The sequence below is a fragment of the Alphaproteobacteria bacterium genome (assembly GCA_016870095.1).
Taxonomy (GTDB): domain Bacteria; phylum Pseudomonadota; class Alphaproteobacteria; order Paracaedibacterales; family VGCI01; genus VGCI01.
Genome location: VGCI01000001.1, coordinates 1 through 230,686, shown reverse-complemented (window position 1 = coordinate 230,686; position 230,686 = coordinate 1). Strand labels below are relative to the sequence as shown.

The window sequence follows — 230,686 nt, the reverse complement described above, 5'->3', positions numbered from 1 at the left end:
TCTGTCATCGACTCCCCCCCCACTAAAAGGGCGGCTTTCAATTTATGATCCTTACCATATGTCTCAAAACTTTCCAGCACTTGTGCTGCCAATTCTCGTGTCGGTTCTAATACAATAGACCGAGGCATACGTACCTTTGAACGTGAACCTTGCAAAATATCAATCATTGGTAAAATAAAAGAAGCTGTTTTGCCCGTTCCCGTTTGAGCACAACCAAAAAGATCGCGACCTCTTAAAATTTGGGGGATAGCTTGTTCTTGTATGGGAGTGGGTACTGTATATCCAAGTAGGTTAACAGTCTGCTCTAATTCGGCCGACAGTCCGAGATCACTAAATTTCATGGAATCCTTAGGGAATAATATATTAAATATCTCAATATGTTGGTCTACACTTAAATAAATGAACTATTTCCACCGAAATTTCAAGAAAAACTCTATATTTATTTAATTATTTTTGGTCTCCTATGGCATTTTCATCACAAAAACACGATTATTTAGCTGTTTATTCATCATTAAACAAATGATTAAATTAAATCTATTCAGCTACGTAAGCTTGTCCATTTTCTTCCATAAGTCTTCCTCTAAAGCTTGTGCTATATTTAGATTACGTTCTTTTACGTGACCAAAACCCTTTATTAATTGAGGAAGTTCAGCAATTTGACAAGCAATAGTATGGTTTTTTGTTGATAATTGAGCCAATATTTTTGCCATAGTAATTTCATAATCAAGTAATAACTGACGTTCTCTGCGTCGTTCTAACGTGTAACCAAACAAATCTAAATAAGTTCCGCGAAGTTTTTTTGCTTTTGCAAGAAGCTTAAAAATTTTAAAAACCCAGGGACCATAAGTTGCTTTTATTAGCTCTCCTGTTTGAGGGTCATGGCGAGCAATCAGGGGGGGAGCCAAATGAAATTGTAGTTTATATTTACCTTCAAACTGCTGTTCCAATCGCCGCGTAAAGTCCCCATTGGTATAGAGACGGGCCACTTCGTATTCATCTTTAATGGCTAACAACCTGTAATACGATTGTGCAACAGCCTCAGTTAACCCCTTTAAACCCAGTCGCTCCTCTTCTTGTTCAACTTTTTGCACAAAAGATAGATAACGATTGGCATACGCTTGATCGTGGTAATCAACCAAAAAATCATAGCGACGGGTTATTTGTTGTTGTAAAGTTTCGCTCAACACATGATCAGGTTCTATGGGAACCTCTTTTCTGCAAAACTCTTCCACAAGATTTAAATCAACAGCGGCAATACGTCCCCACTGAAAAGCAAGTTTATTCATTATCACAGCAACGTTATTAAGGCGAATTGCTTCTTGAATAGCGTCCACAGAAACGGGAATAAAACCCTTTTGAAAAGCATAACCCACTAAAAAAAGATTTGTTGTAATTGAATCTCCTAAAAGGGAAGTTGCGAGAGCTGTAGCATCTACAAAATCTACCCTATTGTTTCCAACTGCCTTGACTAAATCAGCTTTCATCCCTTCACCTGGAAATTGAATATCAGGATTTTGTGTAAAATGTCCCGTAATGGACTCATGGGTATTAACAATGACTTGAGTCCGACCGGGAGAAATCTTATCCATGCCTTCCGCGCCTGCACTTACAATAAGGTCTGCGCCCAATAGCAAATCGGCACCTCCAGAGTTGACGCGGGTTGCGTGAATTTCTTCTAGCTTCTTACTCAAACGAATATGACTGACAACTGCCCCTCCTTTTTGGGCAAGGCCCGCCATATCAACGATCGAGCACCCCTTACCCTCCAAATGGGCGGCCATTCCAATTATAGAACCAATTGTGACGACACCGGTGCCACCTACCCCTGCTACAAAAATGCTGTAAGGCTTTGCGAGAGAAACTGACTTTGGTTTGGGAAGTTTGGCATATAGATCTTCAGGAAATGAAGTCAATTGGGGTTTGCGCAAATTCCCGCCAATAACACTTACAAAGCTTGGACAAAAACCCTTCACACATGAGAAATCTTTATTACAACTCGATTGATCAATTGACCTTTTTAATCCCCATTCTGTTGCCAAAGGTGTAATGGAAAGACAATTGGATTTGCGACCACAATCACCACATCCCTCACAAACAGATTCATTAATAAAAATTCGTTTATTTGGGTCGCTAAGAGCTCCCCTTTTGCGACGACGACGTTTTTCCAGAGCGCACGTTTGATCATAAATAAGGACGGATGTACCTTCCCATTCCTTCAGACTTTCTTGGACAGAAGCAAGTTCATCTCGATAATGAATTGTTGTCCCATGTGCAAAAGGCGCTCCCAAAGGGTATCGATCCAGATCATCTGTTACCAAAGCAATGCGTCGCACACCTTCAGCGTAGACCTGTTGACTAATTTTCCACACCGTTAACGGACCATCTACCGGTTGTCCCCCCGTCATAGCCACAGCATCATTATATAAAATTTTGTACGTAATATTGACTTTTGAAGCGACTGCTGCCCGAATTGCCAAATAGCCTGAGTGGTAATAAGTCCCATCTCCTAGATTTGCAAAAATATGTTTTTCCGTAGTAAAGGGTGCCTGTCCAATCCAGGGAACACCCTCTGCACCCATCTGGGTAAAGGTTTTCGTGTGAAGAGGAGCAATCCATGTCGCCATATAATGGCACCCGATGCCTGCTACTGCCCGACTCCCCGTCGGTAAAGGAAGAGTAGACGTATTGTGAGGACAGCCTGAACAATAATAAGGTAATCGCGCTAAGCGATCTTGGAAAGCTTCTTTTGGCTGAGCTTTCTTAATCGCCTGCTGAAATGCGCCCTGGAATCGATCAAAACCAGATAATTTTTCAAGACATTGGGCGATCACTGCAGCAATCTGAGTTGCATTCAATTCATAATAAGACTGAAGGAGTGGTTTGCCTTTAATGTCCATTTTTCCTAAAATATCAGGCCGCTGCGTTGCTGGAAGATGATAAAGGATTGTTTTCAGCTGATCTTCAATAAGGGGACGCTTTTCCTCAACAACCAAAACTGTCTCGAGCCCACGGCAAAAGTCTTCAATACTGGTGGGCTCAAGGGGCCAACTTACGGTGACTTTGAAAATGGCTAAACCTAAATCTTGGGCCAAATCTTCATCAAATCCCAAATCATCAAGCGCTTGACGAACGTCAATATACGATTTTCCCACCGTAATAATACCAAAGCGAGGCTTCTTTCGCCCTCTTGACTCCGGCCATACAGAACGATTCAAATGATTTGCACGCACAAAACTTGGCACAGCTTTTAATTTAAAATCATGAAGCCGGCGTTCTTGTTGCAAGGGGCTATCAGGCCATCGAAAATGAAGTCCTTCAGGTGGCATATCAAAATCTTTAGGCTGATGGATGAGGAGACGAGAAGAATCCACCATTACAGATGCTGCCGTATCTACGGTATCTGAGAGCATTTTAAAACCGATCCACAACCCAGAATATCGAGAGAGAGCCCAACCCATTAATCCCAAATCCAAAACATCTTGAACAGTGGAAGGGACCATAATCGGAATAAAGGCATCTACAAGTGCATACTCACTTTGGTGGGCCAGGGTAGATGATTTACAGGCGTGATCATCCCCTGTCAATGCCAAAACACCTCCAAAAGGATTTGTGCCTGCAGAATTGGCATGTTTTAACGCATCGCCCGACCGATCAACACCAGGCCCTTTGCCGTACCACATAGAGAAAACACCTTGCACCGTCGCACCCGGCGACAAAGAAATTTGCTGGCTACCCCATACGGCTGTGACACTTAAGTCTTCATTGATTCCCGGTTTAAATTCTATATTGTGGTTTTTGAGATGGTGTGCGGCTTTCCATAAAGCAAGGTCAAATCCTCCTAAGGGAGATCCCCTATACCCTGAAATAAATCCAGCCGTATTGACCCCCAAGGATATATCTCGACGTCGCTGCATGAGAGAAAGTCGAACCAAGGCTTGAGTGCCTGTAATAAATATTCGGCCAGAATCTTGGGTATACTTATCTTCTAAATCAACGGTAAGCAGCGAGGAACTCATATTGTAAGCCTATGATAAATCATTGTTACTTAATAAGTTTAAGCGTGAATGAAGCCCAATGTCTATGTGGTTTACTACAATTTAATATTAATTTTATTAAATTAGCTATCTATTATTCTTTGAAACTTAATTTTGGATAGTTACCAAAAACTTTTCATGAGGCTAAAGGGGGAGATATTCTCACGCTCTTAGAGATAAACAAATGATTGGGGGCTACGCGCAAAAATTTATGATCGTATATGCTGTAAAATCCATGACATCAAAGCTTTAGATCCCTCAAGATGCGCAGCATTTAAGGATTTTATAATGTTATCCATCGTATAATCTAGAATGGCTTGATCATAAATAAATTGCCGTGAAGCCACAATCTGACGTTCGGGCATTTTTACAAGATAGACCATGTAATCTACCTTTGCTGTGGAAGGATGGGGGGCCAGCTGTTGGTCAATATAGAATTTCCTAACTTCAATTTTTAAAGTATAGTCAGCATGAATCCCTTCTCTTGGCCGGCTAACGCCCCGAAAAGCCTTTTTGTTTTGCAAGGAATAAATCAAGGACTCCTGAATCAAGACATTTAAGCGATCCGCCCACTCTACATCTGCAAAATAATCAATGGTCTGCTCTTGAGGTTTTACCGCAATACGTGTTGTATCAATGGGTTTATAAAGTGTCGGCATATCGATGGCCAATTGATAGGGTCGCGTCGCATAGGAGGTAAGAGGAGTTACTGACTCATTACCTTCTGCAACAAGGGTATACTTTTTTACAGGTTCACCAGGAGAGGGAAAAAGAGAACATCCACATAATAAATTGGAAGCCACGACACCAATAACTATAATTTTTTTCATGGAACTTTCACTCCTTCTTTTGAATCGCGAGACATAAATCGAGAAGGACTTCGCTCTAAGGCTTCTCCTATATGACGAATGGTAGATAAAGTTTCTTTTCCTTCATTTAGAAAATGAGTCAATGCCGGCAATCCCTCTTCCGTAAAACTACTAATATTTTTACGATTCTCTGAAAGCAAAACGTTGAGTTCCATGACCATTTTATGAATTTCCTTCACCCCATCTTTCATTCCTTTAAGCAATTCTTGAATATTCGTTTCCTGACCAGTAGTTGGAATCAAAGCTTGTGATATGGTATGAAGATTCTTTAAGGTTTCGGAAAAAGCAACCTTATTGTCTTTATCAAATAAGGATCGTATTTCTTCAAGTGTCTTTGAGGCTTGATTTAAAACGGCGGGAATAGACGCTGTCACCTCTTCAAAAACTGACGATCGCGTGGGAATAATGGCCCGAGAAGTCCCTTTTTTGGGACGTAATTTTTTAGCGCTACTGGTTCCCCCATTTAATTGAATATAGGCAACTCCCGTAATACCTTGTAATTCAAGAGAGGCAAAAGCATCTTCTTTAATCGGAACATCCCCTTGTATAAAAATTGTCACGCGGACAGTTTCTACGTTATCTGCATCTAATGCGATCTTTTTAACGGCCCCAACGGGAACCCCCCGATACAAAACCGTACCGCCTTCTTTTAAACCTGTAACAGACTTAGAAAAATAAATATCATATTCTGTGACCTTGTTTGAAAAATCAAGACGGGCAATCCACACAATAAAAACCATAATAGCAACAAGAAAAAAAATAGCGAAAGCGCCAACTAAACTATAATTTGCTTTTGTCTCCATTAACGTGTCCTCGCCTTAAACATGTTTTGACCTCTGGGGCCATGAAAATATTCCTGTATCCAAGGATGGTCCATTCGTGCAACTTCTTCTAGAGTGCCTACACGCACCTGTTGATCGATTAATACTGCAACACGGTCACACACTGTAACAAGGGAATCAAGATCATGAGTAATCATAACGATGGTGATTTTTAATTCTTTTTGCAACTCTTTAATTAGATTATCAAACCCTGCGGCAGCAATAGGGTCAAGACCCGAGGTGGGTTCATCTAAAAATACTATAGCAGGATCAAGCGCCAACGCACGAGCCAGAGCAACGCGTTTAATCATTCCTCCCGAAAGCTGGGAAGGATATTTTTGCATGTGTTCGCTGGAAAGCCCTACTTTTTCGATTTTTGAAAAAGCAATTTCATAAGCAAGACCATAAGATAGGCGTGCAACCTCAATGAGAGGGATCATAATATTCTCAAGTACTGTTAAGGAGGAAATGAGAGCCCCAGCTTGGAATAAAACCCCAACTTGAGAGGAAGGGTACGCCGGTGTGGTATAATAGATAAGTTTACCTGCCTGAAGAGGTTCCAAACCAATCATGTAGCGCATGAGTACAGATTTACCGCTTCCCGACCCTCCTACAATACCAATCACCTCCCCTTCAAAAATAGTAAGGTCTAAGTTGTTATGAATGACTTGTTTACCAAACTTTGTTTTGAGCCCCTTGATTTCAATAATAGGACGCTTCATGAATTCACACCTTTAAATAGGAAAAAAGTATAGACATGAAAGCATCAAAAATAATTACAAGAAAAATAGATTCAACAACAGATTGAGTGGTCATACGTCCAACACTTTCTGCGCTTCCTTTAACTTGGAATCCTCTATAACACCCAACAAATCCAATGAGTATAGCAAATAAAGGGGCTTTGCTCATCCCGACCCAAAAGGAACTTAAAGAGGTGGCTCTCTGAAATTGATGGATAAACTGGATAGGCGATACATCAATGATCAGAGCCGTCATGAGCATCCCTCCCAATAACCCCATCATCATGGCAAAAAAGACAAGCAAAGGGAGGCAAAAGATAATGGCAATCAACCGTGGAATAACCAGAACTTGAATCGGATTGAGGCCCAACATTCTTATAGCGTCAATCTCTTGATTGAGGGCCATAGTGCCGAGTTGGGCAGTAAAAGCACTTCCCGATCGACCCGCGATCACAATAGCTGTGAGAAGAACGGCTAGTTCCCGTAAAAGAGAAACAGCTAAGAAATCAATAGTATATATTTCAGCCCCAAAACGCCTCAATTGATTGATACTTTGATAGGAAAGCACCACACCAATAAGAAAAGAAATAAGCCCCACAATGGGAAGAGCTCTTACGCCTATTTCTTCACAATGTCGAAAAACGGAGACCCACCGAAGCGGTGTTGCACTTTTTAAAGTCGCCACCCAAGTTATCAGAATTTTACCCAAAAATTCTAACATATTGAGTGTTGTTTTCCACAAATAAACTGTTTTAAAACCAACATAGTTCAGCCAGAGAATTTTCCAATTGAGATGTTCTGCTTCTTCCATAACGGCCGGCTGGTGGGTAAGAAAATAGGAAAGAAGAGACGATGAAGTCAGACTCTCAACATCAACTGTACGCTTTTCATTCTGTAGGGCTTTAATGACACGTGCAATAAGACATGCGCCTGCAGAATCCATCGAGCAATTTTTTTCAATAATGATTTTTACGGGACGGTTTTTGGCAATACTCTTTTGAAACTTCCTATCAAGTTGAGGTTCAACTCGGTTCAAGGAACGACAAACCCAAGCGCCTCCAAAACGAAGTGTTAAGTTATCTTTATCCTTATCGACGTCAAACCAAGGAGACGCAAGATCAGTATTCATTTGTTTTTGCATGGTCAAGAGAGCAATTCCTCATCAGTCATGACAAAATCATTGCATATTATCACCACTCTAGGCTATACACGAAATAAAGAACTTTATCAAAATGGAAAAGAAAGATTATGAAACAAGATATTCATCCGAACTACCATGAAATTAATGTTGTTATGACTGATGGCACAACTTTTAAAACGCGAACAACCTGGGGAAAGCCTGGAGATACTATGCAATTAGATATCGACCCCTTATCTCATCCTGCTTGGACAGGGGCTAACCAAAAAATATTGGATACAGCCGGTCAAATCAGCAAGTTCAGCAAGCGTTTCGGAGATATTGGTCTCAAGAAATAGTTTTTGAGCGTCTTTCTTATCGTTTACCAAAACAAACGTTAACCATAAAAAACCACCGCCCTCAATGAGAGCGGTGGTTTTTTGACCTGTTGCTTTAAATTAAAGACCTAATTCTTCCAAAACAGCTTCAGCTTGAGGAGACGTCAAACCCATGTTCTTTTGAATATGGACTGACATAACGGCATGACTGGGTCTCACCCCACCATTTTTTGCTTGCAATTCCATGACCAAATCCCCGGCACGAACAAGTAGCCCTTCACTTGGGTGCCATTCTTCACCAGAAGCTGTCACGGGTATGGGAGGACAAATAGCAGGATTGGGACAAGGAGAGGCCGCTGAAACCGTATCCGGCCCATGACCACATCCACAATCTGGGGCCTTTTGTGGTTTTAGTGCAGAGCGTTTAACAACCGCAGGAGTTTTCGTTGAAGGTGTAGCGACCACTACAGGGGCCGGTTGAGGATGATAATGTATGGAATCTCCATCCGAATCAAAACATCCAGCTAGAACAAGAGGCAGAGAAACCAATAATATTTTGGAGGTACGCATATATATATCCTTATTTTAAATTAACTTTACAATAATTTTATATCATTACCTCAGCCAACTGAAAAGAACAAGTGGTCAGAATAGCTAAGAAAAATTCAAAACAGCGGTATCTCTCATGCTTTCAGCAGATTCTATAGAACAAAAAATTTTATTAAGAAATGCACAATCCTTACTGCCCCACTAGACAAAATTTTTAAAAGTATATTTTTTACAATTCTTTCTTAAATTTATTAGGCACCTCTATTGATATGAACGCTGTTGCAGTTACCCTCTTAACCCTGCTATCTATGGTCAAGATATCTTAATTGGAAGCAAAATTACGATTGTGTCTCACTCTGTTGCCATACCCTACCCCATGACACCCAGTTATCTTGACGCTTTAAATAACGAGCAAAGAGCTGCTGTTGAATCCATTAATGGACCCGTACTTATTTTGGCTGGGGCAGGTACGGGTAAGACGCGCGTTCTCACAACTCGTATGGCACATATTTTAGCCTGTGGGCTGGCCTATCCCTCACAAATTCTTGCCGTCACTTTCACCAATAAAGCCGCAACAGAAATGCGCGACCGTGTGGGTGCATTACTCAACCAACCCACAGAAGGGTTATGGCTGGGAACCTTTCATGCGATTGCCGTGCGAATCTTACGTCGTCATGCTGAAGTAGTTGGCTTAAAACCAAATTTCACTATTCTAGACACAGATGACCAACAAAGATTAATTAAGCAAATTCTTCAAGCGGAAGGCATCGATGAGGGAAAGAATCCTCCTCGAATGGTCATATCCGTTATCAGTTCGAAGAAAGATCGAGTTGAATTCTGTCAAAAACTTGATCAAATCCCACCTCGAAATTGGATCGATCGAATCTATAGTCTTTATCAAGACCGCTTAAAAACTCTTAATGCTGTAGATTTTGGCGATCTTCTTTTATACTGCATACAACTTTTTCAAGATCACCACGAGATTTTGAAATCTTATCAAGATCAGTTCCATTACATCATGGTGGATGAATATCAAGATACAAACGTCGCCCAATACTTGTGGCTACGCCTCCTTGCCCAAGGCCACAACAACATTTGTTGTGTTGGGGATGATGATCAATCTATTTATGGATGGCGTGGAGCTGAAATTGGCAACATCTTGCGGTTCGAAAAAGACTTTCCGGGTGCCACTATTGTCCGCCTTGAGCAAAACTATCGTTCCACCACTCATATTTTAGGTGCGGCCTCCGGCCTTATCGAAAAGAATTTAGGCCGACTTGGTAAAACATTATGGACAGAACTTGATGGGGGCGAAAAAGTCCTGATTCGAGGCACGTGGGATTCTGAAGACGAAGCGCGCTTTATTGGCGATGAAGTTGAAGCAGCGCAACGCCAAGGAATATTGTTAAGTAAAATGGCTGTCCTTGTGCGCGCGGGCTATCAAACACGTGAGTTTGAAGACCGCTTTTTGACTTTAGGAATTCCTTATAAAGTGATTGGGGGATTGCGATTTTATGAACGCCAAGAAATCCGAGATGCGATGGCATATATGCGTCTTATTAGCCAACCTGATGATGGCCTTGCCTTTGAACGCATCATTAACACACCCCGGCGTGGCATTGGCGCAACCACTTTGCAATATATGCATACCTATGCACGTGAAAATGCTATTTCCTTACCACAAGCCGCCCGAATTTTATGTGAAACTGATGCTATCCGTGGCGGCGCTCGCACAGCTTTGCGAACCTTTTTTCTCGATCTCGATCGCTGGCGACACGGGTTACAAAATGACCACCATGTCACCATAGCTAAAATGGTCTTGGATGAATCCGGTTATACACGGATGTGGCGAGATGATAAATCACCCGATGCAGCGGGAAGACTTGAAAACTTGAAAGAATTGGTGCGTGCCATGGAGGAATTTGACACTCTAGGTGGATTTTTAGAACACGTCAGCCTCGTTATGGACACAACAAAAAAAGATCAAGCCGATATGATTACTATTATGACTCTTCATGCGGCTAAAGGATTAGAATTTGATACTGTGTTTCTCTCTGGTTGGGAAGAAGGCCTTTTCCCCCACTCTCGATCATTAGACGAAAAGGGTCAAGAAGGACTGGAAGAAGAACGACGATTAGCTTATGTTGGCATCACGCGAGCGCAACGCAAAGCGATCATTACCTTTGCACTCAATAGGCGCACCTATCAGGGATGGCAACATATGCTTCCTTCTCGCTTTATTAAGGAACTTCCCGCCGCTCATATTACCCTTATTCAAGCAAATGGAAATGAAATGTCTATCCCAGCATATCCTTCTCGCCCTACCCCTACAAAGGCTTTTATTGACGCTGAATTTTCTGATGTTCCTTTGCGTGCCCACCATGCACACCGACCGCAAGATCGCATTTTTCATCAGAAATTTGGTTATGGCCGCATCATCAGCGTGAATGGAGATCAACTCGAAATAGAATTTGACGCTGCGGGTCTTAAAAAAGTTATGGCTGATTTTGTTGAAAAAGAATAAAACGTCAAATATCAAAAAAATTATATTCAGCTTTGGCTGTTTATTATTAGCCTTCTCTATAGGATTTTCCTTTATACAAAACCATCCCTTAGAACATACCTTACCAACTATAACTTATATTTTGGTAGAAAAGCATCAGAGGAAGATGACAATATTCCATGATAATCTAGCCATTAAAAGTTATCAAATTGCTTTGGGCGCTCAACCCATTGGCCCCAAACATCAAGAAGGAGACAACAAAACACCCGAAGGATTTTATAAAATTATTTCCAAGAATAATAAAAGCAAATTTTATTTATCTTTAAAAATTTCTTATCCGAACAAAAATGACACTCAATATGCTTTCGCCAAAAAAATGGCTTGTGGAGGTGACCTTATGATTCATGGTGTTGGTAAAGGCTTCAGTTGGCTGGGTAAAATGCATGCATTTTTTGACTGGACAAGGGGTTGTATCGCTGTCTCAAATGCAGAAATCGAGGAGATCTATCACTCTACTCCTGTTGGAACGCCTATCGAAATTCGACCTTAGAAATCTCTAGTCTTTCTCTGAACTCATTTTTTTGCAGCTTTGGTATCTTCTGATGCTGGCGTATGAAGTTTATCAATTTTTACTTGCACTTTAGACCCTTGGCTCATTAACTTATTGAGAGAATCATCCAATTCTCTGATTTTACTATCTTTTTCAGAGTCTGTAGACTCTTCTAGAGCCGCGATTTTACCATTGAGCTCGACCATTTCATTCGTGATTTTTTCTTGCTGTTTCATCAAGTCAGCTAGTTTAAGCTGGGTTGCTTCTTTTCCCTCTTCCTTATTTGAATTTTGAGATTTCTCCTGAGCCGGTGTCGTTTCTTTTTTATTCCCTGTCAAATCCTTTTCAAAAGCAGCGGAATTCTTAATGGGCTCATCAGCCATAGCCAACTTAGAGAACAAAGTAGTTAGTGCAAGCAACAACGTGACTTTTTTCATAATGCTTCTCCATATTTATCAAGTTATAAAAATAGTGTAAGGTTAGAAAAATTAATAAACTGTTAAGTCCAATTTTCCCCTTTCATCCCCCCGGAGAAACGCAAATGTTTTGGAGAATTTTTTTTCACGCCCAACCCTCCCATGCCGCAGACCTAGGCAGCTCCTTGGAAGACCATGTTTCTGCCGTTTCCTGGTTTGAAACCAAAGACGCTGATTTATGGATCATTGAAGCAATTATGACAAAGGAACCTCAACCTCAAGACTTCCTGAGCCTCTTATCTCCTATTTGTCAAAAACTCCATATTTCACTTCCATCCTTAAGTATTGAAAAGATACCTGATACAGATTGGTTAGAAGCTACGTGGCGGAGTTTCCCCCCTCAACAAATTGGGCGCTATTATGTTTATGGTAGCCATACAACTCCAAAACCTCCTCAAGACTCTGTCACACTCGAAATTAATGCAGCCACAGCTTTTGGATCTGGGGAACATGAAACAACTACGGGATGTTTGCTTACTTTGGATGATTTGGCAACGGAGGGTCGAACATTTCAAAAGCCTCTTGATATGGGATGTGGATCAGGAATTCTAGCCATTGCCATGGCCAAAACGTGGAATGTTAACGTTCTTGCTGCAGATAATGATCCAGAATGCATTCGCGTTGCCACCCACAACGCGGCCCTCAATCACTGTGCTCCCCTTTTCCAGGGATTGCTAAGTGAGGGTTTTGAGAACCCAAATGTGTATAGCAGAGCTCCTTATGATCTTATTACTGCGAATATTTTGGCCGCTCCCCTCATTAGTATGGCGAAAGAATTATCACAATCCTTGGCTCCTAAAGGCCTGGTGATTTTATCTGGGTTACTTAATCGTGATCGGGAAGAGGTTGTGAATGCTTATCGGACTTATGGTCTTCGTTTACATAGCTTAAGGACTCTTAATGATTGGGTAGCTTTATTATTAGAAAAAACAGAGTGATAAATTTTTATAAAGTGCTTTATAAAAACTTTGAAACTTTTATTTCTGACTATGTTGGTAGCTCCAACGTTCTTGCCACAGAGCAACTAATTGATCATATTCCTTGTCTTGTTTACGCATCACTTCAATAATGAGCCCTTGTGGATCTGCAGCAAGTTCATATAAAATACAGGTATTCCCAAAAACATCCTTATAAGGCTTCCCCAATTTTCTTAAATAAATCAAATCATTAAAGACAAAACGTTTCCCTAGCCATTCTAAAAGTGTTATATGTTCTTCCAAAGTGATAAGTGCATTAAGTCGGGTTCTACCCTTTTCCTCCGTATAACTATCGAGAACTTTGCTTTCATCCCCAGCGCGAACCAATCGCTGCCCGAAAGCAAAATCCTTAATAATAGCGCGTCCCTGATAACCCGTATTAATGCCATTAAATCCTTGTGAGGTAAAAGAAAAAGTTCTTTGATTTAAAGAATATTGTTTAAACGTCGTTCGATCCGGATCACTTTGAAAAACTGCCAATAAATCAGCAAGTGAGATATCAGGAAAATTTTCAGAATCCCCTCGAACAATCATTTCTGCATAGGAACTAGCCGCAGTTACTGATGCCGCTTGCATAAAAGAAAGAGGTACACACGCTCTCACAAAAGTAATACAACTTGCAACCGCACCGGAAGCTTTTTTCATATAATATCCCGAATTAAGAAATGCCATTCTGACAAGTCCTCTTTCTTGATAAAATATATCGATTGGTGCATCTGCAAGAGTTGGAGTGTTGGTTGTAAGATCAAGACTTCGGAGTAAATTTTCCCGGGCTTGTTCCGATCCAACCCTTTGCTCTTCGGATTTTGTAACAATTTGAGAGGAACCCAAAAGTGACTTTTTAGGATCGGCTACAGATTGATCCCCACCAGGCTGTTGGCGGTTATCAGAAGAGTCATCGGGAAGTAATTTTTCTGCAGCAACTCCAGTTGTTGCGAACAAAAGGAATAGAAAGTAATGATATATTTTTTTCACATTACCTCCCTGGTTCAAGAGTTTTCAATTATCTTAAATATATTTTCTGATTCAAAGGGGGTCAAGGCGTAAGTCCTTTTAAAGTCAATCCTTTGGTGCAAGCTTAACACTCAACCCCAAAGAATTACTTTAAACAACCTAAACCAAGAAGTTCGACTTATGAACCTCTTGAAAATCTCTTAGGTGGACTTTTTTTAGGACCATTAGGATTAAATCCGGAAGGTTTGCTTTTTCCCCAAGGCTGAGCTGAGGGGTGAGCACCTTGTTGAAATGGTTGTTGAGCGGAAGATTCACGCCGAGGCTTCCCCCAGGATTTACTCTGCGGTTTACCTAATGATGAGCTTTGAGAATCACCTGAAACTCCTCGTCTTGGACGGTCCCATGGTTTTCCTTGAGACTCACCTGTAGCATCCCGTCTTGGACGGTCCCACGGTTTTCCTTGAGACTCACCTGCAGCATCCCGTCTTGGGCGGTCCCATGGTTTTCCTTGAGACTCACCTGTAGCATCTTGTCTTGGACGGTCCCACGGTTTACCAGAAGATTTCTTTGGAGAGTTCCCAAATGATTTTCCCAGAGGTTTCCCTTGCGAATTATCGGAATTTTCTTGCCTTGGCTTTCCCCAAGATTGACCAAAGGTATCACTAGAAGATTGTTTTTTGCGAGGAAAATCAGGGCGCCCATTGCCAGCCCCCCTACTCTCAAATTTTCCCGAAGAACGTCCTTTACTCGGCCTACCTTGGAAACGTCCGTTTCCCGGACCTGTTGGTTCTTTAGGTGCACCTGGATTCATTAATCGGTTAATCGCATTCCATTTTGCATTATCATCAGGGCAAATTAAACACAAAGCATTACCTTCTGAACCTGCCCGAGCCGTTCTTCCAATACGATGGATATAATCCTCCGGACATTGAGGTAAATCATAATTAATGACATGACGAATATGCGGAATATCCAAGCCACGAGCCGCAACATCAGTCGCAACCATAATTCGCGTTTTACTGTTTCTAAATTGTAAAATTGCCCTGTCTCGTTGGCGCTGCTTTAAATCTCCATGAATAGAATCGGCGCTTAAATCTTGACGACGAAGCTTATCAGCCAATTGATCTGCACCCCGCTTTGTTTTTACAAATATGATAACAGATCCCTCACGCTCATTTAATTCGCGCATCAAGTTAGGGAATTTTTCCCCTTGTGTCGTTCGAACAATTTCTTGTTTGATATTTGGAGCTGCTTTCGTTGGAGAATCAACACATATACATGCAGGATCTTGCAAATATTTCTGAGACAATTTTAAAATATTGGAAGGAACCGTCGCTGAAAACATCAATGTTTGTCTTTGATTGGGGAGATACTCAGCTATGCGGTCAAGTTGAATGCTAAAGCCCATATCCAGCATTCGATCTGCTTCATCGATTACCAAAAATCCTGTATGCTTTAAACTCAAACTTCCTCGAGTCAAATGATCACATATACGACCCGGGGTGCCTACAATAATGCGAGGACGACCTTTTAACTGGGCAAATTGTTTTCCCATGGATTCGCCCCCTATCAGTAAAGCCATGTTGAAAGCCGGGCGCCTTCCCAAAAGTTGCCGCAAAATATCCCGAACCTGTGCTGCCAATTCTCGTGTAGGCGCTAAGACAAGGGCATTACTCTGGGGAGATGCCAGAAGACGCACCATTAGGGGAAGCGTATAAGCCAGTGTTTTTCCTGTTCCCGTTTGTGCAGATGCCATAACATCTTGTCCTTCAACTGCCAAAGCTATTGTAGCCGCTTGAATGGGAGTTGGGCATGAAATGCCCATATCTTTCAAGGCAAACACAAGGCTTTCGGGAAAAGAGAATGAATCGAAACTTTTAATGGGTGAATTTTGAAAAAGGTCTGGATTTATTTTTAAAGTGGGTTGAGTAGTGAGATCAGAATTAGATTGCTGATTTGGAACTATAGACATAGTAGTATTATCCTTTATATTATTCATTTTTATATCTCCAAATCATTTTGGAAATATTATAGTCGGCAGATGTTGTTTCATCTTTTTGACTCAATGAAGATCAATAAAAAATAATTAAGTTATAAATCTATAGTAAAATGAAAACTTGTAATGAAATCAAATACACTTTTGAGAATTTATGAATTCTGCCATATAGGACTGACCATACAGTTTATTTTAGAAAAGTCAAGGAAATACTCGATAAGAAATAGGGGCATTACGAGAAGCCCTTATAAATGGGCCCCCCGTATGATCATCAATTGTGAGCTTTATGAGTTCAGGGGCTTTCTAGCTTCTGTTCCCGGCTCTTGAGTGCTGGCTCCTTCAGATCTTCCATTATCGGCTTGATCTTGTCTTATTCTTCGGTCTTGCGGGGCCTTGCTGTCATCCAATAGCTTTTTTTCTATTTTGGGTGCATCTTTCTTGGCCTTGCGTGCTTGTTCACGTGCAGCTGCGCGCGCTTCAGCTTTTGCTTTGCGTTCTTCAGCCCTTACTTTACGTTCTTGGGCTTTTGCTTGACGTTCTTCTTCTTTCTTTGCTTTTGCTTGCAAAATTTCTTGCTGATGGAGAATTTTTTCAGCAAATTTAATATGCCCATTAAAAGCATGAAGATGCTTTTTCGAGTCTTTATGAGCTGGATTATTTAAATCCTCAATTTCAATTGCAGCATGTTTTAGGCTGCTATCAAACTCAACCTTTTTCTCTGTCGGCAAAGAATTTCCGGCTTCTTTAATTTTTGCAAGTTTTTCTTCACACGCTTTCAATACTTCTGGAGATAATTTTTCAGTTGCCAATTTTTCTACTTGTGGCGCCTGTTGATCAGCATGAGGGGGTTCTGTTGGCGCAGCAGGATTAGCCAATATATTTGATCCTGCAGCAAAGCTTAAAGCAACAGATGTCAGAGAAGCTAAAATAGTACGATTCATTTTTTATCCTTTCTTAATTATAGTTCTTTCACTCAAGGGTTCAGATTATCACTAACCGAATCTACCCTTCAACTCCCGTAAAATCACAAACTTTTTACAATCATAGGTTGAATGTTTTTGCACATTTATTGCGAGATACGAGTGCCATTCTAGACAAATTTTTACAAAAAATGCAACTAAAGTTCTACAAACGTTTTCTGGATTTTTTGACAGAAGATGCGTACATAAAAGAAGAGTGCTTTAAAACAACAAATCGTAAATAGGAATAATTGAGTGGAAATTATCACCATTAAAGTTGAAAAAGGTGAAAAAAAACAAAGACTAGATAAGTTTTTAACAACGCACCTAACCCAACTTACCCGCACACGCATTAAAGCTCTAATGGATGATTCTCGACTCCGTTGTAGTGGCGAAATTATCACATCCGCTTCGCGCATGATACGAGAAGGGGAAATTTATACCCTTACAATTCCCCCGGCTGTTAATGCTTTTCCTCAAGCTGAAAATATACCGCTCGACATTGTTTATGAAGATACTGATTTGTTAATTTTGAATAAACCTGCCGGAATGGTCGTTCACCCTGCACCCGGCCACCGCAACTCGACCCTTGTAAATGCCCTTTTGGCCCATTGTAAAGAAAGCTTATCCGGTATTGGAGGCGTTCGTCGCCCCGGTATTGTTCACCGACTCGACAAAGAAACGAGTGGGTTGATGGTTGTGGCAAAAAATGACAAAACCCATCAGGGTCTAAGTGCCCAATTTGCCAAACGTACCTTAAGTCGCTCATATTGGGCCTTTGTGTGGGGGATTCCCCAACCGAAAGAAGGAGTAATTGAAGGGGATATTGGCCGCAGTCCACAAAACCGGCAAAAAATGGCCGTTGTAACCAGCGGAGGGAAATCGGCTCTAACTCATTATCAGGTTCTCAAACGCTATTTTGCAAAAGACGATGTATCGCAAAGCATCTCTCTGATTCGGTGTGACTTAGAAACCGGGCGAACTCATCAAATTCGTGTTCATATGGCCCATATCAATCATTCCTTGATTGGGGATCCCGTCTATAGTCGCATCCCCAAATGGGCAAAGAAATCATTTGCACCCGAAATTCTTGCGTTTCCTAGACAAGCTCTTCATGCATTTGAACTCAGATTGATTCACCCAACAACTGGAGAATTTATGACCTTTAATATTCCCTTGCCCCCTGACTTAGAATATCTAGCGTCGTTGTTATAGCCTTTTCCCTCAAAATCCGCTATTGATGGGAAATCATTATGCTACAATAAAGAGATATATTTATGCTTGAGAAATTATTTGATCCCCAATCCCAAGAAGGAGAAATATACGAAGCATGGGAAGCGTCTGGAGCTTTTGCATGCAACCCTTCATCTCAAAAAAAACCCTATACAATTATGATGCCTCCCCCAAACGTAACGGGAAGTTTGCATGTGGGTCACGCCCTAACTTATACCATTCAAGATATTCTTATTCGTTTTAAACGCATGCAAGGATTTGATGTTCTTTGGCAACCGGGAACAGATCATGCCGGCATTGCGACTCAATTTGTTGTCGAGCGTCAACTTGCTGAACAAGGAATTAGCCGTCAAGATTTGGGGCGGGAAACTTTTATTGAAAAAATTTGGGAATGGAAAAAAGAATCGGGAGATATGATTGTCAGCCAACAACGACGTTTGGGAATCTCTCCCGACTGGAAACGCCAGCGTTTTACACTTGATGAAGGCTTAAGTCGCGCAGTTCTAAAAGTTTTCGTATCTCTCTACAAAGAGGGGCTCATCTACAAAGATAAGCGACTTGTTAATTGGGATCCCAAACTTCAAACAGCGGTATCCGATCTAGAAGTTATTTCTCAAGAAACCAAAGGAAATTTGTGGTATATTCGCTATCCACTTGTGGATAATTCTGACCAATTTATTATTGTTGCAACCACACGCCCTGAAACCCTATTGGGAGATGTTGCTGTTGCCGTTCATCCCGATGATGAGCGATATAAACATCTTATTGGAAAAAACCTTCATTTGCCCCTCACAGACCGAACCATTCCCCTTATCGGAGATGAATATTGTGACCCTGAAAAAGGCAGTGGCGCTGTTAAAATTACACCAGGTCACGATTTTAATGACTTTGAAGTCGGTCAGCGTCATAATCTGCCTTTAATTAATATCTTCGATAAGAGTGCTCATCTTAATGAGTCCGTACCCCCGGTGTACCAAGGTTTAAGTATTGAAACCGCCCGCGCGAAAGTTCTTGCTGATTTAGAAGTTGCCGAGCTTTTAGAAAAAGTAGAACCCAATGTGCATGCTGTTCCCTATGGAGAAAAATCCGGTATTCAGATTCAACCTTGGTTAACCGATCAATGGTTTGTTGATGCAAAAACTTTAGCTATACCTGCTATTAAAGCCGTAGAAGAAGGGCGCACAAAATTTTTACCCGACCATAGTGCTGCCACTTATTTTGAATGGTTACGCAACATTCAACCTTGGTGTATTTCTCGTCAAATTTGGTGGGGACACCAGGTACCCGTTTGGTACGGACCCGATGGGCATACTTTTGTGGAAGAAACAGAAGAGCAAGCCCAGACAGCTGCAGATTCCCATTATGGAAACGCTACAGTATTAACCCGTGACACAGATGTTTTGGATACCTGGTTCTCATCTGCTCTATGGCCTTTTTCAACATTAGGATGGCCAGAAAATACACCAGAACTGCAACGCTATTATCCAACAGATGTTTTAGACACTGGCTTTGATATTATCTTTTTTTGGGTCGCAAGGATGATGATGATGGGCCTACACTTTACAAAGGAAGTGCCTTTTAAAACGGTTTACATTCACGGAATGGTTCGAGATGAAAAAGGCTCGAAAATGTCTAAGACAAAAGGAAATGTTATAAACCCCTTAGCATATATGGATAAGTATGGGACTGATGCTTTGCGCTTTACTTTAGCCTCTCTGGCCGTTCCCGGACGAGACTTAAAGCTGGGTGAGGCCCGTATTGAGAGTGGCCGAAATTTCATGACAAAAATATGGAATGCCGCTCGTTTTTTACAAATGAATGACTGTGTATTCGATGAAAACTTTGATCCAAAATTATGTCAACATACAATCAATCAATGGATGGTTGGGGAAACCATAGCCCTCGCTAAACGGGTAACACTTGCTTTGGACGCCTATCGATTTGACGATGCATCAAATCATGTTTATCAATTTGTTTGGGGAATTTATTGCGATTATTATCTCGAATTCCTCAAACCCATTTTCAAGGACGAAATCTTAGCTACAGAGGCTCGCCAGACAGCTGCTTGGGCCCTCGTGGAAATTTTAAAAATTGCCCACCCCTTTATTCCATTTATGACCGAAATTCTTTGGAAAGAGTTCACAAATGCGCGTCAGGGATTACTCATTCTTCAACCTTGGCCCGAGACAAACTCTGAAATAATCGATTTATCTGCTGCTCAAGAAATGAATTGGATTGTTCAGGTCATTGATGGTATTCGATCACGCCGTGCAGAGTTCAATATTCCTCCCGGATCTCTACTCCCTTTGCATGTTTATGAAGTAACCCCAGAAATTCAAGCTCGTCTGACACGACATGAAGCCATTCTAATGAGGTTGGGACGCGTCGAAACAATAAGTGTCTTCCCAGAAAAACCAGGAATCATAAAAGAAGCTGTGCAATTTCTGGCCGGTAATACCCCCGTTATTTTGCCATTGGGCGGCTCCATTGATGTCCCAATGGAGATCAAACGACTTGAGGACGAATTTAAAAAAGTCACCGCAGAAATCTCAAGCTGCCATAACAGGCTATCTAATACTGACTTTATGGAAAAAGCTAAACCTGAAATTATTGAAGAAATGCAAGACCGGGTGGAAGCCTTTGGCGTACGCAAAGCAAAAATTGAAGAAGCTTTATTGCGGTTGCGCAGCTAAAATATAGTTTTAAAATATCTAATTTATTCCGGTCCTTGAAGATGGTCGGATGGAATTAACTGTCGGCAAAGAATTTCTTTTTTGCGGTGTTATTGTCGGGTTTGTGTTTATTGGGTTGATAACACAAGCCACACGTGACGTAGGACACATTTTTTTATGTAATCCTTCTTTCCGAGCCAATTTTTCACGAGCACAATATACGCCCTCGTTGCACAAATCTTGCTGCAGGGCAATTAAATACCTCTTAAAATTTGCGCTACTAATGATTTCCTTACCTTTAGCTTCTAACAGTTTAAGCATTCTTGGACTTGCATCATCAAGCTTATCCAGACCTCTTTCCAAGTAAACTTGAAATCGATAGTATTCACTTTTTAAGGGTGAGAGTTCGTTTCTGATAAAAGCTTTATCCTTCACGGCTAGAAGATCGTTTCTAATAGAAACTTTATCTTTTAAGGAATCATTGGCGTTTTCTTCTTGAACTCTAAACAAACCTGTGATGGTGGGCGCGAGCATGCGTAAAGGGCCACCCTGCACTTGAAAATCTTTATCTCCATAGTATTGATTCGCTACACCTGTACCCAAAGAAAGAACTTTAATTGCGGGAGGAGTACAATATGCTTTATCTATTTCGCGAACAACCGTGTTAACAGGATTATTGTTCCCCACTCCCCCATCCACCAATTGCATTTTAGTTTTTGAGTCAGCATCTATTACGAGAGGTTGTACGGGGAAATAGAGTGGTGCCGCACTGGTAGCCCTTGCTGCATCAATATAACTAAGATCGAAAGGCCATTCTTTTTTCTGAATATTACTTGGAAGGCTAATCTTAGGATCAGAACCTTCGGTGCTCAATGGCATTCTATTTGCATCTTTGCGTGTTTCGTTTCTCTTTAGACCATATTTTGCTAGGGTGGTAGAAATAATAAAAGTACTTTCACTATTCAAATCAAAAGCGGTTATGTAGACTGGTTTTAAAGTTTGAGAAATTTTTGTATCACCAAAATATTTAGCCAAAACATTAATTAAGGGACCCTTCTCATAAAAAGCACCCTTCTGCACTAAATTCACAACACTCTTTCCAGATTCAAATATTGCTTTGGAAATACTAGAGCTTAGATCCACAATCTCGTCGGCAGTATAAGCAGCTTCTAATCCAATCTGAACTCCATCTCTCATGGCTTTCGGCTTTGTATACGTTAAAGAAAGTATACCGCCAACCGATGTACCCCCGAAAGCATCCATGATAATACTAATAGGCAATTCAAGCACTTTTTCAATCTCTTGCACGACAAGACTTGGAATAATGCCCCGCACTCCCCCCCCATCAATAGAAAGTATTCGAAGAGCTCTTGTAGGAACTTTTCGGCAAATTCGATCTTTTATTGTTTCATCTATTTCCCCCGGAAGTTCGCCGGGTTGAATTAAGGCATTTATTGGCGGTGAAGGAAGAAGACGTCCACTGTTTATTGGTGCAGATGACAAATTTTGTCTTCCCCCTGTCGATAGATTTCTGTTCGGAATAGCTGGTGCCACATTCCCTTTACTTATCGGTGCAGTTTGAGGACGAGGATTGGGTTGAAATGGAACTTGGGGTTGTGATGCTAGAGATTGACTGGTAAACCCTACGATAAGTGCCAAAGTGGATAAATTCTTAATCATACAATTTTTCCAACGTCCATTAATTTCATAATATAATAAGTATTATGAATGTAAAAATATTAATGTTTCATTAAATGATGAAGAATATATAATTTTTAAGAAGAAGAGCTTAACAGAAAAAAAATTTAAAACTCTTTCCATTTCCCTAGATGACTTTATTATAAGGGGAAGGAAAACCTCAAAAAGGTAATTTCATTCCTGCAGGCAAACCCAATCCCCCTGTAATTTTACCCATTTCTTCGGCCACATGTGTTTCAATTTTTATCTTGGCTTCATTGAAAGCAGCGATAATCAAATCTTCCAACACTTCAACATCTTTTGGATCCAGCAAAGAAGGATCAATAGAAATTCCCTTTAATTCACTTTTACCATTCACGGTCACTTTGACCATACCTCCCCCCGATGTGCCTGTCATTTCAACTTGATTCATGCGCTCTTGCATCTCAGCCATTTTTTCTTGTAATTGTTGAGCCTGTTTCATCATTTGATTAATATTTTTCATGGTATTATCCTCTTTCTATTTTGCTGTTATGGTGGCACCTGGAAAAGTCTCGATCAATGACTGAACGAGAGGGTGATCCTGACTTATCTTAACTTGTGCTTCGTGGGCAGATTTTTGTTGCTGAGCCATTGTAGGTTCGCCTCCCTCTAAAACAACATCGACAATCCAGGCTTGTCCCGTCATCTTTTCCAAGACTTGACGCAATTGATTAGGTAATGTTTTTGATGCTGTTTCCGCCAAGCGAATCGTCAAAGATCCCGGTGCATAAGATACTAAATGAATATCTTGAAGAGTATTACTATATAAAATGGGCTCTTTAGCTGCTTGTAACATTTCAAGGAGACCGGAGAAGGTGGGAGGAATTGGTGGCAAAGATGAGGTTGTTGGGGCATCTAGCCCTGTAGGTGATTCTTCCGCAATCAGAGTCACTTTCTCGGACGCCATTGGTGGTACCAAATTTGGAATGGCTGAGTTCGTAACGTGTTGAAAAGATGACACCGGTGAATGAGATTGAGATGGAGAGGCAGCTGGCATGGTACGCGATACACCTTGAAGAGCAGCTAAAAGTTCATCTGCTTGTGGTAAATCACTAAGATATCCAACACGAACCAAAACCATCTCTGCAGCCTGAGCTGTCATGGGGGAGCGAACGACTTCTTCATAACCTTTATGTAAAACTTGCCAAATTCGCATTAAGGCTGGCAAAGAAATATTTTGAACAATTTCTATTCCTTGACGTCTATCACTTTCCGGCCAGGTGACATCTTGCTGTAAATGAGGAGCTGTCTTTAAACACGTCAACCAGTAGACAAGATCAAGAAGATCTTCGACCAGGACAACGGGATCCCCCCCTCGTCGATATAGCTCACGAACTTGACTTAAAGATTCGCCGATTTGCCCTTGTAAAAGGAACTTTAGAAGAGAAAAAATGAGACCGCGATCCACAAGCCCTAACATATCCCGGACAGTTGAAGTTGTTATGACACCTTCAGATAATGCAATTGCTTGATCAAGTAAGGATAAACCATCTCGAGCTGAGCCATCGGCCGCCCGTACAATCAAAGATAATGCTTCTTCTTCTACGGTCAAATTTTCTTGTGTCATAATAGATGAGAAATGATCAAAAAGGACTTTAGGGGCAATTCGATTTAAATCAAAACGCATACAACGAGACATTACCGTTTCAGGAACTTTACGAATTTCTGTGGTCGCAAATATAAACTTTACGTGGGGAGGTGGTTCTTCCAATGTCTTTAAAAGTGCATTAAATGCACTTTTGGAAAGCATATGGACTTCGTCAATTATATAAATTTTATAGCGGCCCGTTACAGCCTTATACCGAGCGGCTTCAATAACTTCACGGACATCATCGACGCCGGTACGGCTGGCTGCATCCATTTCCAATACATCAAGATGTCGGTCCTCTATAATAGCTACGCAAGAGTCGCAGACTCCACACGGATCCGGAGTTGGGCCACCCTGTCCATTAGCACCCAAACAATTTAAGGCTTTAGCCAGGATGCGGGCGGTTGTTGTTTTTCCCACCCCCCGAATGCCATGGAGGAGAAAAGCATGCGGCAAACGATTACGCTCAATTCCTTGCGCAAGGGTTTTTACAAGAAGATCTTGGCCAACCAACTCAGATAATTTTTGAGGGCGATATTGACGTGCGAGAACACGATAGGGCATTTGTGAAGGTAGTGTTGACTGGGGCTGTGTCATCGACTTCGTCATTCATCTTTCAATAGGGTCGCATTATATCATTCAGTGGGAGACCAAACCCTAACCCGCCTAGAACTCGTTATGGCTGCTTCCTTCCGGATCTGACCAGGTTAGCAAGGAAAGCGTCTAAGGCCGGTCTCCCGCAAAAACTATAGCAAACCAGGTGAAGGATGTCTTTAAGAAAAGTTTCATGAAAAACGATTTTGCTAATTTCTGTACACGAAAAATATAAAAAAATAGTAAAGAAATTTATTAAATAATATACAGGAAATTTGCAATATTTTCCTTCAAATCCATTGATTTTTCTACCCAGAAAACTATATGGAAATTTGAAGTACGTTATTTCTATCAATTTTTTTTAGGAGGATTTCATGTTAAAGAAGACCCATTTTTCTATTATTTGTGCCGCTGTCATGAGTTTTATGGTTAGCACTTCCTTTGCTGAAACCCTAGTTGACTCAAATCCTGATTCAAAGATGAGCAAAGAAGAAAGTGACCATTATGTCAGCAAAACAGTTGACGGCAAAATGGCTGTTGTCGCAGCTCCCAACAAAAAGGACCAAAATAAGCTTCTTAACTGGGAAGAAAAAATGAAAGAAGAAAAAGAAGCTAAAGAAAGGAAACTTGCAGAAGAAAAACATAAAACACTTGAGGGCGTTCACAAAACCTTTCCTGGCAAGGTTGTCAATCAATCCGAAAAAGTCCAAAAACCAGCTGCTCCTCATACCGCAGAAAAAGTTGCACCAGCTGCAAAACCTGCTGTAAAACCTGCTACGGCCCCAGTTGTCAAACCTGCCGCTGCCCCTCACTCAAAACCAACTCCTGGAAAAGTAACGCACGATCCCGTTACCCCCAAGACAAAAGTTTCAGACTGGCAAAAAATGATGGATCAAAAACAGAAAGACAAAGAAATGGCAGATGCGAAAAAAAAGCAAGAAGCTCTTGATGCTGAACTTCAACACAGCTATTCAGAAGATGGTAGCAAACCGATTGTCAATAAATCCGAAGAAAAACATCCAAAAGCCGTTATGACGAAGTAGAACTTAAAAGATATAAATTGCAAATCATACGAATACGTATGAATTCACTTTTCCCCCCTCCTATTGAGGGGGGTTTTTTATGAACTTAAGTTTTTAGAGCTCGCCGGTTAAAATATGCCGAACGTAGGTTAAGTCTTCTCTAGTATCCACACTGGGCGGAACTTCCGAAACAATTGATACATCAATGCGCATACCCGCTTCCAAGGCTCGCAATTGTTCTAATTGTTCAGCTGTTTCTAAAGGCGATACTGGCAACTTAATAAATGCCTCAAGAGCTGGTCGGCGATACGCATAGATTCCAATATGATGATAGTGTTCTTGACCCCCTGAAGGAATGGGACTACGGGAAAAATATAAAGCTCTGCCAATTTTTTCCCCCGAACTTGTTTTTTGAGAAGCAGCAATAGCAACCTTGACGACGTTAACATTTTTTAAAACTTCTGCATCTAAAATAGGTGCAGCAAGGGTTGCGATATCCACTGCAGGATTAGACAAAGGCGCCAACACCTGTTTGATTAGAGAAGCGCTAATAATTGGTAAATCTCCCTGTAAATTAATTATAACATCATACTCTTCGTTAGAGTTTTGAGTCTCAATTTCTTTTAGGGCTGCATGTATGCGATCTGATCCCTTCGGCAAATCCGGATCTGTAATCACGGCTTGCCCACCAGCTTGTGTAATTACTTTTTCTATTTCAGGACCACAGCAAGCAACAAAGACCGGGCCTATTCCCGCATTCATACCGCAACGCCACACTCGAACAACCATTGGCTCTCCCCCAATATCCAATAAAGGTTTATTGGGCAATCGCTGCGAAGCTAAACGAGACGGAATTATAATAATAGGATTTACCATGCTAATAGCCTCTTTTCGTCAGGGGAACACTCTTTGTTAGTGCCACAAATCATTAAAAAAAGCACGTTAAAAATCTTTACGTCTCCCTACAATTAGAGGGTTCGCAGAAGGCCCTGTTTGGTTTTATAATAGTAATAAATGAATCACACTGCGCAAGAGTCACTTTTAAGAAATGGACAGTTTCGAATTTAATAAAATTACCGCCAGTGTTCTGGTCGCCCTTTTAATCGGCATGGTCGGTAGTCTTTTGTCTGATTATTTGGTTAATCCAACATCCCTTAAAAAACCTGTTTTCATTATTGAGGGAATTGAAGCCCCGTCCACCTCCAGTGGAAACCCTACGGAAGAAGAGACCTTAAAACCCATAACCCCTCTTTTGGCATCTGCTAGCGTAGAACGCGGACAAGCCATATCTAAAAAATGTACCCAATGTCATACCTTTGAAAAAGGGGGCGCAAATAGAACAGGACCTAATCTCTGGGGAATTATTGGAGCAAAAATTGCTCATGTGGCTGACTTTGCTTACTCTTCAGGGTTTAAAGATAAGGGTGGAGAATGGGATGACGAAAATCTTAACATTCTCCTCCATAAACCACGAGCGTTTGTTCAAGCGACAAAAATGTCCTTCGTTGGCCTTAAAGATGCGCAAGAGCGTGCTGATGTCATCGCTTATTTACATACCTTAAGTGACACCCCTATCCCTCTTCCAAAATCAGCGCCAAACAATACATCACCTAAATGAAGGGTATACTTATGACTTTAGTCTTGCGAATTATTTGTTTGATTTGGATAGTTACGCAAAACACATTAGCCGAAAATCCAGACGCCAAAACCATACAAGCGGCTACCCACGGTTTTTCTACATTTGGGAATCTTAAATACCCGAAGGATTTTTCTCACTTCGATTACACAAATCCAGACGCACCCAAAGCAGGAACATTTCGAATTGGCAGCATGGGAAGTTTTGACAGTTTAAATCCTTATATTGTTAAGGGCGTAGCACCGATGTTTATGGGGTTGACCACCGCAACGCTTTTAGAAGAAGCCTATGATAGAGCGGGAGAATCATATGGCTACGCAGCAGAGTCCGTAGAAGTCGCTCCGGATAATTCTTATGTAATTTTTCGACTCAATCCAAAGGCAAAATTTAATGATGAATCGCCCGTCACAGCGGACGATGTCATTTGGGTTTTTGAAACATTGCGTAAAAAAGGCCCCCCGATGTACCGTACCTATTACAAAAACATCTCGAAAGTTGAAAAATTAGACAATCTAACAATTAAGTTTGCTTTCAATACAACCACAAATCGTGAATTACCCCTTATTCTGGGCCAGTTACCTATTCTCTCGAAAAAATTTTATGAAACCCAACCATTTGATGAAACCACTTTAAAAGCGGGTCCTTCCTCTGGGCCTTATGAAATTGATACATTATCCGCAGGTCACTTCTTTACAATTAAGCGGGTAAAAAACTGGTGGGGCGCCAATCTCCCGAGTCAAAAAGGTCGCCATAATTTTGATAAAATACGAACAGACTACTACCTGGAAAATAATGCCTTATTTGAAGGTTTTAAATCAGGTCAATGCGATTTTCGTCAAGAAAGTATAGCTAAAAATTGGGCCACTGCCTACACTTTTCCCGCTTATCAAAAAGGATTTGTCAAGAAAGAAGAGTTAGAACATTCATTATCTGGTGGTACTGTTGGACTAATTTTTAATACTCGTCGGTCTGTATTTTCAGATATTCGTGTCCGGAAAGCCCTGACAATTCTTTTTGATTTTCCGTGGATAAACAAACACTTGTTTTACGGACAATATGAAAGAAATTTAAGTTATTATCCCAATTCAGATTATGAAGCCAAAGGCCTTCCTTCCGAAGATGAAAAGGCAATTCTCCAACCCTTCCAGGGTCAAATACCCGTTGAAATCTTGACGCAACCGTTTACCTTACCAGCCCCCAAAAATGAGCAGGATTATCGTGATCTTCAAGAACAAGCTCAAAATCTTTTAAAAGAAGCAGGTTATGAAGTTAAAGATGCGATGATGACCAATACAAAAACAGGTAAGCCTTTAACATTTGAGATTCTTATTTTTGACAAAGCGCTTGAAAAAATAATGCTTAATTATGCATTGAGTTTAAAACGTGTTGGCATAACCATTAAAGTTCGTAATATAGATACGGCTGCTTATCAGTTACGAGTTGATAATTTAGATTTTGACATGATTTACAATGGTATTGGACAAAGTCCTTCTCTTGGAAATGAACAGCGCGATTATTTTGGCTCTGAACGCATGGATACACCCGGCACTCGCAATCTATCTGGCATTAAGAATCCGGTTGTCGATCAACTCATTGAGCAGCTTATCAATGCCAAAACATATTTAACGTTAACCAATACAGCCAAATCTCTCGATCGTGTTCTGTTATGGAATTACTATATGATTCCGGCCTGGCATAGCCATACCATTCGTGTAGCTTATTGGAATCGCTTTTCTCGGCCGACGATTATCCCGAAATATCATGGCCTAGATATTACCAGCTGGTGGTTTGACAAGGATAAAGACGCCAAGCTGCAACGACGATCACAAACAAAAGAATCCGTTAGAGAGGCAAACCCCTCATTTTGGGGGCAAATAAAACAATGGTTTTCATGAGCACGAAATGAAAATTGATCTATAATTTTATTTGTTTTTAAGAAAAATTGAGACTACCATACAAAAGTTCGTTATTTTTAAAAAAGGAGATACTATCATGATAAACAAAAAAATAGTTAAAGCAGTTTGTGCAACTGTTTTAACGGTTAGCATTGCTTTTGCAGCGGTTATGGATCCCAATACACGTATGGAAAAAGTAAGAGATCTTTTTACTCTGTATGGTGCAGATACCTTTAAGATACTCAATGGACAAGATATTGGGGGAACAGGAAACACGGACAGCAGCAAAGGATTACAAGTTAATCAGAGAGCCGATATAGCCACAGTGATTAAATCCTCTGATGACAATACATTTGTTGGCTGTGTTGTTGACGGAACATGGGCAGTTTATCCTCCCGAACCAATGAAAATTGGTAAAGATGCTATGACAGCAACAGATGCCAACGGGCGTCCCTTTGTAAATATGCTTATCCAAGCATTGCGTAAAGCACCATATGGAAAAGCACACCATATCCGCTATGATGTGACAACACCCGACGGTCGGATTCAAAAAAGAGAAGCAACAGCTTGGAACAGTAGAAATTTGCTTAGCCGTAAGAATGATACGGGGCGCAAATTTTTCTGCTTCACTTCTGTTCAAGCCCATCCGTAAATTATTTAGCCATTTTTCATGAAAAAGCCATTTCTTAAACCTAAGAAGTGGCTTTTTTTGTTTCTAGGACATAACTTCCACAGCTTATCTATCTTTTTTACTAACAAACATTAAGTCTTGATTATCGATATTTATTTTACTAATCTTTTAAAAATTGGTGAATTTTAGATTAACTTTTTTCTAAATAACATAGGTTGTTTTCGATGACGAGCTCTGCTCCTTCTCTTAATTTTCATTCTTGGATTATGTTGTTTACAATCGGTCTTTTAATTTTCTTAATGAATATTGATTATACAGCTGTGAATCTTGCCTTAGTCCCTATTGCGGAAGAAATTGATGGCGATTTGAACATACTGCAATGGTTATTAAGCGGATATGTCCTTATCTGGGCTGCTCTTGTTGTTCCTGCAGGACGGTTTGCAGACATTTATGGTAAGAAATTTTCCCTTAATCTTGGCGTCGCAATATTTATGTTGGGTTCCTTGATTACTGCTGTGGGCAATGATGTCTATGTGCTCATTGGTGGACGCCTGATTCAAGGTTTGGGTGCCGCGATTTTTTCATCTCCTGCCTATGGATTGATTTTCACATCTGTACCTACCAAAAAGCAAGGTATGGCCATGGGATTTATAGGGGGATCCGCAGGTTTAGGGCTCGCTATTGGCCCTTCTCTCGCGGGATGGATCATCAAAGAAATTGGATGGCGGTGGCTTTTTTATGTCAATATTCCCTTAGGATTAATGGTTATTGTGGTTCTATTAATTTATGCCAAGTCAGAACCAAAACAAAAAAGCCCAATAAAAATTGATTGGTTAAATGTCTTATTATTAACATTTGGCCTAGGTTCTTTTGTCTTTGCCTTAAATCAGATCGAAGTCTGGGGGCTGAAAGACCCTACCCTAATTGCCTTCGGTGTTGGGGGGGCTTGCTCCTTAATCTTTTTTGCCTATCGGGATCGCTTTCAAAAATTTCAAATTTTACCGCGAAACCTTTTGCAAAATAAGCCTTTTATGGGAACAGTCATAACAGGACTTCTTGTTGCATACTCCTTTTCCCTTGTCCTGGTCATGATGGCGTTATATCTACAAAATACACTTAAATTAACCAGCAGTTCGACAGGCATATATTTCCTAGCCATGACGTTGGCCGTCGGTATCTTATCCCCTATCGGAGGGAAATTGGCAGACCATATGGATATTCGCATTCCCATTTCTGTGGGGATTTGTCTAACTATACTTTCCTTGATTGTCTTGGGTCAGTTAGACGCTGCTAGCTCAACAACAATGGTATGTGGAGGATTGTTGCTCGCTGGTTTAGGATTGGGGATTGGCTTTCCTTCCCTCAATACAGCAATGTTCAAAACCTTAAATCCTGCAGAAATAAACACTGGCTCCGCTATTTTTACCATGGCCATGACATTGGGAAATGCCATCAGTGTCATCGCCTCGACTAGTTTTCTTGTCATGTTTGGAAGACCAAAACTTATTGAACTTATAGCGCAGGCAGGAACTTCTATAACTCCAGAAAAGCAACAAGCTCTCATTAATATCATTAGTAAAGTTGAACATACCCCTGAGCAATTAAAGCAATTTCCCGCAGAACAGATACCTGAACTTTTGACGTTAATTGACAGCGCTTTTCTGCATGGTTTTAGCATAACGCTTTGGATTGGTGCTGGCCTCAGTGCAATAGCTGTAAGTATTTTCTTGAAAAATTTTGCGTATACAAACGATAACGCCCCTTCTGCAGCTGTTATTATTTGAGATCAAAATACTTAAGGCTCTTTAGTGACAACGCTCGCGATTTCTTTATGGATTGCATAGACAGATTGCGTGGCGTCAATAATACGGCAACGCTGTGTGTTCTGATGGGCAATTTTTAGAAATCCCGCACGAACACGATTATGAAATTGCATATCCATATGCTCAAAACGATTCTCGCTTGTATGACGTTTTAAAGCTCGCTGTACACCAATCTCTGGATCCAAATCAAAGACAAAGGTCCAATCAGGCTGTTCGGTACCAATAACCGAAGCATACAGCTTATTGATGAATACGCGATCAACACCATGACCATATCCTTGGTAGGCTAAAGTTGAATCCGCGAATCGATCGCAGATAACCCATTCTCCTCGTTTTAAAGCCGGTTCAATAACACTATTCCAGTGTTCAGCTCGAGCCGCATAAAGCAAAAGAACTTCCGTCATGGGTGACCACCGACCAATGTCGCCAGAAACCAACAAAGCGCGAATGAGTTCGGCCCCATCACTCCCTCCCGGTTCCCGGGTTAAAAGTACTTTATGACCTTGATCATTCAAATAATCAGCCAATAATACAGTCTGGGTTGACTTCCCTGTCCCTTCACCCCCTTCGAAGGTGATAAACTTTCCTGCAGTCTTTTTCATCTTAAGGCTTTCCCCAAATTAAGTAGCTAAATGAATCTTTTATTCTTTTAAAGAAGCCCGCTTTACCGACTGAAGTGGCCGCAACAAGCGGAAATTCAATAGGAAGTTCTTGTGATGGTAAGGTAATTATCACTTTGCCAAGAGGCGTATCTTTCTTCACGGGCGCGGCAATAGGAGTATCATATTGAATATCAACTTTTAAACCTTTTCGAGATAATCGTGGTAATGTCATGACAACCTCTTGGCTCACTGTCGCTTGAACCGCATTTTCCTCTCCCAACCAAACAGGAACCATATCAATGACATCCCCCGGCTTAAAAAGAGAATAATTATCAAAAGTGTCGATTCCCCATGACATTAATTTCATAACTTCATTGGCACGTACCTGCTCTGATGACAGCCCGTTCGCCACCAAAAGTAAACGACGATCTCCTTTAACGACGGAAGCAATGATCCCATATCCCCCACTATCGGTGTAACCAGTTTTAATGCCATCACACCCAATATTTTTATAAAGTAAGGGGTTGCGATTCCATTGACGAATATTATTGAAAATGTACTCTTTAACGCCAAACATACTATAAAATTCGGGATAATCTGAAATGGTTCTGTGGGCAATGATTGCAAGATCTCGCGCTGTCGTTAAGTGATTGGGATCAGGCCATCCACTGGCGTTCAGAAAAGTTGTTTGATGAGCACCCATTTCGCGAGCCTTTTGAGTCATCTCTTCAGCAAAAACATTTTCAGAGCCTGCTATACCTTCCGCGACAACAATACAGGCATCGTTGCCAGATTGAATAATAATCCCTTTTAGCAAATCTTCCACGCTAATCATGGAATTTAAGGGCACAAACATTTTTGACCCCCCCATCCGCCACGCTTTTTCACTCACGGGAAAAGTTGTTGTCATTTGGATATGACCCTGTTTCAACTTTTCAAAAACAAGATAAGCTGTCATAACTTTGGTCATGGAAGACGGATGCATTAATTCATCCGCATTTTTTTCTAATAAAATAACGCCGGTCTTAAAGTCAATAAGAAGGGCTTGCTTAGCCAATGTTTCTATTTTTGCTGATGATGCGGGCTGAAAGGGAGTTTGAGGTTTTGATGTCTGATTTGAAGAAGATCCTGGCTTTCCTTGTGATACAGGTAAAGCTGGCTTCGCATCACAACTCGCGGCCATAAAAAATAGGGTTGTCAAGAAACTTGTAAAAACGATTAGTGATTTTACCTTCCCCGCTTTTTGCTTGCCAGATCGTGGGAGGTTAGAGTCTTTAAATACAGTTAAAGATTTTTTTATTGTGTTGTGTAAGTAAAAATTCATATCAATTCCATTAATTTAGAAAAATTTTCTATACCTGCCTGCGCCCTAATTTAGTCCGAGTGTCTTTTAACAAGTCATCAATTTCACTTTCAATACTGTCTTCATTTAATTCAGTGTGAGGTAAAGGCGCTGATTTTGTACTTTGCCGGCGAAAGGGTTGCGCCTTAAATCCAGTCTCTAACTTGGGTTTGTGGAAACTCGTTCTTGCCTGATGGGGTTTATGTAGCTTTAATGGTTTGGGCAAAGGTGCGCTCCCTTCATAATCAAAATTTTCCCGGAAAATAGTTTCCCATACTCGGCCACTTGGATCCCGTCCATAACGTCCATATTGAGCTACAAATTTAGCAAATGCCTGACTTTCTTCTGGTAAGCATTGGACATGAACTTTGCCTAATCCTTGATCATGTATACCCAAATAACTTGCAGCCCCTTTGGATAAATCAATGATACGATCATCGACAAACGGACCTCTATCATCGATTAAAAGCTTAACACTTGAGCCGGTCTTCACATTTGTGACCCGTACAACAGAAGGTATGGGGAGTGTTTTATGAGCCGCGCTAATGCCATGCATGTTAAAAATCTCACCACAAGACTTGGGGCGGCCATGAAAATGGGGACCATACCAAGAAGCCACGCCCGTCTCTTCATACTCATAATGACCTTGGGGCTGATACCATGTCCCTTTAACCTGATAAGCTCGTTTTGTGCCCGTACATAATTTATCATTAGCAATCTGTGTAACAGGTGTGGAACAACACCCCGTAAGGATAAAAGCTACAATAAAGAGTATTCCCATAATTTTTTTCATTTTTGATTTGTTGGCTCTCATTTCAATAATTTTCCGTTAAAAAAAAGAATAATCTATCACTCTGCATTCGGCAAGATCTGAAATACCACTCAATTACCTTCCATAGGAAGAGCAACTCTTGAAATTACAGTAAATCAATTTATTAGCATCAATATTTATTTAGAAATAAATACTTTTTTACATTTACAAATTATTAATAATTTAACTATAAAATTTAAATATATCATAATTTTTAAATCTTTTAAGGATCATTGTTATGAAATTCACAAAATTGGCTACTTTTATATTCGGGTTAACTTTCTCCCACCTAGCCTGGGGTGCACAACCCGCAGCCGTTCATCATAAGGTTGTTATTGTCGGAGGTGGGATGGCGGGATTAACAGTAGCCAACGAACTGTCCAAACACAACATCCCCGCCGTAATTATTGAAGGGCGAGATCGTTTAGGGGGACGCGTCGAAACACATTATTTTAATCCGCAAAAAACATCATTTTTTGAAAAAGGGGGCAGTACCATTGACTCTGATCATAAATCAACAAAAGCCTTAGCATCCGAATTTGGCGTTCAATTGGTGCCTGTGGCTACAAGCAATCTCAATATTTTTAATGGTCATCACCAGGTCGAAGAAGAAGAAACCGGCATGGGGCTCGTTGGGATTGTCAACTTTCTTAAAGATTTGGAAAAAAAAATTGCCCGTAATCCCAATGACTTTCAAACTCATTCAAACAATCATACGTCTTGGAAACCCCTTATAGGATATTTAAGGAATGCAAATGTGAGCACTTTTGGTAAAGAATTATTAAAAACAGCTATGGAAGAGCATGAGGGCATTGTTTTTGATTTATTTCCTGTAAACCAAACAGCAGAATATACCAAAGTTTTTGATAGTCTTATTTCAGGTAAAAGTGATGAGGGTGGTGACCATACTTCCGTTAAAGCTAACAAAGGCATGACTTTCTTTGTTTAAGAAATTGCCCATAGATTAAAATCTAAAAATATTTCTATACAGCTTGATCACAAACTAGTTGGAATTCATAAAGCAGAGGGGAAATATATTCTTACGTTTAATAAAGGCGCCCCAATCCAGGCAGATTACATTATTATGAGTTTACCCTTTAGTACATTGCGGGATGTCAAAATGGACCCCGCCCTCCTTCCTGATATTTCTAAAGAAGCCATTAGAAACTTATCCTACGGAACAAATTCTAAAATAGGATTTGAAGTTAGAGCACCAGCTAATTTTTACGAAGAGATAAATCATTACTATAACGTCAAAGATTCTGTTCGCGGTTGGTCGGATGAAAAATCTTATATTTTATTTGTTTCCGGACAAACTGGGCAAAACTTAACATCCGATATGGCTTCAAAAATTGTTAATAATGAAATGGTTAATCTTAAAATTGTGCTCCCCAATTTAACATACGGTCCTCCAGTCGTAAAAAATTGGGTACAGGATGAATTTTCAAAAGGCAGTTACTCAGCTATCTCCACAACACTACCAGTTGCTCTCAGTGCAGAGTCGAAAGAATATAAGGGATTACGCGCTTACGCAAATCCTGCAGATAATAAGCATTTTATTTTTGCAGGGGAGCATACACGTGCAGACGATACTCAAGGTCACATTGAAGGGGCCGTTCGCTCAGGCCTTCTGGCAGCAAAAATCTTGAAGGAAAGTGTTAAATAAAAATTTTTTTAGAATTATTTGGTGGTGTGAACAAAATTTATCTCTTTTAAAAAAGATATAAAAGTTCACACCCGATAATCGTTTTTTCTAAAATATATAACCGACAACACACAAGTTAAGGTTAATTTATAATTAATCACCCCAACAATTTCATTGTTAAAATAATATTAATAATTTATAAGTTAAGCTAAATTAGTTAATACTTGCCAACCTCAGGAGAAAACTTATGAATTTTATTAAAATACCATTTCTAATATTTGCTTTGGGATGGTCTCATGCGTGTTTAGGTGCGCAAAGCATTAAGAATATACATAAAGTTGTTATCTTAGGCGGAGGCCTGGCAGGACTAACAGCTGCAGAAAAATTAGCCGAAAAAGGGGTTAAATCTCTTGTGATTGAAGGTCGTGAACGTTTAGGTGGGCGCGTGAATACACACTATTTCAACCCTCAAAAAACAGCTTTTTTTGAAGAGGGAGGCACTTTTATTGATAGTGATCATAAAGCGACCATTGCCTTAGCGAAAAAGCTTAACGTTGACCTTGTTAAACATGGGTTTGGCACAAAGAAATTATCTGTATTTGATAATGCTCGCCCTGTCGAGCCCGCAAGATTAATTAAAGAGATAGCGGAAATAAAAGCAGTCCTTGAAAGTATTCAAAAGGATTTTCAAGCCAACCACAATAATTATTATGAGATCAATGGCGCCAATTATTATTGGAATCCTTTAATAAAGTACATTCATAATTCTAAACTAAGTGATTTTGGTAAAAATATGCTGAAAGCCATATTAGAAAGCAATGAAGGCATTCCCTTTGAAAAAGTCTCCGTATATGACATTCATTATTGCGTAGAAATTGTTGATCAATATTTTCAATTATTTAGCCATAAAAATTCTTCTTGGAAACCAAATTTCTTGGCAGATCTTGCTGCTTACCACTATACAGCCCAAAAAGGTATGTCTCATTTTGTAAGCCGACTTGATGAAGAATTGCAAAGGCATCAAGTTCCTATCCAACTCAATCAAGAATTGACTCAAATTGGTAAAACACATGACCATTATGTTTTGACTTTTAAATCTGGCGAACAAGTTAGGGCAAGCAATGTCATCATGACTCTTCCTTTTAGTACGCTACGTTATGTAAAAATTGACCCAACAGTTGCTGTGCCACCCCTGACTCAAGACGCCATACAAACATTGTCTTATGGTACAAACTCAAAGATTGGCATACAAACAACAGCCCCCGCAAAGCTTTCTGATACTATGTTGTATTATGTCAATGCGCATACCTCAACTATAGCTTGGCCCGGTGAAAATGCCGTTACTTATTTTGTTTCAGGACATGCGGGACAAAATGTAACGGCTGAGTCAGCACTGGGAATTGCTGAAGCCGAAAAAGCGAACATTTTACATGAGTATCCAACCATCAAATTTACTGGAAATCCTGCTTTTAAAAACTGGACTAAGGACAAATTTTCTTTTGGAAGTTACTCAGCCATTTCTTCAGATTGTCCTGGCGCTTTTTCAGCGCCATCAGATACCTATAAGGAAATGAGTAAATATGCCGATCCTATCGACAATGATCATTTTGTTTTTGCGGGTGAACATACCCGCGCTGATGGCACAAGAGGGCATATTGAAGGGGCCGTTCGTTCAGGTATTTTGGCGGCAACAATCCTTATGAAGCACGTTAAATAAGGTTGCGCTGTCTCTTCAGACATGGTAATGATTTTATCGAAGTCCACACACAGGGGTGGTTATTAGGGGGAGAGCTCTTAAAACCGTCCGGTGTTATTGAAGTTTAGAATTATTCTTAAGTCTACTTCAACAATCACATTCCCTGTGGAGGTTTAACCGGAAAAAGGAGCAAAACACAATGGCAATGCCATCATTTACTATGCGTCAGTTATTAGAAGCAGGCGTACACTACGGTCACCACACACGGCGCTGGAATCCTAAGATGTCCCCTTATATCTTTGGTATTCGTAATGGCGTTCATATTATGGATCTCCAACAATCAGTCCCCATGCTTCATCAAGCCATGGAAGCGATACGCAGCACAGTTGCTGCTGGAGGTCGCGTTCTTTTTGTGGGAACAAAAACACAAGCCTCCGAAAAAATTAAAGAAAGCGCAAAGCGGTGTGGACAATACTACATTAACCATCGCTGGCTGGGTGGCACATTAACAAACTGGAAAACGGTGAATCAATCCATTAAACGCATGAAAGAAATGGAAGAACGTTTAAACGAAGCAACCGGCTTAACAAAGAAGGAAAGTCTTGATTTAGAAAGAAACTTCAAAAAGTTAGACATGGCTTTGGGTGGCATTCGTGAAATGGGCGGGTTACCTGACATTCTATTCGTTATTGATACCAACAAAGAAGCGATCGCCATTTTAGAAGCCCGTCGCTTAAATATACCTGTTGTTGCCGTGCTTGATAGCAACTCTAATCCAGAGGGCGTTACCTACCCTATTCCTGGCAATGATGATGCTCTTCGCGCGATTGGTATTTACTGTGATTTGGTCTCCGGAGCTGTGCTTGATGGTTTGCAAGCTGAAATGACTTCTGCGGGAATCGACTTGGGTGAATCTTCTGAAGTTCCTACTGACGATTTTGAAGAAGAGAGTGCTCCTAAAGCGTCTATCGACACCCTCGCTGCCGAAGTGGCGCCAGAGGAAGTTGCAGCAAGCACAGATACAGCAGAAGAAATTGAAGGAGATGCAAAGCCCGATTAGTATAATCGGGTCAGTATCTTTGTTATTTTGAAGGAGAATGAGCGAATGGCTGAAATTACAGCAGGACATGTAAAAGATTTACGGGAAAGAACGGGCGCTGGCATGATGGATTGCAAGCGAGCCTTAGTAGAAGTTGAAGGTGATATGGAAGCCGCTATCGATTGGCTTCGCAAAAAGGGCCTAGCTGCAGCTGCTAAAAAGGCTGGTCGCGTTGCTTCTGAGGGGCTTGTAGGTGCGGCCATCGATGAGGCAAACAATAGTCTTTCAGGCTCTCTCGTTGAAATTAACGCGGAGACAGATTTCGTAGCTCGGAACGAAAAATTTCAAAATTTGGTGCGTAATACTGCCGTCATTGCTGCAAAAGCTGACTACACAATTGATTCCTTAAAAGCAGCAGCGTTTCCTGGTGAATCTCCTACCGTAGAAGAAGAAATCACTCGGCTCATCGCTGTTATTGGCGAAAACATGCATTTGCGCCGTGTCGAACGATTAAGCGTTTCCCAAGGTCACGTATCAAGTTATGTCCATAATTCTGTATCTCCTGGACTCGGGAAAATAGGTGTTTTGGTTGCTTTAGAATCTTCCGGAGATAAAACCAAGCTTGCCGACTTGGGTAAGAGAATCGCCATGCATATTGCTGCCGCAAATCCTCAATCTCTAACTATTGAAAGTCTTGACCCCAATTTATTGGATAGAGAGCGCTCAATCGTTGCAGAACAAGCTCGTGCTTCTGGAAAGCCTGAGGAATTTATTGCAAAAATGGTCGAAGGACGTTTGCGGAAGTTCTATGAAGAGGCAGTTCTCATGGAGCAGACTTTTATTATTGACGGAAAAACTAAGATTCGGGAAATGTTGGAAACAGCTTCACAAGATCTGAATACTCCTGTCACTCTCAAAGCATACGTTCGGTATGCTTTAGGGGAAGGTGTTGAAAAAGCTGAGTCTGACTTTGCCGCAGAAGTCATGGCGCAAGCAGGTATTACAGGATAAGCTATAGGCATAGATAACTAATGGTATAAGTTACGATGGCGAAAACCCCCTCCTCTTCACTTAATCCACCCTATCGCCGGGTATTGTTGAAAATATCGGGCCAAGCATTGGCAGGTTCTGAAGGGGGAGCGCAAGGTATTAGTCAAGACATGCTGGAAAAGATGGCAGCAGAGATTCAGCAAGTTATAAAACTTGGAATCGAAATCTGTGTCGTTGTGGGCGGTGGTAACATTTACAGGGGAATTCAAGGGGCCAAAACCCATGGGATAGACCGTGCAACCTCAGATTATATGGGGATGATGGCAACTATAATCAACGCTCTTGCTCTCCAAAATGCTCTTGAACAAATTGATATACAATGCCGCGTGACGTGTGCATTTCCCATTGAAGCCATTGGGGAAACTTATATCCGCCGTCGTGCCTTAAACCACTTAGAAAATGGACGTGTCGTCATTTTTGCAGGGGGAACGGGCAATCCTTTCTTTACCACTGATACAGCTGCCGCATTACGCGCTTCCGAGATGGGATGTGACCTCCTTCTGAAAGCCACAAAAGTAAATGGGGTTTATAGCGCAGATCCCACAAAGGATACAAGTGCTCAATTTCACCCAACACTCACCTACGATGATGTTTTAACGCGAAACTTGGGTGTTATGGATGCTACTGCCATTGCCCTCGCCCGGGAAAACTTGATTCCAATTGCTATTTTCTCTATGTATGAGGAAGGCGGCTTCGCCAAGGTCGTCAAAGGTGAAGGTAATTTTACGTTGATAACGGAAAAAGAATAAGGAATAAATAAAATGACAGACACGCGTTTAAATGATTTGGGTAAACGTATGGATAATGCCTGTGATATTCTCATACGCGAATTTACGGGCCTACGCACAGGTCGTGCATCTATTAATTTATTGGATACCATCAAGGTTGACGTTTATGGATCGGTCATGGCGTTGAATCAAATTGGAACCATTAACGTTCCCGAACCTCGAATGCTTACTGTCCAAGTTTGGGACAAAGGCATGGTTAAGGTGGTTGAAAAAGCCATTCGAGAGTCAGATCTGGGATTGAACCCTTCAAGTGATGGGCAAATCATTCGCATCCCCCTGCCCCCCATGAGCGAAGAACGTCGTCAAGAATTGGTTAAGCTTGCCGGAAAATTTGCAGAAGATACGCGAATTAGCGTTCGTAATGTTCGTCGCGATGGTATGGAAATGTTGAAGAAATGGGAAAAGGATGGTGATATTTCCGAAGACGAACATCATCGCCTATCTGCTGACGTTCAAACGATTACTGACACCCACATAAAGAAGATTGACGACTTGCTTGCCACTAAGCAAAAAGATATCATGCAAGTGTAAATTAGGCCTGAGGATGATTCACAGCTCCTTCGTCACGGTCTTTTTTTTATGCGTCCTTAGCTCAGCTGGATAGAGCAACGGCCTTCTAAGCCGTGGGTCAGAGGTTCGAATCCTCTAGGACGCGCCATTATAACTTTAAGCTCCACAAGACACGATTGTATTTGTAAACATAACCAACCCCATGGTAAGAAACATCAAGTGCGTCCTTAGCTCAGCTGGATAGAGCGTCGGCCTTCGAAGCCGAAAGTCGGGGGTTCGAATCCCTCAGGACGCGCCAACTTTCTTGCAAATCAAATTATTTTGGTAAGATTGTTGAGTTCGACATTCTTCTTCTAAAATTGCATATCACTCCCGATCCCAGAATCCTTTATGTCTATACCTTTGGGAATGAATACATATTTTAAACCGCATACCTAATATTTTCATTAAAGAAGAGGAAGCCACGTTCTCTTTGATACACCAAGCTTGCAAACGTTTAAATCCATATCCCTCAAACGCTCTTTTCACAATCTCTTGAGCGGCTTCAAACATAATAACTTGGCGCCAATATTTTTGTAAAAAAACATAGGATAAGTCTGCCTCACCTCGATTCTTTGCCTAGATATCAATGGTTCCCATGACATAATGAGGTCTTTATTTTACACTTATAGCTAAGGAATATAAAGGACTCCGATGTTCTTTAAGGACAATCCGAAGATAAGATTGCGTATCTGCAATTGATTATGACGATCCCAAATCAGGAATGTTGTAAATTTGAATCTTGCGCCTAGTCAAACATAGATTCGGCGTCTTCCTCACGAAGAGGTCTTAAGGGAAGCCGTTTTGTTTTCATCAGGACAATTTGTTGCCTCCCTACTCTTTGTTTTTTATGTAAAACGCTTGCTCTTAAGCTACCTAACTCAGGAAACGATAAAAATTGCTATTACCGTGAGAGTGGCTCCAATAACTGCAAAAGTATTAACGATAATAAGAACTTTATTTTTAATGACCAAACCATATAAAAGCCAACAAGCAAGTGAAAAGAGAGCAAAACTAAAACCAAGGACTGAAACATCCTTGGCACTAGCCGTTGTATAAATCTTATAAGCTTGAAAATAAAATAATGATTGCCCAATAATGCCAACTATCATCATCATTTTCTCAATGATGGCTATATTTTTGATCTGGCGGCTTTGAGTCTTAAATTTATTTAAAGAAAAATGAAACCAACCTTTTGAGTTATAGGTTTCATCTTGAAGATAATCACTTTTAAGTTTGCGTTTTAAATCCATAAATTATTCCCAATTTAGCTATTGGTTTTTAACGATTCTCTTTAAATGACTTTAAAAATATATATACCTTACGTCAAGTTAACGGACACTAAGGTGCCACATTGCGTAAATTTTTTAAAAATCAAAAAATTTATAATGATATATTTATTATTTTAATTAAATATTATATGCTAACACAAATTGGCGACTGTTGCTTTTCTGAAAAGAAAGAAAAAAATGAGAATTTTAGCCTTTATTTTCATATTTTTTACCCATAGTATCCTAGCAAGCCAGGATTTCGAGCAACTCTATGCACACAGAACCCTTAAAGCAGAAAAGGCCATTGAGGACCTTCAAAAAGAAGTCATAACGTCTTTATCGGCAAAAATCGATACGGCACGGGAAGTTCAAAAAAAAATTCACGAAAAACTTACGCGTCTCGAAACATCACCTCCCGCAACATCTGACCCCTTTCGTGATGAATTTATGCCTCATGTAGCATTAATTGTTCCGCCGGAACAGTGTTTCACAGAACAGCAAGCCCAGGCTCTAAGTGGGTCTTTAAGTTTAGAAAATCTTAGACCATTATCTGATAAAATTGCCCCCCTTAAACAGTGCGGAGAAAAGTGGGAGGCGATCGTTGCTCATGCAGAGACAATTCATACAGTTGTCAACCAAATGATATGGTTTCAAGCGGAATGGGATCGGTTTTTTGAAAAAATTTCTACGCAACTTGCTGATTTTAAGTTAACACCAAGCGACCTTAAAGAGATCTTTGACCAGTTTCTTTATTTCCATAATCAATTGTCTCATTTTCGAGAGTCACAAGAAAGGCTGAATCGAGAGTTGGCGACCACACAAGCCTCTATGCCAGAAACCTTAGCCTATTTGGAAACAACGCAAAAAGAATTAATGATAATATATGAAAATAGAGCCAAACTTCTTTGGGAAATTCTTTGGGAATCTTTTAATAAATTAGTACCTGAGTCAAGTATCCCTCAAAACTATTCAGATCTATCAAATGCAAACTATAAAGATTATTTTTTGGATAATCACAATCCTATAAAAACAGCATTGGATAAATTAACGAAAAGTGCGCCGGCTGAATTACCAGCTTTTTCTCAGGCCATTTCCACACCCAGGGATTCAAATACACCCATTGGGACTCCACGCTTTAGTTCCTTTACACAGGCTTTTGCTGCATCGCCTCGTTCGTCACCTGCACCAGATGATACTGCCCCACTTGGCCTTGTGAGATCGAGTTCAACATCTTCTAAAGCAGTCACCGCCTCACCAACATCCCTTCAATATGCTTCCTCCGAACCTCGTTTGGTGATGTCTCGGCGACATTCAACAGCCCCCAGAACAAGTCTTTCCACTCGTCAACAATTCGATAATGATGACGATAATGGGCAGTATGATGTCGAAAAATCGAGTTCTTTGCCTGCATCTGATAAAATTGCCCAAAAGGAAAATAGTCCAGAAATCAGGGTTTTGAGAGACGGAAGTGAAAAGAATCAAATTTTTATTGCTAAATTTAAAGCAGCTTTTGAAAAATCAGAAACCTGGGGGGAAAAAAGAAGAAGATTCAAGGAAAAGTTTAACTACTTAAGAAATATTAAATTTATTTTAGACCCATTAGATGAATATTTTGGACATTGTAATTCTTTTAAAGAATCTCTTATGACTTCCAGTGACAAAACAAGAGAATTGCTCCTTCCTCCTGCCCATCTTTTAATGCATAGCCAGCCTTTAAGGAGAATACCTCAAACCGTTGCCTATAAAGTCTGTTCTTTAAAATCTAATGGGCCTCTTTGCTTTGGAGTACCAGAAAAGGCTGAACAGTCCACAGTCGCTTTGATTCACACTCGAGATGGTCTCCAATACTCCGTTAGAGAAACTTATCCATCTCAAATTGATCAGAAAATTGCCTTAGAAATTTTAGAGGCTTTATTTGGCATTCAATCAGCTCCTTCTTTATTTTTAGCGATTGAGAATATACGCACTATAAAGCCCCCTAAATCTTTAGGAAATAGAAAACAAGCAGATGTATGCCTTGATTATTTGGGCCACCAGGATGAGTGGCCTGTCAGATATAGTCATAATTTTGTCATGGCCCAAAGGACTCCATCGAGTCTTTCATTACATGCATGGTGGGCGCAAGTTTGCAACGCAGAGAAATCTGTAAACGAACTCTGCCCCCGTAGTTATGGTCAAGCAACTTTATTTAGCGTGCTTACCCAATCAAAAGTCGCAAGTATCGACTATGTTCTTGAGCCCCAAGAGGGAAAATTAGCGTTAAAAAGAGTTGGATTTACTCCTTTTCAATGTCCTGCTTTTCAAAACTATCAGGATGATGACCAAAGTGAAGTAAGAGATTCTCACCTCTTTGTTGGACATAACGCCCTCTATTTACTTCCCGGAGCTTATGAGGTTATTCCTGAAGAGGTAAAAAGGGATTTCACGAACAACAATATTGAATTAATTTGTGCCAATTGGCTACAGACTTTAACAGAATATCATATAACTCTTAGTAAGCTTACTCAAGACTATGGGCTAAATAATATCCAAGATGAGCTGGCAAATGATATAGACCAAGATTTATCCGTTGCGCGCGCATTAGGACTATCCATGCTATTTCCCCCTCATAGTATTGATCGTTTAATCTCCAGATTTCATAGAATGGTTGACTTACTGAAGAATCCTACTATTACTTATGCCCAGCTTCATAAAGTTTTAGAGCCCCAGGAGGCAGTTATTTATGAAGTTTTTAAAGCTAGAGCCGAAAAAAAGATCGGGAATAATTACCCTATAAAATTCTTTAAAAAGTTTATGCCTGTACAAACAAATCAATTGAAAGCCATTTGCGGACAAATGGAAGCATTGGGAGAAAATCCCCCTTATTCTTCACAGGAATTGAATTGGATTCGTCAGACAACTGAACTATGCCTTAGCGCGGCTAAACGCAACAGACAGGCTTTTCAAAAGGCTGCAAGAAAGGCTTTAGGAAGTGCTACAAAAAATGATGAAGAAAATGACGAAGAAGAGTCAGGAGAAGATGTTAAACTTTTAACATTTGAAGATATTTTAAGAGCAAGCGTACCTGAAAAGTTACAACCTTTTTATAGAAAGTATTTTAATTGGGCCAATCGTACAGGTTTTTTTACAGCAAAAATAAGTTATAAGGCCTATAGCGAATTATCAGATGCTGCGGAAAGAAAATATCTTTATGAAACATTAGCCCTTGAAAATCCTCTAGCCCCCTCAACAGTATCTTGGGAATCTACCCCTGTTCTCCAAACAAGATTACCCGATTATGTCGCTGCGGTTTTAGAAAAGACACATCCTGTTGCCACGCTGGCCCAGGATTTGTGCGTAAGAGCCAATTTATCATCAATGGAAAACTCTGCAACACTTGCCATTATTGGACAATTGTGCAGTATTGGAGAACTACCCCCACATTGTAATCGAAGTTGGTATACCCATTTAAAAGATATTGCAGACAAACATTTTCTTATCATTCCACCCGCCATATTGGATTTTATGGTAACTCAAGGTTTCACAGCAAAAGAAAAAGCGAAAGCTTTACGTAATGCCCAATCCAGCGTAAGAAAGAATTATAATATTGCGCTGGGTGACGCAGGTGTTCTCCTCAAACCTCAAGCAGTAAGCAGCAGAGTCAAAAGATCATCAATACTATCTTTAAACTTAAATGCCGTAACTTCCCCTACATCAAAAATACCTGGTTTTTTATTTCGAGCCTTAATGCGGGGGTCTAAATATAGTGAATCAAGCCCAGAAGAAAATATGCTATTAACGGCGGTATGTGACTTGTTGCTCTTACCTTCTTATAATAGTTTAGATAATCTTGCTAATCTCCCTGATCGAGATCCCGGCTCTTTGGGTTTTGCTTCAAATCAACTGGGAATACGGGGTCCATGGGAAATTCATATAAAAGTTGGGGATCATTATCTACTATCCTGGTCTGAAGCCTGCGTAACCCTATTGCATTCTTCTGAATCTCTTTCGAGAAGAGTTAGATCAACCCTTGCAAACCATGTGGTACCGCTATTTTTATTGAAATGGTTTAATGGACTAAAAACTCACACACCTGAAATCCAATTTCATCCTTGGCTAATTGTTTCTATTTTAAAAAAATTTACTCGACTTCAAACACTGGCTGCCTCTAACGAATGTCTAACATTTGAAGACATTTTTTCAACTGTCGATCCTGCCATTTGTTATATGAACCAAAGAATGTTAAGATCTTTCAGTACGAAGTCACCAAAAAACCCAGCAAACAGACATCAGGAAACTTTAGATGGGCTTCTTGATTACATGCGCAAGCGTAGAGAACCCGAAGATACTCTTCTTAAGCGCATAAAACGAAAAAATCTTAAAGATCTGAACCCTATTGAAGGCAAAGAGTCAGACTTAGATACAACTTATAGACTCTCACCCCAATCAAACGTTCAATCTTTCCTAGATAAGTGGGATAATGCACGTGAGCAGGATGAAAACTCCCCTCCCATGAGGCTCAATGAGGCCGTAACAGAGGTTTTAAGGCGTTTTGTTCCTGCAGACCATGCTCCCGAAATTGTTTCAGACGTTTTAGATATTGTTCGGTCATTTCATATTAATCTTAATAGAATTAGTCCTAATTTATGGAGCCATGGTAATATTATCGAGGGACTTTTAGGATTGCAGGCCCCCCTCCCCATTTTACAAATGGCCCTAACATTGCGCGCAGGTAAAGCCATTACATTGGCAAGACCCCAAAGTAATAGTTTTGCAGTCTCAGGAACTGCAGGTGATGTAAGACTTTTAAGTGATTGTGTCGCTTTACACGCAAGAACAGGTTACCTCCAACAACCGTTGAGCGCTGAAACTCGGTTAACAGAGCTTGATATTAGCAGCAACCAGTTAAGATCCTTAGATAGTGTTATGCAGCTTCTGGGAAGTTTAAGTTCTCTGACCACTTTAAACATTGGCAATAATCCTCTTCATAACCCACGCCCATTGCATGTACTTACTCAACTCCAAAGTCTCGATGTCAGTAATACTTTTTGTCACGCCCATCCACGTTTAAGTCCGGTCCCTGGTTTATTGACAGACTTTTTAAACAATCAAAGTCGGGGGCAAGGCTGGCCAGATATCAGACTTTTAATTTCTCCTAATTTCCTTCATAGTTTGAGGGGTAAAATTACTTCGGGTGAAGTTCCTAACCCTCAATTACTTATAGATAGTTATGCGAATCTTGTTCCCTTACCAAATCTAGCGCAATTCGTTAATACCCCTGATGGTCCCTGTATTCAGAGAGAAGATGAACTTTTAGGTGAGGGAGATGTTCTGATACGCAGATTAGGAGAACGTGTTCAGCAAACACATTGCGACTTAGATCTCTTGATTTCTCTTTTACACCGTCTTGGCGAAAATCATTGGAATAAAACGCTGAGTTTAAGAAATGAAGGACATGTATCTCTTAGTGATAAAGTCTTCGCTATGATACAATCACCCTATGCCCCAAGAGCCATAGCTTTTAAGGTACTTTTTGCCTTAAAATTTGGTTTTCCTGAGGGGACTGTTCCATATACACTTGCTTTTCATAATGTGACCAATCTTGCGCCCAGTCTCAAGCGCTTAGAAATTACAAATTTTTGCCCGCCCCCAGAGTTTTTAAGTAGATTGGGGCAATTTGTAAACCTTGGGGATTTAACATTAGACAATAATAAACGACCCCAAATTCTTGCTGACTTACCCCGTCTCCCCAGATTAACTCACCTCGCTATAACCGGTAATAAATTGGATTCTCTTAGCGGTTTATTTACATCTGATCAAAATCTTAAATTTACCGATTTAGAATGTCTCAACCTGGCTAACAATGCCTTAACAAATCAATCTAATTTACAGCTTCTTTTAAATTGCCTTCGTCTCTCACGTCTTGACTTATCTGGCAATCTACTAACTCAATTACCCGCTCTTGGCAATTTACGCCATCTTACGAAGCAAGATTACAGATGGAACAACATTCCGTCTAACCTATTAAAAAGTTATAAAAATACCGATAATGTATTTTTTACCCCTCAAAAAGAAAAATAATAATTATTATATAAATTCAATTAGTTAAATCTTAAAGTTATTTAATCATTAATTTGCTGAAATTTGTTGCCACAATTAGCTAAAATGATTATGGTTTAACTATCATTATCTCCCCTTCTCAAACTTGATATTACATAAAGAAGGGTAGAGTTAAAAAACCACTAAGTCATAAGAAAAAAAGAGGAAATCAATATGCTACAGGGTAAAAAATTTGTTTTTTGTCTTTTCTTAGTATTATCCCTCATTTCAACTTTTCCCTGTAGTGCGCTTGATGATGAAGACCCTCACCTTCAATACCCCCAAAATCATAGGGGAGAATTACCCATTCAGACTGCATTAAATATTACAAATGAAACAGACAAAACTAAGATTGAAAATGCTCTAAGAAATACAGTACGAAATTTAGGTAATCTGCCCGAACAAGGAACTAAAGCCGCTGCAGGGGTTGCAGCAGCTTTAGCCTCAGTTTTAAGTGCTCAATCTCTTATTCCCAGCGGCATGGAAAGTCTTTTTCTTTTGGGGCTGTTAAATAATGTGCCGCAAGATAGTTCTTTGGTATGGGTCATTGTTGCTGGTGTAGCGTTGATACCTGTAGGCGTGGGTAGTAAGGCAACTTTTGATGGTGTTGTTAACGGTTTAAAACGACTAACACCAGAAATATTGGCTGCACAACTTATTACTAACGAGCGTCAGAAATCCAGACTGGAGCGGTTAATTTACAGTCTTCCAACGAAAATTACGCAAGTGGCTTTTTGGTCAGGTTTAATGCTTGGTTATTTTCTGGCTTTAGAAGATAAAGTTGATACGTGGGGAAACGTCCATTGGGGGCCTGTAACCCCTTGGGGATTGGTAATGGGGTTTTGTTCTATAGCAGCCCTCAAACTTGCCATCTTTGGTCCAAGCAATAATCCAAATGATATTCCTTATATTGGAACTCGAACAAAAGAAGAAAGAGAAGAGCAAGAGAGAATTCTTAAACTCGGCCAAGAGACCATGCTTCTTATTCAAGACAAGGGGTTAACACCCGAGGTTAGAGCTGTGGGACAAGCATTTAATATATATGAAAAACAAATTGCGGCAACTGGGAGTGTACAAGATGGCGAAAGACAACATTTATTAGCTCCCCTCGGGCAGCAGGAGGAGTCGGGTCCCGAAGCGGGTCGCGCTATAAGTAATGTAGGAGAATCGGCTCCACAGTACAAATTTGAAGAAGTTCTTTTAGGGGAGGTAAAAGCGGCAGACAAGTTGAGTTATTTTCAAAAATCATGGGCACGGGTAAGCACGGTAGCAGCCAATACTCTCGGACCCGTTTTACAAATATCAAGCCTTGTCCTAAAACCTTTGATAACCTTTGCCCTCGTTGAACAAGCCGCTGAAATTTGTGGGGCTTCACCAATCGTTGCTAAGACAGTCGGTGGTGTAACAACGGCCCTTTCCTTATTATTCCTTGAAGCCTCATGCATACGAGAAATTCCCTTAACAGTTAAAGAACTTCAACAATTTTTTTCCTCTATCGGTCGCAGATAAGTTGTGGATCAGATTCCAGTGGCTTAAGTTACATAGCTGGTTCTTGTATTGATCGCGTTTTCCCTCTTATTGCCCGATGGAGTACACTAATATATTTCAACATAACCTTAGAAGAATATTTAACAAAGTTATTAGCACAAACGTATGGAATCACTAATGTTCCTCTTCAAACCTTCTTAATCTCCACTTTTCTTATGGGCACCGTTTGGCCAGCAACGGCACAAAATTTTGATTTCTATCTAACCAAGTTTGGTAGTTGGCTTGAAGTTGGTGCACCGGTATCTTGGCCTTGGTGTCGACCTTTTAGCTTTAAATTATTTCCTTGTGTCGACAAAACGGGTTCAAAAGCAATGTTGTATGCTCTTCAAGAGCGTATAGAGGAACATTTAAGTCAACTGAAAAACTTTAACCCTAGGTATACAAGAGTTGCTCTTAATACAATTACCAATAATATACCCGCACAAAATGATATTGATTCAAGTTTATAGTCTTTAAATAATTATAAAATTATGCCTCTCCCCCTTAAGGAGAGAGGTTTTTGAAAGAGTTGTGGTTTTGTTGCCAAAATACAGGCTTCCAAAAATTACCACTATCTCGTATATGTTTTTTTGTCATTTCAGATACGTCCGCCAGCCCCACGACAGCAAATGTATTTCCCACCACTTCCACCGGTCCGAGACGCTTTAAGTGCCATTGCACCATCCGCCCTATTCTCTCTAAGCGTATTTCTGTTAGCATAAGAAGGGAATGAATATTCTGATACAGCCCATATTCAACCATACCAATAAACAATGAGAGCGTTATATCTTTCAAAATTCTTTTGGAAGTTGTTTCTTGTCTCCTAACCGTTACCAATCGGCTACTTTCCCATATCTCTTGAGACGGGGTAAACCCTATGGGGGAGTCAATAAGATGCGAGAATTTATCAAGCGTTAAATTAGGGGCTAATGTGGGCGTTAAACGAACCCCACCCAGAACTTCACCGGTCTGTTGTGCCCTATAAATCAGGTAATGTGCTTGGTCATGATCATAGTCATCTATTTCTTTTCCATCATAAGAGGAGAGTGTCCACCCTCTTTGATCAATCAAGACAACTTTTCGAAGCTTAAAAAAATCATTTAGCTCTCTTTCAAATAATTTTTTATTATAAGGATTTATAATACATAGCATATATATATTTCCGACAAAATAATTAGCCTTAAACCATTTGTGTAAACGGTTTTATACTAAAAATATTTTTAAAAGAGAAATTATATTATTGCCCCTGAATTAAATTGTTATTTTTTGAGGTCAAAAATCTTTTAATTGGTTTAACCCGAACATTTTAGCATCTTCAAAGTTCTCAAAGGTCTTAGTAAAAGTTAATTTTTCCTTGTTCATGATTGCATCCCACTCAACAAGCCAAACCTCGTAAGAGGCCACATGTTGCATATGTGACTTATAAATACGCACAGACCTCCAAATACTCTCAGGTGAAAGCTCACTAACCTCAAAAAGAGTTTCTTGATCCGAATCAAAAACAAGGTGTGACGCTAAGAGAGGTGACATTTGTGCTTTTTTTCTTAAAATACTATTAAATCTGGCTTAATATACTCATAATAACGGATTGATAAAGAAAAAATAAGCATCATGATGGAATCCACCTTAAAATTCTCCCAAATGTGCCTCAAAGACATCGATCATGATTATTTCACTTTTTTCAACTTAGAAAAGGGCGAACTTGGGTCTTTTTCAACATACCCAGAAGAATGGTGTAGTCACTATTTATCCCAAAATTACGATAAGCACGACTATGTCCACCTCAAAAATTTCTTTTTACCTGTCATTTGGGGGCAAAGTGTCTCAAAAAACATTTCCCCGATCCAAAAAAGAATTTTTAAAGAGGCTGAAGATTTTCATATCTATAAAGGAATTACCGTTTCCTTTCGTACATCAAGTTCTCCTAACTTTATGACATTGGCTTTCGGCAGACATGAAAGATTATCTCACAACAAAATAGTAGAATTAACCAATAGCTTACAAACTATTTATCAGATGATATATACTTACCAATCATTGTTGGAAGCAGATTATGAATCAAAAGATAGAATTTTAGAATTTATTAAAGAGATTGTGACATGGCAAAAGATAAGTAAGAAAAAGAAATTGCAGAAAGAATTTGCCGTACGAGAAATTTTGAGTGACATTTTGTCAACTCAAATGTTTATTGCGCACCATGAAACAAAAGAACTCGGCCTGGAAACATTACATAAGATTTTTAGGGATATAGAAAGACTTGAGGGATGAGTCAGAAAAGAACTCTAAAAAATCTTACAAACTATAACTTTAAACTATCTGACCAGAAGTTACTCCAAAAATTGCTTTATACGCTTGGCGAAAATGACAGAGCAGAAATGATGAGCAAAGCTGCCATTCACGAATTTGGAAGTATTCAAGCCACCTTAAAACAATCAAGCGAAAATCTGAAAAGAATCCAAGGATTCACGCCCGTTGTCATTCGACACTTGAAAACCGTCTATTCCTTGTTAAGGGAGATTATCAGACCTGAAGGATATCCCTTAAAACCAAGGCGCCAGTTTAAAGATCTCTCCTATTTTTTGCTCACAGCTCCAAAATTTGACGGAGAGTCATTAAGAATACTATTTTTAGATGAAAACCAGGGGATATTAAGGGATACAATATTTAAAAAGGGCTCTGGAAATCAGGTAAAGTTCTATTTTCGAGAAATTGTCAGGGAAATATTAGCAGCTGGCGTATCTCGGTGTGTTTTAATACATCATAAAATTGGCTCTTACCCCGGACCTAATTCCATTGATCTCGAAAGGTATAAAAATCTAAACAATGGTTTGGCCGCTCTTGATCTCAAACTTGTGGATTTTCTAATCATTGCGGAAAATACCATATTCTCTTTGGTAGATATGAAATTATATCCTTCTCTTCCCCACTCGTTCTCTTCTAAAAAAAGCGATTAAATCACAAGCATAAATAAATCTATTTTGAAATTTTTAAATAATTTAATAAAATTATCAAAATTATTAACTAAATATAAACTATTACATCCTATTATCTAAGTACGTATAATAATTTTTTATGAGGGCAATACCATGGGACTTTCATTAGGCCACATTGCAAGGATTACATTTGCGGTGATTCTATTGCTAATTATTGCCTTTGTATACTTGCCGCATCTTTTTTATACTTATAGCATTACTGCTATCGTTAGCGCACCAGTCATTTCGATTACTTCCCCCATTGAAGGCGTATTAAAAGAAGGACCTCCCGTTATGGGAACTGAAGTTAAAGCGGGCGAAACAGTAGGCGTTGTTGAAAATCTTCGATTTGATCGCTGGCGTTTAGATGATATGAGTACGGAATTAAAGGGTGTGCAGGAACGTATTGTTTATATGCAGCAAGAAGCAAATAAAATCGAAGAAACGAAAAGTCGTCTTTTGAGTAGCTTTAATAACTACTCCCAATCTGTTGAAGAACGATTAAAAATTGAAATTAAACGTGCTAAAGAAGCTTTAAGAGAAAGAGCAGACACCATTTCAGAGAGCAAAGCGGAATATTTGAGAAAGTCAAAACTGTATGCCAAAGGGGTTGTTGCAGAAAATCAAGCCGACTCCGCATTTTTTAATGCAGAACGCGCAGCAAAAAGTGGTGAACAAACAAAACTTGAAATTGAGCGTCTGGAGGCGCAACTCAAATCTTTGCAAAATGGTGTTTTTATTAACTTAGATGGTCGGACCGAAGTTTCTTATCAAAAACAAAAAATTGATGAACTCACCGTGCTCTTACATAGTATAGCAAGTAAAACTAATGAAGCCCGCATTCGTGAACAAGCCCTTAAGGAATCTGTAAAGCTTGAAGAAGCTCGTTATAAGAGAATGTCTGAAGCTAAAGTTGTCGCGCCCTTTAATGGTGTGTCTTGGCGTGTTTTTAGTTCTAAAGGAAGCCATGTAGATACGACAAGACCCCTGCTAGAGTTAGTGGACTGCTCAAAGGTATTCGTTGATACATCTGTACATGAAAGATACTTTGGCAAGTTGAAGGCGGGCGATTCTGCCTCCATCAAGCTTGTTGGTGATAACCGTGTCTTGAAAGGTAAAGTGCAGTTCATTCGTGGTGGCGCTTTATCTGAGAGCTCAACCGCATTCCTTGCTGGCGCTACACAAGTTTTACGCCCCCATGAAATTCAAGTCATGATTAAGATTGACGAGAAAGATGTTGAGAAAGGCAAAGGACAATTTTGTTACATGGGACGTACAGGGGAAGTATCTTTTGATAAGCTAAAATTGTTTTAGAATCCCTTTTTTGATTTAAGACAAAAATTCCAGGTTAACCCCAAACAACAAAGGGAATAGGCAACTGCCTATTCCCTTTGTATTTTCTTCAAATATTACTTGCATGTAACCACCAGATCCGTTAGTTTTTAGATCATTGCGCGCCCGTAGCTCAATTGGATAGAGCATCAGACTACGAATCTGGAGGTTAGGAGTTCGACTCTCTTCGGGCGCGCCATATAAACTAAGGGTCTCTTAGAATTTCACCAAATCTAAAAAATGCCCTAGGTAGCAAATAGGTAGAAAAAAGGGGAAGATAATTTTTTCTAAATTACTTAAATTGTTACTTAAGCTAATACAGTTACCTTTTTCGACGATTTTGAGATCAAGCTTTCAAGTGACGATTGCTGCCTACATTAAGAAATCAAGAACAAGTTAGATTACTTTACTTCTCCTTCTTATTCTTGTCGTTACCAGAATCTTTCGATTTTGGTTTGATGGTTTCACTGACAGTTGTTCTGGGATTACGCCTTGCGTACTCCTCACTAACATACTGACCTGTGATCGCATCACGATATACCTTATTGCTCATCATTTACTCCCTTTTCAAAGACTGAAATGAGTCAGTCACTCCGGCACGCTATGCGTCCCTCTTCATTGACGCTTTACGAAATTCAGAGCGTAAGCAGCAGCAACCGCTGCTAATATAATAACGCGTCAATTCTTAACATTGAGTATGCGCTTAGCAAACATTCACCTTCCCCAAAATAAACTGTGACCTCCATATTTATGCGACACGCGCGACATTGCGACAAAGTTAAATTATGGCTTAGGAAACGCAGAAGGCTTATCTTTTGTAGTTCTGGAGTGTGTCGCATGGCCTTTGCGACACGTACGCGACAATTGTCAGATAATATGTATTTAAGTTGCAAATAGTATCATTTTTTGTTACTATTTAGATGTTCAATACATAAAGGAGCAGGTGATGCGGGTTGAATTTATCCAAGAAATTGCAAAGTCTGGCTTGCGCATATTTGAAAAGCAGAACATTGAAGGCATTTTTGCAAGGTTAGGGCTTTCTCCAAGCTACATTAAGCGCATGCTTAGTGTGATGGCAACCAAGCAACAAATTATATCTCTCGGGAAAGGGCTTTACACGTTACCTACCGAACTTATGCCCGGCGGGCCGCCCCATCCTTACGAGATTGCCTTAAAAATTGCAAAAGCAGGAGCCATAAGCCATCGGTCTGCCATGTCTTATCATGGTTTAACAGATCAGGTCATGTCGCGCATTTATGTAACGGTACCAAGGAATGAAGGAGCTAACTTATCCCGAACCCAAGAATACCAACTCAACAATACGCGCTATTTCTTTATTCGCGTCATCCCAAAAAATTATTGGGGCATCCAACAGGTTTTTATTGGTGAAGCAAGAATTGAGGTTACTGACCTCGAAAGAACGTTAATTGATGGGCTACATAGCCCTGCCTATTGTGGGGGGTTCAGGGATGTTTTATTTGCTTATGAAAGAGGGCTTCATAAGGCATCCCCAAATCAACTCTTGGATTATGCCAAACAGACATCCCTTGTTGTTTGCAAGCGGTTGGGGTGGGTCTGTGAGCAGTTGGGGGAATTTCCTGAGCTTCAGGATCAGTTAGCGGCTCTGGGCATGCCCTACTACCAACGGCTTGACGTAACGGGGAGCCGACATGGTAAATATAACAATCGTTGGAACCTGGTGGAGAACATTTAGTGCTATTAAAGAGCCGCTTACAAGAACAGAAAGAAAAGACGAAAGCGCCATGGGACAAGATTGAGCAGGATTATGTCCTAGCATGGATTCTGGAAGGTATTACTCTTGTGCCTGAATTGAACCAGCACCTCGTTTTTAAGGGTGGCACATGTCTTAAGAAATGCTATTTTGGAGACTACCGCTTCTCAGAGGATCTAGATTTCAGCACAAAAGATGATCGCATTGCAGAAGCGCTACCTTCTTTAATGGAAAATGCCTGTGAAGTTGCCATGAACAAGGTTCAATCTCTCGGTGAAAATGTTGTTTTTAGGTGTGAGCCCTACGTTGAAAAACGGCCTCATCCTGAAGGACAACAAGCCTTTGCTATTCAGGCTCGCTTACCATGGCATCGGGACTTTTATACGAAAGTTTATGCTGAAATATCGTTTAGTGAGCTCATTCTTTTACCCCCTAAGGCTTCTAAAATCATCCATCCCTACGGCGAAACCCTGGACGGAGTCATACAAGCCTACCCTTAGAAGAAATTTTTGCAGAAAAGATTAGAGCCCTTCTTCAGTTTGCGAAGAAGCTCCATGAACGCGGTTGGGGTCGGTCGCGTGTTAGGGACTATTATGATTTATGGAAAATCCTCAATACCTATGGAGCTTCCCTTAATTTAGACATCGTCCCTTCCCTTGTTGAGAAAAAGTGCGACCATAAGGGGGTTATATTTAATAGCCTTGATGATGTGTTTCAAGAAAAGCTACTCCTTAATGTTGAAAAAGAATGGGAAACTTGGTTAGCTGACATCGTCACCGATTTGCCAAATAAAGACAGAGTTATGGAAGATTTGAAGGCAGGATTGGCCGATGTTTTCAACAAAGACAAAACTGAGTTATGTATGAAAATTCCTACCGATAACAGGGGGTCATGAATTATACGACCGTGAATATCGAAACCAACGTACTCATCACTCAGCCAAGTGCATAATATCCTATTTTTCACACTTTTAAAAAGATGGCTTCAAAGCTTGTGGGCAATAACTCCTAAAACATTTGTCTGCTTATTAAATTGTGTCGTTGGTAATTTGATATCAAAAAAACCAATTTTTTCAACTTTTAACCCATTCTCTTCTAAACTTGTTGTAATGAATTTCTCATCAATGAGATAAACTGTCTTTGGAACATTTGTAAAAAAACTGGGGAGTATTTTGGATGCATCTTCAATATATCCAGGCCATTGTTTATTAAGTTTATGACTCTTTAGAAAAGTTGGAAAAAATTTATGGTAGAAGTTAGTGTACGGAGTTGGGGTTGCTAAGAAGAATTTTCCACCTGGTATTAACCAACTTGCTATATTTACAATAGCTAACGAAAATTCAGGGGGTGATAAATAGTGCAGAACGCCAGATGCAAGTACCGCTCCAAGACTATTTTGACTAAAGGTTACTTCTCTAGGAACCTGTCCAACAGCATAAGATATTCGGTCAAGATCACTCTTCGGGACTCTTTTATGGAGATCTTCCAGGTGCTCTATTTCTAAATCATTAGCAATGACGGTAGCTCCTCTTTGAAGAGCTTCTAAGACAACCAGGCCATAGGCAGTTCCTATGTCGAGCACAGGACCAGGAGCAATGCTTGAAAATTCAACAAATGCTCTACTTATTTTATGCAAATAAGACAGCATATATCCTTGATTATTTAGGGTAGCGAGGCGGTTGAGTGATTTATCAGCGACTAGGTCTCTATCAACTGAAGGTAGAACGTTAGTAATAACAGCTCTTGGAATGGTCTTATTGGATAAATTCTGAAAAGAATGTATCATACAAAGAGTTCCTTATCATCACTCATTTATTTGTTTTTATTCTTAAAAATGCTATTAAAATGTCTGAAATTACAGCATAAATATTGCATTCTTTTAAGCCCTTAATTATGAAGCTACAATAATCGTTCTAAGATTGATTTTTTGTATCGGGTTGCAATTGCCAAATCAATCATTAAATTTTAATATAAATTGATTAAATAAGCCGTAACGAAGGTCTTTTGTTGTTAATGTAGGGGGCTATAGAGACTGAGTTGTGAATATTATCTTGGTAAATCAATTTATTAAAAATATCTTTTAGGTGAAAATTAATCATAGGACTAAGAAGAAAGACAACTCCATCCGCGACACTATGTCCTAATTCTGAAATTGCTTAAACGAAAATGAAGAAAGCGATGATTGCTTCAAAGGGACACTATCGAACATATCAGGGTAATTTGTTATGAGTTTTGAGAAGAAGTGTAATTTGGAGTTTTTCGATGCTCTAAGGGAATATGCTCTTCGAGATATTCACCAAACACCTTTACGCGCTTAGAGTTTTGTAAAATTTGGGGATAAATATAATATAGGTCAATAATAGGTCCTTGAATATCTGGTAAAATCTTGACAAGATTCAACTCTTTAATTTGAGGGAACTCATCCGAAAGGGCAACAATCCCAAGCCCTTGCTCAGCAAGTTGGCTGGCGCCTTTCGATGAATTAATACTAAGATACGGCTTACGGACTACTCCAGAAGGCAATCCGACACGTAACAACCAATCGATATCACTATAGGGTCTTATGGTATTTGTTCCAAAGGTAATCAGGCGGTGATCATTTAGGTCATCAATCGTTTGAGGACAACCAAATTTTTCAAGATATTCCGGACTTGCGTAGAGTTGAAGATTACAAGAAAAAAGATAGGTTTGTATAAGATCAGGTGAGTCCTTAATGTAGGGAGAAATAAGGACATCAGCTTCACGTGCTTTTAAATTAAGTCTTTCATCATCCCCAATGATGTAAAGCTCAATATCTGTGTATTTTTCTAAAAACCCAGGCATCATTTGTACGAGCCATAGAGTAGCTAAAGCGACAGTTGTTGCCACGGTTAGTGTTCCTTTAGGAACTTCTCCTTCTTCTTTGGCCATTGTGAGAGCCACCTCAACATCAAACAATACTTTTTCAACGACCTTAAATAATATTTCTCCTTGTTTTGTCATGACAACGCCTTGAGGAACACGACTGAACAATTTAAAGCCAAGGCTTTCCTCAAAAGATTGAATTGTACGACTGAGGGTTGATTGGTCAATATTCAACTTTGCGCAGGCATGCTTTATATTGCCAAAACGTGCTGTTTGATAAAAGGCTGTTAATCGATTCCAGTTAATGCGGGGGTTGGGCTCTCTCATCCTACATTCCTTAAAGTCTGCTTCTTCATGAAAACTGAATGAATCTCTTGAGTGTTTTCTATTTCATAGATCTTAGATCTTTGATTTATTGAATATTTAACAGCCAACCATCCAAAAAAACTGCAAATCATAAGATAAAAAGCCGGGGCAATAGGAGTTCCCATAGCTGTAACAAATCCATGACACACAAGAGGCGTTGTTCCTCCCAAAGCTTCTCCTAAACCAATAGACATCGCCATAGCGCTATATCGCTCTTGAATAGGAAATAATGCTGGGAGAAAGGAAACACTGGGAGCAACAGAAGCACTCATAAGGAAACCAAAAATAATCAGGACGATAAATACGTTGGTTAAAGAATTTTCGTAATTTAAAAAGAGGAATAAGGGGAAAGATAAAACAAAGCTTGTGATAGCAGAAAATATCATAACCCGTTCTTTGCCAAAGCGATCCGATACAAATCCCATCAGGGGGAGAAGGACAATGAGCAATATCATTAAGCCTGTGTTCAAGAACATACCCGAAGAAGCCAGAGCTTCTTTGGGTAGCATAAATTGAGCAATATAAACAACGGGAATGTAAAACAGGACAATATTATAAGTTGAAATCCCAAATGCGCAAAAAAATGCTCGTTTATCCTGCTTAATAACTTGAAAAATAGGAAGTTTAACTAAATGATTTTCTGTTTGAGTCGCTACAAATTCAGGGCTTTCTATAAGAGCGCTTCTGAGAAAATAGCCGATAATACCGAAAACACCACCTAACAAAAAGGGAATGCGCCATGCCCAGGTTGGCATTTCCGACAGGATGCACAAACCCCCAAGGCTTGTGCCTAGAATAGCACCCACAATGCTAGAGGCCGGAAGAATGCTTCCGGCAAGCGCTTCCCCATGCCCTCTATGATGTTCGGATAAGAAAATTGCCGCTCCACTATACTCCCCACCTGTGCAGATTCCTTGCATAAGTTTGCACAAAACTAGAGTAATGGGCGCTAAAATACCAATGGAAGAATAAGTTGGTAGAATTCCAATAATTGTTGTGGGAATAGTTACTAAAAGAATGGCTATAACCAATGCCTTTTTTCGACCGTAACGATCGCCAATATGCCCAAAGATTAGCCCCCCAAATGGTCTTGCCATAAAACCAGCCGCAAAAACTCCAAGGCTTGCAAGTTGAGAAGTAAGTAAGTTGTCAACTGGAAAAAACAAGGGGGAGAGAAAAGCAGCAAAGAAGCCGTAAAGAGTCATATCATAGTATACAATGGCATTTCCAATTGTTGCGGTTAGAATTGTTTTTATTTTTAACATTAAAACCCTCTTATAACATTAAAACCCTCTTAGTTGAGAACATCCTCTCTTTGTGAATAGACAAATATAAGTCTTAATGAACGGAGTGGAAAGATTCATAATTCTATCCGCGACATACTGCTCTATAAAGTTTTTCATGGGCAATTTAAACTTTGTTGCCTTATATCCCAATATATCCATTAAAAATTTATAATTTTTTTTGGCTTCAAACATGCCATTTCCCTTTAACATGTATATTTATGCAATATTATAGTGTATTTAAATTTTATTTACAAGCCATGCGGTTTCCGTAATGATTTACAATGGGTCAAACCATCAGATGAGAACAAAATTAAGAAGCACTGAATATTTGATTCCCTAATTATTACAAAAGGTAATTCTAAGATTTAGAGAATAAGCGCAACCATAAAAACAGAAACTTAAAAATGGAGAGACAAACCATGCTCAAATTAGTTATTAGCAACTCTGATCTCATTTCAAAAGATTCTCTATTCAAACAAGTTGAGAAAATCGATTATAACTTAGAAGCTTCTCCCATCGGAACGCTTTTGTTTGATTGTATGAAGATTGCATCGAGCCTCTATATTTTTAGAGCGCGGGACTTCGATCATAATTTAGTTTGTGAAATGAGTTTGGAGTTGACAGAGGACTTTGCTGTTTCAAGAGATGACATTGAAGAGGAAAAGTATTTCAATCCAATCATGACATGCAACTTTGCGAGTATCGATGTATCTCGATTCAATGAAAAGATATGTTGGGACGCATATCTCCAAGGAATCATAATGGTTCAATTCCAGTTGAAAATTCTCGAGAAGCTTTTGTTATTTTGTGAAGAAAAGGATGTAGCCCAACTTGTCTTAACAATTAGCAACGTTAACTATGATAATCTTGAAATATATCGTCATTTTTCATTTACAAAGGAGCAGGTCATCGATGTAGGTGAAGATCAAACAAAAATCATAATACCGACAGACCCGCAATCTTATGATGAAGTGATTGAACTTATGGATAAAGTTGATGAAGATTTTCGGCAAACTTTGTGGCGTAATCAAAAAGCCAATCCCACCTTCCGGAAGTATTTAATGGATCACTCTTTGTTAGTGAGTTAAGAGGAAGACGATAAAATGCTTAGCTTAGAAACATCTCCCTAGATTTGGAAAAACTGAAAGCCTTTTATTATGTGGCTAAGACGGGGAATATTTCGCATGCTGCTCCTTATCTGAATCTTAACCAATCCTCGTTCAGTCGCAACATAACAGGATTAAAAAAACATCTTGGATACCCCTTATTTCTTCACAATCGAAATGACGTTACTTTGACTCGAAAAGGTGAAGACCATCTGGGGGTTACGGAAAGCATCTTTTTAAATGTAAAGAAATTTGCCAGCCGTACCTATACGCCCACACAATTCGGAAATAAACGTAAAATTAGAATTGCTACTTGTCAAGCACTTGCGGCGTATCTCATCAATGATAATATTCTGACTTATTATGAAGAGCATTCTGATCTTATTTTTGAGGTCATTGGAATTAATGATGTTCTAGATATTGTTTTGAATGATGTAGATATCTCTATCTGGCCTGATGATCTAAAAACATCCCAAGCTGAATACGTGACCTGGAAAACCGTTCAAGAACCTTATATGATGTTAGAAAAAAACTATATGCAAGCCCTCGATATTTAGAAAAATACGGAGAACCTAAAACAGTGATGGATCTCAAAAAGCATCATTTTATTGTACTCTCAATTTCTGAACCTTATTCCTTTGACGAAGCGAAATGGATTTTAGGGTTGGGCTTACAGGAAATGAGCAAAGAAATCAAACAGAGCCGAGATCCTATATGTATGTCAAATTCCCTGGAATGTCTCATTGAAGCAGCACAACAAGGTAAAGGGATTATCAGTGCTTATGATAAAATGTCGATTGTTTCAAAAGCCAATCTCCAAAACATTTTGCCAGATCTAATTATCAAGAAGCGTCATGAATACTTCGTCTATCCAGAATATCTTAAAGATGACCCAGACATTATTCATGTCAAAGAGTACTTGAAAAGTCGGGTGAACGGGTCTTAGTTGATAGGGAGTAACTTACCCCCTAAAAACCCCCATTTCAAATTTTTCAATTTTATGAAACTTAAAAAGTTAAATTTTTGACTTTCTCGATCATTCATTTCGAACACTTGAGAAATGCGCGCTTACACGTTGCATTTTGCAACTCCGCTTTGTTGCAAGCAAAATATCTTTAAAAATGGTGATTTTTGGTTTTAAAAATTAATCTATTTGATGAATAGAACACTCTCACTGAGAGTGAGTCCTGAGAGAGATCTAAAATAAAAATTTCCCGGGTCCAACAAGCCATACAGGAGGAAAAAATTTCTCATTTCAAAGCATAAAAGAGGTTTTTGCTTAAATTTTATTCCTCCCCTCTTTACCCAGAAGATAGGTTTAAGATGAGCATGCTGATTTCACGCCTATGAATTGGTGTTGCACGGCATACCCTTCGAAAAGGGTTTTTATTAGCTATGCTCATACCAAATACCCCTGTGTTGTTATGGATTACTTAAAGCAGAAGTGGTGCATCGATTGGTGCATGTTTTATCATCTTCTTGTGAGGGAGGTTTGAGGGGGGTGTTTAATGAAATAATTCATATGACAGACTTTATGAGACGTTAAACTTATGTGTGTCATAATATTTGCCAGAAGTGGCATGTCATGAGGTGTTATATATATTGATGTTTATGTACTTAGTAGGTCATGTGAGTGAATTTTATCGCCTAATTCTATTAAATTAAAATTGATATAAAAGATTAAAGAATAGATTTAAAATATTGGATTGTTTCTTTAAGGCCATCATTTAAATCTACTGAGGGCGACCAATTTAACTGATCTTTAGCCTTTGAGATATCTGGCTTCCTTTGTCTAGGATCATCCTGCGGTAAAGGAAGAAATTCAATCTGAACTGTCTTTCCCATAATCTCCATAATTAAACTTGCAAGCTGCAGCATAGTGATTGGCTGAGGATTACCCAAATTAATAGGGGTCGTCACGGCGTGCCCCTTCTCCATAAGAGACATAATTCCCTTAATCATATCGGAAACATAACAAAAACTTCGAGTTTGAGAACCATCTCCGTATACCGTTATTCTATCACCCCTTAAAGCCTGAACTATAAAGTTACTAACAACTCGCCCATCATCTGGCCTCATTTTCGGGCCATAAGTATTAAAAATGCGGGCCACACAGATCTTAACGCCATATTCTCTATGATAATCGTAGAATAAAGTTTCTGCTGAGCGCTTACCCTCATCATAACAACTGCGAATCCCAATGGGATTAACACGCCCCCAATATTCTTCTGTTTGCATCTCCGTTTCGGGATCCCCATAAACTTCACTTGTAGAAGATTGGAGTATCTTGGCTTCATTGCGCCTCGCTAGCTCTAACATGTTAATACTGCCCATAACATTTGTTTTAATTGTTTGAACAGGATCTGACTGATAATAAACGGGGCTTGCAGGACAAGCTAAATTATAAATTTCATCAATTTCTGCAGAAAGAGGCTCGATAATATCATGTCTTAATAACTCAAAATATGGATCTTTTATTAAGTCTAAAATATTTTCTTTTCGACCTGTAAAGAAATTATCGACACATAATACATCACAATTGCTTTTTAACAATTCCTTACACAGATGGGAGCCCAAAAACCCGGCGCCTCCTGTAACTAATACTCTTTTTCTAAACATTTTTACCTCTCATGAAAATTTGACACTTTTTATATAAGGGATACAAAATTTGCTTCGAAATGACTTTCAAATGATAAGAAAGGGCAAATATCTTTTTCCAAAAGGGAATTTTATATTTTTTGCATATTTCATCAATGCAAATATATATTCGAATAAAATATTTAATTTTTTTGGAAATAGAACCCTCAATTTGGCTTATTCCTGTAGCATGTGTACGATACCTCATTAAAGGAAGCTCAAGATAGAAGTAGGGAAAGGACACCATAAGTTTTGTAAAAAATAAATAATCTTCAGAAGCTTTCAAGATCATACGCTCGTCAAAATTACCAATTTTTTTGATCACGTCTGCACGAACAATGGCCGACGAAAAAGCAACCTTATTATCATAAAGCTGTTTTTCAACGTTTGTGTGTAAATTTTTTGATTGTGACACATCCCCATTATCCGAGAATATTATATAATCCGTATAAATAAGAGCTATATTAGGATTTAAATTAAAACAATCAATTTGCTTTTGAATCTTTTCTGAATCCCATAAATCATCATCATCACAAAAAGCAATATATTCGCCAGCTGCTTTAGAAATTCCATAATTTCTGGGTACTGCTGGTCTACCGGAATGCGGTATTGAAAAAAAATTTATTCTATTATCTGCAACGGACATAACTGTATTGGTGGTTGAATCGTGACTACCATCATCAACAATAATTATTTCTAAATTTTGGTAAGTTTGATTAATGATTGAATTCAGCGTTTGAGATAATAGTGAAGACCTTCTATAAGTTGCAATAACAACTGATACTAAAGAATTTTTTCCCATTTATTAATCTTTAATTAGAATATACGACAGATGATTATTTAAACTAGATTTGACTCTAACAAATCTAAAAGAATTACTTTTGAAAAAAAATTCATATTGCTTTTTTAAATGATAATGATCCCCAAGCTGAGGATGTGGTGGAAAATATATGTCCTGAAAATCTCCCCCCAGATCTTTTAAACTTAACCTATTTAATAATGCAGATTTTTTTTTCAATAATTTTGGAATAAACCGAGAAGTAGCTATGACAGACAAAATGTAATTTATATAACACTTTAAATATAAAAGCCTCGATATAAAAATATCACCAATCATAATTATCACTCCACCCTTTTTAAGAACTCTATAAAGCTCCTTTAAAAGCTTTTTTGGATTATCAGCATGATGAAAGGCTTGACACATTACCACAAAATCCAAACTCTCATCAGGCAAATTAATTTCGTAAAAAGATCCGATACAGAACTTTAATTTATCGGGGTTTACGTCATAGTGTTTTAATACCTTTGGCCCCAAATTTAATAAGAGACTTTCTGACATTTCAAGCGCATAAAATTCCACTATTTGATTGTAGTACTTTTTTAAAATGTACGAGGTCAGCCATAGTGACCCAGCTGCCAGCTCTATACCCTTTCCCTCTACATTCTTTCCTAATTTACTGAGAGTTTTAACACTTCTTTCAAAATCATTTATAAATCCATGATTTGCAATATGGTTCTCAAATTTTGTAAAATCTCCACTTTCAATGTTAAAAAAATCCTCATTGCCAATATTATTCCAATATTCAGAATATTTAATTTGATCAGGGCTTAACCATTTTTCTATTTTTATATACGGGATCATATTATTTTATTCCTAAATTTTTAGAGCAATGAGGGATTTTTAAATTGCATGTTTTCATTTGTTGTTAATTTTAATTATAATTTGATTACCATAATCATATTTTTCGATCAGTGTTTTATACTGCCTATCAATTGCTGTTAAAAATTCAATAAATTTTTGTCCAACTTCGCTTGATTTATCAATATCATCGGATAAATTATTGAGTATGTCATCTCCTCCCACAAGGGAATTTCCTTTAACGGGTCGTTGATTAAAGTTCCAATATAAATGATTAAAAATGCTATATCCTTGCTTTACACTTATTGACGATTTTATGAGTGAATTATTTGCTTTCAGCTTTGCAACTAAAATTTCTATAGATTGTTTTGAATAATAAGCGATTGCGCATTCATCATAGAAAAAATCACGGTAGGCCTTATTTTGCCACACATCCTTTAAGGTATCTTGCACATTAGGGGTAATAAAAATAATTTCACCTCCCTTTTGAAGAAGCGAAAGAATTTTCTGAAAATAATCAATAGGATCCTTAATATATTCGAGGCAATAAAAGGAAAATACTTTTTTAAATTTTATGCCCAAGTTAATAAGTTTATCCAAATTTTCATAACATAAGATATTTAATTCAAATTGAACAAAATTTGAACGAATGGAATTAATTTCTACTCCATACGGTATACAACCAAATTCCTTAAGATGTTTCAAAAAATAGCCCCAAGAGCAGCCGATCTCAAGAATATTTTCTCCAATATCTTCCTTACTAATATACTCATTCATATATGTTTTTGATTGATTGTACCCATTAATGAAATCTTTTTCTTGAGTAGGAATATCTAACCCTGCGGATTCAAGGCGTGTTTTATCTAACTGATTTTGCTCAAGCAAAAAAATATTATCATGATCAAAAAACTCAAAATTACACTCAAGACATATTTGTAAATTTGCCTCTTTTTGAGAACGTAGTCGAACTATTTTAGAAACTGTTGGTTGAGAGCAAATCCAACAAGCTACTGTCATTTTTTGTTAGCCCCTTCCTCATCAGCCCATTGTTTAAAGGCCAGAAGCCCTGAATCAAGATCATATATTGGTGAATATCCTAAATCACGAGTAATTTTTGAAATATCAGCATAACAACCCATCATATCTCCAGGCGTATACCCCGTCGTTTCAACGATGACTTCTTTGTTATAAATACCAATAATTTTGTCAATCAATTCTTTAATCGTGGTCTTTTTTCCGGATCCAACATTAAAAATCTGATTTGAAAAATCATTATTTTTTATACACGCAACCCAGGCTTCAACGACATCATCGATATAGACATGATCTCGAAAGCGATCAAGACTCCCTTGAACGGGAACATAATTGCCTTCTTTAATATAGCTTAAGAATATGCTAACCATACCTTGATCTTTACGCGACAAATCCTGTCCGGGTCCGTAAACATTAAACATTCTTAAAGCATTCCATTTAATACCTAATTTTTCCGCATAAACTTTTAAATAAAGCTCGCCCGTCAATTTCCCAATTCCGTATAATGATTTTGGATCGCAGGGCAAATCTTCACTCAAAATTTCATGATCCGCGTTATCTCCATATACAGTAAAAGATGAAGCAAACAATATCCTAGGAATTTCCCACAACTCACACAATCGAATCATATTCAGTGTCCCTAGGATATTAACCCTTAGATCTTGCTCAGGATTTTTAAAGGAGACTGCACCTGATGACTGGGCAGCTAAATGCAGAACTGTATCTATTCCTCTCCTCTTCAGAACCTTCAATGACTCAAAATCTGCAATATCTGCCCTCAAGACTTCTTTATCTTTAGTCTGCTTTATTATATTGGTTGAAAAGTTATCCAATATAGTGATCTCGTGATTATCTCGCTCAAGACGAGATATAATCTTAGAACCTATATATCCCATTCCTCCCGTAACCAGAATTTTCATGAGGCACTCGCTAATTTATTTTGTAAATTTTCTATAGCTTCTAAAAATTGATTCATCATCTCACTTGGTCCCAAAGTGATTGTGATGTATCGATCCCAAGGAGATGCCCAAGGACCCTTAACATAAATTTTTTGCTCTCGCAGGAAATCAACACACTTTTTTGCCTTTTCGGGTGTTACTAAGTCCATCAATAGATAGTTGCCATTCTTTCCATAAGATTTAATTCCTAAACTTTCTAATCTATGCTTAACTACCTTTTTAGACTCATTAATTTTTTTTGCATAATTTTCTACTATATCAAAGTGATCTAAAAGATACTCAGCCATTGCTGCACTTATTGCATTAGATTCATGTGCAAATCGGGTTTTCGAGAGAAGCTCCATATTTTCAATTGTTGAAATCATATACCCTAATCGAGCTGAGGGAATTCCAAAAGCCTTGGAAAAAGTACGCATGATAACAACATTTTCAAATTCTTGTAGGAGAGGTATGGACGATTCAGCTCCAAAATAATGATAAGCTTCATCAACTACAAGTAAACAGCCTACTTCATGACATTGAGTCGCTAATTTGCGCATCTCTTCTAGGGAAAGGCAGGATTCAATGGGTTGATTAGGGTTAGGAAGAAAGAACATTACTGGTTTTTTTTCCAAAAATGCCTGGAACTGCTCCCAATCAATCGTTAAATCAGCTTTATATCCCACATGAAACATTTCTGCTTGAAAAATCTTAGAATAAATATCATACATTGCATAAGTTGGATAAAGAACTCCTACACAGTCATTTGGCTCAATAAGAACTTCAAATAATGTCTTGATAACTCCGTCAATACCAGAAGACAAGAGAAGCTGATTTTCTTGAACATCAAGATGACGAGCCAATTTTTTATACAAACCTGTTACATCAGGATAAGTACTAAAAAAAGATTTAGGTTTGACATTAAGAACTTTTTGCATAAAGTCATCTGGCCAATTATCTACTTTCTCATTTCTATCCAAACGTAGTCCCTGAATTAGATCGCGTCCTTCGGATACTCTTATACGTTGAATTTCTCTAAGATATTGTTTTTTACTAAGAAACATTTGCATTTCCTTTACTTGGTTTGTAATAAATTTTGAATTAATTGATAATTGGGTGGTTTATAATATGCATTAAAGAAATGTCGAGATCTATTACATATGTCATCATAATAGTCCTTTTCATTTAAAAGCTTGTTAAGCAAGACCACACCTTCCTCTCGATTTTTGATATTCAAAGCCCTATTTGGCATTTTGTCCAGATTAATACGTAAGTCCGAGCCTATAAATATCGCTGGAATCCCCCGCATGCTTGCGTCAAAACAAACAGAGGTCGAATGGTAAAAAATCAAGTACGAATCATTAATAAGATCATTTAAACTTAGATCACTAATTTTACTTTCAAATGCCTTATTAACCAACAAATCCCTTATCGCTTCTCGCGAATTTTTGAGCAAGAATGGGTGAAAATTGACAACTAATCTTATGCTCTTTTGAATAGTAACATCGAGTTGTTCAAGTATTTGGACGACTTTGCTGACAAGTTCAAGAGAATCATTTAATTGAATAGAGGTGCAACATAAAATATTTTTTATGACTGGATCTAAAAATTTTCTTGTTTCTTCGATAGATTGAAACATTTTTTGAAATCTAAAATTACCGACCACAATAGAATTCTGATAATTTAATTCTTTCAACCATTTACCAAAATTGTGATCACTTAAAAGTAGTGTTGGTGCCTTACTTTTCATCGATGCGCGAGACGGATAACAAGTTATGTACTCTTTCGCAATTGGAAAGTGTTGGTATGCAAAGACTTTTTCTCCCAATCCATTCTCCGATAAAGATAAACATAAAAGCTTTTCCCAGGGTTGATTCTCATAAGGGTAAATCACGCAAGGAAAAGCTTTTTCAATCGTCTTACAAATTTTTTTTGAGGCATAAAACACTTCAAGTGCTGCAGGAATTCTTGCTTTTAAGGCATCTTTAAGACAAAACCACTTCCATAAAGGAGATAAATTTACCTCACCTATTTTAAAGGAATACTTAATATACTTTAAAAAGAAAAATGATCGAAAAAAGGATATTAAAACAGCTCTTATACATAGGAAGTCTTGCAAAAAGAGAGTATTCTTGTTCTTTACGAGAGATTCCCGCACAATTTCGGGAAATCGATAAACAAAGTCAAGGGTCTTCCCAATAACAACAACCTTCAAACCTATCTTCTTCAAATGGGAAAGAAGATCTCCAAAATACCTGTCATTGTGCAAAAGTGTTTCTGTTGCGAAAGAATTAGGGCCGCACCAATTAATACATAACACCTCACCTTCCTTTATTAAGGAAAGGGGAATGGGCACTTTTTGGTAAAATCTTATCGTTTTTAGATACAATATTTGATAGAGACTTTGTGCACTTTTTATGCTTTTCTGCCACAACATCCCCAGCAGACGCTTAATAAGAATGCCGTAGTTCACAGAATAATTGACCCGAAACCCATTGGACTTTAAGATTTTGGCATAAAGTAGAACCTGTTCATCATCATCACATATTATTAATACGTCCTCATCTTTTGTCACAGTTTCTTGAATTAATGCTAACGAGTTGAGGATGTATAGCGTAAAATTCTCAAGACACAAGTTATTTTCGGCCAAATCACTTGCAAGCCACAAGGGATTTATATTGGGAATATTCTGGTCCAGATTTATCAAATTATCCCGAACGAGCTCCCAAATTTGTTCTCTTTGCACTCGTAAATGCTTAAGATGCGGAAACCTTTCACTTACCAACTGATAAATCTTATATTCTGCCCCCAGAAAATAAGTAAGATTGAAGTGCTCTGAATTTGCCAATTGATCAATTTTTTTTATATGATAAACAGGGGTCATTTTATGAATTGGTTTTTTTTCTCACAAATAAATGATTATACATGTCCTTATATATCCCGGCAGAAAACACTTCACCTTGCTTTTTAAATTCTAAATCAAAACCACTTGATTGCATAAACTCTAAAACATTCCTATAAGTAGAATGTTTTTCATCAAGCTCTACAAGAACTTCTTTTAAACGTTTATCCTGCAAGGTTTTTTGGGCGCCCTTTAATATTTTATCTTCAATCCCATCAACATCAATTTTTATATAATTAGGGAAAGGCATATTCGGTATATTCAATAATACATCCAACGAATATTCCATTATTCCCTGATTAAATTTAGAATCATAATCCTTTTCTTGCCAATCAATTGGAGAGCCCGCTGAATTTTCAGCTGCACCAAATTTCATATTTTGCATATAAAATTTGCTGAACTGAAACTTATCGGATAGAGCTGCAGAAATCGCCAATACTTTTGAATCCAAATTATTTATGTATATATTTTTGTTAAGAATATATTGATTGGCACTATAAGGCTCAAAAGAAATAACTTGGTGCCCCTTAATTCCTGCATAAAGGCTATATAGACCAACGTTAGCTCCAATATCAAAAAAGGTCCCTTCTTTTTCAAATGAATCGATCCACTCTAATGTTTCCGGCTCTAGATCAAAGAAAGTATTAGCCCTCCAAATGGGCAGTTGTCCCGGACAAAAAAATGTTATTTTACCATACTTTGTTTTAACATCGATATAGCTGCTTAAATTCTCAACAATATCATCTTGTTGTAAACAGCCTTTTTTAAGGCATAAACGCACCAATTCTTTGGTAAGAGTTGCCAAACCGTTTCTTATTATTCTTTTAATCATTTAAGCACCTTATAATTTCTGATTTCTCGAAAATTTCATTTAGTGCAAATCTCGAAAAGTCTATTTGATCTAAGAATTTGTTCTTTTTCCTATTTGCAACAATAATATATATTTTTCTAGAAATCAGCAAAGTTTCTTCGGTAAGACTCATGCGATTTGGGAATTGATTTTTCGTAACATATATCCCAGTGCCTTCATTTTTCCAAATGCCTGCTTCCTCCGGAAAAAGAGAGGCAACATGCCCGTCATCTCCCATACTTAAGACGGTAATAGGTGGATATAACCTTATAATTGAGACGAGCCTATCATTCACGGGAAGATAGTCATAGTTTTTTAAATATGATAAGAAATTCTCTCTCAATTGACGTTCATTACTCATATCATGCTCAACAGGTACACATCTCTCGTCACTTAATCCAAAACTAATTCTCTTCCATGGTAAGGATAACCTCGCAAAATATGGATAAAATGGCTTAATAGAGTTTCCGCCTGGCAATATCCAGGTAGCCCTCTCATAAGATTGAATTTGCTCTTTGAGGTCTTGCGAAACTGCAAGAGCTAAATAGGCACCAGCATCTTGGCTGCAATTAAATGTCTTTGTTTTCAAATCACTACATCTTTAAAACTAGAAATCCTTGGTAACCTTTCAGGAAATGGGTTTGTCATTCCCTTAGCTACCCTTGCTATGAATGAAATTCCAAGAGCAGAAGCAGCCTCATAATCACTGAGACTATCCCCCACAAAGATAGCCTGATCTGGGTTGAGATTATATTGTTTAAGAAGACTTTCCCCAGCTTCCGTTTTGGTGTAAGGAGCACCATACATAGTTTTAAAGAATTGACTTAACCCTCGTTTACAACAGATCAATTCTAATTCTTTCTGAGGAGTGGCTGACAACAAAAATGCAGGAATATTTTTCGCGCAAATTGTTTCAAGGAAATCCATAATTCCATCCACCATTGGGCACTCAAGAATTTTTGCGAAAACAATTTCTGCAAATCTTTCACTGAGCCTGTTTTGCTCGTCTATTTCACACTTTTTACGTAGGAATTGCCAATGAATTTCTCGAAACTTAATAGCCCTTGTGATCCCTTGATGAGCAAGATGAAATTCTTTGGCCTTCTCAGCGATCTCTCTCCCATAGGAGAGATATATCTCGTAAAAAGCTTCTGTTTTTATGGTTGTAGATTCAACCACAACTCCATCAAAATCTAGAAAAACAGCTTGAAGATTTTCAGGTAATATATTTTTCATGAACTTCTTCCATGCAATTTAATAGACCTTGGCCAAATTCCATGTATTGTGAACTCAATATTTTCTTTGAAACTTGCGGCTTAAAGACATATGGAGTAAATTTATATCTTCCATGAAGCTGATCAATCTCCGGTTGTTGCTGATGAATCTCAATATTCCCCCCCAGCATTTCACAAATCATTGCCAGCAAATCGCCCCGTGTAATAGGTTGGTGGCCTGTCAACATAACGTGGGTATTCATATGCTCAGGCGCTAAAAGATCTACGCTCATTCGAGCCGCATCGTAAACATGGATATAATCTCTCTTTTCATCGGGACTATAGCCAATCTCAATCTTTTTTTCTAAAATAGCTTGCTTTAAAATTCTATGAATTAGGTTGTTATCATCCGCACGGGGACCATAGAGAGATCCATATCGAAGAATGGTATAATTAACATTATAATTCTTCTGATACTCTTCGATAATCAGTTCGCATGCTTGCTTACTCACTCGATAAAAACCGCCCGCATTTGAATAAACATAAATGGTAGAAGCAAAAAGGAAGCGCTCTACTTTATGGTACCGACAAGCCTCCAATATATTAGTTGTCCCAACTATATTTAATTCAAGAGTGCGCTGTGGTTCCTGAAAGCCTATTTCTATGTCTGGTTGACCTGCCAGATGATAAACATAGTCCTGGCCTTCAATTGCTCTACAAACTGCCTCTGAATCAAGAATATCACCTTGAATGAAAATTTGATTTTTATTGAGATAGGCAGATGGTACGATATCAAACACAGTTGTTTGAATTCCTTCTTTTGTCAGCGCGTCTACTACATGGCTTCCTATAAACCCAGATCCCCCAAAAACAATAGCTTTTTTCATACTAATTTTCCCTAAAATTAAAACCAGGCAATGCCCTCAGTAAGGGCTTATTTTGTATAAAGCGAAGGATATCCTCACTAACCTGATTTTCCATAATTTCTCGAACTTCCTGTGTCATAGAACCAATATGGGATGTTAGAAGACAATTTTCCAGCCTATTTAAGGGCCCCTGATAAGGTTCATGATTAAATACATCTAATGCAGCAGCTGCTATATGTTTGCTTGAGAGAAACTCATAAAGAGCTTCTTCATCAACAATGCCTCCGCGAGCTGTATTAACTAAATAGCTTCCTGGCTTCATTCTCTGAAGCAATGCCGGTCCTACTAAGTTGCGTGTGTGATCCGTCAAGGGAAGGTGTAAAGAAACTAAGTCAGAAATTTCAAATAATGCATTCAATTCAACTTTTGTCGCCCCTGAAGCAAAGTCTACAAAAGGATCGTAAAAATAAATTTGGATATCTGGATAGAGTGATTTTAAAATATGGATGAGGCGCGCCCCAATCCGACCAGCTCCCACAATACCAATAATCATAGAAGAGAGCATTTTTCCCATATACCTCTGCCAATCCCCTCCATGCATTTTTCTATCAATCTGACTAATATTTTTAATCAAATTCAGCATCAGAGTTAATGTAAACTCTGGAATGGCTTTTGCTGGCGCTTCAGGAGTATAGGAAATACTGATTTGTTTTTCTTTTACCGCCTCAAGATCAATACTATCTACCCCGCCCCCTACTCGTGCAATTAACTTTAAACGCTGAGCTTGTTTTAATACTTCTCTTGATATTTTTTCAGTTCCAGCGATAAGGATGTCAGCATCCTGAATTAAAACACTTAATAGTGTTTCATCATAACGAACAGAATTTTCATTTAGCGATATAGCAACTTTTTCCTTTAAAAGGAGCAATGCTTTTGGCGATGCTTGACCGAAGCCAATATTAGAAACGAGAACTTTAAGCATATTTTCGCATTAAAGAATCTGTTTTTAGAATCTCACAAGCTCTTTCAAGATCGGAAGGAACATCTACAGCAACTGTCTCCTGATCTGTATACACAACTCTTAAAGATAATCCATGCTCAAGAACTCTCAACATATCAATCGACTCTATCTTTTCAAGGGGTGTTTGTGGGAGCTGGCTAAAGTGCGCTAAAAATGATTTTGCAAAGCCAATTACACCTGTTTGTTGATAGGCTGGAGCTTGTGAATCGCGATACTTAGAAGGGATGGGCGCGCGCGAGAGATAAAGTGCCCTTTGATCTGGCGAAGAAACAACCTTAACGACGTTTGGATCGATATGATCTGCCTGCGTATAAATACGTGATAAAAGATTCACAACTAACGTCGTTTTAGCTTGATAATCCTCAATAACCATATCTAGCATTTCAGGAGTAACAAGAATTTCATCTCCTTGAACCATAAGAATAAAATCATTGTCATTTAATGAAAAGTCTAATTTTTCAACGGCTTCACTGACACGATCTGTGCATCTTTCATGTTCTACGCTCGTCATAATTGCTGGAATTCCGTACTTTTGACAAACATCTATAATCTCAACATCACATGTTGCAACGGCAACATAGTCTAGATTTTGGCTCAAAAGGCACCTTTTTGCGATATGAATCAAAACTGGCATTCCGCACGCATCCGCTAATGGCTTACCGGGAAATCGGGAAGATCCAAGACGAGCTGGTATAATGCATATTTTTTTCATGTTTTTATTCCCTTTAAAGCGTGACGCAGTGCCACAACATCAGTTCCATAAGCAACAAAATCATAACCTTCCTGGCATCTTTTTTTTAATTCTCCCAAATCAGGTTGAACTTGATGATATCCTATACTTTTATTATTTGTCTTGGCCGTTTGAAAAATGTGATTTACATATTCTAAAAACTCTGGATCCTCAAATTGTCCTGCTTTACCCAAACTTGCTGACAAATCGTAGGGCCCAACCATAACACCGTCTAGAAAAGGTGATTTTATAATTTCATCAATATTTTGAGCCCCGATCCTTGTTTCTATTTGAGCAATAATTTGAGGTTGAAAATTTTCAAAATGCTCTTTTAATTGTTCTCCCCATAAATTTGCCCGTACCAACCCTAATCCTCTTTTGCCCTTAGGCGGAAAAAAACAATGTGAAGCAAATTGATCAAAAAATTTTCTCTCTTCAACAACTGGCAAAATAACACCTTGGGCCCCCGCATCAAGCATACGACGTGCCAAATAAGGATCCATAAAGGGTAATCTAACATAAGGTTTACATCCATATTTTTCCGCGGCAATAAAAATTGCTTCGGCTTCCTGAGTTGTTAGAGATGTATGCTCCAGATCTACAACTACCCAGTCAAATCCTAAGCTAACCATTGCGACAGTGACTTGGGGTGAAGGAAGCATTTGCCAAGCGGCAAGAAACGGTTTTTTATCTAATTTACTCATAAATAATTATCTCTACAGATGTTGTTGTCGTCATAAAATTATTCCTATCTTTATCGTTAAGTCATTAGAAAAATAAAATTATTATTTATAGGCAGGGGTATTATATATTGCACCAAATAAAATCAAATGTTTCATAAGGAAAAGGGATAAATTCTAGCGAAAATTGCTGCGCATTAATAATATCCGAAAATTTAGTGAGATCATCATTTCGTTTTGCGCTCTAAACATTGAATGGGCTGATATCTATTGATTCAAAATTTTTGGCACCATGAGTGGCCATAAATAAACTTACCCGCCCATTTCCGCCACCGGCATCTAAACACTTCTTACCTGTACATAACGCACCGGGATCAATTGAATTTCTTTTAAATCGTAACTCAAAGGGCTCTATAAATTTTTCAATCTCTTTAACGATCATAAAGAGCAAATGTGGCTCCAAAGACATCATCATGTAAATGTTCAATATTGTCAGCCAATTTTATATCCCCCTCATACTAACTTCTTGTATAGGCTTTCAATATTTGCCTCAAAATTGCCTGAATCCACAAATTGTTGTATATATTCCAGCGTATAATCTTGTGACATTTTATTTAAATATGCTTTATTCTCAAAAAAATTCAATACATTTTCAAATTTTGTAAAATAATAACTAGAGTGTGTTAGAGTCTCATCCTCACCCCAAAACTTGATGACAGAATTATAGGCAATAATTGGTTTTTTTAGATACATAGCCTCAAACATCCCTGTCGAAGGCCGATTTGTTATAAAATAATCTCCTGCATTCGTAAGAGTAGAAAGATGAATATCCCTTACAATTTTTACATTCGGCAAATTTAATTTAGATATATATAATTCAATAGAGTTCTTTGGACTATTTTTGTCACTATGAAATTTAAGGATAAGTTGAATATTTCTATTTTGCTCAAATTTCATTACTATTTTCTTTAAATTCTGGTACTCTACAAAATCACCTTCTGAATTAAAGCAATTATAAAAGAAATGGTGAAAAACCCCTGGGATTTGGAATATAAAAGTAGGTAATTTTGGGTTAAAATTAAAAATTTTGCATAAATCGCTTTTCTCTAATTTTCTATTAATTTCTTTAAGCTTATTATTTCCTACAACATGTATATTTAATGGCAAATTGGGATAATGAACTTTGATATAATTCTTGACGCCTTGGCCATATACTAAATAATCAGTTGCCACTAATAAATCAACGTAATAGAACATTTTTTCGGGATGTTGACCCATTGCACCATGTTGCAGAATGAAAACTTTTTTATTTTTTTTCTTAAAAGCTTGTGCCAAAATTTTATGCTCGGGAACAAGCCCAACAGACATTTCTAAAAACCGAGGATTATATTTTTCTATCAAATTAATTGAATTGATATAATAATTTATGTAATTATCTATTTTTGCAATAATACATTTTTCGATTTTTACACGCAATATTTTTACAAAATTTTTATCAAAATATTCTTGAAATTTATCAAAAATTTCATCGCTTTTTTTAATACAATTATTGGTATTATAAGGATATTTTAAAACCGCTAAACTGCTAATGTCTATTTTTCTTAACTTACATTTATTAGCAACAGATATTGAAATTAGGGGGTGAATTGAAAAATAGTTTTTATCAAATTTTTTGTTATATATCGCTTTTATCTCTCTTATTACTTTATTATATATTCTTTGCATCATCGATATAGAAATAATGCTATGGATAGGTTTAGAGTAATTATCCTGCATCACTCCGTAATTATTATTGGCTTCATTAATACAATTTATTTCTGTTATATTTAGAAGGGAAAAGCAATTTTTTAAAACATACCCAACAACAGTCTCCTCTGTACGCCATTCCAATTCATTAGTCTGCAGTTTGGCCCTATAGAAGTAAATAATATTTTTTGGCTTATATTTTTTTATAAGAAAATCACAGCAATGATAGATCCAATTAAGATAATCAAGCAGTATTTTTAGATAGTAATAATTGTATAAAAAAGGTGTTATATTAAATTTTTTGGCAACAGGGTTGCTTGTTTGAATAATTTTATCTAATTCATTACACACTTTTTCTAACTTTTCAAATTCCTGACGCGAAATATTAAAATATGCATTATAGTCAAGCTCAGCATCTAAGTTAACAAATTCTATCCCTTGAGATTCAAGATAGGCAGCTACAGTGACATTCCCAGCGACTATAATATAATTTGAATGCGTTTTCAGTATGTCTAGAGCTTGTTGGAGCTGTTCTGGAAACTCAATAAATAAAAGAACCACTCTTAGGTTCTTTCGCTAATTTCTTTAGCTGGGATTCCCGCTACAATTTTCCAGGCAGACACATCTTTAGTTACGACACATTTTGCAGCTAATATGGATCCATTTCCAATGGTCACCCCCTTCAGTATTGTACAATTAGCCCCTAACCACACATCCTCTCCAATCAGAATCTTCCCATAGGTATGCTTTTGGAGCCATATTTTCTCATTCTTTGAGATACCATGATTGGAACTTTGAATATGAACAAATCCGCCAGAGATGGTGTAAGAACCAATAATGATGTCATCTCCTGCATTAAAGACGCTGTAAGGACCTATAAAACATTTATCTTTTAACTCTAAGGTTGCATTATTGGCTGCCACAAACCGGCAATCGTTATCAATTTCAACATCATTACCAATAATAATTTTTCCATTTTCACGGTTTCTAAAATCAACATGGCCAAAAATTTTAACATTCTCTCCAATTTGAATATTACTAGATTTCCCTCTAATCTTTAGATAGGGAATGCCTTCAATATAAAAGTCTTTCCCAACCTTCACTCCTTTTGCAAGGAGGATGCGACGGACAAGCCAACTCCAAGGAATATAAATTCGACGGGATACGAGAAAAGCTAAAAATCGCAACATCACAGCTCTCGCATCAAAGGCTCTTCATCAAGCCATTGAATAACTTCGTTACACTCTTCGGCCAAATAATCTTTAAACGCTGTCATTTTAGAGATTTCCACAATCATAATATAAACTTGACCTTTGGAGTTGCGCACCACGGCTGTTTTAAAACCAAAGCGCTTCAATCGATCATTCACGGATGGGGTGGCATAATAACCCCAACTTTTCCGACACAAATCATACTCGCCTTCTCCTGGCGTTATAAAAGTGACTTGTTCATCAGACTCAAGAGAAATAGTCCCCATATCTTTGATGGTGATTTGATTCTCGAGCCCAACCTTATAAGTCCTTGGAGTTTCTTTCAGCTCAAATTTCATGTCCAAATCCAATTGGGTATTAGAAAATTCTTGATTCGCCAACGGCCGTTTTGAAAAGTCCAAACATCTTTATTTCTGAATTTTTCTGCCATAGCTCTAAATGATGATTCTGTGATGCCTACCCACTGACAAAATTTATCAATGGCTTCTTGGGGGTACTCGTCTCCCACATCTGAAATGACTTGAATGGCTTCATCTCGAGTCATTCGATTATTTCGAATTTCCAAAGATAGGTTGTCCCATAGGCGAGTAAATCCAAATTTATACCACTTTAGCCAATGATGCAGCCCAATTATAAATTCATCATCAACATCTGCAAATTTATAGTAACCGGTTTTAGGAGTCCCAGAAAGAGACTCAAATCCATGTTCTTGGGCAACTCGAAACGTTTCAACAGGATCCCAATGAAAAAACCACCCTAAAAAAGCAGGGGTAACCCCGCTTGAATCAAGTTCCTGATCTGTAGGCCAAATATAGGGGGATAAGTCTTTCAAAGTTAGCTGATCAGAAACCCAATAATTCGCAAGCGTTCCCTGTGTTACACCATACGATAACAGCCAATCTCGTGTCATCTTACCTCCCAAAGTCGACTGATTGACCCCACCATATTCCATACCTGAGTTTTCACCCCATAAAACCAACGGAATCTTAAACTTGCTTGCCACCTGAAGAGGCAGACCAAATAGAGCCATGTGCATTGGAATTGCAAGGCTTCCCTTTTTCTGAAACGCTGCCAATGTAAATTTTTTTTCGACATCTGGATTGATTGTAAAGTCGATATGATCTACGCCCAATTGAATGAGGTTATCAAGATTCTTTTGACCAATCGCATTACGAGCAGGCGTTCTCCATGTTACACATAGGGGTTTCAACCCATATTCAAGAGCCTTTATAACTTGCCAGGTACTATCTTTTCCCCCTGAGACGGGAATGACACAGTCCCATTCTTGTGCTTTTTGTTTAATAGTATCAACAAGCTGCTGAAAATGACTCTGTCGTTCCTGCCAATTGATTTGACTTACTTTTTGATTGGAGGATTGACAAGCATTGCACCGACCGCTTTCGTCAATGACAAGGTTAGGTCTGGTGTTTGGTAACACACAGTAGTGACAATAATTCATTATGAAAATTCTTCTAGAAACATTTTTGCACTAACAAACGAGAAAAGAAATTTGCTGTCGCTGTTCGGGTGATTTGCTTGATTAATCATCTCAGCCATAGGCTCCATCTTCAAAATGTCAAAGATTGGACTGTCCTGAAGAAGATAGTCTCGTACAGAAGACTGATTTGTTTGCAAAAGATCTGTAACCGGTGCGTTAAATCCAACTTTACGCTTATTATCAAGAATCGCGTCTGGAACTATCCCTCTCATGGCTTCTCGCAAGACTGCCTTAGCTTTTCCTTGCTTAACAAGATGCTTTGTTGGAATTGAATGACTAAATTCAAGTAAGTCTCGATCTAAAAAGGGAGCTCGATTTTCAATAGAATAATACATCGCATTTAGATCATCTTCATGCAAACTAATGGGCGTCGTTTCGTGAAAAAGCTCGTTCATCATGCGGTTTTGCAACAATCCTGTTCGAAAATAGGTCTCGGTAAAAGGCTCTGACCAGTGATTTTGCAAATATGAAGCGTATTTGTGATTATTTAGATAAGCATGATTTCTTTGAAAAGGATTATTTATAAATTCATGTGAATTTTGCAAATAAGGATTGCGAACAATTGGAGCAATATCTCTTTCCCAATTTTGAATACTTTCCTTTAATAGAATTGGATCATTTTGAACATCATGAAAGTACATCACATGATGATCGAAATAACCAGAGAACAATTCATCTGCGGCAGTCCCACTTATGGAAATATGATACCCAAGCTTTGATATTTGCTCTTGAAGTAACCAGTTCAGGTAAAATGAGATCGTAATGATTGGAGCATCATGATAAGAAATAAGTTCTCGAAAGCGTTCAAAGAAATGACTAGAATCAATAGGAAAGCCGTCGTGCTTAATCCCCAGTTCCTTAACGCCTATGTCAATCATATCTTGTTCCTCATAGCGACTATCTGAATTCAGAATTGTAAATCCATGGACATCATAATTAAAAACACGTTTAGCAATACTTATAAGTGAATTAGAATCCACACCCCCGCTCATACAAAAAGCGATGGGAACATCTGATCTCAAACGCATTTTTACCGAGTTTATAAGCCGCTCGCGGGTACCTTCTACCGCTTCTGCAAAGCTCATATCTTGTTGAATATGCACTTTAGGGTGCCAATAGTGTATCCTTCTTTGAGCGCCATCAAGATCCATCTGCATACAGGTGGCTCTTGGAAGTTCTTGTATTTCTCTGAAAAATGTTTCCCCAGTTTTATAAAGAGCTTTATAGCCATTCACAAGGAATCGACAAATATGATCGTTATTGGGTGTGAATTTCTTTTCTGTCAGAGAAGCTATGTATTTAATTTCAGAGCCAAAATAGATCTCACCTCTTTCTGGTTGGTAGAAATAAAGAGGTTTTTCACCAAAAGGGTCACGAGAAAGTGTTATGGTATTTTGTTGACGATCCAATAAAGCAAATGCCCACATTCCTTCAATGATATTCAATGCTGCGGAGCCCCATTCATCAAGCGCATGAATCAGCACTTCTGTGTCTGAGTCCGTGTGAAATTCGTGTCCCAAACTCTTTAACTTTTCTTTGACCTCAAGGTAATTGTATATTTCTCCATTAAAAATAATGGTTTTATTTTTATAATGAAATGGTTGATCCGATCTATGATCCAAATCAATGATACTCAATCTTGAATGAAGAAAAGTACAACGTTTTACATTACTAAGAATGTGCTGAAAGTGCTTTTGCCCATTTGGTCCCCGTCTTTTCATTAAGTGCAAGGTTTCATTGATGACGCCCTGCTCAATCTTTTTTGAGCCAAAATATCCCGCTATGCCACACATTTAATCGCATCCTTCGGTATCAAGTATCCCGTTTCGATATCTTGAGTTAATACCTTTCCAATCAACTGAGCTATTTCCAAAGCTTTAAACTCAGTGGCGGGGCGAGCGTAAATAAGATCTTCTTCAGTGAGTGTAACTCCCGCCTTTAAAGATCTCGCTGCTATCACCCCTTTGCGAATCATGGGAATCATATCTTTTTCGCAACTCTGAATAATTTTATCATAAGCGCCCAAGGATGCTTTAATCAGTCTTGACATCTCGATAAATTTTCTCAAATCTTCTGGCTCGAAGGATAAGGCGTGATCTCTAAATTCCCGCCCCTCCTTCTGGTCAGTAAAATGAATTTCAATAACAGAGGCCCCTAATGCCACTGCTGCCAAGGAAGCCTCCATCCCCATGACATGATTTGAGTATCCGATAGATATCCCATAACGATCCCTCAAAAAGGGTATGGACATAACATTTGCCTCTTCAATTGGCGTAGGATATGCCGCGACACAATGCATAAGAATGAGCCTGTCCTTTAGATTTTCTTGCCCAACTTCTTCGCAAACCCAAGAAACCGCTTGATCTATTTCATTGATTGTCGCTGCCCCAGTAGAAATGATTAGTGGCTTACCTGTATGGGCCGCATTTTTAATAACAGGCTTAAAAGTGATATCTCCACTGGCTATTTTAAAAGCTGCACAAAAGGGATTTAATACCTCTACCCAATCTTCTGTTAATGGTGTTGAAAGAAAACCTATTCCCAATTTAGTTGCTAATTGCGACAAACCTAAAAAGTCTTCATTTGATAAGGCAAATCTTGAAACTCTTTTTAGCCTCTGTTGGTCTTCGCAAGAAGCATAGCGAATGGGTGTATAGCTTTGAAATTTGACAAAATCTGCCCCGGCTGCTTGAGCTAATTTGATTAATTCACAAGCTTTTTCATAACTTCCCTCATGGTTTACACCAACTTCCGCAATCACTAAAGGAGAGTTGTTTGTACTTAAAAGTTTATTAATTGTCATTTATACTACTGAAACCCTTTTTAGATTGAAAAGATCATCATTCATCGTGTTGATGCCATCCATTGCAGAAGGAGAGCAAATAATGCCTCTTTCTTTTAACTTTTCAATAATATCTTTGTTATAACAATGCTCTAGTCCTTCTGGATAGGAAAAATGCCTTGTTGGTTTTCCCAAAGTATTTTCTATCTTTCTTAAGGAGACATCGATCTCAAAATCAATTTCTTGGTTTGATAAAAAAGACATTATAGGATGGGTATGAGTATGACCGCCAATAATAAAATTCGAATCAGCGCTCAATAGTTTCACTTGTGACCAAGACAACTTTTGGTCCAAACTCCCATCTTGAGAATCCGTATAGTCCACTTCACAGGCTGAAAATATTTCGTGAATATAAGATTCTCTAGATTTAAATATGTCTCTATCTTTTTTAAACACGCCTCTTACTTTATTAAGAAAATTAATTTTATCCCCCTTAGAGGAAAGACATTGTAATGTATCAAATAATGAAACATGTATTTCTTCCACACTCGTATTTTCGATACAGTAGTCAATCTGATCAGCCCAGGACATTCTATTATTATCTATAAAATCAGTAGCAATATAAAATGAAGATGGGATTCTTAAGTCAGATAAAATGGGCGCTGCAATAGAGTAATTATTTTCAAATCCATCATCAAAAGTAATTGCAAATGACTTGGGCGGTAAACTTCGTTCTTCTTGCATACAATGAACCACTTCATCCATACTTAAAGCATTACCTTTCGCTTTAAGCTCCTTCAAAAGAGTATCGAATTCTGAGTCCAAAAGGTGTTTGCGATTATAATTCCTCACAGCAAAGCTATTATCCTTAACGACTCCGTGAAAAAGGAATATTACCAAGTGATTGTGAGAAAGAAGATTTAAATATTTTTCATAAAGCATTTGATTGAATATAGTTATTAAATTTATTATAGCACTTTTCTTTTAAATCAGTTGGCATGAAGGAGTAATATCTCCCCTTGGTCCGCTGCTTAGAAGATAAAAGCTCTCCAAATGTCTCATACATTTTAACTGCAGTAACTGATAATTCCACACAAGCACGGGTATTTATAGCTCTTAACTCTCGGATATGGGACACCGCACTCAAATCAAGCTGCTTTTTCGCAATCACCTCACCATCATCAAGATTTTCCGTTAAATGATGAAGCGTCGTCACCAATGCTTGGTAATCCCCATGATAAATTGCCCATAAATGCGAATCCAATCCTCGATAGCTTTCAGGATCTCCCCCATGAAGATTAATAATCCTACCCTGATAGTTATCGATAAGCGGTGGATTTATTTTACCCGTACCAAAGACGATGACAAGATCGGGGCTGTATTGTTGAAATTCAGAGACTTTTTCAACCTGATTAATATTTTTAACAAAGATAGTTTGGGCAAAATCTGCAATAACTGATGAATTGTTTTCTAATAGCACCTGGCGTTCATAAATCTCTCTATCATTCTCAAAATCATGATGTGTTGAAAATGTAGGCTTTACTGTTCGTTCTTCCAGTACACATAAAATCTTTGGACAGAATTTTGCCATTTCCTTTATATACCACGTATGATGTGACGTTTGAGTAGAGAAGATCGCTACTTTCATTTTATTTAACGTGCCTATGAAGTATGTAATGAGACTGTTTTATGGTAAATCCGGATTTTTCATATAGATTCACAGACGGCTTGTTAATCAGTTGTGTACCTGCGTTTAATAACCCAATATTTTGATTAGCATACCCGATCAATGATAAGGCGATACCTCTGCCTTTATGCGTATCTGCAACAGCAATTAAATCAATCGTTGATTTGTTGATTAACAGTAAAAATCCAACAACTTTTTCCCCCTCACGGGCCACGATCATCTTATCTCCCCTTTGACCCTCAAAGTAATTAGCCACCCAATCCGCTTTAATCTGATTGGCCGTCAGCTCGACGATCTCTTCATCTCGAGAGAAGCGAGAAAATTTGAAAGCTGTTTCAGCGATTTTAACAATATCGTTTTTATCTTCTCCACTACAAACCTCAATTTGAAACTCTGCCTGAGGCTTATAAGGAAATAGTTTATTTTGCTCGAACTGAACAAGTACCTCTACAGCCTTAAAACCCTTTTGTATCAAGAAATTAACATCATGGGTATTTTCGAGAGGAACCTTGGCATAAATAAATCCCTGAGGCATTTCCTGTTCATTATAAGGTGATTCACACCGATAGGCGCCTCCCTCAAAATATTGGGAAAGCCAAATGTCTTTATATACCATTTTGTTGAACCATAAAATTTTTGTACCAATTGATATATTCTTTATAACCCTTGTGAAGAGGATACTCTGGTTCATAACCGATAAGTCGTTTGGCCTTTTCAATCGATAGCGTACCCCGATCAGGCATCAAAGCATCTTTGGGAAGATATTCAATTTCTACCGTAGGGAAACTCTCTTTAACCATTTCGGCCATTTCTCTTATTTCTCGTCCCTGACCACAGGTAATATTAAAGGTTTCATTAATGGCCTCAGGATTCTCAATAATTTTTACCACGCCTTGGATCAAATCTTGAATGTAAGTAAAATCAAGCTTGTCGCTTCCATCTCCATGAATGACAACATTTTTTCCTTGAACCGCATTTTCGAGAAAGATTTGTCCGACCCGGCGGCTTACACACCGCTCGCCATATAAGGCTGAAGGGCGGATAATCGTATAGGGAAGATTAAAGACTTGATTATAAGCAATCACAAGTTTTTCGCCTGCGTATTTTAAAGCCCCATAAATTCCAATTGGATTACAAATTGTTTCTTCCGTAACAGCTGCATCTTGAAAGTTTCCATAAACCATACTTGACGAAAAATAGATGAAATGCTTGATGGAACTACGGCTATTATCGAGGGCATTCTCTAGGGTCCGAAGACTATGATCAAAGGTACTATAGGGATCTTTGTTTGACTTATTCGCATGAGAAACAGCTGCCAGATGAATCACAACGTCTGGAGCAATATCTGTAAGGATTCGGCTTAAAGCATGATAATCACGTGCATCTTGAAGATGAAGGGAAATATTAGCATTTCTTAACATATCGAGGCGTTGATTAATAATTTTGAGATACAAGTCACGGTGCAAAAGTTCTGGAGATGCTTTTCCAAAGGCATAAAGATTATTTACCTGTAAACTATCAATAATATCCACTTGGGCACCCAATTTATGGAGAGACAGAGCTAGATTGTGGCCGATAAATCCACCCCCACCAATGAGAGTTATTTTAAGATCTTTGATTGAATTCATGGCATTTTCCTTTGATATTTTTTGTTACGAGATAGCCTGTTTAAACAGGGTTGCCAAAAGATGCATATCTTCTAGGTCTAAGTGAGGACCTACAGGTAAAGCAATTGAGCCATCGCTAATTGCTGTCGCATTAGGGTACTCCTTTAAATTCGGATGATATTTTTGCTGATAGTAGGCCATGCGGGGCACAGGATGTGGATAATAAACGCTACAGCCCGCCTTGTGATCGGTTAAATATTGTATAATACCATCTCGTTTGTGTCTTATATTTTTATCCAGAACCGCAACCAAACAGTAATGACTGTTTTGAACGTCAGAATGACTCGCATCCAAAACTCGAACACTTCCTCCTTTTAAAAGCAACTCTTTCAATGTGTCAAAATTCTTTTTTCGACGACGTAAATTTTCAGGCAACTTATTGATTTGTGTACAGCCAAGTGCTGCTTGCAATTCACTCAATCGATAGTTAAGTCCAACACCATTTACATCATACACTCCTGGCGTTTTACGCTCACTATAGGTACGATCCACACTAAAGGCTCGAAAGTGGGCAATGTCCTTTGCAGTTTTTTCAACCTTGGAGATCAGCATTCCTCCTTCTGCTGTTGTCATGTGCTTTACGGGATAAAACGAAAAGCAACCCATATCTCCCCAAAGACCAACATGCTTATTCTTATAATAACCTCCTACGGCAAGGGCACAATCCTCAATAACCTTCAGTTTATGCTTTTCGGCAATTTGACAAACTTTATCCATTTCCATAGGGATTCCAGCAAAATGCACAATAAAAATTGCCTTTGTTTTTGGTGTAATCTTTGATTCTATTAATGAAATATTCATATTGCCTGTCTCCAGCTCACAATCGACAAAGATTGGCGTTGCGCCCAAGAGTTCAACGGCATGAACTGTTGCTACATGCGTTTGAGCGGGGACGATGACTTCATCTCCAGGCTTAAGCCCAATATGTATTGCACTTAAATGGAGGGATGCCATACAAGAACTAGTGGTAACAGCATAGCCACCCCCAACAAAATGTTGAAATTTTGTCTCGAATTCCTTGCCCTTTGGCCCATGGGTCAATACATGACCGTTCAAAATTTCCATAACCGCTTGCCGGTCTTCATCATCAAGCCAAGGACGTCCAAATGGAATTTCTCTTTGAATTTGTGTCAAGTTACATACTCTATTGTTATAGGTTTCTCATATCGAAGAGCCGTTTCTGCTGCCAGAACAATTGACATTAAATCGAATTCTCTTCGTGCATAACTATCGGCTGTTCCCGCCAGGATAGATTCAAGAAATTCCGGAATGAGGGCTCCTTTATTCTCCGGCTTAGCTTGAATATCAATGGATTCTGATTTGCTTTCTTCATCGCGCTTCCAATGGATACGCGGCCCCATATCATCGTAAATAAAAGTTCCCTTGGTTCCAAATAGACGAACCACATGCTGATGACGGTGAACACAACCAAAGTTGGCTGTAATTCGACCCACAAGCCCACTCTCAAAGTGGAAAGTGCTCGCATGAAAGTCCTGGTACCGAAAGGGCGTATTGGCTGTCACGATTTTATTAGCAATTGACTGTACTTTTACGGGTTTTTGCCCGCTTAACAAGATCATCAAATCAATCAAGTGAATGCCACCACCCTCCATGACAGAATAATTTTCAGTTCTCGCTCGCCATCCTTCAGTAATTTTGTGGACTCGACCATACAAGTAATCGCCATCAAAGGAATATATGTCCCCTAGAGCCCCGGACTCGATTACCTTTAACAACCACATAAAAAGGGGCGAACATCTTAAGATAAGGTTGGAAGAAAGACCAAGTTTCTTCTTATTCCAGAGCGTTATGATAGAATTAAGCTGCTCCAAACTCTGACACAGCGGCTTTTCAACAAAAACATGTTTGTCATTTTTTAAGCAACTCATAACTTGCTGATAATGGTCAGCATCAAAAGAAGCAATTGAAATTAAATCAACATTTTTATCTACCACCATTGATTCGAAAGTCGTGAGTCCGCACTTAAGTTGGTGAATGCTTTTAAATTTCTTCGCACGGTCTTCATCAATATCACAAATATATTTAAGATTGGAGAGTGGGTGCCTAGCAAGAGTTAGGGCATGTTGCTCTCCAACCCCCAAACCAATAACACCAGAATTTATTATAGTTGACATTAAATCATTCTCGCAGATATTTTATCCGGATTAAAAATATAACTTTCACCTCGTAAAGTTAGCCTTTCCATGTCATTTATTTCATCTATACAAAAATTTTCTTGTTGATAGTCTTGGGAAGAGATAACAGATTTAATTTTATATTTTTGAGGGTTTTTATAGAAATGAGCGGTAATATGCTCTTTTCCTTCGACGTCAACTTCATTCAAATTAATATTTGAAAATGTTTCTGATTTGATAACTTCCACACTTAGTCCCTTGGGGAAAGTTCTTGTATGTACATTAGTAGTAATGTCAGCAACATCGCAAGACAGCTCAATTACTTTTTGAATTAAATCAGGTTCCATAAGGGGGCTGTCCGCACATAAACGTATAAATTTGTCGCAAGGAAATTGAATTAAGGCATCCTGGAATCGTTGAAAAACATTATCTAGATCTCCTCGAAAATGAGGAATGCTTAAATAATTTAAGTAAGACGCCAGGGGATCGTCTGATTCATGCTCACTGGTCAGTACTACGACCTTTTGAACTAAAGAAACAGCTTGAGCAGCTTTAATCAAATGAAAAATTATAGGTCGTCCTTTAAAAGGGGCCAAAATTTTTCCGGGAAATCTTTTCGAAGACATCCGCGCTTGTATAAATATGTTAATAGTCATAATGGGTAAAGCAATGCTCTTTTTTACTCTCGTAAAATATCAATGTGACCAGCAGATTGATGGGCCCTTTTTTCTAAAGATTGAACTTGATTGTTTTTAAGAAACATCTCTTATCGGTTGGGCACTTATTTTCTCAACATTGGAGGAACTCACATACCTTTGAATCGCCATTTTACCATTAATCTCCTCCTCTACTTTTCCGGCATCCATTATGATAATTCTATGACAGTTTTTTAGAGTTGAGAGTCTATGAGCAATCATAATTACTGTTCTCTCTTGACTCACTTCATATATGGTTTTCATTAATCTTTCTTCTGTATCATTATCAAGCGCGGAAGTAGCTTCATCAAATATCAAAACTTCAGGCTGACGATAAAGAGCACGAGCAATAGATATTCTTTGGCGCTCACCTCCTGAAAGACGAATTCCCCTCTCCCCAACAATTGTTTTGGAGCCATCTGGTAATTTGTTTATGAAAGATCGCAGCTGAGCATCATCAATGGCTTTATTAAGACGAATTGTATCTATAGATTCTGCCTGTTCGCCAAATGCAATATTTGCTTCAATAGTATCGTCGGTTAAGTAAATGGTTTGAGGAACGTATCCAAGTAACTTATGCCATTGCTGAGAATTAACGGGATATTTTCCATCAATTAAAATTTCACCTGATACGGGCCTTAACAGCCCTAAAAGCATATCAACCAATGTTGATTTGCCAGACCCAGTTTCTCCAATAATGCCGATGCACTCGCCCTTTGCAATAACCAGATTAATATCTTGAATAACTTTTTTTTGGGTATTGAGATACTGAAAGGACACATTGGTGAGAGATATATCTTTTTTAAAGGTAAGGCCTGGAATATCGACATAACTGGTCCGGCTATTCTCACCGGTATATTCACGATGAACGCGCTCAATACTTGGTATAATCAGCTTGAAACCATTTAACTGATTAATAACCCGATTCAAGCCCGGCATTAACCGAAATCCAACATATAAATATCCCCCTAGAATCCCTATCATTTGCTGTGGAGTATCTTTTTCTACGCATAAATAGGTAATTACAGCGACAAAAAGACCAACGAATAAAATTTCAATTGCCATACGGGGCAATGCGTTTGTTGCTGTTTGGATCGCATGAAGTTTTGATTTGCGGCGAGAATGTATTTGATATGCTTCAACAAAGGCTTCTTTTTTACCAAATAAAAGTAATTCCTTAAAACCATGAAAAAATTGAGTCAGATTTTGATGCGCAAGTAATGACGTTTCTTGAATTTTTTGACCCCATCGATAAAAAAGAGGAAATAAATATTTGGTTACAATCAAGGCAATGCAAACGCTAATACTAAAGATAAATATTGCCAACGACGGATTGAGGTAAATAACTGTTAATATTAGAAATATAAAAACAATACTTTCAGAAAGAGTACTGGATAAATTTACCATACCTCCTGTAAAAGCCATTTCTGCATCACCTGTTATAACCGATAATCCATAAGAAGAATTGCGAGTCAAATGAAAATTATAATCAGTTTCTGCAAAGCGATATAAAAGTTTATTCTTAAATCGATAACTCAATTTTTGGATTGTGAAACTTTGATAAAAAACTTCTAAGGTAGCTATGAGATTTTTAATTAAATAAACCAAGCCAAATGCTATAGCGACATAAAATATTGTTCGCCCAGGCGACACGGTTCCTTGAACTCCAATCATTGACATATATTTTTGGCCAAGTTCAGGCTGATTGAGAATTTGTGCAAAAATGACGACAATGGAGGCTGTCGCAACTTCAAACATAGATGTGCACAAAGCAAACCCGACAATTCCTACCCACTTCATTTTCTCTCTATAAGTGAGAAGGGAAAAGAGTTTGTTGATTGCTGAACCAATAGAAGAATTTGACAAAATTTAACACTTTCCCATTGCTGCCGCAGTCCGGGTGAAAGACACCGAGACTTGCAAATATTGTATTTAACCGGCTGCATTACTGAAAATCAAGAATTACTTCATTTTTTATGCTTTAGCCGTTTTTAGCTTTTGCGCTCCTAGGCCGCCTCTACCGCATACGCGGGCAGCGAAACATTTACTTCACGCCCCAAGCAAGAGAGGAGAAGCTGAACACGCTCCTTATCATCCATTTTTTCAAAAACCGCGACACAATCCTTAAACGCCCCATCTAAAACACGAACTTTATCCCCTTTTGTGAAGAAAATCATGTCGTTGATGGCCACGAGGCCGTCATCATTTTCCTGACCTTTCAACGATTGGATGATTTCACAAGGAACAATCGCGGGTTGATTGTTAGCCAACAAAAGATAGGAAACACCTCGCGTCCCCTGAACACTACGCCATTGATCCACTTCCAAATCAATTCCAACAAAAACATAACGGGGGAAAAGGGGCGCCATAATTTCTTCAACTTTTCGAGCATGGCGACGGGTTTTTTTAAATTTCGGCAAATAAGCATCAAACCCTTGTTCCATCAAATGTTTTTGAGCAACAGATTCTTTAGCAGGCTGCGTATGCACAACAAACCACTGTTTCATGCTACCCCCTTCTGCATCTTTGAATCTCTCGATATATGAAGCAAATCTAAAGTGAGAAGACGATCTGAATCAACTTGGCCTCGAATGAAATCGTATGTTGCTTGCGGATTGATAACATCGGTCACCAAAACGGCATCATAAGCCTTTAAATTCTCTGTCGGCAAAACAACTTTAACATGCAGGCTAAGGCCTTGAGCGACAAGTTGAGCGATATCCGCAAGATCCCCTTCGCCAACAAAAGCAATTTTTGTCCACCCCTTTTGTAAGCAGACATCAAAAAGGGTGTCACATTGTGCCCGGGCATCGCGAAAGAATGTTAAGGATCTTGCCAAATAACTTGTTACCATATGGCTTTTTTCTTTGAATCCATCGGGAGTTAGAAAATAAGTAATACGACGGGGAGAAACTTGGGATGCTCGAACCCAACCCTTTGTGACACAACTCTTTAAATACTGGTTCATTAATCCCAAAGCAATTCCCAGTTCTGATGCAAGGCTCCGTTGGGTGAATGAAGGATTACGCTCAATCTCAGTCAAAAGATGTACCATAACCTTTTGTTCCGTATGTTCCCGCGTATCTTGAAATGCTGCCATAGAATTGGGTATCCTGCAGATTAAATCTGATCTGTTATGTTCATGAACAAAACTAGTTGAGTTAGATACGAGGGTCAAGTCATTTATCAACTTTTAATGCTAATATTTAAATACCTTTCGCTCAATAGGAAAGGAAAGAATCCATCCTTCTTGGCTTTCCTGTGTGTTGTGGTAAAAGAATACGAGTAAAAGGGAAGAAAGTTCAGTTTCTTTCCCCCCCCTAATTTAAGACACTTCTAACAAACGAGCCCTATGGAAAATCATTATATACGTTATCATTTGCATCGAGGATGCTCAGGAGTCCTACAATTTAGACTTTGCATATTGCGTTAAGGCAACTTCTACAGTCTGAGGGGGGAAAATATGTCCCCCTTCGTGGGATATAAACGTTAGAGATAGAGATGAGTTTTTCCCATCCTCAAAAAACTTTTTTGCAACGGGGTATATAACCTCTGACTTTCCAACAATCATCGTCAAGGTATTCGCACAAGAGGGAGAACCAAGCGTTCCCGCAGCCCCTATTGAAATTATGGGGTGTTTTAAGTCCCTAAGTTGCGCAAGTTGATTGAGAAAAAATCCTCCATTAGAAAACCCAATAAAGCCAGAAATTTTCTCTCCTTCCACAACCTTTAAAATCTTGTCATAGGTTTCAAGGGTTTGTGCGTGGGTATAGTGAAGCCAGCATAACTTATAGTTGGCCTTTTCACACCGATCAAAATAAGGAATAGCTAATATTTTTATATTTAATTTCTTTCCAATCTGATCAAGTATTTTTTTATTACGGGTTTCTTCAGGAGAGTCCATTTCTTGTGTAAGTCCCCCTAGATAAATCCATGTATGGGAAGAGGAATTTGCTCCCAGAGTCGCAGGTTGTGTTTTGTTCTGGCCGCATCCAACGATTGCAGTCAGGAATGTTCCATAAATAATCACTTGTTTTAAAGAGGCGTTCATTCGTTTTTGCCTTCTTGTGTCATAATGTTAGCACTATTCGATGCTTTGCGATGTGCAACCAATAAGTTGGCTTGAACCCGACCACAACCATAGCCGAAACAAAAATTTAAGGGCGGGATATTTTTTCTTTCGGCATACATCTCCTTGAGATCATTTTGTTGAAAACCAGAAAATTCAACTCCATAAGGAGATGTATATCGCCCCAAAATTTCAACATCAAAATCAGTCAGATTCTTCAAAGGTATGCCAGTATCATCTTGAACAATATAAGAAAAATGGCAAAGAATTCTCTTTTTTAAATCAGAAAATAACTTTTGATGCGGGCAATAAGAACTGGATTTAAACATACAGGCATCGACGACATTATGTTGTGTCAAAAAATCAAACAAATTATCTAAATTATTGGTCAAATCTTTTTTTAAATAATAAACAGTCTTGGTTTGTCCTTGCCATTCAAAAGTGAGGTTCAAGCAGTTTGGATCCGAAGAAACCAACGAAGCATCATCCAGAATTTTTCCTCCCAGAAGTCTAATTTGTAATTCCAAAATAGAACGGACACCTACATTTTTATTAAAGGATTTGGCCATTGTAGACGTTACAAAAAAACTACGACGTAACAGGGAATCCAGCTTTTGAAAGGCAGAATGAATTGTTTCATCTGACAACTGAGCCCCGAGAGTTTCTAAACCCACGAGAACATAAATTTTGGCATCGGGAAATAAGAGAAGCGGATACAAGAGGTCTGCGCCCCCAAAGGGGTAAAAGACGCTTTGAACTTGGGGCATATGTGCTTTTTGAAGAGTATTAAGCCGAACTTCAGCACGAGACATAAATTTTTTAAAAAGATAATGATTCTTAAATTTCTCAATCTCTTGGGTATCCACGTCATTTGCGCATAAGGGCATCATGAAACCCAACATGACAACAATAGCCCTGCTTAATATATTGAAAAATAATGCTATTTTTTTCATCTACTTTGCAACTTTCTGATTATAAATTGAAACAAGAATAATGACACCCGTCTTTTTATAATGAACATAATTATTGAAATAATAAGATATTTTATATTGAAAACAGTTTTTAATTAAATACCTAATTTTACAAGGATAGCGCCTAATCTTGTACAAATTACCCCGCCAATTGAGGGCTATTTCTCAACTTGTTGATTTTTTCGTCTTTAAATGAGTTTATTGTTCCTCAAAAGCGCGGCATATGCTATAAATTATAGTATATAGCCCTTATACTCCTAGATAAAAATCTGGGGAGGAGAATGTTTTTGTGAATAATACCCCACGAAATTTATTTTTTTGGCTCTTGATTGCCATTGCCGCATTGGGAGTCTTTCAAATTTTATCCGGCTCACAAGCACGAGCACCCAATCCTCCTATTGCTTTTTCTGACTTTATGACAAACGTCAGTGACGGGCGCGTAAAAGAGGTTATGGTTCGGGGCAACAATATCTCTGGTAAAAATAAGGATGAACATTCATTTACAACTTATGCTCCTCAAGATCCTACCCTTATTCCAAAACTAATTGAAAAGGGTGTTCATGTGAAAGCCGGGCCACCGGAAGAAGAAATGCCATCTCTATTCCATATGATTATTACCTGGTTACCAATTATTCTATTTTTTGGATTTATAATTTATTCTTGGCGACAATTGCAGTCGGGCGGCAATAAAGCCATGGGCTTTGGAAAATCCCGGGCGCGGCTTCGCACGGAAAATGAAACAAAAGTCACCTTTGATGATGTCGCTGGGATCGATGAAGCTAAACAAGACCTGGAAGAAATTGTCGATTTTTTGAAAGATCCCCAAAAATTCCAACGTTTGGGGGGGAAAATTCCAAGAGGTGTTCTTCTTGTAGGTCCTCCTGGAACTGGTAAAACCCTTTTGGCAAGAGCTATTGCCGGTGAAGCAAACGTACCATTTTTCAGCATTTCAGGCTCAGATTTTGTCGAAATGTTTGTTGGTGTGGGTGCCAGTCGCGTACGGGATATGTTTGAGCAAGCCAAGAAGAACGCGCCTTGTATCATCTTTATCGATGAAATTGATGCCGTGGGTCGTCATCGCGGGGCAGGCCTTGGTGGTGGAAATGATGAACGAGAACAAACGCTTAATCAATTGCTCGTTGAAATGGATGGCTTTGAAGAGAATGAAGGCGTCATTTTGGTTGCAGCAACCAATCGTCCGGACGTGTTAGATCCTGCTCTTTTACGTCCCGGCCGATTTGACCGTCAAATTGTTGTTCCCAACCCCGATATTACGGGAAGAGAAAAGATTTTAAGCGTTCACATGCGTAAAGTCCCGCTCTCTCCAGATGTAGATGTCAGAGTTATTGCCCGGGGCACACCTGGTTTTTCAGGGGCAGATTTAGCCAACTTGGTTAATGAAGCTGCCCTCCTTGCTGCTCGTAGAGGAAAGCTTGCGGTAAGCATGCATGAATTTGAACAAGCTAAAGATAAAGTGATGATGGGTGCAGAGCGACGATCCATGGTCATGACGGAAGACGAGAAACGCCTTACAGCCTACCATGAATCCGGGCATGCTATTGTTGCATTTTATACAAAAGATTCAGATCCCATCCATAAAGCAACCATTATTCCAAGAGGTCGTGCGTTGGGAATGGTTATGCGTCTTCCCGAGGGTGACCGGATTTCTATGTCTCGTAGCAAACTTTTGGCTGATTTAAAGGTCTCCATGGGGGGTCGCATTGCTGAAGAACTCATTTTTGGCCATGACAAAGTCACCACAGGGGCTTCTTCTGACATTCGAATGGCAACAGAAATTGCCAGACGAATGGTTACAGAATGGGGATTAAGTGATCGTCTAGGATTTCAGATGTACGGCGAACGGCAGCAAGAAGTTTTTCTGGGACACTCTGTAACCCAATCCAAGCCTCTTTCCGAAATGACTGCCCAAATGGTCGATGAGGAAGTTAGAAAAATTTTGGACGCTTGTTTTGATGAAACGCAAAAATTACTAAAACAAAAACTTACGAAACTTCATCTGCTCGCCAAAACTTTACTAGAATTTGAAACTTTGAGCGGAGAAGAAATTAAATCTTTAATGGAAAAGGGTGCTACCCCGACCCAAGACCCTATTTCTGGGAATATGCGTAAGAAAAAAACGCGATCACGCATACCCGCAACAGAATCTGTTGAAGCGTGAAATGAGCAGAATAAGATATGACTGATATGCGTCAATTCTTTGGAACGGATGGGGTTCGTGGCCAGGCAAATGTTTGGCCTATTACGCCAGATATGATTATGAAGATTGCCATGGCTGCCACCCTAAAGTTTACGCGGGGAAATCATCGTCATAGTGTCGTTATTGGAAAAGATACCCGTCAATCTGGCTACATGGTAGAGTCGTCCCTTACGGCAGGTTTCGTTTCCATGGGAATGGATGTAATTTTATTGGGCCCCTTACCAACACCAGCTGTTGCTATGCTCACACGCACGTTAAGGGCTGATTTGGGTGTCATGATTTCGGCATCACACAATCCCTATATAGATAATGGAATTAAATTTTTTGGTCCTGATGGATTCAAACTTTCTGATAACGAAGAATCCGACATTGAAGCTACTATTTCACAATGGAATGATCCAGCAAATTCTTCCCCAAATCAATCACTATCTATGCCCCTGGCTCATTCAACCCTCCTCGGCAAGGCACATCGACTTGATGATGCAACGGGCCGTTATATCGAATTTGCTAAAGCAACGTTTCCCCGAGGAATGAGACTCGATGGTTTAAAAATTGTTATAGATTGCGCACATGGAGCCGCATATAAGGTTGCGCCAAAAGTATTATGGGAATTGGGAGCCGAGATTATTCCCATTGGCATCTCACCGGATGGGACTAATATTAATGACCAGTGTGGCACTACATCTCTTCAAGCTTTACAGGAAAGTGTTTTAACTCATAACGCCGACTTAGGCATTGCATTAGATGGGGATGCAGATCGGTTAATGATGGTTGATGAGACCGGCGCGATAATTGATGGTGATCAGCTGCTGGCTCTTATCGCTACGTCCTGGGCCGAGGATAATGATTTACGCGGGGGAGGAATTGTTGCGACGCATATGTCCAACTTAGGGCTGGAACGTTACCTAGAAAGCAAGAATTTAAAGCTTATTAGGACTGCTGTGGGTGACCGTTATGTTCTAGAAGCAATGCGGACTCACGGATGCAATGTGGGGGGAGAACAATCCGGTCATATTATTTTGCGCGATTACACAACAACCGGTGATGGCTTAATTGCAGCTCTACAAACATTAAGTGTTTTGGTCCAGAAGCAATTTAAAGCAAGTCAATTGGGGCAAACTTTTGTACCCGTTCCTCAAGTTTTAAAAAGTATTCGCACAACAAATTTTGCTCCTCTCAAAGACGCAAACGTCTGCAAAATTCTTGAAAAAGCTGAACATAAACTTAGAGATGGCCGCCTCCTGATTCGCAAATCTGGGACTGAACCCCTAATTAGAATCATGGCTCAAGGTGATAATGAAACTATACTTAATAGTGTTGTTCAGGAAATTATTGATACCATTCTAGCGGCCGATAAAGGTGTGGCTGCTTAATATAATAAGGACAGGAAGATGAAAGAAGATAAATTGAAATCCCAAGCTAAAGATGCTCTCTCCAATGATGAAGATTTTGAAGCTTTCATGAAGGCTGTTGAGAACATGGAGCCTGATGAAGCAAGAATAATGTTCCAAAACATTATTGAAGCGATGGAAGAGGAAGGAGAACCCGTTCCCTTTCCTATGCGCTTAATGACATCTGATGTTCTTTTTGGTTTATGCCAAACCCCTGTTGGGCTTGTTTATGGTATTGGCGGCCTTGGCCAATTAATGTTGACCGGCTTTATAAGCGATGAAGACATCGAAGAATTAGGGGACGCTGAAACTGTTTTGGAAACCATTATGGATGATTTTGAAGAAAACATCACTTCGGCCAAAACCGTAAGAGATGATGCAACGATTGGGGCCATGATTAATAGTGCTCTCGACGGCAGTTATGAAGTCATTGATGATGTATTTGAAGCCATGGAATCCACAGATTTGCAACGTGCGGTATGGCAAGAACTGACAAAAATACCTTATGGAGAAACAATCTCTTATGAAGAACTTGCCCTTCGAATAGGCAATCCAAAAGCTGTGCGGGCCGTCGCTTCAGCTGTCGGAGAAAACCCACTTTCAATTGCGATACCCTGTCACCGTATCATATTAAAAAATGGCAGTATTGGTGAATACCATTGGGGCGCAGATATCAAAGAAAAGCTTTTAGCCTATGAAAAAGCCAGAAAAGCGTCCTAATTCTCCCTATTTCTGTTCGGGGCCTACGTGCAAACATCCAGGTTGGAATTTAGCTAAGTTGAATGATGCCCTATTAGGGCGCGGACACCGCACACCTGCCGGCCAAACCAAACTTAAAGAGATTATTGACCTTACCAGGGAAATTCTTGAAGTTCCTGAAGATTATCGCATTGCTATCATGCCTGGCTCTGCAACGGGAGCTGTTGAATGTGCTTTATGGAATTTTCTGGGTACACGGGGAGTCGACGTTTTTAGCTGGGATTTGTTCGGTAATCTCTGGGTCACAGATATTGTAAATCAACTTAAAATATCGGATACACGAACCTACTCTGTACCTTTTGGCCAAATACCAAACCTATCCGCTCACACGCCTGATAGAGACGTTGTCTTTACCTGGAATGGTACAACGGCGGGTGTATGTGTTCCGCACTTGGATTGGATATCTGAGGACCGCGAAGGGTTAACCCTATGCGACGCGACATCCGCTGCATTCTGTGTACCCCTAGATTGGTCAAAATTAGATGTCACCGCCTTCTCGTGGCAAAAGGGGCTTGGAAGTGAAGGCGCACATGGCATGCTCATTTTAGCACCACGTGCGGTGGAACGTTTAATCAACTACACGCCACCTTGGCCACTGCCTCGCCTTTTTCGTCTGACAAATAATCAAGTGCTCATTGAGGAAATTTTTCAAGGTGCTGTGATAAATACACCTTCTCTGTTAAGCGCCGAAGATTGCTTGAGTGCTCTCCACTGGGCCAAAAATATTGGGGGGCTACCTACGCTCCTTGATCGCTGTAGGGTTAACGCAGCAACCATAGCCAAATGGGTTAACCAAACCCCGTGGCTTAGATATCTCGCTAAAGACCCAGAAACAATTTCGCCTACTTCTGTATGTTTGGAAATTTTAGACGAATCAGGCAACCCTCTTCCGGAAGATCGTCACCGCAATCTTATTCTTGCGATAGAAGCGCAACTGGCAAATGAGAAAGCCGCCTTTGATATCCGCAATCATCGGTACTCCCCCCCTTCTTTGCGTATTTGGGCGGGCCCTACAATTGAAAAGGCAAACCTTGAAGACTTATTTCCTTGGATTGAATGGTCATACTGGGAAAATGTTAATTTAACAACTTAATCGCACTTTCTTCAGCAACTATCTTTTTTTTATATTTACCCTGCATTTCAAAACAAAAAAAAGCCGTAACTAAACCATACTTTTGAAGGAGGTCGTTACGGCTTCTCTTTCGTCTTAAAAGCTTACCAGCTTTTCCTTAAAATGCTTTTTCAACTCCAAAGGTCAACTTTGTACCAACATTGTTGATTTGTTTTAAAGTTAAATCCGTAGTGGTATAAAACCGTCTTTTGGCGGAACTGCCTTCAAGATTCAAAGAAAGAACGAGTTCTTTATAACATTTTGGTAATGTATAGGAGAGACCCACACCATAGTGTGCGTAACTCAGTTGAGAATAATTACGAATCTTCCAGTATCCAACCCAGACTTTTGTAACGAAATTCCAACTATCTAATGTTAAGGGAACCGTTGCTTTACCATAAAAATATAGCGAACCTTTTGTATTCCCATTTGCCGTAGGAGTTGTGAAGAGTCGTTGCGTCAAATTCGGAGTCAATCCTCTTACATTTGAGTGTTGAATTGCAACGTAGAATGTCAGCCATTTATAATTCAATCCAGGAATAAATTCTAGCATATCGAAATTTTCATTATTGCCTGCAAACGTATTAAATCGTGGATTCTGACTAAGAGGATAGTAAGATCTTGGATAAGTCGTATATTTTGTCTCAATATTAAGAGTTAAATCTGGATTATACTTATATGTATATCCTCCAAAATATGCCAATTCTAAACCATTTCCATTAAGGCCAGCAATGCTTACCAAATTACTTTCTACATTTGATCCCCATAGTCCAAGATAAAATCCAGAATCTATGGCTTGGCTTGCTCTAAAACCTCCCTGTATCGCGGGACGATTTACTGTAGTCGATATCCCTCTATAGACATAATTTGTGACGATTCCAAATTGACCTGATAAGTAGGGCCAGGTGCCTTCGCATGACTTTGTACATGTCAGTTTTTCACCATTATATTCATATCGATCGTCGATATCTTTAGATACTTGAATTCTTTCTTCAGGGACATCTGGAGGGCAAGCGGGAGCTTCATTACAACCCCCAAAACCGCATGGAGCTGTACCGCAACCACCATTCATCATAGGAACGTAAGTAACAGGCATATAACTCACAGGAACTGTATGTCTGTGATATGAATCATGGTAATAATCGTCATGGTGGTGGTGAGCATGACGATAACCTCTTGCGCGAGAATGACCATATCGTGCTTCATATTCTCTCGCACTCATTTCATCAAATCTGCTACGACGCATTCTTTGATCATCGTTTCGATATCGAGTTAAATGCTCGCCTCTTCTAAAACGTTGTTGCCGATTATATCTCGTTTTCGGCGTCGACTTTATGGCACTATTTATGTTTTCATCAATTGGAATTCTGCCCACAGCTGCGGCTGCATCTTCTAACTTTACCGGAGCCCCTGCCTCAACAGGCGCGCCAACTCCACCCACCATCCTCGCTTTATCAGCAACGGAATCGATTTTTGCTACGGTGGGGACCAGAAAAAGAATTGAACATAATATCGACTTCAAATACATGTAGTGACCTCCAAAAAGTTAAAATTTATACCAAAAAAATTTATAATTATAATATATTTTAACTAAAATTTAACTTAATGCAACCTATTTTCCTGCAAGGGAAAGCCTAGAACTTTATAATTTTTATTGCCAGGTCCCCACTTGAATTTTTATTTAGACGCACCATATGTATACAAATAGCGAACGATTCATTGTCTTTCCTTCAAGAGTTTGCTATAGGTATGGTAGTCTTAACGAATCAGGTTTATATATGACTCTTAATTCTCGCCCAATTTTATTGAGTGATTATGCTCAACCTAGACGTCGCCAGCTTTTTGATGGAACGCGTAAAGTGCTTTATGATGGCCCAGAATCTGGTACATATGTCCTGTATTTTAAGGATGATGTGACTCTTCAAGGGAAACGCGATACCATAAGCGGAAAAGGCATTCTCAATAATCGTATTTCTGAACTTATGATGACGCGCCTTAACGACTTAGGTATCGATACCCATTTTATCCGCTCACTTAATATGCGAGAACAACTGGTTCGAGCAACAGAAACGCTTCCCTTTTCTGTCACCCTTCATAATGTAGCCTCAGGTGCATTTGCCAAACGTCTGGGCCTTGAGGAAGGAATGCTTCTTTCAAAACCTGTACCTGAGTTCACTTTACGATCAAAAGACCTTAATAACCCAATCGTTGCCGCAGAACATTTGACCGCCCTCGGTTGGAGCCGTTTTGAAGAAATAGATGATATTCTTATGACTTCTCAACGTGTTAATGATTTTTTGAGTGGTCAATTTTTAGCACTCAACATACGCCTCATTAGTTTTTCTCTTGAATTCGGACGGCATTATACTACTGACCTGATGGATTCACAAATTATGATCACAGATGAATTATCACCGGATACGTTTAGCTTATTAGATTTAACAACGGGCAGACGTCTTGACCAACAAGGCATGAAAGATTATCCGGAAGAAACAAATGAAATTTACCAAGAAGTTGCTCGGCGCCTTGGTGTTCTTGGTCTTGATATCCCAGAAGGAATAAATGGTTTTGCGTCTCAAGATATTTTTTCAAAACAAAGAGCCCTTAAAAAAAACTCTTTAAAACAAAGAAAAAACCCCCATGGCCATAACAGCCTCTGAAATTAAACAATTAATTCAAGCAGCCATTCCCGATGCAGTTTTGCAAATTGAGGATTTGGCCGGCGATGGTGATCATTATGCCGTGCATGTTACCTCATCAATATTTGCCTCAAAAAGCCGTGTACAACAACACCAAATGGTCTATGAAGCTTTAGGAGGGCGGGTTGGAGGTCAACTTCATGCACTTTCAATTCGAACCTCCCTTCCCCATATGACCACACCCCCCTTATCTATCATAGAAAGTGAGTCCTAAATTATGACCGATCAAGCTACACTCAATCAAATCCAAGAGTATATAACTGAACATCCCGTCGTTCTCTATATGAAGGGTACAGCTGAAATGCCTCAATGTGGTTTTTCTTCTGTGGTGGTACAGTTACTCACGCACCTGGAAGTTCCCTTTAAAATTGTCAATGTTTTGACCGATCCCAACATTCGTGATGGAATTAAGAAATTTAGCAACTGGCCAACCATTCCGCAATTATACATTAAGGGTGAGTTTGTCGGGGGATGCGATATCGTTAAAGAAATGTATCAAAGTGGAGAATTACAAACTCTTCTTAAAAGCAAAGAAATCTTAGCGGCCTAAAAAAGAGGTCTAATTTTGAGAATTACAGGACAAATGTGAAGTCATTAACCAACATTCCCGGGGCTTTGACAATTCCTAAACTCCGGTGATAGTAGGTTCCTGTTGAGGGAAAGTTCTCAATTTTATTGGTGAATCCTTCCAACCCTGTTCCCCAGAAATGATAAAGGGTCTCATCAAATCTTAAGTCTTTTATGGGGGCAACAATTTGACCTTTTTCCACCCAAAAACACCCAAATCGGGTCATACCTGTAATGCTTCCTTGTTGGACATCACTCCAATTCAAATAGTGCAAGTCAGAAACATAAATCCCCGTCCCCAAAGTTTCTAATTCTTTTTCAGCCGCAATATGACCTGCTAAGATTTCTGGAGACCGCAAACCTTCCCGAGACGAGGCAAAATTTGAGGGAAGATTGTATTCCTTTGCTGACCGTGTAGAACACAAAAGATTTTTAAAATGCCCATTTTCTACAATAGCAAGAATCTCTGGCGGCATTTCTCCCATCTCATTAAACGGGGGTGTTTCTCCCCCTGTAAAATTTTCACGTAAAGAAAAATGGGGAGATAAATGTTTATCTCCATCAACAAGCTTTTTAAACGCACACTGACCCCGCTGATAAGCATCCCGACTCGCAAATCCCCAGAGAGAGCTCATCAATGTCGCAACGGCACTGGGGCTAAAATAGGTTCTATACTTCGCCTTTTTTAAAGTCATAATGGGTTTACTCAGTTGCTCCAATTGAGCCAATTTTTTTTTCATAATCGCTTGAAATTCATGATCATGCCAGTGTCGACCTCCATACAAGCCTTTTGTTGCCTGATTGTTTTGCGCATACAAAGAAAAATCGACTGAAAATGTAGATGTTTTAAACCATTGATTTAAACCCGCTGAATTTCGATTGGCCCGCACAATTTCACCGGCTGTTAAAAGACCGACAAAATCTACGCCTTTTGCCTGTTCTAGGCATGTTTTCATCAGATGATCGCGATCCATGAGTACTGAAGCCTCTTGATGAAATTGCCCCTCCTGAACAGGAAGTTGAATAAAAGGGTCCTCCGGCAGTATCTGAACCGCATTTCGGCAAGACAAGATAGCTTCTTGAGCTGCTTTCGTATCTCTCTGGGTATTAAAAGTAAAAGGCAAAGCTACCTTCAAATTTCTATTGTTTTTAAAAAAATGAAGTGTCACTTTCCCCTGTTCAATTTGCGTGACTTGGCGTACTTTTGCTTGCGTCATTCTCATAAAAAGGGAATCTTCAGCTCCCAAAGAAAGGGACAAGGACTCTCCTTCCTTTAATTCATTCAAAAGATTTGAAGCGACTGTCTCCCAACTTTTTAGATTCATGACGCCCCTCCCCCAAATACCTCAACATTTGTAAACAAACAAGCCGGCGTCGCATGCCCAACACGAATAGCTTGGTTCGGTTCTCCTTTTCCACAATAGAAACTGCCCCAAACTTCGGTGTTGGAAGTGTCCCCCACCATCTTTAGCCCATGCCAGAAGGAGCTGGTTATCCCTCGATAATTAGGATTCTTGACGAGCCGTGTTAACTGACCCTTTTCAATAAGTTGTCCATATTCACACCCAAATTGAAATTTATTACGATAATCATCGATAGACCAAGATTTATTCGTCTTCATCAAAATTCCCCGCTCTGTTGCTGAGATCATTTCTGCTAGAGTCGACGAGCCCGGTTCTAGATTCAGATTAGCCATGCGATCAATGGGAGCACGATTCCAAGAGGTCGATCGCGCTGAAGATACACCCGGTAATTTGGAACGCATCTGACTTTCAACGCCCCCCAATCCCCTTTGGAGAATACCGTCTTTGATCAAATGATGTCGAAGGGCCGGCGCACCGGTATCATCATAATGATAGCTTGCCAATTCTCCCGGAACTGTCGGGTCAAAAGTCACGTTAAGAAGTTTTGATCCATACTGAAGCTGGCCAAAATCTTCTGGTTTAATAAAACTCCAGCCCGCATAATTGCGCTCATCGCCCAAAATGCGATCCAATTCCAAGGGATGACCGATCGATTCATGAATTTGCAAATACAATTGATCGGGCATCAGCAACAAATCAAACATGCCTGTGGGGCATTCTTCGCTTTTCGCCAATTCAATGGCTTCTTGGGCAATGCGGTGAGCTTGCAATCTTAAGGGGTCAGCATCATAAAACTCATCTCCCCCTTGAGCCACGGGGAATCCATTTGTACGTGTTTGAACGGATCCTTTCACGTCCGCTGTGGCCAATAATTGAATGCCTCGCTGGTGGAATTTCTGAGTAATATTTGCCCCGTTCGAACTGACGAAAGCCATCTCTTGTTCAATGGAAATAAAGCTGACTTCTGTGTTGATAATTTGGTCGTTTACTTTTAAAAGCTGAGATAATTCAATCGCAAGATCATTTAAGCTCTGCTGCTGAGAGGACTCTATAAGTTTGTGGGCAAAACTCTGGTAAACGCCCTTGGATGGGGGCCGGACAGACTCACTAAAAGCAAAAAGTTTATAGTCCCCAATAGCTTTCGCTTGCGCACAAGCTTTTCTGGCTGCTTCTCTCACACCTTCCCCAGAAACATCACAGGTACCTGCATAGGCAAATTGACCATCGATGAGAACTTCAACCATAACACCAAAGTCGTTGTCGACTTCCAAGGGTTCAAGAATTCCATTGCGGGCAGATCTTGCTGTTACTTGTTCTTTAACGCTTCGTAAGCCCACCCAATCGGCTTTAATATTGAGAGAAGAAAGAAGCGAATTCAAATCGACCATATCTTCGTTAGCCCTTCTTAATAAGATTTCGCAGATCCAAACAAGTTCCTTTTCTTAAAAGTATAGGCATCCCTTTTAAGCTTCAAGAAATAATTCCAACATGTCTAAAAATATTTATTTCCTGTGAGGGCCTTGAACCACCTGAAAAAATTGCACAATATGGGGCAGTATGTGAGCATCCCTCCTCAAAAAAACCTTTGTCAAGTTGGATAGGGTATGTTACGAAAAGAGAGTGTTCCCCGGTAGCTCAGTTGGTAGAGCAAGTGGCTGTTAACCACTGGGTCGGCGGTTCGAGTCCGTCCCGGGGAGCCATTCAAATAAAGGGGTTTTACCCCTCCTTCAAGAACATTAAAAAATCTCGGTGCCGCACTGGTGCCGCAAAATGGGTTCCCAATTATTAAATTTACTAACCACAGATGAAGTGCGTTTAAAAAATCTTTCTCACTTTTAAACTCTTTCATATCCGGCTCATAATCTTCTCAATCCAATAGGGTGTGTAGATTTACTCTCCCCTGCCCCATAGAAATCTATGCGATTATTCATGCGACACACGCGACAATGCGACAAAAATAAATACATAGCCTGTCACCCGTTGTAATCCTCACTTCTAAAAACTCGATTTGTCGCTTTTCCGTTTGCGACACGTAGCGACACCTGGGGGTGTGAAATGACACAGAATGCGGCCTACCCTTCAGCCAGTTTTTTGTTCCTTTTAGAGCAGCAGTTTTACTCAATTTTTAAGATGTGTTGCTTGCAACAAATGCGCGGTTGCAAATGCAACGTATAAGCGCGCATTTTGAAATTCTTCAAAAAGAAGGATAGATTAATTTTCAATTTGAGTTTGCCTCATGTGTCAAAAATGGAAATTTAGGCGAGGGTTGTAGGGGGTATCAGAACACGCCCCTAAAAAAATCAGGCAACTTTTCATTAATATCCTGAGTAAATTCTCTGGTTAAATTGATCAAATTTCTTATTTCATTTTCATCTGTGCTAATTTCTTTACCATCTTTATCTTTGCCGCCTCTGTGAATAAAATCATGTCTTTTTCTTATTAAGTCTTCTAGTGGTTGAGTATTGCCAAAAGAAATATCTAGGACTTCTGCGAATAATTTCTTTACCAACGGAAGATTATGAAAGGATGTATTCTGTATTTCGTCCTTGATTTCATCATCAATTTTATCATATCGTCTGAAAATTTCTGATATTCGTATTTTTTCGCTAGATTTTCTTGAGGCTCTGAGAAATTTCTCTCTTGAGTTGCAATCTATCTCTGGCTTAAAAATGCTTTTTACAAAAATATCAGATAAATAAGTTTCTAAATTCGTAACAACAAATACGAAAGCCATCGTCAATTGAAATTGTTTATCTCTTGAAGACTCATTGAGCAACGCCTCAATGGATGAAAGTTTTTCGTTAAGAGCTTGATAGGGATCTTTGTTTTGTATCCCAGCATCGATTTCATAAAATTGATCATTACTATTTTCCTGATGTTGAAGGAACGCATCAGTATATGCCCAATCATATATATCAAACTCTTTTTCAAGTTCTTTTGCAGTTTCGGCAATAAAATCATCACTTACCAAGTCCGAAAATTGGTCACTTAGTGTTTCAAGTGCATCAAATGGGCCACCAAATATATATTGATATCCGCCCTCACCTGAATCATACGGCGTATTATCAACTGGATTACAATATCTCTTTAAAAACCACTGCCTCATCATTTCTTTTTGTAAGGATGTAGGCATATCAGAAAAAGCAAAGTTTGTAAGGGTTACATTGTATTCTTCAAAATATGTATGTTCAAAAAGATCTATCGGCATTTCATGCTGCTCTCTTGGGCACTAACCAACTAAAGATTATTTTGAGCATATACAATTAAAGAATAATTAATTATCTGATTTATCAGCCTTGTTAATGTTGGCTAACTCTCAAAACTCCCTCACCAGCAAGTGATGAAACGTGCACCAATCGACGCACCACTTTCGCTTCAGGTAATTCATATCAACGTTGGGAGTCAGGGTAATGTACAGGGGCTTTTTGTAATCGCCCGCGCAAATCTCAATCAATGGGAGATTGTCCTCAAAAGCTTCCTGCATCGCTGCACAAGGGGCTTGGGAGTGAGTATGGAGTGCGGCGACCCGTTTGGGAGGATAGATCGTAAAGCTCCAATTCATTTGCGAAAGATCAAGTTATCATCCACGAGCTTCGAATTTTCGGCCGTGGTGACATCTGCGAAAATGCGTTTCAGGGACTTTGTGAGATTGAGAAAGATTTTGTGAGATTTTGTGGCATATTACCTCCGCATTCTTCTTGCGTAGATTAGAAAGCAGTAGCTGATTGAATAATAAATTGGTAAGGATTAAGCGGCAGAGCATGTTAACTTTTTCTGGTCGCAAAAAGTTTCCTCAAAAACCAAAATTATTAATCTACTACGCTCTATGCCTCTTGATCAGAATTGTTATAAATCGTCCTCATATATTCTTCAGCGAAATTAAGAAACGCCCGGATTTTAGGTGAAATAAATCTCTGAGGAGGAAAAACAAAATAGTATGTTAGATTGTGCCAATGCCACTGTGGTAAAATTCTTACGATTTTGCCATCACTAACCTCATCATGACAGAGAAAGTCGTGAAGCAAACCTATTCCCTGCCCCAAAAGGGTAAAGTTTTTAGCAGCATCAGTTGAATCTAAAAATACTCTGTTTTTGGGTGTAACCGTAACTGTTTCCCCTCCATTGGACAAATTTAGCATCTTATCTTTTTCAAACGTATATCTGATAAATTCATGTTGATTTAATTCACAAGGGTGTGAAGGAGTTCCATTTTTATCTAAATAAGAAGGGCTTGCCCATAGGGAAAGCTGCTCGGTCATAAATTTTTTTGCGATGAGGCTTGAATCTTTAAGATCCCCTGCTCGAATTGCAAGGTCTACTCCTTCCCCAACGAGATCAATTATACGATTGGTTATACGGAGCTCTATTTCCATGTGCTGATATTTCTCTAAGAATCTCGCAACAATATCCGGAAGTACTTTATTTCCGATATCGACAGAACTGGTAATTTTAAGAATTCCTTGGGGTTCTTTTTGTTTCCGTGTTATTTGAGTTTCTGCTGCTTGAATCTCTTCTAATGCTTGAACACATCCCTTAAAGTATGTTTCTCCTGCCTCTGTTACTTGAATTTTGCGGGTTGTCCTTTGCAAAAGTGTAACACCTAGACTTTTTTCTAAAGAAGAAACCTTAGCGCTGACAGTAGAAACAGGCATATTGAGAAACTTAGCAGCTCGGGTAAAGCTCCCACACTGGACAACTTTCGTGAAAATGGCTATGGCATCAAGGTTCATAATTAGCACTATACACGTTTCTCTACCATATGATTATACAGAATTCTGGAAAGTATTTCTAGTTTTTCCTATCTAATAAAAAATACCTTCCTTTTATAGAGTAGAAATTGAGAATAAAAGTAGAAGGGAAACTATTTTTAGGTTTGGATATTATGGCCTTAAAAACAACTTCACAGTACTTATTATTTTCATATTTGGTAAGTAAATATAATTTTTTAGGGAGGTTATTATGGAAAGATACTCAAAAATTTTAACAATTATAGGAATAACGATTTTTTCAATGCAGTCTATCGTATATGCAACGCAGAAAGTACAAGAAGTAGAAGCAAACCCGCCAGGGAAATATAAAGTCTTTTCTGATGAATTTAAGGATAAACGAATTTTAGTAACAGGTGGCACAAAAGGTATCGGCAAAGCTATAACAGATCGATTCAAACAAGGAGGCGGCACTGTTATCGTTGCTTCAAGATCAATACCTGAAGAAAAAGTAGGTGACCACTTTATTCAAGCTGATCTTTCAACTCTTATGGGTACAAAAAAGGTCAGCGAGGAAGTACTAGAACACTTTAAGGGCATTGATATCATCATTCATAACCTAGGAGGCTCATCAGCTCCAACAGGCGGATTTAAAACGGCTACGGATGAAATTTGGCTGCAAAGCATAAGTGAAAATTTGCTTTCAGCTGTTCGTTTAGATCGAGACCTTCTCCCATCAATGATCGAACAAAAGTCAGGAGTGGTAATTCATATCTCCTCGATTCAAAGAGCAATGCCTTTGTATGATTCAACGCTTGCCTATGCCGCTTCAAAAGCTGCCCTAACAAACTATAGTAAGGCGTTATCTAAGGAAGTGAGCCCTCAGGGTATTCGAGTTAATACGGTAGCTCCTGGCTTTACTGAAACTGATGCGGCTAAAGGAATGATCCAAAGAATGGCAGAGGGAAACAAAACAGATGAACAAACGGCAAGAAAGCAACTGATGGATATGCTGGGTGGAATTCCACTAGGTCGCCCCAACATGCCGGAAGAAGTTGCAGAACTCGTTGCATTCCTTGCCTCATCAAGAGCTTCATCCATTACGGGAAGTGAGTTTGTGATCGATGGTGGAACAATTCCAACTATTTAACAACACAACGCTACTTAAAATTAAAGTTCGTAAAACAAATTATGATAAAGGAGAATAATTATGAAAAAACATTTACCAATCTTAGCTGTATTAGGAATGATAGTAGGTACGTTAGAAGGCCCAGTAATGGCAACTGAAAAGGATAGAGAGGAAAATAAAAGCATGTTAGGTAAATCTGTTAGCGATAGAAAGGAACTTATATTACCTGAAATCATTAATAGCTATATAGAAGCAAGTAACCGTCATGATATAAAATCAATCTTGGCTTGCTTTACAGAAAACGCTGTAGTGCATGATGAAAAAAAGGAATTTAAGGGAAAACAGGTTATTAAGGAGTGGCTTACAAGTACAATTGAGAAATACAATTTTCAATTTATACCGCTCACGCTTCAAGACACCACTCCAGAGATACTTGTTTCCATAAAAGTATCTGGTACTTTTGACGGAAGCCCAGTAATCCTGAATTATCATTTTATGATCGAAAATGAAAAACTTTCGTCTCTCAAAATTGGGTAATACTAAGTCAACACAAAAATAAACTAGGAAGCCCTGGTTTACATGGGGCTTCTCTTTTATTCTTACGCTCCTTACTCTTGGGCGGTTTTATTTTGTTAAAAACTTTATCAGCACAACTTTAAATGAATGAGTAAGGAGCGTGGCAATTCCAAGCTGATAGGTTGTTCAAATCATAAGCAGGTTAAATCAAACCTTTCAGTTGAGCATTAATCTTCTGAAGTTTTTCTTCAAAAGGGTGAATGGTAATTTGAATATCCTCGCTGCTTATCCACACTGGAAGAGATAAGAGGGACTTTTCAGAAAACATGAATCTCTCTTTAACATTAGGTGTTTCAAGAGTGAGCAGCTTCGCCCTAAACCAGTGAGAGAGGTTTAATAACTTCCTGAAAAATGGCAAACCAGAACACAACGAATAACGACCAGGCCTCTATTCCATTTAGTGGGTTGTATCTTAATCTTCATTTTGAGACTATATGCCTGAAATCGCAATTCTGGAAAAGGTTTGAAAAATGAAAATGAAAACTATTATTCTCCCGACTTCCTGCTCACTTTTATCCCTTTATGGCCAAGCGGCAGAAAAAACTTCAGACACCCCCGAAAGGAATAAAGGGGTTTCAGGGTTATTAAAACAATTTGAAGGAGGACAGCAAGCCCCTATACCTCCCGCAAATTCATCTCCTACTGCCCCAAAACGCGCCTCTCCTTCTCTCTTGAAAACAGCTCCCACCGCGGTAAAACACGCTTCTCCTCCTCAAGTGAAAAGATCATCAAATGCCGCGAAGCAAACCCCATCTTCCATTGTGACAAAAGCTTCGGCTCCAAAAAATGTTCCTCTGAATAGAGGATCGAATCATGCCGCACCCGTTCCTGCCAATCCTGTAGTCGCCCAACCACCCGCTCCCCAACATCAAAACCGCCAGATGGAGCCCCTAAAATGTAAAGAAGAGTCTGGCAAAAAACCAGGTCTCGGGCCCGTGCAGGAACAACGAGCGAACTTTGCATTGAGAGAAGCCATGATTGATGAATGTGTAAAACAATGCGCTCTATTGAAATCACCAGAATTAACATATGGCCAGTTAACGACGGCCTGTTTAACACTTTACCCACTTTATGATAATAGACAGGCTCACAATAAAGCGAAAAGCTTAGAAGACAAAGCTTGTGAAAAGATATGCACTACTTGGTATTTTAGTGAGGAAGGTCGTCAAAAAAATCAAAGTGATGACAAAATGAATCGGAATCGTCACAAACAGATAGATGTCACATTTGGCACTGATGGTGACCACTGGTATGACTTGGTGCGGGGAATTAAAGAAGACATTACGGAAAGTATGGAGATATACGAGAAATTCCATGGTGAACCACACCCCTTGAAAGATGAATTTTTAAGCTTGTGCGCGCCTGCACAAACCGTGGTAGCCATTCCCCGGGATACTCCAGAGATTGTATCTCCTGCTTCACCCCCTCTTTCCGCAACGGCACAACAACGAATGAATGCAGTCAGGCAAGAGATGCTCGATGAGTCTATAGAACAATTTAAGCTTTGGACAAAGAAAAGTTTTACACACGGGAAGTCAATAGAAACATTTAAAATACTAACCCCTCATTATAACAAAATAATTGATATTCTTCCCTGGGAAAATATAAGTTCATACGAAGTTCCAAAGCTCTCGGGTCCAAAATATATATTTTATACAATGGAATCTTTAATTCGCGTCACACCCGATTTTTCTTATAAAATGGAGGTATTGGACCATGAACGGACGAATGAGACAGGAAAATTTTTTCGACTCCGAAAAGAAATTCGAGATGATATCCTCGTGAGTCTTGATTTATATGAAAAACTTAATGGCAAACCCCACCCGCGCAAAGAGGAATTTTTGGAATTGGAAAAGAAAGCTTATCCAAAGCTATAATTTAAAAAGGAAATAAAAAAATGAATAGAAGTTTTAAAATCATTATTATTGCATAGGTGATTAGATTGACAATCTTTCTTATTTGAGAGCACATTAAGATTGATAAAAGTATGGGGGAGTGGCGACTGTGAATCAAAAAATATTACAAAATAAATTTTTGTTTATTGCATGTATCCTAAGTTACATTTTATCTTTCTCTCCTATTTATTGTTCAGATGTAGATGATGATAATTCGGTTGAAGAAAGAACATCTAAAACTAGTAGAAAGCGTAAGCAAACCTCTGTTTCAACCGCATCTACTCGAGACGATCTCCAATCTCCCTCTACTGTTGATGTAGGCACCAGAACAAATAGAGCCATCTCAAAGAAAAAATCTATTAGTTATTTCGATGACAGCGATGATGAAGTAATACCGCCACAAATAAGTGTACAGGATCTCGCAAATTTTCCTGAAAAAGTAATTAGAATTGGCACACAAGCCAAGCTTTTAGCCAACGTATATTTGCAGAATATGGATCATACTGCTAATATTTTTGTGCCTTGGCATCGAATATCATTTACAGATGGAACCTTAAGAGAGGATTTTTTTCGTACAGAGAATGGGAAGATTTGTATCTTCGTAAGTGGCGGTCTCAAATATGGGGGTTGGGAAAAAACAGTTGCTCATGTATTTTGGTTCTTTTTTAGGGAGAGAGTAAAAATTATTCGAGCCCATTGGATGTTAAAAAATCTTCCCCAGAACGATCTTGAAGGTATAAGTGCTGTTAATAAGTTGACAAATGATTATGAAGACCGTGAACATGAACTTCATTCGGAATTATATTACGATCTATATTTGCGACACTTTTTCTTAAAAGATCCCAGGAATCGTAATATAGCTTCTCTAAATATCAATGCCTTTAGTTGGTGGGATCTCTGTGACGGATGTCATCACATATTAGGTAAGCATAAAGATTTAGTTCCTGCAGGCCACATTTCTTATAATATTGCATCATATAGACGGTATAAGCATACATATCCTTCAAATGAATTTTTGAGTTGGCGTCAGGTTCCTTCAACTGTTGAAACGCAAGTATGGGGTCAAATCCAGAGTAAATCATTAGAATATGCGCGAAAAACATTCGATGATAACGAAGCCAAAGAAAAATTTTGGTCTAATAGTGTTGAAGGGCTAGAGATCTGCAAATGGCTTGGTCAAGCTTTTGAGCAAAATGCTGTAACTGATGAGGACAAGCCTGCAAAAAATAAGAAAAAAGGCGACGTATTAAAATTTTATAGAGAAATGAATGAAGATGATAGAAAAATATTAAAAAACTTGATTGAATTTCTAAAGCAAGTGAACTGGGACCTTTCTTGTTGGTTTAAACATCACTATGTTCACAAGTTACAAACAAATTGGAGACGGCATTGGCGTCACATGGTCATGCCTCACTTGAATTGGAAACTTGGTCGAGTCATATCTGTTAGTAATGAACAATGCCAAATGTGTGGGCACAAAGGCCTAGCAGAGCATCACGAAATCTTTCATCCTAAACACCAAGTTTCTGCAAAGTTTTTGCAATTATCACCAGAAGAACAAAATGAGGAAGAACCTATCGAAGATACGACAAAGAAAAATGAGAAAATTCCAGTATCTGTTGAGCTTAAGCGTAAACGTTCTATTTGGGTCGGATCTGAATGTGTTCGAGTTGTTCAGATGACCAAAAAAGAGCATGATGAATGGATGATTAAAAATAAAATATTAGATAAACGAAAAGACAAAGAAGAAAAATATGCCTTGGAATATCAGCTTGAACAGGCAGAAAAAGAGTTAAAATTAAAAGAGACAGAAAAAAGAAGGAAGAAAAAACAATAATCATTACTGATAAAAAAATCGATAAAGAAATTGTTTCTCATGATCTCTTGCATTCTTTTAGAAACTTTCACAAACTATGAGAAGGGTTAACTCAATAAAGTGAAATTAAATGCGATATCGACTCATTATATGGGTAATGTTTTTTCTAAATTGTCTGCAATGCTTCGCTGAACCTGCAAACCCCAAAGCCTACCTAGAAATGCTATTTGAAAAAAAGGGGGGATATATTATTCCTTCCGAAGAAGTTGATCAAATTCGAAAAGAAGGTGGACACGAGCAATACGGAGAAATTCCTTACGATAGCGCAGCTCACTTACTTGATGACTTGCAACTATCCCGACAAGATGTTTTTTATGATCTGGGCTCCGGTACGGGCAAATTAGTGTTGCAAGTTTATATGACAACCCCAGTTAAACGAAGCGTCGGAATTGAATTATCGCCTACACGTTGGGCGATTGCAGAAATAGCCCGCAAACAAGCCGCTGCAGATGAACACGTCATCCTGGGGCGAGATTTGAATTTTCTCAATCAATCCATCCAAAAAACAGCACTTACGGACGCGACGGTTTGTTTTATTTCTGGGCTCACCTTTCCCCCGGATCTAATAAAATCTGTCATGGACCGCTTAAGCACTCTTGATCATGATGTTAAAGTCATTAGTGTTATGAACTTGCCTCCCCATGATCGTTTTCGTCTGATTAAGACTTATAATTTAGCCATGTCTTGGGCGCCAGAGGGTGTTGATGTTTGCCTTTATCAAGTTACACCAGCACAACAATCCGACCCTGCCCTCAAGAAACAAAATAAAAAGAAAAAAAGGAAACGAGAGCTCATTGAAGATTAAGGGAGAATAGATTTTATCAAGATGCTCGAAAAAAATGTGCAACGATAATCGTAACCCTATTGAAAACTTTCTTCTTTATTCTTCTCTTATAAAACTATTATGATCCTTGAATATAGAAGGAACATTCATAAATGTCAGAAAAAAACATACAGCCCGTTCGCGGTACACATGACTTGATAGGCGAAGAATATCTTAAGCATCAATGGATTCGAGATGTTTCTTATGCAAACGCCCAAAAATTTGGTTATGAGCGCATAGCCACACCCATATTTGAATATACATCCGTCTTTAAACGAACACTCGGAGAAACGACCGACATTGTTGGCAAAGAAATGTATACATTTGATAATCGGGGAAATGAAAGTATCACACTCCGTCCAGAAGGAACGGCGAGTGTAGCTCGTGCGGTCATCTCCAATGGCCTTACTCAATCGATGCCTTTAAAAATGGTCTATGATGGTCCCATGATGCGCTATGAGCGGCCTCAAAAAGGGCGTACCCGACAATTTCATCAGTTAGGTGTAGAGTGTCTCGGAATTGCTGACCCTTTCGTTGATGCGGAAACAATTGCCCTGGGTGCTCAAATTCTAGATCAATTAGGTGTCTTATCTCGAACTGTATTAGAAATTAATACCATTGGTGATAGGGAAAGTCGGGATGCCTATCGACAGGCTCTGGTTAGTTACTTTAAACCTTTGAATCACCTGTTATCTCCTGATAGTCAAACACGGTTGATACACAACCCTTTGCGTATTTTAGATTCGAAAGCACCTGAAGATCAAAATCTCATCGCGGATGCCCCTCATTTTGATCAGTTCCTTACCCAACCCTCGCGTGAGATTTTTGCCCAAGTGTGCCGAGGACTAGATACTTTGGGCATTGTCTACAAACTTAATCCTCGGTTGGTTCGAGGTCTAGATTATTACTGCCACACAGCTTTTGAATTCGTTACCTCCGACTTAGGATCACAAGGAGCAATTCTTGCTGGAGGCAGATATGATGGACTCTTGGCTCAAATGGGAGGACCTGAAACTCCCGCAGTCGGTTGGGCGATGGGAATTGATCGCATTGCTTTGATGATTGACCATATTCCCCCCCAGCCTCGCCCCATTGCCGTCATTGCTGTTGGGGAGGACGTCAAAGAACCCGTATTCCAATTGGCAATGACTTTGCGCAAACAAGGAATTATCGTTGAATTTTCTTACTCAGGTAATGTCGGAAAGCGTCTCAAACGAGCCGACAAATTCAATGCTTGTGCGGCAGTTCTTCTGGGGTCAGATGAAATTTCAACCGCCAAGGCCACCGTACGTAATCTCGACACAGGAGAGCAGAATTTGGTCGCATTTGCTGACTTAAAGGATTATCTTGTGAATACTTTTAAACAATAATCAAAGGGTATAACCTGTGTCATTTTCCCTGAAGCTAGAGCGGCTCTTACAACACCACAATGAATTACGGGATGCTTTAGCCGTAAGTACCGTCAGCGACCCTCAAGAATATGCGAAACTTTCCAAAGAGTATTCGGATCTTACTCCTGTTGCTGAAGCTATTTCGTTACTCAAAAATACGGAACAAGAAATTATCAATCTTGAAACCCTTTTGTCCGACTCGACAATAGATAAAGACATGAAGGATTTAGCCTCTACGGAACTTCATGAACTCAAAGCAAAATTGCCTGAACTTGAATTATCTATTAAAATCCGTCTGCTTCCAAAAGACGCCGATGATGAACGCAATGTGATTTTGGAAGTTAGAGCTGGAACAGGGGGAGAAGAAGCCGCCCTCTTTGCAGCTGCCCTTTTACGCATGTACCAAAGATACGCCGCAAATAAGGGATGGAAATGTGAAATTCTTGATATGAGCGAAACGGGTATCGGTGGACTGAGAGAAGCCAGCGCTTCCATCACAGGAAAAGGTGTATATGCTCGCTTAAAATATGAATCAGGAGTTCATCGCGTACAACGCGTACCCGAAACCGAAGCCAGCGGTCGTATCCATACGTCTGCGGCAACAATAGCTGTTTTACCTGAAGTTGAGGACGTTGATATTCACATTGATGAAAAGGATCTTGTGATTGACGTTTACAGGGCTTCAGGTGCCGGAGGACAACACGTCAATACCACCGATAGTGCGGTTAGAATTACTCACACACCTTCTGGGATTGTGGTCACCCAACAAGACGAAAGGTCTCAACATAAAAATCGTGCTAAAGCTATGAAAATTTTGCGTGCCAGACTTTATGAGTCGGAACGAATAAAAAAAGACGCTGAACGCGCCGCAAACCGCAAAAGCCAAGTAGGTTCTGGAGATCGATCTGAGCGTATTCGAACCTACAATTTTCCCCAAGGACGCGTAAGTGATCATCGCATCAACTTAACCTTATACAAAATTCAACAAATTATGGAAGGCGAAGCCCTTGATGAAATGATTGATGCCCTTACATCAGAAGATCAAGCGGTTAAATTAGCTGAAGCAACTGAAGCTTAAAAGATTGGATTTACAAGGACAAAGCCTTAATTTTTATGGAGGCTAACCCTATAGAGTTCCTATTTTCAAATGCGATTTCTCTCTTAACGTATAAAGTCTAGAGATACAGAGTGAGGAATAGCTTGATTTATTTGTTGTACGTATGAAACTTGCATTGGTTCTTTGCGAATACCTATCGGTAAGTGTCTATTTGCATTCTCACCCGTGGTGGCTGTCTCATCAATGATTAGCCCTTTTCCCCCGTTTGAGGGGAGATGAATTAAGGACAAATTTTTACGAGGACGTTTACCGAGTCTTTCTGCTAAGCGAGGCTCATTTTCTTTCACTTTAGCAACAACTTCAACAATTTCTGCTTCATTTTCAATGTTCTCTTCGACCAAGCTTGGTGCAGCATCACTATCCTCGAAAATTCCCTCTTGATCAAGAATGGATTCTGCCCTTGCTTCGTGTAAAATTGAAAATCCCAATACAAACAGCGTGTATTGGATCGTTTTCGTAATAGCCATCGGCCTATCTCCTCAAATCTTAATAAATTTGAGTTTAGAATATCTCTTTATGGTTAACAGAAAGTTGACGAGCTAAATCTATAGCTACATCTGAGTAAAAATTGACATTTTATAAAAAAAAGAGACCCTATTTGGATCTCTTTTCTGTAGCCTTTTAATAAATTTTAATTTAGTACCGATAGCCGGCCCCTAAAAAGAATGTATCTGCGCGATCACGGAACGACAATTGTTTTCCATTAAACATTACGGCAGATTTTGAGCCAAACTTATGGTCATACTCTAAACGGACAAAAACGTTTTTGGTTAAAGCTATATCCACCCCACCGCCGGCAAGAACACCGCTTCGCCGAATGGAGCCAGATTTTGCTCTGCCCTCATATCCAAATTTTACAAAGGGTAGATAAGTATTAATCGCATATCCAACACGAGCAGCCATAACATAATTTGTTTTATTATCTTTTATGCCAGATTTCTTTTTATTACGAAAAATTTGGTCATATCCAATGCCAACTTCCCCACCTAAATATAAACCCTCAAAAAAAACAGAACCTATACCCAAAAATCCTTTTATGCCGCCACCACTTAAAGATACATTATTGCCACCGTTGGATGTAACCTTTTCATTAGTATAATTAAATCCCCCGCCAATGTAGACACCACTAAAAGCCGGAGAGGGACTATTCGCAAGAGCAGCTCCCATGATGGCCGTGGTCATCAACGCAGTTAAAAATGCATTCTTCATAATTTCCTCACTTCTCAAAATTTGCCCAGCCAAAACTGTGCATCATCGCATTAATCTCTAAAATTATGGTTAAATCAATATTATTTCACTCATTTCCAAAATGATATTTTAAACTTGTAACTCCTAAAACACAAGGATTTTAGATAAGTTTATTTAAAATCAATTTTAATGTGAACATTGCTCAATTATACAAAGAAGCTTATAGTTAAAGATAGTTTTAAGGAAAAAAGCAAACAATGTCGCATCCCCCATCCTATTTGGAAAGTCCTCAGTCCCATCGCCGATTAGCTTACCGTTATACACCCCCGCAATCAAAAAACCTCACAGTCGTTTATCTTTATGGATTTCGCTCAGATATGAATGGGGAGAAAGTTTTCTTTCTAGAAAATTTGTGCGCTCTAGAAGGGCTAGGATTTTTAACCCTAGATTATTCTGGCCATGGCATATCTTCAGGAGAATTTGAAGAGGGAACCATCAGCCATTGGCTTCAAGACTCTCTTGACCTTATTGACTATATAACCCAAGGAAATATAATTCTCGTAGGATCCAGTATGGGTGGATGGCTCGCTCATCTGGTTGCATTACAACGCCTCAAGAGAGTTGTCGGTTTGGTTGGAATTGCTTGCGCTCCCGATTTTACGCAAGAACTTATTTGGAAAAGTATGACCCCCTCTCAAAAGACTGAGCTTATGAGGGAAGGACGAATCATTGTCGCAACAGAATATAATATACAAGGATGGACAATCACAAAGTCCCTAATTGAAGACGGACGAAAGCATCTTATTTTAGGCCAACCTATCCCCTTATCAATTCCTATACGTTATCTCCACGGCTTAAATGATGTCAGCGTCCCCCCCATATATTCTCAAAAATTACTCGACCTTGTTACAAGCGATAATGTAACATGTACTTTTATTAAATCTGGGGATCATCGTTTATCACAAGAAGATAACAAATACTTGTTAGGGACTATTTTACTCGACCTTGTTCGAAGTTCTCTCTTAAATATAGGACTTTGAGACTTTTATGTAAAACAGAGATCGCCTATAGTATGATAAACTTAAGTAACAGGATAGAAAGACACGCTTGATGTGGCATAGAGGTTAATAATTTGAGAGAGTTTGAATCTTCTTTCCCTTGCGGGTTATCTTGAGTTGTAGTTACTCATATCTCTTCTGCTGAGAGTCAATAGGAAAGGAAAAAAATGAAAATCCATTTGCATCAAGGCGACTTGCCTGACGGACTCAATTTAGGCACTTTAGTGGCCATTGACACAGAAGCCATGGGGTTACGCCCCTACCGCGACCGACTGTGCTTGGTTCAGCTGTCTGCGGGTGACGGGATTTGTCATTTGGTTCAATTTCCTAAAAATCAGTATGAAGGGGCAAAGAATTTAAAATTTTTACTTGCAGATCCAAAAGTCACGAAACTTTTTCATTTTGCCCGTTTTGATGCCATGATTCTCTTTAAATACCTTGGGGTTATGCCTACTCCCCTCTACTGCACGAAGATTGCTTCAAAGCTAACCCGAACTTTTACTGAAAAACATAGTTTGAAGGATTTATGCAAAGATCTTTTAAAAGTTGAAATTTCCAAACAGGAACAAACTTCCGACTGGGGAGCTGCAGAATTGAATCAAGATCAACTCCAATATGCCGCAACAGATGTCCTTCACCTTCATGCCCTAAAGACAAAATTAGATACTCTATTGGAACGCGAAGATAAGGTAGCGTTAGCCAAAGGATGTTTTGATTTCCTCACCCACCGTGCCATTCTCGATTTAACAGCCGGGGAAGAGTTTGATATTTTTCACCATTAATTGTTATGAAAGGGTTTCTAACTTGCAAAAAATGCTGAGAATTTCACCCCTTATTTTAAAAAAAAATAATTATTTAATACTGATGACAGCAGTTATACCGCAAAGTATTTTGCTCGTTATGATTGATTTTTCTTTAAAATTAGTGCACTAATTAACAATATACACGATATTTGCGTTAGGTTATTTCTTATGCTTAAAGCTGTTGCCAATACTCTTGCTCAACACCCTTCAATTATCGAAACAGCAAGAACAGCACTCATAACCGAAACCGCTGGTCTTCAAGCCCTTGCCGATTCGTTAAACAAAAATTTTGAAAATGCAGTCGAAATGATAAGGTCTTTGACAGGGCGCGTCATAATTAGCGGAATGGGAAAAAGTGCCCATGTCGCCCGGAAGATTGCCGCAACTCTTGCCTCAACGGGACAGCCTGCTTATTTCGTCCATCCTGGTGAAGCCAGCCACGGCGACTTAGGAATGATCACGCCTCAGGATTTAGTCATTGTTCTCTCCTATTCTGGCGAAACACAGGAACTGAGTTCTCTTATTACCTATACACGGCGATTTAATATCCCCATGATTGCGATCACGGGAAAAGAAACAGGAACATTGGCAAAAGTTGCAACCATTGTTCTCCCCTTACCCAATATACCTGAAGCTTGTCCAATGGGGCTTGCCCCAACTACTTCCACGACTATGATGATGGCTCTGGGAGATGCACTGGCTATTACTCTTCTATCTTTACGGGGTTTTTCCTCCAACGATTTTCAAGTCTTCCATCCGGGGGGGAATTTAGGCAATAGTCTAGCCCGTGTAGGAGACCGCATGCATAAGGGTGACAAACTGCCCCTCGTCAATGAGACAACTCTTATGAGCGATGTGTTGTTAGAAATGTCCGCTAAAGGGTTTGGGTGTATTGGCGTCATTAATTCTCAAGGTTCGCTAAGTGGGGTCATTACCGACGGTGACTTGCGGCGCCATATGAGACCAGACTTTCTGACTCAAAAAGCCTTAGAAGTGATGACATCTAACCCGACTGTCATTATGCCTGATATGCTCATGGCTCAAGCCTTAGCCCTCTTAAATCAAAAATCCATAACCAGTCTATTTGTTGTTGAGTCAGTAGACCAACCTTCCAAACCTTGTGGTATTATTCATATTCATGATTTCCTCAGAATGGGAGTTCTATAGACTATGGGTATGGAATTTAAAATATGACATTATATAAACGTAATTTTAAGCCGCGATTAATGTTGCAGGATATTCAGGCATTAAAGGGACGCAGTCGACTGATTGGTCGGCTCAAATATAGCCTGCCTAGCACTGCTTTTGTTGGCTTAGTGCTTTTAATTTGTTGGCCACAAGCACAAAAATGGTTTCATTCACAAAAACCAGCTCTTGTTGAATCTGCGACCCTCTCCCAAACCAATAACTCAGCAACACACCCTGAATACAAAAATTCAGATAAAAAAAATCAACCCTACACAATAACCGCAGATCATGGCCACGAATCTTCTCCCGAAGAAATCGACCTTACCAATCCTAAACTGGTTATGAACTTAAAATCTGGAGAACTCCTGACTTTAACCTCAAATTCCGGCATACTTAATAAAGTAACCAATAAGATGCATCTGCAAGGGCAGGTAAAATTAATTCATTCACAAGGTTATGCCTTGGAAACAAGTCAAGCATGGATTGATTGTCAGCACGGAAATGCTCATGGGAATCACCCTGTATGGGGCGATGGACCCGCAGGAGCTATAAAAGCCAAAGGATTTCATATTGTCGAAAAGGGTGCAAAAATTAGCTTTATTGGCGACACTGAATTGCATTTAATAGCTTGTGGGAAAAATGAGCAATGAAAATTGGCATTACACAAATTATGGGAAGTCTCCTTTTCATATCTTCGCTTGTCAATGCCTCGGCGACTTCAGGTCCGACTCAGTCCAAACAACCCAATATAAAAATATATGCCCAACAAATGGATTACGATCAATCAAAAAGCATATGTATTGCAACTGGTAATGCAATTGCCGAAAAGCTCAATGACTCAAAAGTCAAAATTTTGAAAGCAGATAAAATTACCGCACATTTTACCAAAAAAGATGCCTCTGGTTCTTTAAAAGTTTCCCTTCTCGAAGCGGAAGGAAAGGTTATTATCTTGAGTGGACCCGATCTCATTATCCAAGGCGAAAATGCCAAATATACGCCTGAGAGTGAGATTGCTGAAATCTTTCAGAATGTAAAAATAACAAATGGAGAGAATCAACTGGATGGAAGTTACGGCAAATTTAATATGAAAACAGGCCATTATTCTCTCAAAGAAGAAGGAAAACGTGTCCAAGCATTGATTCTTACAAAATCTTCTGATCAAGAAAACAAAGTTTATGTGAAAAAATAAGGTTTACGAAAGCTATATCTATGCCAACCAAACAAATTCTGCCTATCGGCTTAGTCGCAGAGAACTTAGGAAAAACTTATGGTAAAAGACCTATTTTAATGGGGGCTAGTTTTCATATCCAACGGGGAGAAGCTATTGGCTTGCTGGGTCCGAATGGAGCCGGCAAAACGACTTGCTTTTCAATCGTTACAGGACTTATTTCTCCAGATATGGGAAAAATTTGGCTAGATGGACACGATATTACTCATTTACCTATGTACCGTCGCTCTAGACTTGGGATCGGTTACTTACCTCAAGAAGCTTCTATTTTCCGCGGAATGACCGTTGAGCAGAATATTCGTGCTGTTCTAGAACTTACAGATCCTTCCCAAGAACATCGAGAGCTTGCCATTGATGCTTTGCTGGACGAATTTTCCATAAGCCACTTGAGACAATCTCCTGCAGCTTCTTTATCCGGCGGGGAACGCCGCCGGGTGGAAATTGCGCGAGCCCTCGCCACTTCTCCTCATTTTTTGTTATTAGATGAGCCATTAGCGGGAATCGACCCTCTTGCCATGAATGAAATTCGGGAATTAATTTTTCACTTAAAAGTTCGGGGAATTGGTGTCTTAATTACGGATCACAACGTTCGAGAAACTCTTGATATTGTTGATCGAGCCTATATTTTACATAATGGTCAAGTTTTGATGGAAGGGACACCTGAAGAAATAATTTCTCATCAAGATGTTCGACGCGTTTACCTAGGAGAAAGATTTAGTCTTTAAGATGATAGATAGAGTGTTGTCAGTATCGAAGACGTTTGCTACTGTCATTGAATATCAATGTAAAGGGAATAACTCATGAAAATATCGACTTCTGGAAAGCATATTGAAGTTGGCGAAAGCCTAAAGTCTCATATTGAAACAGCTCTTAAAGGTATTGTCACGCGACAATTGGGGGATGTTTTGGAAGCTCAAGTTGTTGTTTCTAAAGATAATTATCAATTTTCAACAGATATTTCTGTTCATGTGAGTCGCCACTTTACGGTGCGAGCCCATGCTCAAGATACAGATCCTTACAGAAGTTGTGACCTGGCGCTTGAAAAAATGGAAGCGAGAATTCACCGTTACAAAACACGTTTAAGAGATCAAAAACGGACTCGAGAAGAGGAAATCCTTCTTCCCGCTCAACAATATGTCATTAATACAGAAGAAGAAGATAAAGGCGAAGATACACCCCTCATCATTGCAGAAATGAGCCATGACATCCAAACGTTAAGTGTTGGAGAAGCCGTCATGCGTATGGATCTTAGCGAATCTCCCGTTATGATGTTCAAAAACAAGAAATCGGGGGATTTTAATGTCGTTTATCGCAGAACGGACGGACATATCGGATGGATTGATCCCTCTATTACTCAGAAATAGCTTCCGTATCGAAGGGTCGTATTCATGCTCGGTCGAGGAGCCTCGAATAAGGCAAAAGTCTTTTGAAATTGACGTCAAAATTTCTGACGGACTAGCTTTTTGACCCTTCCCAGAAATCACGCATCTTGGTAAAAAAACCTGCTGATTGTGGGCTCGTGGATTCTTGCTTGCTATCGGATTCAAATTCTTTTAAAAGCTCTTGTTGCCGTTTTGTTAAATTCATAGGTGTTTCAACATTAACTTCTACATACATATCTCCCCGTGAACCACTTCTGCGGAAAACATTCATTCCTTTGCCACGGAGACGAAATTGATGACCGGCTTGAGTTCCTGCGGGAATTTTAAGTTTTGTACGCGTACCATCAATGGTTGGGACTTCAATTTCTCCCCCTAAGGCCGCTACTGTCATAATGATAGGCACTCGACAATGAATATCAGCCCCATTCCTTTGAAAGAAGCGATGAGGGCGGATGCTGACAAAAACATAAAGGTCGCCCGGCTCACCGCCTCTCATACCAGCTTCACCAGCAGCTGAAACACGTATTCGTGTACCATCTTCAACGCCGGCTGGAATTTTCACATCAAGGGTTTTCTCTCGTCGCGACCGACCCGTTCCTTGACATATTTTGCAAGGTTTCTCTATGGTTTGGCCGATTCCTTGACAGGTATGGCAAGGTCGTTCAATGGTGAAAAAACCTTGCTGTGTTCTAACTTTTCCCCGCCCCTGGCAAGTGCTACATGTTATAGGAGCAACGCCCCCCTCACCGCCGGTTCCATGGCAAGAATCACAAGAAACAGCTGTCATATATTTTACGCGCGGATTCGTTCCGCTGAAGGCTTCTTCTAAGGTAATTTCAGCATTGTAGCGAATATCAGATCCACGCAAATTTACTTCTGATGACCGGCGCCCCCCGCCCATACCCGCAAACATTTCATCAATAATGTCAGAAAAATCAAAACCAAATCCACCAGCCCCAGGATGTCCTCCCCCCCCAGCACCATTTTCAAAAGCCTGATGACCAAACCGATCATAGGCTGCACGCTTTTGATCATCTCTTAAAACGTCATAAGCCTCTGAAATTTCTTTAAATTTCGCTTCAGCTTCTTTGTTATTGGGATTGCGGTCTGGGTGATATTTCATCGCAAGTTTGCGATAGGCCTTTTTCATTTCATCTTCGGTAGATGTGCGGCTCACACCCAATAATTCATAATAATCTTTTTTATCTTTTGCCATTAAACGTCTTCATTCATTCTTCAATAGGGAACAGGAGTCATAAGATAAATAATAGGTTCCTCGGAGGCCACTTACAAATTAATTTTTCCTGTAAAGTCAAAATGTTTTCCAAGGAATCACTGAATCATCAACAACACCTTGGAAAACAAACTTATACTTTATACAGATTTTTTCTTTTCTTTTTCTTCTTCAACATCTTCAAATTCAGCATCGACTACAGTTCCTTCTCCCGTATCTGCCGGGGCAGATTCACCCTCAACGTTAGCCTCTTTGGACTGCATGTCCTTATACATAGCCTCACCCAATTTCATTGATGTCGTCGCTAAACTTTGAGTTTTTGCTTGAATTTCCGCCACATCTTCACCTTCTAAAGTTGATTTCAAAGCGGCCAAATCTGCTTCTATTGCTGTCTTTTCTTCAGCAGTAACTTTATCTCCATGTTCAGACAAAGATTTTTCTGTAGAGTGTATCAGCGCTTCCCCCTGGTTTTTGGCTTCAACAAGTTCACGACGTCGCTTGTCGCTATCTGCGTTGGCTTCTGCTTCTTTAACCATCTTTTCAATATCAGCTTCGGATAGCCCACCTGAGGCCTGGATTCGAATTTGTTGCTCTTTTCCTGTTGCCTTATCTTTAGCGTGAACTTGGACAATTCCGTTAGCATCAATATCAAATGTCACTTCAATTTGAGGTACACCTCGCGGCGCAGAAGGTAAACCAACCAAATCAAATTGTCCTAACATCTTATTATCCGCAGCCATTTCTCGTTCTCCTTGGAAAACGCGGATTGTGACAGCCGTTTGGTTATCATCAGCTGTGGAAAAAGTTTGGCTTTTACGGGTAGGGATGGTTGTGTTGCGCTCAATCAAACGTGTAAAGACCCCCCCTAACGTTTCAATACCTAGAGAAAGAGGTGTAACATCAAGTAACAAGACATCTTTAACATCCCCTTGCAATACAGCACCTTGAATAGCTGCACCAATAGCAACAACTTCATCAGGATTCACGCCACGATGAGGTTCCCGACCAAAAATGGATTTAACGATTTCCATGACTTTGGGCATACGAGTCATACCACCAACCAAAATTACTTCTTCAATTTTATCAGCTGTTAAGCCTGCATCCTTTAAGGCTGCCTTGCAAGGTGCAACTGTCCGTTCAATCAAATCCGCAACTAATGATTCTAATTTTGCTCGTGTTAACTTCACATTTAAATGCTTTGGCCCTGCCGTGTCAGCCGAAATAAAGGGAAGATTTATTTCCGTTTGCATCGAAGAAGAAAGCTCAATTTTTGCCTTTTCTGCCGCTTCCTTTAATCTTTGAAGAGCAAGCTTATCTTGTCGTAGATCAATGCCTTGTTCTTTCTTAAACTCATCCGCAATAAAATCCATGATACGCGCATCGAAATCTTCACCACCTAAGAAAGTATCACCATTGGTTGCTTTTACTTCAAAAACACCGTCTCCAATTTCAAGAATGGAAACGTCAAAAGTACCGCCTCCTAAGTCATAAACAGCAACGATACCACTGCCCTTTTTCTCAAGGCCATAGGCTAAGGCTGCAGCTGTTGGTTCGTTAATAATACGTAAAACTTCCAACCCCGCAATGCGGCCAGCATCTTTCGTTGCTTGACGTTGGGAGTCGTTAAAATAAGCAGGTACAGTTATAACAGCTTGCGTAACTGTTTCTCCCAAATGGGCCTCAGCGGTTTCTTTCATTTTTTGAAGAATGAGGGCACTAATTTGACTGGGGCTGAATTTTTCGCCCCTACCTTCCACCCATGCATCTCCATTTTCACCCTTAATAATTTTATAAGGAACAAGATCCATATCCTTTTTGGTAATGGGGTCGTCAAAACGACGTCCAATAAGACGCTTAATTGCAAAGAGAGTATTTTCAGGGTTGGTTACCGCTTGTCGTTTCGCCGCTTGGCCAACGAGACGATCGCCATTTTCACCAAAAGCAACCATAGATGGGGTTGTGCGCGTACCTTCCGCATTTTCAATGACGCGTGCATTTTTGCCTTCCATAACCGCAACACAGGAGTTCGTTGTACCCAAGTCAATGCCAATTACTTTTGCCATTTTGTATTCTCCTTAAAAATTATTATCCAAAAAATTAGCAGCATTATCGTTAGTCTGCTAATAATATAATCTAAACATCCGAAAAAATCAAGTTTGGTGTCAAAACTTGGCGGGTATATATAATTATCTCTTTCCAAGTCCTTTGGTCAATTGATGACCTTAACAAAAAAATATTATTTTTACTTTGTTTTTGATACCCCAACCATAGCTGGCCGCAAAAGTCTATCATGCATCATATATCCAACTTGCAAAACCTGGACAATGGTTCCTGCACTCACACTGTCATCCTCAACTTCAAACATAGCTTGATGCATATTTGCATCAAATTTTTCTTTTAAAGGATCAATTTTTTTTATACCGTGTCGCTCAAACGTCGATAATAAAGAATTTTCCGTTAATTCTATCCCTTCAACTAGGGGCTTTATTGAGTCAGGTAATGCTTCAAGTGTTGAAATACTTTCCAAAGCGCGCCTTAAATTATCTGCAACAGTCAACATGTCTCGACCAAAGTTAGTACTGGCATATTTTAAAGCCTCTTCGCGATCTTTTTGAGCACGACGACGCAAATTCTCCGTCTCAGCCATAGCCCTCAACCACTGATCTTTTAATGTAGCAAGCTCAGTTTCTAGAGTCAAAGATGGCTTAGTTTCTGCTTGAGGTCCGTCCAGCCCCTCAATTTCAGATCCTTCTTTCTTATCACTATCCATTTTTTCTAGATTCTGCTCCAACTCATTGTCAGAGACATTCACAGTAGTATTATTATCCATTCCTAAGCTCCTTCTTTAAATCACGATACATTATATACTATCTACCTAGGACGAAACGAGATAAATTGCAAGCACTAGAAAATCAAGTTTTTTCAATAGTGCTGAAAAGATATCGGCTTAAAAGTCACACTTATAAAAATAAATTTTATATATAATTTTAGGGACTTGATTGTCATTTTGTCGCACCCTATAGTATACCAATAATTAACTATTAATTAGTAAATGTATGAGATTTATATTGATGAAAGACAATACACCAGAAGAGGAGACTTTATGCCCTTAGAAGTGCTTGAAAACTACCGACCTTCGGATGACGAGCCATTCATGAGCTCTCAACAAATTGAGTATTTCCGCCATCGCTTAATGACTTGGCGTGAACAGTTACTTCAAGAATCAAGTGAAACAATTACACATTTACAAGAAGAACCCCAAGTAGAGGCCGATCTTATAGATTGTGCAGCCAATGAAACCGACCGTACTATTGAATTGCGTGCCCGTGACCGTGAAAGAAAACTCATTAATAAAATTGAAGATGCTTTACGACGTATTGAAGAGGGATCCTATGGATATTGTGACGAAACAGGTGAACCTATAGGAGTAAAGCGTCTTGAAGCTCGCCCCATTGCAACCTTAACCTTAGAAGCCCAAGAACGTCATGAGCGCTTAGAGCGCCTTCAACGGCGTGATTAATTGACTTCTAATAAATTGCAATTGTTACCTCCCTAAAATAGCTTGCCATATTTCAGCCCCTTTTTCTTAAAAGGGGTCAAGCTTTACAGTATGACGAAATAGTTTTGCAATATTTCTTTCCACTGTTTTATTTTGGCCACACCAAAATTTTTGCTCGGTTTTAAAAATTTATAGTATTTATTTTTAGAGGAAATTTTATATTATTTTGAGCTTGGCGGCTTTCTAGCGTGAGAAATGGCCTTAGTTTTTATATAATTGTGTACTCACATCCCGCATAACTTCCCCCTAAATGATGGGGAGAATTTCTTAAAATCTCAAAAATTTCTCCCCTCATTAAAAGTAATTTCTAGCATAAATAGGGGGAAAAATAATAGAATGTAAAATTTTAGAAGATTTAATTTAAAAATGCGTATAAGCTTTAAGAGTAGTAACCATTGATTCATTAAAGGAGAATACAAGTGTATAGTTCTTTTTCAAAATATTTTGCAGAAATGATCGGTACTTTATTGTTAGTGCTTATTGGTGCAGGTAGCGCCGTCCTTGCGGGAAGCGAAATTGGTGTATTAGGAGTTGCCCTGGCATTTGGCTTAACTCTCATGGCTCTCACTTACGCAATTGGTCCTGTGTCTGGTTGTCACGTGAATCCAGCCGTAACAGTTGGATTAGCTTTACGCAAGCGTTTCGATACAAAATTAATTCTCCCATACGTCTTCTTTCAGCTAGTTGGTGGAATTATTGGAGGATATATCCTTTATATTATTGCTTCTGGCCATACAGGTTTCATTGCAGATGCTTTCGCAGCTAATGGTTATGGTGATCACTCACCAAATCATTACAGTATTCTTGCTTGCGGCATAGCTGAAGCAACCTTAACAGCCCTCCTTGTATTTGTAACGCTGGCCACAATAAGTTCTGGCTTTGCAAAAGGCTTTGGCGGTATTGCAATTGGTGTAACCTTTGTCATTATATACTTAATTGCTATCCCGCTTACAAATGGATCAGCTAATTTTGCACGCAGCCTGGGTGTTGCAGCATTCGCAGATAAGTGGGCAATTCAACAATTAGGATTATTTGCTTTAACAAGTATTATTGGGGCCATGTTGGGAGCTTTCACCCACTACCTCATTTATAGTAACGAGAAATAAAAGATAAAAGATCTACAAAAAAGGGGCACTGATGTGCCCCTTAATTTTTGTCTCAAAAAATATCTGCCATTTCCCACCTCACACCACCTTATAGACAACGGGTGAATTTTATGAAGAAGAATCCTGCAATTTTTTATGACGCTCCATTTGCCACTTCGTCCAAGAGATATAACCATACCCCTGAGGGGCATTAACATATTCGTAAAAGAGTTTAATGAATTCAAATCGAAACTGCTCATCCGGATGTTTACGAGATTTCAAATGATTCGAAAGACGACGCACATCAAGTGAACCCAGGTGAACTTGACGATCGATGATAGCATTTAAGGGCAATTTAGGATTGCGAATTATATCGTACATTATCATAAAAGTTGAGGTTCTCCCTCTGCCTGCATGACAATGAATATATAATCTGGTTTGTAAGGGTAAACGGGCAACCACACTCAAAAATTGGTCGACATCCTTATCTTCAGGGCGCATGTGGTCCGTAACCGGTATACGCACATAATGAGCTCCAGCGGCCCTCACAACCTGCTCTTCTGTTTGAAGAATAGTGATTTTATATTCATGATCAGAAATAGCTTGGATATGGCCCGCTTTATCTTTGTGATCAATTCGTTTTAAAGAAATTCTTTGTCCCAACTGTAAAGTCGCAAGGCGCTCTTTTTCCATAGAAAGAACAAGAGAAACAGGGTTGCCTTGGGTCCACCAAGCATTCTTTGCATACCAAGTAAAGGCATCACCATTAATGAATGCGTGAGGCTCTTCCCTTAAATCCACAACAACAATTTGGTTGGGAGATACGCCCAAACTTTGCATGTAATTTAAATAGGTAGAGAATTGAGAAACGGAGAATTGAGCGCTACCAGATAAGTTAAGGTCTGACAAACCCGTCGTCGTAAAAGTTTGAGGGATAGTATCCCAACTTGATCGAAACCGATAAGGAAACTCCTTCTTACCATGGGGATGCAAAACCAGTGTCCAAAGGGGAAGTTTTATTGTAGGAAGGGAAAGTTGATTACCGTGCGTTGTGGTCAATGAAATCATAAAGCCAACAACCACCCCAATGTACCTCACAAATTTATTCCCCTTCAACGGACTGGAATAAACGATTCATATCGTCTCGCTGTCCTTTTGTATATCCAGCATCTTCCTTCGGGGAAGACTGGGGCCTTAAGCGAGAGAGTTCATCCACAGTCTTTTGTCTATCTTGCGTTCCCCTCTGGCCCAATCCTTGGGGATAAGGAGATGGAACTTGACTCCCTCCTTGTTGAAAATCTGGGGCATAGGGTGGCTGGCTTTGTGTCTGTACGAGCGGAGTACCTGATGAGGGGGGCTGGGGATGAATAACAACCATTCCCGATTGAGTGGGAACTTGGGGTTGAGCCATAACTTCATGTTGATGCGTGCCGCCATTAAAAGGTCCTTGAGGTTGGGCATTATGGGTAGTCGAAGGGAGTGCAGTTGGGGGATAGGAAGATGAGTGTGAGTGTTGTCCCGCAGCCATTCCGCTCTCACTGGCTGGTCCACCCGGGGTGGGATTGCCTACAATTAGTTGGCTCATTAAACTATTTTTAATGCCCTCTGCCGGTAAAGCATGTTTCAAATTTTCTTGAGCTTTAGCATTAACATGCTCTTCTACTTTTAAAGCTTGCTCAAGAATCAGATTACGCAGAGATGTTGGAAGAAAGTCTAAAACAATATCTCCCCCGCGTCGAACCATAGGAATAAAACGAGCGGATTGTATTGTTGGCGATTGAGTTTGTCGGGGTGAAAAAGTACTAAAAATAAGCTCAGTAGCACTGATAAATACAACACCCCTTAACATTCCGAACCCAAAACCAAGGGAGTGATCTACACCTCGAAATGAACTTTCGTGAATGTACCCAGCAATAATATTAGCAACGATACTCAAAATAATTAAAGCAATAATAAATATAGAAAAAAGGGCAACACCATCCACCATCATAGGATTTGCAATGTAAGGTTGGACGATTGCTCGACCTAAAGGTAAAAGCAAATAGGATAAGCTAATAGCGCCTCCCCAGCTAAATAAACTTAAGACTTCTTTCGTAAATCCTCGCAATGCTCCAATTAAAGCTGAAACAAAAAAAACTGCGAGAATGGCAATATCTAAACCACTCATTTTCGTTGATAACTCCAAAATGGCATTTTAAAATGCTAAAGATTTTGCCTTATTATGGGGTATTTTTGGCAAAAAGTCCAATAGTTCAATCAAATACTTCATGACATGAATTGTTTCAATTCCCCCCTTACTGGATTTGCCTTTTTGTTGTGTTGGGAGAGCACAATAGGCACGAATGAATCCCAATTTTGCTGCTTCCTTCAATCGGTTCTCTGCCTGAGCAACCGCACGAACTTCCCCAGCAAGCCCAATTTCTCCAAAGAAAACACTTTGTGGCGGGAGGGGGATATTAACCAACGCAGAAACCAATGCAGCAGCAACGGCTAAATCAGCAGCAGGTTCAGATATCTTGAGACCACCCGCTACATTCAGATAGACATCCTTATTGCCAAAAGTCAAACCACACCGCGATTCAAGTACAGCCAAAATCATAGACAAACGACCTGAGTCCCACCCCACTGCGGTCCGACGCGGTGAAGCCAAATAAGTGGGCGCAACCAACGCTTGAATTTCAGACAAAATGGGGCGTGTTCCTTCAATACCGGCAAAGATAGCTGATCCGCTAACCTCTTGATTATGATCATTTAAAAATAGCGCTGAAGGATTAGGCACCTCACTAAGTCCTCGGTCTGTCATTTCAAATACGCCGATTTCATCAGTTGCACCATAACGATTTTTTACAGACCTAAGGATGCGGTAATGATAATTTCGCTCCCCCTCAAAATACAAAACCGTATCGACCATATGTTCCAAAACACGAGGTCCCGCTAATACCCCTTCTTTCGTAACGTGTCCTACCAAAACAACAATTATATTGCGCTTCTTAGCGGCAACAATAAGTTCATGGGCACAGGCGCGAACTTGAGAAACAGTGCCAGGCGCTGATTCTATGGCATCGATAGCCATCGTTTGAATAGAGTCAATGACGACCAATTCAATATTTCCAAGTTCATCCAGAGCTTTCAAAATATCGGTCACATTGGTGGCAGATGCCAAATGGAGTTGTGATCCCCCTTCTACTCCTAGCCGTTGAGCTCTCAGACGAACTTGAGCGACAGCTTCTTCCCCAGAAATATAAGCGCAAGGTACCTGACGAGCCAAAGCGGCAACAACTTGGAGCAATAAGGTAGATTTTCCAATGCCAGGATCTCCCCCCACCAGCAAAACAGAGCCCGGTACCACACCACCACCGCAAACTCGATCAAATTCGGCAATTTGAGTTACTTTTCGAGGTTCTACCGGAGACTCACCAACAATTCCTACAAATTCAACGGAAGAAGGACGGTTCGAGCTGAGCTTCTTTTCTACCTGCTCTTCGACCAGCCGATTCCAGGCGCCACATCCCTCACATTTGCCTCCCCATTTCGAATGCCAAGTTCCACAATCTTGGCAAACAAATCGCACCGTTGTTTTGGCCATTGGCCGCTCCTTTTTCTATTTTTTATTGACTTTTCTCTTCCAAGAATTTGTCTCTCTAACCGACTCTTATATTTACCTTAATAAGGCTTGCAAAAACTTTATATTAATAAAATAAGATGCTGAACTTTCCTTAAAATCTATTTGACGTTGTTTAAGTTTTTCCTCGTAAGTAAATTGTAAATTTTCAATAATATTCATTTTCTCTTGCACCTCTGAAGCGCGTAATTCTTTTATAGTTTCCTCATAAATTGCCCGCCGGGAAGATGGAACTTGATTTTCACTCGCAGTAGAACTCTCAAAAGATGATAGTGTGAGGGTTTCTTTTTTAAAACGGCTAACAACATCCACCCATCGTATGCCACCTTCCTTGTAAAAAGAACCAAATCCTATATAAAGTGTATCTTCCAGATTTTCTTGCTCCTCAGAAGAAATGAGCCCATGGTCTCCCCGCAGAAATCCATAAGGGTGAAGTGTTGCATAGTCTTCTATATTAGGTATATAGCCAAAGTGTCCCGTGATTCCACACTTATAGAGGGAGTCATTTTCTTGGGTTGTCAACCGAATAAAAGGATTTAATACTTTGCTACCACATAGATGTAATCTTCTTGTCTCACCCTTTTTTGCAAATTCGTTCAGCGAAAGTTCGGCCTCGAATTGTTTAGTCAACTCATCAAAAACTATATCGCCTAATAACCTTCGCATACATTCTAGAAAAACAATCCGTTGGGCAATCCGACAATCAAATTGTCCTCCCGATGTCAAAAGAGAGCGTATTGCCTTCGAAGCGGGCACATCTTTTTTCTTTATAAAATCAACTTGAGAGTCGCCAAAAGGGCAGTAAACAATCCAGTGTTCAGATTCTGTACTAAATTGAAGGTTTCGAGATTGTTGCGGATACCCAATTTTAGGATAGTTATTTAAGTGTTGATAGACTTCTGCCCCATTTTTAGCGACCCAATTATTCAAATCCGTTTGATTGCCCCTCTCGATATCAAAGCCATTTGTAACAGAGGGGAGGCCCTCACTTTCTTTTTGTAATCTTTCATCTGCTCCCAAAATGGAACTTGAGCCAAAAATTATTGTTATCAAGCACAACAATAAAATTAAAAAATTTTTCATCATAATTTTCACTTTAATCAATATATTGAGTTAGACAATGTTAAGGGGGCCCTTAAAGGTTGCCTAGAGTTACTGAAGGTAAAGGCAAGCTCAATTGATTTTTAACATTCTCGATTCTTCCTCACAATTGTTTTCTAGATCAGCACTTAATTCCTTGCTGTTTTTACACTTCATAAACTTCTCTTCACTCTTAACCCCTCATGACTTGAACTTTTGCAAGCATTTAGGTATTGGTTAAAAGAGGACTTATGAAAAAATTAATACAGGATAATGCTCATGCACGCAATTAAACTTAAAGACGGAACTTCACGCCAGTACGAAGCAATCGTCACTGGCTCAGAAATTGCGGCATCTATTTCTGCTCGCCTTGCCAAAGAAGCTGTTGCCGTACGCATCAATGGCGTTTTAAAAGATTTAACTTTACCTGTTCCGGCAGACTCCACCGTTGAAATTGTGACCCGTAGTGAAGAAGATGGTCTTGAATTGTTGCGTCATGATGCAGCCCATGTTCTCGCCGAGGCCGTGAAAGAACTTTATCCTGAAACTCAAATTACAATTGGCCCCGCCATTACGAATGGGTTTTATTATGATTTTTTTCGTGAAAAACCCTTCACACCTGACGATTTGATTAAGATTGATGAACGAATGCGCCAAATTGTGGACCGAGATGAAGCGATTACACGAGAAGAATGGGATCGCTCAACAGCTATTCAATTTTTTAAAGATCATGGCGAATCTTTTAAAGCAGAACTCATTGAAAGCATACCTGGCGAAGAACCCTTAAGTTTTTACCGTCAAGGCAATTTTGTTGATTTATGTCGTGGCCCCCATCTTCCCTCCACAGGTAAACTGGGCAAAGCATTTAAACTCATGAAATTAGCCGGTGCTTATTGGCGCGGAGATCACAATAACCCAGTGTTACAACGCGTTTACGGAACAGCTTGGGCTACTGAGCAGCAATTAAAAGATTATCTCCATATGTTAGAAGAGGCTGAAAAGCGCGATCATCGTCGCCTCGGAACTGACCTTGATCTGTTTCATATCCAAGAAGAGGCAGTAGGCAGCGTTTTCTGGCATCCCAAAGGATGGACACTTTATAGAGGTTTAGAATCATATATGCGTAGTCGACTCGAATCGAACAGTTATGTGGAAGTCAAAACGCCTCAACTATTAGATCGCTCCTTATGGGAAGCATCCGGTCACTGGGAAAAATTTCGAGAAGGTATGTTCACTGTTGACTCAGAAGATAAAGTCTTGGCTATCAAACCCATGAGCTGTCCCGGCCACGTCCAAATATTCAAACAAGGTATTAAAAGTTATCGCGATTTACCTTTACGCATGGCTGAATTTGGCTCATGTCATCGCAATGAACCTTCCGGATCATTGCATGGCTTAATGCGCGTAAGAGCTTTCGTCCAGGATGATGCTCATATATTTTGCACACCCGAACAAATTGTGTCAGAAACAAAATCATTCTGCGATTTGTTAAAAAGTATTTATAAAGACCTTGGTTTTACAGACGTTAAAGTCCGCTTTTCTGACCGGCCAGAAAAAAGAGCGGGAAGTGATTCTCTCTGGAATTTAGCGGAACAAGCACTTATAGAAGCCTCTACTGCTGCAGGACTTGAATATACTTTAAACCCAGGTGAAGGGGCGTTCTATGGTCCCAAACTCGAATTCGTGTTACGAGACGCCATAGGACGTGATTGGCAATGCGGAACACTTCAAGTTGACTATGTTCTCCCTGAAAGACTTGACGCCTGGTATGTAGCAGAAGATGGTAAGAAGCATCGCCCCGTCATGCTTCATCGGGCTATATTGGGAACTTTTGAGCGTTTCTTGGGCGTTTTCATTGAACACTGTGGCGGAAAATTCCCCTTCTGGCTGACGCCTGTTCAAGTAACGGTCGCTACCATTACCTCTGACGCAAACGATTACGCCCACCGCCTTTGCCAAACATTGAAGGAAAATGGCATTCGTGCTGAACTGGATTTGCGAAACGAGAAGATTAGCTATAAAATTCGTGAGCTTTCCTTACAAAAAATTCCCGTTATTCTTGTCATTGGAAATCGAGAGGCTGAAAATGAGACCGTAGCAGTTCGTCGATTGGGTGGTGAATCTCAAGAAGTTTTGCCTTTCTCACAAGTCCTTGAAACACTTATAAAAGAAGCAAAAGTGCCCTCCTAGACTTCCGTTATCGAAGATACGTGTTGGGAATTTGACAATTTATTGATTTTTAAGACCTTATCACAATTTAACCCGATCCTCTAGAGGCCCCATAGGCTTACCAGGTTCAAGATCCTTTCCGGTAGGTGTAAAAGGGATTCGACTTCTTTCCCCTGCAACTAAGTGCCCTTCTTGTTGTTGATAAGCTAAAGTGCGCCAATTCCCGTATAACCGGGTTAAATAAGGCTCCGGTAATTTAGGTCCCCATATTTCAATCGCACCAAATCGATATTTGGCTAAAGGCAATAATTCACTTTCAAGTATAAATACAGGCCATCTTTCCTGTGCACCTAAACTATAATAGATATTTTTCCCATCATGCATAGATGTTAGAAAAACATCACAACACACATTGTGCAGGCGATCTTGCTTATTTTCCACAAGGAGAATTTTAAATCCAAAATAGGCTTCATCAATCTCATATCCTAATTTTTTAAATTCAGGAATGAGCTGCTGAAAGCGAAATCCGTCTTCAAACCGAATTCTTATATCCAAATCTCCATCCCAAGGGATAATACCCTGGTGACGAATAGCACCCAATAGCGTTCCCCCATCCGCCCAATACAAAATATGATGCTTGTCAAAGAGCTCATGCACATCTTTCATTAATTGATACAATTTCAATATGCTATCGCCTTTCGTTCGCTCAACCTGATAAATCGCTTTGTAAAGGGAGCTATTCATTAGAGGTTGAGAAATCCAGTCATGGCTATGGCTATTGCGAAAAAAGTTAATAATGTGGTCTTTCATAAAAATATAAGGAATGAATATTAAATTGAGGATTAACGATAAACGAAAGAAGGCCTTTAAAAGCCAGCTTGGAGGTTTTCTCATAATCTTTCTCCCCAATTTATGCATCTACATCTATAAAAAGGATACGCAATATGGGAAGTTTTGACCAGGGGAACGAAAATTCCCCTTTATTATCATTTTTCAGAGTATTAAATCCTTTCCCCTTGCGTTTTAGGGCAAAATTGAGTAACGTTCGCAAATGTTATACGTCCCCTTCGTCTAGAGGCCTAGGACATCGCCCTCTCACGGCGGCAACACGGGTTCGAATCCCGTAGGGGACGCCAACTCTCTTTCCTTTTTAAAAAACAATTCATACGTATTAACTCTTGTGAATTTTGGGCTTTCCACATTTTTTCCTACTTTTTGCATAAAAATTCTGTTATAATAGAGTTGTATGTTGCTTTAGAAGTTCCAAGTCCTGACTTAGACCTCTTTAAGCGGCCTGTTAATAGTACTTAAAGGAGTCTTGTTAGGTGAGTAAAAAATTATATGTTAGCAATTTGGCTTTTGCCATGTCCGATTCAACTTTAGAAGAGTTGTTTGGGTCCGTTGGCCAAGTTGTATCCGCAAAAGTTATCACAGATCGTGATACAGGACGCAGTAAAGGTTTCGGATTCGTTGAAATGTCAACAGATCAAGAAGCTACCGACGCAATTGAAAAATTGAACGGTACTGAAGTTTTGGGACGTGCAATTGGCGTTTCTGAAGCTCGTCCACAACAACCACGTGAAAATCGTGGCTTTGGTGGCGGCGGTGGAAATGGTGGACGCGGTGGTGCTGGTGGACGCAATTCCTCTGGCGGCGGATATAGCCGTTCAAATTTCTAATATTTAGAAGTTCATTTAAGAATTTGAAAAGAGACTGGTTTTCCGGTCTCTTTTTTTATGACTATCTCCGTTTGCAACCTCTAATATGAGAAAACACCGCATATTATGAATTCTCGCAAAATAAAATTCTCAAAAACAATATTGTTTTGAGCTTTTAGGGCCGATTAAAATAAATTACTTATAGATAAGAAGGATTAATGAGATGCAAAAAAACAATGAACGCTTAAACGAGATTAAACTCGTGGGGATAACCACAAGAACAAATAATGCTCATCTCTTTAAGGCGGATCCGGAAACGAATAAGGTTGCCGCTACTGTGCAAAAATATTTTCATCAAGGCTTAGCCCAAAATATTCTTCACCGAAAGAGGCCTGGCACAACTTACTGTGCTTATACAGAATACGAATCTGACCTCAATGGTGATTTCACTTACTTTATTGGAGAGGAAGTGGTTTCATTTGATAATGTGCCGGAAGGATTTAAGACTTTAATCATTCCTTCCCAAGATTATCTAAAATTGACCAACAGCCCAGGGCCGATGCCAGACGTATGTATTAATAGCTGGAAAAATGTTTGGCAAATGAGTCCTCAAGAACTAGGCGGTCAACGGGCCTACCAAACAGATTTTGAGCTTTATGACGAAAGAGCCTCTGACCATCAAAATGTAATCTTGGACCTTTACATTGGTCTTAAGCCTTAAGGGTAATGAAGATAAATTTACTCGTGAAGATTCTCTTGAATAATCAGCACACTTTAGGCCATAAATAGGCAGGTAATCTTTATATTAAGAATAATTGATAAAATTTTAAGGAAAAAAAATGACCGAAGTCAGATCACAAACAGGGTTAATGTCTGGTAAGCGCGGCTTGATTATGGGACTTGCCAATGATCATTCTTTAGCTTGGGGTATTGCAAAGAATTTAGCTGCGCACGGAGCCGAGATCGCTTTTACCTTCCAATCTGAAGCTTTAGAAAAACGTGTCCGCCCTTTAGCCCAATCTTTAAATTTTGATTTCTTAATCCCTTGTGATGTCAGTACCGAAGGCGATATTGCTCGCACATTCTCAACCATAAAAGAGAAATGGGGTAAGATTGATTTTGTCGTTCACGCTATTGCCTTTGCAGACAAAGAAGAATTAAAAGGGAAGTACGCTGAAACTTCACGCAGAAACTTCTTAAACTCTCTCGATATATCTTGTTATTCCTTTACCGAAACATGTCGTGAAGCTGCTAATTTAATGACCGACGGGGGCGCATTACTCACCTTAACTTATCATGGTGCTCAGCGTGTTATGCCTCATTACAATGTCATGGGCGTTGCTAAAGCCGCCCTTGAAGCGAGTGTGCGTTATTTAGCCGTTGATTTAGGAGGACAAAACATTCGGGTCAATGCCATTTCTGCCGGTCCTGTTAAAACACTCGCCTCATCAGGTATTGGCGATTTTCGATATATATTGCAATGGAATCAATACAATTCCCCCCTAAAACGTAACACAACGTTAGATGACGTAGGAGGTGCAAGCGTGTATCTCCTCAGTTCTCTTTCCAGCGGTGTAACCGGCGAGATTCACTATGTCGACAGTGGGTATCATGTTGTGGGTATGAAAGCTGTCGATGCTCCAGATATCTCTACGGTTTAATACGAAATGAGGGAAAAAGCAGTTTTCCCTGCTTTTTAAGCATATATTTAATAGATATTTAAGATTTTTAAAGATAAGGTCTATTTAATAGGTATGTTATTACCCCCCAGGAGTAGTCTATGCGGCGTTTTATATTTGGTCTTTTTGCAACTTTAGGTGCTTTTACTTTTCTTCTGATTTTGGGGTTGTCTTGGAGCTTTTATCAGTTAAGTTCCCCTTCTCTTTCCTTTGCTTCGAGCAGTCCTAATCAAGTCATATCCTTAACCCTTGGGGAGCAAAGCCTTGATGAGCAGCCTAAAAATAAAGGACTTATTTCCCTTATCAAAGGACAATCAGTTTCTCTCCATACGATTGTTTCGGGCATCAATCATGCGGCTCAAAACTCAAATGTACAAGGTATTTTTCTTAAAATTGAAGGGAACGCCTTACGAATTGCAACCATTCAAGAGCTACGTGATGCTCTAAAAGCGTTCAAAACCACAGGCAAATTTGTTTATACCTATACAGATAGTTTTGGGGAACTATCTAATGCAACGGGAGCATACTATCTCGCTGCAGCTTCATCAAAAATCTGGGTTATGCCTATTGGGAGTTTTAATTTCAACGGTTTAATTGCGGAAATTCCTTTCGCAAAAAAGATACTCGAGGATTATAAAATTATTCCTCAAATGGGTCGTCGTGAAGAATATAAGGGTATGGTTGAATCTTACACAGAATCCGATTTCACTCCTCCTTACAGACAAAACATGCAACGGCTACTTGATAGCATCACCACACAAATTATCAATGACGTTGCGGCTGATCGTAATTTAAAAGCTGAAGAGGTTCGTAAATTACTCAATACAGCTCCTCATACACTCCCCAATGCTCTCGCTGCCAAAATGATTGATGAGATTGGCTACAAAGACCAAGTAAAAAATGAAATTGAAAAGCAAGTGGGCAGCAAACCTACTTACGTTGAGTTTGAAGTTTATTCCAACACCATAAAACAACCGTCTCAAGGAGACCAGATCGCTATAATTTATGCAGAAGGAACTATTTCGAAAAATAAAATGGCTCATAATCCCTTGTCAGATGACAGTGTGATGGATGCAGTTGAAATTGCCAAGACTATCAGAGAAGCTGGAAAAAATAAGAATATTAAAGCTGTTATTTTGCGAATAGATTCCGGTGGTGGGTTTCCTATTGCTTGCGAGCTCATTGCTCGAGAAGTAGAACTTCTAAAGTCTGTTAAGCCTGTAATTGTTTCTATGTCAAATTATGCAGCCTCAGGGGGATATTGGATAGCCTGCAATGCTCGTAAGATTGTCGCGCAACCCGCAACCACGACAGGGTCGATTGGTGTCTATGCAGGGAAAATTGTCACCCAAGCTTTTTGGGATCATTACGGCATTCACTGGGGGAAAATTCACACAGGAGATAATGCAGCAATCTGGTCAACGGGAAAGGAATTTTCAGTAGAAGGTCGCCAAAAATTTAATGGTTATCTCGATCAAATTTATGCAGTTTTCCAAGAAAAAGTTGCGAAAGGTCGCAATCTATCTGTCGAAAAAGTTCATCAAATTGCCAAAGGACAAGTATGGACAGGTATCGAAGCCAAAGAAAATGGCCTTGTAGATGAGTTGGGCGGTGTTATGAAGGCCATAGAAATTGCCAAGAAAGAAGCCGGAATTGCTCCTCAAGGCCCCGTTCATTTACGCCACTTACCTGAATCCAAGTCTTTGTTCGAAACTGTATTCGAGCGCAATCAAAGCAGCGAAGCAACGTTATTGGCACAATTTCCAGCTCTTCGTAGTTTTTTGCAGTACGTTAACGGGTTATTACTACCTGGACGGGTTGAACTCAAAGTTGATCCTTTAACCCCACAGTAGATATTTTATTGATATTATGTTATCAATACTTTTAAGAAATTTTTATAGAGTCATGATTGATGGCAATAACACGATCGAGTATGCTTCCTCTTGGGACTCTGGCTCATGATTTTGAACTTACCAATACAATTACGGGACAGCCATTGTCCCTACAAGCCTTAAAGTCTCCTAGGGGGACAGTAATCATGTTTATTTGCAATCATTGTCCTTTTGTCAAACACGTCCTCCCCCAAATATTAAAGATAGCCCATGAGTATGGAGAAAAAGGAATTTCATTTGTTGCGATTAGTGCAAATGATCCCATAGCTTATCCGGAAGATGCGCCGCAACAGATGACAGAAAGGGCAAAAGCTCATGATTTCTCCTTCCCTTACCTTTTCGATGAAACACAAAATGTTGCAAAAGCCTATCAGGCTGTGTGTACACCAGATTTCTTTGTATTTGATGGCGCACTGCGCTGCGTATACCGCGGACAACTGGATGACTCTAGTCCAAATAAGGACAGGGCGTATCTGACCGGCTTAACGCTGCGCAAGGCCCTTGACTGTCTTATAAGCGGTGATCCAATTGACCCAGATCAAAAACCCAGTATGGGTTGTAATATTAAGTGGAAAGAATAAGGAATTACTCTATATCATTGAGATAAAGGGTTAACATGGGATTTTGCTCTAATCTCACTTTTCAGGGTAATATAATAATATGAGCTTATTTCAACAAAAATCTTGACATAAACCGCTAATACCGATAGACAAAATAGATAAGCGGTTAACATCGATATAATGTTAAGCACTATCTATTGTCTTTATTTTTTGGGAAAGTGACCCCATGTTTGCAGTAATAAAAACCGGCGGTAAACAATATACTGTCCATGTAAATGATGTTCTTTGGGTTGAAAAGCTAGACGCTGAGCCAGGCGCAGCTGTTAATCTAGAGGAAGTTCTAATGATTAGTGATGGAAAAGCCGTAACCGTTGGAAATCCCACAGTTACTGGCGCAAAAGTTCAAGCCACTGTCGTAGAACAAATGCGGGATCGTAAGGTGATCATTTTTAAGAAAAAGCGTCGGCACAACTATCGCCGCAAAAAAGGTCATCGTCAGCATCTAACCGTTTTGAAGATTGAAAAAATTGTAGCCGGTAAATAATACCGGATCTACACGAAGGAGATAAGTTATGGCACAAAAAAAAGGTGGTGGTAGCACAAGTAACGGCCGCGACTCAGAAGGTCGGCGACTCGGTGTTAAGAAGTTTGGTCAAGAACATGTTTTGGCTGGTAATATTATCGTTCGTCAACGAGGAACAAAGTTTCACGCTGGCAAGAATGTAGGTATGGGTAAAGACCACACCCTATTTTCTCTCATTGAAGGTTTTGTCGAATTTAAACGTGGACAAAAGAACCGTTCAATTATCAATGTTCTTCCTAGCTCCACTGTTCATTAAATAAGCCCCATATTCGCGCCATTCTTAAAATTTCAGTTCTAAATTGATACTAAGTTTGGCGTGAATGTGGTTCGAAAAACTTCTTTATATTCCTCTTTAACTCCTTCATTATATTTATTTCTATTAGCAACCTCATTGGTAATGACGTACAATTTTGGGCCGCCTAGCCACTACAAAATTCACTATTTCGTGAATTTTTGAACATAAAAAAACCGGAGATAACTCCGGTTTTTTTATAATATATATCTGTCACATCATTTTATTTAATTTTGGTTTCTTTAAATAAGACATGCTTACGAACAACAGGATCATATTTACGAAACTCAAACTTCTCAGGCTTTTTACGCGGATTCTTTTTCGCGACATAGAAAAAACCTGTATCTGCTGTACTGAGCATTTTGATTGCAATTGTTGCTGCTTTTGCCATAACTTAAACTCCTCTAATATGTAGATGGGGAATCCATACCCCAATACACCAATAATTAACGCTTGGAGAACTGGAAGCGACGACGCGCTTTGCGTTGACCATATTTTTTCCGCTCAACAACACGACTATCGCGTGTCAAGAAACCACTATGCTTAAGAACAGGGCGCAAGTCTGGTTCAAAATATGTCAAAGCCTTGCTAATTCCATGTCGAACAGCTCCTGCTTGACCTGACAAACCACCGCCAATAACTGTACACCAAACGTCAAACAATCCCGAACGATTTGCAACTTCTAAAGGCTGCGCAATCATCATTTGAAGAACGGGGCGTGCAAAATACTGAGTGCTGCCTTTACCATTAACAATAATTTGACCTTTACCTGGCTTAATCCACACACGGGCAATAGCATTCTTTCGCTTGCCGGTTGCATATGAACGCCCTTGGGAATCGATTTTAGGTAAAACTGGCTCACTATCTGTTGCAGCCGCTGGGGATGCACTTTGTGAAGCTTTACTTGTGGGTGTCGCTGTATCTTTTACAGCAGACTTTAAATCTTCTAAAGCAATTTTGTCGCGTGCCACGGTTATATACTCCTTTTATTCTTTGAATTCAGGGACGCAACATCCAAAACTTCTGGGTTTTGGCCTGCATGTGGATGGGTTGTACCAGCATAAACTTTTAAATTACTCATAATTTGGCGCCCTAAGGGACCTCGAGGAATCATGCGTTCAACCGCTTTTTCAATAACACGTTCCGGGTGTTTACCTTCAAGTATGGCACCAACAGCGCGTTCCTTAATTCCCCCAGGATAGCCTGTATGCCAGTAGAATTTTTTAGCTTCAAGCTTATTTCCTGTAAGTTTTACTTTTTCTGCGTTAACAATAACAATATTGTCGCCACAATCTACGTGTGGTGTATATTCTGGTTTGTTTTTGCCACGTAAAATGTTGGCAACAACTACAGCAAGGCGCCCGAGAATGAGATCTTGGGCATCAATAAGATGCCATTTCTTTTTTACATCTGCGGGTTTTATAGAAAATGTTTTCATTTGTATTCTATCCATAATTAAAAGACCATATTTTATGGTTCTAGAGCATTTATTGACTCACGTCAAGCTCAAATCCTTTAGTTTATAAGTCTTTAATCGTAATGGTATTATAATACCATGACGATTTAATTTATAACTTTAGATTTTTTCAATACTATTTTGTGAAATAATTATTAGTTGGTAGCTTACTTTTAATTCAATAAAAAAAGGCAACCCACTAATAAATGGAAGTTGCCTTTTTGAGATAGCTTTTCTTTATAAAAATGTTTAAAGAAAAATTTTAACCTTTAACCAACTTTTTTCTCGTCGACTTTTTTGTCAACAGCTTTTTTGTCATCGGCTTTTTTGTCATCAGCCTTTTTGTCGCTCTTCAAGTCATGCTTTGCAAGAAATTCAGCAACTTTCTTTTCAGCATCATCTTTTGCGAAAGCATACTTTTCGACCAATAAGCCAGTCAACTCACGTGCTGAACCTTTCAATTTTTGCCAATCGTCATCTGTAACTTTACCCCATTCTTTTTGAACTTGGCCCTTTAATTGTTCCCAACGACCTTTTTCAATAAGATCCATATTCTCAGCAGAAACTTTTTCATCTTTTTTTGCCGCATCATTTGCACAGACAACACCACTAAGAGCACAGGCAGCAACCAAAGCTAATGCTGAAGTTCCCAATATCCAATTCATTTTTTTCATTTTTTTCTCCTTAAAATATTTGTAGATAAAAACACGCTCGATTATCAGTACCATCGAGCCTAACATAAGCGGTCGCTTATTCCTTTTCAAGTTATAATCGTCCTGTTAAAAGCAATACGAGAATAATTATGATGAGAATTCCAGCACCCCCACTGGGAAAGTACCCCCAAGACTGGCTATGGGGCCACTTTGGAAAAGCGCCAACCAAAATCAGGATGAGAACAACTAATAAAACTGTGTGCATCTCCATTATCCTTACGTTGTAAGATTGATTTTCAAATTTTTGTTCTACAATTTCAGTATACCTAATCTAAAGGAAACTGAATTATTTTTGCATGGTAATGTTTTAACCGCAAGGCCCTTAAGAAAGGGTCAGCTTGTTAGGACTATCTCAGCAGTCAAATAAAGAAAAGATTTTTTTCGAGTCAAATTGAGAGTCCCGCTCTTGTTTAGTGCGGGACTTCAGGGTTCGTGCTTAATTTTACGATCCGCGACGTAAGAACGCAGGGATTTCTAACATATCTAATTCATCATGAGAATCTTGTTCTGCAACCTTTGCTATTTCTGGTTGAGGTTGGAGAGTTTTTGCCCGAGAAACACCCGTAAATCTTTCAAACAATGACGTTGGACGTCGTCGTTTTTCTGCATCACCTGCATCTAGCGAAGCAATTTCATCTTCCATAGCTAATGAGGGAGTTGATTGGGGCGCCTCTGGTTCTGAAGTCTCTAATTTTGGTGATGAATCTTTAGCTTGAAAAAGATCAGGAGTTGTCTCAAATCCAAAAAGTTCATTTGATTCTTCTGAAGCCGTTTGCGACTCTGTCGGTAAATCAGAAAAAGAATCTTGGGGTGCTGTTGTTTGAATATCATCTTTTAAATTGGTTTCATCCCCGCCACTCAATGAAACAACTTCAGGGGCTTCTGTCTTTTGAATATTGGGCCCATAATAAACACTATTAGGAGATACAGGTTCTCGTGAAGAGGCTGCAGCCGCCATATTAATAGGACGTGCCATAACGGGAGATGAAGTATTAAGCGAGGAAGAATGTGCGGATTGAAGCCCTCCAATTCCCGTTGCCACAACAGAAACACGAATTGTTCCATTGAGTTTTTCATCAAACGTCGATCCAAAAATAATATTGGCTTCCGGATCAACTTCATCTCGAATACGGTTTGCCGCTTCGTCAACTTCATACAAAGTCATATCATAACCGCCAGTAATATTTATAAGAACGCCTTTAGCACCTTTCATAGAAACATCATCCAATAATGGATTTGATATTGCTGCTTCAGCAGCGTCGAGAGCACGACGATCCCCTTCGGCTTCCCCAGTACCCATCATTGCTTTACCCATTTCCGCCATAACAGCTCGAATGTCAGCAAAGTCCAAGTTAATCAATCCAGGCATCATCATCAAATCTGTAACACCCCGAACACCTGAATATAAAACATCATCTGCCATTTTAAAAGCATCAGCAAAAGTAGTTCTTTCATTGGCAATCCGGAATAGATTTTGATTGGGAATAATGATTAGCGTGTCGACATATTGTTGTAATTCTTCAATACCACGTTCAGCAGTACGAGACCGATGTGTTCCTTCAAAATGGAAAGGCTTTGTCACCACACCTACGGTTAAAATGCCTTCTTCCCGAGCCGCGCGCGCGATAACAGGCGCTGCACCAGTACCGGTTCCTCCGCCCATACCCGCGGTAATGAAAACCATGTTACTTCCCCGCAAGTGTCGAATAATATCCTCTTGCGATTCCTCAGCTGAAGCACGCCCCACATCAGGCTTAGATCCAGCACCCAGTCCTTGAGTAACGTGAAGTCCTAATTGAATTTTATGTGAGGGCTCAACTAAAGACCCACTCAATGCTTGAGCATCTGTGTTGGCAACAACAAATTCTACGCCCTCTAATTTGGCGCGTATCATATTGCAAACTGCATTTCCACCCGCTCCTCCGACACCAATGACTGTAATGCGGGGTTTTAATTCTAAATTTTCGTTGAGCATAGTTAATTCCTTTATTTTTTAAACGAGTGAAAACTTAATAAAATGTTAATCGGAATTCAAAAGAATATCCACCATAATTTTTGCAGACTCATCCTAAATTTATACTCTTTACAGCCTAAAGGATGAATACACGTTGACTCTATACGGTTGATAAGATGTTTACTTTGAAAGTCCCTAAATATCTACAAGATTTTGTTTAAAAATATTCTTCAAATTCAACACTATTTCATGAGACTTTCACCCTCTTTGCGAGAAGGCAGAATGATACTCATCTCTCTGTAACCTTGAAGAACGATTTTGACTCTCGCTCAAGCTCAGTCTTAAAAAACGCATGTTGGTAGCTAGAAATTTTCGCGAAGCCAAGTAGTTGCACGTTGTAATACATTCATATGCGTAGGCTCCATTTGAAGTGTGTTTTGCGAGCCCGCATAATCCCGCCATGCATACTGCAATAAACCAGCACAAGTCGCAAACATCGGATTTGTTGCAAAATCGCTAGCTCCAATAACACCATTTGGCTGTCCTTGACGAACGGGGCGATTCCACAAATTCGATGCCATTTCTCTTATGCCAGGAAGTTGACTCCCCCCCCCTGTCAAAATAATTCGCTGACAGACAAGGCGGTCCATTCCCGTGGCCGCTAACTTATTCCATATGAGCTCCAGAGTTTCTTCGACACGTGCACGCACAATGTGGGTTAACATTGATTTTGAGATTTGATTTGCTTGGGGATCCCGATTTTCTCCCAATTGCGGAACGGCAATATTTTCACGTTCATCAGATGAAGAAAGAATGACTGTACCGTACAGTGTCTTTAGACGTTCTGCTTGAACAAGAGGAGTTGATACTCCACGCGCAATGTCACTTGTAACGTGAGCTCCGCCAAGGGCAAGACTATCTACATGTATTAATGTCCCATCAAGAAATGATGCAATGGTTGTTGTCCCCCCACCCATGTCAATAACGGTAGCACCTAGTGTGAGTTCGTCATCAACCAAGGTAGATAATCCTGAAGCATAAGGAGTTACAATAAAACTTGTCACATCCAAATGACAACGCCCAATGCAATTTTGATAGTTACGAATGAGGGCTTTAGGGGCTGTAACGAGGTAAATCGTAACACTCAACTGGCTCCCAACCATTCCTCGAGGATCGTGAATACCATGTGTATTATCAATTGAATAACTTATGGGAAGTGCGTGGATAATTTGTTGGTCTTCTGAAATTTGGGCATTTCGGCCAAACGTTAATAGACGGCGAATATGCGTTTCATCTACGGTTTGATTTACAATACTTAAATGAGATTCAAAAGTTTGCGATCGCACACTCGACGCCGGCAAATTGACACAAACACCAGAAATTGTTTGACCCGCCATTTGTTCGGCAGAATGAACGGCATTAAGAATGGCATCTTCTAAAGCTTCCAGATCCACAATAAGACCACTCTTTATGCCTCGTGAAGATTGGTGTCCTACACCAATAAGCCGTAAAACCTCTCCCCCTTTTTCATGGGGACGATTTTCTACCTTTGCAATGGCACAGCAAACTTTGCTGGTACCTATATCTAGAGCTGCAAAGATGTCTTGCCTATTTTTAATAGTTTTGGTTGTAAAAATATTCATAATCGTAGTTTAACGAATTTATTCTTGTTTGTCTTGTTGAATTAGGTTTCTTTGCCTCTACCTTTTAAACGCACAGCTGCAGAGGGTGATAAACGCATGACAATTTGATTTTTCACACGCAAATCTATGACAGAAACCTCTTTTGAATTAACCTTTTTTTGCTTAATTAATAAAGATAATCTAACGAGGGCTTCTTCCACTTTTATTTCCGGTAATTTAATTTGCAACGTACGATCCAAGTGTAAATCCCACCTCCGTCCGCCTACACGCACCAATGCCGTCATTCTTTTTTGGATATCCGGAAATTTTTCTAATAAATGCAAAACGTGGGTTGCATGAACAGGCGCATCTCCTCCTACAATGATGGGTAACTTGTCAAATCCCTGAAGATTGTCACTGCTAATAATGACACCTTGCTCATCCACCAAGTAGTGTTTTTGTTGATGTTGCCATAAAGCAACCGGCTGCCGCTCACTTAATTGAATAAAGATAATGCCTGGCAACTGGCGCTTCACCGTTGCTTGACGTATCCAAGATAATTCTTCTAAATCTTTTTTGATTTGGTATGGATCATAGGATAATAAAGGATTTCCCCGACGAACATCGACAACTTTCAAAATTTTCTCGATGGGGGCATTTTTGCGACCTTCTACCAAAACATCAGAAACGCTAAAACCCATTTTCCCGGATGCTGCAACCATAGAATGAGAAATATAATTACCAAATTTTTGCGGGTATTCCGCCCACCATAAAGCGATAGGAATGATAAGTACAAAAAATGAGAATATCGCAATTTTTGCCAAAGGATTGAACCATAAACGGCGCATGGTTGTTTCGACCCGCCAGGAGGGGGAGCCTCTTTTTTGTATAGGCCCTCGAGCACGAGATCGGGAAGGTTTCACTTTTAATGCGCGCATAATTTTTGATCACATTGAGCTTGATCCAGCATCCAGGATATTAGTTCATTAAAGGTAATCCCTTCATGAGCAACAATTTCGGGAAGTAAAGATAATGGTGACATACCAGGTTGGGTATTTAATTCAAGCAAATAAAATTCATCTTGAGCTTCATCATACATGAAGTCTGAACGAGAGACACTTCGACACCCTAAAACTTGATGAGCCCTTAATCCCAATTTCATTACTCTATCATATGCACTTGAGGACAAGGGAGCTGGCATAAGATGTTCTGCTCTTCCTGCTGTATATTTTGCCGTATAATCATAGAAACTTTCTCGGGGTCGAATTTCAATGGCACCGATCGCTCGAGTTCCCATAATGCCAACTTGAATTTCTCGCCCCTGAATAAATTTTTCAACGAGAATGGTTTCTCCAAAACTCCATTCCTTTTGGAATTTTTTAAAATCTTCTTCTGAACGAATAATATAAACGCCCCGGCTAGATCCTTCATTGATGGGTTTAATCACATAGGGCATTGGCATCGGATGCGCCGCATCAATATCTGCCTTAAAACATACTTTCCACGAAGGAACTGCTATTCCTTCTTGCTCAAAAACTCGACGTGATAAAACTTTATTCATGGCAATTGCTGAAGCATCGACACCCGAGTGTGTGTAGGGCACACCTAAAATCTCAAGAAGACCTTGGACAGAACCATCTTCTCCCCCCACCCCGTGTAAAGCGTTAAAAACAATATCTGGTTTGGGCGTTAAAGCTGTCGTTAGTTGAGTCAAATCACGTGTCACATCAATGGCGATCACGTCATGGCCTAACTCTCTCAAAGCATTGCCCACAAGTTTGCCTGAGTTCAATGAAACTTCCCTTTCCGAAGACCATCCCCCCATCAATACTGCCACACGCTTCTTTGTCATTACATGCCTCTTTGTCATAAAATTATTAAATGACACAATTCAAAACTATCGTTGTGCACTCAACCTGAATTCTCATTTTTTCCAGGACTTATCTTTCTAAGTTTTTAAGGACAGGAGCGTCCCATTCTTACAATTTCCCATTCTAGAGAAACGCCACTATTTTCTTGAACCCGGCGTTTCACCTCTTCTGCGAGCAATTCTAAATCATTTGCCGTCGCTTGGTCTAGATTTAACAAAAAATTACAGTGTTTTTCTGAAACTTGAGCGTCTCCAATCTTTAATCCACGACATCCTGCAGCATCAATCAACTCCCAGGCTTTTTGATTAAGGGGGTTTTTAAAAGTGCTTCCGCCTGTTCGCCCGCGAGTCGGTTGAGTGGCCTCACGTTGCTTCAAAATGGCATCAAGATTCGCACTAATCTGCGCAACATCTTTATCTCGATTTCCTTTTAAAACGGCTCCTGTCACAATCCACCCTTCGGGAAGATTTGTATGCCGATAGGTCATTTGCAAATCGTCCGGTGTTAAACGATGTCGTCCCCCTTGGGGGTCTAAAACATGTGCATAAACAAGAATATCTTTCGTTTCCTGACCATATGCACCCGCATTCATTGTTACAGCACCTCCAATGGTGCCCGGAATACCAACTAGAAACTCCAGGTTCCCTAGGCCACTGTTGCGACATGTTAAGGCAACAGTCCGATCAAAACTCCCCGCCCCTACGTGAACGAGATCATTTTCAACACGAATTTCATTAAATCCTCGCCCCAAACGAATGACGATACCTGAAATTCCTCCCTGTCGCACCAAAAGGTTTGAGCCAGCCCCTACAATAGCAACAGGAACATCGTCAGGTTTGTGAGCCAAAAAATCGGCAAGATCAGCTTCATCCGCAGGACGAAAAATCACATCTGCCGGCCCTCCCACTCGAAACCAAGTTTGATCTGCTAATCGGGAGCCAAACAAATAACGCCCCCGAACCGTCGGGAGATGGTCCTGCCAATTTGTCATTGCTGTGCCAATTTTAAAGAATTTTTCAAACCCTCAAGCTGTTCTGGAAGAGCAGCTGCCCATTGAGTGATATTCCCTGCCCCTAAACACAAAATCATATCTCCATCTCGAGGTCCACCTGGGAACAAAGAATAGGCTAAAGAAGCAAGATCTTGGGAATCGGTCAACTCATGAGCTTGATACCCAGTAGAGGCTTTAATGGCTTCAATTAAATGAGGAGTTGTTGCTCCTTCAATAGGTGCTTCACCTGCTCCATAAACCGGCGCAATAATGAGAGCATCAACACCTTCAAAGCAGGTCGCAAAGTCTGAGAAAAAATGATGGAGGCGACTATAACGGTGAGGTTGCGCAACAGCAATAATACGCCCCTTCGTTGCTTGACGGGCTGCCGACAAGACTGTTTTAATTTCGACCGGATGATGAGCATAATCATCAATGACCGTAATACCAGCCCCTACACCCATCTTTGTAAATCGCCGTTTCACTCCCGCAAAGCCCGCAAAAGCTTTGATAATTACCCCATCTTCGAGACCCAATTCTTGAGCAAGGGCAACAGCAGCCAAAGAATTCTGCACATTATGCTGACCCATCATTGGGAGGAAAAGATCTTTAATTTTACGAGGAAGAACAGAAACAGTTTCTTTTGCTAAGGTGCGATGAGCCAAAGCTGCCGGCGTAGCAATCTCCACATCAAACGTGGTTCCTTCCGGACTTTGGCGCATATTGACGGCGCGAACATTTGCGTCTTCACTAAAGCCATAAGTCATTATACGTCGGTCAGATAATTGAGGAAGAATAGCTCGAACTTCGGGATGATCAATACACATAATACCCAATCCGTAAAAAGGGATGCGTTCCACAAAGTCTACGAAAGCTTTCTTTAAATGATCGAAGCTGGCATAAAAATCCATATGTTCTGGATCAATATTTGTCACAACCGCAATTGTGGCTGGCAATCGCGTAAAGCTGCCATCTGATTCATCCGCCTCCACAATAATCCACTCCCCTTTTCCAAGACGAGCATTGGTTTGATAGGCATTAATAATGCCTCCGTTCACCACTGTTGCATCCAGAAGAGCTGCGTCGAATAAAGCTGCCATTAAGGAAGTTGTTGTGGTTTTGCCGTGCGTGCCAGAGATGGCAACCGAAAGCTTAAAACGCATGAGTTCCGCCAACATTTCTGCACGACGAATGACCGGAATTCTCTGATCCCGAGCTGCTTGCAGCTCAATATTTGCTGATTTAATGTCTGAGGAAACAACGACAACTTGAGCCCCTTGAACATTAGATGCCGCGTGGCCAATGGTGATCACCACACCTTTTTGTCGCAATCGAAGAATATTGGCATTTTCAGCAATATCACTTCCGCGAACCTCATAACCCAAATTAAATAGAACTTCAGCGATACCGCTCATGCCGATACCCCCAATGCCAATAAAATGAATAATTTTGACCGTATGGGGAGGAATGCGCATGAGAGAGTAACAGCCTTTTAATATAAGATAAAATACCTAATTATTTGGTAGCAAATTTTCTACCATTTGCGCAAGCTTTTCCGCAGCATTCGGCTGACTAAAGTTATGCATATTTTTAGCCATAATTTTAAGAATATTTCCATTGTTCATAGATTTCATAAGAATTTCTTGCAACTTTTGAGGCATAAAGTCCCGTTCCAAAATGACCCACGCTGCTTGGTTTTCACTCAGGCTGATTGCATTGGCTTGTTGATGATTATCCATAGCATAAGGATAAGGAACTAGGATAGCCGGGCGCCCCGCTACCATCAATTCTGCAACTGTGGAGGCCCCTGCCCGCCCAATGACAAGATGCGCTTCTTTTAGTTTCTGATCAACATCATCAAAAAAGGAGCTGACATGAACACTCAAACCAAATTGCTGGTACGCTTCTTTTGTTTGCTCAACCAATTCTTTGCGACATTGTTGATATACCGTCAACCGCTTACGCATTTCTTCTGGTAAATTGCGTAAAGCCTTGGGAATGACGGTTGAAAAAATACGGGCTCCTTGACTCCCCCCCAAAATAAACAAACAAAAAGGTTCTTGGGCTTCGGAGGGTTTATAAATTTCATCTTGAATAGCAATAATAGACTTTCTTACCGGATTTCCTGTGTAAATAACTTTATCGCGGAATGGTTCAGAATATTTTACCTTTTCAAAAGAAATTCCTAGCCGCCTGACAAACCGTGCCAGAAGCCGATTGGCACGTCCCAATATAGCATTTTGTTCATGTAAAGCTGTGGGAATTCGCAAAATCGTCGCCGCGAGAATGGCTGGAATTGAAGGATATCCGCCAAATCCCACAACAGCAGCTGGTCGGCGGAAAATCATATATCCTAAAGCCACTAAAAAGCTCAGAACCAGATTTGTCAAAAGGATAAAGATACTCAAGCGCGACCCCTCTCGCCCCCGCCAAATTGGCAAGGAGATAACACGACCAATGCCTGGAGCTTTTTGAAATACATGGCCACGATGATCCGTCATAATAATGACCTGGTATCCCCGTGTGCTTAAAACTTCTGAGAGACTCAAAGCTGGAAAAACATGTCCCCCCGTTCCGCCGGAGGAGAGAATGATTGTTTTGCTCATGAAATATTCCCTATGACCATTGTGTTTCTTATTTTAAGGAGGCATTCGTATAGCGTCAAGGAAGAGAGCAGATAAATTATTTTAAAATAGAGAATTTTTGAAACAACTTGACGGGTTGTAAGACAAATCGCTAAAATTGAGAAACTCACAACTCTTTGGAGAGATAAATCATGAAACGCCTTCCTTTATTCCTACTTTTATTTTCTGTCCTCCTAACAAAATCTTTTTTGGGAATGGAAGATTCAAAAATTGTAGATCCGGATGAAATTAGCATAGCCGGTTTAAAACGTGAACATGTCATTCTGGCTCTTTGGAATAATGCTACAGGAAAAAGAGAACATAAAGATAATATACAGTTTCTCTTAACGACTAGTTTGCGATTGCCAACCATAGAGGATGCACGCGCATATGGGGAGCATTGTGGAGGATACTTCTTTGGTCGAAAAATAGTACCCGATTTTAAGGGGGAAAATTATTGTGGTTATGTTTATAACCGCGATCATGGACCTAATAAAGCGCATCAAGTTATAGATGCTTTGAGAAAATGTTCTTTAGAAGGCCCCCTGACTGAAAAAAGAATATTTGCTGTTGTCATTCCTGAGAATCCTGCAGTGGATGAGGCTGAAAAAGAGCGTATGAATACCTTGCTGAACAGCGGTAAACAGGAAGAATTTTTAGCAATGTACCAAACACGAAGAATTCGACAAGATGCAGAGGTAATTTCTTTATTGAAAAGTATAGTGGTATCAGACCCTGATAAAAAAGAAGAAATTGATCAAATTTGCAATGGAGCAGTTCTGAATAGTCTTCGTACACACGCAGTATCAGCATCATCTACTAATACTGAGAACAATGAGCCAACACCAAAAGCAACAACATCTGCAAGTCCAGCATCCAATAATTTACCGTCTCAAACAAAACCCACTAAGCCATCAAAATCCTCCTCATCAACACAGAGAGAACCTGAAAATGCTCCTGTCTTTTCAGCTGAGACGGAAAAAAGTATGAAAGCAGGGCTTCAACGTATGTTTGATGGAAGTAATTCTAGACCCAGGTAAAAAATAGGTAACTTCATCTGCCTTATAAATTTCCTGCAAAATTACGGCAACATAGCTTTAATGCAACTAATTTGCCCATCAGTATAGCTAGTAACTAAAAGATGAAGTTATAACCTTTAGGAGATAAAAATCATGAAACGCCTTTCTATATTCTTAATATTATTTTCACTATTTTTAACAAAATCTTTTTTAGCAATTGAAACCAATAAAAATGAAGATGCAAACAAAATTAGTATTGCCGGATTAAAAAAGGAACATGTTATTTTAGCCCTTTGGAACAGTGCAACAGGAACGAATGCAGCCCAATTAAGCCTCGCATATTTAATAACAAATGTCCACAGTCGCCCAACTGAACAAGCGGCACAAGAATTTGCGAATTCTCAATTTGGACATGACTATTTTGTGGGACGAAAAGTCCCACCTAATTTTAAAGGCGATGAATATGATTGTGCCGATTATAATCGAGATCATGGGCCTAACAGAGCTCAAAAAATCATAGAAGCCTTGAAAAATTGTTCTTTGGAAGGCCCCCTTACCCCAGAAAAAATATTTACTATTTTTGTACCCTTAGACCAAAAATATAATAAAGAAGAAGAGGACCTTATGCATAAATTATTGAAAGAGGGTAAAAGTAGGGAAGCGTTTGCTATGTTGGAAGCGCGTACGATTCGACTCGATGCAGAAGTAGCAGGTCAGGTAGGAAGCTCTCAAAATGCAAATAGCACTCCGGATCAGATAAAAAGCATCACTGAGTTCACTCGCGGGATGATGCAACTCCATGTTTTTAAGAAGAGTTCTCCCACGGCTCCTAAAAGTACTGCTGCTACTGCTACTGCTACTGCTACTGCTGCTACTGCTACTGCTACTACCTCACCCTCAACCCAACCTTCAAATGAAGAAAAACAAGTACCCAGTAGCTCACCTTCTCCAGTAGGGAGCAGTGAATCATCAGCGTCCACACAGGCTCAATCATCAGGTACGTCGATTTTTTCGCGTGAGACAGAGCAGGAAATGGCCAAAGGCCTTCGAAGAATGTTTGGAGGCGAATCCACAACAAGGCGTTAAGATAAGATGTCATTGCAACCTTACTTATAAATTTTCAGCTGACCCGTGACGCCGTCTTGTTAAGGCAAGGACCATACCCATCGACATCGCGAGTGCCAATAGAGATGACCCCCCATAACTAATGAACGGCATCGTCATTCCTTTGGTTGGAATAATGTGTAATGTCGAAGACATGTTAACAAGAGCTTGACTTCCAAATTGAATAATAAGACCACATACAGCCAACACAACAAAAAGGCTATTTTCGTGCATGATTCTCAAGAAACAACGAGCCACGATAAAAGCAAACAACCCAACAATAATTGTACAAAATATAAGGCCAAATTCTTCTCCAGCTACAGCAAAAACGAAGTCAGCATGAGCATCAGGAATATATTTTTTTACCGTCCCCTCCCCAGGACCCCGTCCCAAAAGTCCTCCATTCATAAAGGCTTCTAAAGACTGGTGAACTTGATAAAGATCGTGCTTAGGATCACCGGTTGAGGGATCCAAAAATTGATCAATACGTCTGGCAACGTGAGGGAAGAAAAAATAAGCCCCGATTAATCCAAAAACGCCCAAAGCAGCGACAAGACCCATCCAGAACAAAGGCATACCCGCGATGAAAAGTTGACCAATCCAGGAAGCGGTGGTTACAACGGTCATTCCCAAATCCGGTTGCAACATAAGAAGTAAGACAAAAAGCCCAAGTAAACTACAAGATATCAACATTCCTGGAAATTTAGGATTACGATACCGTTCTGTCAGCATCCAGGCCACCAAAACAGAAAATGCTGGTTTAACAAATTCAGAAGCTTGAATAGAGAAGTTTCCAAAATTGATCCACCGCCGAGCTCCCTTAATTTCCATCCCATTAGTGATCGTAAATACCAGAAGACCTATCCCCACTAAATAAACAAGTGTTGCCAGTCGACGGGTTTGCCGAGGAGTCATAAGTGACGTCCCAATGAGAACAAAAAATGTGGGAATAATCATAATAACATGACGCTTTACGAAATAAAAACCCCCCAGATTTAAGCGATCGGCCACCGGCGGGCTTGCGGCAAAACTTAAGAGAATTCCAATGCCCATCAATATGGTTACGGCTCCTAAGCTCCATCGATCAACTGTCCACCACCACCGACCCAAAATACTCGTGTCGCGCCTTGAGAATGTGTACTTCCTTGCCTTTAGGGTAGAGGCTTCCGCTAGAAGAGGAATATCCGTGAGATCTTTCGGTTCAACAGGGGACTGACTCACCCCTTTTTGCCGACGTTTCCACCCCAAATTTTGACTCATAAGCGCTTTTTTAAACATACATTAAGCCTCCAAGGACTGAACGAGCTGACAAAATACTTTCCCTCTGTGCTCAAAATCTTCAAATTGGTCAAAACTAGCGCAAGCGGGAGACAACAATATGACTGAATTTTCAAAAGAATCACTTAAAGCTAAGCGATAAGAATCCGCTACAGCTTGCTCCAATGTTCCCGACTTCGTAAACGGCACCTGATGCTCTAACGTGTTTGCAAATCTATCTTGGGCATCACCAATTAAGAATGTATGCACAATTTTTGGGAAATAGGGCGATAAAGAATCAATACCTTCTTCCTTGGCTTTTCCCCCCGCAATCCAATAAATTCTATCAAACGACGCAAGAGCTTTAGCGGTTGCATCAGCATTCGTTCCTTTACTATCGTTTACAAAGGCAATACCCTTTATTGTCCGAACAAATTCTTGGCGGTGAGCTAGACCAGGAAAGGTTTTAATGGCTTGGCTGATTTCAGAATTTTCAAGCCCTAATGCACAACAAACCCCATAAGCAATGGCAACATTTTGGAAATTATGTCTCCCCTTCAGCGTGGGAAGGGATTCAAGATCTAGCACTTGTTGACCTCGGTCCACTAACCACCCATCTTCAACATAAATGCCTCCTTCAAGGGATTGATTGATGGAGATTGGGGTGACACTTATCAGACCTGAAATCTCTCGCCATACAGATTTAGAATAATCATCATCAACCCCAATGATGGCGGTTTGAGAGTCCCCTCTTGTTTTAAACAACTTCTTCTTGGCTTCAATGTAATTTTCAAGAGAACCATGACGGTCTAGATGATCTGGGGAGATATTCAACCACGCTGCTATATGTAAATCTAGAGAGTCACTTAAATCGAGTTGGTATGAAGATAATTCAAGAACATAAGTTTGGGCCTCAGGTAGGGCTAACATTGGTGTTCCAATATTCCCACCCACTTGGCAATCTACTCCACACTCTTTAAGAACGTGACCAATTAAAGCCGTTGTTGTCGACTTGCCATTCGTACCCGTAATGCCTACAAAAGTGGCGCTTGGATGGGCAAGCCGAAACAAATCTCCATCGCCGATAATAGGTATATTATGGGTACGAGCTTCTGCCGTAATAGAGTGAGGTGTTGGTTTCCATAACGGAACACCAGGACTTTGAACAAGCGCTGATACTTCACCCCAGGGAATAGGTGTGGCGAGAGCTTCGCCCCCTAATGCTACGGCTTCGGCTACTTTGGTCGAATCATCATCTGTAACAAGGGCAATAGCACCCCTTGCTTTCAACCATTTTACCGCTGAAAGACCCGAACGAGCTAAACCCAATACGACGTATGTCTTACCGGCGACAGGAAACCAAGTACTCACAACCACAAACTACTTTCTCCAAAGTATTTCATTAATGACAGAAAATGGCGCTTTCGCATTGTCAGAAAAAAATTCTGATCGTGCTTTTACCGCAATTTCAATGTCGACAAACCAATGAGGGCTAGGATGCTAGCAATGATCCAAAATCTCACCACAACAGTTGGTTCTGGCCAACCTTTCTTTTCAAAGTGATGATGGATAGGAGCCATCAAGAAAATCCGCTTTTTTGTTAATTTATAATAACCAACTTGCAATATAACAGATACGGCTTCAATAACAAACAATCCACCGATAATCGTCAAGACCAGCTCATGCTTAGTAATAACACTGATAACTCCCAGAGACCCTCCCGCAGCAAGTGACCCCGTATCTCCCATAAAAACCTTCGCTGGGGGCGCATTAAACCATAAGAATCCAAGGCCAGAACCAATTAGCCCTCCCCCAAAAACGGCTATTTCTCCCGCATGAGGCACATAGTGCAACTGCAAATAATTAGCAAAAAAAGCATTGCCGACAAGGTAGGATATTAAACAGAAGCAAGCCATTGCAATCATGACAGGCACAATGGCGAGGCCATCTAATCCATCGGTTAAATTCACAGCATTAGAAGCTCCCACCATCACAAACATTGAAAAAACATAGAAAAATAAACCCAAATGAATTAAATAATCTTTAAAAATGGGAACGGCAACAGCCCCTGCCAAACTCTCATTGGACAGCTGAACAATAAAATAAGTTGCAATGCCAGAAATAAGAAGTTGGCCCAGTATCTTTCGTTGAGCGGATAATCCCTTACTACTCTGTCGTGTAAGCTTTAAATAGTCATCTCGCGCCCCCAACACCCCGAAACCGAGAGTTACAGCTAAAACAATCCATACATACGCATTGGATAGATCAGCCCATAAGAGTGTACTTAAAGTCAAAGCCAACAAAATCAGGCTTCCCCCCATCGTTGGCGTTCCCTTTTTCGTAACCAAGTGAGTTTCAGGTCCGTCCTCCCTTATGGGTTGACCTTTACCTTGCTTACTTTTTAACCAGTTAATAACGGGCTGACCCAACCAAAAACTTATGATTAAGGCTGTTAAAATTGCCCCGCCGGTACGAAATGTTAAATACCTAAAAAGGTTAAAAAAACCAATTTCTCCAGCGTGGGGAAATAGAAAATAATATAGCATACTTTAGCCCCCAGCCTCTGCTTAGAGATTTTTTTGTAAAATGAGTCTATCAACGATTTTGCTCACCCGACTTCCTTTTGACCCTTTTACAAAAAGGATGTCTCCAGGTTGCACAGCCTTGATCACAATATCGGCTAACTTTTCCGAATTTGATGCATACCCCCCAGCCTTTTCAGGGGGAATATATTCCTTAAAGGCCGCTTCAATAATTGGCCCGCCGGATGCAAAAACCAAATCAATCGGATGAGATAAAACTGTACTCATCAACTTCTGATGTTGATCTTCGGCTTGATCTCCAAGCTCCAACATCTCGCCCAAAACAACCAGACGGCGCCCTTGGGAGAAAACAGGAATTTTTGCGAGCACCGATAACCCCGCCTGCATTGAGGCTAAATTTGCATTATAAGCATCATCTATTAGCAAAAACTCACCACCCGGAATGGTAATGGAGTGATATTCACCCCTTCCTTGTATAAGAGGAAGTGTCTCCAATCGTTGAATGAGCTGACTCTGATCTAACCCTAAAGCCTCTCCTATGGCAAGCGCTATCAAACTGTTCATGGCCACATGCTCTCCAGCCTGAGGCAGCGTATATGTAACCTGTTGTCCCCCCATTTTCGCGGTCACAATCCCTTTTAATCCTGTAGCATCCGGAAAGTAATCCACCAGACGAACTGTGGCTTTTTCTGATTTGCCAAACCCCACAAGTTGAGACGTCCCATATTGACTAATTCGATCGAAGATAATATCGAATTCAGGAACATCCAAATTGATAATTGCTAAATTTGGAGCCGTAGCTGCCGAAAAAATGTCTGCTTTTTCTTGTGCTATAATCTGACGTGATTGCATATATCCTATATGAGCATCAGTGATAGCTGTAATAACACCAATATGCGGGCAAACAAGAGAGGCAAGCGGAGCAATTTCCCCCGGATGATTCATCCCAATTTCAAATATTCCATACTGACTATCCCGTGGCATTGTCGCCAAACTGAGCGGAACACCCCAATGATTGTTATAGCTGGCGGGAGAGGCAAATGTTTTCCCTTCACTTTGCAAGACATGCCGTAAAAGTTCTTTTGTGCTCGTTTTTCCAACGCTTCCCGTCACAGCAACGATCGTTGCACGGGTCCGTTGCCTCGCAAATGCCCCCAAGAGAGTGAGGGCTTTTAAAGTATCTGAAACAATAATCTGGGGAGCATTGGCACTTGCATTAATCTTATGATCTACAATTGCTGCAACAGCACCTTTTTCAAAAGCTTGATTCACAAATTGATGGCCATCATGAGCATCTCCCTTAATGGCTAAATAAATATCCCCGGGCTTTAGAGTGCGCGTATCAATTGAGAGACCGGTCGCACTCCACATCAAAGGTTCATTGGGAAGAGAAAGCGCCAGGGCAATTTCCTGATTTGTCCAGAGCTCTATACCTCGCGAACCCATTAGACCTTTAATCCTTCTTTTAAAATAGCTTGAACTTCTGTGCGGTCATCAAAAGGAATAATTCTATCGCCAATAATTTGACCTTGTTCATGCCCCTTACCAGCAATCAACAAAACGTCGTGTGGTTGCATTGTATGCATAGCCGTTCGCATAGCTTGGCGACGATCTCCAATTTCTTGCGCACGAGGACAATTCACCAAAATCTGCGCTCGAATAAAGGCAGGATCTTCATCACGCGGGTTATCGTCTGTAACATATATGTCATCTGCTAATTTTTGCGCAATCTCACCCATCAAAGCTCGTTTACTTGCATCGCGATTCCCACCACAACCAAAAACAACTTTTAATCGACCGTCATTGGCTACATGCTTACGTAATGCCTCTAAAGCTCGACTCAAAGCATCTGGTGTATGGGCATAGTCAATGAATATAGAACTACCCTGGTAAGTCTTTCCTACCAATTCCATTCGGCCGGGCGCACTACATAAGTAAGGCAGAGCTTCAACAATTTTTGAAGCCGGCGCCCCACAAGCAAGAACCAAACCAACTGCGCACAGAACATTTTCAACTTGGAAAGCGCCAACCAAATTTAAGGTAAGCCCAGCCCAAGTTTTGTCTTGAATTGTTAAATCAAATCGGATTTGATCTGAGGTAAGGTGTATATTCTGCGCCCTTAAATCAGCAGGTTGCTCCACTCCATAACTGAGGATTTTCTGTCCCCGCCCTAAAATCATGGCTTTTAACGATGAAAAATAGGGGGAATCCATATTGAGAATGGCCATTTTATCTGGGGGTAAAACATCCATGAATAATTTTGCTTTTGCTTCAAAATAAGCTTCCATCGTCTCATGATAATCTAAGTGATCTTGGCTTAAATTCGTAAAAGCAGCTGCAGATAATTTAACGTCATGAAGTCTGTATTGATCCAGTCCATGACTCGAAGCTTCAAATACACAGTGAGTAATGTTAGATTGAGCAAGTGAATCGAGATTTTGATGAAGAGATAATGCATCTGGAGTGGTTAATTTTGTCGAAACAAGATCACTCTTCAATTTGGCTTGATAAGAAAGATCAACTCCCAAAGTTCCTAAACTCACAGCAGAGAATCCCAACTTTTGCCATATTTGGCGCACGAAAGTCACTACTGAACTTTTTCCATTTGTACCCGTAACTGCCACAATGACTTCAGGCTGCTTAGGATATAGTAAGGAAGCAGCTTGAGTTAAAGCCTTGCGTGATGAAGTCACACTCAAAATGGGTACAGGCACTTTACCTTGCATTGCCTCAGCAACATCTGATTCCGCAATTAGGGCTATTGCCCCCGCTTTTACTGCATCCAAAACATGGGTTTTGGCTTGATCACAAGGAATAACGACAAATACATCTCCCTTTTTGACGAGACGCGAATCTTGAGATAGTCCTGTAAAGGGAAGAGTGCCAATATTTAGGAACTGTTTATCAATCACGCCTTGCCCGATATGGTGCACAAGGTCATTCAGTATCATGAATATCATCTTCCTGAACGTGATTTACGGGTGTTAAATTCATTTGAGGTGCCATCGTCTCTCCTGCCTCTCCATCCATAACTGGGACAACGCCCAATAATGGTGCCATTCGGGCGATTATGCGCCCCCCAGTTGGAGCCGCATTCCATCCCCCAGTTGCATAACCATGGGTTTTTATTGTTGGTTTTGGATTATCCAAAAACAATAAGACAATATACTGTGGATCACTTTTTGGGAAGACCCCAATAAAGGAAGTCAACTTTGCCTTGTCCGCATACCCACGCCCAGCCATTTTATGAGCTGATCCAGTCTTTCCCATAACCTCATAGCCTGGCACATTTGCCGTTTTTGCTGTTCCTTCTGTGACAACCATACGCATGAGGTCTCGTAAGGTGCGGGACGTCTGTGAAGACACAATACGTATTGGCTCAGGCATAGATGCAGGATCTCTTTTCAAGAGGGTTGCCGGTCTCAGCCACCCATCGTTAACAATTCCAGCCACCGCAACCATAGATTGCAAGGGGCTTGCCGTAATCCCATACCCATAAGCTACAGTCATTGTTGTGACAGGGCGCCATATTTTTGGCACAAGAGGAGATCCAATTTCTGGAAGTTCTAGAGTCGGCGCCTTTAATAAACCAAATCTATCTAAATATTGTTTTTGAACGGCGCCGCCAAATTGTAAGGCCATTTTAGCGGAACCAATATTCGAAGAATGGATAAAGACTTCCCGGACATCTAGAACGCGCTTTTTACCTTTAAAATCTGTAATTTGAAAACGACCCACACGAATGGGCAATGTTGCATCATAAAGACTTTTTAAAGAAGCCGTTCCTGTTTCAAGAGCGATGGCCGTATTAAATATTTTAAATATTGAGCCGGACTCGTAAGTTCCCAAAGTATTGCGGTTAAAATTGGCTCCAATTTGATTTTGATTCGGCAAATTTGGATCATAATCAGGCAATGAAACCATTGAAAGAATTTCACCTGTCTTAATTTCCATAACCATCGCGCTGCCGCCTTCAGCTTCAAACTCATGGACTGCCTTAGAAAGCTCATCGTGGACAATATGTTGAACACGCATATCTATCGATAACATCATTGGATCTTGAGTGCCCGTCAAGCGGCCATCAAAATACTTTTCAATTCCTGCAAGTCCATTGTTGTCAATACCGCAATATCCAAGAACGTGAGATACAAGAGCTCCATAGGGGTAAACACGTCTCTCATCCCGTTGCAAATAAATTCCCGGAATCCCAAGTTGATTAATGGACTGCTGAAGTTTAGGGGGAATATGGCGGACAACCCAAACAAAGCCTTTTCTACCAGAAGAAAGTTTTCTTAAAACACTCTTATAGTCAAGTTCTGGAATAAGGCCAGATAATTTGGCTGCGGCTTCTTCTGCATTGATAATAACCTTAGGATTTGCATAAACGGAAGCGGTAACTAAATGCGTTGCTAAGATTTCCCCATTCCGATCTAAAATGTCAGCGCGCGCTCCTGCCGTTGCAGCAGCGACACCAAGTCGGGGGGTATCACTTTCCGGAGATATCCAAAGTGAGCGGATCACCATAACATCTGCTAATCTGACAAATATAAGTAAAAAAACCACACAAAAGGCGGCTCCTGCAACTAATGATCGATTTTTTGCTGTTTCGAGGACGTTACGATCTCTCATAACTTGGTGCCAGAGTCCTAAGTGCTTTGACAAGACACGTAAAGGTTCGGCCATGAAATGTTTCATGCACGCCCCCTAGTCATTTAAGGCTACCAAAGTTGCATCAGAAACAAGGGCTTCAACCAATTGATCCATAGCCCCACGATCATAACCAGCTATACCCACTGAATCTGCGCCAGTAACTTCCTGCAAGGAAACCAATTGAGATCCTTTAATAGGCGATATTGTTAAATGTCGCTCACATAAATCTTGTAGTCGGCGGGGATCATTTAAATAGGCCCATTCTGCCTTTAAGACATGAATTGATTCATTTGTTTCGCGAATTGTTTTGCGAATTCGATTATGGTCTTTCTCGAGATTCATTACTTGATATTTCAACTGGAAAAGACCCAATCCTACACCTGCTGTTATGGCAACAAAAAGTAAAGTCGGACGCCGCATTATTCGTCCCCTTTATTTTGATTAAGGGGGGAATTCAAAGGCACAAAGCGAATCGCCGTACGTAAGCGGGCAGACCGTGCCCGCGGATTCAAGCGGACTTCTTCCTCACTCGCCACAACACCTTTTGCACTCACACCGTTACCTTGCACAAAAGTTCCTGCAGCTGTTTTACTATCAACCAAATCAGGTACGTATCGAGAATTTTGATTGCTGTGTTTACTGCCCCTACTTTGACGCGTTTTTAAAAATTGTTTAACCAATCGGTCTTCTAAGGAATGGAACGTAACAACGACCAAACGGCCGCCCGACATCAAACATTCTTCAGCAATTTTCAAACCTGCATCTATCTCAATTAACTCATTATTTACATAAATACGCAAGGCTTGAAATGTTAAAGTTGCTGGATTTTGCCCATCTTTTTTCCCCTTAACAACTGACTTCACTATGGCAACTAACTGATTTGTTGTCCGAATAGGCTCTTCTTGACGCATGGCGACAATTTTTCGCGCAATGGCTCGTGATTTTTTTTCTTCACCATAACGATAAATTATGTCCGCCAATTCCTGCTCGGAATACGTGTTTACAACATCTGCTGCACTGATACCCTCATTGGACATTCGCATATCTAATGGGCCATCAAATCGGAATGAAAAACCCCGTTCGGCCGTATCTATCTGATCGGAAGAAACACCTAAATCAAAGACAAAGCCATCAACCTTTGACAGCCCAATGCTGTTCAACAATTCCTTTAATTGACTGAAGGTTCCTTCTAAAATTTGGAAACGATCAGGGTATTCCTTTTTCATTTCCTGGGCCCGTTGTATTGCCGCAGGATCTCGATCCAAAGCGACAACGCGACAATTAGCCGCCGCCAATATGGCCCGACTGTAACCACCGCCACCAAAAGTGGCGTCCACATAAATTTCATTTTTTTGAGGGCAAAGAGCTTCTAACATTTCAGGTAAGAGAACGGGAATATGGCTCATGATGCTTTTTCCTCTAAAGTCAAACGCACACCCGGGCCTTCTCTCTTTAAACGATCTCGGGCATCATCTTGTATTTTTTGGAAAACAGTTGGAGACCATAATTGAAAAGTTGCTCCCCTACCAACAAAAGCAACTTGATCCGTTAAATTCGCAAATTTTAAAAAATCCTCTGGGATGCTGACTCGCCCTTCACTGTCGAAAGACAAAAGATGCGAGTCTGCAAAAATTGCAGATACCAGATCATCTTGAGCATCAGAAAATAAATCCAGACGATCAATACTGTTGCTAAGGCGTTGCATGCGATCCACACCACATCCCTCTAATGCCGGATGTTTTAAAGATCTAAACACTACAATTCCTGAAAAAGAAGGATCATTTTGTGGGTTAGTTTGACTGGGAATTAGGGATGTCCGGAAAGATGCTGGCACAGATACTCTTCCCTTTTTATCGATCTTATTTACAAATGTAGATAAAAATAGCGCCATGTGATCACAAACCCCTCTCTTATGGGATACCATGGGATGACATGGGAGTCAATGGGATTTTGCAAAAACGCATTGATTTATTTAAAATTATTTTAACAATATTGTATTAAAAATCTTTCCTTTTAAAAGTTGTTAACATTCAGATGGTTATCAAATGCAATCTTCCCCTCGCTCTCAACTCGAAAACAAGATAGAATAAATATAAATGATCAAGGAGCATTTCAATGAGTATATCTATTTTTTTTAGAACTTGGCTGTACGGTCGCAAGGTTGGCGAAGATGCCCAAGGAAACAGATACTATGAAGACAAAAGAAAAATGCGCTACGAAAAACCGCGCCGCTGGGTTATGTACAAAGGAACTGCCGAAGCGACGAAAATCCCATCTCAATGGCATGGATGGTTACACTTTACAACGGAAATTCCTTCTCAATCTTATACTCCTTATCCTTGGCAAAAAGAACATCTTCCCAACCTGACGGGAACCGCCCAAGCGCACAAACCAAAAGGCTTGAAAGGACTAGAGGTAAGAAAAATTTATGAGCCGTGGATTCCGAAATAACCCCGCAGACAATAAAACTTTTTTAAATATTACTTTTACAAATATAAATTTTCTTAACTATCAAATTGCCGCTAAAAATCATAAAAAATAAAGAAGTCAGAGTGAGGGCTCATTTTTACTTCAATTATTCAATAATTGGATCTCCCCCTAAAGATTGTATCATCTTACAAACATCCTGAGTCGCTTTTTGAATTGAATCGACATCAATGCCTCGCATCACTAGACTGACACCCAATTTCCCCAATTTAAAGTAAGGGTAGCTTCCAATTTCAACTTCTGGATACCGACCTTGCAAAAGTGCCAACTCATCAGCGATAACTCCTTCTGAGAATGAACAATTCACTGTTGCAAATTGAATGGGCTTACCCCCCGTTAAGCGTCCGATTAAACTTTCGAACATCCCTTGCATGACACTTGGCACACCTGCAAGAACAAAGACATTCTCTATCTGAAAAGCAGGTGCTTTACTAATGGGATTGTCAATTAAGGTTGCCCCGATGGGAATTAATGCCATACGCCGCCGTGCATCATTCAAAAATTCACCATAATAGTCACGCAAAAGAGACAATGCACGAGGGTTTTCCTCAAGAGACACATGAAATGCTTCAGCAAGACTTGCGGCCGTAATATCATCGTGGGTATAACCAATTCCCCCGGTCGTAAAAACATACGTATGGGATGACGCCAATTCGCGAACAGAAGAAATAATCTGCGACCTTCCATCTGGAATGACGCGCGCTTGATTCAAACGAATGCCGATATCACCTAAGCGTTTGGCTAAATATTGAATATTTGCGTCCTGGGTACGGCCCGACAAAATCTCATTTCCAATAACCAAAATAGCTGCAGTCGTTGTCATGATATCTTGCCCCAAAGTCCGTTATTTGTTATGGAAATACCATACTTTTTATTCGGATGACAATCATAATGCACTTTCCTAACCCCCCCCTACCGGGCCATCTCATCAAGAGATATAAACGGTTTTTAGCAGATATATCACTAGATTCTGGTGAAATTGTTACCGCTCACTGCGCCAACCCGGGTGCGCTATTAGGGGGAACGACGCCCGGTTTACGTGTATGGGCATCTTATAATCCGTCTCCAAATCGTCAACTTAGTTATGATTGGCAGATTGTAGAAATGGACAATACAATGGTAGGGGTCAATACGAGTCTACCCAACAAAATTGCAGAAGAAGCCATTCTTGCCGAGAAAATTACTGAGCTTACAGGGTATGACACTCTTAAAAGAGAGGTAAAATATGGAAATAATTCCCGTATCGATATTCTCCTCAGCAGCCCAGAAAAACCCCCTTGTTATGTAGAAGTTAAAAATGTTCACTTAAAGCGAGAGAACGGAGCTGAATTTCCAGATTCTGTCACAACCCGAGGAGCCAAACATTTAAGAGAACTAGAAGATATAGCAGCTCTAGGTGCTCGTGCGGTCATGCTTTATATCATTCAACGCGACGACTGTAGCCATTTCTCTTTTGCCGCAGATATTGATCCCATCTATGCAGCGTGCGCTGCCAATGCATTCACGCACGGGGTAGAAGCGTATGCCTATGTCTGTAACGTGAATCAATCAGGTATTTTTCTTCATAAATCCGTTCCCATCATCATGAAATAAGATTTCTGATATTTTATATACTGAAAGTATTCTTGAAACCTTTTCAAATACCTCTAAAACTTGTACCCCATACGTAACCCTATTGAATAAAGAACAGGGCGCACAGTAAAATTTGAAACTGCTGGTGATGTGGCTATAGGCAGAGAAACATCATTTGTTTGACTGCGAAATCGAATAAGTTTCACATCTAGTCCTACAAGAAAATGATTCCAGTGTTTTTCAAGGCCAAGACCGAACAAAAGGCCATTAAACCCCTTGGTTCGATTCACCAGAGTCGGTGATACAGCTGCCCTTGCATCAAAGGCTAAAACACGTTTGGTTAGAAAAAAACTTCGATCAATACCAAATGAAAAAGAGGCTAGATAATTTTTGCAAAAGAAAAAGCCTGTGCGCAGTTGTCCCCCAAAAAACAATTTTCTCTGAAAATCAGTTGAATAGACTCGACTGTTTGTCGTCGTAGAGTCTGGACGCGTGTCAACGAGGCTCGACAAGGCACTTCCTCGACCTACATAAAATTCGGGTCCCATGTAGATGGGCAAAGGATTTAACCGCCACATCATGCCTCCCATAAATGATACTGTGCCACTATTCTCAAGAATTCTTCGGTTCAAGCTATAGCTTGTTGTAACTTTTCCCCCTGCTACCGTTTCTGTTAAACCTTCTGTCCGTCGACCCGTCAGTCTTTCTATACCCCCCACCATGCCCACATAATATATAGAGGGACAATGTATTTGAGATGACGACCCTTCAGATGAGGAATCTGCAGACGTTTTTCCCGTTAAGAGGGGACAAACTAACAAGATCAAAAAAAGAAGATTTAATTTGCGATTCATACATTCACCCCTATTAAATTAAAATTTTACTAAAACAATATATTTATAAGTGTATGAATGAATGCCCGGCATGTAAAGGGGGACTCATATAGATTGCCTTTACGAACTGCGTATATAATCATTGCACCATTCTACCGAAGGAAGAATAAACCCAAGATTACGAATCCTTACGTATTTTTACATGTCTCCCGTTATTGACTAAAAAATCTGTCATTAACTTTTTGTTGAGAGAAATGTCCTATCCTAAGAAAACTAGGCTATCTCATAGCAGTTTATTTGGAAAAAACGATAAGGTGGACTTAATGCATATGGATTGCGAACGACTCACAAATGCCACACTCATTGCTTCTGGAAAAGGGGGCGTTGGTAAAACGTGGTTTTCCATTAATCTTGCACATGCTCTAGGCGGTCAAAGCAAACGGGTATTACTTTTTGACGGAGATCTTGGATTGTCAAATGTCGATATTCAATTGGGGCTTAAGCCAGAATGGGACATTGGCAGTGTATTAAAGCGAAAATGTTCATTCGAAGATGCCATTTTGAACTATAAGCCAACTGAAGATTTTCACAATCATCTAGATATTATAGCTGGGAAAGCTGTTGAAGGGGCATTTACGAGCGTCTCTAAAGCGGGAATTCTAAAATTGAAGGACTCTCTAACGGTTATTTCTCCAAAATATGATCATATGATTATGGACTTAAGCGCAGGTCTCGATCAGATTATTCAAGAGTTTTCAACATTTGCTCAGCAGTGTCTCGTCATCGTTACAGATGAGCCTATGTCAATGTCTGACGCCTTTGCGTTTATAAAGGTCTCGAATCAGCGCAATCCTGACTTACCTATTCATATTGTCGTAAATAAAGCTGACTCAGATGCGCACGGCAAACAAACTTACACCACGCTATTACAAGCCTGTAAGCATTTTCTGAAAACAACACCCTCTCTTGTTGGAATCATTCATCGGGATCCCTGCGTTCCCGACAGCATTCTTCAAAAAGCCTTAACAAGCACAACTCATCCCAATAGCAGAGTAGCTCAAGACATCAAAAAAATAGCCCTTGAGTTAGTTCGGATAAATCAAAATAAAGTGAAAAATTAAGTCAAAGAGGTAGCTTAGGATAAATTTCCAAGCTACCTCAAAAAGATTTAGTAATTATCAGGGATAACGCGACTGTTACCACCACCGTGATTCAAAACATCCTTACTGCTATTAATGACCATAACTCTTTGTCCAGCACGCATGACAGGGTCAGCACCTTGGCGCATAGTTACAATGTCCCCCCGATCCAGTTTAATTTGATATTCCATACCTTCTTGATCTGTCAATTTTTGACCAATCATGTGACCCGCAACGCCCCCCAAAGCTGCCCCACCCAAAGCAGCAAGAACCCTACCTCTGCCACCGCCAATCTGGGAACCTAAAACACCACCCCCAACAGCACCTAAGCCAGCACCTGTGCCAGGCTGATTATCCATATCTTGTCTGGAAGCGGAGATTGTGACCGGGCGAGCAGCAATGATGACACCACGTAGGGTTTCACTCATTTCTCCAACACCTTGAACAGAAATGTTGTTAGCACCAATTCGTGGCGCACATCCGGATACGGCAAGACCGCTCACAATCACGGAAGAAATGATCAAAGATGTTGTTGCAGAATTTAAAAGTTGTTTTTTCATAATTTTATCCCAAGTTTAATTAAGTAGAAATATTTTGTGTGATAATTCACATCATACACGCGCATTATATAGCAAACTAAACTACTGAGAAACACTTCTTTTTTTAATAAAATCTGTAAGAAAGCAAGAGAGGATAATTTTAAAATGTAGGTTGTTTTCTGTTTTAAGGAATATTTGGTGAGTCTTTACACAAAAAAGCTACCCCTATTGGAGTAGCTTTTTTATGACAACAATCACTTTTAAAAAGTTTTTTTAGTCTGGATTGCTGATTTTATCTACAGCTTCGTAAGCGAGCTCAAATGGTATACTCATTTTTTCCGCTAAGAGCGTTGCAACAGTTTTCATATTATTCAATTCATCTATGTTAAGAGGTGTAATTTTATTATTTGGAAATTTTGTGTTATGAGCCTCAAGGAGGAGAGGCATGTGACCACAAGCATCTTGGTAAATCACTTCTAAGCTTATAGGCGCTGGCACGATTGCTTGAGGCGCAGCTACTGGAATAACCACTTTACTCTCAGCCTTCACAAAATGTTTTTCCCCAGAGTTTGATGCATTGAGACTCGGCATTTGTAACGAATCGGTATCATCGTAATCAGGATCTACACGAGAAGAAACGTAAGGAATATAGGGTATGTCAGCAGCAATACCGTCGTCATCATCATAATTGGGATCTACACGAGAAGAAATGTAAGGAATATAGGGTATGTCAGCAGCAATACCGTCATCATCGTCATTATTTATAACATTAGGAATAATTCGTGGGGCTATTGGGGACTTTGGGGCTTCTGGCTGTTGAGTGGCCTCAGCCGCCTTTTTATTTACCCATTCCGTATGAAGCCTTATATATTCTTTAATTTGCGATGACAATTCTTCGGGAGTTAAAGAAGGCTCAAGATAGATACTTTTAAAGGATTCAGACTGTTCTCCCAATCCATAATGGTGATTATTGCGTATTTGGCCCTGAATATCATTCCCCTCAAGAATTTCCTCCATAGCTTTTGAGGATTGCATTGCTGCAAAAATACTAATTAACACTAAATACTTCTTCATTCTACATCTCCAACGTTTTATATTATAAAAAGTTTATTTATTTTTATTTGTAAGTTATATGTAGTAATGAAAATTAAAATTACAATAAATATTTATAAGATTATTTTAAAATAAAAATATAATACTATTTTATGGCAAATAATATTATAAATTACTGATAACAACTCATGACAATCAAGCAAATATATTGAAAAATGCAAAGGAATGATGTAATAAACTACAGAAATAGGGACAACAAACTCTTTATTCGCCTGTTTTATTTTTAATCTGAGACAGAAGATCTCCCGCCCTCACATAAGCTTTAGGATTGCTTTTCAGCATTTCCTTCGCCCTTTTGGCTTGAGTTGTTGCAACCCGGTAATTTTCTTGCAGATAAGCTTCTTCAGCCAAAGCAAGACTCGCTTCGCCTAATCGATTGATTTTGCCATATGCCGTTGCAAGTAATCGCCAAGCCATTGGATACTCCCCGGGATATTTTTGTGTCAAAGGACCTAGAAGTTTTATGGCCTCTTCAGATCCGGGGATAGATTTGCGCTCTATAAAGGCGTGAGCAAGCAAAATTTTGATCAATGGGCTATGAGGTCTTAAAGAAAGCGCTTTTTGAAGAGCAGGAACAGATTTATCGACTTCTCCTGTCTCAAACAAGATTTGACCCTTTAATTCATAAAAATATGGATCTTTAGGATAATCTTCCACCAACTTATCAATAGCTGACAAAGCTAGACCAAAATCCCCTAAACGATAATGAGCAATCGCCCGAGCATATCGTGCGGGTAGGGAATTATCTTTATAGACTCCCATCGCTCTTGAAGGATCCAAAAAAGCCATCATCTTGGCTTTTATTCTTTGAAATTTGGATTCAATGGCGAGAGGGATTGCCCGTGTTTGGTGTGTGCATTTCCTCATATAGGATTGAATGCTTTCAAGGCGATCCGGGGTTACGGGGTGCGTTGTTGTGTACGGATCCACTTTTGTGGATGAACCGTAAATTTTCTCCACTTTTTCGAGAAACATAGACAAACCATCTGCTGGCCAGCCTAATTTTTCAAGGTAGGAAAGACCCGCTTGATCGGCCGCAGCCTCTTGTGTGCGAGAAAATTTGAGCATACTTCGATCAAGAACGTGGGCACTTCCAGCCATGGCGGCCGCTAAGGGTTCAGAACTTCCACTTGCTAATGCCAAAGCCCCTCCCAAAATAACCGCAGCCGCCGCAGGAACCATAGCGTGATCAAAGCCTGAATCCATGCGAGAGACGTGGCCCCCGGCAATGTGTCCGACTTCGTGCGCCATTACCCCTAAGAACTGATCCGCATTGTCACATTTCATTAAAAATTCGGAAAATATATAAATATGCCCCCCAAGAGAGGCCGCAGCATTCACTTCAGAATTAACAATTACAAAAATTCGCGGTTGATATTTCTTTAAACCAGCCACAGTAAAAATTTTTTGAATCCACTCTTTAAAAGCATCATCCGTTTCATCATCAAGAAGCAAACTCCCTTGTTTAAATAACGGGCCAGCCAAAGAAGGAGAAATAAGCGAAGCCAATGTTAAGAAAAGGAGGCTTATCACAATCTTGGCCTTCACCTTGAGTCCAAGCCTTAAAGGGAAATTCAAGAGAGGGGAATTAAGTCTTGTTTGTAAATCCTGAATCGCCATGGTGCTATTCTCCTCGCAATGACTCAACAACAAAACTCAAAATATTGTTAAGACTTAATTTTAAGACTCCAACAATCGTTTCCACCATCGACCATGAGGATTCTTTTTTGAGGTCGCTTCTGCGCCTTCGGGCAAAGATGTCACCGGTATAGAGATATCTTTTGATTCAAATTTTGGTGCTTTATTACTCTTTGAAACTTGAGTTGTCGACCGAACAGGAGTTGCCGCTATTTTTTCGGCTGCCATATCTCCAGTAGGCGATGCTGAAGATATATTCCCATTTTCAGTCCCACCAGGAGATGAAGAGCGCTGGTTATTACGACGGCCCCTTCGACGACGTCGACGAGGATTTTCCGTATTTACACCTTCCTTTGCAACTCCATCCTCTTTTCCACTACCACTCTCTTCTGGAAGAGGGGGTCGTCCAGGAGATTGTTGGGACTGTGATTGATGGGTTGATCCACTAATTTCTGTAACAATTTGCTCTTCAATTGTCGCAGAAATTTTTTCAGCCTGACCTTGAGATGATTGGCTTTCCCCGGATTGCTCACCCTGACTATGATCCCTATTACGCTCATGATCTCTGCGTTTAGAAAACGGGCGACGTCTCCGGCGGCGACGGTTATTCCCTTCGCCCTGTTGCGCGTGCTGCGGAGCTCGCTTCTCTTCATTACTTGAATCTTTTGAAGCACTTTGAGGCTGTTCATCTTCTTCGTCATCAATAGGTTGTGGTAACGGCAGAGGCTGTAACTGAGGCAAATTTAAGGGAACTTTTCTTTCCTCTAAACTTTCAATTCGAAAATCTGGAGAAATAATAGTATCGTCGCGAGCAATGATAACATGCATTTGATAGCGATTTTCTATGACCATTAGAGAAGAACGCTTCTGATTCAAAAGATACAAGTCAACACCCGTCGGCACCGTCACGACAATTTCTGAGCTGCGGCCTTCAATTCCTTCATTCTCAATAGCCCGCAAAACAAGCAGAGACATTGACTCTACAGAACGAACCACCCCAGAACCTCGACAATGATTACACACAGAAGTGTTTGTTTCCATCAAACTGGGTCGTAGCCGCTGACGACTCATCTCTAAGAGTCCAAATTGACTAATATGACCAATTTGAATTCGAGCACGATCTCGTGACGTAGCATCCTTCAAACGTTTTTCAACCGCATGAATATGTTTTTGATCGCTCATATCGATAAAATCAATGACGATTAGACCAGCCAAATCACGTAGACGCATCTGACGGGCAATTTCATCTGCTGCTTCAAGATTTGTCTTTAGGGCCGTTTCATCTATATGACGCTCTCGGGTTGATCTTCCGGAGTTTACATCTATCGAAACCAAAGCTTCTGTCGGATTAATAACAATTGAACCTCCCGAAGGAAGTTTTGCCGTTGGATTCATCATAGCATCGATTTGTTCTTCAACTTTATGACGATGAAAAAGAGGGATAGAATCCTTATAGGGTTGAACTTTCTTCGTATGACTTGGGATTAAAGCCTTCATAAAGCCTTTAGCGGCCTTGTAAGCTTCATCTCCTTCAACCAATATTTGATCAATATCCCGATTATAAACGTCTCTGACAGATCGTTTAATTAAGTCACCTTCCGCATAAATTAATGCTGGAGCTGATGCTTGAAGGGTTGTTTCGCGAATTTCTTCCCATAAACGTAATAGATAGTCAAAATCACGACGAATTTCGAGCTTGTTGCGTTCTTGACCGGCGGTACGAACAATTAAGCTCATTCCTTCCGGAATCTCAAGTTCCTTTAAGATATCTCTTAAGCGACGTCTATCCGAACTATCACTAATCTTACGCGAGATTCCGCCCCCACGATGCCCTGCATTTGGCATTAAGACGCAATATCGCCCTGGAAGACTTAAGTATGTAGTCAAAGCGGCCCCTTTATTACCGCGCTCTTCCTTTACAACCTGGATTAGCATAATTTGACGGCGTTTGATGACTTCTTGGATTTTATAATGATAGTTTCGAGGACGACGTGGAAGCTCATCCTCATCCACCAAATCAATACCCGAATCGCTAGAATCATCAGCAGCGACGGATGTAACTTCTGCATCTTCAGAGGGAGTTCCCACATTTTCTGCAAGAACACCAGGCTCGGCTTCTTTCGATTTAGATTTTTTAGATTTTCTTTTTCCCGTTTTGGGTTCAGTTGTCACAACTACTTCGGCGGGCTTTTCTTCACTTTCAGGAACAGAACGATCAGAAACAGGGATGCGAAAATAATCAGGATGAATTTCACCAAAAGGCAAAAAACCGTGACGGTTCCCTCCAAATTCAACAAATGCGGCTTGCAAAGAGGGCTCAATTCGAACCACTTTAGCGAGGTAGATGTTTCCTTTAATTTGTCGTTTTGTCGATGTCTCCGAATCGAATTCTTCTAACCGGTTGCCATCAACAATCGCAACTCGGACTTCTTCGTCGTGAGTTGCATCAATAAGCATTTTTTTAGCCATAAGGCAATATTCTCCATAACAGCCCATTTTAAGCTAAAGCTAACACAGCGCTTGAAATTTGAGCGCAAAAGTGTTGAAAGCTTCTCTTTCAGGGGTTCATTAATATTGGGATGAGATAGCAAGAAAGCCGGGTCATAGCCTTGCTTCTTGCGCGCGAAAAGACCAGCAACGATAATAGGTGCGTCAAATTTTTCAGTCGACATATATGTCACCACTACGAATCCAGTCATAAATTTATTCATCTTCACACACAACTTTAACCTTAAACTCCCCTTATAACCAAGCAAAAAAAGAGAGGGCATTAAAGATATGATGCATATTCAAGTAAAAAAAGTGATTATTTCCAAAATAAGATAGGCAAATTTAATTTCATGACATAAAAAAAGAATTTAAATATTTAAAGGACCAAATTTCTCAATAAGCTTAAGTTTTTGCGGCTGCGTTATCCGCAAAGTTAAAGAAATAATTTCTTCAGCATCTTGTCGATCAACAATAATACCTTGACGATAGCACCAAGCCAGCATTTCGCCTTGCGAACTCGCTATTTGGATATTTACAAGAGTACCCTTTTCCTGAAGCTTTTCATCGATGCGAGATAAGAGAGAGGCCAAACCCTGACCAGCAAGTGCGGAAATAGCCACTATTTTGTTATCTCTTTTCGACCGATGCTCAAGATTTTCCCTATCTTGGGCGGTTAATAAATCGATTTTATTACAAACTTCTAATAGAATGCCACTTTCCAGAGGATGGGTTATCCCTAATTCTTCAAGCACGTCATAAACATCTGTCATTTGGGCTTGCGTATCAGCATGAGCAATATCGCGCACATGAAGAATCAGATCAGCTGCACAGACTTCTTCAAGTGTTGCCCTAAATGCAGCAATCAATTGTGTCGGCAAGTCAGAAATAAAACCAACCGTGTCTGACAAAATAATCTGACGACCACTGGGCAATTTAACTTGACGCATCGTCGGATCAAGAGTCGCAAAAAGAAGATTTTCAGCAAAGACATCCGCACGGGTCATCAAATTAAACAAGGTAGATTTGCCCGCATTTGTATATCCCACAAGCGCCACAACGGGGTAAGGAACGCGAATTCGAGCCGAACGATGAAGGGCACGCGTTCGCTTTGTTTGAGAAAGTCCCTTTTTAATTTTTATGATGCGCTCATCAATCAGTCGACGATCAAGTTCTAATTGGGATTCACCGGGACCCCCAATAAAACCAAATCCACCCCGTTGTCTCTCCAAGTGTGTCCACGACCGAACGAGACGACTTCGTTGATAGTTTAAAGCAGCAAGTTCAACCTGAAGAGATCCTTCAGCGGTTCGAGCCCGATCACCAAATATTTCAATAATTAGGCCTGTGCGATCAATGACTTTACAACCCCATGCTTTTTCTAAATTTCTTTGTTGAATGGGAGTCAATGCATTATCCATGACGATGAGACTTATATCCAAAGCCTGAATCAGCCCCCCTAACGCTTCCACATTTCCCTTACCCAATAAGGTGGCGGGAACAATTTTTTGAAGTTGGATAACTTGAGAGTGAACAATGGTTAAGTCAATGGCTTGAGCAAGACCTACCGCTTCTTCTAGTCGCCCTTCTAGACTTCGTCCTCTAGATGCTGCCGACTTACTTTCTGTCACTGATCGGGTACGAAAAGAGACGTGGATAACTCCAGTCCGTGCAGGGGAAGAGGAGGTCGAAGACGTATCAACCAAACAGGTTAGTTCCCGTCATCTTCTTCACCAAACTCTTCTTGTCCTTCCGTAGCTGCAGATCCAGCAGAAGCTTCGAATAATTGAATAGGCCCTTGTGGCATAACTGTTGAGATGGCGTGCTTGTAAACAAGTTGAGAATGACCATCCCGGCGTAACAGCATCGAAAAACTGTCAAACCAAGTCACAACCCCTTGTAATTTAACACCATTAACCAGAAAAACTGTCAGAGGTGTTTTATTTTTACGCACATGATTGAGAAATACATCTTGAACATTTACAGGCTTATCACTGGCCACAGGACTACACTCCCTCTTTTTCTTAAAATTTTATTCTAATTAATGAATAGTACGAATTTACCAAAAGACCAAGAGGAGAAATTACATTTTTGTAAATATTTTTTTCAATTCGGCACAATTTTCAAAAGAAACAATGCCCGAGGATGTTGGTTTAAATCGATTACCAATCGCTACAGGTTGACAACCGGCTGCAAGGGCACTGTCCCAATCAACGGGAGCATCCCCAATCATCCATACATTCTGACCTACAGGAATATCCAGGTTTGATAAGGCTAACAATACAGGATCAGCTGCTGGCTTATCCCGCAAAGCATCACCAGCGCCGACTAAAGCCCCAAAATAGTGTTGCCAATCCAAATGATGAACTTCTTTGCGTAAAAAACGACTACTTTTGTTACTCACAACACCCATTGGAATACCCTTTTGGGTAATCATCTCTAGTAATTCCTTAGCATCGGGTAATGGATTCAAGCCTTGAAGATTATCTTCCTCCACAATTTTGTAAAAGAATTTTTGGGCATCTTGAGCTCGAGCCCCAAAGAGTTTGGGAAAAGCTTCCCGCCCAGACTGCTGAATATTTGCCTGCGCATATTCTTCAGACCAGGGTTCCAATCCAAATGCAAGTAAAGTATCATTTATGGCATAAAAAATGGTTTTCCACGTATCAACGAGTGTGTTATCCCAATCAAACAAAACAGCAACCGGCGCACTAGCGTGCTGAAAGAAGAATGGTTCACTGGATTTATCAGAACTTTGGCGTTTACCAGGAGCATCATTTGCCTGAAGCTGAGAAGAGATCACCATGATGAAATTCCTTATCTATTCAACTCAATATTCCCATTTATACAAATATTGTAAACAGGAATGTGCTCATAAAATTAAGACACTTAAAATTATTATATACGCATCCATGCGAATTTTACAGTCACTCTAATTTGAAACTTTAAGGAAAATGCTCGTAAGGGGTAATTTTAGCCTATAATTCTCCTGGTTTTCAGGTAAAATATAATTATAAGATAGCGTTTTACAAAGATATTAGGCGCGAAATTAAGGATATGTGAAATGTCAACTGCCGCAGAGCGTTTGAAAAATCTTCGAGAATACCTTACTGAGAGAGGGGGAGACGGATTTATTATTCCCCGTACAGATGCCTATCAAGGCGAGTATGTCGCCCCCTGCGACGAGCGCTTGGCTTGGCTCACAGGGTTTACTGGGTCAGCAGGTATGGCCATTGTCCTTAAAGATAAAGCGGCCATTTTTGTGGATGGACGATATACATTACAAGCCAAAAACCAAGTTGATGCGGAATTTTATGAGATTTGCTCTCTTGAGAACTTTCCTCCTTGTGCGTGGGCGAAAAAAAATCTTCAAACGGGGCAAAAAATTTTTTACGATCCCTGGCTTCATACTCTCAATGACAAAATTCGAGCCCAAGATGTTTGTGATACGGTCGGAGCATCATTCGTACCCATTACTGAAAATGTTATTGATAAACTTTGGGTGGACCGACCTTCTTTACCCTCTTCACCAGTACAAATTCATGATTTGATATATGCGGGTATTCCCGCTAGTGAGAAACGTCAACTTGTAGCCAAAACCCTCAAAGAAAAGCGTGCAAATGCTACGTTAATAACCGCTCCAGACTCCATTGCATGGTTATTAAATATTCGGGGAAATGATATTCCTCATACTCCTATTGTCCAAGCATTTGCAATGGTTTGGGAAGATACGCGTGTAGATTTATTTCTTAATCCTTCAAAAGTTTCACCAGAAATTAAAAGTTATTTAGGAGAAGATGTGCAAATCAAAGATGTAGCTTCTTTAGAAAATTGGCTTCATAATCTTAAAGATAAAACCATTCTCATCGACCCAGCTTCAACACCCCTAACACTTCTGCATAAGCTCGAAGCGTGTCATCTCCTGCATAGTCTAGATCCCTGCACACTGCCTAAAGCTATTAAAAATCCCATTGAAGCGCAAGGTGCTCGTCAGGCCCACATACAAGATGGCGTTGCCGTCACCCGATTTCTAGCTTGGCTTTTTACAACGGCTCAGACCGAAGACCTTAATGAGGCAAACGCAGCGGAAAAACTTTTAAGCTTTCGCCAACAAAATTCGTTGTTTACAGGTACAAGCTTCGACACCATTTCTGGTGTGGGGCCAAATGGAGCTATTGTCCATTACCGAGTCACTCCTGACAGTAATCGTCAATTTGATTTGAACACAATTTATTTGGTTGATTCAGGTGGGCAATATCTTAATGGCACGACAGATATAACGCGTACTGTCGCCATCGGCACGCCAACACTTGAACAAAAAGATCGCTTTACACGTGTTTTGAAAGGCCATATTGCCATTGCCAGTTCTCTTTTTCCTGTTGGCACCACAGGATCTCAGCTTGACCCCCTCGCCAGACATGCCCTTTGGCAGGCGGGATTAGATTATGACCATGGTACAGGCCACGGTGTGGGGAGTTTTTTAAGTGTTCATGAGGGACCCCACCGCATTAGCAAAGCTCCCTCTTCTATTGCATTGAAACCAGGGATGATTGTTTCAAATGAACCCGGCTACTATAAAACCAACGAATACGGTATTCGCATTGAAAGCTTGGTTATCGTGGTCGAAAAGGGCATTCCGAGCCAAGGCGAACGAGCTCTTTTAGGTTTTGAGACATTAACCCAAGCCCCCATTGACACCAATTTGGTTGATATCGCCCTTCTCACCGCCCAAGAACGCGATTGGCTTAATGAATATCACGCCACCGTACGCACCACTCTTCTACCCTACTTGGAAGGTAACGATGCGCAGTGGCTGGAAAAAGCAACACAAGAAATTTAGATCCTCCCCTAAAATAAACAAAACTCAAATTAAGAAGCGTTTACTTCATCTGAATCGTCACCGTATCTGAATTCCCTAGGGCATCGACAACGCTTAATTCAAAAAAACCAATTTTTGTCGGATGCCAAAGAGCAATTTGCTGGGTATTTCGCCCCGGAAGAGGGACTTCATTTATAGGTGTGGGCTCTCCATTTACCAAAAGGAGAAACGGTGATTTTCCACCCATAATTGTTATGGGAATGGGCACGAATGTCGAAAGATCGCTACTTTTCTTTTGCAACGTATAAGCTGTGTCCGTTTGAGGAGAAAGCAATTGCACTCTGGAGGGCATTGTATCTTTAGCAAATGCAGTAGATTGCAAAATCTTATTATTAGGTCCCCTTCGAACATGACGGAACCATCGCAAAGCTTCCGGCAGTTCAGGCCCCCTAACGGACAAAACACCTGATGGGGGCGTAACAGAGGTAATTTCCGTATTCGATTGCAGAATGGTGTTGAATATTTTTAAAAGAATGGGCGCCGCTGTTTTCCGCCCCAATTGATTAGGGCTGGGACTGCCATCCGCTCTCCCCGTCCAGACACCGGCCGTATATCCTTGTTCACCACCAATATACCCTATACACAAAGCATCTCGCGCACCATAAGATGTACCTGTTTTAAAAGCAACCGGCGTCTTTTCTGTCACAAACCAATCTACCAAACCGTTTGGTGCCGGGGCATCTTCAAGAATGCGGGTGACGTACCAACTGCTCGCCGGTTGAACAAGGGAAAAGGATTTCGGCATGTCTTTACGCGGCACAATAGTGGGGGCAATGTACTGCCCTCCATTTGCTAAGGCTGCATACAAAGCAACAAGATCATAGAGTCGAATGCCTACTCCCCCCAACGCAATGGGCAAACTAGGAATACGATCCTTGGAAGAAAATGATAATGTAATACCACATTGGGTTAGCCAATTCACAAATCGACCCGGACCCAGACGATCCAGCAAAAGAACAACGGGAATGTTTAAAGACTGCTGGAGAGCTTCTCTTATTGTGATTTCCCCATGGAATACGTCTTTAAAATTCGTTGGCATGTAGCCATTAAAATTCATAGATACATCTTCAATGAGTGTTTCGGGATGAATAAAGTTTTCATCAAAAGCCAGAGCATATATTAAGGGTTTTAAAGCTGACCCCGGTGACCGGATGGCTTGCACCATATCCACATACCCGTTTTTATCCTCACTAAAAGAATCCGCAGAGCCTACGTATGCCACGACATGGCGTGTCTTGTTTTCAATAATGAGGGCTGCCGCTGTCTGATGAGGTTCAAAGAAAGCAATCTCAGAAAGCAGGAGAGACTCTAACGCCTTCTGCTTTTTCTTAATCAGAGTTGTACGATAAACGGATTGTGACGGGTTTTTTTGCCGCAAATTCTGCATAACATGATGCGCATATTGGGGGAAAGGAACTCTCATCGAGGGAACGGGGTCCCGAACCGCCTCCTCAACTTGCTCAAGAGTCAAAACACCCTTTTCTTCCATACGTTTTAAAACTTTATCTCTAAACTTTTTAGCCTTAGTGGGATAAATATGGGGTCGCAGGGCTGATGGAAGTTGAGGAATAACAACCAGTAACGCCATTTTTGCAGGCGTTAACTGTAAGGGCTCTTGTTGAAAGTAGGTAAGACTTGCCGCTCTCAGACCTTCTATATTGCCTCCATAAGGAGCCAAGGTCAGATAGAGAGAAAGAATCTCTTTTTTCGAATATCGAAATTCTAGCCATACAGCTTGGAGAATCTCTTCTAGTTTATAAAATATTGTGCGGGGACGGGGATTTAAAAGGCGAACCGTTTGCATGGTTAAGGTTGATCCCCCGGAAATAATTTGCCCATTCTTCATCCATTGCCATAGTGCGCGACTTAAAGCAATTGGATCCACACCCGGATGCTTATAAAAACGTTTATCTTCATAAGCTACAAGCATTTTCAAATAAGAAAGTGGAACCTGTTCCAAAGCAATTGGCAGACGCCATTTATCATCTGCTGAGAGTTGAACGCAAAGAATTTCATCAAATTGATCTAAGAGTACGGGAGAATATTTAGGAACATTGAGTTTGGGAAGACTCAAAAAAATAGCAGAGACCAAAAGGATTGGGACTGTCAAAAAAACAAAAAAACGCTTTATGGTCATGATCAATCTTTACATGATTGCCGGGTTAAAGAAAAAAATAATTTTGACGTCTTCCCAAACGTCAAAATTATTAGAAAGTTGAGACAGCTTGAACCAGTTTCGCTTAAGCTTTGGCCTTAATCTCTACTGTTCCCGCTTCCGTATTGGCCGCAATCGTTGGAATAAACATATCTTCAACTTGAAGGCCGGCGTATCGATAAATGCCGGGTGTAATTGCCCGTATACGATAAGCCAAGGTAAACGTTCTGACACCATCTGTTAATTTGAATGCCGCTATAAAGCGGTCATCTCGAGCTTCTGTTGTTAGAGTTTGTGTAAGCTCAGACCAAGGATATTTTTGAGAAGATTTTCCCTCTTGTTCCCCTGGTATGGGCGAGGTGCCAAGTCGATTGGACTCAATTTCAAATCCCGCCGGTAGCCAATCCACAGCTAACATATAATTGATCGCTTGAGGAGAGGTGTTTTGCGGCAATTCCCCCTTTAGAACAACAATTAATTGATCCCCTTGGGTAAGAGTCATCTTATTATTAAGAGTTACTTCTTGACCCCCTAACATATGGTAAGATCGTTTGATTTTAAGATTTTTTTCAAATGCCTTTGAAGCCTCTTTTGGAAACCCAAACAAAACAGAATTAACCCAAAGTGGTTTAGTACCTTTGTTAGAGAGAGTCAGCCCCTTAGAAAACATATTTTCTGTGAGAATTTGTGTAACCAGTTTACCATTTTCTACAACCTTATCATTAAGAGAAAGAATAACTTTTTCTGTTGCTCCCCCTAAACCTTGAGATGTTAAAGCATGAGATGCCCTTAACAACCACGCTTGCTCTTGCGTTGCCAGCTGATTAGACGGCTCCACAAGTTGAGCCAAAATCTTAATTTGTGATTCAGCGACATTTCCTAAATCCTTCAAGATAGGCGTCATTTTTAAGGTTTCTATTAAGGTCTTTATAAAGGCAGCTTTGTTGCGAATGAGAGTTCCGTAAGGAAGAAGGGTTGGATCACTTTCTGTGATCTCCAACATAGTCTCAAATGCCTGCTTTGATCGCCCTAAGTCGCCAATTTTAACAAGAGCTTGCCCTAATTGTGCACGACTCAAAGGATAAGTTAATTTGTCATAATAAGTATCAAAGAAATAGCGAACAGCCCCATCTTCGATGATTTCCCCTCCCGCCAAAAGAGAAAGTGCATAGGCTGCCTCAGCTAATTTTTGAGGGGAAGAATTAGAGTTTTGAGATTTCACAAAGTTACGTAAATAAACACCTGTTTTCTCAAATGTATACTCTGGCACTTTTACGCCAAGAGCTTTTGCTTGTTGCATAAAGTCGAATGCGTAGGCCGTTAACCAAACATCGGAATTCGGCTCATAGACACTCCATAAGGGGAAAGCTCCATCAATCCCTTGTTTTTCAGCCAAAATGGCAAAAACTTTAAAGAGATCTTTGTCAACATCTTTGGTCGTTTCTTCATCTATTAAAATACCCATCGATTTTTTATAAAGAAGCGCAAATCCGCGGCTAATGGTTTGTTCAACACAATTATAAGGATAGGTGGTCAATTTTTTAACGATAGCCATTACATCCCATGGAACATTATCAGAAGCTGTTAGCGTCAACGATGCCGTATTGGGTAATAAATTCTGCTTTTCCGGTATATCGAGCGTCTTTGTTTCACCAGGTTTAAGCAACAGTGTTGTTTTTACCGACGTTGCCGTCGTTGAGGGGCGTACTGTGATCTCAAAAGTTCTTGTAATAGACTCAAAACCCTCACCAGACACTGTAAAAGATACGGAACCATCACCTATACTTTTTCCTTTTAATGGAATCTGGGTATGCCAGGCTCCGTCTTTTTCAAGGGCAACAGTTTGCGTTTGTTCTTTCAGCTCAATAGATCCACTTCCTTTAATGGCCAACGTGACTGTTTTTTTTCCAAGAGACGGATTAAATAACGACAAACTCATTTGAGATGTGTCACCCACACTTAAGAAACGGGGGAACACGGGCTCACTAACGATGGGATCTCTCACAAGAAGTTGGGCGTCACCACTTCCAATGTTATTTTGGTTAAAAGCAACCACCATAAGTCGCAATGTGCCGTTAAAGTCTGGAATGTTTAAAGGAACAACCGCGTGACCTTTGGCATCAAGAGAAACGGGCCCTTGGAAAAGAGATATAATTCGGAAAGAACGCTTTGATAAAGCCGCTAAATTGCGCGCCAGAGCTCCCTCATCTCCCCCAGAACGCAATTCTCCCATTTCACCGGGAATCGCATCGAGAATTTTACCATATAGATCCCGCATTTCAACACCCAACATTCGCTTCCCTAAAAAGTAATCTTGCGGCTTTGGCGTTTTGAAATCCGTCAGCATGAGAATCCCCTCGTCTACGGCTGCAACAGTTACGAATGTCGTTGTGCCAATATTACCTGAAACCGTAATGGGCAAATCTAGTTTTTGACGCGGTTTCACTGCAGCAGGCGGTGTCAGGGAAACTTTTAAAGTACGAGGCTCTGGAGACAAACTCACCCAACTTAATCCAACGGCTCTTTTTGGGGTCAACGCATTTTGAAGCAGATCTTTCTCCTTATTTTTTAAAGGACGAAATGCAGACACCAAGACATAAGCTCCAGTGCCCCATGTCTCAGAAGCTTTCAAAGTTACATCTGTTCCTGCTTTTGAAACTTTGATATTGCGTGTTTCTAACAGAGACTGATTTGCCACAGCCAATATTGCTTCTCCATCAAAAGGGGAATCAATATGAAGTCGTATGGTTTCTCCAATACCATAATTTGGCTTATCTTGAATGACCGTCAATTTATCTGGGGTCATACTTTGGGAATTTGAAGACAAATGTCCCTTGGTAAAGCGAAAACTACTCACCGCACCGGTTTTGGGATCCTTGACTTCTAAGCGATAATATCCCCACCCTTCGATAGGCAAAGCGATTTTTGCCCCCTCTTCACTTGTCGTCGATAAGTCTCCAGCTTGAATTTGTTTGTCTTCTCGCACCGGTTTATATTCCCAACTTCTTCCTTGCTCAAAAGACCAATTGTAAAAAGTTTCTTCTGCGAAAAGCGTATAGCGAAGATTTGCTGCACTGACACGGGCCCCTTTCGGAGAAACGGTTATGATATCTATATTGGCGACTTTGTCTTGAAAATCGATGGCACCATTTTTAAAATTGCCTTTAATGCCAATCATATAAGGATAGGTTTGGACATCAAGACGGATTGTCCCTAATTGTGGTCTTCCCCCTGCGTCGCGAATAGCGGCTTGGATAATCGCTTGCAAAGGAACTGATGTCTCAATTTGCGGGCTAGCCGTTACACTGAGTTTTGCTTTCCCATTCGCATCTAAGGTTGGTAAGTCAACATCAAATCTTGAAGTTACATACTTATCATTGAGTAATCCGAATTGATAATCTGTGTACTGAGGAAAAGGATTAGGATGGCGACGAATCACAAGAGAAGCATCTCCCCTTAAACCTCCTGCCGCGCTCCCAAAGAGGTAGCGCCCCTCAACATCTATTGGTAGGGTTTTTCCAAGCACCATTAAAGGATCTGAGGATTTTAGGGTAACAAGTAATCGTGTAGGAACAAAATCCTCTACAGAAAATTGAACTTGACCAATGGGTTCGGCTTTCGGGTCTACAAATACTTGAACTGTCCATTGTCCTGCTCTGGATGAAGTTGACAACGGCATTGATAACTCATAGTACCCGTGAGCATTGCCTGTTAGTGTTTCTGTTTGCACCACGACTTCATCAGGTCGCATTAATCGAAATGTGAGAGGAGTTCCCCCAATTTCCGTAGCATTCCCATTACGAAGGAGCGTACTGATACGAACAGTCTCACCGGGACGATACACACCCCGTTCTGTATAGAGAAATGCATCCAAACGCCCGGGAACTTTTCTCCCTTCTACCCCTCGATCGCTCAAATCAAAAGCAGGGTCAGATAATTTCAGGGCAGCAAAATTTCCTTCAATTCCATAAGCATATATAAATGCAGGGCGATTTCCTCCTTTACCTTGCAAAAGAGCCATATCAAAGTGTGCAAATCCTTCCCCATTTGTTTTTTCCGAACTTAAAATTTGGTTATTGTAAGAGACAAGTTTTACCAAAATCTGACTTGAAGGAAGGGCTGTTGATAAGGATCGGACATTCACATCGAGACCCGTTGTACCTTTAAATGCTGTTAACCCTATATCTGTGACCAAAACCCACTGACTTGCACTCAAACTACTGTAATCTTCTTTGCTCGCCGCATCTTTCACAAAAATACCATAAGCTCCTGGCAATAAATCTTTCACAATCGTGTCTAAAGAAATTTGCTTGGTAATATTTTTGTTGGCCTCACCCCCTATGTCCATAGTGCCCGTATACAATAGTTCACCGTAACGATTTGTAATATCTGTCCAGGAATATGAGGAAACTTCATCTTGTAGATGACGATGAGGGCGTGCAAATCCTTCAACAAATGCATGGTCATTAACTCTTACCACTTTAACATCAATTTTTTTGACATTAACGGCTGTTAGGGGAACAAGAAGCTTATCATTTTTTTGTAAAATATAAGTTTTAGTCGGGAAATTCAGACGGGATGATTTGTCATCCACAAGAAAATTAACTTTGGAAGATTGAGTTGTTTTTTCTCCAAAACGACTAGGAATACCTTCTTTTACTAAAGCTTTATAATTTTCGCCAAATTGGATGCCACTTAAACAAACTTTTGTATTCCGAATATGAAAAGCCCCATCAATTTTAGGGCTAATTTCAAAAAAGTCTGCAGGTTTAAAACCCTCAGCAAGGGGGTGGGAAAAAGTAAAGCAAACTTGAGGGGTATTGCTATCACGATCTACTGAATGCTCTTTAAAAACAAATGGCATAAGATCGGCAAAATTGGGAAAATTTTGTCGAAGGGATTTTATGTCTGTTAAGGTTGCTAACTCAATCAAACATTTCTCTTCTGTTTCAGCATTTCTTGAGATGGCCGCATAAACAAGAAGCGCCAATGCTCGCTGAATTTTATCTTGAGATGTGAAATATACGTAGGCTGCTGCCTTTTCAGCTCGATTGGCAGCCTCATAATATCCTTGCTGATTTTCAATCGCTACCCGATAGGACGTAAGAGCGAGATCTAACCATAAATTTATATCTTGAGAATTCTGACCAATAAGTGTTTCAAGTTCTGCAATGGCAACTGCCCATTTTTTTTGAACTTTAGCATCTTTAATGCGCGATAAAATTGCGTCCTTTCCATTTCCCTTATTTGTTTTAGAGGCATTATCTCGCAAAGATTGTGCATACTCTTTAGCATTTTGTTGGTGCCATTCATAAAATGGGGACGCGTGCGCAGAACCGAGCGAAGCAACGATTAAAAATGCGTAAAGAATAAAAGAATGAAGCATCAGGAATATCCCTTAAAATAATATCTTAAAATTATCAGAGAGAAAGCACATTGATCCCTCCTAATCTTTTTACCATATTGTGGAAAAACAGAACATAGGGTTCTTGAATAAAGAAATGACTTTCTTGAAAAATAATAATTCTTACCATGTTCTAGATTCTTAACGAAGATTTAACCATCTCAAATTAAACTAAAAATAGAAGCATATTTTTTGAAGGAGAGTTCAAATGAAATTATCTTTAAAATTAGCCCCCTATTTAACAGCTTTCAGTAGCCTTTTGATTATTGAATCAACGATGGCAGATCCAAGAACTTGTCCCGTACTGAATAAAACGGAACTGAAGCAACTTTGTCGATGGAAAGCTCTATCCAAAATTCCTGGATTAAAAATTCAAGCGGGGCAAGTCACTGTAGAGGGAACAACTCTTGTGAATAAGCTTGGTACTTGTGGAGAATCTGATTCCGTTAAAGCTTTTTTTTCCAAAGACCCAAGCAAAACCTACGAAGGTGTGTTAGCAAAAAATCCCGCTGACATCAATAATTCTAACAAAGGTCTTTGCCTCTATAAAATAGATTCATTGGCTGGCAATAAGAGAGATATCGCATTTGAGGTAACTTTCCCGTCAGAAATTTCAATAGTTAAACCAACTACAGGTCCCAAAACAGTTCAAGGCGTCGATATAACGTCTAGTCCAGAAATTCAGTCAGTCAAAATTCATAAAGAAAATACTCATCAAAACCCTACGCCCCCATCCACTAGACCCGTTACACCACAAGTTGTATCTCCCGCAGGTCGACCTGTACCTCCTGCAACGAGAGCAAATCAACCCCCATTAGCGGCACCATCAGCTTTGCCGGAAACGGTGACGGAGAAACCGGGATCTAAACCACCTACGCGCAAACCACCTGCAGCACCAACTCCATCTCCAGCAGACGGAGCAAATTCGAAAACATCTCCTTCCAACGCCAACGTTAGAGGTATGGCGTTTCAAAACAAAACATTTACAAATGAAAAGAATGAACAAAAACTTCGTGATGCTGAGGGTGATTAAAAATATTTACCCCCAAAAACTAAAGAAATTGGTGTCAAAATTTTGACACCAATTTTCCTTATTATCCTTAAGCTATAAGTTTCTTCACTTACCCCCCACATCTTGAATCGGAATCTTTCCAAGGGCATGCCTATCCATTCATAATTTATATTGTTTAATTACTTAAATTAGATGATATTCAACACAGACTCTGACAATCACTTATCTCTATTAAGAAAAATGACTGAATATTTGTTAAGCATAACAAATCATTAAAAAATAAGGAGAAAAATCCATGCGACGTATGGCTTTCGGCATTCTAGGGCTTTTTGGTATCATTTTGGGATTAGCTCTTATTGTTCCTCTTTTTTTAGATTTTAATGATTACAAACCTGAAATTATTGCCAAAGCCAAAGAGTCATTAGGAAGAGAAGTTACGATAAAAGGTGAAATTTCTCTTCGCATTCTGCCAACACCACAGCTCTCAATAGGACAAATAGGTATTGATAACATTTCCGGAGGAAGCCCCAAAGAGTTAATTCACGTCCAAAACTTACGTGTTGCCATCGACCTATTCCCTTTATTAAAAAAACAAATAAAAATTAAAACCATTGAACTAGATCAACCAGAAATTTTTCTTGAGAAATTGGCCAATGGCCAAGAAAATTGGATGTTTAATCTTCCCGACTCTACATCTTCATCTCCTCACTTTGAAGTGAGCCTCGATAAAGTTTTTATTCATAAGGGACATATTACTTTCCGAGATAAAGGCAAAGACACCCAAATTCATAATATTAATGTGACAGGCAAGTTGGACACCTTGCAAGGTCCCTATACCCTAAAAGGCGATTTAAGCACCTTTGGTCAATCTGTCAAAATGGAAGGAAGATTTGGCATCCTTGGGCAAGCGCAGGATGTTAACTTAAAAATTCAAGCCGGAGATTCCACACTGAATCTTGAGGGCACAACATCCCTTTCTACGCGGGACTTTAAAGGAAATATAAAAGCTTTCGCAGATCTCAAGTCGTTGAATACTGAGAGCAATCCTAAGACAGCTTCTCCCTTAACGTCTGGCCCCCTAAAAGTTGAGGGTTCTATCACAATAAATGATCAAGGCATTGATCTCCATCAAGCAAAATTTAACATAGGTTCTGCCCACCCCACGGGAAATATTAAAGTCAGCTTTAAAGAGGCATTGCAAATTCAAGGCATGTTAAAAGAACTACCAGGTCAAGGGGATTGTGCGTTTACCCTAATCCCCGCTGCTAAAGGACTATCAGGCACTTTAAAAGCAAATGCTGGCAAAATGAATGAGCTATTAGCCTGGTTAGCTATTGACACTGAAGCTCTACCCATCGAGATTTTGGGCCCTGTAACTGTTTCCACTCACTTTACTGTGGGAGAAATAATACAATTAAGCGACGCCAATCTCTCAATTCAGAATGCAAAACTTCTGGGAAGTCTAGCTTGGGATACTCGAAAAAAAGAGCCTTTTCTCGTCGTGGATTTGCAAACACCTAAGATTGAAAATATTTTTAAAATTATGGGTGCTAAAGCCCCCCAACCTCTGGGGATCAGCAAGTTGAAAGGCAATATAACGTGGAATGCTAAATCCCTTCATTTGAGCCATCTTCAAGGGCAATTAGGTCCTCACTTCAATTTTTCGGGAAATGTGGATGTGAATCACGAAGGCACTAAGCCAAAAATTAAAGCAGCTCTCCTACTTAATACCATTAACATGAGCACTTTAGTTGCGTCTCGGATGCGACAAAATTTAACATTCCCAGAAGCAAAAATATTTCTCACCTCAACCAAAAAACAAGCAGAAAAATCCCTTTGGTCTCATGACCCTATCGATTTAAGTATTTTGAACAAATTTGATGGACAGTTTGAGATTAACGCCGCCAAACTAAACCAAGGCGATTGGGTCATAATGAACCCAAAATTGTTGGCAACACTCCAGAATGGTCGCTTAGACCTTACGTCCCTTACCGGCACTGTATTTGATGGATCGTTTGTGGGTAATGGTCATGTAACATCGACCAACTCTCTAGGCCTCCAAATTGTCTTAAAAGATGCAAACTTGAAACATCTCCCTGCACAAGGGACAAGTGTTAAACTGGTCGGTGGAAAAATGTTCTTTTCGAGTGATTTCACCACCCATGGAGATAGCCTCTATGCCATGGTTCACAATTTGAGCGGCCCAGTAACTCTTTCGGCAAAAGATGGGGTTATCAATGGTTTTGATTTGCATACCCTCAGCCAACGTTTAGGTTCTCTTCAAAATCCAGCTTCACTTTTGGGGCTTTTAACAACGTCGATGGGAAAAGGTCAAACTCCCTTCTCCAGCTTTAAAGGTGATATCGTTTTTAAAGAGGGAATTGGAACAATCCAGAATATGAATTTAGTTGCTCAAGGCGGACACGGACAAGCTGCGGGTCAAATTGACCTTCCCAAATATCTGTTAAATATCCAGGCGCAATTCCGTTTAACGGATCATCCAAAAATTCCCCCCTTTCAGATGCAATTAAGCGGCTCGATTGATCATCCGTCGCGAAAATTGGATACGGGAATGTTAGAAAAATATATGATAGAAAATGTTTTTAAAGGTGTAATAGATAATTTGGGAAAAGGTAATCTTAAAGCCGGGGATCTTTTGGGGGCCCTAATTGGTGGGGGGAAGATTTTTCCCGGCATAGCCAGATAAAGTCACCATATAAAACAAGGTTTTACGCAAAAAATTAGGGATATATTTAAAGGAATTATTTAAATATTTATTCTCAAAACAGCACGGATATTTTAAGAAATCATTAACGAGATTCCCCTACTCTTTGTTAGTAGGTACATCATTGTATGAAGGTGTATCCGGGAATTACAAATAACCCGGGGAGGGTGTTCGTCATGAAAATCAAACAAGCTTTTGCAACCATCACCCAAGCGACATGGTCACAATTAAAAGCCTTAAAACGGTACATACGCTCCAAAATTATCAAACTATCTAAATTAGGTGGCTCTCTCAGCGCCTTTTCAGTTTCTTTGATTGTGGTCATTGCTTGGGCCATAACGGGCCCATATTACGATTATTCAAATACGTGGCAGCTAGTCATCAATACAGGCACAACAATTGTAACATTCCTCATGGCCTTTAGCATTCAATACTCACAAAATCGTGACACAAAACAAATCACCATGATCTTAAAGTCCTTAATGAAACAAAATAAGGCATTAAGCGATCAACTCGAATCCATCGAAAAGGAAATGGAAGAAGATTAATAAAAGGAACCGTTATTCCTTATATTTCCATAGCATTTCCCGCTTTTCGTTGCCTTTTAACGCTGAATGTGATTTAAGTATCGTATAAACAAAATCTGTGAATGCTTAGCCCTATACTTTATTGTTTTAATTTAGAAATTAATTTACCTATGACTCATTCGTCTCAAATTCAGTCAAATTTACCTCTAACAACAGATGAGGGGCCAGTTGTTATTACATTCGGTTGCCGTTTAAATACTTACGAATCTGAAGTCATGAAAGATTTAGGACGGCAGGCAGGCCTCAGTCAGTCAATTATTATTAATACGTGTGCTGTAACAGCTGAAGCAGAACGTCAAGCCAAACAAACCATTCGCCGTTTGCGCCGGGAACATCCAGACACAGAAATTATTATAACTGGATGTGCATCACAGATAAATCCATCAAGCTATGCAAATATGCCCGAAGTCAGTCGCGTCATTGGTAATGATGAAAAAATGAAACTTTCAAGTTATCTAAAAACAACTGACCATGACCGTGTTTTGGTCAATGACATTATGGCTGTACGAGAAACTGCGGGACATCTCGTTGCCGGTTTTGAGGGAAAAGCTCGTGCCTTCGTCCAAGTTCAAAATGGCTGCGATCATCGCTGTACTTTTTGCACAATTCCTTACGGCCGTGGTAATTCACGCAGCGTAGCGATTGGGGAAATTGTGGCTCAAGTCAAAACGTTGATTCAATCTGGATACCAAGAAATTGTAATGACCGGAGTGGACATAACGGCTTATGGGGCTGATTTACCGGGTTCCCCAACCTTAGGCCAAATGATTCGAAGACTCTTGGCACTCGTTCCTGAATTAAATCGTTTACGTCTTTCTTCTCTAGACCCTGTTGAAATAGATGATGAACTTTGGCAATTAATTGCACAAGAACCTCGCTTGTTACCCCATCTACACATGAGTTTGCAAGCGGGAGATGATATGATATTGAAACGCATGAAACGCCGCCATTTGCGCGCCGATGCGATTGCTTTTTGTGAAAAAGCACGCTCCTTACGACCTGATGTGGTATTTGGTGCTGATCTCATTGCTGGCTTTCCGACTGAAACAGAGGAGATGTTTGATAACACATTACGTAGTATTGTTGATTGTGGTTTAACCTATCTGCATGTCTTTCCTTACTCTTCACGTCCCGGCACACCCGCGAGTCGCATGCCCGCCGTTCCCGGCCCTATCATTAAAAAGCGAGCAGCACTGTTGCGAGAAAAAGGCAAAGAAGCTCTTTATCATTTTTACAAATCTTGCGTTAACCAAGATACCCAGCTGTTGGTTGAAACGTCAGAGAAGAAAGAATATGGCATGCGAATCCGAGGGAAAACAGATCACTTTGCTCCTATAGAACTTGAAAGCCCTATAGAATATGCCATAGGATCGGTTATAAAAGCGCATGTTGTCGAGGCCACCTCAGAAGGCTTAAAAGGAAAAATAATCGAATGACCGAATCGGTAGAGACTATTGATGAAGAAAAAAGCGGTTGGTGGTCACGTCTGAAAAAGGGACTTAAACGCTCATCTGATCGCTTAGGTGATGGCCTTAAGACAATTTTTGTGGCTCGGAAGCTCGATCAACCCACCCTTGACGAGTTAGAAGAACTGCTTATCACAAGTGATTTGGGTGTTGAAACGGCCTCTCGATTAACAACAGATCTTGGGAAACAACGCCTCAATCAAGATATCAGTTTGGACGAGATTAAAGATTTTTTGGCCAACGCCATAGAGCTTATTTTAACACCCATGGCTCAACCCCTTCTTTTAAATGACAGATTAAAACCTCATGTTATTTTGGTTGTCGGTGTGAATGGCAGCGGAAAAACAACAACAATAGGAAAATTGGCGAAGCAGTGGAAAGACCAAGGACTTTCTGTAATGATGGCTGCCGGAGATACGTTTCGAGCTGCAGCTGTTGAACAACTACAAATTTGGGGCCAAAGAATAGATGTCCCCGTTGTTTCGGGAGCCCCGGGCGCAGATGCAGCCGGCCTGGCTTATGAGGCGCTGGTTAAGGCACAAGAAGCCGATACCGATGTGCTCCTCATTGACACAGCGGGACGCCTTCAAAATAAAGCCCATTTGATGGATGAATTGAAAAAAATTCAACGTGTCTTAGGAAAAATTGATGAATCCGCCCCGCATAGCACCTTATTAATTTTAGATGGAACCACGGGACAAAATGCTCACAGCCAAGTCCAAAATTTCAAAGAAATTATTGGCTTAACGGGTCTAATCATCACAAAACTCGACGGCACTGCGCGTGGAGGGGTTGTTGTTTCGCTAGCTGAAAAATTTGGGCTTCCTATCCATGCCATTGGAGTCGGAGAATCCGCCGATGATCTTCGTGCCTTTACGAGTCGTGATTTCGCTCGTAACCTGCTAGGCCTGGAAAGTTAGCCCGTTATAATTGCAGCGATTGTAGGGTAAAATTAGGAAAGTTTTAATATAATGATTATTAGGATATGCTAAGGTCAAAGAGTAGTCTTGATTATCCAACCCATAGGTGAAAATATCTGTGAACGAAAATATGAGTGACCTAACGAAGAATTTATTTCCTGACGTAAAAGACGTTGTAGGATATATGGATGCATCTGAAGCCGTTAATGCCATTGAAGCCATTTATAACAAGAATAGTATGCTCATACGAGATGCTTTTCAGCGACTTTTGGAAGGTGAAGAAGTTCCAGAGTCTCTGTTAGCCGAAGCGACATACCCTTATGTTGGTATTCAAGTCCTTTCCAAAGATCTTAATTTAGATGCTCGACTTTCTTATGGTGTTGTTGTTGAAGCCGGTGTTTACGGGGGCACAGTTACGCGTCTGGATATTTTTAAAGAGTATTATCTCGAACAAATTCGCCTCCTTATTGAACGTCATAAAGTTCCCGTTTATGTAGGATCGAGCAACTGGCCAATTCCCCTACCCTTTGCTATGGATCACACCCCGGCTCAATTAGACCCGCGTACCTTAGATATGGGGCAATTATGGCAATTGCAAAATGGATTTGCTTTGCCAGACTTAACTCGGGTTAACGATAATATTGCCAACTGCACTTTCCGTCCGGGAGCATCGGGTATTAAACCCATCTCCATGTTTAGTGGGGAGCGAGCCGATTATTCGCTCCATCGTCTCCATCATTACACGGGAACGTCTCCGAATCATTTTCAGGGATTTGTCCTGTTAACCAACTATCAACGCTATTTGGATGAGTTTGTGGCATTTGGGATTGAGCAACTTAAAAATTCTTCGGAATATGAAGCTCTTGTTATCCCCGGGAATACCATTTATCAAAAGGGCAATTTCGATGTCACCATTCCCAAAAATCTGCCACAAATGCCGGGGTACCACTTAAAACGGAAAGATGGCATGGGCATCACGTTTATAAATATTGGTGTTGGGCCCACAAATGCCAAAACCATAACAGACCATTTGGCGGTTTTACGCCCTCATTGTTGGCTGATGTTGGGACATTGCGCAGGGCTACGCTCCACTCAAGCTTTGGGTGATTATGTCTTAGCTCACGGATATGTGCGGGAAGATAATGTTTTGAATCAGGACTTACCCACCTGGATTCCTGTTCCCCCTATAGCTGAAGTTCAAGTAGCTTTACAACAAGCTGTCGAAAATATAGCCTTGGATCGAAAAGATCTTAAAACTGGGATGCGCACCGGAACGGTTGTCTCAACTGATAATCGAAACTGGGAATTGCGATCTGATTCTCTTTATGAACGATTCCGACAAAGTCGAGCAGTTGCCCTCGATATGGAATCCGCTACTGTTGCTGCCAATGGCTACCGCTTCCGCGTACCTTATGGAACTTTGTTGTGTGTTTCCGACAAACCCATTCATGGGGAAATTAAACTACGGGGCATGGCCAACAATTTTTATAACGAACGGGTGAATCAACATCTAAAAATTGGTCTCGAAACGGTGCGTTTGTTGCGCGAGCAAGGGGTTGATCAACTTCATTCACGCAAATTGCGCGGATTTGATGAGCCCCCGTTTCGTTAACTATTCTTTGCCCCTTAAATAATTCTTAAATATTTTCATTTATTCTAAGAAATAGAATTTTCTATTTTAGGGAGTAAAAAATGATGAAAAGAAATATATTTTTGCTTATGGCTGGCCTCATGAGTTTAACATCAGGCACACAAGCAACCATTCCCGCTGAAAAATGCTCAATACTTTGTGCGACGGTTGATGCTTGCAAAGGCAGTTTCAAGAAAAACCAGTGTACAGCAGATTGTGGTTCTATACTTAAAGACTCCTTGTGTGGCGGGACTTTAAAATCAACCCCAGCATTACCCAACAATTCAAATCAAGGGAGCCTGCCCGCTTCTTCATTCCAACCCAACACGCCTTCAACATCAAAGAGACCACTCCCACCTGTTCCGAATTCCAGAAATTCTGGGGGAGCAACAATAAATTTAGGGTCACAACCTCTCCCCCTTTCATCATCAGATTCTCAAATTTCATCTGATGCTTTATTTTTAGAAAAAATTAGCAATTGGCTTCTCCTTGCTAAGAAGTCCGATTGCCAAAGGCTGATACAAGAAACTCAAACTCAATGGCTAGATAAAATCCCTCCAAAACCGGTAGGATACGGTACTCCTGAAAATGATGAATACAGTATTAGTATTGATAGTTTTGACACTAAAGCTGAGGCCGAAGATTACTTGAAATTCGTAAAAGATTTTAACGCAAATGAATTTCCAAATCAATTTCAAGATATGAAGCTATCAAAAATTCCCTTAGAATTACAATCAATTGTAAAGAATGCAAAACCTGGAACTGTAGTTAATAAAGTCATTGTTATCTCAAAAACTGATCACAACAATCCTAAAGCTAAAACAAAAAATTATAGTTATAACGTGATATTTGTTAAAGAAAAAAAGAATAATACTTACAAGACAGCTCAGGATTATAAACTCAATATAGAACAAATACATAAATCTCTTGAAGACCTGAAAGCAAGGGTTCAAAACATTGTTGGAAGAGCTAAAAATCCACAGAATTTTCCGGGTAAGAATAATGATCCTGTAAAATTATTTGAAGAAATTTTTGGAGATATTGACTTGAATAGTCGAAAAAATTGTGAAAAATACACATCCAGCATGAATGCAGAACTGTCCAAACAAAATTCTGATATTCTGGCGTATAATGCTAAAAAAAATAAACCAAACGTTTTGAAAAAAATTACTCAAAAGTTGGGAATCAATAAATAGGTCTTTCATCACGAAGAGAAGGAATTTAAATATAAATTCCTTCCTTCCAAAATAATTTCCACACTTTATTCACGATTTTCTTTTTGCTGCTTAAGGATAATGCGTCCTCTGATTAAGTCACTTAAAGTTATGGGACGTTCATTTTCTTGAACTGTCTTTTTTCTGGTCTGTAGAATCAGATTTCGAATTTTCAAGTTCGTCAATTGAGGGAAAGCATTATTAAATTTAGTATCATTCGCCTCAATAACATCAGGAATTAGTCTTTGCACCTCTTCTTCATAATTTTGTGAATCCACATTATCATCCTGATTTTTTTCATCTAGATAGGGCAACATAATCAAACTCGGATTTTCACACAAATCAAGTGTTGTGAGCTCAGATAGGGAAGGTATAACAACATCCCAATTCCCAACAAGTTCACAATTAGCAGCTTTTAAGACTTGAAGATTTTTTAAGCCCCCTAACCCTTTGAGAGTAGCAACTGGATTTCCAGAAATAATGAGTTCAAAGAGTTGAACCATATTGCCTAAGGGTGCTACTTCATTCAGTCTGTTATTAGAAATGTCTAAATATTGTAAGAAATGCGTATTAACGCCAGTGAGTGGAGGAAAATGTACTATCCGATTATGGGCAACAGAGAGCCTTTCCAACCGCCCCCAGCTCTTTTCAAGAAAAAATAATCCTCCCAAATTATTATGGTTCGCATATAGCGTTGTAAGATTTGTAAAATCAATTGCTGAGCTAGGATTGCTAAGTTTATTGTGACCTAGATCCAACGTCTTACACCAATGAAAAATTCCTTTTAATCCTTCTGTGGTTGGCCATTTTACAAGTAATTCTTCATCTGTTAAATCACTCTTTCTTAAATCAAAAGTCTCTAATTGTGGATCTGCCACACCGAACTTAATCATATTTGTCTTCGGTTTTTCCGGTTTAGTGAAGACAACAAATTCCCAAGCAGCAGGAATGTAAGTCCATGATCCTTGACTGGATGTGATTTGTCGCCAAAGATTTCGATTCGACTCCAGAAGAAACTCCATCTTTGTACATAAACCATTATAATCTTTGATCTGAGTATAATTATATGGGTGAATTATGGGGTCATCCGTTGGTTGAGGTTCATTGGGTTTTGTTAAACCATCACCATATCCAATCATAACTGGCTTCGACTTTAGATGTAATTGTCTCAGAACATCTTTATATACAGTTCTGTGAAACTCTACAGATTTAAAAGATCTAAAACTTCTAACCATTGGGTTATATTTTTTAGGCATTGCCGTCCACTTGTCTGCTAAGGAATTATCTACAAGACCTGTTTCAGCATTGACCTCATCTCTAACATCACGAATCGATTCAATAAGTTTTCTGTAATCGTCGCGCGTAGCGTCCCCAGCTTTATCATTGTCTTTCATCGGATAAAAGGGAACAACATCTCCTTTCTTGTTTGTATACATTCTCTGCCGCACCAAACGTTGAGCCTCGAGATTTGGATCATTAGATTGCCTGAGATCCGCATCCTCACAATCTCCCCAATCCGCATCTGTAATATCTAAACCATCGTAAACTTTTTGGGAAAAATTTCCTCGATCAACGCTCTCACCAAGGATCGGTTCCCCACCAGGCGTGAAGTTTTTGGGTAGGTTTCTATACTGCTCATCTAACTTTTGCATTGCAGAAGACGATGATTGAAAATTCCGCTCAAAAGGATTTACATATTTTCGAACATGTTGCAGCCAACGTTTCCACACATGTGTTCCTCTTTCGTCTCTATGAAGAGCCGCCATAACGACCCCCTTGTTCGTAGAAAGATCCCTATTCCATCTTGTCAGGGATCTAAAAGGAAATTTTTTTGACAAATTATCTATTACTGCATGTAGTGGTCCTTCTTCCTTATTTAAATTTAGCCATTCTTTCCAAGCAGCTATTCTCCAACCACCGACTCGAGCCAATATTTCTTGTTTGTAAATCCTATTTAAAAAGATTAAAGCTTCATTTTCCCGTTCAATACGATCCAATCGGTTGATCAAACTCCCCAAACTAATTTTCAAATCAAAGGGGTCTATCACAAAAGCTTTAAAAGCTGGTTTTGCACGAGCTAGAGGAGAGGATTCTTTTCGATGAAGAATGCTGGCATCCGCTGTTGCTAATGTTCCACAAGCTAATTTGTTAATTATATCATCAAGAGATAAGCTTGGGTGACGACGTTGAGCCTCGTTGGCTAAAATCTTATAGGCATTTTCAGCTTCCTCCTTTCTAGCCCTAGCACGTTGATAACTAGCCGCTACTTTTTCATCTGCCGTCATATTCCACTTACCCAAAAGGGAGCTTGAACTGGCACTTAAATCAACTTTTTCGGGAAATATTGAAAGTTTATCACTTTCTTGTTCCTTTGCTTCGAATTTTCTTTGAGCTGCTTTTAATTCTCTATGAGCCTCATTAAATTTTCCCCAAAAAGTTTGCGTATCTGTAAGCCACTGCCAAAGAATTGGATTTACAACACTTTTACCCGGTTTTGAATAATCTCTCCCATATGGCTTGTGACGGGGATCAACGATGGATTCATCCGACAAAGCATGATCTTCATAAACGCGCGTGAGAGATCTTGGAAGAGGCACTACTTCTGGTGCCCTGTAATAAATGTGGGACTCATCACCTCTTAATGAAGATAAAGATGCGGAACGCACCATATGGTCAAATCTTGCATCAGTTGACAGAGAATGCGGCTGGAATTCTTGTGAGGCAGCCGTTGGAGAAGATGCTTGCTCTTGAGTGAGCTGTGGCTGAGAATTGCTCATACTCATCTGCCCTCCGAATGCCGATACATTTGATGGGTGAGATTGGGATGAACTTGCAACGGCTCTGGAGGATGAGCTTGATGCAGCTGAGACCATAGGGTGGTCTTTTTGCCGTGAAGCAGTTAAATCTACATCATCAGGATCTACAAGTTGTATAATCGCATCGCTGGAAGAGGAAGCTTGTGGAAGGCCTTGAGAAGTTCGTCTTACATGATTCCATGTTATTGGCGCCTGAGGCGCATGAGATTCATCTGAACTATCCGCAGCTTTTGATTCTGCTAAAGACAATAAAACTGCAGTAAATAAAAGAAAATACTTAAATAATTTGTTCATGAGATACTTTACCTTTATCTATTATTTTAAATAATTTATCCTAAAGATATAAAGGTCTCAATTTTCTGTCAATAGCAGATATTCTTCAAAACCATAATGTTTCAGAACTTCACAGAACTGAATATCTTTGTCACCAACGCTCGAAATATGTCCCCAAAAGATACGGACATTTTGCCACCCTGCTTTAAAAACCCAGGAATTGATATGCTTCAGATACTGCCACTAAACATTTTCTTAAACGAAGCAGGCTCAAATTTGTTGTTTACCTAAAACTTGTAAAAGGTATAAGATAAATTTTATATTAATTTTACTGGTGACCTGGCCAAATCTGGATTTTGATGTAAATGAAATATTTCCCGTTTTTACTGTTTTTTCTTACTCCTTCGCTCTCACTCGCGGAAGATATTACTCTCCAAAAATACCAGGAACGTTTAGCAAGCGGAAAAGAGCGTTTAGCCACACTTGAAAGTGACGTTAAAGCTGAGCTTTTTACTCAAGATGACGTTCTAAATTCGACGAAAGGAAAAATTGCAGCACAATGTTCTCGACTTTCACTACCATCTTCATTTCGTAATGAGCTAGATGTCTTATTAAAAACCTTTAGTCAACCAGAAATTCTAGTTACGAGTGAACAACATTTATCTCTGATTGCTTCACGCTCGATGTCGACATCTTCTACTTCTGACCCTATGGAAAATCTAAAAAATTTAGATGGTGTCATCGATAATCTTTCGCAATTTATCGCGTTTGCTGAGACAATCACCACTTGCACGGAAACCCTAAATCTTGCCTTAAAGCAAACGGTCTGGCAAAAACACGAAGATCTCGCCCGGGAATTATCTATTAAGATTCGGAACGGCAAATTAAAGGGAAGTGATCTTAAAACACTGTATCGCCACATTAAAAATTTTCGCCAAGAAACTGAGAAAGCATTAAAAGTTTATAATAATATTAAAATTGATACCCCCTCTAAAACGGATTTGGCCGCTCGCAAAAAACTACAAATTATTTTAAAAGAAATAGTAGATTCCTTATATATATTTTATGATCAGAAAGCCGCGATATTGTGGGCAATACTTCAAAGAACGTTGCCTATTGCTGATATACCAGACTATGAGATTATTGCTTCAGAATCTTTCACAAATGATACGCACAACCCGATAGCTGATTTTCTTAAGCACGTAAATGTAGATGAAGAATTTACTATTGAAATGCCCCTACAATCGGCCGAGCCTATTCTTCCCTCTTCAGCATCAAATTCATACCTACCCAAACCTTTGCAAAAATTACTAACCTCACCAAAGCCAGCTGTTACTCAAGAAACACCTAATCTTAAAGAAAGTTTGGCAAATGACCTGGCTAGAGAATTTGCCCCCCCTCCGCAGTGGGACGAAAACAGGGAAAGATTTCGTAAAGAAATTTCTCCGTGGTTAAATGTACCTTTTATAATAAGCAACTTAAAAAAAGCTTTAGCATTTTACGCAGCTTCTAAAAAAGTATACATGGTAGGAAGCCAAGATGACGCTAACCCAACAGCTGTATTGACAATACCTGGCCAGACGGGCGAGAGATTAACACAATCATTCGCCAGAAAAATATGTAGTTTAGCGGTGAGAGGCACTTTGTGTGCGGATTTGGTTGACGGAAATAGAGAAACTTCACAAGGCGTAGAAACCGAATTTGGGAAATTTGTATTTAGAAGAAGTCTTCCCTCCTCACTTTCCCATATTGGGGAACACTTCACCCGCTATTGGCTTGAAAGTCTGCTCGGGATACCCACAGAACCACTTGTTTTTTTCACTTGCAGTCAAGTAGATTGTTTAAGACCCTTAAATACCCAAAACCTAACGCCTAATAATTTTACAGACAACTTTTTGAGCGATTCGAAAAACTGGAAAATGGCAAAAAATACGTATTTCGTGACGGCACAACGAAAACTAACGGGACAATCTTTAAGAGGTGTATTAAATACCGTGGCCACAGGTCAAGTCAGTCTTGCGGAACTTCTTGATGAGAAATCCTTAGGGGTGCATTTTCTTTTTAGCCTATTAACCAGAAATCATACGCCACTCGACAACTTTGAGCTCGTTCAAAATGGAAAATCAAGACGGTTAAAAAATGTCGGATTCAACCCCCTATTTCCAATTCCTTCCTTGACTGAGGAAAATGGTCAACCCGCTCAACATCCCAGCAATATTTTATATCTTCTTCCTTTTAGGAACACTCTTATACCCCCACAGATTAAAGAAATTTTTGTGTCTAGTGACATATATCTTGTTTTAGCAGGTGTCCTATCAGAACTTACAACGCTTCAAGGATATTATGATACCCTTATAGAACAAAATAATCTCAATCCTACTGTTAATGGAGAACAACCCAAAAAAGAACTTAACGAAGCCCGCGCCCTCGGTCTCCTGATTGGTGGACGCAAACAAGCCATTCAAATGATAATTAATAATTTTTATGCCCTTCGATCAGCTTTAGCCCCAGAAGACATTACTTATACAGCTGTACTAAAGAGCGTGTGGCCTTCTGAATTTGAATTTCACGAGCAGCATTTGAAGAAAACACAAAAAGATACAGACATTGTTCCAATGTTTTTTGAAACAATTGTTCCCATAATACTTTCCACTCTTGAAGCTAGAATTAAGGGATCAACTGATCCGCAACCAAATGATATGAATTTAGAGGATGTAGAATCTTATAGAGGGTATGCTGATCTATTTAAGGCCCACGCAATAAAATATATCGCACAAAGAAAAGATTTAACAAAAAAGAAACCAGAAAAATCTAAGAGAAGAAGTGTTTTATGGACTGAAATAACTGATTTAAGAAAAATTGTTGAGGGAAATAATCGGACAATTGAGACTTTGCGACAAGCAGAAGCTAATCAAAAAGAAACTTCAGAAATAGCAGCCCTTGCAGGGCGAAATTCAAACGCTCTTAAGGAAATTGAAGAAAAAATGAGGGAGCATGGTAACGTTATTGCTGAAATTGATTTTATTAATAATATTGCCAGTACTGATTTTAAGAAACATCCCTTAGAAAATTTTTTTGATAACGTTAAGCCCCTTTCAGATTTTAAAAAAATTCCTGGAAGTGTGTTTCAGTTTTTTATTAATTATTATAATATAGCTCGGGAAAGAGGTGCATTTGATATTAGAATAGCTCTGAAAGCCTATGAAACGGTGCCGGTTTTAGGAGGATCTGCAGGAGCGGCGAGCTCAAGTTCGAGTAATGTTGCAAGCAATGTGGCTGTTGCTTTACCCGATCATTTGCTAGCAGATATGGTCCGAGATTTAGCTGAATGTACTGAATTATCTTTAGTCTATCCCAATTTAGCATTGGCCGTAATCAATCCATTTCTCAATATGGCTTCTCCACTCCTAATCCCTTCTCAAAATCTTGTTGCTGAGGTACCAAGACCTTTAAAACTTCACGTAAGTTGGAGTAGCTTATTATTTGACGTCAGAAGTGTATTTGTCGCGCCACCGACGAACGTACTCTACTTTTTTAGGATGCGTGGACTAACGCCGGCAGATGAAAAAAGAGCTTTAGAGCGAGAACAATTAGTTAAATTTGAGACTCAGAAAACTTGTACATCGCGTGTGGGTGCACAAATAATTGAGCGTGCCTTGACGCCTAGTCAACGACAAAGGCATGCTCCCGGTTTTCTTTTGCGACAGTTATTATTTGGAAGTGAAATCAATCCAAAATGGGAAATGATTGTTGCCGCAATTGGTGATCTTTTACTTCTTCCCTCTGCAAGTAGCCTTTCCTACTCTGATAATATTTTGCAAGATCCTGGATCCATTGGACTTGTATTGGGTCCAAATAGAAATAGAGGTATTTTTAAGCTTAACCACACAACCGGTTCCCATACATTAGCAACATATAGTGAGAAGTGGGCTCCCTTACTCGCACGACCCACTTTTTTACCCTGTAAACTTCGTAAATCTATTTTAAGTATCTATATGCCGCTGCTCTCTTTGCAATGGTTAAAAGGATTAAAAGAACAGTCTCCAACTACTGAATTTGAACCTTGGTTTATGGGGGTACTTATAGAGCGTTCGGCTAAATTACAAGAATTATTAAATAGAGATTTATCCATAACGTTCAGACAAATTCTTTCAACTTTATACCCTGAACTTCAATTTTTCATAGAAACTATTGATAATCCGACTCTAAATTCAATTCCAACGAAAACAATGGAAGAAAGTACAAGCAATTTTGATTGGATGAATGAAGAAACATCTAAAGTGGGTACAAACATGGCCTCCCTTCTAAATGAATGGGATAGGTTACACGAACAAACTGCGGATGCTCCTGTCTCTATTGACCAAGCGGCAACAGAATGGTTGAAAGAAGTTGTTCCCGAAGAACTTGAACCCCAATTGTTGCAGGAAGTTTTAGAAGTAGCTTCAAAGTTTAATATCGACTTTGAGAATAATAGATTTCCCCATTGGACCAAACCTACAATTATTAGGGGACTTGCCAGGACGGCCCCTATTGCCTTAGTAGAACTTGCCGCCTCTTTGAGAATGGGTTTTCAGGTGAGACTGACACAGCAAGTAAGTGGCATCGTAGAATCTCTCACCATATCGGGAACTCGTGGGACGGACATTTTAAGAGAACTCGTCATACTCTACCCTAAGACCCAAGTGCTCACCCTTAAAGATAACAACTTAAGATCTTTAAGTCCTCTTTTATCTGGATTAAGAGCATTACCTCACTTGACAACCTTACGTATTGAGAACGAACCTTTTCATAATCCTGCCCCGGCTGTTGGCTTGCCAAAACTTCATACTTTAGAGTTATGCAATACAGGGGTGCCGTCCATGGCAATACTTGAATTTCAACGATTAATACAAACTCTTTGTACCCAGTCAATCGACAAACTTACTTCTTTAAAAAGTACAAATACGGAGAAAAATGCGGAAAGAGATCAGAAACATAAAGATATGGCTCTTCTCGATCAATTAAAATTTTTAGTAGAGGTTGTTATTGATCAACATACAACTCAAGAAACTCTGGAAGAAGTCATCTATACAATTGAATATATTGCCAGAGATCCTTTTTTCTTTACCGCTTTGACTCAAGCTGAAGGTGAATTTAAACCACGTATCCAAAACCTTAGAAAACTTATTCCTCTTTTGAGTCAACCTTATGACCCCCAAATTTCTTCTCAAAAGCTTCTTTTTGCCTATCTTCATGGGCTCCCCAGCGGCACAGTTAGAGACGCCATGACTTTGACATCTCCTATTTCATTTGAAGCCACGGATCTGCTTGAACTCAAGATTGCGGGTGTATGCCCAAACGCTAATTTTTTAAATCGTCTCCACATTTTTACCAATCTGACACATCTTTACTTATCTGGTGCTGCATTAACAAATTTTACTGATTTTCCACGAATGGTTGGTTTGCTCGTGCTCGATGTGAGTTCCAATCATATTGACTCTTTAGCGAGTCTGGTAACAGCAGAGCAACATAAGAGATTTCCAAAACTCACCACGTTAAACATTTCAAAAAATAAATTAACAAGTAGAGGATCAACATTAGAACTTTTAAGGGATCTTATTTATCTTACCGACCTTAATCTTGCAGATAATTTATTGACGGAAGTTCCCTCACTTGGGAAAAATAGTTTCCCCAATCTTATTAGTGTTGACATCCGAGATAATGATATTCCGGCACCTTTACTTGAAAAATTTAAAAATACTGATACGCGCTTTTATACGCCGCAACGTATTGTAAATGCACCACAGTAAAGGACTGAAGCAAGTATGACTATCTAATATTTAATAGAAATTTGATTAAAATTTCTTGCTCTTATTGAGTGAAATGTTTAAAAATTATAAATAACCATAAGTCCTTTTCAGATAATATAATTTTGAAAAGAAATAATATTTGTTAAAAATAATAAGGGAACAAATCTATGTTTGGGAATAAACACTTCGTTCGTTACTTCATTTATGTCTTCGCGGTTTTCTATACTTTTCATAAACCTATAAGTGCTGAGCAAACTAAAGAAATTCCAAGTCTTTATTCAAGTGATACCCTTCGGGCAAAACTTACGCCCCCTCAAAATTCTCTTGAAAGAGTACCCTTAGAATCAAATGTTTCTCAAGTAGCGAATTCATTAAATGGACTTAACCTAGATTTGCTTGAAACAGCATTTTCATCAACTTCTCGTCTTTATCTTCCCCCCCCTGTTAGAAGAGTTTGCGGGGGCGTTATAGCTGCCTTTGCTTCCGTGCTAAGCTTTCAAGCCCTTGTACCCATGGGGATGATTGGACTGGGCAAACTGGGCTTAACTTCTGAAGTGTTACCCCCGGATAGTGAAGGCACAAATGCTGTTGTCGCCTTGATGGCTTTAACCCCTCTTATCATTGGCGGGGAGGCGACCTATAAAGCCGTTTTGCGTAGACTTAAAACGCCGGCGCCTGAAGTGCTCGAAGCTCTCAAAATTGTTAATAAACGTCAATTATCAAAAATAGAAGCTTGGACATATAGTTACCCGACACAATTCGTGCAAATGCTATTTTGGTCAGCCCTTAATTTTGCACTCATTATGAACATTGAATCCCGTGTACAGGGTTGGGGGGATCCTGTTATTTGGGGAGCCGTTTTGGGAACACTCATTCTTCCTGCCGTGTGGGCGCTTTTTGTGAGTCCAAATAACAACCCCAATGAAGGCATAATGCACTTCTTTTGGAATAAAGCGGATAGAAATTCGAGAGAAAATTGCCTCGGGAAACTTTCAGCAGTTGAAGATGTTATTAAGGAAAAAGGTCTTACCTCTAGAGTCAGAGCTCTCGGAGGAAATTTTGGTGTTCTTTCCGATGAAAATGAGGGAAACGAACATAATGATGACAATGATGATAGGAAAGTAGTACAGGGTGCTCAATCTGACTGGAGCCCCATAGCTGATCCCCAGAGGGTTAAGCGCCGTTACGAAGTTATATTGGGCACTATGCAGGAAATAATTTTAAAAGATAGCATTTCATATCTTGAAAGATGGAATCGTTTTAATTCAAATTTAGCTAGTGTATTATGCCCTGTCATGCAGGCAACAGCATTCCCAGCAAGAATAATTCTTACCTATGGTCTTATGCATAAATTTGCTGCAGTTTGTGGAGGGGATGATAAAATCAATATGGGATTAGGGGCAACTACCGCTGTATTAACGGGCCTCTTTCATGTGCTAGCCGCCGCAAAGGAAAGTTCCAGCTTAAAAAGGGAAATAAATGATACGCTCCATTTATGGAAACCTCAAAAAACTTGGGGGCCTAAATCCATTGCCGGTAAAGTATTCAGCCGAATTCCCCCCTTATTAGCCAGAGGAGCTGTTGTGGTATATTTCCTCGTTCCATTTAAAGATTATTTAGAAAAAGGGATCTTAGGAGCCGAAGTTGGAATCGCGAATCCTGTTACCCAAGAAGGTTTAATCCTTCCCTTTATGATTGCCGCTATATATCCTCCCGTCGCTCAATTTATAGGTGGCGAATATGATCATATTACCAACTGGTTTGCCAGTGGCGGGCCTCTTGGCAAACGAAGAGTATTGTGGTTTCTTGACTCACACCACTACAAGGAAAATACACTGGATATTCTAGATAGAACCGAGGACTTTAGAAGAATTGTTGAAGGTCTTAATTTTGTCCATACAAGCCACGTGAATGCAGAATTAGGAGACAACGTACGTACGGGACTCTTAAAGAGTTAGATATATTTTTAAGGTTTTGGGAAGTTCTTTCGCGTCTTTAGTGGAAGAGCACACCCCCTTTCATAGAACTGTGTCTGCAGCTTCTCTATTGCTTTATTTTTTTGCTTTAGACGTTTGCTTTTTAACATTCGATGATTTTTTTCGAGCAGGAACTAATCGGGCCGGTCTCGTTTGTCTTTCAATTGAAAGATTAGGCCTCTTCTCTCTCATGAATTCAAGCAAAGCAGCCGTACAACTGGTAAAACTAACATCAAGGTTGGTGAGGGCTGGGCAACGACTGATTAACAACTTGACCCCATCGTCAGTTATTTGAAAATTTCCCTTTATACTTAAGGAAGTGAGTCCTTGGCACTTCTCTCCAAGAAATTCTAGTGACGCATCCGTCACGGCATTAAAGTCTAAATTTACCCTCAACAACCCTTTTAAACCATGGGCTAACAATCCAACACCTTTATCTGTTACTTCACTGTGATCAAGGTTTATATCCACAATTCCTGGGCAAAGCTTCGGCAAATAACCCGCTAATTCATCTGTAAAAAATGTAAAATAAACATCTAGTGCTGTTAGATCAGATCTGTTTGCAAGCAATGTGAAGATATCATCCGGCAATGTATAGGGTTCGATTTTAAGATGATGAGGATTAGTATTTTCAGATTGAATCGTGGTTGGGTTGGAGATGTCCGGTTTTGCTTCCTCTTCACTTTTTATTTTATCCACCGCATTAGCCATGATTATGGGCAAACTAGTGAGGGCAAAAATTAAGACGATAGTTTTCATATGTTAAACCCGATCCTCAGACGTATTACTTTTTTTATAGCTTGATGCGTGAAATTAGACAAATTTTATTTTAAAGAGAAACATAATTTTTCACGCAATAAAATTCTTTTAATGGCATATCCAAGAAACGAAAGACGGTGAGTCTCATGTGCTTCCCCTGACGTCTCCGGCCATTGAAATATTAAAGGAACGACAACAAGTCTCCAAAAGTCCATACGTGTGTCCTGGAAAAGGTGAAAAAGGATATTTGGCTGACCCAAAGAAAGCTTGGAAGCAGGTTTTGAAACGTGGTAATGTTCTAGACCTACATTTTTCTAATATTGTCCCATCATAAGATTTTTTGAAAAACATTAAATGACGGGGTGATTGGTTGCGGGGGCTGGATTTGAACCAACGACCTTCAGGTTATGAGCCTGACGAGCTACCGGGCTGCTCTACCCCGCGATAAGAAATAATCTGAGGAAAATCTCAAATATAGTGTTAGATTATTATTCTTAATTAAACTTTTGTGCAAGAGAAATATCAATAACACGCTTGATTTCTTTTCTCAGCCCCCTGGACGTGCTATAGACAATATGTCAAAGTCAACAAAATTATGGAGAAGACCGTTTTGACAAATCCTCGATCTGACTTGATTGAAATTGTAAGCTTTGACCAAGTGGGCCTTAAATATCCTGGGTGTCAGGTATTACAAAACTTAAGTTTTTCCTTGAAAATAGGTTCTTTTCACTTCTTAACAGGGGTAAGTGGGGCGGGGAAAACATCTCTCTTAAAACTTATCTATCGAGGCATTCTCCCAACACAAGGAACCGTAAAGGTTTTTGGTAAAGACATTAGTCGCATTGGCGCCGCTTCTATTCCTATTTTTCGGCAACGAATTGGCCTTGTATTGCAAGATTGTCAGCTTCTTCCCCATTTAAGCATTGTTGATAATGTTGCACTTGCCCTCACGATTACAGGTGTTCGACTAACGCAAGCCCGTACACAAGCTGTTGAATTACTCCAATGGGCAGGTTTGGGTAATTTGTTAAAAAGCAACCCCACAACTCTTTCTGATGGTCAAAAACAGCGCGTAGCTATAGCCCGTGCCGTGATTACACGTCCTTTAATATTGCTTGCAGATGAACCCACAGGACATTTAGATCATGAGGCAGCGACGCGCCTTGTTCATTTATTCCAAGAATTGAACCGCATTGGAACAACAATTCTTCTGGCCACCCATAGCCGGTCACTCGTTGCAGAATTTCCTTACGAAGAATTGTATTTGCACCAAGGTCAACTCATAGCGAACCAACCTTATGCACAACAACAGGCCCATCATAATTATGCGTAATACACCTTCTCAAACCATTAATGATATTCCGATTGGACAGGATGTTAGCAGTCGCTATGTGTGCTGGATTGTGGGTCTTATGGTTTTTTTATTAAGCCTCGTTTTTGTGGGTTCAATATCTCTCTCATCTTCCTTAAGTCAATGGAATCTAAGCAGCTCAGGCCGTATAACCATTGAGCTACCTCTTCATGGTGTCCAAAATCCAGAGTCACTTATTGAGACCATACTATCCACCCTACAGAGAATTCCTGGCGTTGCCAGTGTAAAGCTTGTTAACAATCAAGAGGTGTTAAAGCTTTTGCAGCCCTGGGTGGGACAAGTCAATCTCTTACAAGACTTAACTCTTCCCGCACTCATTGATGTGGATATGAAGCCAGAAATTCCCCCGAATGTTCCTGAAATAACAGCTGTGTTACGCCAATTTGCCCATGGAATACGAATTGAAGAACATAATCAATGGCAGCATATGTTCGAGAAGTTGCGCCTCTCACTTGAAATTATTGCTTATTTATTTATTAGTCTCATAGCAATTACCGTAATGGTAACCATAACACTGATTACGAGATCTTCTCTGGCGACCCATGCCAGTATTATTGATGTTCTCCGGTTGGTTGGTGCGAATAACAGTTATATCGCTGCTAAATTTCAACGGCGCGCCTTTTGGCTTGCCCTTAAAGGCGGATTGTGGGGCGTTATTATTGCTCTTCCCACGCTCTTTTTGCTAAATTGGTTGAGTCTTCATTTGGGTGTTTCTGAAGTGTTGAAACCCACATTGAGTATCCCCCTTTTATTGGCAATTTTATCTTTGCCATTTGTAGTCGGTGGCATAAGTCTTTTAGCAGCTAGACTCTCTGTTCTTCGAACTTTATCTCGTCTGGGGTAGTTATTTGCAAAAGATATTTATAAACAGTATAAAAGTTGCTTGTCTCATATTTCTTCTGTGGTTGGGGGGATTCATAGTCTTCATGTTCACGATTCCTCAACCTAAAAGTCTGAATCCTACAAAAACTGAAGCCATCGTCGTCCTCACTGGGGGTAGAGAGCGTTTGAAAACAGGATTTAATCTTTTATGTAACCAACAAGCAAAAGTCATTTTCATTTCCGGCGTCAATCGAGAGGAAACATTAAAGTCGTTGTTGAAAACAGTTGACCTCCCCGCAATGACTTGCCCCATCGATAAAGATCAACTCATTGCATCCACCCATCTAGGCTATTGGGCAAAAAATACAAAAGAAAATGCCCTAGAAACTGCAGGATGGGTGAACGAACGATCTATTTCTTCTCTACGACTTGTTACCGCAGATTATCATATGCCTCGTAGTTTAATGGAAATGATGCACCAGTTGCCTGAAATTACTATAATTCCCCATCCCGTCTTTCCTTTCGGTCAAAGTCGATTTCGCTGGTTATTTAACGAGGGTGCTTTTCTCTTAATCTTTTCAGAATATAATAAGTTTTTGTGGGGATTTACCCGTCGGCACTTTTCCGATTAGAGACTCGAAAAGACAATATTAGTAACGTAAAAGATCATTAATTGCCGTTTTACTACGGGTTTTCGCATCGACTTGTTTCACGATAACAGCACATGCCAAAGCAGGCAAAGTCGGATCTTTATTCGGAATGGTCCCTGGCACCACAACAGAATAGGGAGGGACATATCCGTAACTCAACTCCCCTGTTTGGCGATTTAAGATTTTAGTGGAAGCTCCCAGAAAGACGCCCATTGATACTACCGCCCCCTCTCCTATAATCACCCCTTCTGCTATTTCACTACGAGCACCAATAAAACAATTATCTTCAATAATCACAGGGTTTGCTTGCAAAGGTTCCAATACACCACCTATGCCAACGCCTCCTGAAATGTGGCAATTCTTCCCAATTTGGGCGCAAGATCCTATCGTAACCCATGTATCCACCATTGTTCCTTCCCCTACATACGCCCCCATGTTGACAAAACTAGGCATCAGGACGACGTTAGATCCTATGTAGGCAGAATGGCGAATAATACTTCCCGGAACACTGCGAAAACCAGCAGCTGCAAAATTTTTTTTGGTCCAGCCCTGACATTTTAAAGGCACTTTATCGTACCAGGGGGCATTTAATAGGCCTCCTTCCATGATTTCACATCCTGTCAATTTGAAGAAAAGAAGTATAGCTTTTTTAATCCATTGATGAGTTTGCCATATATCTTGTGACGTCGAATCTTTGGACGCAACTCGAAGCGTGCCCCTATCTAAAAGAGCTAAAATATGATTAACAGCTTCTTGAATTTCGCCGTGGGTTTGGGGGGTAATATTTTCTCGTTTTTCCCAAGCATCTTCAATAATGACTTGATAGTTTTGCATGAGATTTCCTTCAAATAAGAGGATGGCTACCTATGGCAAATTGTGCAATTTCTGCCCTTAATTCTGCAATCCCAATTTTTTTAGTTGTACTTGTTAAAGAGATTTTTGGAAAAGCAGCAGCATGCGTTTTAATTTTAAGCTCAATATCTTTTTGAAGATTGTGAAGTGCTGTTGGAGAAACCTTATCTGCCTTTGTTAAGACAATGCGATAGGATACAGCTGCAACATCAAGCATCCGCATCATTTCAAAATCATTTTCTTTCAGCCCATGCCGACTATCAATCAACACATAAACACGAGATAATGTCGGACGCCCCTTTAAATAGAGCTGAATAAGTTCATTCCACTGTGAAATCGCTGTCTTAGAAGCTTTTGCATAGCCATATCCAGGCATATCAACCAGGACCAAACGATTGCCCAGAGAAAAGAAATTAAGTTGCTGCGTGCGTCCGGGTGTATTTGAAACACGAGCCAGAGTTGTTCTGCCCGTTAATGCATTAATAAGACTTGATTTTCCAACATTTGAGCGTCCTGCAAAGGATACTTCTGGTTGGCCAAAATCCGGCAGATCAAGCAATGAAGGAACGCCCCTCAAGAAATTGCAATCTTGAGAAAATAACCACTGCCCCCAATCCAGGGCTTGCGGGCTAAGTTCTTCTGACATTGGCTGAGCGCTTATCTTCAAGACGCATAATAACCCACTGTTGTGCCATAGACAAAACGTTGTTCCAGGCCCAATAAATCACCAAACCAGCCGGAAAACCGGCCAAAAAGAAGGTGAGGATAAACGGCATCAACATAAATGCTTTGGCTTGCGCAGGATCAGTTGGTTGCGGATTCAGCTTTTGCTGAAGATACATCGTTAACCCCATGAGAATTGGCCAAGCACCAATCATCAACAAACTAGGGGGTGTCCAAGGAATTAGCCCAAATAAGTTGAATACAGTTGTTGGATCTGGTGCAGATAAATCACCAATCCATCCATAAAAGGGCGCATGTCGCATTTCTAAGGTTACAAACAAAACTTTGTAGAGACAGAAAAAAACCGGAGCCTGAATCAACATGGGTAAACAACCTGCTAAAGGATTAATTTTTTCACGCCGATACAAATCCATAAGTTCTTGGTTCATCCGTAATTTGTCATCTCCAAATCGTTTCTTCAGTGCCTCAATTTTAGGTTGCACTTGTTTCATATGAGACATTGAACGATAAGATTTATTAGCCAGAGGGAAGAAAACAAGCTTAAACAAAACCGTTAAAGCTAGAATTGCCAAACCAAAATTACCCAAAAGTTGGTGCAAGTATTCAAGAACATAAAACAACGGTTTTGTTAGGAAGTAAAACCATCCAAAATCAACAGCTAAATCAAATTTATCAAATCCAAGCTTGGTTTCGTAATTATCCAAAGTACGCAAAACTTTTGCACCAGCAAATAAGTGGTGTTTAGTCTCAATAGACTCACCAGGCTTTATATCCAGAATAGGCCCCTTAACAGCTGTTTGATACTGATCTTGGCCTTCAATAGTTTGGCCTTTAAAAATTGTTTTTTCTGAAGTTTTTTGATTTGGAATCAAGGCAACTAACCAATACTTGTCAGTAATTCCAATCCAACCGCCCGTTGTCGTTTCTTCAACCGTTCCTTTCTCTTTTAATTTCGCGTATGTCAGTTCTGTTAATTTGCCATTTAAAACCCCAATTGGGCCTTCATGCAAAATCATAAAACCACCAACTGGTGGTGTCTCGAGGCGATTAATTTGCGCTTTAGAACTTATGCCGACCGTTGCATCTTTTGTATTCTTAACTCGATCCATTACGGAAAACATATATTGATCATCAACGGATATCGTCCGCTCAAACTTTAGACCTTGTCCATTATCCCATTCCAAAACTACAGGAGAGTCTTGAGTGAGAACAGTTGCAGATGTTTTCCAAATGGTTTCGGAATCTGGCAGTTTTGTCCCAGCTTCCTTTGCATCCCAACCAAATTCAGCGTAATAGGCCCCTTTAGCCCCTTCTGGAGATAATAATGTAATTGGTGGGCTCGATTTTTCCACCTTCTCATGGTAGTCCAGCAATAATAAATCATCTAAAAGACATCCCTTTAAATTGATAGACCCTTTTAAGAGTTTTGTTTGGATTTTAAGCCGCGGAGCCCTTTCCAAAGCTACTTTTAGAGAGACGGGAGCTTTAATTTTAGATTCGAGTTTGCTCTCTTCCTTAGAAGAAGTTTGATTTTCGACCTTTGTCAATTCTTGTTGACGTTTAAGATTTTCATACTTTGGTCGCTCATAAAAATAATTAAAACCTAACAAAATTGCGATAGATAAGGAGAAGGCAAGTATTAAATTTTTTTGATCGCTCATAAGATATCTCTGCTTTTTATTTAATTTACGGACGCTGATTTTACATGATTTTTTGATAAATTCGTCGAAATTTCTGTTGGCACAGGGTCATATCCCCACTCGCCACTCAAGGGATGACATCGGAATAAGCGTTTTAGAGCCATCCAGCCTCCTCGACGCAACCCGTGGTGTTCAATAGCATGAATGGCATATCGAGAACAGGTCGGATCAAACCGACAACGAGGCGGAAAAAGAGGAGAAACGAGGCGACGATATCCATAAATCGTTAAAACAATAAGACGTGCTATCATAGTGATGTTAATTCCAAACGGTATAAAGCTTGATGAAAATCTCGAAGAATGTTTGAAAATGGGGCTGTTACTGTAGTGGGTCGAGCTATAATGACCAAATCTTTTCCCTCAATAGAAAAAGAGGAGCATACGGTCTCAACAACAGCTTTTAACCGCCGCCGCGCAAAATTGCGTTTTACGGCATTACCAACTTTTCGACTTGCTGTAAAGCCAACTCGCAAAGCAGGCAACTCGTGTCCGCTGCTATCTTTCAGTGAACGCTCTGCCAGCTGAACAATCATTGTTGGCATAACAACCTTTCGTTGATAAGCGGCAACTCGCAAAAAATCCGACCGCTTCTTTAAGCGCGGAGTGAGTGACATGCAAATGCCTTACTATTAGATTTTTAGGCCGATAGGCGCTTGCGCCCTTTTGCCCGACGAGCATTAATAATCCGTCGACCACCAACAGTGGCCATACGTGCACGAAAGCCATGGCGGCGTTTACGTACTAAGTTACTGGGTTGAAATGTTCTTTTCACGATAGTTTCCTCTTGAAAGTCATAGTCTATTTTTATAGGCCCCTCTTCATATAGAGTCAAGACTTTTAATATGATTTTGTCGCATGAAGGAGACTTTTAAATACTTTAATTCAATCGCAAAATTAGGCGAATCATAGATTTTCACATTATGAGTTACGGTCTAGCCACTGATTTAGAGGGAACATATAAACACTATTCTTTATCATTTTCTTGACACTTGGTGAGAAAAAGGCTAGGTAAGAAGTAAATGTATAATTTATTAGGAATTCAGTCATGAAAATCGCCAATTCACTTAAAACATTAAAGACACGTCACAAGGCCTGCAAAATTGTACGCCGCAAAGGACGTGTATATGTGATCAATAAGCAAGCTCCCCGTTTCAAGGCTCGTCAAGGTTAAATTTAAGAAATTTACCTTATCGCTTTAGAAACCCTTCAAATTTTTTGAATACCTCTCCCTAAATTTTGGGGGAGGTATTTTTTATACCTTACACATCATCTTGTTTTTTATAACTTTCTCCTGATAGTCTTGTATTAAGATAGAAATTTATCTTGAGGACAATTGTGATTAGTCATCTGCATACCTTTGATTATAGGGCTTGTGTCGTGATCCATTTGAGGATTTGTCCATGACGCTGATGCCTTTATGTTATATAGTTGGTTTATGCACACTATTGAATCCTTGTGCTTTTCCCTTAATTCCAATATTTCTCTCGAGCACCTGGCAACGTCACCGGTTAGGCCCCTTTGCTCTTATCTTTGGGTTGTTCTTTACATTTGCCACCATGGGCTTAGCGCTGACCACCTCTCACGCGGTATGGGGAATCGAAATTAAGAGTTTACGCCTTATTTCAGCTTTTCTTATCTTAGGAATTGGAACATTTTTGTCTCACCAGCCCTTGCAGACTTATATTCTCAAGCATGGTAAACCATTTGTTTTCGACATTCGCAATACGCTTTATCCCTCCCAGATAAAAAATTTCCCCTTTGAAAAATTGGGCATTAATTTTTTAATCGGCGCATTAGTTGGCTTTATTTGGCTTCCCTGTGCGGGGCCAACACTTTCCTTAACCCTTGCTCTTGCAAACCGGGGAGACCATTTCGGCCAAGCTAGTATCTTAATGTTTTTTTACACTCTTGGGGTTACAACTCCTCTCATACTGCTGTCAATTATTTCCAAAAAATACCTCAAAAAAAAGCAATTATTAAAGAAAGGTCGAACGGGGCGAAAATGGCTTGGTTACTCCCTTATCATTATCAGCTTTTTGATATTGACGGGAAGCGACAAAGCTCTTGAAACGTGGGCCGTCAGCCACACACCCCAATGGCTTCTTAAACTCACGACAAAGTATTAGAAGAGAGGCAAAAATGATTATTTTTTTAAATGGTGTTGCAACTTCAGGCAAAACTTCCATTATCCATGAACTTCAAAAACAAGCCTCATACCCCATTATGAAATTGGGCGTCGATAACTTTATCGATATGATGCCCCCTGACTACTATGGATGGGGAGAAAAAGCAAAAGAAGGAATTCAATTTGTTCGCGAGGAAGACGAAAATGGTCCGATAACAAGGGTCTATAATGGTGATTTTGGAAGAACCGTTCTTCATACCATTTCACCGGTCGTCGCCAAAATGTCTTCTCAAGAGCTTAATATTGCTGTAGATGAAGTCCTCTTTCACGACTATTATTTAAAAGAATATACAAAAGCTTTTAAAGGCCAAAAAGCTTATTGTATTGGAATTCATTTTGAGTTGGCAGAATTAATTCGTCGGGAAAACAAAAGAGGCGGGTTTAGTGTTGGCCTGGGGCGAGATCAAATCAGCAAAGTTCATGGTCCTACGCGACATTATGACCTCGAGATTGACACCACTCATACGTCTGCAGCAGATTGCGCACATCAAATATTGACTTACGTTGCCGCAACGCCCAAACCACAAGGTTTTAAAAAACTTGAAGAGGCTTTTGGGCTCCAAGAAGAAAATTCATTGCATAAAATAAAGGCTTCATAAAAAATTGAACTAAGTTGAATCAAAACTGGACAAAATCTAAGAAATATTTTCTAATGAGTATATTAGGAAATTAATGACAAACAGACACAATATTGAGAGAGCCTACTAGATCCATGCCCTATTTAAGAATTATTATCTGTTTGATTTTTTTTAATTATCTTAATGATGCTGTTGGATTGTCCCCTCGCTATACCGCCATTGTTATCGATGCGCACACAGGCCAAGTCTTAGAACAAGATGGTGCTGACAAAATTTGTCACCCCGCTTCCTTAACAAAAATGATGACTTTATATATGGTATTTGAAGCCCTAAAGTCTGGAAAATTGCAGATGAACTCTCGCGTTTATGTCTCTGCCCATGCTTCACGCCAAGCTCCGTCTAAATTAGGGTTACGCGCCGGGGAATATGTATCTGTAGAAACTATTATTAAAGGACTTGTGACAAAATCAGCAAATGACGGGGCGGCAGCTATAGGAGAACATCTGGGCGGCAGCGAAGCTAATTTTGCCATGGCGATGACACAAAAGGCCAAAAAATTAGGTATGCACAAAACTATTTTTAAGAATGCGTCAGGCCTACCAAATCCCCATCAGGTTACGACTGCACGGGATATGGCAACTCTCTCACGCGCGCTTTACTTACACTTTCCTAAAGACTACGGGCATTTTCGCTTAAAAGCGTTTAATCATCGTGGTCAAGTCCACCGCAATCACAACCACTTACTCAATAATCGTCGTGGCCTTGATGTTGATGGTATTAAAACAGGTTATGTAGCTGCTTCTGGATTTAATATATCTGTATCCGCTATTCGGAAAAGGGCTAACCATAAACCCATTAGACTTATCGCGGTTGTTTTGGGAGGCCCGAATCGCCATTGGCGGGATCGACGCGTAGCTGATCTTCTTGAAATGAATTTTGAAAAAGTTGGACTGGGAGAGAGTGTTGCAGCCCCTCATTATAGTTCAAAAGATGACGATGATGACTTTGACAATGAGGTCAACGAATTCTTAAAATCCGAACCCACTCCAAAAGTGGTTAGCAAACCTGAACTACGCCCCATTGCTATAAGCTGGCCTCCCCCTGCCCCAAAAGTTAAAGTTAATCATATGCCTCGAAAGAACGTATGGGGTGTACAGATTGGTACTTATAAATCGTTAAATGAAGCCAAAATGCGTGCAAAAAGATCTTTAGCTATTTTAAAGTCAGGGGAAGTTTCCACACCAAAAGTGACAAAGGGGAAAAAATCTTTTTATGGAGCCCGTTTGTTGGGTATTTCGAAGCAGGAAGCCGAGTCAGTTTGTAAAAAGCATGGCTCTAAAGGCGAGTGCCGCCTCCTAGCCTCTTGGTAGCTTTCCTAAAGTTCAGTCATTTTTAAAGTGAGACTTTATGATGTCTTATCAAGGGAATGAGCGTTTGATTTGCTTCGCGCATGGGGTAATGGTTTAAATTTTCAGGCATAACCCATTCCAGCCCTCCTTGGCCTTCTTTTGCGCAAGGTGTTCCCAACCATCGATTGCAATGATATCCCAACAAAATAATATGAAAATCTGGGTAAGCCATACTCACAAATGAAAATGGCTTAAAATCTTTAAGCGATACGGTGATGCCTATTTCTTCTTGTAATTCTCGGGCTAAAGCTGCTTCGGGCGTTTCCCCGACTTCCATCTTGCCCCCTGGAAACTCCCATAGAAAAGGCATGGGTTTGTCGGCAGGACGTTGAGCCAATAAAATTGCTCCCTTATCATCTTCCAAAAGAGCCCCAACAACAGTAACAATGGGTAGAGTCATAGCACATAATTTCTTTAATTATTTAAGGCTTAAACTTAAAAAACCCCCAAATACTGGGGGTTTTTTATGATTTTTAAACTTTTAAGTTTCAGACTAGCCAGCTTTTGGCGCATCTGTTTTGGGTGCGTCTGTCTTGGGTGTATCTGTCTTTGGAGCATCCTTTGCCGCATCAGCTTTTTGCTCAATGGGCTTCCCATCCATTCCAAAAGTTTCGAAAGTCGCTTTGCTTTCAAACTCTTTAATGGCTTCTTTTGCAAATTTGGAACCTACAGCCGTTTTCAACTCACCTTTCACAGCATCAAAAGCTGGAAATGTGGCTGGACGCTTGTCTTGAACTAAGACGATATTATAAGTTGTGACCTTTTTATTAGCATCAGAAGGATCTGGCATGGATATTTCTATAACATTTGAAACAATCGTTGCCTTTGCCGCATCTTTAACCTTATCTCGGAATGCTTCAGGTAATTCACCTAAGCGCACATAACCCAAGTTACCGTCGGGAATCTTGTTCATAGATTCTTTATTAGCAAACTCAGCGAATTTTGACGGCCCTGCTTTTTTGACTTCGCCTAAGAGTTTCGTTGCTTTGCTCTTATCTGTCAAAGTGATCATGCTGATATTGTATTCATCTTCCTTCGGAGCTGCTTTTTTAACTTCCTCATAAGCTTTCTTTAGCTCATCATCTGTTGCGCGCTTCTCAATTTCTTTGTCAAGAAACAGTTTTTGCAAAACACCCTTTTGGCACTCGGCAACCATTTTTTGAAACTCAGGATCATTCTTAATTCCTGCTTTTTCAGCAAAATAAGTAATGACTTGTTCTGTCCCTACACTTTTTTGAAGCAGAGGAAAAATATCTTTAAACGGCGCGTTTTGAAGTTGTGGTGGCAATAGTTTTAACTTATCCTTCACTTGGCCATAGGTAATTTGGATGGTTTTGCCATCCACAGTGATTTTTGAAACCACTGTACTATCTGCAGGCTCTGTCCCTGACGCAGCTGCAGAAGCAGTAGCCGGGGTTGAATCAGCCGCAGCGGCCAATGTCATGGGGATAGACGCTAGTAATGCTATGGAAAGCACAGCAATCCGTGTAGAAATAATTGATTTCATGTGACCGATTTCCTTGTTCTGAAAATTAAATAACACAATGGACCCATAAATAGGCTATAACCATTGAGTCTTTTATAAAATAGAATTACAATAAGCGCAAGATGTCATGTTATAGTCTATGTTTAAAGTGTCATTGATATTTTTTTCAGGATGAAACTTGAAGAGTTGAGAATAAAACTAAAAATTTAATTGAGGCTGATATGTTAGCAACGGCTTTTCGGAAATTGTTTGGCTCCGCCAACGATCGTATCGTAAAAAGACATTTTAAAACCGCAGAAAAAATCAATGAGTTAGAAGATAAAATCTCTAAACTTTCTGATCAAGAATTGCGTGGCCAAACAGACGTGTTTCGGGAACGACTTGCAAAAGGGGAATCCTTAAAAGACTTGCTTGTTGAAGCCTTTGCCACTGTTCGTGAAGCAGCGAAACGCACTTTGGGACAACGCCCATTTGATGTGCAGCTCGTAGGAGGAATGGTCTTACACGAAGGCATGATCACGGAAATGCGCACCGGTGAAGGAAAAACGCTCGTTGGAACTTTGCCGGTTTATCTGAATGCCTTGACCGGAAAAGGTGTGCACGTCGTGACCATTAACGACTATTTGGCTGAACGAGATTCAAAATGGATGGGACAAGTTTATGAATTTCTGGGATTAACTGTTGGCTGTATCGTTCATGGACTGACAGACGAAGAAAGACGCAATGCTTACGCTGCCGATGTAACCTATGGGACAAATCATGAATTTGGGTTTGATTATTTGCGGGATAACATGAAGTTTCGCTTAACCGATATGGTTCAGCGCCCCTTTAACTATGCCATTGTGGATGAAGTTGATAGCATTTTAATTGACGAAGCAAGAACACCCCTCATTATCTCAGGATCTGCGGAAGATTCTTCTGATTTATATGTCAAAATAGATAAAATCTTACCATCGCTCATTGACACCGACTATGAAAAGGATGAGAAACAACGCACCGTAACCCTAACTGAAGCTGGTGTGGAACATATTGAAAAGCTCCTTCGTGAACACGGTCTCTTGCAAGAGGGTGCCACACTTTATGATATCCACAACATTGGATTAGTCCACCATGTCAATCAAGCTTTACGGGCACACAAACTCTATACTCGTGACGTGGATTACATTGTCAAAAATGACAAAGTCATTATTATTGATGAATTTACAGGCCGTATGATGGATGGTCGTCGTTATTCTGAAGGATTACACCAAGCCTTGGAAGCTAAGGAAAAAGTAACCATAGAAATGGAAAATCAAACTTTAGCTTCTATTACCTATCAAAATTTCTTTCGTATGTACCCCAAGCTTGCGGGTATGACAGGTACGGCCATGACAGATGCGCCTGAATTTGAAGAAATTTATAAACTTCCGACAGTTGAAATTCCAACTAATTTGCCTATCCAACGTAAAGATTATGATGACGAAGTTTACCTAACAGCTAAAGAAAAATATAACGCGGTTGTAAAATTGATTCGGGAATGCCAGGATCGCAGGCAACCTGTCTTAGTGGGAACCACCAGCATTGAAAAGTCTGAGGTTTTATCAGCTCTATTAACCAAAGAAAAGATTGCTCACCAGGTTCTTAACGCTCGTTACCATGAGCAAGAAGCTCTAATCATTGCAGAAGCCGGTTATCCAGAAGCGGTCACTATTGCCACCAATATGGCAGGTCGCGGTACAGATATTAAACTGGGTGGCAATCTCGATATGCGTATAGAGCGAGAATTAAGCGACATTACTGACCCGACAGAGCGAGAAAAGAGAATCGCCGCCATTCGTAAGGAAATAACAGAGGCTCACGACATTGCTATTTCAGCAGGCGGCCTCTATGTCATTGGTACGGAGCGCCATGAAAGTCGTCGCGTTGATAACCAATTACGGGGTCGTTCGGGTCGTCAGGGAGATCCGGGAGCCTCTAAATTCTTTATTTCGCTTGAAGATGATTTAATGCGTATTTTCGGTTCAGAGCGGCTTGATGGTATGTTACGAAAGCTTGGTGTGCAAGAAGGCGAAGCTATCTCTCACTCTATGATTAGCAAAGCCTTAGCACGGGCTCAACAAAAGGTTGAGGCTCGTAACTTTGATATTCGCAAACATCTCTTAAAGTATGACGATGTCATGAACGATCAACGAAAAATAATTTACGAGCAACGTCGCGAATTGATGACGAATGAAGACACGCAAGAGCTTATTCAAGAAATGCGGTCTGAAGTTGTGGATAGCATTGTTAAAATTCATATTCCTGAAAATGCTTTATCAGAACAATGGGACCTTAACGGCCTCCAGAAGGACTGTGTGCGCATATTTGGACTGAATCTTCCTATTGAGGAGTGGGCTGGGGAAGAAGGAATAGCCGAGCCTGAATTATATGACCGCATTATGAAATCTGTTGACGTTGCCATTTCAGAAAAAGAAGAAAAATATGGCACTTCAATGATGCGATCAGCGGAACGGACTCTGCTCCTTCAGACATTGGATCGGTGCTGGAAAGAAAACCTGCTTATGCTAGATCACTTGCGTCAAGGAATCAATTTGCGCGCCTATGCACAAAGCAACCCTCTGAATGAATATAAACGAGAAGCTTTTAACTTATTTCAAGACTTGTTAGTAAGGGTTCGTGAAGAAGCAACGACACTCTTGTCTCATTTTGATCTGCAAATGGATGGTCAAGAAGACATTGACGATATTTTGGGAGAAACGGACTTCTCCCGCTATAAGGAAGAAACGCCTGACTGGATTGAGGGGAATGAAGAAATAAATGTACCGGACGGGGCACCTCAATGGGATCCCGTCACGATGGCTCCCAACGTCAACTATTCTCAAGAACCTGTGCGCACAAGGCGACCGGACGGTGATGGGAATATTGACCCCCAAGATCCTTCAACCTGGGGGCGTGTGCAAAGAAATGCGATGTGTCCTTGCGGATCTGGCCTTAAATATAAGCATTGCCACGGACAATTTGAACAAGAATAAAAATTCATTTTTGACAAATTAAGGCTTTGTTATAATTTTTAACTCTATCATTATCTTTATAAGCATGGGAGAGAGAACCATTCTCCTCCCCTGTTTTCTATTAAAATTAGCCAAGGAGACGGTCATTGCAAGAAATTAAGTCTGTTTGCGTCTTTTGTGGGTCTTCCTCCCGCGCGGAATTGGTTTATAAAGAAGCCGCCTTCGAACTGGGCATAGCCCTTGCAGGTGCTGATATGCAGCTTGTATACGGAGGAGGTCAATTAGGCCTCATGGGGCTGGTTGCAGATGGGGTCATGAACCATGGGGGTCGGGCCATTGGCTATATTACCAAAGACTTAGAGCACATTGAAGGCGGCCATGATAGTTTAAGCGAATTGCACGTTGTGGATACCATGCACACGCGCAAGTTAAACATGTCGCAAAATGCAGACGCTTTTGTCATTTTACCAGGCGGATTTGGCACTCTTGATGAACTCTTCGAAATCTTGACCTGGCGCCAACTGGAAATGCATGATAAGCCTCTCATTATTGTTAATATTGACGGATATTGGGACCCTTTAAAAACCTTAATCCACCACGTAGTCGAACATAAATTTGCGCGTCCCATGGATGAAAATTTACTGCTTTTTGTTTCTGACGTTGCAGAAGTGATTCCTCTCTTACATAAACTTCCCGTCCCTCAAGTCGATGTGACGTCGAAGTACATATAATTTACCTATTGACGCATTCACGTGCGTGGGGCACATTTATTTACAATGCGGATGGGTGGCTGAGCGGTTGAAAGCACCGGTCTTGAAAACCGGCGAGGGTGCAAGCCTTCCGTGAGTTCGAATCTCACCCCATCCGCCATTAGTTTCCTTGAGTTTTTGCAATTTTTTTCTTTGAAAATATCTCCTATAAATTCGCTTCAAAATTAAAAAATGTACCATATATGTACCATTAAAGAACATTGCGGTACTTCATGGTGTATAACCCTATATGAATCAAAAACAATTATGGTTCCCTTCATGCCAAAAAATCTTATATAATTTAAGAACTTATTTTCAGAGTTTCTTTACAAACTCTCACTCTCAAAAGTTGTAACTTTATCCTTTGACCTAACTTTCGTGTTAAGCATTAAAAGTATTAAGAAAATCGCCCTTCTTGCCCATCTGTCCACAATGGGCAGATCGATGTGGTCAAAATGGGCAGATCGATCAGCCCAATTTGGGCAGATAATAATCTATGGATTTCAGAGAATACGAACTCAGAGAATACTCTTCCTCCTCCAAACCTCCTCCTTCAGCAAAATTGGATCGCAAAAAGAGAAGAAGAGGATAAAGATGATATATTTTTAGTTAAGTTTAATTTAAATTAGCCTTTAATCTTCCAAATGATCGCCTGATGCCCTTTGGCTTCATTTTTAGGGAAAGGTAGTGTGGGTCAACTTAAAATCACCATACAACGCTTTTAAATGGCTTTGCGAAGACAATGACAGATTAGAGCCATTTGAATGAGCAGGATTTGGAAAGAAAGCTAGGTATTCAGCCAACAATTCATCAAATCTTTCACTGAGGATAAAAACACCCCAGTACAAACTCTGCAATAATACCCCTACCAACAGCTTACCAAAACCTTCAAATCAATCCCATCTAAAAACCAAAATTCCTCAAATTTTTAAGATATGTTGCTTGCAACAAAGCGTCGTTGCAAAATGCAACGTGTAAGCGCGCATTTCTCAACTTTTCGAAATGAATGATTGATGAAGTTAATTTTTTTGGTTTTTAAAACATGCATAAACTTGAAAATTCAAATGGGGGTCATAGGGGGCAGAATACAACCTATTATTATTTTATCCTTTTTGTTTGTGCGTCAAGATATTGCTTGAATTTCAAACAATGAATAAAAATTTATATTTTGTTAATTTTGTTATAACACAATGGGAATATGTTATATTTATTGTTTTTAATCGTTATTTGCCATCTTTCTTCTCCTGCACAGGCAGAAGTGAAGATAGATATTGTTTCTGCAATAAAACAATTGATGATCCCAATTGATAAAGATTATAACTTAGATCCCATAACTGTTTCAGAAACATTTGAAGGGTGTGTATTTAAGCCTTTTGAATTTAACATTTCAAATCAGAGAACCCTAGCAAACCCGCAAGATGAGAAGTATGAAGAACCATCTCATTTCAAAACTAAATGCACACTGACTCACAAAGACAAATACATTGTTGAGAAGAACCTAGCTAGAGATTATCGGATGGACATTAGCATGCACGGACCAAGCTGCTGCGTTAATATACTAGAAATAGAAGCATATTATCCTAATGACATCAAAGAGATCTTTAAAGATACACGGTTAAAATGGACATCCATACGATGCCAAACAGAGAAACACTTGGATGGATATGAAGAATGGTTTTCGGTATCTGCCCCTAAAAAGAAGAATATCTTTATAAAGCTCTCTCGGAATGCTGGGGCTAGAAGCCAATGGGAAAATCTTACTGTCTTTTGGAAAATACCAAAAAACTTACCTCAATTAGACAATGATTGGACAGATAAATGTGGAGGCTAAAGTTAACATAGTTTTTAAAAAAATATTAGAACATGGTCCTTCGAATCCAATCGTTGCGAGGACAACTCTTCAAGGTATGGAATTATTAAAATTTAGTTCTATAAATAGTGATGCTACTAAACAAGAAAAAGTTTTCAACACTCTACTAGATTTTCAAAGAAGATTACTCGTTTGTGAAGATATAAGAAAAAAGATTGAGGATGATCTTTTAGAGATTGACAAAAAGATATCTCAGAATGAGTTTAAAGATGAATTACCTCAAATTCTTCATCTCCAAACATCCTGCGAGATATTTCTGTATTTTTCAAAATTAGCGATGAGGGATTTGTCCCCCATAATTAGTTGCTTTTTTGAGTACGGTAAGTTCTCGCATAATTATAAAGTCCATGCAAGGTGGGCTGAGCGAACCTTTGGTAAAGAGGATATTTTATCAAAGTTATTGGATGAGGACCATGAGTGGATTAAGTTCATTGCAGACATGCGTAATGCTGTAGAGCATCCTGATAGTGGTGCACTTAATATAAATAATATTGATTTTCATGAAAACTGTAAGTTAACGCCACCTCAGTGGAATATCGAAGGACGCACGCCGAGCGATATTCTCAGTGATCTAGGAACAGTTATCGAGAATATGCTAACCTTCTCTGAGGATTTATTGGTTGCTTTAGTGAAAAAAACTATTATTAGTTCTTGCATTGATTTTGCTCAGATCCCTGAAGAAGAAAGAAATCATAAATCGCCTATACGCTTGAAAGCAATATTAATAAAAACATGATTTTCTATTGCTGCAATAGTCATTGGAGTATTTGATCTCCCTTAGACCTCCCCCACCAGGAGATGATAAAATGTGCACCAATCGATACACCACTTCCGCTTGAGGTAACCCATATTAATATTAGCTGTTAAGGCTATATAGAAGGGTGTTTTAAAATTACCAGCACAAATTTCAATCAAGGGTAATGATTCCTCAATGGCTTCTTTAATAACCTCACACGAATCTTTGAGGTATGAAAAGAAAGCTTCCACCCTTTGTGGCGGATAAATTGTAAAACGCCATTCGCGATCCTTTGCATTATGATTAACTGCCATGAATTCTGTATCTGCTGTTCCCGCAAGAAACTCGAACAGTTCATCATAGTTTTCAAATTGGCTAATCAGTTCACGATCTTTTGAGAGAATAATAATCACTTTCCTTCTCCTTGGTCAAACGCCCAGAAAGTCGATGAAGAAAGGGGGAATAAGAGAGCCTATTCGAGCACAGATGTCATGCAAGCTGTTGTCTTTATGAAAAGAAAACTTGCTACCTTCCAGCCCCCCAAACAAAAAAAGAGGATAGAAAAATTCCTATCCTCTTTCGTTTTACAAATGAGGTGACTTAAATTTTCGGCCTTTCGGCCGTTGCAGGATTAAGTTGAAAAGGCGCACAATGTGCGATAATTTGACTTTAGCCATCATGGCGATTGCACTGAACTCTTCTCAGCTTAGTTTCTAAATCTATAGCCTCTTGTATTCCCTCAGTTTTTGTAAATTAATTTGATTTTCTGGCTTTTAAGAGCTCTTTCTTCCCATTTTTTTGTTT

203 protein-coding genes, 7 tRNA genes, 1 other RNA gene and 1 pseudogene (1 of these 212 cut by a window edge) are annotated in these 230,686 nt (G+C 39.9%); 93 read left to right on the top strand and 119 right to left on the bottom strand.

The features are described from left to right. From FJX03_01060 to FJX03_01035, 6 genes are all read right to left on the bottom strand, one after another. Window positions 1-341: the 5' end (the start) of a DEAD/DEAH box helicase gene (locus FJX03_01060; GenBank protein MBM3632284.1), read on the bottom strand. 1,117 nt of this gene lie to the left of the window's left edge; only the first 341 of its 1,458 coding nucleotides appear in the window; the start codon lies at window positions 339-341; the stop codon falls past the left edge of the window. 201 nt (window positions 342-542) lie between these two features. Continuing rightward, entirely contained in the window at window positions 543-4,016 is a 3,474-nt protein-coding gene (locus tag FJX03_01055) for an indolepyruvate ferredoxin oxidoreductase family protein (protein MBM3632283.1), read from the bottom strand. Between the two features lie 227 nt (window positions 4,017-4,243). Continuing rightward, window positions 4,244-4,864, bottom strand: coding sequence for a hypothetical protein (locus tag FJX03_01050; GenBank protein MBM3632282.1), 621 nt, complete (start codon window positions 4,862-4,864; stop codon window positions 4,244-4,246). Beyond that, entirely contained in the window at window positions 4,861-5,706 is an 846-nt protein-coding gene (locus FJX03_01045; protein MBM3632281.1) for an MCE family protein, read from the bottom strand. Before FJX03_01045 ends, FJX03_01050 begins: the two co-directional genes overlap by 4 nt. Continuing rightward, window positions 5,706-6,446: an ATP-binding cassette domain-containing protein gene (locus FJX03_01040; GenBank protein MBM3632280.1), complete on the bottom strand. Its 741-nt coding sequence runs from the start codon at window positions 6,444-6,446 to the stop codon at window positions 5,706-5,708. The genes FJX03_01045 and FJX03_01040 overlap by 1 nt, the downstream gene beginning before the upstream one ends. A 4-nt stretch (window positions 6,447-6,450) precedes the next feature. Continuing rightward, window positions 6,451-7,611, bottom strand: coding sequence for an ABC transporter permease (locus tag FJX03_01035; protein MBM3632279.1), 1,161 nt, complete (start codon window positions 7,609-7,611; stop codon window positions 6,451-6,453). Window positions 7,612-7,712: 101 nt separating this feature from the next. Between FJX03_01035 and FJX03_01030 the strand changes: the two genes are divergently transcribed. Next, a complete protein-coding gene (locus tag FJX03_01030) occupies window positions 7,713-7,940 on the top strand; it encodes a 50S ribosomal protein L31 (GenBank protein ID MBM3632278.1) in 228 nt (75 codons plus the stop codon). A gap of 99 nt (window positions 7,941-8,039) precedes the next feature. Here FJX03_01030 and FJX03_01025 read toward each other — a convergent pair whose 3' ends face one another. Continuing rightward, window positions 8,040-8,489: a hypothetical protein gene (locus FJX03_01025; protein MBM3632277.1), complete on the bottom strand. Its 450-nt coding sequence runs from the start codon at window positions 8,487-8,489 to the stop codon at window positions 8,040-8,042. Between the two features lie 355 nt (window positions 8,490-8,844). On the opposite strand from FJX03_01025, the gene FJX03_01020 reads away from it, so the two are divergent. Both FJX03_01020 and FJX03_01015 read left to right on the top strand, forming a co-directional pair. Further along, the gene (locus tag FJX03_01020; protein MBM3632276.1) at window positions 8,845-10,992 is read left to right on the top strand and encodes a DNA helicase II; all 2,148 of its coding nucleotides are present in this window, start codon (window positions 8,845-8,847) and stop codon (window positions 10,990-10,992) included. Between the two features lie 145 nt (window positions 10,993-11,137). Continuing rightward, window positions 11,138-11,521, top strand: coding sequence for a hypothetical protein (locus tag FJX03_01015; protein ID MBM3632275.1), 384 nt, complete (start codon window positions 11,138-11,140; stop codon window positions 11,519-11,521). A 23-nt stretch (window positions 11,522-11,544) separates the two neighbouring features. Here the strand turns inward: FJX03_01015 and FJX03_01010 are convergent, their stop codons facing one another. Beyond that, window positions 11,545-11,958: a hypothetical protein gene (locus tag FJX03_01010; protein MBM3632274.1), complete on the bottom strand. Its 414-nt coding sequence runs from the start codon at window positions 11,956-11,958 to the stop codon at window positions 11,545-11,547. A 104-nt stretch (window positions 11,959-12,062) separates the two neighbouring features. Between FJX03_01010 and FJX03_01005 the strand changes: the two genes are divergently transcribed. Beyond that, the gene (locus FJX03_01005; protein MBM3632273.1) at window positions 12,063-12,935 is read left to right on the top strand and encodes a 50S ribosomal protein L11 methyltransferase; all 873 of its coding nucleotides are present in this window, start codon (window positions 12,063-12,065) and stop codon (window positions 12,933-12,935) included. Between the two features lie 39 nt (window positions 12,936-12,974). Here FJX03_01005 and FJX03_01000 read toward each other — a convergent pair whose 3' ends face one another. The 3 genes from FJX03_01000 to FJX03_00990 all read right to left on the bottom strand — a co-directional run bounded on the left by FJX03_01000 (window position 12,975) and on the right by FJX03_00990 (window position 16,865). Further along, the gene (locus FJX03_01000; protein MBM3632272.1) at window positions 12,975-13,949 is read right to left on the bottom strand and encodes a hypothetical protein; all 975 of its coding nucleotides are present in this window, start codon (window positions 13,947-13,949) and stop codon (window positions 12,975-12,977) included. Window positions 13,950-14,106: 157 nt separating this feature from the next. Continuing rightward, window positions 14,107-15,927, bottom strand: a complete 1,821-nt coding sequence (locus tag FJX03_00995) for a DEAD/DEAH box helicase (GenBank protein ID MBM3632271.1) — start codon at window positions 15,925-15,927, stop codon at window positions 14,107-14,109. A gap of 281 nt (window positions 15,928-16,208) precedes the next feature. Then, the gene (locus tag FJX03_00990) at window positions 16,209-16,865 is read right to left on the bottom strand and encodes a hypothetical protein (protein ID MBM3632270.1); all 657 of its coding nucleotides are present in this window, start codon (window positions 16,863-16,865) and stop codon (window positions 16,209-16,211) included. A gap of 273 nt (window positions 16,866-17,138) precedes the next feature. Here FJX03_00990 and FJX03_00985 point away from each other — a divergent pair, with 273 nt between their 5' ends. Then, on the top strand, window positions 17,139-18,098 hold the full coding sequence (locus FJX03_00985; GenBank protein MBM3632269.1) for an RluA family pseudouridine synthase: 960 nt from the start codon (window positions 17,139-17,141) through the stop codon (window positions 18,096-18,098). A gap of 62 nt (window positions 18,099-18,160) precedes the next feature. After that, window positions 18,161-20,809: a valine--tRNA ligase gene (locus FJX03_00980; protein MBM3632268.1), complete on the top strand. Its 2,649-nt coding sequence runs from the start codon at window positions 18,161-18,163 to the stop codon at window positions 20,807-20,809. An 18-nt stretch (window positions 20,810-20,827) separates the two neighbouring features. Here FJX03_00980 and FJX03_00975 read toward each other — a convergent pair whose 3' ends face one another. The 4 genes from FJX03_00975 to ffs form a co-directional block, all read right to left on the bottom strand. Continuing rightward, window positions 20,828-22,468 (bottom strand): hypothetical protein, encoded by a 1,641-nt coding sequence (locus FJX03_00975; protein ID MBM3632267.1) that lies wholly within the window; start codon window positions 22,466-22,468, stop codon window positions 20,828-20,830. A 178-nt stretch (window positions 22,469-22,646) separates the two neighbouring features. Further along, window positions 22,647-22,970 carry a YbaB/EbfC family nucleoid-associated protein gene (locus FJX03_00970; GenBank protein MBM3632266.1) on the bottom strand — a complete coding sequence of 108 codons (324 nt, stop codon included), beginning with the start codon at window positions 22,968-22,970 and terminating at the stop codon, window positions 22,647-22,649. 15 nt (window positions 22,971-22,985) lie between these two features. Continuing rightward, the gene (locus tag FJX03_00965) at window positions 22,986-24,692 is read right to left on the bottom strand and encodes a DNA polymerase III subunit gamma/tau (GenBank protein MBM3632265.1); all 1,707 of its coding nucleotides are present in this window, start codon (window positions 24,690-24,692) and stop codon (window positions 22,986-22,988) included. A 44-nt stretch (window positions 24,693-24,736) separates the two neighbouring features. After that, window positions 24,737-24,834: signal recognition particle sRNA small type (gene ffs, locus FJX03_00960), an RNA gene on the bottom strand. A gap of 229 nt (window positions 24,835-25,063) precedes the next feature. Between ffs and FJX03_00955 the strand changes: the two genes are divergently transcribed. Continuing rightward, on the top strand, window positions 25,064-25,732 hold the full coding sequence (locus FJX03_00955) for a hypothetical protein (protein ID MBM3632264.1): 669 nt from the start codon (window positions 25,064-25,066) through the stop codon (window positions 25,730-25,732). A 93-nt stretch (window positions 25,733-25,825) separates the two neighbouring features. Here the strand turns inward: FJX03_00955 and FJX03_00950 are convergent, their stop codons facing one another. Further along, window positions 25,826-26,593: a 3-deoxy-manno-octulosonate cytidylyltransferase gene (locus tag FJX03_00950; GenBank protein MBM3632263.1), complete on the bottom strand. Its 768-nt coding sequence runs from the start codon at window positions 26,591-26,593 to the stop codon at window positions 25,826-25,828. Between the two features lie 166 nt (window positions 26,594-26,759). Here FJX03_00950 and FJX03_00945 point away from each other — a divergent pair, with 166 nt between their 5' ends. The 4 genes from FJX03_00945 (at window position 26,760) to FJX03_00930 (ending at window position 31,657) form a co-directional block, all read left to right on the top strand. Next, window positions 26,760-27,329, top strand: coding sequence for a cytochrome c family protein (locus tag FJX03_00945; GenBank protein MBM3632262.1), 570 nt, complete (start codon window positions 26,760-26,762; stop codon window positions 27,327-27,329). Next, entirely contained in the window at window positions 27,326-29,242 is a 1,917-nt protein-coding gene (locus FJX03_00940) for an ABC transporter substrate-binding protein (protein ID MBM3632261.1), read from the top strand. The genes FJX03_00945 and FJX03_00940 overlap by 4 nt, the downstream gene beginning before the upstream one ends. Before the next feature lie 97 nt (window positions 29,243-29,339). After that, complete coding sequence (locus FJX03_00935) at window positions 29,340-29,894, top strand: hypothetical protein (GenBank protein ID MBM3632260.1); 555 nt, start codon at window positions 29,340-29,342, stop codon at window positions 29,892-29,894. Window positions 29,895-30,097: 203 nt separating this feature from the next. Beyond that, on the top strand, window positions 30,098-31,657 hold the full coding sequence (locus FJX03_00930; protein MBM3632259.1) for an MFS transporter: 1,560 nt from the start codon (window positions 30,098-30,100) through the stop codon (window positions 31,655-31,657). 11 nt (window positions 31,658-31,668) lie between these two features. Here FJX03_00930 and FJX03_00925 read toward each other — a convergent pair whose 3' ends face one another. The 3 genes from FJX03_00925 to FJX03_00915 all read right to left on the bottom strand — a co-directional run bounded on the left by FJX03_00925 (window position 31,669) and on the right by FJX03_00915 (window position 34,454). Continuing rightward, entirely contained in the window at window positions 31,669-32,298 is a 630-nt protein-coding gene (locus tag FJX03_00925) for a dTMP kinase (protein ID MBM3632258.1), read from the bottom strand. 1 nt (window position 32,299) lies between these two features. Next, window positions 32,300-33,481: a D-alanyl-D-alanine carboxypeptidase gene (locus tag FJX03_00920; GenBank protein ID MBM3632257.1), complete on the bottom strand. Its 1,182-nt coding sequence runs from the start codon at window positions 33,479-33,481 to the stop codon at window positions 32,300-32,302. Window positions 33,482-33,650: 169 nt separating this feature from the next. Beyond that, on the bottom strand, window positions 33,651-34,454 hold the full coding sequence (locus tag FJX03_00915) for a septal ring lytic transglycosylase RlpA family protein (protein MBM3632256.1): 804 nt from the start codon (window positions 34,452-34,454) through the stop codon (window positions 33,651-33,653). Window positions 34,455-34,689: 235 nt separating this feature from the next. Here FJX03_00915 and FJX03_00910 point away from each other — a divergent pair, with 235 nt between their 5' ends. The 9 genes from FJX03_00910 (at window position 34,690) to FJX03_00870 (ending at window position 41,477) form a co-directional block, all read left to right on the top strand. Next, window positions 34,690-35,400, top strand: coding sequence for a hypothetical protein (locus FJX03_00910; GenBank protein ID MBM3632255.1), 711 nt, complete (start codon window positions 34,690-34,692; stop codon window positions 35,398-35,400). Window positions 35,401-35,403: 3 nt separating this feature from the next. Continuing rightward, entirely contained in the window at window positions 35,404-36,117 is a 714-nt protein-coding gene (locus tag FJX03_00905; GenBank protein MBM3632254.1) for an FAD-dependent oxidoreductase, read from the top strand. Window positions 36,118-36,343: 226 nt separating this feature from the next. Then, a complete protein-coding gene (locus FJX03_00900; protein ID MBM3632253.1) occupies window positions 36,344-37,813 on the top strand; it encodes an FAD-dependent oxidoreductase in 1,470 nt (489 codons plus the stop codon). 178 nt (window positions 37,814-37,991) lie between these two features. Next, window positions 37,992-38,852, top strand: coding sequence for a 30S ribosomal protein S2 (rpsB, locus tag FJX03_00895; protein ID MBM3632252.1), 861 nt, complete (start codon window positions 37,992-37,994; stop codon window positions 38,850-38,852). Window positions 38,853-38,897: 45 nt separating this feature from the next. After that, a complete protein-coding gene (locus FJX03_00890; protein ID MBM3632251.1) occupies window positions 38,898-39,842 on the top strand; it encodes an elongation factor Ts in 945 nt (314 codons plus the stop codon). 35 nt (window positions 39,843-39,877) lie between these two features. Next, window positions 39,878-40,630: a UMP kinase gene (locus FJX03_00885; GenBank protein MBM3632250.1), complete on the top strand. Its 753-nt coding sequence runs from the start codon at window positions 39,878-39,880 to the stop codon at window positions 40,628-40,630. 12 nt (window positions 40,631-40,642) lie between these two features. Then, window positions 40,643-41,200 (top strand): ribosome recycling factor, encoded by a 558-nt coding sequence (locus tag FJX03_00880; GenBank protein MBM3632249.1) that lies wholly within the window; start codon window positions 40,643-40,645, stop codon window positions 41,198-41,200. Between the two features lie 50 nt (window positions 41,201-41,250). Continuing rightward, window positions 41,251-41,327: transfer RNA gene (locus FJX03_00875), tRNA-Arg, on the top strand. A gap of 73 nt (window positions 41,328-41,400) precedes the next feature. After that, window positions 41,401-41,477 (top strand) — tRNA-Arg (locus FJX03_00870). Between the two features lie 68 nt (window positions 41,478-41,545). Here the strand turns inward: FJX03_00870 and FJX03_00865 are convergent. Together FJX03_00865 and FJX03_00860 are read right to left on the bottom strand one after the other, a co-directional pair. Continuing rightward, window positions 41,546-41,788: pseudogene (locus FJX03_00865) on the bottom strand (GNAT family N-acetyltransferase). Window positions 41,789-42,099: 311 nt separating this feature from the next. Continuing rightward, window positions 42,100-42,471 carry a hypothetical protein gene (locus FJX03_00860; GenBank protein ID MBM3632248.1) on the bottom strand — a complete coding sequence of 124 codons (372 nt, stop codon included), beginning with the start codon at window positions 42,469-42,471 and terminating at the stop codon, window positions 42,100-42,102. A 216-nt stretch (window positions 42,472-42,687) separates the two neighbouring features. Between FJX03_00860 and FJX03_00855 the strand changes: the two genes are divergently transcribed. The 3 genes from FJX03_00855 to FJX03_00845 all read left to right on the top strand — a co-directional run bounded on the left by FJX03_00855 (window position 42,688) and on the right by FJX03_00845 (window position 50,564). Next, window positions 42,688-48,549 (top strand): leucine-rich repeat domain-containing protein, encoded by a 5,862-nt coding sequence (locus tag FJX03_00855; GenBank protein MBM3632247.1) that lies wholly within the window; start codon window positions 42,688-42,690, stop codon window positions 48,547-48,549. A gap of 192 nt (window positions 48,550-48,741) precedes the next feature. Then, entirely contained in the window at window positions 48,742-50,076 is a 1,335-nt protein-coding gene (locus tag FJX03_00850) for a hypothetical protein (protein MBM3632246.1), read from the top strand. A 194-nt stretch (window positions 50,077-50,270) separates the two neighbouring features. Further along, window positions 50,271-50,564 (top strand): hypothetical protein, encoded by a 294-nt coding sequence (locus FJX03_00845; GenBank protein ID MBM3632245.1) that lies wholly within the window; start codon window positions 50,271-50,273, stop codon window positions 50,562-50,564. 34 nt (window positions 50,565-50,598) lie between these two features. On the opposite strand, the gene FJX03_00840 is transcribed toward FJX03_00845, so the two are convergent. After that, window positions 50,599-51,246 carry a hypothetical protein gene (locus FJX03_00840; protein ID MBM3632244.1) on the bottom strand — a complete coding sequence of 216 codons (648 nt, stop codon included), beginning with the start codon at window positions 51,244-51,246 and terminating at the stop codon, window positions 50,599-50,601. Window positions 51,247-51,366: 120 nt separating this feature from the next. Continuing rightward, window positions 51,367-51,624 carry a hypothetical protein gene (locus FJX03_00835; protein ID MBM3632243.1) on the bottom strand — a complete coding sequence of 86 codons (258 nt, stop codon included), beginning with the start codon at window positions 51,622-51,624 and terminating at the stop codon, window positions 51,367-51,369. 81 nt (window positions 51,625-51,705) lie between these two features. Between FJX03_00835 and FJX03_00830 the strand changes: the two genes are divergently transcribed. From FJX03_00830 to FJX03_00800, 7 genes are all read left to right on the top strand, one after another. Next, complete coding sequence (locus FJX03_00830) at window positions 51,706-52,362, top strand: hypothetical protein (protein ID MBM3632242.1); 657 nt, start codon at window positions 51,706-51,708, stop codon at window positions 52,360-52,362. Next, on the top strand, window positions 52,359-53,048 hold the full coding sequence (locus FJX03_00825) for a hypothetical protein (GenBank protein MBM3632241.1): 690 nt from the start codon (window positions 52,359-52,361) through the stop codon (window positions 53,046-53,048). The genes FJX03_00830 and FJX03_00825 overlap by 4 nt, the downstream gene beginning before the upstream one ends. A gap of 132 nt (window positions 53,049-53,180) precedes the next feature. Continuing rightward, window positions 53,181-54,380 carry an HlyD family efflux transporter periplasmic adaptor subunit gene (locus FJX03_00820; GenBank protein ID MBM3632240.1) on the top strand — a complete coding sequence of 400 codons (1,200 nt, stop codon included), beginning with the start codon at window positions 53,181-53,183 and terminating at the stop codon, window positions 54,378-54,380. Window positions 54,381-54,520: 140 nt separating this feature from the next. Beyond that, a tRNA-Arg gene (locus FJX03_00815) sits at window positions 54,521-54,597 on the top strand. A gap of 747 nt (window positions 54,598-55,344) precedes the next feature. Next, entirely contained in the window at window positions 55,345-56,112 is a 768-nt protein-coding gene (locus FJX03_00810; GenBank protein MBM3632239.1) for a hypothetical protein, read from the top strand. Further along, window positions 56,088-56,630 carry a nucleotidyl transferase AbiEii/AbiGii toxin family protein gene (locus tag FJX03_00805; protein ID MBM3632238.1) on the top strand — a complete coding sequence of 181 codons (543 nt, stop codon included), beginning with the start codon at window positions 56,088-56,090 and terminating at the stop codon, window positions 56,628-56,630. Before FJX03_00810 ends, FJX03_00805 begins: the two co-directional genes overlap by 25 nt. Window positions 56,631-56,635: 5 nt before the next feature. Continuing rightward, the gene (locus FJX03_00800; protein MBM3632237.1) at window positions 56,636-57,025 is read left to right on the top strand and encodes a nucleotidyl transferase AbiEii/AbiGii toxin family protein; all 390 of its coding nucleotides are present in this window, start codon (window positions 56,636-56,638) and stop codon (window positions 57,023-57,025) included. Between the two features lie 89 nt (window positions 57,026-57,114). Here FJX03_00800 and FJX03_00795 read toward each other — a convergent pair whose 3' ends face one another. The 3 genes from FJX03_00795 to FJX03_00785 form a co-directional block, all read right to left on the bottom strand. Next, window positions 57,115-57,915 (bottom strand): class I SAM-dependent methyltransferase, encoded by an 801-nt coding sequence (locus FJX03_00795; GenBank protein MBM3632236.1) that lies wholly within the window; start codon window positions 57,913-57,915, stop codon window positions 57,115-57,117. A gap of 437 nt (window positions 57,916-58,352) precedes the next feature. Next, window positions 58,353-59,300, bottom strand: coding sequence for a LysR family transcriptional regulator (locus tag FJX03_00790; GenBank protein MBM3632235.1), 948 nt, complete (start codon window positions 59,298-59,300; stop codon window positions 58,353-58,355). Beyond that, window positions 59,297-60,604, bottom strand: a complete 1,308-nt coding sequence (locus tag FJX03_00785) for an MHS family MFS transporter (protein MBM3632234.1) — start codon at window positions 60,602-60,604, stop codon at window positions 59,297-59,299. The genes FJX03_00790 and FJX03_00785 overlap by 4 nt, the downstream gene beginning before the upstream one ends. A 440-nt stretch (window positions 60,605-61,044) precedes the next feature. Here FJX03_00785 and FJX03_00780 point away from each other — a divergent pair, with 440 nt between their 5' ends. From FJX03_00780 to FJX03_00770, 3 genes are read left to right on the top strand one after another with little or no spacing between them, the layout of a single operon-like run. Next, window positions 61,045-61,713, top strand: a complete 669-nt coding sequence (locus FJX03_00780) for a hypothetical protein (GenBank protein MBM3632233.1) — start codon at window positions 61,045-61,047, stop codon at window positions 61,711-61,713. A gap of 32 nt (window positions 61,714-61,745) precedes the next feature. After that, window positions 61,746-62,288, top strand: a complete 543-nt coding sequence (locus tag FJX03_00775) for a LysR family transcriptional regulator (protein ID MBM3632232.1) — start codon at window positions 61,746-61,748, stop codon at window positions 62,286-62,288. After that, window positions 62,213-62,677 (top strand): hypothetical protein, encoded by a 465-nt coding sequence (locus FJX03_00770; protein ID MBM3632231.1) that lies wholly within the window; start codon window positions 62,213-62,215, stop codon window positions 62,675-62,677. Before FJX03_00775 ends, FJX03_00770 begins: the two co-directional genes overlap by 76 nt. Before the next feature lie 734 nt (window positions 62,678-63,411). On the opposite strand, the gene FJX03_00765 is transcribed toward FJX03_00770, so the two are convergent. From FJX03_00765 to FJX03_00605, 33 genes are all read right to left on the bottom strand, one after another. Beyond that, window positions 63,412-64,350: an SDR family oxidoreductase gene (locus FJX03_00765; GenBank protein MBM3632230.1), complete on the bottom strand. Its 939-nt coding sequence runs from the start codon at window positions 64,348-64,350 to the stop codon at window positions 63,412-63,414. After that, on the bottom strand, window positions 64,343-65,170 hold the full coding sequence (locus FJX03_00760; GenBank protein MBM3632229.1) for a glycosyltransferase: 828 nt from the start codon (window positions 65,168-65,170) through the stop codon (window positions 64,343-64,345). Before FJX03_00760 ends, FJX03_00765 begins: the two co-directional genes overlap by 8 nt. Window positions 65,171-65,173: 3 nt before the next feature. Continuing rightward, the gene (locus FJX03_00755; protein MBM3632228.1) at window positions 65,174-66,010 is read right to left on the bottom strand and encodes a class I SAM-dependent methyltransferase; all 837 of its coding nucleotides are present in this window, start codon (window positions 66,008-66,010) and stop codon (window positions 65,174-65,176) included. A gap of 54 nt (window positions 66,011-66,064) precedes the next feature. Beyond that, window positions 66,065-67,024, bottom strand: coding sequence for a class I SAM-dependent methyltransferase (locus FJX03_00750; GenBank protein ID MBM3632227.1), 960 nt, complete (start codon window positions 67,022-67,024; stop codon window positions 66,065-66,067). After that, the gene (locus FJX03_00745) at window positions 67,021-67,959 is read right to left on the bottom strand and encodes an NAD-dependent epimerase/dehydratase family protein (protein MBM3632226.1); all 939 of its coding nucleotides are present in this window, start codon (window positions 67,957-67,959) and stop codon (window positions 67,021-67,023) included. Before FJX03_00745 ends, FJX03_00750 begins: the two co-directional genes overlap by 4 nt. Next, window positions 67,956-69,047 (bottom strand): histidinol-phosphate aminotransferase family protein, encoded by a 1,092-nt coding sequence (locus FJX03_00740; protein ID MBM3632225.1) that lies wholly within the window; start codon window positions 69,045-69,047, stop codon window positions 67,956-67,958. Before FJX03_00740 ends, FJX03_00745 begins: the two co-directional genes overlap by 4 nt. Before the next feature lie 5 nt (window positions 69,048-69,052). Further along, complete coding sequence (locus tag FJX03_00735; protein MBM3632224.1) at window positions 69,053-70,723, bottom strand: hypothetical protein; 1,671 nt, start codon at window positions 70,721-70,723, stop codon at window positions 69,053-69,055. A 139-nt stretch (window positions 70,724-70,862) separates the two neighbouring features. Further along, window positions 70,863-71,711, bottom strand: a complete 849-nt coding sequence (locus tag FJX03_00730) for an FkbM family methyltransferase (GenBank protein MBM3632223.1) — start codon at window positions 71,709-71,711, stop codon at window positions 70,863-70,865. Beyond that, window positions 71,704-72,318: a hypothetical protein gene (locus FJX03_00725; GenBank protein ID MBM3632222.1), complete on the bottom strand. Its 615-nt coding sequence runs from the start codon at window positions 72,316-72,318 to the stop codon at window positions 71,704-71,706. Before FJX03_00725 ends, FJX03_00730 begins: the two co-directional genes overlap by 8 nt. After that, window positions 72,315-72,965 (bottom strand): HAD family hydrolase, encoded by a 651-nt coding sequence (locus tag FJX03_00720; protein MBM3632221.1) that lies wholly within the window; start codon window positions 72,963-72,965, stop codon window positions 72,315-72,317. Before FJX03_00720 ends, FJX03_00725 begins: the two co-directional genes overlap by 4 nt. Then, entirely contained in the window at window positions 72,946-73,830 is an 885-nt protein-coding gene (locus tag FJX03_00715) for an NAD(P)-dependent oxidoreductase (GenBank protein MBM3632220.1), read from the bottom strand. Before FJX03_00715 ends, FJX03_00720 begins: the two co-directional genes overlap by 20 nt. A 1-nt stretch (window position 73,831) precedes the next feature. Continuing rightward, window positions 73,832-74,791 carry a lactate dehydrogenase gene (locus FJX03_00710; protein ID MBM3632219.1) on the bottom strand — a complete coding sequence of 320 codons (960 nt, stop codon included), beginning with the start codon at window positions 74,789-74,791 and terminating at the stop codon, window positions 73,832-73,834. Further along, window positions 74,784-75,542: a 3-deoxy-manno-octulosonate cytidylyltransferase gene (kdsB, locus tag FJX03_00705; protein MBM3632218.1), complete on the bottom strand. Its 759-nt coding sequence runs from the start codon at window positions 75,540-75,542 to the stop codon at window positions 74,784-74,786. The genes FJX03_00710 and kdsB overlap by 8 nt, the downstream gene beginning before the upstream one ends. Continuing rightward, on the bottom strand, window positions 75,539-76,264 hold the full coding sequence (locus FJX03_00700; GenBank protein MBM3632217.1) for a hypothetical protein: 726 nt from the start codon (window positions 76,262-76,264) through the stop codon (window positions 75,539-75,541). Before FJX03_00700 ends, kdsB begins: the two co-directional genes overlap by 4 nt. Window positions 76,265-76,484: 220 nt before the next feature. Next, window positions 76,485-76,715 carry a hypothetical protein gene (locus FJX03_00695; GenBank protein MBM3632216.1) on the bottom strand — a complete coding sequence of 77 codons (231 nt, stop codon included), beginning with the start codon at window positions 76,713-76,715 and terminating at the stop codon, window positions 76,485-76,487. 38 nt (window positions 76,716-76,753) lie between these two features. Continuing rightward, complete coding sequence (locus FJX03_00690; GenBank protein ID MBM3632215.1) at window positions 76,754-78,547, bottom strand: hypothetical protein; 1,794 nt, start codon at window positions 78,545-78,547, stop codon at window positions 76,754-76,756. Between the two features lie 2 nt (window positions 78,548-78,549). After that, on the bottom strand, window positions 78,550-79,176 hold the full coding sequence (locus tag FJX03_00685) for a hypothetical protein (GenBank protein ID MBM3632214.1): 627 nt from the start codon (window positions 79,174-79,176) through the stop codon (window positions 78,550-78,552). Next, window positions 79,176-79,535 carry a hypothetical protein gene (locus FJX03_00680; GenBank protein MBM3632213.1) on the bottom strand — a complete coding sequence of 120 codons (360 nt, stop codon included), beginning with the start codon at window positions 79,533-79,535 and terminating at the stop codon, window positions 79,176-79,178. Before FJX03_00680 ends, FJX03_00685 begins: the two co-directional genes overlap by 1 nt. Then, window positions 79,532-80,656, bottom strand: coding sequence for an N-acetyl sugar amidotransferase (locus FJX03_00675; GenBank protein MBM3632212.1), 1,125 nt, complete (start codon window positions 80,654-80,656; stop codon window positions 79,532-79,534). The genes FJX03_00680 and FJX03_00675 overlap by 4 nt, the downstream gene beginning before the upstream one ends. Beyond that, window positions 80,656-82,488 (bottom strand): asparagine synthase (glutamine-hydrolyzing), encoded by a 1,833-nt coding sequence (asnB, locus tag FJX03_00670; protein ID MBM3632211.1) that lies wholly within the window; start codon window positions 82,486-82,488, stop codon window positions 80,656-80,658. Before asnB ends, FJX03_00675 begins: the two co-directional genes overlap by 1 nt. Continuing rightward, the gene (locus FJX03_00665) at window positions 82,476-83,498 is read right to left on the bottom strand and encodes a hypothetical protein (GenBank protein MBM3632210.1); all 1,023 of its coding nucleotides are present in this window, start codon (window positions 83,496-83,498) and stop codon (window positions 82,476-82,478) included. Before FJX03_00665 ends, asnB begins: the two co-directional genes overlap by 13 nt. Further along, complete coding sequence (locus FJX03_00660) at window positions 83,499-84,419, bottom strand: hypothetical protein (GenBank protein ID MBM3632209.1); 921 nt, start codon at window positions 84,417-84,419, stop codon at window positions 83,499-83,501. Next, on the bottom strand, window positions 84,409-85,125 hold the full coding sequence (locus tag FJX03_00655) for a hypothetical protein (GenBank protein ID MBM3632208.1): 717 nt from the start codon (window positions 85,123-85,125) through the stop codon (window positions 84,409-84,411). Before FJX03_00655 ends, FJX03_00660 begins: the two co-directional genes overlap by 11 nt. A gap of 1 nt (window position 85,126) precedes the next feature. Next, window positions 85,127-85,855, bottom strand: coding sequence for a GNAT family N-acetyltransferase (locus FJX03_00650; GenBank protein MBM3632207.1), 729 nt, complete (start codon window positions 85,853-85,855; stop codon window positions 85,127-85,129). Continuing rightward, window positions 85,770-86,792: an NAD(P)-dependent oxidoreductase gene (locus FJX03_00645; protein MBM3632206.1), complete on the bottom strand. Its 1,023-nt coding sequence runs from the start codon at window positions 86,790-86,792 to the stop codon at window positions 85,770-85,772. The genes FJX03_00650 and FJX03_00645 overlap by 86 nt, the downstream gene beginning before the upstream one ends. Before the next feature lie 24 nt (window positions 86,793-86,816). After that, on the bottom strand, window positions 86,817-87,965 hold the full coding sequence (locus FJX03_00640) for a DegT/DnrJ/EryC1/StrS family aminotransferase (protein ID MBM3632205.1): 1,149 nt from the start codon (window positions 87,963-87,965) through the stop codon (window positions 86,817-86,819). Then, complete coding sequence (locus tag FJX03_00635; GenBank protein MBM3632204.1) at window positions 87,962-88,966, bottom strand: Gfo/Idh/MocA family oxidoreductase; 1,005 nt, start codon at window positions 88,964-88,966, stop codon at window positions 87,962-87,964. Before FJX03_00635 ends, FJX03_00640 begins: the two co-directional genes overlap by 4 nt. Beyond that, window positions 88,966-89,622, bottom strand: a complete 657-nt coding sequence (locus FJX03_00630; protein MBM3632203.1) for a hypothetical protein — start codon at window positions 89,620-89,622, stop codon at window positions 88,966-88,968. The genes FJX03_00635 and FJX03_00630 overlap by 1 nt, the downstream gene beginning before the upstream one ends. A 96-nt stretch (window positions 89,623-89,718) precedes the next feature. Continuing rightward, window positions 89,719-91,527, bottom strand: coding sequence for an ABC transporter ATP-binding protein (locus FJX03_00625; GenBank protein ID MBM3632202.1), 1,809 nt, complete (start codon window positions 91,525-91,527; stop codon window positions 89,719-89,721). A gap of 140 nt (window positions 91,528-91,667) precedes the next feature. Then, window positions 91,668-92,168 (bottom strand): transcriptional activator RfaH, encoded by a 501-nt coding sequence (locus FJX03_00620; protein MBM3632201.1) that lies wholly within the window; start codon window positions 92,166-92,168, stop codon window positions 91,668-91,670. Next, on the bottom strand, window positions 92,165-92,761 hold the full coding sequence (locus FJX03_00615; GenBank protein MBM3632200.1) for a winged helix-turn-helix transcriptional regulator: 597 nt from the start codon (window positions 92,759-92,761) through the stop codon (window positions 92,165-92,167). The genes FJX03_00620 and FJX03_00615 overlap by 4 nt, the downstream gene beginning before the upstream one ends. 303 nt (window positions 92,762-93,064) lie before the next feature. Further along, entirely contained in the window at window positions 93,065-93,712 is a 648-nt protein-coding gene (locus tag FJX03_00610; GenBank protein ID MBM3632199.1) for a hypothetical protein, read from the bottom strand. After that, window positions 93,709-94,683 (bottom strand): hypothetical protein, encoded by a 975-nt coding sequence (locus FJX03_00605; GenBank protein ID MBM3632198.1) that lies wholly within the window; start codon window positions 94,681-94,683, stop codon window positions 93,709-93,711. Before FJX03_00605 ends, FJX03_00610 begins: the two co-directional genes overlap by 4 nt. Before the next feature lie 307 nt (window positions 94,684-94,990). Here FJX03_00605 and FJX03_00600 point away from each other — a divergent pair, with 307 nt between their 5' ends. From FJX03_00600 to FJX03_00585, 4 genes are all read left to right on the top strand, one after another. Then, window positions 94,991-96,880 carry an ATP-dependent metallopeptidase FtsH/Yme1/Tma family protein gene (locus tag FJX03_00600; protein MBM3632197.1) on the top strand — a complete coding sequence of 630 codons (1,890 nt, stop codon included), beginning with the start codon at window positions 94,991-94,993 and terminating at the stop codon, window positions 96,878-96,880. A gap of 17 nt (window positions 96,881-96,897) precedes the next feature. Continuing rightward, the gene (locus tag FJX03_00595; protein ID MBM3632196.1) at window positions 96,898-98,292 is read left to right on the top strand and encodes a phosphoglucosamine mutase; all 1,395 of its coding nucleotides are present in this window, start codon (window positions 96,898-96,900) and stop codon (window positions 98,290-98,292) included. Window positions 98,293-98,565: 273 nt separating this feature from the next. Continuing rightward, a complete protein-coding gene (locus FJX03_00590; protein MBM3632195.1) occupies window positions 98,566-99,030 on the top strand; it encodes an MGMT family protein in 465 nt (154 codons plus the stop codon). Further along, entirely contained in the window at window positions 99,005-100,162 is a 1,158-nt protein-coding gene (locus tag FJX03_00585; GenBank protein MBM3632194.1) for a phosphoserine transaminase, read from the top strand. Before FJX03_00590 ends, FJX03_00585 begins: the two co-directional genes overlap by 26 nt. Window positions 100,163-100,298: 136 nt before the next feature. Here FJX03_00585 and FJX03_00580 read toward each other — a convergent pair whose 3' ends face one another. Beyond that, window positions 100,299-101,708, bottom strand: a complete 1,410-nt coding sequence (locus FJX03_00580; GenBank protein MBM3632193.1) for a hypothetical protein — start codon at window positions 101,706-101,708, stop codon at window positions 100,299-100,301. Window positions 101,709-101,958: 250 nt separating this feature from the next. Between FJX03_00580 and FJX03_00575 the strand changes: the two genes are divergently transcribed. From FJX03_00575 to grxD, 3 genes are read left to right on the top strand one after another with little or no spacing between them, the layout of a single operon-like run. Then, window positions 101,959-102,840 (top strand): phosphoribosylaminoimidazolesuccinocarboxamide synthase, encoded by an 882-nt coding sequence (locus FJX03_00575; protein ID MBM3632192.1) that lies wholly within the window; start codon window positions 101,959-101,961, stop codon window positions 102,838-102,840. After that, window positions 102,821-103,093, top strand: coding sequence for a BolA family transcriptional regulator (locus tag FJX03_00570; protein MBM3632191.1), 273 nt, complete (start codon window positions 102,821-102,823; stop codon window positions 103,091-103,093). Before FJX03_00575 ends, FJX03_00570 begins: the two co-directional genes overlap by 20 nt. A gap of 3 nt (window positions 103,094-103,096) precedes the next feature. Next, a complete protein-coding gene (grxD, locus tag FJX03_00565) occupies window positions 103,097-103,429 on the top strand; it encodes a Grx4 family monothiol glutaredoxin (protein ID MBM3632190.1) in 333 nt (110 codons plus the stop codon). A gap of 22 nt (window positions 103,430-103,451) precedes the next feature. Here grxD and FJX03_00560 read toward each other — a convergent pair whose 3' ends face one another. Together FJX03_00560 and FJX03_00555 are read right to left on the bottom strand one after the other, a co-directional pair. Beyond that, window positions 103,452-104,771, bottom strand: coding sequence for a TldD/PmbA family protein (locus tag FJX03_00560; protein ID MBM3632189.1), 1,320 nt, complete (start codon window positions 104,769-104,771; stop codon window positions 103,452-103,454). Then, the gene (locus FJX03_00555; GenBank protein MBM3632188.1) at window positions 104,768-106,198 is read right to left on the bottom strand and encodes a TldD/PmbA family protein; all 1,431 of its coding nucleotides are present in this window, start codon (window positions 106,196-106,198) and stop codon (window positions 104,768-104,770) included. Before FJX03_00555 ends, FJX03_00560 begins: the two co-directional genes overlap by 4 nt. A 236-nt stretch (window positions 106,199-106,434) precedes the next feature. Between FJX03_00555 and FJX03_00550 the strand changes: the two genes are divergently transcribed. After that, window positions 106,435-106,510: transfer RNA gene (locus FJX03_00550), tRNA-Asn, on the top strand. A gap of 578 nt (window positions 106,511-107,088) precedes the next feature. On the opposite strand, the gene FJX03_00545 is transcribed toward FJX03_00550, so the two are convergent. Then, window positions 107,089-108,018, bottom strand: a complete 930-nt coding sequence (locus tag FJX03_00545; GenBank protein ID MBM3632187.1) for a hypothetical protein — start codon at window positions 108,016-108,018, stop codon at window positions 107,089-107,091. 616 nt (window positions 108,019-108,634) lie between these two features. Next, the gene (locus FJX03_00540; GenBank protein ID MBM3632186.1) at window positions 108,635-109,549 is read right to left on the bottom strand and encodes a LysR family transcriptional regulator; all 915 of its coding nucleotides are present in this window, start codon (window positions 109,547-109,549) and stop codon (window positions 108,635-108,637) included. A 271-nt stretch (window positions 109,550-109,820) separates the two neighbouring features. On the opposite strand from FJX03_00540, the gene FJX03_00535 reads away from it, so the two are divergent. From FJX03_00535 to prfA, 7 genes are all read left to right on the top strand, one after another. Next, window positions 109,821-110,666, top strand: coding sequence for an SDR family oxidoreductase (locus tag FJX03_00535; GenBank protein ID MBM3632185.1), 846 nt, complete (start codon window positions 109,821-109,823; stop codon window positions 110,664-110,666). 60 nt (window positions 110,667-110,726) lie between these two features. After that, window positions 110,727-111,182 carry a nuclear transport factor 2 family protein gene (locus FJX03_00530; GenBank protein MBM3632184.1) on the top strand — a complete coding sequence of 152 codons (456 nt, stop codon included), beginning with the start codon at window positions 110,727-110,729 and terminating at the stop codon, window positions 111,180-111,182. A gap of 509 nt (window positions 111,183-111,691) precedes the next feature. After that, window positions 111,692-113,098 carry a hypothetical protein gene (locus FJX03_00525; protein ID MBM3632183.1) on the top strand — a complete coding sequence of 469 codons (1,407 nt, stop codon included), beginning with the start codon at window positions 111,692-111,694 and terminating at the stop codon, window positions 113,096-113,098. Window positions 113,099-113,225: 127 nt separating this feature from the next. Beyond that, window positions 113,226-114,953: a hypothetical protein gene (locus FJX03_00520; protein ID MBM3632182.1), complete on the top strand. Its 1,728-nt coding sequence runs from the start codon at window positions 113,226-113,228 to the stop codon at window positions 114,951-114,953. Window positions 114,954-115,062: 109 nt separating this feature from the next. Further along, the gene (locus FJX03_00515) at window positions 115,063-115,797 is read left to right on the top strand and encodes a hypothetical protein (protein MBM3632181.1); all 735 of its coding nucleotides are present in this window, start codon (window positions 115,063-115,065) and stop codon (window positions 115,795-115,797) included. A 131-nt stretch (window positions 115,798-115,928) separates the two neighbouring features. Next, window positions 115,929-117,185, top strand: a complete 1,257-nt coding sequence (locus FJX03_00510; protein MBM3632180.1) for a histidine--tRNA ligase — start codon at window positions 115,929-115,931, stop codon at window positions 117,183-117,185. Window positions 117,186-117,201: 16 nt separating this feature from the next. After that, window positions 117,202-118,284, top strand: coding sequence for a peptide chain release factor 1 (gene prfA, locus FJX03_00505; GenBank protein MBM3632179.1), 1,083 nt, complete (start codon window positions 117,202-117,204; stop codon window positions 118,282-118,284). Between the two features lie 83 nt (window positions 118,285-118,367). Here the strand turns inward: prfA and FJX03_00500 are convergent, their stop codons facing one another. Next, window positions 118,368-118,790 carry a hypothetical protein gene (locus tag FJX03_00500; GenBank protein ID MBM3632178.1) on the bottom strand — a complete coding sequence of 141 codons (423 nt, stop codon included), beginning with the start codon at window positions 118,788-118,790 and terminating at the stop codon, window positions 118,368-118,370. Between the two features lie 169 nt (window positions 118,791-118,959). Then, complete coding sequence (locus FJX03_00495; GenBank protein MBM3632177.1) at window positions 118,960-119,532, bottom strand: porin family protein; 573 nt, start codon at window positions 119,530-119,532, stop codon at window positions 118,960-118,962. Between the two features lie 236 nt (window positions 119,533-119,768). Here FJX03_00495 and FJX03_00490 point away from each other — a divergent pair, with 236 nt between their 5' ends. The 7 genes from FJX03_00490 to raiA all read left to right on the top strand — a co-directional run bounded on the left by FJX03_00490 (window position 119,769) and on the right by raiA (window position 125,152). Continuing rightward, the gene (locus tag FJX03_00490; GenBank protein MBM3632176.1) at window positions 119,769-120,551 is read left to right on the top strand and encodes an alpha/beta hydrolase; all 783 of its coding nucleotides are present in this window, start codon (window positions 119,769-119,771) and stop codon (window positions 120,549-120,551) included. Between the two features lie 185 nt (window positions 120,552-120,736). Then, complete coding sequence (locus FJX03_00485; protein MBM3632175.1) at window positions 120,737-121,351, top strand: ribonuclease D; 615 nt, start codon at window positions 120,737-120,739, stop codon at window positions 121,349-121,351. A gap of 189 nt (window positions 121,352-121,540) precedes the next feature. Continuing rightward, window positions 121,541-122,539, top strand: a complete 999-nt coding sequence (locus FJX03_00480; protein ID MBM3632174.1) for a KpsF/GutQ family sugar-phosphate isomerase — start codon at window positions 121,541-121,543, stop codon at window positions 122,537-122,539. Between the two features lie 23 nt (window positions 122,540-122,562). Continuing rightward, window positions 122,563-123,210, top strand: a complete 648-nt coding sequence (lptC, locus tag FJX03_00475; protein MBM3632173.1) for an LPS export ABC transporter periplasmic protein LptC — start codon at window positions 122,563-122,565, stop codon at window positions 123,208-123,210. Then, complete coding sequence (locus FJX03_00470) at window positions 123,207-123,749, top strand: hypothetical protein (GenBank protein MBM3632172.1); 543 nt, start codon at window positions 123,207-123,209, stop codon at window positions 123,747-123,749. The genes lptC and FJX03_00470 overlap by 4 nt, the downstream gene beginning before the upstream one ends. A gap of 20 nt (window positions 123,750-123,769) precedes the next feature. After that, complete coding sequence (gene lptB, locus FJX03_00465) at window positions 123,770-124,513, top strand: LPS export ABC transporter ATP-binding protein (protein MBM3632171.1); 744 nt, start codon at window positions 123,770-123,772, stop codon at window positions 124,511-124,513. 75 nt (window positions 124,514-124,588) lie between these two features. After that, entirely contained in the window at window positions 124,589-125,152 is a 564-nt protein-coding gene (gene raiA, locus FJX03_00460) for a ribosome-associated translation inhibitor RaiA (protein ID MBM3632170.1), read from the top strand. Between the two features lie 91 nt (window positions 125,153-125,243). On the opposite strand, the gene dnaJ is transcribed toward raiA, so the two are convergent. From dnaJ to grpE, 3 genes are all read right to left on the bottom strand, one after another. Beyond that, complete coding sequence (gene dnaJ, locus FJX03_00455; GenBank protein MBM3632169.1) at window positions 125,244-126,386, bottom strand: molecular chaperone DnaJ; 1,143 nt, start codon at window positions 126,384-126,386, stop codon at window positions 125,244-125,246. A 158-nt stretch (window positions 126,387-126,544) separates the two neighbouring features. Beyond that, on the bottom strand, window positions 126,545-128,467 hold the full coding sequence (gene dnaK / locus FJX03_00450; GenBank protein ID MBM3632168.1) for a molecular chaperone DnaK: 1,923 nt from the start codon (window positions 128,465-128,467) through the stop codon (window positions 126,545-126,547). A gap of 179 nt (window positions 128,468-128,646) precedes the next feature. After that, window positions 128,647-129,234, bottom strand: a complete 588-nt coding sequence (gene grpE, locus FJX03_00445) for a nucleotide exchange factor GrpE (GenBank protein MBM3632167.1) — start codon at window positions 129,232-129,234, stop codon at window positions 128,647-128,649. A gap of 273 nt (window positions 129,235-129,507) precedes the next feature. On the opposite strand from grpE, the gene dksA reads away from it, so the two are divergent. Together dksA and FJX03_00435 are read left to right on the top strand one after the other, a co-directional pair. After that, window positions 129,508-129,924, top strand: coding sequence for an RNA polymerase-binding protein DksA (gene dksA, locus FJX03_00440; protein ID MBM3632166.1), 417 nt, complete (start codon window positions 129,508-129,510; stop codon window positions 129,922-129,924). Window positions 129,925-130,415: 491 nt separating this feature from the next. Further along, entirely contained in the window at window positions 130,416-131,069 is a 654-nt protein-coding gene (locus tag FJX03_00435; protein MBM3632165.1) for an aquaporin, read from the top strand. 108 nt (window positions 131,070-131,177) lie between these two features. On the opposite strand, the gene FJX03_00430 is transcribed toward FJX03_00435, so the two are convergent. The 4 genes from FJX03_00430 to FJX03_00415 all read right to left on the bottom strand — a co-directional run bounded on the left by FJX03_00430 (window position 131,178) and on the right by FJX03_00415 (window position 135,756). Beyond that, window positions 131,178-132,116, bottom strand: coding sequence for a hypothetical protein (locus tag FJX03_00430; protein ID MBM3632164.1), 939 nt, complete (start codon window positions 132,114-132,116; stop codon window positions 131,178-131,180). Between the two features lie 34 nt (window positions 132,117-132,150). After that, entirely contained in the window at window positions 132,151-133,215 is a 1,065-nt protein-coding gene (locus tag FJX03_00425) for a hypothetical protein (protein MBM3632163.1), read from the bottom strand. 27 nt (window positions 133,216-133,242) lie between these two features. Next, window positions 133,243-134,634 carry a DNA repair protein RadA gene (gene radA, locus FJX03_00420; protein MBM3632162.1) on the bottom strand — a complete coding sequence of 464 codons (1,392 nt, stop codon included), beginning with the start codon at window positions 134,632-134,634 and terminating at the stop codon, window positions 133,243-133,245. Between the two features lie 72 nt (window positions 134,635-134,706). Beyond that, the gene (locus tag FJX03_00415) at window positions 134,707-135,756 is read right to left on the bottom strand and encodes a hypothetical protein (GenBank protein MBM3632161.1); all 1,050 of its coding nucleotides are present in this window, start codon (window positions 135,754-135,756) and stop codon (window positions 134,707-134,709) included. 273 nt (window positions 135,757-136,029) lie between these two features. Here FJX03_00415 and thrS point away from each other — a divergent pair, with 273 nt between their 5' ends. Continuing rightward, window positions 136,030-137,940, top strand: a complete 1,911-nt coding sequence (gene thrS / locus FJX03_00410) for a threonine--tRNA ligase (GenBank protein MBM3632160.1) — start codon at window positions 136,030-136,032, stop codon at window positions 137,938-137,940. Between the two features lie 60 nt (window positions 137,941-138,000). Here thrS and FJX03_00405 read toward each other — a convergent pair whose 3' ends face one another. Then, window positions 138,001-138,837 (bottom strand): hypothetical protein, encoded by an 837-nt coding sequence (locus FJX03_00405; GenBank protein ID MBM3632159.1) that lies wholly within the window; start codon window positions 138,835-138,837, stop codon window positions 138,001-138,003. Window positions 138,838-138,979: 142 nt separating this feature from the next. On the opposite strand from FJX03_00405, the gene FJX03_00400 reads away from it, so the two are divergent. From FJX03_00400 to FJX03_00365, 8 genes are all read left to right on the top strand, one after another. Beyond that, window positions 138,980-139,055 (top strand) — tRNA-Glu (locus FJX03_00400). A 189-nt stretch (window positions 139,056-139,244) separates the two neighbouring features. Then, window positions 139,245-139,598, top strand: coding sequence for an RNA-binding protein (locus tag FJX03_00395; protein ID MBM3632158.1), 354 nt, complete (start codon window positions 139,245-139,247; stop codon window positions 139,596-139,598). 202 nt (window positions 139,599-139,800) lie between these two features. Next, entirely contained in the window at window positions 139,801-140,298 is a 498-nt protein-coding gene (locus tag FJX03_00390; protein ID MBM3632157.1) for an AraC family transcriptional regulator, read from the top strand. A 148-nt stretch (window positions 140,299-140,446) separates the two neighbouring features. Continuing rightward, the gene (gene fabI, locus FJX03_00385) at window positions 140,447-141,238 is read left to right on the top strand and encodes an enoyl-ACP reductase FabI (GenBank protein MBM3632156.1); all 792 of its coding nucleotides are present in this window, start codon (window positions 140,447-140,449) and stop codon (window positions 141,236-141,238) included. A gap of 119 nt (window positions 141,239-141,357) precedes the next feature. Beyond that, on the top strand, window positions 141,358-143,109 hold the full coding sequence (gene sppA / locus FJX03_00380; protein MBM3632155.1) for a signal peptide peptidase SppA: 1,752 nt from the start codon (window positions 141,358-141,360) through the stop codon (window positions 143,107-143,109). A gap of 59 nt (window positions 143,110-143,168) precedes the next feature. Further along, the gene (locus FJX03_00375) at window positions 143,169-143,729 is read left to right on the top strand and encodes a thioredoxin family protein (GenBank protein MBM3632154.1); all 561 of its coding nucleotides are present in this window, start codon (window positions 143,169-143,171) and stop codon (window positions 143,727-143,729) included. A gap of 205 nt (window positions 143,730-143,934) precedes the next feature. After that, entirely contained in the window at window positions 143,935-144,252 is a 318-nt protein-coding gene (gene rplU, locus FJX03_00370; GenBank protein ID MBM3632153.1) for a 50S ribosomal protein L21, read from the top strand. Window positions 144,253-144,280: 28 nt separating this feature from the next. After that, complete coding sequence (locus tag FJX03_00365; GenBank protein MBM3632152.1) at window positions 144,281-144,547, top strand: 50S ribosomal protein L27; 267 nt, start codon at window positions 144,281-144,283, stop codon at window positions 144,545-144,547. Window positions 144,548-144,806: 259 nt separating this feature from the next. Here the strand turns inward: FJX03_00365 and rpmG are convergent, their stop codons facing one another. The 12 genes from rpmG to murG all read right to left on the bottom strand — a co-directional run bounded on the left by rpmG (window position 144,807) and on the right by murG (window position 155,796). After that, window positions 144,807-144,974, bottom strand: coding sequence for a 50S ribosomal protein L33 (gene rpmG, locus FJX03_00360; protein ID MBM3632151.1), 168 nt, complete (start codon window positions 144,972-144,974; stop codon window positions 144,807-144,809). A gap of 55 nt (window positions 144,975-145,029) precedes the next feature. Then, on the bottom strand, window positions 145,030-145,554 hold the full coding sequence (gene rpsI, locus FJX03_00355) for a 30S ribosomal protein S9 (protein MBM3632150.1): 525 nt from the start codon (window positions 145,552-145,554) through the stop codon (window positions 145,030-145,032). Window positions 145,555-145,556: 2 nt separating this feature from the next. Further along, on the bottom strand, window positions 145,557-146,021 hold the full coding sequence (gene rplM / locus FJX03_00350) for a 50S ribosomal protein L13 (GenBank protein ID MBM3632149.1): 465 nt from the start codon (window positions 146,019-146,021) through the stop codon (window positions 145,557-145,559). Window positions 146,022-146,308: 287 nt separating this feature from the next. Next, window positions 146,309-146,590 (bottom strand): CsbD family protein, encoded by a 282-nt coding sequence (locus tag FJX03_00345; GenBank protein ID MBM3632148.1) that lies wholly within the window; start codon window positions 146,588-146,590, stop codon window positions 146,309-146,311. 214 nt (window positions 146,591-146,804) lie between these two features. After that, complete coding sequence (locus FJX03_00340) at window positions 146,805-146,963, bottom strand: DUF3309 domain-containing protein (GenBank protein ID MBM3632147.1); 159 nt, start codon at window positions 146,961-146,963, stop codon at window positions 146,805-146,807. A gap of 231 nt (window positions 146,964-147,194) precedes the next feature. Next, on the bottom strand, window positions 147,195-148,727 hold the full coding sequence (gene ftsZ, locus FJX03_00335) for a cell division protein FtsZ (protein ID MBM3632146.1): 1,533 nt from the start codon (window positions 148,725-148,727) through the stop codon (window positions 147,195-147,197). A 341-nt stretch (window positions 148,728-149,068) separates the two neighbouring features. Beyond that, window positions 149,069-150,349 (bottom strand): cell division protein FtsA, encoded by a 1,281-nt coding sequence (gene ftsA, locus FJX03_00330; protein ID MBM3632145.1) that lies wholly within the window; start codon window positions 150,347-150,349, stop codon window positions 149,069-149,071. Between the two features lie 41 nt (window positions 150,350-150,390). Next, window positions 150,391-151,266, bottom strand: coding sequence for an FtsQ-type POTRA domain-containing protein (locus FJX03_00325; protein MBM3632144.1), 876 nt, complete (start codon window positions 151,264-151,266; stop codon window positions 150,391-150,393). Then, on the bottom strand, window positions 151,254-152,180 hold the full coding sequence (locus tag FJX03_00320) for a D-alanine--D-alanine ligase (GenBank protein MBM3632143.1): 927 nt from the start codon (window positions 152,178-152,180) through the stop codon (window positions 151,254-151,256). Before FJX03_00320 ends, FJX03_00325 begins: the two co-directional genes overlap by 13 nt. A gap of 104 nt (window positions 152,181-152,284) precedes the next feature. After that, window positions 152,285-153,190, bottom strand: coding sequence for a UDP-N-acetylmuramate dehydrogenase (gene murB, locus FJX03_00315; GenBank protein MBM3632142.1), 906 nt, complete (start codon window positions 153,188-153,190; stop codon window positions 152,285-152,287). After that, complete coding sequence (locus tag FJX03_00310; GenBank protein MBM3632141.1) at window positions 153,187-154,665, bottom strand: UDP-N-acetylmuramate--L-alanine ligase; 1,479 nt, start codon at window positions 154,663-154,665, stop codon at window positions 153,187-153,189. Before FJX03_00310 ends, murB begins: the two co-directional genes overlap by 4 nt. Window positions 154,666-154,701: 36 nt before the next feature. Next, the gene (gene murG, locus FJX03_00305; GenBank protein ID MBM3632140.1) at window positions 154,702-155,796 is read right to left on the bottom strand and encodes an undecaprenyldiphospho-muramoylpentapeptide beta-N-acetylglucosaminyltransferase; all 1,095 of its coding nucleotides are present in this window, start codon (window positions 155,794-155,796) and stop codon (window positions 154,702-154,704) included. Window positions 155,797-155,966: 170 nt separating this feature from the next. Between murG and FJX03_00300 the strand changes: the two genes are divergently transcribed. Further along, window positions 155,967-156,854 carry a hypothetical protein gene (locus FJX03_00300; GenBank protein MBM3632139.1) on the top strand — a complete coding sequence of 296 codons (888 nt, stop codon included), beginning with the start codon at window positions 155,967-155,969 and terminating at the stop codon, window positions 156,852-156,854. A gap of 1,089 nt (window positions 156,855-157,943) precedes the next feature. On the opposite strand, the gene ftsW is transcribed toward FJX03_00300, so the two are convergent. The 9 genes from ftsW to FJX03_00255 form a co-directional block, all read right to left on the bottom strand. Further along, window positions 157,944-159,197 (bottom strand): putative lipid II flippase FtsW, encoded by a 1,254-nt coding sequence (ftsW, locus tag FJX03_00295; GenBank protein MBM3632138.1) that lies wholly within the window; start codon window positions 159,195-159,197, stop codon window positions 157,944-157,946. 21 nt (window positions 159,198-159,218) lie between these two features. Then, window positions 159,219-160,571: a UDP-N-acetylmuramoyl-L-alanine--D-glutamate ligase gene (locus FJX03_00290; protein ID MBM3632137.1), complete on the bottom strand. Its 1,353-nt coding sequence runs from the start codon at window positions 160,569-160,571 to the stop codon at window positions 159,219-159,221. Between the two features lie 80 nt (window positions 160,572-160,651). Then, window positions 160,652-161,740, bottom strand: coding sequence for a phospho-N-acetylmuramoyl-pentapeptide-transferase (locus FJX03_00285; GenBank protein ID MBM3632136.1), 1,089 nt, complete (start codon window positions 161,738-161,740; stop codon window positions 160,652-160,654). A 21-nt stretch (window positions 161,741-161,761) separates the two neighbouring features. After that, window positions 161,762-163,183, bottom strand: coding sequence for a UDP-N-acetylmuramoyl-tripeptide--D-alanyl-D-alanine ligase (murF, locus tag FJX03_00280; protein ID MBM3632135.1), 1,422 nt, complete (start codon window positions 163,181-163,183; stop codon window positions 161,762-161,764). Next, window positions 163,183-164,688, bottom strand: coding sequence for a UDP-N-acetylmuramoyl-L-alanyl-D-glutamate--2,6-diaminopimelate ligase (locus tag FJX03_00275; GenBank protein MBM3632134.1), 1,506 nt, complete (start codon window positions 164,686-164,688; stop codon window positions 163,183-163,185). The genes murF and FJX03_00275 overlap by 1 nt, the downstream gene beginning before the upstream one ends. Next, complete coding sequence (locus FJX03_00270; GenBank protein MBM3632133.1) at window positions 164,675-166,432, bottom strand: penicillin-binding protein 2; 1,758 nt, start codon at window positions 166,430-166,432, stop codon at window positions 164,675-164,677. Before FJX03_00270 ends, FJX03_00275 begins: the two co-directional genes overlap by 14 nt. Before the next feature lie 9 nt (window positions 166,433-166,441). Continuing rightward, the gene (locus tag FJX03_00265; GenBank protein ID MBM3632132.1) at window positions 166,442-166,807 is read right to left on the bottom strand and encodes a hypothetical protein; all 366 of its coding nucleotides are present in this window, start codon (window positions 166,805-166,807) and stop codon (window positions 166,442-166,444) included. Then, entirely contained in the window at window positions 166,807-167,793 is a 987-nt protein-coding gene (gene rsmH, locus FJX03_00260) for a 16S rRNA (cytosine(1402)-N(4))-methyltransferase RsmH (protein MBM3632131.1), read from the bottom strand. Before rsmH ends, FJX03_00265 begins: the two co-directional genes overlap by 1 nt. Beyond that, a complete protein-coding gene (locus FJX03_00255; GenBank protein ID MBM3632130.1) occupies window positions 167,790-168,278 on the bottom strand; it encodes a division/cell wall cluster transcriptional repressor MraZ in 489 nt (162 codons plus the stop codon). Before FJX03_00255 ends, rsmH begins: the two co-directional genes overlap by 4 nt. A gap of 224 nt (window positions 168,279-168,502) precedes the next feature. Here FJX03_00255 and FJX03_00250 point away from each other — a divergent pair, with 224 nt between their 5' ends. Continuing rightward, complete coding sequence (locus FJX03_00250; protein ID MBM3632129.1) at window positions 168,503-168,838, top strand: NADH:ubiquinone oxidoreductase subunit NDUFA12; 336 nt, start codon at window positions 168,503-168,505, stop codon at window positions 168,836-168,838. A 124-nt stretch (window positions 168,839-168,962) separates the two neighbouring features. Here FJX03_00250 and FJX03_00245 read toward each other — a convergent pair whose 3' ends face one another. Next, window positions 168,963-169,697 carry a competence/damage-inducible protein A gene (locus FJX03_00245; protein MBM3632128.1) on the bottom strand — a complete coding sequence of 245 codons (735 nt, stop codon included), beginning with the start codon at window positions 169,695-169,697 and terminating at the stop codon, window positions 168,963-168,965. A 68-nt stretch (window positions 169,698-169,765) separates the two neighbouring features. Between FJX03_00245 and sfsA the strand changes: the two genes are divergently transcribed. Then, window positions 169,766-170,467 carry a DNA/RNA nuclease SfsA gene (sfsA, locus tag FJX03_00240; protein ID MBM3632127.1) on the top strand — a complete coding sequence of 234 codons (702 nt, stop codon included), beginning with the start codon at window positions 169,766-169,768 and terminating at the stop codon, window positions 170,465-170,467. Between the two features lie 53 nt (window positions 170,468-170,520). Here the strand turns inward: sfsA and FJX03_00235 are convergent, their stop codons facing one another. Continuing rightward, on the bottom strand, window positions 170,521-171,300 hold the full coding sequence (locus tag FJX03_00235; GenBank protein MBM3632126.1) for a hypothetical protein: 780 nt from the start codon (window positions 171,298-171,300) through the stop codon (window positions 170,521-170,523). A gap of 233 nt (window positions 171,301-171,533) precedes the next feature. Between FJX03_00235 and FJX03_00230 the strand changes: the two genes are divergently transcribed. After that, window positions 171,534-172,400, top strand: coding sequence for a MinD/ParA family protein (locus tag FJX03_00230; GenBank protein ID MBM3632125.1), 867 nt, complete (start codon window positions 171,534-171,536; stop codon window positions 172,398-172,400). Between the two features lie 47 nt (window positions 172,401-172,447). Here the strand turns inward: FJX03_00230 and FJX03_00225 are convergent, their stop codons facing one another. From FJX03_00225 to FJX03_00190, 8 genes are all read right to left on the bottom strand, one after another. Continuing rightward, window positions 172,448-172,978 carry a glycine zipper 2TM domain-containing protein gene (locus tag FJX03_00225; GenBank protein MBM3632124.1) on the bottom strand — a complete coding sequence of 177 codons (531 nt, stop codon included), beginning with the start codon at window positions 172,976-172,978 and terminating at the stop codon, window positions 172,448-172,450. A 252-nt stretch (window positions 172,979-173,230) separates the two neighbouring features. Beyond that, a complete protein-coding gene (locus FJX03_00220; GenBank protein MBM3632123.1) occupies window positions 173,231-174,031 on the bottom strand; it encodes a hypothetical protein in 801 nt (266 codons plus the stop codon). 243 nt (window positions 174,032-174,274) lie between these two features. After that, entirely contained in the window at window positions 174,275-175,690 is a 1,416-nt protein-coding gene (locus tag FJX03_00215) for a tetratricopeptide repeat protein (protein MBM3632122.1), read from the bottom strand. 60 nt (window positions 175,691-175,750) lie between these two features. Beyond that, complete coding sequence (locus FJX03_00210) at window positions 175,751-178,177, bottom strand: ribonuclease E/G (GenBank protein MBM3632121.1); 2,427 nt, start codon at window positions 178,175-178,177, stop codon at window positions 175,751-175,753. Continuing rightward, window positions 178,102-178,407 carry a hypothetical protein gene (locus FJX03_00205; protein MBM3632120.1) on the bottom strand — a complete coding sequence of 102 codons (306 nt, stop codon included), beginning with the start codon at window positions 178,405-178,407 and terminating at the stop codon, window positions 178,102-178,104. Before FJX03_00205 ends, FJX03_00210 begins: the two co-directional genes overlap by 76 nt. A 159-nt stretch (window positions 178,408-178,566) precedes the next feature. Continuing rightward, window positions 178,567-179,901, bottom strand: coding sequence for a GTPase HflX (gene hflX, locus FJX03_00200; protein MBM3632119.1), 1,335 nt, complete (start codon window positions 179,899-179,901; stop codon window positions 178,567-178,569). 5 nt (window positions 179,902-179,906) lie between these two features. Beyond that, window positions 179,907-180,197: an RNA chaperone Hfq gene (hfq, locus tag FJX03_00195; GenBank protein MBM3632118.1), complete on the bottom strand. Its 291-nt coding sequence runs from the start codon at window positions 180,195-180,197 to the stop codon at window positions 179,907-179,909. A gap of 81 nt (window positions 180,198-180,278) precedes the next feature. Next, the gene (locus FJX03_00190) at window positions 180,279-181,001 is read right to left on the bottom strand and encodes an HAD family hydrolase (protein MBM3632117.1); all 723 of its coding nucleotides are present in this window, start codon (window positions 180,999-181,001) and stop codon (window positions 180,279-180,281) included. Between the two features lie 258 nt (window positions 181,002-181,259). Here FJX03_00190 and FJX03_00185 point away from each other — a divergent pair, with 258 nt between their 5' ends. Then, complete coding sequence (locus FJX03_00185; GenBank protein MBM3632116.1) at window positions 181,260-183,035, top strand: aminopeptidase P family protein; 1,776 nt, start codon at window positions 181,260-181,262, stop codon at window positions 183,033-183,035. 40 nt (window positions 183,036-183,075) lie between these two features. Here the strand turns inward: FJX03_00185 and pbpC are convergent, their stop codons facing one another. Continuing rightward, window positions 183,076-185,211 (bottom strand): penicillin-binding protein 1C, encoded by a 2,136-nt coding sequence (gene pbpC, locus FJX03_00180; GenBank protein MBM3632115.1) that lies wholly within the window; start codon window positions 185,209-185,211, stop codon window positions 183,076-183,078. A 103-nt stretch (window positions 185,212-185,314) separates the two neighbouring features. Then, window positions 185,315-190,615 carry an alpha-2-macroglobulin family protein gene (locus FJX03_00175; protein MBM3632114.1) on the bottom strand — a complete coding sequence of 1,767 codons (5,301 nt, stop codon included), beginning with the start codon at window positions 190,613-190,615 and terminating at the stop codon, window positions 185,315-185,317. A gap of 226 nt (window positions 190,616-190,841) precedes the next feature. Between FJX03_00175 and FJX03_00170 the strand changes: the two genes are divergently transcribed. From FJX03_00170 to FJX03_00140, 7 genes are all read left to right on the top strand, one after another. Next, a complete protein-coding gene (locus FJX03_00170; protein MBM3632113.1) occupies window positions 190,842-191,666 on the top strand; it encodes a hypothetical protein in 825 nt (274 codons plus the stop codon). A 274-nt stretch (window positions 191,667-191,940) separates the two neighbouring features. Continuing rightward, window positions 191,941-194,352 (top strand): AsmA family protein, encoded by a 2,412-nt coding sequence (locus FJX03_00165; GenBank protein ID MBM3632112.1) that lies wholly within the window; start codon window positions 191,941-191,943, stop codon window positions 194,350-194,352. A 146-nt stretch (window positions 194,353-194,498) separates the two neighbouring features. Further along, window positions 194,499-194,918 (top strand): low affinity iron permease family protein, encoded by a 420-nt coding sequence (locus tag FJX03_00160; protein ID MBM3632111.1) that lies wholly within the window; start codon window positions 194,499-194,501, stop codon window positions 194,916-194,918. Between the two features lie 149 nt (window positions 194,919-195,067). Then, window positions 195,068-196,393 (top strand): tRNA (N(6)-L-threonylcarbamoyladenosine(37)-C(2))-methylthiotransferase MtaB, encoded by a 1,326-nt coding sequence (gene mtaB, locus FJX03_00155; GenBank protein ID MBM3632110.1) that lies wholly within the window; start codon window positions 195,068-195,070, stop codon window positions 196,391-196,393. After that, window positions 196,390-197,343, top strand: a complete 954-nt coding sequence (gene ftsY, locus FJX03_00150) for a signal recognition particle-docking protein FtsY (protein ID MBM3632109.1) — start codon at window positions 196,390-196,392, stop codon at window positions 197,341-197,343. Before mtaB ends, ftsY begins: the two co-directional genes overlap by 4 nt. Before the next feature lie 130 nt (window positions 197,344-197,473). After that, the gene (locus FJX03_00145; GenBank protein MBM3632108.1) at window positions 197,474-198,955 is read left to right on the top strand and encodes an AMP nucleosidase; all 1,482 of its coding nucleotides are present in this window, start codon (window positions 197,474-197,476) and stop codon (window positions 198,953-198,955) included. An 80-nt stretch (window positions 198,956-199,035) separates the two neighbouring features. Continuing rightward, window positions 199,036-200,169 (top strand): hypothetical protein, encoded by a 1,134-nt coding sequence (locus FJX03_00140; GenBank protein MBM3632107.1) that lies wholly within the window; start codon window positions 199,036-199,038, stop codon window positions 200,167-200,169. Between the two features lie 65 nt (window positions 200,170-200,234). On the opposite strand, the gene FJX03_00135 is transcribed toward FJX03_00140, so the two are convergent. Next, a complete protein-coding gene (locus FJX03_00135) occupies window positions 200,235-203,297 on the bottom strand; it encodes a leucine-rich repeat domain-containing protein (GenBank protein MBM3632106.1) in 3,063 nt (1,020 codons plus the stop codon). A gap of 344 nt (window positions 203,298-203,641) precedes the next feature. Here FJX03_00135 and FJX03_00130 point away from each other — a divergent pair, with 344 nt between their 5' ends. After that, window positions 203,642-209,065: a hypothetical protein gene (locus tag FJX03_00130; GenBank protein MBM3632105.1), complete on the top strand. Its 5,424-nt coding sequence runs from the start codon at window positions 203,642-203,644 to the stop codon at window positions 209,063-209,065. A gap of 167 nt (window positions 209,066-209,232) precedes the next feature. Further along, complete coding sequence (locus FJX03_00125; GenBank protein MBM3632104.1) at window positions 209,233-211,023, top strand: hypothetical protein; 1,791 nt, start codon at window positions 209,233-209,235, stop codon at window positions 211,021-211,023. 93 nt (window positions 211,024-211,116) lie between these two features. On the opposite strand, the gene FJX03_00120 is transcribed toward FJX03_00125, so the two are convergent. Beyond that, complete coding sequence (locus tag FJX03_00120) at window positions 211,117-211,800, bottom strand: hypothetical protein (protein MBM3632103.1); 684 nt, start codon at window positions 211,798-211,800, stop codon at window positions 211,117-211,119. Window positions 211,801-211,948: 148 nt separating this feature from the next. Here FJX03_00120 and FJX03_00115 point away from each other — a divergent pair, with 148 nt between their 5' ends. Beyond that, complete coding sequence (locus tag FJX03_00115) at window positions 211,949-212,134, top strand: hypothetical protein (protein ID MBM3632102.1); 186 nt, start codon at window positions 211,949-211,951, stop codon at window positions 212,132-212,134. Window positions 212,135-212,167: 33 nt separating this feature from the next. Here FJX03_00115 and FJX03_00110 read toward each other — a convergent pair. Further along, window positions 212,168-212,244: transfer RNA gene (locus FJX03_00110), tRNA-Met, on the bottom strand. A gap of 151 nt (window positions 212,245-212,395) precedes the next feature. Between FJX03_00110 and FJX03_00105 the strand changes: the two genes are divergently transcribed. The 3 genes from FJX03_00105 to FJX03_00095 all read left to right on the top strand — a co-directional run bounded on the left by FJX03_00105 (window position 212,396) and on the right by FJX03_00095 (window position 214,626). Next, a complete protein-coding gene (locus tag FJX03_00105; protein ID MBM3632101.1) occupies window positions 212,396-213,133 on the top strand; it encodes an ATP-binding cassette domain-containing protein in 738 nt (245 codons plus the stop codon). Further along, on the top strand, window positions 213,099-214,016 hold the full coding sequence (locus FJX03_00100; GenBank protein MBM3632100.1) for an FtsX-like permease family protein: 918 nt from the start codon (window positions 213,099-213,101) through the stop codon (window positions 214,014-214,016). Before FJX03_00105 ends, FJX03_00100 begins: the two co-directional genes overlap by 35 nt. Window positions 214,017-214,098: 82 nt before the next feature. Beyond that, window positions 214,099-214,626, top strand: a complete 528-nt coding sequence (locus tag FJX03_00095) for a YdcF family protein (GenBank protein ID MBM3632099.1) — start codon at window positions 214,099-214,101, stop codon at window positions 214,624-214,626. Window positions 214,627-214,644: 18 nt separating this feature from the next. On the opposite strand, the gene dapD is transcribed toward FJX03_00095, so the two are convergent. The 6 genes from dapD to FJX03_00065 are packed head-to-tail and all read right to left on the bottom strand — an operon-like array spanning window position 214,645 to window position 218,651. Next, entirely contained in the window at window positions 214,645-215,478 is an 834-nt protein-coding gene (gene dapD, locus FJX03_00090) for a 2,3,4,5-tetrahydropyridine-2,6-dicarboxylate N-succinyltransferase (GenBank protein MBM3632098.1), read from the bottom strand. 10 nt (window positions 215,479-215,488) lie between these two features. Next, window positions 215,489-216,142 (bottom strand): YihA family ribosome biogenesis GTP-binding protein, encoded by a 654-nt coding sequence (locus tag FJX03_00085; protein MBM3632097.1) that lies wholly within the window; start codon window positions 216,140-216,142, stop codon window positions 215,489-215,491. Further along, window positions 216,126-217,841, bottom strand: coding sequence for a membrane protein insertase YidC (yidC, locus tag FJX03_00080; protein MBM3632096.1), 1,716 nt, complete (start codon window positions 217,839-217,841; stop codon window positions 216,126-216,128). The genes FJX03_00085 and yidC overlap by 17 nt, the downstream gene beginning before the upstream one ends. A 20-nt stretch (window positions 217,842-217,861) precedes the next feature. Further along, window positions 217,862-218,131 carry a membrane protein insertion efficiency factor YidD gene (gene yidD / locus FJX03_00075; protein ID MBM3632095.1) on the bottom strand — a complete coding sequence of 90 codons (270 nt, stop codon included), beginning with the start codon at window positions 218,129-218,131 and terminating at the stop codon, window positions 217,862-217,864. Continuing rightward, window positions 218,128-218,493 carry a ribonuclease P protein component gene (rnpA, locus tag FJX03_00070; GenBank protein MBM3632094.1) on the bottom strand — a complete coding sequence of 122 codons (366 nt, stop codon included), beginning with the start codon at window positions 218,491-218,493 and terminating at the stop codon, window positions 218,128-218,130. Before rnpA ends, yidD begins: the two co-directional genes overlap by 4 nt. Before the next feature lie 23 nt (window positions 218,494-218,516). Further along, a complete protein-coding gene (locus FJX03_00065) occupies window positions 218,517-218,651 on the bottom strand; it encodes a 50S ribosomal protein L34 (GenBank protein MBM3632093.1) in 135 nt (44 codons plus the stop codon). A 273-nt stretch (window positions 218,652-218,924) separates the two neighbouring features. Here FJX03_00065 and FJX03_00060 point away from each other — a divergent pair, with 273 nt between their 5' ends. The 4 genes from FJX03_00060 to FJX03_00045 all read left to right on the top strand — a co-directional run bounded on the left by FJX03_00060 (window position 218,925) and on the right by FJX03_00045 (window position 222,012). Further along, on the top strand, window positions 218,925-219,050 hold the full coding sequence (locus tag FJX03_00060) for a 50S ribosomal protein L36 (protein MBM3632092.1): 126 nt from the start codon (window positions 218,925-218,927) through the stop codon (window positions 219,048-219,050). A gap of 229 nt (window positions 219,051-219,279) precedes the next feature. Continuing rightward, a complete protein-coding gene (locus FJX03_00055; GenBank protein MBM3632091.1) occupies window positions 219,280-220,005 on the top strand; it encodes a hypothetical protein in 726 nt (241 codons plus the stop codon). A gap of 13 nt (window positions 220,006-220,018) precedes the next feature. Beyond that, window positions 220,019-220,663 (top strand): hypothetical protein, encoded by a 645-nt coding sequence (locus tag FJX03_00050; protein ID MBM3632090.1) that lies wholly within the window; start codon window positions 220,019-220,021, stop codon window positions 220,661-220,663. Between the two features lie 113 nt (window positions 220,664-220,776). Beyond that, window positions 220,777-222,012, top strand: coding sequence for a D-alanyl-D-alanine carboxypeptidase (locus FJX03_00045; protein ID MBM3632089.1), 1,236 nt, complete (start codon window positions 220,777-220,779; stop codon window positions 222,010-222,012). Window positions 222,013-222,034: 22 nt separating this feature from the next. On the opposite strand, the gene FJX03_00040 is transcribed toward FJX03_00045, so the two are convergent. Continuing rightward, entirely contained in the window at window positions 222,035-222,451 is a 417-nt protein-coding gene (locus FJX03_00040; protein MBM3632088.1) for a (deoxy)nucleoside triphosphate pyrophosphohydrolase, read from the bottom strand. A gap of 93 nt (window positions 222,452-222,544) precedes the next feature. After that, complete coding sequence (locus tag FJX03_00035) at window positions 222,545-223,558, bottom strand: peptidyl-prolyl cis-trans isomerase (protein MBM3632087.1); 1,014 nt, start codon at window positions 223,556-223,558, stop codon at window positions 222,545-222,547. A 200-nt stretch (window positions 223,559-223,758) separates the two neighbouring features. On the opposite strand from FJX03_00035, the gene secA reads away from it, so the two are divergent. From secA to FJX03_00010, 5 genes are all read left to right on the top strand, one after another. Continuing rightward, window positions 223,759-226,548, top strand: coding sequence for a preprotein translocase subunit SecA (gene secA, locus FJX03_00030; GenBank protein ID MBM3632086.1), 2,790 nt, complete (start codon window positions 223,759-223,761; stop codon window positions 226,546-226,548). A gap of 125 nt (window positions 226,549-226,673) precedes the next feature. Beyond that, window positions 226,674-227,258, top strand: coding sequence for a TIGR00730 family Rossman fold protein (locus FJX03_00025; protein MBM3632085.1), 585 nt, complete (start codon window positions 226,674-226,676; stop codon window positions 227,256-227,258). Window positions 227,259-227,307: 49 nt separating this feature from the next. Further along, window positions 227,308-227,397 (top strand) — tRNA-Ser (locus FJX03_00020). Window positions 227,398-228,474: 1,077 nt separating this feature from the next. Then, entirely contained in the window at window positions 228,475-229,107 is a 633-nt protein-coding gene (locus tag FJX03_00015) for a hypothetical protein (GenBank protein ID MBM3632084.1), read from the top strand. After that, complete coding sequence (locus tag FJX03_00010; GenBank protein ID MBM3632083.1) at window positions 229,097-229,882, top strand: hypothetical protein; 786 nt, start codon at window positions 229,097-229,099, stop codon at window positions 229,880-229,882. Before FJX03_00015 ends, FJX03_00010 begins: the two co-directional genes overlap by 11 nt. 41 nt (window positions 229,883-229,923) lie before the next feature. On the opposite strand, the gene FJX03_00005 is transcribed toward FJX03_00010, so the two are convergent. Then, window positions 229,924-230,295, bottom strand: a complete 372-nt coding sequence (locus FJX03_00005) for a hypothetical protein (GenBank protein ID MBM3632082.1) — start codon at window positions 230,293-230,295, stop codon at window positions 229,924-229,926. Between the last annotated feature and the right edge of the window lie 391 nt (window positions 230,296-230,686).

Bases quoted from the DNA above. Each gene is read 5' to 3' on its own strand.
- FJX03_00560 (MBM3632189.1), bottom strand. From the start codon at position 104,771: ATGAATCTAAAAAGTTGGGAGACAGTCGCTTCAAATCTTTTGAATGAA.
- sfsA (MBM3632127.1), top strand. From the start codon at position 169,766: ATGCACTTTCCTAACCCCCCCCTACCGGGCCATCTCATCAAGAGATAT.
- FJX03_00695 (MBM3632216.1), bottom strand. From the start codon at position 76,715: ATGATGATGTCTTTGGAGCCACATTTGCTCTTTATGATCGTTAAAGAG.
- FJX03_00680 (MBM3632213.1), bottom strand. From the start codon at position 79,535: ATGAAATTTGAGCTGAAAGAAACTCCAAGGACTTATAAGGTTGGGCTC.
- rplU (MBM3632153.1), top strand. From the start codon at position 143,935: ATGTTTGCAGTAATAAAAACCGGCGGTAAACAATATACTGTCCATGTA.
- FJX03_00860 (MBM3632248.1), bottom strand. From the start codon at position 42,471: ATGGATTTAAAACGCAAACTTAAAAGTGATTATCTTCAAGATGAAACC.
- FJX03_00160 (MBM3632111.1), top strand. From the start codon at position 194,499: ATGAAGGTGTATCCGGGAATTACAAATAACCCGGGGAGGGTGTTCGTC.
- yidD (MBM3632095.1), bottom strand. From the start codon at position 218,131: ATGATAGCACGTCTTATTGTTTTAACGATTTATGGATATCGTCGCCTC.
- FJX03_00810 (MBM3632239.1), top strand. From the start codon at position 55,345: ATGCGGGTTGAATTTATCCAAGAAATTGCAAAGTCTGGCTTGCGCATA.
- FJX03_00085 (MBM3632097.1), bottom strand. From the start codon at position 216,142: ATGTCAGAAGAACTTAGCCCGCAAGCCCTGGATTGGGGGCAGTGGTTA.
- FJX03_00015 (MBM3632084.1), top strand. From the start codon at position 228,475: ATGTTATATTTATTGTTTTTAATCGTTATTTGCCATCTTTCTTCTCCT.
- FJX03_00125 (MBM3632104.1), top strand. From the start codon at position 209,233: ATGTTTGGGAATAAACACTTCGTTCGTTACTTCATTTATGTCTTCGCG.
- FJX03_00135 (MBM3632106.1), bottom strand. From the start codon at position 203,297: ATGAACAAATTATTTAAGTATTTTCTTTTATTTACTGCAGTTTTATTG.
- FJX03_00740 (MBM3632225.1), bottom strand. From the start codon at position 69,047: ATGCAAATGTTTCTTAGTAAAAAACAATATCTTAGAGAAATTCAACGT.
- FJX03_00510 (MBM3632180.1), top strand. From the start codon at position 115,929: ATGTCAGAAAAAAACATACAGCCCGTTCGCGGTACACATGACTTGATA.
- FJX03_00185 (MBM3632116.1), top strand. From the start codon at position 181,260: ATGTCAACTGCCGCAGAGCGTTTGAAAAATCTTCGAGAATACCTTACT.
- FJX03_00170 (MBM3632113.1), top strand. From the start codon at position 190,842: ATGAAATTATCTTTAAAATTAGCCCCCTATTTAACAGCTTTCAGTAGC.
- FJX03_00830 (MBM3632242.1), top strand. From the start codon at position 51,706: ATGATGGAATCCACCTTAAAATTCTCCCAAATGTGCCTCAAAGACATC.
- FJX03_00845 (MBM3632245.1), top strand. From the start codon at position 50,271: ATGGGCACCGTTTGGCCAGCAACGGCACAAAATTTTGATTTCTATCTA.
- pbpC (MBM3632115.1), bottom strand. From the start codon at position 185,211: ATGACCATAAAGCGTTTTTTTGTTTTTTTGACAGTCCCAATCCTTTTG.
- FJX03_00595 (MBM3632196.1), top strand. From the start codon at position 96,898: ATGACTGATATGCGTCAATTCTTTGGAACGGATGGGGTTCGTGGCCAG.
- FJX03_00300 (MBM3632139.1), top strand. From the start codon at position 155,967: ATGAAACGCCTTCCTTTATTCCTACTTTTATTTTCTGTCCTCCTAACA.
- FJX03_00700 (MBM3632217.1), bottom strand. From the start codon at position 76,264: ATGAGTAAATTAGATAAAAAACCGTTTCTTGCCGCTTGGCAAATGCTT.
- FJX03_00105 (MBM3632101.1), top strand. From the start codon at position 212,396: ATGGAGAAGACCGTTTTGACAAATCCTCGATCTGACTTGATTGAAATT.
- FJX03_00270 (MBM3632133.1), bottom strand. From the start codon at position 166,432: ATGAAACATTTCATGGCCGAACCTTTACGTGTCTTGTCAAAGCACTTA.
- FJX03_00435 (MBM3632165.1), top strand. From the start codon at position 130,416: ATGATCGGTACTTTATTGTTAGTGCTTATTGGTGCAGGTAGCGCCGTC.
- FJX03_00055 (MBM3632091.1), top strand. From the start codon at position 219,280: ATGACGCTGATGCCTTTATGTTATATAGTTGGTTTATGCACACTATTG.
- FJX03_00405 (MBM3632159.1), bottom strand. From the start codon at position 138,837: ATGCATAAATTGGGGAGAAAGATTATGAGAAAACCTCCAAGCTGGCTT.
- FJX03_00425 (MBM3632163.1), bottom strand. From the start codon at position 133,215: ATGAGTGGTTTAGATATTGCCATTCTCGCAGTTTTTTTTGTTTCAGCT.
- FJX03_00145 (MBM3632108.1), top strand. From the start codon at position 197,474: ATGAGTGACCTAACGAAGAATTTATTTCCTGACGTAAAAGACGTTGTA.
- FJX03_00880 (MBM3632249.1), top strand. From the start codon at position 40,643: ATGACAGACACGCGTTTAAATGATTTGGGTAAACGTATGGATAATGCC.
- FJX03_00325 (MBM3632144.1), bottom strand. From the start codon at position 151,266: ATGCGCGCATTAAAAGTGAAACCTTCCCGATCTCGTGCTCGAGGGCCT.
- FJX03_00045 (MBM3632089.1), top strand. From the start codon at position 220,777: ATGCCCTATTTAAGAATTATTATCTGTTTGATTTTTTTTAATTATCTT.
- FJX03_00930 (MBM3632259.1), top strand. From the start codon at position 30,098: ATGACGAGCTCTGCTCCTTCTCTTAATTTTCATTCTTGGATTATGTTG.
- FJX03_00245 (MBM3632128.1), bottom strand. From the start codon at position 169,697: ATGACAACGACTGCAGCTATTTTGGTTATTGGAAATGAGATTTTGTCG.
- FJX03_00785 (MBM3632234.1), bottom strand. From the start codon at position 60,604: ATGTTAAAAATAAAAACAATTCTAACCGCAACAATTGGAAATGCCATT.
- FJX03_00615 (MBM3632200.1), bottom strand. From the start codon at position 92,761: ATGGCAGCATTTCAAGATACGCGGGAACATACGGAACAAAAGGTTATG.
- FJX03_00525 (MBM3632183.1), top strand. From the start codon at position 111,692: ATGAAAATGAAAACTATTATTCTCCCGACTTCCTGCTCACTTTTATCC.
- FJX03_00720 (MBM3632221.1), bottom strand. From the start codon at position 72,965: ATGAAAAATATATTACCTGAAAATCTTCAAGCTGTTTTTCTAGATTTT.
- FJX03_00970 (MBM3632266.1), bottom strand. From the start codon at position 22,970: ATGAAAAATATTAATCAAATGATGAAACAGGCTCAACAATTACAAGAA.
- FJX03_00285 (MBM3632136.1), bottom strand. From the start codon at position 161,740: ATGCTATATTATTTTCTATTTCCCCACGCTGGAGAAATTGGTTTTTTT.
- FJX03_00650 (MBM3632207.1), bottom strand. From the start codon at position 85,855: ATGAACCAGAGTATCCTCTTCACAAGGGTTATAAAGAATATATCAATT.
- FJX03_00885 (MBM3632250.1), top strand. From the start codon at position 39,878: ATGGCGAAAACCCCCTCCTCTTCACTTAATCCACCCTATCGCCGGGTA.
- FJX03_00575 (MBM3632192.1), top strand. From the start codon at position 101,959: ATGACTCTTAATTCTCGCCCAATTTTATTGAGTGATTATGCTCAACCT.
- FJX03_00620 (MBM3632201.1), bottom strand. From the start codon at position 92,168: ATGAAACAGTGGTTTGTTGTGCATACGCAGCCTGCTAAAGAATCTGTT.
- FJX03_00375 (MBM3632154.1), top strand. From the start codon at position 143,169: ATGGCAATAACACGATCGAGTATGCTTCCTCTTGGGACTCTGGCTCAT.
- FJX03_00535 (MBM3632185.1), top strand. From the start codon at position 109,821: ATGCAGTCTATCGTATATGCAACGCAGAAAGTACAAGAAGTAGAAGCA.
- FJX03_00495 (MBM3632177.1), bottom strand. From the start codon at position 119,532: ATGAAGAATGCATTTTTAACTGCGTTGATGACCACGGCCATCATGGGA.
- FJX03_01020 (MBM3632276.1), top strand. From the start codon at position 8,845: ATGACACCCAGTTATCTTGACGCTTTAAATAACGAGCAAAGAGCTGCT.
- FJX03_00710 (MBM3632219.1), bottom strand. From the start codon at position 74,791: ATGCTTAAAGTTCTCGTTTCTAATATTGGCTTCGGTCAAGCATCGCCA.
- FJX03_00500 (MBM3632178.1), bottom strand. From the start codon at position 118,790: ATGGCTATTACGAAAACGATCCAATACACGCTGTTTGTATTGGGATTT.
- FJX03_00530 (MBM3632184.1), top strand. From the start codon at position 110,727: ATGAAAAAACATTTACCAATCTTAGCTGTATTAGGAATGATAGTAGGT.
- FJX03_00605 (MBM3632198.1), bottom strand. From the start codon at position 94,683: ATGAAAAAAATAGCATTATTTTTCAATATATTAAGCAGGGCTATTGTT.
- grxD (MBM3632190.1), top strand. From the start codon at position 103,097: ATGACCGATCAAGCTACACTCAATCAAATCCAAGAGTATATAACTGAA.
- sppA (MBM3632155.1), top strand. From the start codon at position 141,358: ATGCGGCGTTTTATATTTGGTCTTTTTGCAACTTTAGGTGCTTTTACT.
- raiA (MBM3632170.1), top strand. From the start codon at position 124,589: ATGAAAATATCGACTTCTGGAAAGCATATTGAAGTTGGCGAAAGCCTA.
- dapD (MBM3632098.1), bottom strand. From the start codon at position 215,478: ATGCAAAACTATCAAGTCATTATTGAAGATGCTTGGGAAAAACGAGAA.
- FJX03_00990 (MBM3632270.1), bottom strand. From the start codon at position 16,865: ATGAATCGTACTATTTTAGCTTCTCTGACATCTGTTGCTTTAAGCTTT.
- FJX03_00040 (MBM3632088.1), bottom strand. From the start codon at position 222,451: ATGACTCTACCCATTGTTACTGTTGTTGGGGCTCTTTTGGAAGATGAT.
- FJX03_00925 (MBM3632258.1), bottom strand. From the start codon at position 32,298: ATGAAAAAGACTGCAGGAAAGTTTATCACCTTCGAAGGGGGTGAAGGG.
- FJX03_00470 (MBM3632172.1), top strand. From the start codon at position 123,207: ATGAAAATTGGCATTACACAAATTATGGGAAGTCTCCTTTTCATATCT.
- FJX03_00825 (MBM3632241.1), top strand. From the start codon at position 52,359: ATGAGTCAGAAAAGAACTCTAAAAAATCTTACAAACTATAACTTTAAA.
- FJX03_00250 (MBM3632129.1), top strand. From the start codon at position 168,503: ATGAGTATATCTATTTTTTTTAGAACTTGGCTGTACGGTCGCAAGGTT.
- rplM (MBM3632149.1), bottom strand. From the start codon at position 146,021: ATGAAAACATTTTCTATAAAACCCGCAGATGTAAAAAAGAAATGGCAT.
- dnaK (MBM3632168.1), bottom strand. From the start codon at position 128,467: ATGGCAAAAGTAATTGGCATTGACTTGGGTACAACGAACTCCTGTGTT.
- rnpA (MBM3632094.1), bottom strand. From the start codon at position 218,493: ATGTCACTCACTCCGCGCTTAAAGAAGCGGTCGGATTTTTTGCGAGTT.
- FJX03_00915 (MBM3632256.1), bottom strand. From the start codon at position 34,454: ATGAGAGCCAACAAATCAAAAATGAAAAAAATTATGGGAATACTCTTT.
- kdsB (MBM3632218.1), bottom strand. From the start codon at position 75,542: ATGAAAAAAATATGCATTATACCAGCTCGTCTTGGATCTTCCCGATTT.
- FJX03_00140 (MBM3632107.1), top strand. From the start codon at position 199,036: ATGATGAAAAGAAATATATTTTTGCTTATGGCTGGCCTCATGAGTTTA.
- FJX03_00095 (MBM3632099.1), top strand. From the start codon at position 214,099: ATGTTCACGATTCCTCAACCTAAAAGTCTGAATCCTACAAAAACTGAA.
- FJX03_00910 (MBM3632255.1), top strand. From the start codon at position 34,690: ATGAAATTCACAAAATTGGCTACTTTTATATTCGGGTTAACTTTCTCC.
- FJX03_00750 (MBM3632227.1), bottom strand. From the start codon at position 67,024: ATGACAGTAGCTTGTTGGATTTGCTCTCAACCAACAGTTTCTAAAATA.
- FJX03_00945 (MBM3632262.1), top strand. From the start codon at position 26,760: ATGGACAGTTTCGAATTTAATAAAATTACCGCCAGTGTTCTGGTCGCC.
- murF (MBM3632135.1), bottom strand. From the start codon at position 163,183: ATGGGTTCGCGAGGTATAGAGCTCTGGACAAATCAGGAAATTGCCCTG.
- FJX03_00980 (MBM3632268.1), top strand. From the start codon at position 18,161: ATGCTTGAGAAATTATTTGATCCCCAATCCCAAGAAGGAGAAATATAC.
- dksA (MBM3632166.1), top strand. From the start codon at position 129,508: ATGCCCTTAGAAGTGCTTGAAAACTACCGACCTTCGGATGACGAGCCA.
- FJX03_00275 (MBM3632134.1), bottom strand. From the start codon at position 164,688: ATGATACTGAATGACCTTGTGCACCATATCGGGCAAGGCGTGATTGAT.
- FJX03_00515 (MBM3632181.1), top strand. From the start codon at position 115,063: ATGCGATATCGACTCATTATATGGGTAATGTTTTTTCTAAATTGTCTG.
- FJX03_00855 (MBM3632247.1), top strand. From the start codon at position 42,688: ATGAGAATTTTAGCCTTTATTTTCATATTTTTTACCCATAGTATCCTA.
- FJX03_00310 (MBM3632141.1), bottom strand. From the start codon at position 154,665: ATGCGCATTCCTCCCCATACGGTCAAAATTATTCATTTTATTGGCATT.
- fabI (MBM3632156.1), top strand. From the start codon at position 140,447: ATGTCTGGTAAGCGCGGCTTGATTATGGGACTTGCCAATGATCATTCT.
- rsmH (MBM3632131.1), bottom strand. From the start codon at position 167,793: ATGAGCCATATTCCCGTTCTCTTACCTGAAATGTTAGAAGCTCTTTGC.
- FJX03_00835 (MBM3632243.1), bottom strand. From the start codon at position 51,624: ATGTCACCTCTCTTAGCGTCACACCTTGTTTTTGATTCGGATCAAGAA.
- FJX03_00760 (MBM3632229.1), bottom strand. From the start codon at position 65,170: ATGGGAAAAAATTCTTTAGTATCAGTTGTTATTGCAACTTATAGAAGG.
- FJX03_00060 (MBM3632092.1), top strand. From the start codon at position 218,925: ATGAAAATCGCCAATTCACTTAAAACATTAAAGACACGTCACAAGGCC.
- ftsY (MBM3632109.1), top strand. From the start codon at position 196,390: ATGACCGAATCGGTAGAGACTATTGATGAAGAAAAAAGCGGTTGGTGG.
- FJX03_00490 (MBM3632176.1), top strand. From the start codon at position 119,769: ATGTCGCATCCCCCATCCTATTTGGAAAGTCCTCAGTCCCATCGCCGA.
- FJX03_00480 (MBM3632174.1), top strand. From the start codon at position 121,541: ATGCTTAAAGCTGTTGCCAATACTCTTGCTCAACACCCTTCAATTATC.
- FJX03_01050 (MBM3632282.1), bottom strand. From the start codon at position 4,864: ATGAAAAAAATTATAGTTATTGGTGTCGTGGCTTCCAATTTATTATGT.
- grpE (MBM3632167.1), bottom strand. From the start codon at position 129,234: ATGGATAATAATACTACTGTGAATGTCTCTGACAATGAGTTGGAGCAG.
- FJX03_00255 (MBM3632130.1), bottom strand. From the start codon at position 168,278: ATGGCGCTATTTTTATCTACATTTGTAAATAAGATCGATAAAAAGGGA.
- murB (MBM3632142.1), bottom strand. From the start codon at position 153,190: ATGACAAATTGGCAGGACCATCTCCCGACGGTTCGGGGGCGTTATTTG.
- FJX03_00685 (MBM3632214.1), bottom strand. From the start codon at position 79,176: ATGTTGCGATTTTTAGCTTTTCTCGTATCCCGTCGAATTTATATTCCT.
- ftsA (MBM3632145.1), bottom strand. From the start codon at position 150,349: ATGAATATTTTTACAACCAAAACTATTAAAAATAGGCAAGACATCTTT.
- FJX03_00430 (MBM3632164.1), bottom strand. From the start codon at position 132,116: ATGATTTCATTGACCACAACGCACGGTAATCAACTTTCCCTTCCTACA.
- FJX03_00890 (MBM3632251.1), top strand. From the start codon at position 38,898: ATGGCTGAAATTACAGCAGGACATGTAAAAGATTTACGGGAAAGAACG.
- FJX03_00940 (MBM3632261.1), top strand. From the start codon at position 27,326: ATGAAGGGTATACTTATGACTTTAGTCTTGCGAATTATTTGTTTGATT.
- FJX03_00840 (MBM3632244.1), bottom strand. From the start codon at position 51,246: ATGCTATGTATTATAAATCCTTATAATAAAAAATTATTTGAAAGAGAG.
- murG (MBM3632140.1), bottom strand. From the start codon at position 155,796: ATGAGCAAAACAATCATTCTCTCCTCCGGCGGAACGGGGGGACATGTT.
- FJX03_00820 (MBM3632240.1), top strand. From the start codon at position 53,181: ATGGGACTTTCATTAGGCCACATTGCAAGGATTACATTTGCGGTGATT.
- FJX03_00585 (MBM3632194.1), top strand. From the start codon at position 99,005: ATGAAAAAGCCAGAAAAGCGTCCTAATTCTCCCTATTTCTGTTCGGGG.
- rpsB (MBM3632252.1), top strand. From the start codon at position 37,992: ATGGCAATGCCATCATTTACTATGCGTCAGTTATTAGAAGCAGGCGTA.
- FJX03_00665 (MBM3632210.1), bottom strand. From the start codon at position 83,498: ATGACAATTAATAAACTTTTAAGTACAAACAACTCTCCTTTAGTGATT.
- FJX03_00190 (MBM3632117.1), bottom strand. From the start codon at position 181,001: ATGGTGATCTCTTCTCAGCTTCAGGCAAATGATGCTCCTGGTAAACGC.
- rpmG (MBM3632151.1), bottom strand. From the start codon at position 144,974: ATGGCAAAAGCAGCAACAATTGCAATCAAAATGCTCAGTACAGCAGAT.
- secA (MBM3632086.1), top strand. From the start codon at position 223,759: ATGTTAGCAACGGCTTTTCGGAAATTGTTTGGCTCCGCCAACGATCGT.
- FJX03_00205 (MBM3632120.1), bottom strand. From the start codon at position 178,407: ATGACTGGATTCGTAGTGGTGACATATATGTCGACTGAAAAATTTGAC.
- FJX03_00765 (MBM3632230.1), bottom strand. From the start codon at position 64,350: ATGTTTAGAAAAAGAGTATTAGTTACAGGAGGCGCCGGGTTTTTGGGC.
- FJX03_01010 (MBM3632274.1), bottom strand. From the start codon at position 11,958: ATGAAAAAAGTCACGTTGTTGCTTGCACTAACTACTTTGTTCTCTAAG.
- FJX03_00220 (MBM3632123.1), bottom strand. From the start codon at position 174,031: ATGAAGAAGTATTTAGTGTTAATTAGTATTTTTGCAGCAATGCAATCC.
- thrS (MBM3632160.1), top strand. From the start codon at position 136,030: ATGCACGCAATTAAACTTAAAGACGGAACTTCACGCCAGTACGAAGCA.
- FJX03_00850 (MBM3632246.1), top strand. From the start codon at position 48,742: ATGCTACAGGGTAAAAAATTTGTTTTTTGTCTTTTCTTAGTATTATCC.
- FJX03_00120 (MBM3632103.1), bottom strand. From the start codon at position 211,800: ATGAAAACTATCGTCTTAATTTTTGCCCTCACTAGTTTGCCCATAATC.
- FJX03_00265 (MBM3632132.1), bottom strand. From the start codon at position 166,807: ATGCGGCGTCCGACTTTACTTTTTGTTGCCATAACAGCAGGTGTAGGA.
- FJX03_00955 (MBM3632264.1), top strand. From the start codon at position 25,064: ATGTTAAAGAAGACCCATTTTTCTATTATTTGTGCCGCTGTCATGAGT.
- FJX03_00345 (MBM3632148.1), bottom strand. From the start codon at position 146,590: ATGGATCTTATTGAAAAAGGTCGTTGGGAACAATTAAAGGGCCAAGTT.
- yidC (MBM3632096.1), bottom strand. From the start codon at position 217,841: ATGAGCGATCAAAAAAATTTAATACTTGCCTTCTCCTTATCTATCGCA.
- FJX03_00130 (MBM3632105.1), top strand. From the start codon at position 203,642: ATGAAATATTTCCCGTTTTTACTGTTTTTTCTTACTCCTTCGCTCTCA.
- FJX03_00790 (MBM3632235.1), bottom strand. From the start codon at position 59,300: ATGAGAGAGCCCAACCCCCGCATTAACTGGAATCGATTAACAGCCTTT.
- FJX03_00570 (MBM3632191.1), top strand. From the start codon at position 102,821: ATGGCCATAACAGCCTCTGAAATTAAACAATTAATTCAAGCAGCCATT.
- FJX03_01025 (MBM3632277.1), bottom strand. From the start codon at position 8,489: ATGCGTACCTCCAAAATATTATTGGTTTCTCTGCCTCTTGTTCTAGCT.
- mtaB (MBM3632110.1), top strand. From the start codon at position 195,068: ATGACTCATTCGTCTCAAATTCAGTCAAATTTACCTCTAACAACAGAT.
- dnaJ (MBM3632169.1), bottom strand. From the start codon at position 126,386: ATGGCAAAAGATAAAAAAGATTATTATGAATTATTGGGTGTGAGCCGC.
- FJX03_00035 (MBM3632087.1), bottom strand. From the start codon at position 223,558: ATGAAATCAATTATTTCTACACGGATTGCTGTGCTTTCCATAGCATTA.
- ftsZ (MBM3632146.1), bottom strand. From the start codon at position 148,727: ATGCTCAACGAAAATTTAGAATTAAAACCCCGCATTACAGTCATTGGT.
- FJX03_00485 (MBM3632175.1), top strand. From the start codon at position 120,737: ATGAAAATCCATTTGCATCAAGGCGACTTGCCTGACGGACTCAATTTA.
- ftsW (MBM3632138.1), bottom strand. From the start codon at position 159,197: ATGAGTCAAAATTTGGGGTGGAAACGTCGGCAAAAAGGGGTGAGTCAG.
- FJX03_00995 (MBM3632271.1), bottom strand. From the start codon at position 15,927: ATGAATAATATAAAGGATAATACTACTATGTCTATAGTTCCAAATCAG.
- FJX03_00555 (MBM3632188.1), bottom strand. From the start codon at position 106,198: ATGGTCGATTTGAATTCGCTTCTTTCTTCTCTCAATATTAAAGCCGAT.
- lptB (MBM3632171.1), top strand. From the start codon at position 123,770: ATGCCAACCAAACAAATTCTGCCTATCGGCTTAGTCGCAGAGAACTTA.
- FJX03_00215 (MBM3632122.1), bottom strand. From the start codon at position 175,690: ATGGCGATTCAGGATTTACAAACAAGACTTAATTCCCCTCTCTTGAAT.
- FJX03_00900 (MBM3632253.1), top strand. From the start codon at position 36,344: ATGAATTTTATTAAAATACCATTTCTAATATTTGCTTTGGGATGGTCT.
- FJX03_00780 (MBM3632233.1), top strand. From the start codon at position 61,045: ATGCTCAAATTAGTTATTAGCAACTCTGATCTCATTTCAAAAGATTCT.
- FJX03_01005 (MBM3632273.1), top strand. From the start codon at position 12,063: ATGTTTTGGAGAATTTTTTTTCACGCCCAACCCTCCCATGCCGCAGAC.
- FJX03_00975 (MBM3632267.1), bottom strand. From the start codon at position 22,468: ATGATTAAGAATTTATCCACTTTGGCACTTATCGTAGGGTTTACCAGT.
- FJX03_01045 (MBM3632281.1), bottom strand. From the start codon at position 5,706: ATGGAGACAAAAGCAAATTATAGTTTAGTTGGCGCTTTCGCTATTTTT.
- FJX03_00050 (MBM3632090.1), top strand. From the start codon at position 220,019: ATGATTATTTTTTTAAATGGTGTTGCAACTTCAGGCAAAACTTCCATT.
- FJX03_00755 (MBM3632228.1), bottom strand. From the start codon at position 66,010: ATGATCCCGTATATAAAAATAGAAAAATGGTTAAGCCCTGATCAAATT.
- radA (MBM3632162.1), bottom strand. From the start codon at position 134,634: ATGGCCAAAACAACGGTGCGATTTGTTTGCCAAGATTGTGGAACTTGG.
- lptC (MBM3632173.1), top strand. From the start codon at position 122,563: ATGACATTATATAAACGTAATTTTAAGCCGCGATTAATGTTGCAGGAT.
- FJX03_00715 (MBM3632220.1), bottom strand. From the start codon at position 73,830: ATGAAAAAAGCTATTGTTTTTGGGGGATCTGGGTTTATAGGAAGCCAT.
- FJX03_00635 (MBM3632204.1), bottom strand. From the start codon at position 88,966: ATGTCAACTATAATAAATTCTGGTGTTATTGGTTTGGGGGTTGGAGAG.
- asnB (MBM3632211.1), bottom strand. From the start codon at position 82,488: ATGTGTGGCATAGCGGGATATTTTGGCTCAAAAAAGATTGAGCAGGGC.
- FJX03_00730 (MBM3632223.1), bottom strand. From the start codon at position 71,711: ATGATTAAAAGAATAATAAGAAACGGTTTGGCAACTCTTACCAAAGAA.
- FJX03_00590 (MBM3632195.1), top strand. From the start codon at position 98,566: ATGTTGACCGGCTTTATAAGCGATGAAGACATCGAAGAATTAGGGGAC.
- FJX03_00230 (MBM3632125.1), top strand. From the start codon at position 171,534: ATGTCCTATCCTAAGAAAACTAGGCTATCTCATAGCAGTTTATTTGGA.
- FJX03_00100 (MBM3632100.1), top strand. From the start codon at position 213,099: ATGCACAACAACAGGCCCATCATAATTATGCGTAATACACCTTCTCAA.
- FJX03_00340 (MBM3632147.1), bottom strand. From the start codon at position 146,963: ATGGAGATGCACACAGTTTTATTAGTTGTTCTCATCCTGATTTTGGTT.
- FJX03_00920 (MBM3632257.1), bottom strand. From the start codon at position 33,481: ATGGCCGCGAGTTGTGATGCGAAGCCAGCTTTACCTGTATCACAAGGA.
- FJX03_00545 (MBM3632187.1), bottom strand. From the start codon at position 108,018: ATGCCGATAGATCTTTTTGAACATACATATTTTGAAGAATACAATGTA.
- FJX03_00415 (MBM3632161.1), bottom strand. From the start codon at position 135,756: ATGATGAAAAATTTTTTAATTTTATTGTTGTGCTTGATAACAATAATT.
- FJX03_00225 (MBM3632124.1), bottom strand. From the start codon at position 172,978: ATGAAAAAACAACTTTTAAATTCTGCAACAACATCTTTGATCATTTCT.
- FJX03_00965 (MBM3632265.1), bottom strand. From the start codon at position 24,692: ATGACACAGCCCCAGTCAACACTACCTTCACAAATGCCCTATCGTGTT.
- FJX03_00210 (MBM3632121.1), bottom strand. From the start codon at position 178,177: ATGGCTAAAAAAATGCTTATTGATGCAACTCACGACGAAGAAGTCCGA.
- FJX03_00645 (MBM3632206.1), bottom strand. From the start codon at position 86,792: ATGAATTCAATCAAAGATCTTAAAATAACTCTCATTGGTGGGGGTGGA.
- FJX03_00580 (MBM3632193.1), bottom strand. From the start codon at position 101,708: ATGTATTTGAAGTCGATATTATGTTCAATTCTTTTTCTGGTCCCCACC.
- FJX03_00660 (MBM3632209.1), bottom strand. From the start codon at position 84,419: ATGCTTTATGAAAAATATTTAAATCTTCTTTCTCACAATCACTTGGTA.
- FJX03_00655 (MBM3632208.1), bottom strand. From the start codon at position 85,125: ATGAAAGTAGCGATCTTCTCTACTCAAACGTCACATCATACGTGGTAT.
- FJX03_00675 (MBM3632212.1), bottom strand. From the start codon at position 80,656: ATGAATTATTGTCACTACTGTGTGTTACCAAACACCAGACCTAACCTT.
- FJX03_00390 (MBM3632157.1), top strand. From the start codon at position 139,801: ATGCAAAAAAACAATGAACGCTTAAACGAGATTAAACTCGTGGGGATA.
- FJX03_00165 (MBM3632112.1), top strand. From the start codon at position 191,941: ATGCGACGTATGGCTTTCGGCATTCTAGGGCTTTTTGGTATCATTTTG.
- FJX03_00795 (MBM3632236.1), bottom strand. From the start codon at position 57,915: ATGATACATTCTTTTCAGAATTTATCCAATAAGACCATTCCAAGAGCT.
- FJX03_01030 (MBM3632278.1), top strand. From the start codon at position 7,713: ATGAAACAAGATATTCATCCGAACTACCATGAAATTAATGTTGTTATG.
- FJX03_00630 (MBM3632203.1), bottom strand. From the start codon at position 89,622: ATGACTATTAACATATTTATACAAGCGCGGATGTCTTCGAAAAGATTT.
- FJX03_00320 (MBM3632143.1), bottom strand. From the start codon at position 152,180: ATGACAAAGAAGCGTGTGGCAGTATTGATGGGGGGATGGTCTTCGGAA.
- FJX03_00745 (MBM3632226.1), bottom strand. From the start codon at position 67,959: ATGAAAATTCTGGTTACGGGAGGAATGGGATATATAGGTTCTAAGATT.
- FJX03_01040 (MBM3632280.1), bottom strand. From the start codon at position 6,446: ATGAAGCGTCCTATTATTGAAATCAAGGGGCTCAAAACAAAGTTTGGT.
- FJX03_00610 (MBM3632199.1), bottom strand. From the start codon at position 93,712: ATGAACGCCTCTTTAAAACAAGTGATTATTTATGGAACATTCCTGACT.
- FJX03_01015 (MBM3632275.1), top strand. From the start codon at position 11,138: ATGACAATATTCCATGATAATCTAGCCATTAAAAGTTATCAAATTGCT.
- FJX03_00935 (MBM3632260.1), top strand. From the start codon at position 29,340: ATGATAAACAAAAAAATAGTTAAAGCAGTTTGTGCAACTGTTTTAACG.
- FJX03_01055 (MBM3632283.1), bottom strand. From the start codon at position 4,016: ATGAGTTCCTCGCTGCTTACCGTTGATTTAGAAGATAAGTATACCCAA.
- FJX03_00175 (MBM3632114.1), bottom strand. From the start codon at position 190,615: ATGCTTCATTCTTTTATTCTTTACGCATTTTTAATCGTTGCTTCGCTC.
- FJX03_00235 (MBM3632126.1), bottom strand. From the start codon at position 171,300: ATGAATCGCAAATTAAATCTTCTTTTTTTGATCTTGTTAGTTTGTCCC.
- FJX03_00365 (MBM3632152.1), top strand. From the start codon at position 144,281: ATGGCACAAAAAAAAGGTGGTGGTAGCACAAGTAACGGCCGCGACTCA.